Origin of the sequence: Novosphingobium mangrovisedimenti, assembly GCF_025153475.1 — a bacterium.
Lineage (GTDB): Bacteria > Pseudomonadota > Alphaproteobacteria > Sphingomonadales > Sphingomonadaceae > Novosphingobium > Novosphingobium mangrovi_A.
This window is the reverse complement of record NZ_JANZXA010000001.1, coordinates 110,015-328,966: the sequence shown is the minus strand read 5'-3', so window position 1 is coordinate 328,966 and position 218,952 is coordinate 110,015. Positions and strand designations below refer to the sequence as shown.

Annotated in this window: 230 protein-coding genes, 1 tRNA gene and 2 pseudogenes (1 of these 233 running past the window's edge); 105 read left to right on the top strand and 128 right to left on the bottom strand. The window is 65.3% G+C overall.

Translation table 11 applies throughout. The features are described 5' to 3' along the window. The first annotated feature begins 171 nt into the window (after nucleotides 1-171). Nucleotides 172-591, top strand: coding sequence for a glycine zipper 2TM domain-containing protein (locus NZK81_RS01745; RefSeq protein WP_260043368.1), 420 nt, complete (start codon nucleotides 172-174; stop codon nucleotides 589-591). 286 nt (nucleotides 592-877) lie between these two features. Next, nucleotides 878-1,615 (top strand): hypothetical protein, encoded by a 738-nt coding sequence (locus NZK81_RS01740; RefSeq protein ID WP_260043367.1) that lies wholly within the window; start codon nucleotides 878-880, stop codon nucleotides 1,613-1,615. Nucleotides 1,616-1,668: 53 nt separating this feature from the next. Here NZK81_RS01740 and NZK81_RS01735 read toward each other — a convergent pair whose 3' ends face one another. Beyond that, on the bottom strand, nucleotides 1,669-3,141 hold the full coding sequence (locus NZK81_RS01735; protein WP_260043366.1) for a succinylglutamate-semialdehyde dehydrogenase: 1,473 nt from the start codon (nucleotides 3,139-3,141) through the stop codon (nucleotides 1,669-1,671). A gap of 100 nt (nucleotides 3,142-3,241) precedes the next feature. Next, a complete protein-coding gene (locus NZK81_RS01730; RefSeq protein ID WP_260043365.1) occupies nucleotides 3,242-4,645 on the bottom strand; it encodes a protein adenylyltransferase SelO family protein in 1,404 nt (467 codons plus the stop codon). A gap of 64 nt (nucleotides 4,646-4,709) precedes the next feature. On the opposite strand from NZK81_RS01730, the gene NZK81_RS01725 reads away from it, so the two are divergent. From NZK81_RS01725 to NZK81_RS01705, 5 genes are all read left to right on the top strand, one after another. After that, a complete protein-coding gene (locus NZK81_RS01725) occupies nucleotides 4,710-5,582 on the top strand; it encodes an alpha/beta fold hydrolase (protein ID WP_260043364.1) in 873 nt (290 codons plus the stop codon). A gap of 10 nt (nucleotides 5,583-5,592) precedes the next feature. Continuing rightward, nucleotides 5,593-6,720 (top strand): glycosyltransferase, encoded by a 1,128-nt coding sequence (locus NZK81_RS01720; protein ID WP_260043363.1) that lies wholly within the window; start codon nucleotides 5,593-5,595, stop codon nucleotides 6,718-6,720. Between the two features lie 121 nt (nucleotides 6,721-6,841). Continuing rightward, the gene (locus tag NZK81_RS01715; protein WP_260043361.1) at nucleotides 6,842-7,642 is read left to right on the top strand and encodes a tetratricopeptide repeat protein; all 801 of its coding nucleotides are present in this window, start codon (nucleotides 6,842-6,844) and stop codon (nucleotides 7,640-7,642) included. A 23-nt stretch (nucleotides 7,643-7,665) separates the two neighbouring features. Further along, on the top strand, nucleotides 7,666-9,048 hold the full coding sequence (locus NZK81_RS01710) for an outer membrane protein assembly factor BamB family protein (protein WP_260043360.1): 1,383 nt from the start codon (nucleotides 7,666-7,668) through the stop codon (nucleotides 9,046-9,048). Nucleotides 9,049-9,112: 64 nt separating this feature from the next. Continuing rightward, nucleotides 9,113-10,465: a methyltransferase family protein gene (locus NZK81_RS01705; RefSeq protein WP_260043358.1), complete on the top strand. Its 1,353-nt coding sequence runs from the start codon at nucleotides 9,113-9,115 to the stop codon at nucleotides 10,463-10,465. 3 nt (nucleotides 10,466-10,468) lie between these two features. Here NZK81_RS01705 and NZK81_RS01700 read toward each other — a convergent pair whose 3' ends face one another. From NZK81_RS01700 to NZK81_RS01690, 3 genes are read right to left on the bottom strand one after another with little or no spacing between them, the layout of a single operon-like run. Continuing rightward, the gene (locus tag NZK81_RS01700; RefSeq protein ID WP_260043357.1) at nucleotides 10,469-10,768 is read right to left on the bottom strand and encodes a putative quinol monooxygenase; all 300 of its coding nucleotides are present in this window, start codon (nucleotides 10,766-10,768) and stop codon (nucleotides 10,469-10,471) included. 1 nt (nucleotide 10,769) lies between these two features. Next, nucleotides 10,770-12,143, bottom strand: a complete 1,374-nt coding sequence (locus tag NZK81_RS01695) for a glutamate--cysteine ligase (RefSeq protein WP_260043356.1) — start codon at nucleotides 12,141-12,143, stop codon at nucleotides 10,770-10,772. Between the two features lie 58 nt (nucleotides 12,144-12,201). Beyond that, complete coding sequence (locus NZK81_RS01690; RefSeq protein ID WP_260043355.1) at nucleotides 12,202-12,960, bottom strand: 16S rRNA (uracil(1498)-N(3))-methyltransferase; 759 nt, start codon at nucleotides 12,958-12,960, stop codon at nucleotides 12,202-12,204. A 146-nt stretch (nucleotides 12,961-13,106) separates the two neighbouring features. Between NZK81_RS01690 and ubiA the strand changes: the two genes are divergently transcribed. Next, on the top strand, nucleotides 13,107-14,036 hold the full coding sequence (ubiA, locus tag NZK81_RS01685) for a 4-hydroxybenzoate octaprenyltransferase (protein WP_260043354.1): 930 nt from the start codon (nucleotides 13,107-13,109) through the stop codon (nucleotides 14,034-14,036). 49 nt (nucleotides 14,037-14,085) lie between these two features. On the opposite strand, the gene NZK81_RS01680 is transcribed toward ubiA, so the two are convergent. Beyond that, a complete protein-coding gene (locus NZK81_RS01680) occupies nucleotides 14,086-14,472 on the bottom strand; it encodes a VOC family protein (RefSeq protein WP_260043353.1) in 387 nt (128 codons plus the stop codon). Between the two features lie 95 nt (nucleotides 14,473-14,567). Here NZK81_RS01680 and soxR point away from each other — a divergent pair, with 95 nt between their 5' ends. Next, entirely contained in the window at nucleotides 14,568-15,008 is a 441-nt protein-coding gene (soxR, locus tag NZK81_RS01675; RefSeq protein WP_260043352.1) for a redox-sensitive transcriptional activator SoxR, read from the top strand. Here the strand turns inward: soxR and smc are convergent, their stop codons facing one another. From smc to NZK81_RS01655, 4 genes are all read right to left on the bottom strand, one after another. Continuing rightward, nucleotides 15,009-18,446 (bottom strand): chromosome segregation protein SMC, encoded by a 3,438-nt coding sequence (gene smc / locus NZK81_RS01670; protein ID WP_260043351.1) that lies wholly within the window; start codon nucleotides 18,444-18,446, stop codon nucleotides 15,009-15,011. Nucleotides 18,447-18,473: 27 nt separating this feature from the next. After that, nucleotides 18,474-19,232 (bottom strand): DsbA family protein, encoded by a 759-nt coding sequence (locus tag NZK81_RS01665; protein ID WP_260043350.1) that lies wholly within the window; start codon nucleotides 19,230-19,232, stop codon nucleotides 18,474-18,476. 117 nt (nucleotides 19,233-19,349) lie between these two features. Next, a complete protein-coding gene (locus NZK81_RS01660; protein ID WP_260043349.1) occupies nucleotides 19,350-20,075 on the bottom strand; it encodes a DsbA family protein in 726 nt (241 codons plus the stop codon). 14 nt (nucleotides 20,076-20,089) lie between these two features. After that, nucleotides 20,090-20,629, bottom strand: coding sequence for a DUF721 domain-containing protein (locus NZK81_RS01655; protein WP_260043348.1), 540 nt, complete (start codon nucleotides 20,627-20,629; stop codon nucleotides 20,090-20,092). A 29-nt stretch (nucleotides 20,630-20,658) separates the two neighbouring features. On the opposite strand from NZK81_RS01655, the gene mutY reads away from it, so the two are divergent. The 3 genes from mutY to nudC are packed head-to-tail and all read left to right on the top strand — an operon-like array spanning nucleotide 20,659 to nucleotide 23,922. Continuing rightward, nucleotides 20,659-21,717 carry an A/G-specific adenine glycosylase gene (gene mutY / locus NZK81_RS01650; protein ID WP_260043347.1) on the top strand — a complete coding sequence of 353 codons (1,059 nt, stop codon included), beginning with the start codon at nucleotides 20,659-20,661 and terminating at the stop codon, nucleotides 21,715-21,717. Beyond that, nucleotides 21,714-23,024, top strand: coding sequence for a serine hydrolase domain-containing protein (locus NZK81_RS01645; RefSeq protein WP_260043346.1), 1,311 nt, complete (start codon nucleotides 21,714-21,716; stop codon nucleotides 23,022-23,024). The genes mutY and NZK81_RS01645 overlap by 4 nt, the downstream gene beginning before the upstream one ends. Nucleotide 23,025: 1 nt before the next feature. Further along, entirely contained in the window at nucleotides 23,026-23,922 is an 897-nt protein-coding gene (gene nudC, locus NZK81_RS01640) for an NAD(+) diphosphatase (protein WP_260043345.1), read from the top strand. 120 nt (nucleotides 23,923-24,042) lie between these two features. Here the strand turns inward: nudC and NZK81_RS01635 are convergent, their stop codons facing one another. Both NZK81_RS01635 and NZK81_RS01630 read right to left on the bottom strand, forming a co-directional pair. Further along, nucleotides 24,043-24,276 carry a GIY-YIG nuclease family protein gene (locus tag NZK81_RS01635; protein WP_260043912.1) on the bottom strand — a complete coding sequence of 78 codons (234 nt, stop codon included), beginning with the start codon at nucleotides 24,274-24,276 and terminating at the stop codon, nucleotides 24,043-24,045. Between the two features lie 39 nt (nucleotides 24,277-24,315). Beyond that, a complete protein-coding gene (locus tag NZK81_RS01630) occupies nucleotides 24,316-25,320 on the bottom strand; it encodes an alpha/beta hydrolase family protein (protein ID WP_260043344.1) in 1,005 nt (334 codons plus the stop codon). 164 nt (nucleotides 25,321-25,484) lie between these two features. Between NZK81_RS01630 and NZK81_RS01625 the strand changes: the two genes are divergently transcribed. Next, nucleotides 25,485-26,240, top strand: a complete 756-nt coding sequence (locus tag NZK81_RS01625; RefSeq protein ID WP_260043343.1) for a LytTR family DNA-binding domain-containing protein — start codon at nucleotides 25,485-25,487, stop codon at nucleotides 26,238-26,240. 33 nt (nucleotides 26,241-26,273) lie between these two features. Here NZK81_RS01625 and NZK81_RS01620 read toward each other — a convergent pair whose 3' ends face one another. Together NZK81_RS01620 and mgtE are read right to left on the bottom strand one after the other, a co-directional pair. Then, the gene (locus tag NZK81_RS01620; RefSeq protein WP_260043342.1) at nucleotides 26,274-26,687 is read right to left on the bottom strand and encodes a DUF1489 family protein; all 414 of its coding nucleotides are present in this window, start codon (nucleotides 26,685-26,687) and stop codon (nucleotides 26,274-26,276) included. Nucleotides 26,688-26,847: 160 nt separating this feature from the next. Next, complete coding sequence (gene mgtE, locus NZK81_RS01615) at nucleotides 26,848-28,281, bottom strand: magnesium transporter (RefSeq protein ID WP_260043341.1); 1,434 nt, start codon at nucleotides 28,279-28,281, stop codon at nucleotides 26,848-26,850. 188 nt (nucleotides 28,282-28,469) lie between these two features. On the opposite strand from mgtE, the gene NZK81_RS01610 reads away from it, so the two are divergent. The 4 genes from NZK81_RS01610 to NZK81_RS01595 all read left to right on the top strand — a co-directional run bounded on the left by NZK81_RS01610 (nucleotide 28,470) and on the right by NZK81_RS01595 (nucleotide 31,290). Then, nucleotides 28,470-28,937, top strand: a complete 468-nt coding sequence (locus tag NZK81_RS01610) for a peptidylprolyl isomerase (protein WP_260043340.1) — start codon at nucleotides 28,470-28,472, stop codon at nucleotides 28,935-28,937. Nucleotides 28,938-29,141: 204 nt separating this feature from the next. Then, nucleotides 29,142-30,401, top strand: coding sequence for a pilus assembly protein TadG-related protein (locus NZK81_RS01605; protein WP_260043339.1), 1,260 nt, complete (start codon nucleotides 29,142-29,144; stop codon nucleotides 30,399-30,401). Between the two features lie 5 nt (nucleotides 30,402-30,406). Further along, complete coding sequence (locus tag NZK81_RS01600) at nucleotides 30,407-30,895, top strand: TadE/TadG family type IV pilus assembly protein (protein ID WP_260043337.1); 489 nt, start codon at nucleotides 30,407-30,409, stop codon at nucleotides 30,893-30,895. Then, nucleotides 30,892-31,290 (top strand): TadE/TadG family type IV pilus assembly protein, encoded by a 399-nt coding sequence (locus NZK81_RS01595; protein ID WP_260043336.1) that lies wholly within the window; start codon nucleotides 30,892-30,894, stop codon nucleotides 31,288-31,290. Before NZK81_RS01600 ends, NZK81_RS01595 begins: the two co-directional genes overlap by 4 nt. Before the next feature lie 42 nt (nucleotides 31,291-31,332). Here NZK81_RS01595 and NZK81_RS01590 read toward each other — a convergent pair whose 3' ends face one another. The 5 genes from NZK81_RS01590 to NZK81_RS01570 form a co-directional block, all read right to left on the bottom strand. Continuing rightward, a complete protein-coding gene (locus NZK81_RS01590; RefSeq protein WP_260043335.1) occupies nucleotides 31,333-32,217 on the bottom strand; it encodes a LysR substrate-binding domain-containing protein in 885 nt (294 codons plus the stop codon). Nucleotides 32,218-32,284: 67 nt separating this feature from the next. Then, entirely contained in the window at nucleotides 32,285-33,205 is a 921-nt protein-coding gene (locus tag NZK81_RS01585) for a hemolysin family protein (protein ID WP_260043334.1), read from the bottom strand. A 23-nt stretch (nucleotides 33,206-33,228) separates the two neighbouring features. Further along, nucleotides 33,229-33,720, bottom strand: a complete 492-nt coding sequence (gene ybeY / locus NZK81_RS01580; protein ID WP_260043333.1) for an rRNA maturation RNase YbeY — start codon at nucleotides 33,718-33,720, stop codon at nucleotides 33,229-33,231. 63 nt (nucleotides 33,721-33,783) lie between these two features. After that, nucleotides 33,784-34,044, bottom strand: a complete 261-nt coding sequence (locus NZK81_RS01575; protein WP_260043332.1) for a hypothetical protein — start codon at nucleotides 34,042-34,044, stop codon at nucleotides 33,784-33,786. An 88-nt stretch (nucleotides 34,045-34,132) separates the two neighbouring features. Further along, a complete protein-coding gene (locus NZK81_RS01570; RefSeq protein ID WP_260043331.1) occupies nucleotides 34,133-35,152 on the bottom strand; it encodes a PhoH family protein in 1,020 nt (339 codons plus the stop codon). Between the two features lie 202 nt (nucleotides 35,153-35,354). Here NZK81_RS01570 and NZK81_RS01565 point away from each other — a divergent pair, with 202 nt between their 5' ends. Then, nucleotides 35,355-35,903 (top strand): hypothetical protein, encoded by a 549-nt coding sequence (locus tag NZK81_RS01565; protein WP_260043330.1) that lies wholly within the window; start codon nucleotides 35,355-35,357, stop codon nucleotides 35,901-35,903. 6 nt (nucleotides 35,904-35,909) lie between these two features. Here NZK81_RS01565 and miaB read toward each other — a convergent pair whose 3' ends face one another. Next, entirely contained in the window at nucleotides 35,910-37,244 is a 1,335-nt protein-coding gene (miaB, locus tag NZK81_RS01560) for a tRNA (N6-isopentenyl adenosine(37)-C2)-methylthiotransferase MiaB (protein WP_260043329.1), read from the bottom strand. A 233-nt stretch (nucleotides 37,245-37,477) separates the two neighbouring features. Here miaB and NZK81_RS01555 point away from each other — a divergent pair, with 233 nt between their 5' ends. Then, complete coding sequence (locus NZK81_RS01555; protein WP_260043327.1) at nucleotides 37,478-37,723, top strand: RNA-binding protein; 246 nt, start codon at nucleotides 37,478-37,480, stop codon at nucleotides 37,721-37,723. Nucleotides 37,724-37,805: 82 nt separating this feature from the next. Here NZK81_RS01555 and NZK81_RS01550 read toward each other — a convergent pair whose 3' ends face one another. Beyond that, entirely contained in the window at nucleotides 37,806-38,243 is a 438-nt protein-coding gene (locus NZK81_RS01550; RefSeq protein WP_260043325.1) for an FKBP-type peptidyl-prolyl cis-trans isomerase, read from the bottom strand. Between the two features lie 307 nt (nucleotides 38,244-38,550). Here NZK81_RS01550 and NZK81_RS01545 point away from each other — a divergent pair, with 307 nt between their 5' ends. The 10 genes from NZK81_RS01545 to tatC all read left to right on the top strand — a co-directional run bounded on the left by NZK81_RS01545 (nucleotide 38,551) and on the right by tatC (nucleotide 47,113). Then, nucleotides 38,551-39,963 (top strand): hypothetical protein, encoded by a 1,413-nt coding sequence (locus tag NZK81_RS01545; protein ID WP_260043323.1) that lies wholly within the window; start codon nucleotides 38,551-38,553, stop codon nucleotides 39,961-39,963. After that, complete coding sequence (locus tag NZK81_RS01540; protein ID WP_260043321.1) at nucleotides 39,948-40,331, top strand: c-type cytochrome; 384 nt, start codon at nucleotides 39,948-39,950, stop codon at nucleotides 40,329-40,331. The genes NZK81_RS01545 and NZK81_RS01540 overlap by 16 nt, the downstream gene beginning before the upstream one ends. A gap of 47 nt (nucleotides 40,332-40,378) precedes the next feature. Beyond that, entirely contained in the window at nucleotides 40,379-42,124 is a 1,746-nt protein-coding gene (gene argS / locus NZK81_RS01535) for an arginine--tRNA ligase (protein ID WP_260043320.1), read from the top strand. A gap of 2 nt (nucleotides 42,125-42,126) precedes the next feature. Next, entirely contained in the window at nucleotides 42,127-42,924 is a 798-nt protein-coding gene (locus tag NZK81_RS01530; RefSeq protein ID WP_260043319.1) for an SPOR domain-containing protein, read from the top strand. A 99-nt stretch (nucleotides 42,925-43,023) separates the two neighbouring features. After that, nucleotides 43,024-44,037, top strand: a complete 1,014-nt coding sequence (nagZ, locus tag NZK81_RS01525; RefSeq protein ID WP_260043318.1) for a beta-N-acetylhexosaminidase — start codon at nucleotides 43,024-43,026, stop codon at nucleotides 44,035-44,037. Between the two features lie 3 nt (nucleotides 44,038-44,040). Next, nucleotides 44,041-44,856 carry a segregation and condensation protein A gene (locus NZK81_RS01520; RefSeq protein ID WP_260043317.1) on the top strand — a complete coding sequence of 272 codons (816 nt, stop codon included), beginning with the start codon at nucleotides 44,041-44,043 and terminating at the stop codon, nucleotides 44,854-44,856. Next, nucleotides 44,853-45,539 (top strand): SMC-Scp complex subunit ScpB, encoded by a 687-nt coding sequence (gene scpB / locus NZK81_RS01515; protein WP_260043316.1) that lies wholly within the window; start codon nucleotides 44,853-44,855, stop codon nucleotides 45,537-45,539. Before NZK81_RS01520 ends, scpB begins: the two co-directional genes overlap by 4 nt. A 52-nt stretch (nucleotides 45,540-45,591) precedes the next feature. Then, a complete protein-coding gene (locus NZK81_RS01510) occupies nucleotides 45,592-45,834 on the top strand; it encodes a twin-arginine translocase TatA/TatE family subunit (RefSeq protein WP_260043315.1) in 243 nt (80 codons plus the stop codon). 35 nt (nucleotides 45,835-45,869) lie between these two features. After that, nucleotides 45,870-46,298 carry a Sec-independent protein translocase protein TatB gene (gene tatB, locus NZK81_RS01505; RefSeq protein ID WP_260043314.1) on the top strand — a complete coding sequence of 143 codons (429 nt, stop codon included), beginning with the start codon at nucleotides 45,870-45,872 and terminating at the stop codon, nucleotides 46,296-46,298. Between the two features lie 11 nt (nucleotides 46,299-46,309). After that, the gene (gene tatC / locus NZK81_RS01500; RefSeq protein WP_260043312.1) at nucleotides 46,310-47,113 is read left to right on the top strand and encodes a twin-arginine translocase subunit TatC; all 804 of its coding nucleotides are present in this window, start codon (nucleotides 46,310-46,312) and stop codon (nucleotides 47,111-47,113) included. A 57-nt stretch (nucleotides 47,114-47,170) separates the two neighbouring features. On the opposite strand, the gene NZK81_RS01495 is transcribed toward tatC, so the two are convergent. From NZK81_RS01495 to NZK81_RS01480, 4 genes are all read right to left on the bottom strand, one after another. Next, nucleotides 47,171-47,455, bottom strand: coding sequence for a DUF3175 domain-containing protein (locus NZK81_RS01495; protein ID WP_260043310.1), 285 nt, complete (start codon nucleotides 47,453-47,455; stop codon nucleotides 47,171-47,173). Beyond that, entirely contained in the window at nucleotides 47,452-48,489 is a 1,038-nt protein-coding gene (locus NZK81_RS01490; RefSeq protein ID WP_260043308.1) for an MBL fold metallo-hydrolase, read from the bottom strand. Before NZK81_RS01490 ends, NZK81_RS01495 begins: the two co-directional genes overlap by 4 nt. A gap of 102 nt (nucleotides 48,490-48,591) precedes the next feature. Continuing rightward, nucleotides 48,592-50,283: an amidohydrolase gene (locus tag NZK81_RS01485; RefSeq protein ID WP_419181643.1), complete on the bottom strand. Its 1,692-nt coding sequence runs from the start codon at nucleotides 50,281-50,283 to the stop codon at nucleotides 48,592-48,594. Between the two features lie 62 nt (nucleotides 50,284-50,345). Next, on the bottom strand, nucleotides 50,346-51,269 hold the full coding sequence (locus tag NZK81_RS01480) for an NAD(P)-dependent oxidoreductase (protein ID WP_260043306.1): 924 nt from the start codon (nucleotides 51,267-51,269) through the stop codon (nucleotides 50,346-50,348). 104 nt (nucleotides 51,270-51,373) lie between these two features. Here NZK81_RS01480 and NZK81_RS01475 point away from each other — a divergent pair, with 104 nt between their 5' ends. The 5 genes from NZK81_RS01475 to NZK81_RS01455 all read left to right on the top strand — a co-directional run bounded on the left by NZK81_RS01475 (nucleotide 51,374) and on the right by NZK81_RS01455 (nucleotide 55,742). Beyond that, nucleotides 51,374-52,627 carry a threonine ammonia-lyase gene (locus NZK81_RS01475; protein WP_260043303.1) on the top strand — a complete coding sequence of 418 codons (1,254 nt, stop codon included), beginning with the start codon at nucleotides 51,374-51,376 and terminating at the stop codon, nucleotides 52,625-52,627. A gap of 301 nt (nucleotides 52,628-52,928) precedes the next feature. After that, a complete protein-coding gene (locus tag NZK81_RS01470; protein ID WP_260043301.1) occupies nucleotides 52,929-53,771 on the top strand; it encodes an arginyltransferase in 843 nt (280 codons plus the stop codon). A 96-nt stretch (nucleotides 53,772-53,867) separates the two neighbouring features. Further along, nucleotides 53,868-54,371: a nuclear transport factor 2 family protein gene (locus NZK81_RS01465; protein WP_260043300.1), complete on the top strand. Its 504-nt coding sequence runs from the start codon at nucleotides 53,868-53,870 to the stop codon at nucleotides 54,369-54,371. After that, a complete protein-coding gene (locus NZK81_RS01460; RefSeq protein WP_260043299.1) occupies nucleotides 54,368-55,144 on the top strand; it encodes an SDR family NAD(P)-dependent oxidoreductase in 777 nt (258 codons plus the stop codon). Before NZK81_RS01465 ends, NZK81_RS01460 begins: the two co-directional genes overlap by 4 nt. 127 nt (nucleotides 55,145-55,271) lie before the next feature. Beyond that, nucleotides 55,272-55,742, top strand: a complete 471-nt coding sequence (locus tag NZK81_RS01455; protein WP_260043298.1) for a nuclear transport factor 2 family protein — start codon at nucleotides 55,272-55,274, stop codon at nucleotides 55,740-55,742. Here NZK81_RS01455 and NZK81_RS01450 read toward each other — a convergent pair. Further along, nucleotides 55,708-56,028: a hypothetical protein gene (locus NZK81_RS01450; protein WP_260043297.1), complete on the bottom strand. Its 321-nt coding sequence runs from the start codon at nucleotides 56,026-56,028 to the stop codon at nucleotides 55,708-55,710. The genes NZK81_RS01455 and NZK81_RS01450 overlap by 35 nt on opposite strands. A gap of 54 nt (nucleotides 56,029-56,082) precedes the next feature. Here NZK81_RS01450 and NZK81_RS01445 point away from each other — a divergent pair, with 54 nt between their 5' ends. Further along, a complete protein-coding gene (locus NZK81_RS01445) occupies nucleotides 56,083-56,868 on the top strand; it encodes an enoyl-CoA hydratase/isomerase family protein (RefSeq protein WP_260043296.1) in 786 nt (261 codons plus the stop codon). 50 nt (nucleotides 56,869-56,918) lie between these two features. Beyond that, nucleotides 56,919-56,994 (top strand) — tRNA-Val (locus NZK81_RS01440). Between the two features lie 125 nt (nucleotides 56,995-57,119). Here NZK81_RS01440 and NZK81_RS01435 read toward each other — a convergent pair. After that, nucleotides 57,120-57,335, bottom strand: coding sequence for a hypothetical protein (locus NZK81_RS01435; protein ID WP_260043295.1), 216 nt, complete (start codon nucleotides 57,333-57,335; stop codon nucleotides 57,120-57,122). Between the two features lie 162 nt (nucleotides 57,336-57,497). On the opposite strand from NZK81_RS01435, the gene NZK81_RS01430 reads away from it, so the two are divergent. The 8 genes from NZK81_RS01430 to NZK81_RS01395 are packed head-to-tail and all read left to right on the top strand — an operon-like array spanning nucleotide 57,498 to nucleotide 66,026. Next, nucleotides 57,498-58,043: a thermostable hemolysin gene (locus NZK81_RS01430; protein ID WP_260043293.1), complete on the top strand. Its 546-nt coding sequence runs from the start codon at nucleotides 57,498-57,500 to the stop codon at nucleotides 58,041-58,043. Continuing rightward, a complete protein-coding gene (locus NZK81_RS01425; RefSeq protein WP_260043292.1) occupies nucleotides 58,040-60,091 on the top strand; it encodes an AMP-binding protein in 2,052 nt (683 codons plus the stop codon). The genes NZK81_RS01430 and NZK81_RS01425 overlap by 4 nt, the downstream gene beginning before the upstream one ends. Next, the gene (locus tag NZK81_RS01420) at nucleotides 60,078-60,833 is read left to right on the top strand and encodes an SDR family NAD(P)-dependent oxidoreductase (protein ID WP_260043291.1); all 756 of its coding nucleotides are present in this window, start codon (nucleotides 60,078-60,080) and stop codon (nucleotides 60,831-60,833) included. Before NZK81_RS01425 ends, NZK81_RS01420 begins: the two co-directional genes overlap by 14 nt. Nucleotides 60,834-60,862: 29 nt before the next feature. Then, nucleotides 60,863-61,507, top strand: a complete 645-nt coding sequence (locus NZK81_RS01415) for a tetratricopeptide repeat protein (RefSeq protein WP_260043290.1) — start codon at nucleotides 60,863-60,865, stop codon at nucleotides 61,505-61,507. 15 nt (nucleotides 61,508-61,522) lie between these two features. Beyond that, complete coding sequence (locus tag NZK81_RS01410; RefSeq protein WP_260043289.1) at nucleotides 61,523-62,137, top strand: class I SAM-dependent methyltransferase; 615 nt, start codon at nucleotides 61,523-61,525, stop codon at nucleotides 62,135-62,137. Between the two features lie 22 nt (nucleotides 62,138-62,159). Beyond that, nucleotides 62,160-62,780 carry an RNA polymerase sigma factor gene (locus NZK81_RS01405; RefSeq protein ID WP_260043288.1) on the top strand — a complete coding sequence of 207 codons (621 nt, stop codon included), beginning with the start codon at nucleotides 62,160-62,162 and terminating at the stop codon, nucleotides 62,778-62,780. Further along, entirely contained in the window at nucleotides 62,777-63,766 is a 990-nt protein-coding gene (locus NZK81_RS01400) for a FecR family protein (RefSeq protein WP_260043287.1), read from the top strand. Before NZK81_RS01405 ends, NZK81_RS01400 begins: the two co-directional genes overlap by 4 nt. After that, nucleotides 63,672-66,026, top strand: a complete 2,355-nt coding sequence (locus NZK81_RS01395) for a TonB-dependent receptor (RefSeq protein ID WP_260043286.1) — start codon at nucleotides 63,672-63,674, stop codon at nucleotides 66,024-66,026. Before NZK81_RS01400 ends, NZK81_RS01395 begins: the two co-directional genes overlap by 95 nt. A gap of 296 nt (nucleotides 66,027-66,322) precedes the next feature. Here NZK81_RS01395 and NZK81_RS01390 read toward each other — a convergent pair whose 3' ends face one another. The 3 genes from NZK81_RS01390 to NZK81_RS01380 are packed head-to-tail and all read right to left on the bottom strand — an operon-like array spanning nucleotide 66,323 to nucleotide 68,731. Continuing rightward, complete coding sequence (locus tag NZK81_RS01390; protein WP_260043285.1) at nucleotides 66,323-67,051, bottom strand: Crp/Fnr family transcriptional regulator; 729 nt, start codon at nucleotides 67,049-67,051, stop codon at nucleotides 66,323-66,325. A gap of 13 nt (nucleotides 67,052-67,064) precedes the next feature. Then, on the bottom strand, nucleotides 67,065-67,583 hold the full coding sequence (locus NZK81_RS01385; RefSeq protein ID WP_260043284.1) for a VOC family protein: 519 nt from the start codon (nucleotides 67,581-67,583) through the stop codon (nucleotides 67,065-67,067). Between the two features lie 2 nt (nucleotides 67,584-67,585). Next, nucleotides 67,586-68,731 carry a sulfotransferase family protein gene (locus tag NZK81_RS01380; protein ID WP_260043283.1) on the bottom strand — a complete coding sequence of 382 codons (1,146 nt, stop codon included), beginning with the start codon at nucleotides 68,729-68,731 and terminating at the stop codon, nucleotides 67,586-67,588. A gap of 133 nt (nucleotides 68,732-68,864) precedes the next feature. On the opposite strand from NZK81_RS01380, the gene NZK81_RS01375 reads away from it, so the two are divergent. Beyond that, entirely contained in the window at nucleotides 68,865-69,653 is a 789-nt protein-coding gene (locus NZK81_RS01375; RefSeq protein ID WP_260043282.1) for an SDR family oxidoreductase, read from the top strand. Continuing rightward, entirely contained in the window at nucleotides 69,650-70,081 is a 432-nt protein-coding gene (locus NZK81_RS01370) for a nuclear transport factor 2 family protein (RefSeq protein ID WP_260043280.1), read from the top strand. Before NZK81_RS01375 ends, NZK81_RS01370 begins: the two co-directional genes overlap by 4 nt. Here the strand turns inward: NZK81_RS01370 and NZK81_RS01365 are convergent. Then, entirely contained in the window at nucleotides 70,078-71,142 is a 1,065-nt protein-coding gene (locus tag NZK81_RS01365) for an aldo/keto reductase (protein WP_260043278.1), read from the bottom strand. The two genes, NZK81_RS01370 and NZK81_RS01365, sit on opposite strands and share 4 nt — an antisense overlap. 187 nt (nucleotides 71,143-71,329) lie before the next feature. On the opposite strand from NZK81_RS01365, the gene NZK81_RS01360 reads away from it, so the two are divergent. Both NZK81_RS01360 and NZK81_RS01355 read left to right on the top strand, forming a co-directional pair. Continuing rightward, entirely contained in the window at nucleotides 71,330-72,475 is a 1,146-nt protein-coding gene (locus NZK81_RS01360; protein ID WP_260043276.1) for a pyridoxal phosphate-dependent aminotransferase, read from the top strand. 282 nt (nucleotides 72,476-72,757) lie between these two features. Further along, entirely contained in the window at nucleotides 72,758-73,189 is a 432-nt protein-coding gene (locus tag NZK81_RS01355; protein ID WP_260043275.1) for a hypothetical protein, read from the top strand. Between the two features lie 22 nt (nucleotides 73,190-73,211). Here the strand turns inward: NZK81_RS01355 and NZK81_RS01350 are convergent, their stop codons facing one another. The 19 genes from NZK81_RS01350 to NZK81_RS01260 form a co-directional block, all read right to left on the bottom strand. Beyond that, on the bottom strand, nucleotides 73,212-73,814 hold the full coding sequence (locus NZK81_RS01350; protein ID WP_260043273.1) for a response regulator transcription factor: 603 nt from the start codon (nucleotides 73,812-73,814) through the stop codon (nucleotides 73,212-73,214). Between the two features lie 170 nt (nucleotides 73,815-73,984). Next, nucleotides 73,985-74,356: a flagellar protein FliS gene (locus NZK81_RS01345; protein WP_260043272.1), complete on the bottom strand. Its 372-nt coding sequence runs from the start codon at nucleotides 74,354-74,356 to the stop codon at nucleotides 73,985-73,987. Between the two features lie 2 nt (nucleotides 74,357-74,358). Further along, complete coding sequence (gene fliD, locus NZK81_RS01340; protein ID WP_260043271.1) at nucleotides 74,359-75,807, bottom strand: flagellar filament capping protein FliD; 1,449 nt, start codon at nucleotides 75,805-75,807, stop codon at nucleotides 74,359-74,361. Nucleotides 75,808-75,886: 79 nt separating this feature from the next. Beyond that, nucleotides 75,887-77,023, bottom strand: coding sequence for an EscU/YscU/HrcU family type III secretion system export apparatus switch protein (locus NZK81_RS01335; protein ID WP_260043270.1), 1,137 nt, complete (start codon nucleotides 77,021-77,023; stop codon nucleotides 75,887-75,889). Then, the gene (fliR, locus tag NZK81_RS01330) at nucleotides 77,020-77,802 is read right to left on the bottom strand and encodes a flagellar biosynthetic protein FliR (protein WP_260043269.1); all 783 of its coding nucleotides are present in this window, start codon (nucleotides 77,800-77,802) and stop codon (nucleotides 77,020-77,022) included. Before fliR ends, NZK81_RS01335 begins: the two co-directional genes overlap by 4 nt. Next, a complete protein-coding gene (locus NZK81_RS01325; protein ID WP_260043268.1) occupies nucleotides 77,799-78,089 on the bottom strand; it encodes a flagellar biosynthetic protein FliQ in 291 nt (96 codons plus the stop codon). Before NZK81_RS01325 ends, fliR begins: the two co-directional genes overlap by 4 nt. Nucleotides 78,090-78,094: 5 nt before the next feature. Continuing rightward, nucleotides 78,095-78,871, bottom strand: coding sequence for a flagellar type III secretion system pore protein FliP (gene fliP / locus NZK81_RS01320; RefSeq protein WP_260043266.1), 777 nt, complete (start codon nucleotides 78,869-78,871; stop codon nucleotides 78,095-78,097). Further along, entirely contained in the window at nucleotides 78,868-79,146 is a 279-nt protein-coding gene (locus NZK81_RS01315) for a flagellar biosynthetic protein FliO (RefSeq protein ID WP_260043265.1), read from the bottom strand. The genes fliP and NZK81_RS01315 overlap by 4 nt, the downstream gene beginning before the upstream one ends. A 6-nt stretch (nucleotides 79,147-79,152) precedes the next feature. Then, nucleotides 79,153-79,458, bottom strand: a complete 306-nt coding sequence (gene fliN / locus NZK81_RS01310; protein ID WP_260043264.1) for a flagellar motor switch protein FliN — start codon at nucleotides 79,456-79,458, stop codon at nucleotides 79,153-79,155. A gap of 20 nt (nucleotides 79,459-79,478) precedes the next feature. After that, on the bottom strand, nucleotides 79,479-80,375 hold the full coding sequence (locus NZK81_RS01305; RefSeq protein WP_260043263.1) for a FliM/FliN family flagellar motor switch protein: 897 nt from the start codon (nucleotides 80,373-80,375) through the stop codon (nucleotides 79,479-79,481). Nucleotides 80,376-80,395: 20 nt separating this feature from the next. Further along, the gene (locus NZK81_RS01300) at nucleotides 80,396-80,986 is read right to left on the bottom strand and encodes a flagellar basal body-associated FliL family protein (protein ID WP_260043262.1); all 591 of its coding nucleotides are present in this window, start codon (nucleotides 80,984-80,986) and stop codon (nucleotides 80,396-80,398) included. Nucleotides 80,987-81,014: 28 nt separating this feature from the next. Continuing rightward, a complete protein-coding gene (locus NZK81_RS01295) occupies nucleotides 81,015-82,469 on the bottom strand; it encodes a hypothetical protein (protein ID WP_260043261.1) in 1,455 nt (484 codons plus the stop codon). Between the two features lie 34 nt (nucleotides 82,470-82,503). Continuing rightward, entirely contained in the window at nucleotides 82,504-82,929 is a 426-nt protein-coding gene (locus tag NZK81_RS01290; RefSeq protein WP_260043260.1) for a hypothetical protein, read from the bottom strand. Between the two features lie 37 nt (nucleotides 82,930-82,966). Then, nucleotides 82,967-84,289: a FliI/YscN family ATPase gene (locus tag NZK81_RS01285; protein WP_260043259.1), complete on the bottom strand. Its 1,323-nt coding sequence runs from the start codon at nucleotides 84,287-84,289 to the stop codon at nucleotides 82,967-82,969. Then, nucleotides 84,283-84,930, bottom strand: coding sequence for a FliH/SctL family protein (locus NZK81_RS01280; RefSeq protein ID WP_260043258.1), 648 nt, complete (start codon nucleotides 84,928-84,930; stop codon nucleotides 84,283-84,285). Before NZK81_RS01280 ends, NZK81_RS01285 begins: the two co-directional genes overlap by 7 nt. Further along, nucleotides 84,923-85,933: a flagellar motor switch protein FliG gene (gene fliG, locus NZK81_RS01275; protein WP_260043257.1), complete on the bottom strand. Its 1,011-nt coding sequence runs from the start codon at nucleotides 85,931-85,933 to the stop codon at nucleotides 84,923-84,925. The genes NZK81_RS01280 and fliG overlap by 8 nt, the downstream gene beginning before the upstream one ends. Next, the gene (gene fliF, locus NZK81_RS01270) at nucleotides 85,933-87,687 is read right to left on the bottom strand and encodes a flagellar basal-body MS-ring/collar protein FliF (protein WP_260043255.1); all 1,755 of its coding nucleotides are present in this window, start codon (nucleotides 87,685-87,687) and stop codon (nucleotides 85,933-85,935) included. Before fliF ends, fliG begins: the two co-directional genes overlap by 1 nt. A gap of 6 nt (nucleotides 87,688-87,693) precedes the next feature. After that, nucleotides 87,694-88,080 carry a flagellar hook-basal body complex protein FliE gene (gene fliE / locus NZK81_RS01265; RefSeq protein ID WP_260043254.1) on the bottom strand — a complete coding sequence of 129 codons (387 nt, stop codon included), beginning with the start codon at nucleotides 88,078-88,080 and terminating at the stop codon, nucleotides 87,694-87,696. After that, the gene (locus NZK81_RS01260) at nucleotides 88,077-89,354 is read right to left on the bottom strand and encodes a sigma-54 interaction domain-containing protein (RefSeq protein WP_260043253.1); all 1,278 of its coding nucleotides are present in this window, start codon (nucleotides 89,352-89,354) and stop codon (nucleotides 88,077-88,079) included. Before NZK81_RS01260 ends, fliE begins: the two co-directional genes overlap by 4 nt. A gap of 259 nt (nucleotides 89,355-89,613) precedes the next feature. On the opposite strand from NZK81_RS01260, the gene NZK81_RS01255 reads away from it, so the two are divergent. After that, nucleotides 89,614-90,438 (top strand): flagellin N-terminal helical domain-containing protein, encoded by an 825-nt coding sequence (locus NZK81_RS01255; protein WP_260043252.1) that lies wholly within the window; start codon nucleotides 89,614-89,616, stop codon nucleotides 90,436-90,438. Between the two features lie 120 nt (nucleotides 90,439-90,558). Here NZK81_RS01255 and NZK81_RS01250 read toward each other — a convergent pair whose 3' ends face one another. The 15 genes from NZK81_RS01250 to flgB all read right to left on the bottom strand — a co-directional run bounded on the left by NZK81_RS01250 (nucleotide 90,559) and on the right by flgB (nucleotide 101,597). Next, nucleotides 90,559-91,374, bottom strand: a complete 816-nt coding sequence (locus NZK81_RS01250; protein WP_260043251.1) for a nuclear transport factor 2 family protein — start codon at nucleotides 91,372-91,374, stop codon at nucleotides 90,559-90,561. 4 nt (nucleotides 91,375-91,378) lie between these two features. Further along, nucleotides 91,379-91,801, bottom strand: coding sequence for a nuclear transport factor 2 family protein (locus NZK81_RS01245; RefSeq protein ID WP_260043250.1), 423 nt, complete (start codon nucleotides 91,799-91,801; stop codon nucleotides 91,379-91,381). 122 nt (nucleotides 91,802-91,923) lie between these two features. After that, nucleotides 91,924-92,763, bottom strand: a complete 840-nt coding sequence (locus NZK81_RS01240; protein WP_260043249.1) for a flagellar motor protein MotB — start codon at nucleotides 92,761-92,763, stop codon at nucleotides 91,924-91,926. A 1-nt stretch (nucleotide 92,764) separates the two neighbouring features. Then, a complete protein-coding gene (gene motA, locus NZK81_RS01235; protein WP_260043247.1) occupies nucleotides 92,765-93,628 on the bottom strand; it encodes a flagellar motor stator protein MotA in 864 nt (287 codons plus the stop codon). A 58-nt stretch (nucleotides 93,629-93,686) separates the two neighbouring features. Then, the gene (flgL, locus tag NZK81_RS01230) at nucleotides 93,687-94,610 is read right to left on the bottom strand and encodes a flagellar hook-associated protein FlgL (protein ID WP_260043246.1); all 924 of its coding nucleotides are present in this window, start codon (nucleotides 94,608-94,610) and stop codon (nucleotides 93,687-93,689) included. Between the two features lie 7 nt (nucleotides 94,611-94,617). After that, nucleotides 94,618-95,955, bottom strand: a complete 1,338-nt coding sequence (gene flgK, locus NZK81_RS01225; protein ID WP_260043245.1) for a flagellar hook-associated protein FlgK — start codon at nucleotides 95,953-95,955, stop codon at nucleotides 94,618-94,620. A 3-nt stretch (nucleotides 95,956-95,958) separates the two neighbouring features. Continuing rightward, nucleotides 95,959-96,294: a rod-binding protein gene (locus NZK81_RS01220; RefSeq protein ID WP_260043243.1), complete on the bottom strand. Its 336-nt coding sequence runs from the start codon at nucleotides 96,292-96,294 to the stop codon at nucleotides 95,959-95,961. Next, a complete protein-coding gene (locus tag NZK81_RS01215) occupies nucleotides 96,291-97,388 on the bottom strand; it encodes a flagellar basal body P-ring protein FlgI (protein WP_260043241.1) in 1,098 nt (365 codons plus the stop codon). The genes NZK81_RS01220 and NZK81_RS01215 overlap by 4 nt, the downstream gene beginning before the upstream one ends. A gap of 11 nt (nucleotides 97,389-97,399) precedes the next feature. Further along, nucleotides 97,400-98,089 carry a flagellar basal body L-ring protein FlgH gene (locus tag NZK81_RS01210; protein WP_260043239.1) on the bottom strand — a complete coding sequence of 230 codons (690 nt, stop codon included), beginning with the start codon at nucleotides 98,087-98,089 and terminating at the stop codon, nucleotides 97,400-97,402. A 2-nt stretch (nucleotides 98,090-98,091) separates the two neighbouring features. After that, nucleotides 98,092-98,880: a flagellar basal-body rod protein FlgG gene (flgG, locus tag NZK81_RS01205; protein WP_260043237.1), complete on the bottom strand. Its 789-nt coding sequence runs from the start codon at nucleotides 98,878-98,880 to the stop codon at nucleotides 98,092-98,094. Nucleotides 98,881-98,894: 14 nt separating this feature from the next. Beyond that, nucleotides 98,895-99,638: a flagellar basal body rod protein FlgF gene (locus NZK81_RS01200; RefSeq protein WP_260043235.1), complete on the bottom strand. Its 744-nt coding sequence runs from the start codon at nucleotides 99,636-99,638 to the stop codon at nucleotides 98,895-98,897. A gap of 25 nt (nucleotides 99,639-99,663) precedes the next feature. Further along, on the bottom strand, nucleotides 99,664-100,476 hold the full coding sequence (locus NZK81_RS01195) for a flagellar hook-basal body complex protein (RefSeq protein ID WP_260043233.1): 813 nt from the start codon (nucleotides 100,474-100,476) through the stop codon (nucleotides 99,664-99,666). A gap of 25 nt (nucleotides 100,477-100,501) precedes the next feature. Then, nucleotides 100,502-100,849: a flagellar hook assembly protein FlgD gene (locus NZK81_RS01190; protein ID WP_260043231.1), complete on the bottom strand. Its 348-nt coding sequence runs from the start codon at nucleotides 100,847-100,849 to the stop codon at nucleotides 100,502-100,504. After that, nucleotides 100,846-101,250 (bottom strand): flagellar basal body rod protein FlgC, encoded by a 405-nt coding sequence (flgC, locus tag NZK81_RS01185; protein ID WP_260043230.1) that lies wholly within the window; start codon nucleotides 101,248-101,250, stop codon nucleotides 100,846-100,848. Before flgC ends, NZK81_RS01190 begins: the two co-directional genes overlap by 4 nt. Before the next feature lie 2 nt (nucleotides 101,251-101,252). After that, complete coding sequence (flgB, locus tag NZK81_RS01180) at nucleotides 101,253-101,597, bottom strand: flagellar basal body rod protein FlgB (RefSeq protein WP_260043228.1); 345 nt, start codon at nucleotides 101,595-101,597, stop codon at nucleotides 101,253-101,255. A gap of 210 nt (nucleotides 101,598-101,807) precedes the next feature. Between flgB and NZK81_RS01175 the strand changes: the two genes are divergently transcribed. From NZK81_RS01175 to NZK81_RS01130, 10 genes are all read left to right on the top strand, one after another. Then, on the top strand, nucleotides 101,808-102,488 hold the full coding sequence (locus NZK81_RS01175; RefSeq protein ID WP_260043226.1) for a MotA/TolQ/ExbB proton channel family protein: 681 nt from the start codon (nucleotides 101,808-101,810) through the stop codon (nucleotides 102,486-102,488). Further along, nucleotides 102,485-102,907, top strand: coding sequence for a hypothetical protein (locus NZK81_RS01170; protein ID WP_260043225.1), 423 nt, complete (start codon nucleotides 102,485-102,487; stop codon nucleotides 102,905-102,907). The genes NZK81_RS01175 and NZK81_RS01170 overlap by 4 nt, the downstream gene beginning before the upstream one ends. A gap of 56 nt (nucleotides 102,908-102,963) precedes the next feature. Continuing rightward, nucleotides 102,964-103,470 (top strand): flagella basal body P-ring formation protein FlgA, encoded by a 507-nt coding sequence (locus NZK81_RS01165; protein ID WP_260043224.1) that lies wholly within the window; start codon nucleotides 102,964-102,966, stop codon nucleotides 103,468-103,470. 111 nt (nucleotides 103,471-103,581) lie between these two features. Next, nucleotides 103,582-103,896 carry a flagellar biosynthesis anti-sigma factor FlgM gene (locus NZK81_RS01160; RefSeq protein ID WP_260043223.1) on the top strand — a complete coding sequence of 105 codons (315 nt, stop codon included), beginning with the start codon at nucleotides 103,582-103,584 and terminating at the stop codon, nucleotides 103,894-103,896. After that, complete coding sequence (locus NZK81_RS01155; RefSeq protein ID WP_260043222.1) at nucleotides 103,893-104,225, top strand: flagellar protein FlgN; 333 nt, start codon at nucleotides 103,893-103,895, stop codon at nucleotides 104,223-104,225. The genes NZK81_RS01160 and NZK81_RS01155 overlap by 4 nt, the downstream gene beginning before the upstream one ends. Before the next feature lie 111 nt (nucleotides 104,226-104,336). Beyond that, complete coding sequence (locus NZK81_RS01150) at nucleotides 104,337-105,197, top strand: transglycosylase SLT domain-containing protein (RefSeq protein ID WP_419181642.1); 861 nt, start codon at nucleotides 104,337-104,339, stop codon at nucleotides 105,195-105,197. A gap of 14 nt (nucleotides 105,198-105,211) precedes the next feature. After that, the gene (locus NZK81_RS01145; RefSeq protein ID WP_419181641.1) at nucleotides 105,212-107,335 is read left to right on the top strand and encodes a flagellar biosynthesis protein FlhA; all 2,124 of its coding nucleotides are present in this window, start codon (nucleotides 105,212-105,214) and stop codon (nucleotides 107,333-107,335) included. Next, complete coding sequence (locus NZK81_RS01140) at nucleotides 107,332-108,120, top strand: sigma-70 family RNA polymerase sigma factor (protein ID WP_260043219.1); 789 nt, start codon at nucleotides 107,332-107,334, stop codon at nucleotides 108,118-108,120. Before NZK81_RS01145 ends, NZK81_RS01140 begins: the two co-directional genes overlap by 4 nt. A gap of 191 nt (nucleotides 108,121-108,311) precedes the next feature. Continuing rightward, nucleotides 108,312-109,736 carry a M16 family metallopeptidase gene (locus NZK81_RS01135; protein WP_260043218.1) on the top strand — a complete coding sequence of 475 codons (1,425 nt, stop codon included), beginning with the start codon at nucleotides 108,312-108,314 and terminating at the stop codon, nucleotides 109,734-109,736. A gap of 13 nt (nucleotides 109,737-109,749) precedes the next feature. Then, the gene (locus NZK81_RS01130) at nucleotides 109,750-111,156 is read left to right on the top strand and encodes a M16 family metallopeptidase (RefSeq protein WP_260043217.1); all 1,407 of its coding nucleotides are present in this window, start codon (nucleotides 109,750-109,752) and stop codon (nucleotides 111,154-111,156) included. On the opposite strand, the gene NZK81_RS01125 is transcribed toward NZK81_RS01130, so the two are convergent. Then, nucleotides 111,139-111,348: a hypothetical protein gene (locus NZK81_RS01125; RefSeq protein ID WP_260043216.1), complete on the bottom strand. Its 210-nt coding sequence runs from the start codon at nucleotides 111,346-111,348 to the stop codon at nucleotides 111,139-111,141. The two genes, NZK81_RS01130 and NZK81_RS01125, sit on opposite strands and share 18 nt — an antisense overlap. An 86-nt stretch (nucleotides 111,349-111,434) precedes the next feature. Beyond that, nucleotides 111,435-113,501, bottom strand: a complete 2,067-nt coding sequence (locus NZK81_RS01120; RefSeq protein ID WP_260043910.1) for a protein-disulfide reductase DsbD family protein — start codon at nucleotides 113,499-113,501, stop codon at nucleotides 111,435-111,437. Between the two features lie 98 nt (nucleotides 113,502-113,599). Between NZK81_RS01120 and NZK81_RS01115 the strand changes: the two genes are divergently transcribed. Next, a complete protein-coding gene (locus NZK81_RS01115) occupies nucleotides 113,600-115,279 on the top strand; it encodes an alkaline phosphatase family protein (protein ID WP_260043215.1) in 1,680 nt (559 codons plus the stop codon). Then, nucleotides 115,276-116,520 (top strand): FAD-dependent monooxygenase, encoded by a 1,245-nt coding sequence (locus NZK81_RS01110; protein ID WP_260043214.1) that lies wholly within the window; start codon nucleotides 115,276-115,278, stop codon nucleotides 116,518-116,520. Before NZK81_RS01115 ends, NZK81_RS01110 begins: the two co-directional genes overlap by 4 nt. Nucleotides 116,521-116,679: 159 nt before the next feature. Here the strand turns inward: NZK81_RS01110 and NZK81_RS01105 are convergent, their stop codons facing one another. The 3 genes from NZK81_RS01105 to hemC are packed head-to-tail and all read right to left on the bottom strand — an operon-like array spanning nucleotide 116,680 to nucleotide 119,289. Further along, on the bottom strand, nucleotides 116,680-117,624 hold the full coding sequence (locus tag NZK81_RS01105; protein ID WP_260043213.1) for a hypothetical protein: 945 nt from the start codon (nucleotides 117,622-117,624) through the stop codon (nucleotides 116,680-116,682). After that, on the bottom strand, nucleotides 117,625-118,341 hold the full coding sequence (locus tag NZK81_RS01100) for a uroporphyrinogen-III synthase (protein ID WP_260043212.1): 717 nt from the start codon (nucleotides 118,339-118,341) through the stop codon (nucleotides 117,625-117,627). Continuing rightward, nucleotides 118,342-119,289: a hydroxymethylbilane synthase gene (gene hemC / locus NZK81_RS01095; RefSeq protein ID WP_260043211.1), complete on the bottom strand. Its 948-nt coding sequence runs from the start codon at nucleotides 119,287-119,289 to the stop codon at nucleotides 118,342-118,344. 59 nt (nucleotides 119,290-119,348) lie between these two features. Between hemC and tsaD the strand changes: the two genes are divergently transcribed. The 8 genes from tsaD to NZK81_RS01055 all read left to right on the top strand — a co-directional run bounded on the left by tsaD (nucleotide 119,349) and on the right by NZK81_RS01055 (nucleotide 127,741). Next, a complete protein-coding gene (gene tsaD / locus NZK81_RS01090) occupies nucleotides 119,349-120,428 on the top strand; it encodes a tRNA (adenosine(37)-N6)-threonylcarbamoyltransferase complex transferase subunit TsaD (protein ID WP_260043210.1) in 1,080 nt (359 codons plus the stop codon). After that, complete coding sequence (locus NZK81_RS01085) at nucleotides 120,425-121,438, top strand: NAD(P)H-dependent glycerol-3-phosphate dehydrogenase (RefSeq protein ID WP_260043209.1); 1,014 nt, start codon at nucleotides 120,425-120,427, stop codon at nucleotides 121,436-121,438. The genes tsaD and NZK81_RS01085 overlap by 4 nt, the downstream gene beginning before the upstream one ends. Beyond that, nucleotides 121,435-122,964 carry a lipopolysaccharide biosynthesis protein gene (locus NZK81_RS01080; RefSeq protein ID WP_260043208.1) on the top strand — a complete coding sequence of 510 codons (1,530 nt, stop codon included), beginning with the start codon at nucleotides 121,435-121,437 and terminating at the stop codon, nucleotides 122,962-122,964. The genes NZK81_RS01085 and NZK81_RS01080 overlap by 4 nt, the downstream gene beginning before the upstream one ends. A 103-nt stretch (nucleotides 122,965-123,067) precedes the next feature. Then, a complete protein-coding gene (locus NZK81_RS01075; protein WP_260043207.1) occupies nucleotides 123,068-124,810 on the top strand; it encodes a YfbK domain-containing protein in 1,743 nt (580 codons plus the stop codon). A 32-nt stretch (nucleotides 124,811-124,842) separates the two neighbouring features. Then, nucleotides 124,843-125,568 carry an OmpA family protein gene (locus NZK81_RS01070; protein WP_260043206.1) on the top strand — a complete coding sequence of 242 codons (726 nt, stop codon included), beginning with the start codon at nucleotides 124,843-124,845 and terminating at the stop codon, nucleotides 125,566-125,568. 138 nt (nucleotides 125,569-125,706) lie between these two features. Beyond that, nucleotides 125,707-126,288, top strand: coding sequence for a hypothetical protein (locus NZK81_RS01065; protein ID WP_260043908.1), 582 nt, complete (start codon nucleotides 125,707-125,709; stop codon nucleotides 126,286-126,288). An 8-nt stretch (nucleotides 126,289-126,296) separates the two neighbouring features. Continuing rightward, the gene (locus tag NZK81_RS01060; RefSeq protein ID WP_260043205.1) at nucleotides 126,297-127,109 is read left to right on the top strand and encodes an AraC family transcriptional regulator; all 813 of its coding nucleotides are present in this window, start codon (nucleotides 126,297-126,299) and stop codon (nucleotides 127,107-127,109) included. 68 nt (nucleotides 127,110-127,177) lie between these two features. Beyond that, nucleotides 127,178-127,741: a GNAT family N-acetyltransferase gene (locus tag NZK81_RS01055; protein WP_260043204.1), complete on the top strand. Its 564-nt coding sequence runs from the start codon at nucleotides 127,178-127,180 to the stop codon at nucleotides 127,739-127,741. A 48-nt stretch (nucleotides 127,742-127,789) separates the two neighbouring features. Here the strand turns inward: NZK81_RS01055 and NZK81_RS01050 are convergent, their stop codons facing one another. The 6 genes from NZK81_RS01050 to uvrB all read right to left on the bottom strand — a co-directional run bounded on the left by NZK81_RS01050 (nucleotide 127,790) and on the right by uvrB (nucleotide 136,657). Further along, a complete protein-coding gene (locus NZK81_RS01050) occupies nucleotides 127,790-129,289 on the bottom strand; it encodes a S10 family peptidase (protein ID WP_260043203.1) in 1,500 nt (499 codons plus the stop codon). 119 nt (nucleotides 129,290-129,408) lie between these two features. Further along, nucleotides 129,409-130,914: an acetyl-CoA hydrolase/transferase family protein gene (locus tag NZK81_RS01045; RefSeq protein ID WP_260043202.1), complete on the bottom strand. Its 1,506-nt coding sequence runs from the start codon at nucleotides 130,912-130,914 to the stop codon at nucleotides 129,409-129,411. A gap of 119 nt (nucleotides 130,915-131,033) precedes the next feature. After that, nucleotides 131,034-133,460: a hypothetical protein gene (locus NZK81_RS01040; protein WP_260043201.1), complete on the bottom strand. Its 2,427-nt coding sequence runs from the start codon at nucleotides 133,458-133,460 to the stop codon at nucleotides 131,034-131,036. A 149-nt stretch (nucleotides 133,461-133,609) separates the two neighbouring features. Continuing rightward, a complete protein-coding gene (locus tag NZK81_RS01035; protein ID WP_260043200.1) occupies nucleotides 133,610-133,894 on the bottom strand; it encodes an addiction module antidote protein in 285 nt (94 codons plus the stop codon). Then, a complete protein-coding gene (locus NZK81_RS01030) occupies nucleotides 133,875-134,240 on the bottom strand; it encodes a type II toxin-antitoxin system RelE/ParE family toxin (RefSeq protein ID WP_260043199.1) in 366 nt (121 codons plus the stop codon). The genes NZK81_RS01035 and NZK81_RS01030 overlap by 20 nt, the downstream gene beginning before the upstream one ends. Before the next feature lie 230 nt (nucleotides 134,241-134,470). After that, the gene (gene uvrB, locus NZK81_RS01025) at nucleotides 134,471-136,657 is read right to left on the bottom strand and encodes an excinuclease ABC subunit UvrB (protein WP_260043198.1); all 2,187 of its coding nucleotides are present in this window, start codon (nucleotides 136,655-136,657) and stop codon (nucleotides 134,471-134,473) included. Nucleotides 136,658-136,803: 146 nt separating this feature from the next. Here uvrB and NZK81_RS01020 point away from each other — a divergent pair, with 146 nt between their 5' ends. The 3 genes from NZK81_RS01020 (at nucleotide 136,804) to NZK81_RS01010 (ending at nucleotide 139,440) form a co-directional block, all read left to right on the top strand. Next, nucleotides 136,804-137,400 carry a DUF3617 domain-containing protein gene (locus NZK81_RS01020; RefSeq protein ID WP_260043197.1) on the top strand — a complete coding sequence of 199 codons (597 nt, stop codon included), beginning with the start codon at nucleotides 136,804-136,806 and terminating at the stop codon, nucleotides 137,398-137,400. A 35-nt stretch (nucleotides 137,401-137,435) separates the two neighbouring features. Further along, nucleotides 137,436-138,191 (top strand): esterase/lipase family protein, encoded by a 756-nt coding sequence (locus NZK81_RS01015; RefSeq protein ID WP_260043196.1) that lies wholly within the window; start codon nucleotides 137,436-137,438, stop codon nucleotides 138,189-138,191. Between the two features lie 175 nt (nucleotides 138,192-138,366). Continuing rightward, nucleotides 138,367-139,440: an LLM class flavin-dependent oxidoreductase gene (locus NZK81_RS01010; protein WP_260043195.1), complete on the top strand. Its 1,074-nt coding sequence runs from the start codon at nucleotides 138,367-138,369 to the stop codon at nucleotides 139,438-139,440. 50 nt (nucleotides 139,441-139,490) lie between these two features. On the opposite strand, the gene NZK81_RS01005 is transcribed toward NZK81_RS01010, so the two are convergent. The 4 genes from NZK81_RS01005 to NZK81_RS00990 form a co-directional block, all read right to left on the bottom strand. Beyond that, on the bottom strand, nucleotides 139,491-139,817 hold the full coding sequence (locus tag NZK81_RS01005) for an SHOCT domain-containing protein (RefSeq protein ID WP_260043194.1): 327 nt from the start codon (nucleotides 139,815-139,817) through the stop codon (nucleotides 139,491-139,493). 18 nt (nucleotides 139,818-139,835) lie between these two features. After that, nucleotides 139,836-140,252 carry a Cu(I)-responsive transcriptional regulator gene (cueR, locus tag NZK81_RS01000; protein ID WP_260043193.1) on the bottom strand — a complete coding sequence of 139 codons (417 nt, stop codon included), beginning with the start codon at nucleotides 140,250-140,252 and terminating at the stop codon, nucleotides 139,836-139,838. Next, entirely contained in the window at nucleotides 140,249-142,588 is a 2,340-nt protein-coding gene (locus NZK81_RS00995; protein WP_260043192.1) for a heavy metal translocating P-type ATPase, read from the bottom strand. Before NZK81_RS00995 ends, cueR begins: the two co-directional genes overlap by 4 nt. A 269-nt stretch (nucleotides 142,589-142,857) precedes the next feature. Next, nucleotides 142,858-144,366, bottom strand: coding sequence for a YifB family Mg chelatase-like AAA ATPase (locus tag NZK81_RS00990; RefSeq protein WP_260043191.1), 1,509 nt, complete (start codon nucleotides 144,364-144,366; stop codon nucleotides 142,858-142,860). A 152-nt stretch (nucleotides 144,367-144,518) separates the two neighbouring features. On the opposite strand from NZK81_RS00990, the gene NZK81_RS00985 reads away from it, so the two are divergent. The 6 genes from NZK81_RS00985 to yihA all read left to right on the top strand — a co-directional run bounded on the left by NZK81_RS00985 (nucleotide 144,519) and on the right by yihA (nucleotide 148,808). Then, nucleotides 144,519-145,283 (top strand): alpha/beta hydrolase, encoded by a 765-nt coding sequence (locus NZK81_RS00985; protein WP_260043190.1) that lies wholly within the window; start codon nucleotides 144,519-144,521, stop codon nucleotides 145,281-145,283. A 69-nt stretch (nucleotides 145,284-145,352) separates the two neighbouring features. Then, nucleotides 145,353-145,487, top strand: coding sequence for a 50S ribosomal protein L34 (rpmH, locus tag NZK81_RS00980; protein WP_039388288.1), 135 nt, complete (start codon nucleotides 145,353-145,355; stop codon nucleotides 145,485-145,487). 196 nt (nucleotides 145,488-145,683) lie between these two features. Continuing rightward, nucleotides 145,684-146,067, top strand: coding sequence for a ribonuclease P protein component (gene rnpA / locus NZK81_RS00975; RefSeq protein ID WP_260043185.1), 384 nt, complete (start codon nucleotides 145,684-145,686; stop codon nucleotides 146,065-146,067). Further along, nucleotides 146,064-146,309 carry a membrane protein insertion efficiency factor YidD gene (gene yidD, locus NZK81_RS00970; protein ID WP_419181631.1) on the top strand — a complete coding sequence of 82 codons (246 nt, stop codon included), beginning with the start codon at nucleotides 146,064-146,066 and terminating at the stop codon, nucleotides 146,307-146,309. Before rnpA ends, yidD begins: the two co-directional genes overlap by 4 nt. Before the next feature lie 71 nt (nucleotides 146,310-146,380). Further along, nucleotides 146,381-148,150, top strand: a complete 1,770-nt coding sequence (gene yidC / locus NZK81_RS00965) for a membrane protein insertase YidC (protein ID WP_260043183.1) — start codon at nucleotides 146,381-146,383, stop codon at nucleotides 148,148-148,150. A gap of 1 nt (nucleotide 148,151) precedes the next feature. Next, nucleotides 148,152-148,808: a ribosome biogenesis GTP-binding protein YihA/YsxC gene (gene yihA / locus NZK81_RS00960; RefSeq protein ID WP_260043182.1), complete on the top strand. Its 657-nt coding sequence runs from the start codon at nucleotides 148,152-148,154 to the stop codon at nucleotides 148,806-148,808. Nucleotides 148,809-148,856: 48 nt separating this feature from the next. On the opposite strand, the gene NZK81_RS00955 is transcribed toward yihA, so the two are convergent. Further along, the gene (locus NZK81_RS00955; protein WP_260043180.1) at nucleotides 148,857-149,279 is read right to left on the bottom strand and encodes a DUF2141 domain-containing protein; all 423 of its coding nucleotides are present in this window, start codon (nucleotides 149,277-149,279) and stop codon (nucleotides 148,857-148,859) included. Nucleotides 149,280-149,395: 116 nt separating this feature from the next. Between NZK81_RS00955 and NZK81_RS00950 the strand changes: the two genes are divergently transcribed. After that, nucleotides 149,396-150,064 carry a glutathione S-transferase family protein gene (locus NZK81_RS00950; protein WP_260043178.1) on the top strand — a complete coding sequence of 223 codons (669 nt, stop codon included), beginning with the start codon at nucleotides 149,396-149,398 and terminating at the stop codon, nucleotides 150,062-150,064. Beyond that, nucleotides 150,064-150,906 (top strand): S1/P1 nuclease, encoded by an 843-nt coding sequence (locus NZK81_RS00945; protein ID WP_260043176.1) that lies wholly within the window; start codon nucleotides 150,064-150,066, stop codon nucleotides 150,904-150,906. The genes NZK81_RS00950 and NZK81_RS00945 overlap by 1 nt, the downstream gene beginning before the upstream one ends. A 20-nt stretch (nucleotides 150,907-150,926) precedes the next feature. On the opposite strand, the gene NZK81_RS00940 is transcribed toward NZK81_RS00945, so the two are convergent. Both NZK81_RS00940 and NZK81_RS00935 read right to left on the bottom strand, forming a co-directional pair. After that, nucleotides 150,927-151,949, bottom strand: coding sequence for a methyl-accepting chemotaxis protein (locus NZK81_RS00940; protein ID WP_260043175.1), 1,023 nt, complete (start codon nucleotides 151,947-151,949; stop codon nucleotides 150,927-150,929). 191 nt (nucleotides 151,950-152,140) lie between these two features. Continuing rightward, on the bottom strand, nucleotides 152,141-152,605 hold the full coding sequence (locus NZK81_RS00935; RefSeq protein ID WP_260043173.1) for a cupin domain-containing protein: 465 nt from the start codon (nucleotides 152,603-152,605) through the stop codon (nucleotides 152,141-152,143). A 55-nt stretch (nucleotides 152,606-152,660) separates the two neighbouring features. Here NZK81_RS00935 and dapE point away from each other — a divergent pair, with 55 nt between their 5' ends. Continuing rightward, the gene (gene dapE, locus NZK81_RS00930) at nucleotides 152,661-153,809 is read left to right on the top strand and encodes a succinyl-diaminopimelate desuccinylase (protein ID WP_260043172.1); all 1,149 of its coding nucleotides are present in this window, start codon (nucleotides 152,661-152,663) and stop codon (nucleotides 153,807-153,809) included. A gap of 213 nt (nucleotides 153,810-154,022) precedes the next feature. Beyond that, nucleotides 154,023-155,261 (top strand): dicarboxylate/amino acid:cation symporter, encoded by a 1,239-nt coding sequence (locus tag NZK81_RS00925; protein ID WP_260043171.1) that lies wholly within the window; start codon nucleotides 154,023-154,025, stop codon nucleotides 155,259-155,261. Nucleotides 155,262-155,299: 38 nt separating this feature from the next. Here the strand turns inward: NZK81_RS00925 and NZK81_RS00920 are convergent, their stop codons facing one another. From NZK81_RS00920 to dapB, 4 genes are all read right to left on the bottom strand, one after another. Beyond that, nucleotides 155,300-155,692, bottom strand: coding sequence for a hypothetical protein (locus tag NZK81_RS00920; protein WP_260043170.1), 393 nt, complete (start codon nucleotides 155,690-155,692; stop codon nucleotides 155,300-155,302). A gap of 108 nt (nucleotides 155,693-155,800) precedes the next feature. Further along, nucleotides 155,801-156,472, bottom strand: coding sequence for an endonuclease III (nth, locus tag NZK81_RS00915; RefSeq protein WP_260043169.1), 672 nt, complete (start codon nucleotides 156,470-156,472; stop codon nucleotides 155,801-155,803). After that, complete coding sequence (locus tag NZK81_RS00910) at nucleotides 156,469-157,251, bottom strand: ion transporter (protein WP_260043167.1); 783 nt, start codon at nucleotides 157,249-157,251, stop codon at nucleotides 156,469-156,471. Before NZK81_RS00910 ends, nth begins: the two co-directional genes overlap by 4 nt. Next, entirely contained in the window at nucleotides 157,252-157,980 is a 729-nt protein-coding gene (dapB, locus tag NZK81_RS00905) for a 4-hydroxy-tetrahydrodipicolinate reductase (protein WP_260043166.1), read from the bottom strand. A 109-nt stretch (nucleotides 157,981-158,089) separates the two neighbouring features. Between dapB and NZK81_RS00900 the strand changes: the two are divergent. Beyond that, nucleotides 158,090-158,200: pseudogene (locus NZK81_RS00900) on the top strand (Sir2 family NAD-dependent protein deacetylase); the annotation flags it as partial. A gap of 440 nt (nucleotides 158,201-158,640) precedes the next feature. Continuing rightward, nucleotides 158,641-159,348 carry an NAD-dependent deacylase gene (locus NZK81_RS00895; RefSeq protein ID WP_260043165.1) on the top strand — a complete coding sequence of 236 codons (708 nt, stop codon included), beginning with the start codon at nucleotides 158,641-158,643 and terminating at the stop codon, nucleotides 159,346-159,348. A 41-nt stretch (nucleotides 159,349-159,389) separates the two neighbouring features. Here the strand turns inward: NZK81_RS00895 and NZK81_RS00890 are convergent, their stop codons facing one another. The 12 genes from NZK81_RS00890 to NZK81_RS00835 form a co-directional block, all read right to left on the bottom strand. Continuing rightward, complete coding sequence (locus NZK81_RS00890; RefSeq protein ID WP_260043164.1) at nucleotides 159,390-160,160, bottom strand: HesA/MoeB/ThiF family protein; 771 nt, start codon at nucleotides 160,158-160,160, stop codon at nucleotides 159,390-159,392. Nucleotides 160,161-160,173: 13 nt separating this feature from the next. Next, nucleotides 160,174-160,572: a DUF983 domain-containing protein gene (locus tag NZK81_RS00885; protein ID WP_260043163.1), complete on the bottom strand. Its 399-nt coding sequence runs from the start codon at nucleotides 160,570-160,572 to the stop codon at nucleotides 160,174-160,176. A gap of 100 nt (nucleotides 160,573-160,672) precedes the next feature. Further along, nucleotides 160,673-161,461, bottom strand: a complete 789-nt coding sequence (locus tag NZK81_RS00880) for a GGDEF domain-containing protein (protein ID WP_260043162.1) — start codon at nucleotides 161,459-161,461, stop codon at nucleotides 160,673-160,675. A gap of 377 nt (nucleotides 161,462-161,838) precedes the next feature. Then, nucleotides 161,839-163,272 carry a chromosomal replication initiator protein DnaA gene (gene dnaA / locus NZK81_RS00875; protein WP_260043161.1) on the bottom strand — a complete coding sequence of 478 codons (1,434 nt, stop codon included), beginning with the start codon at nucleotides 163,270-163,272 and terminating at the stop codon, nucleotides 161,839-161,841. Nucleotides 163,273-163,805: 533 nt separating this feature from the next. Continuing rightward, nucleotides 163,806-164,066 carry a 30S ribosomal protein S20 gene (gene rpsT / locus NZK81_RS00870; RefSeq protein ID WP_260043160.1) on the bottom strand — a complete coding sequence of 87 codons (261 nt, stop codon included), beginning with the start codon at nucleotides 164,064-164,066 and terminating at the stop codon, nucleotides 163,806-163,808. A 133-nt stretch (nucleotides 164,067-164,199) separates the two neighbouring features. Further along, a complete protein-coding gene (mutM, locus tag NZK81_RS00865) occupies nucleotides 164,200-165,012 on the bottom strand; it encodes a bifunctional DNA-formamidopyrimidine glycosylase/DNA-(apurinic or apyrimidinic site) lyase (protein ID WP_260043159.1) in 813 nt (270 codons plus the stop codon). A 65-nt stretch (nucleotides 165,013-165,077) separates the two neighbouring features. Further along, entirely contained in the window at nucleotides 165,078-165,308 is a 231-nt protein-coding gene (locus NZK81_RS00860; protein ID WP_260043158.1) for a formate dehydrogenase subunit delta, read from the bottom strand. Between the two features lie 8 nt (nucleotides 165,309-165,316). Next, on the bottom strand, nucleotides 165,317-168,157 hold the full coding sequence (gene fdhF, locus NZK81_RS00855) for a formate dehydrogenase subunit alpha (RefSeq protein ID WP_260043157.1): 2,841 nt from the start codon (nucleotides 168,155-168,157) through the stop codon (nucleotides 165,317-165,319). A 6-nt stretch (nucleotides 168,158-168,163) separates the two neighbouring features. Beyond that, a complete protein-coding gene (locus tag NZK81_RS00850; protein ID WP_260043156.1) occupies nucleotides 168,164-169,717 on the bottom strand; it encodes an NADH-ubiquinone oxidoreductase-F iron-sulfur binding region domain-containing protein in 1,554 nt (517 codons plus the stop codon). Further along, nucleotides 169,714-170,178, bottom strand: coding sequence for a formate dehydrogenase subunit gamma (locus NZK81_RS00845; RefSeq protein WP_260043155.1), 465 nt, complete (start codon nucleotides 170,176-170,178; stop codon nucleotides 169,714-169,716). Before NZK81_RS00845 ends, NZK81_RS00850 begins: the two co-directional genes overlap by 4 nt. An 80-nt stretch (nucleotides 170,179-170,258) precedes the next feature. After that, nucleotides 170,259-171,158 carry a LysR family transcriptional regulator gene (locus tag NZK81_RS00840; protein ID WP_260043153.1) on the bottom strand — a complete coding sequence of 300 codons (900 nt, stop codon included), beginning with the start codon at nucleotides 171,156-171,158 and terminating at the stop codon, nucleotides 170,259-170,261. A 144-nt stretch (nucleotides 171,159-171,302) separates the two neighbouring features. Beyond that, entirely contained in the window at nucleotides 171,303-171,749 is a 447-nt protein-coding gene (locus NZK81_RS00835; RefSeq protein ID WP_260043152.1) for a MarR family winged helix-turn-helix transcriptional regulator, read from the bottom strand. A 202-nt stretch (nucleotides 171,750-171,951) separates the two neighbouring features. Here NZK81_RS00835 and NZK81_RS00830 point away from each other — a divergent pair, with 202 nt between their 5' ends. Further along, the gene (locus tag NZK81_RS00830) at nucleotides 171,952-172,197 is read left to right on the top strand and encodes a hypothetical protein (RefSeq protein WP_260043151.1); all 246 of its coding nucleotides are present in this window, start codon (nucleotides 171,952-171,954) and stop codon (nucleotides 172,195-172,197) included. Between the two features lie 31 nt (nucleotides 172,198-172,228). On the opposite strand, the gene NZK81_RS00825 is transcribed toward NZK81_RS00830, so the two are convergent. From NZK81_RS00825 to NZK81_RS00805, 5 genes are all read right to left on the bottom strand, one after another. Beyond that, nucleotides 172,229-173,539 carry a UDP-glucose dehydrogenase family protein gene (locus tag NZK81_RS00825; protein WP_260043149.1) on the bottom strand — a complete coding sequence of 437 codons (1,311 nt, stop codon included), beginning with the start codon at nucleotides 173,537-173,539 and terminating at the stop codon, nucleotides 172,229-172,231. A gap of 89 nt (nucleotides 173,540-173,628) precedes the next feature. After that, nucleotides 173,629-174,642: an NAD-dependent epimerase/dehydratase family protein gene (locus NZK81_RS00820; protein WP_260043148.1), complete on the bottom strand. Its 1,014-nt coding sequence runs from the start codon at nucleotides 174,640-174,642 to the stop codon at nucleotides 173,629-173,631. Between the two features lie 490 nt (nucleotides 174,643-175,132). Continuing rightward, nucleotides 175,133-176,137: a UDP-glucose 4-epimerase GalE gene (galE, locus tag NZK81_RS00815; protein ID WP_260043147.1), complete on the bottom strand. Its 1,005-nt coding sequence runs from the start codon at nucleotides 176,135-176,137 to the stop codon at nucleotides 175,133-175,135. Nucleotides 176,138-176,401: 264 nt separating this feature from the next. Next, a complete protein-coding gene (locus NZK81_RS00810) occupies nucleotides 176,402-177,115 on the bottom strand; it encodes a polysaccharide biosynthesis/export family protein (protein WP_260043146.1) in 714 nt (237 codons plus the stop codon). A 275-nt stretch (nucleotides 177,116-177,390) separates the two neighbouring features. Next, on the bottom strand, nucleotides 177,391-178,113 hold the full coding sequence (locus tag NZK81_RS00805; protein ID WP_260043145.1) for a M48 family metallopeptidase: 723 nt from the start codon (nucleotides 178,111-178,113) through the stop codon (nucleotides 177,391-177,393). A 318-nt stretch (nucleotides 178,114-178,431) separates the two neighbouring features. Between NZK81_RS00805 and NZK81_RS00800 the strand changes: the two genes are divergently transcribed. The 5 genes and pseudogenes from NZK81_RS00800 to NZK81_RS00780 all read left to right on the top strand — a co-directional run. Continuing rightward, nucleotides 178,432-178,692 carry a hypothetical protein gene (locus tag NZK81_RS00800; protein WP_260043144.1) on the top strand — a complete coding sequence of 87 codons (261 nt, stop codon included), beginning with the start codon at nucleotides 178,432-178,434 and terminating at the stop codon, nucleotides 178,690-178,692. Nucleotides 178,693-178,781: 89 nt separating this feature from the next. Further along, the gene (locus NZK81_RS00795; RefSeq protein WP_260043143.1) at nucleotides 178,782-180,161 is read left to right on the top strand and encodes an O-antigen ligase family protein; all 1,380 of its coding nucleotides are present in this window, start codon (nucleotides 178,782-178,784) and stop codon (nucleotides 180,159-180,161) included. 206 nt (nucleotides 180,162-180,367) lie between these two features. Continuing rightward, entirely contained in the window at nucleotides 180,368-182,584 is a 2,217-nt protein-coding gene (locus tag NZK81_RS00790; protein ID WP_260043142.1) for a GumC family protein, read from the top strand. Nucleotides 182,585-182,599: 15 nt separating this feature from the next. After that, nucleotides 182,600-183,742, top strand: coding sequence for a hypothetical protein (locus NZK81_RS00785; protein ID WP_260043140.1), 1,143 nt, complete (start codon nucleotides 182,600-182,602; stop codon nucleotides 183,740-183,742). Between the two features lie 303 nt (nucleotides 183,743-184,045). Continuing rightward, a pseudogene (locus NZK81_RS00780) lies at nucleotides 184,046-185,006 on the top strand (IS3 family transposase); the annotation flags it as partial. A gap of 176 nt (nucleotides 185,007-185,182) precedes the next feature. Here the strand turns inward: NZK81_RS00780 and NZK81_RS00775 are convergent. The 13 genes from NZK81_RS00775 to otsB form a co-directional block, all read right to left on the bottom strand. After that, a complete protein-coding gene (locus NZK81_RS00775) occupies nucleotides 185,183-186,325 on the bottom strand; it encodes a glycosyltransferase family 4 protein (protein WP_260043139.1) in 1,143 nt (380 codons plus the stop codon). Beyond that, nucleotides 186,322-187,302, bottom strand: coding sequence for an NAD-dependent epimerase/dehydratase family protein (locus NZK81_RS00770; protein ID WP_260043138.1), 981 nt, complete (start codon nucleotides 187,300-187,302; stop codon nucleotides 186,322-186,324). The genes NZK81_RS00775 and NZK81_RS00770 overlap by 4 nt, the downstream gene beginning before the upstream one ends. A 95-nt stretch (nucleotides 187,303-187,397) precedes the next feature. Further along, a complete protein-coding gene (locus NZK81_RS21685) occupies nucleotides 187,398-187,601 on the bottom strand; it encodes a serine O-acetyltransferase (protein WP_419181640.1) in 204 nt (67 codons plus the stop codon). A 356-nt stretch (nucleotides 187,602-187,957) separates the two neighbouring features. Next, on the bottom strand, nucleotides 187,958-189,187 hold the full coding sequence (locus NZK81_RS00760) for a hypothetical protein (RefSeq protein WP_260043136.1): 1,230 nt from the start codon (nucleotides 189,185-189,187) through the stop codon (nucleotides 187,958-187,960). Beyond that, entirely contained in the window at nucleotides 189,184-190,083 is a 900-nt protein-coding gene (locus NZK81_RS00755) for a sulfotransferase domain-containing protein (RefSeq protein WP_260043135.1), read from the bottom strand. The genes NZK81_RS00760 and NZK81_RS00755 overlap by 4 nt, the downstream gene beginning before the upstream one ends. Before the next feature lie 10 nt (nucleotides 190,084-190,093). Further along, nucleotides 190,094-191,362 carry a lipopolysaccharide biosynthesis protein gene (locus NZK81_RS00750; protein ID WP_260043134.1) on the bottom strand — a complete coding sequence of 423 codons (1,269 nt, stop codon included), beginning with the start codon at nucleotides 191,360-191,362 and terminating at the stop codon, nucleotides 190,094-190,096. Between the two features lie 24 nt (nucleotides 191,363-191,386). Continuing rightward, nucleotides 191,387-192,160, bottom strand: coding sequence for a WecB/TagA/CpsF family glycosyltransferase (locus NZK81_RS00745; protein ID WP_260043133.1), 774 nt, complete (start codon nucleotides 192,158-192,160; stop codon nucleotides 191,387-191,389). Beyond that, nucleotides 192,157-193,110: a GDP-L-fucose synthase family protein gene (locus NZK81_RS00740; protein ID WP_260043131.1), complete on the bottom strand. Its 954-nt coding sequence runs from the start codon at nucleotides 193,108-193,110 to the stop codon at nucleotides 192,157-192,159. Before NZK81_RS00740 ends, NZK81_RS00745 begins: the two co-directional genes overlap by 4 nt. Before the next feature lie 99 nt (nucleotides 193,111-193,209). Next, entirely contained in the window at nucleotides 193,210-194,178 is a 969-nt protein-coding gene (locus NZK81_RS00735) for an NAD-dependent epimerase/dehydratase family protein (RefSeq protein WP_260043129.1), read from the bottom strand. 488 nt (nucleotides 194,179-194,666) lie between these two features. Next, nucleotides 194,667-194,966: a hypothetical protein gene (locus tag NZK81_RS00730; protein WP_260043128.1), complete on the bottom strand. Its 300-nt coding sequence runs from the start codon at nucleotides 194,964-194,966 to the stop codon at nucleotides 194,667-194,669. 186 nt (nucleotides 194,967-195,152) lie between these two features. Beyond that, entirely contained in the window at nucleotides 195,153-196,559 is a 1,407-nt protein-coding gene (otsA, locus tag NZK81_RS00725; RefSeq protein ID WP_260043127.1) for an alpha,alpha-trehalose-phosphate synthase (UDP-forming), read from the bottom strand. Nucleotides 196,560-196,608: 49 nt separating this feature from the next. Beyond that, complete coding sequence (locus NZK81_RS00720) at nucleotides 196,609-198,453, bottom strand: glycoside hydrolase family 15 protein (RefSeq protein WP_260043126.1); 1,845 nt, start codon at nucleotides 198,451-198,453, stop codon at nucleotides 196,609-196,611. Beyond that, entirely contained in the window at nucleotides 198,450-199,250 is an 801-nt protein-coding gene (otsB, locus tag NZK81_RS00715) for a trehalose-phosphatase (RefSeq protein WP_260043125.1), read from the bottom strand. The genes NZK81_RS00720 and otsB overlap by 4 nt, the downstream gene beginning before the upstream one ends. 280 nt (nucleotides 199,251-199,530) lie before the next feature. Here otsB and NZK81_RS00710 point away from each other — a divergent pair, with 280 nt between their 5' ends. The 5 genes from NZK81_RS00710 to NZK81_RS00690 all read left to right on the top strand — a co-directional run bounded on the left by NZK81_RS00710 (nucleotide 199,531) and on the right by NZK81_RS00690 (nucleotide 202,539). Next, entirely contained in the window at nucleotides 199,531-200,283 is a 753-nt protein-coding gene (locus tag NZK81_RS00710; RefSeq protein WP_260043124.1) for an HAD-IIB family hydrolase, read from the top strand. Nucleotides 200,284-200,299: 16 nt separating this feature from the next. Further along, nucleotides 200,300-200,857 carry a hypothetical protein gene (locus NZK81_RS00705; RefSeq protein WP_260043123.1) on the top strand — a complete coding sequence of 186 codons (558 nt, stop codon included), beginning with the start codon at nucleotides 200,300-200,302 and terminating at the stop codon, nucleotides 200,855-200,857. An 83-nt stretch (nucleotides 200,858-200,940) separates the two neighbouring features. Continuing rightward, nucleotides 200,941-201,399, top strand: a complete 459-nt coding sequence (locus NZK81_RS00700; RefSeq protein ID WP_260043121.1) for a Dps family protein — start codon at nucleotides 200,941-200,943, stop codon at nucleotides 201,397-201,399. Between the two features lie 40 nt (nucleotides 201,400-201,439). After that, nucleotides 201,440-202,057, top strand: a complete 618-nt coding sequence (locus NZK81_RS00695) for a 6-phosphogluconolactonase (protein ID WP_260043120.1) — start codon at nucleotides 201,440-201,442, stop codon at nucleotides 202,055-202,057. Continuing rightward, a complete protein-coding gene (locus NZK81_RS00690) occupies nucleotides 202,045-202,539 on the top strand; it encodes an NUDIX domain-containing protein (protein ID WP_260043119.1) in 495 nt (164 codons plus the stop codon). The genes NZK81_RS00695 and NZK81_RS00690 overlap by 13 nt, the downstream gene beginning before the upstream one ends. On the opposite strand, the gene dinB is transcribed toward NZK81_RS00690, so the two are convergent. Next, nucleotides 202,521-203,642 (bottom strand): DNA polymerase IV, encoded by a 1,122-nt coding sequence (gene dinB / locus NZK81_RS00685; RefSeq protein WP_260043118.1) that lies wholly within the window; start codon nucleotides 203,640-203,642, stop codon nucleotides 202,521-202,523. The two genes, NZK81_RS00690 and dinB, sit on opposite strands and share 19 nt — an antisense overlap. A gap of 78 nt (nucleotides 203,643-203,720) precedes the next feature. Here dinB and NZK81_RS00680 point away from each other — a divergent pair, with 78 nt between their 5' ends. Next, nucleotides 203,721-205,010, top strand: coding sequence for a multidrug effflux MFS transporter (locus tag NZK81_RS00680; RefSeq protein ID WP_260043117.1), 1,290 nt, complete (start codon nucleotides 203,721-203,723; stop codon nucleotides 205,008-205,010). 31 nt (nucleotides 205,011-205,041) lie between these two features. On the opposite strand, the gene NZK81_RS00675 is transcribed toward NZK81_RS00680, so the two are convergent. The 5 genes from NZK81_RS00675 to crtY all read right to left on the bottom strand — a co-directional run bounded on the left by NZK81_RS00675 (nucleotide 205,042) and on the right by crtY (nucleotide 209,805). After that, the gene (locus NZK81_RS00675; protein WP_260043116.1) at nucleotides 205,042-206,040 is read right to left on the bottom strand and encodes a phytoene/squalene synthase family protein; all 999 of its coding nucleotides are present in this window, start codon (nucleotides 206,038-206,040) and stop codon (nucleotides 205,042-205,044) included. Between the two features lie 76 nt (nucleotides 206,041-206,116). Then, complete coding sequence (locus NZK81_RS00670; RefSeq protein ID WP_260043115.1) at nucleotides 206,117-206,695, bottom strand: LOG family protein; 579 nt, start codon at nucleotides 206,693-206,695, stop codon at nucleotides 206,117-206,119. 1 nt (nucleotide 206,696) lies between these two features. After that, nucleotides 206,697-207,134: a DUF1851 domain-containing protein gene (locus tag NZK81_RS00665; protein WP_260043114.1), complete on the bottom strand. Its 438-nt coding sequence runs from the start codon at nucleotides 207,132-207,134 to the stop codon at nucleotides 206,697-206,699. Then, nucleotides 207,131-208,609: a phytoene desaturase gene (locus NZK81_RS00660; RefSeq protein WP_260043113.1), complete on the bottom strand. Its 1,479-nt coding sequence runs from the start codon at nucleotides 208,607-208,609 to the stop codon at nucleotides 207,131-207,133. Before NZK81_RS00660 ends, NZK81_RS00665 begins: the two co-directional genes overlap by 4 nt. Beyond that, a complete protein-coding gene (gene crtY / locus NZK81_RS00655) occupies nucleotides 208,606-209,805 on the bottom strand; it encodes a lycopene beta-cyclase CrtY (RefSeq protein ID WP_260043111.1) in 1,200 nt (399 codons plus the stop codon). The genes NZK81_RS00660 and crtY overlap by 4 nt, the downstream gene beginning before the upstream one ends. Nucleotides 209,806-209,879: 74 nt before the next feature. Here crtY and NZK81_RS00650 point away from each other — a divergent pair, with 74 nt between their 5' ends. Both NZK81_RS00650 and NZK81_RS00645 read left to right on the top strand, forming a co-directional pair. Then, nucleotides 209,880-210,431 (top strand): GNAT family N-acetyltransferase, encoded by a 552-nt coding sequence (locus NZK81_RS00650; protein ID WP_260043109.1) that lies wholly within the window; start codon nucleotides 209,880-209,882, stop codon nucleotides 210,429-210,431. A 30-nt stretch (nucleotides 210,432-210,461) separates the two neighbouring features. Next, nucleotides 210,462-211,313 carry a MipA/OmpV family protein gene (locus NZK81_RS00645; RefSeq protein WP_260043107.1) on the top strand — a complete coding sequence of 284 codons (852 nt, stop codon included), beginning with the start codon at nucleotides 210,462-210,464 and terminating at the stop codon, nucleotides 211,311-211,313. On the opposite strand, the gene NZK81_RS00640 is transcribed toward NZK81_RS00645, so the two are convergent. Next, complete coding sequence (locus tag NZK81_RS00640) at nucleotides 211,301-211,891, bottom strand: uracil-DNA glycosylase family protein (RefSeq protein WP_260043105.1); 591 nt, start codon at nucleotides 211,889-211,891, stop codon at nucleotides 211,301-211,303. The two genes, NZK81_RS00645 and NZK81_RS00640, sit on opposite strands and share 13 nt — an antisense overlap. Nucleotides 211,892-212,018: 127 nt before the next feature. Between NZK81_RS00640 and NZK81_RS00635 the strand changes: the two genes are divergently transcribed. Next, complete coding sequence (locus NZK81_RS00635; RefSeq protein WP_260043104.1) at nucleotides 212,019-212,441, top strand: hypothetical protein; 423 nt, start codon at nucleotides 212,019-212,021, stop codon at nucleotides 212,439-212,441. On the opposite strand, the gene NZK81_RS00630 is transcribed toward NZK81_RS00635, so the two are convergent. After that, nucleotides 212,425-213,045, bottom strand: a complete 621-nt coding sequence (locus tag NZK81_RS00630; RefSeq protein WP_260043103.1) for an SOS response-associated peptidase — start codon at nucleotides 213,043-213,045, stop codon at nucleotides 212,425-212,427. The genes NZK81_RS00635 and NZK81_RS00630 overlap by 17 nt on opposite strands. Before the next feature lie 232 nt (nucleotides 213,046-213,277). Here NZK81_RS00630 and thiC point away from each other — a divergent pair, with 232 nt between their 5' ends. The 3 genes from thiC (at nucleotide 213,278) to NZK81_RS00615 (ending at nucleotide 216,243) form a co-directional block, all read left to right on the top strand. Continuing rightward, nucleotides 213,278-215,140 carry a phosphomethylpyrimidine synthase ThiC gene (thiC, locus tag NZK81_RS00625; RefSeq protein WP_260043102.1) on the top strand — a complete coding sequence of 621 codons (1,863 nt, stop codon included), beginning with the start codon at nucleotides 213,278-213,280 and terminating at the stop codon, nucleotides 215,138-215,140. Between the two features lie 2 nt (nucleotides 215,141-215,142). Continuing rightward, nucleotides 215,143-215,751, top strand: coding sequence for a DUF3365 domain-containing protein (locus tag NZK81_RS00620; RefSeq protein WP_260043101.1), 609 nt, complete (start codon nucleotides 215,143-215,145; stop codon nucleotides 215,749-215,751). Between the two features lie 285 nt (nucleotides 215,752-216,036). Then, nucleotides 216,037-216,243: a cold-shock protein gene (locus NZK81_RS00615; RefSeq protein ID WP_260043100.1), complete on the top strand. Its 207-nt coding sequence runs from the start codon at nucleotides 216,037-216,039 to the stop codon at nucleotides 216,241-216,243. Nucleotides 216,244-216,321: 78 nt separating this feature from the next. Here the strand turns inward: NZK81_RS00615 and NZK81_RS00610 are convergent, their stop codons facing one another. Beyond that, nucleotides 216,322-216,540 (bottom strand): DUF2061 domain-containing protein, encoded by a 219-nt coding sequence (locus NZK81_RS00610; protein ID WP_260043099.1) that lies wholly within the window; start codon nucleotides 216,538-216,540, stop codon nucleotides 216,322-216,324. 250 nt (nucleotides 216,541-216,790) lie between these two features. Between NZK81_RS00610 and NZK81_RS00605 the strand changes: the two genes are divergently transcribed. Then, complete coding sequence (locus NZK81_RS00605) at nucleotides 216,791-217,183, top strand: YybH family protein (protein WP_260043098.1); 393 nt, start codon at nucleotides 216,791-216,793, stop codon at nucleotides 217,181-217,183. A 118-nt stretch (nucleotides 217,184-217,301) separates the two neighbouring features. Beyond that, nucleotides 217,302-217,703, top strand: coding sequence for a hypothetical protein (locus NZK81_RS00600; RefSeq protein WP_260043097.1), 402 nt, complete (start codon nucleotides 217,302-217,304; stop codon nucleotides 217,701-217,703). A 115-nt stretch (nucleotides 217,704-217,818) separates the two neighbouring features. Here NZK81_RS00600 and NZK81_RS00595 read toward each other — a convergent pair whose 3' ends face one another. Next, the gene (locus tag NZK81_RS00595; protein WP_260043095.1) at nucleotides 217,819-218,091 is read right to left on the bottom strand and encodes a hypothetical protein; all 273 of its coding nucleotides are present in this window, start codon (nucleotides 218,089-218,091) and stop codon (nucleotides 217,819-217,821) included. A 292-nt stretch (nucleotides 218,092-218,383) separates the two neighbouring features. Between NZK81_RS00595 and NZK81_RS00590 the strand changes: the two genes are divergently transcribed. Continuing rightward, the gene (locus NZK81_RS00590; RefSeq protein WP_260043094.1) at nucleotides 218,384-218,836 is read left to right on the top strand and encodes a COG3650 family protein; all 453 of its coding nucleotides are present in this window, start codon (nucleotides 218,384-218,386) and stop codon (nucleotides 218,834-218,836) included. Between the two features lie 33 nt (nucleotides 218,837-218,869). On the opposite strand, the gene NZK81_RS00585 is transcribed toward NZK81_RS00590, so the two are convergent. Continuing rightward, a protein-coding gene (locus tag NZK81_RS00585) for an alkylphosphonate utilization protein (RefSeq protein WP_260043093.1) crosses the window boundary here: on the bottom strand, nucleotides 218,870-218,952 show its end. The gene runs 238 nt beyond the window's last position; 83 of the gene's 321 nt are visible here — the last part of the coding sequence; the start codon falls outside the window, past its right edge; it ends in the stop codon at nucleotides 218,870-218,872.

Genomic DNA, 218,952 nt, shown 5'->3' with positions numbered 1-218,952 from the left:
GGCTGGTCCCGCAAGAGACACGTTTTGCCGCAGGCGCACGTTCTTTTCGGCGTTCGGCCGAATTCTGACAGACGCGTTGCACGCCGTTCAGGTAACTTACCATAAAGATGAATGTGTATTCCGGATCGAGTCGCCTGGCAGGTCCGCATCTCGGCACCAAGGAGAATTGAGATGAACGCATTCTTCAAGGCATCGGCCCTCGCTGCTGCGGCTGCCAGCCTCGCAACGGCGGTCCCCGCATCGGCCATGACTGGTCATGAAACGCAGTTCCACGCGCCCGGCGAGCAGGCCTACGATCACAGCCGCATACGCTATTCGCGCGAGGACTGGCGTCGGGGCTACCGTCCCAGCTACGGTAACTACGGCGAGCCCGTTTACCGCGATACGCGCGTCTGGCGCGGGCGTGACGGCCGGTATTACTGCCGCCGGCAGAACGGCACGACAGGTCTCATCATCGGCGGCGCGGCAGGCGCATTGCTCGGCCGGGAGATCGACGGCGGCCGCGACCGCACGCTGGGTACCGTGCTCGGAGCGGTCGGCGGTGCCCTGCTTGGCCGCGAGATCGATCGCGGCGGTTCGCGCTGCCGCTGAATTCCTTCTTCTGAATCCTTTCTCCGTGCGGACGGCGACGTGCGGGGGGGACTGTCCGGTCGCGGGGGTCGCATAAGCGGCCTTCGCGTTCGGGCGGGAGGGCGTCCGCGATTCTCGCGGGCGCCCTCAATCTTTGGCGCCGTGCTCTTCCCGAAATGGGACGCTGCCCGGTTACGTCTGGCCCTTTCTTCCGTTTTCGCGTTTTACTGCATGCCGTTGATTGCCCTCCGTTCCCATGGAGGGTCCGGGCCGCGCGGGCGTGGCTTGGCGAGAAAGGAACGCGAAGATGAAGACTCCCGCCGGTTTTGGCGCCGGTTTTGGCGCCCGGTTCGTGGTTCTCGGTCTGGCCGGGACCCTGATGCTCGCGGGTTGCGGCTCCAGCGACAAGGCCCCCACGGGGGGCGAGACCGATCCCGCGATGAGCGGGGCTCTCGGCGATCAGATCATGGTCGATCCGGAAATGGCCGGGGAGGACGGCGCCGCGCTGGCCGCCAATGGCAGCCAGATTACGCTTCCGCCCGAGGACCGTTCGCCCGACGCGATCAAGGCCGCGAAGGCGAAGGCGGCCGAACTGATGGGCGGCAAGCTGCTCTCCCTGCCGCAACCGGCCAAGGGCGGGGCTGCCGCGCTTTCCGAAAGCGCCGCCACGGCCGCGCAGATCGCGAAGGCGTCGAAGATCGCGCATACCGACTGCGCCGCCAAGGCCGAGTATTCGAATACCTGGGCAGCCAAGTTGCCTGCCGACATCCCCGTCTATCCGCGCGGCGCGGTGCAGGAAGCCGCCGGCGTGGACAGCAGCGACTGCGCGCTGCGGGTCGTCAGCTTCGCGACGGCGGTCAAGCCCGAGGACGTGATCGGCTTCTACTACACCAATGCCGAAAAGACCGGATATGGCGCCGAATACAAGCTGGACGGCAACGACCACGTGCTGGGCGGCCGCAAGGACGGCAAGGCCTATGTCGTCTATGCCCGCAAGGCGCAGGGCGGCATTACCGAAGTGGACCTTGTAACCAGCGGGAAGTAACCCGGCTTACGTGTGAGCGTCGCGCGGGCGGAAATATTCCTCCCGCCGCTCGCTTACCTGAGGCCGATCCCGATCATCGCGCGCGGCTGTTCCATTTCTCCTGAAGCGACCGGATAGGCGCAGTAATCCGCCGCGTAGTAGCCGGTGGGGCGGTGGTTGCCGGAAAGGCCGATGCCGCCGACCGGCGCCGAATGGCTGGGATTCACCGTGCCGCGGTTCCAGTTGACGATGCCGGCGCGGGCGTTGGCCCAGAACTTGTTGTATTCCTGCGGCGTGCCGCCGATCATCGATGCGGCGAGGCCGAAGCGGGTATTGTTGGTCTCGGCGATCGCTTCGTCGAAGTCGTCGACGCGGATGACCTGCAGGATCGGGCCGAACAGTTCCACGTCGGGGCGGTCCTTCATCGTCGTCGTGTCGATGATCGCCGGGCTCAGGAACGGAAGCGATTCGTCGGGGCGGACAAGGTGCTTGATCGCCTTGCCGCCATGGCTGAGCAGGTAGAGGAAGCTTTCGGTCAGTCCGTCGGCGGCGGCGTTGTCGATCACCGGGCCCATGAACGGGGCGGGCTCGTCGAACGGCGCGCCGAAGATCAGACGGTCTGCCAGCGCTTTCACTTCGCCCATGATCGCATCGTACATCGACGACTTCACGATCAGGCGGCGTGCCGCGGTGCAGCGCTGGCCGGTGCTGGCGAAGGCCGACTGGACTATCAGCGTCGCGGCATCGGTCAGCTTGGGGGTGTCCCAGACGACCATGGCGTTGTTGCCCCCCATTTCCAGCGCGACCATCTTGTCGGGACGCGCCGCAAGACGGCGGTTGATGGTGATGCCGGTGTTGGCGGAGCCGGTGAACAGCACGCCGTCGATACCGTCATGCGCAACGAAGGCCTGGCCTTCCGCCGGTCCGCCCGGGGCGAACTGCATGACGGCGGTGGAGATGCCCGCGCGATGGAAGCAGCGCGCCAGCATCTCGCCCGAGGCAGGGGCCTTTTCGCTGGGCTTGAAGATCACCACGTTGCCCGCGATCAGCGCGGGCACGATGTGGGCGTTGGGCAGGTGCGCGGGGAAGTTGTAGGGCCCCAGCACGACCAGCACGCCATGCGGCTTGTGACGCACGGCCATCGTGCCCTGCAGCGCGGAATCGAGCCGGCGCTGGCTGCTGCGCTCGGCATAGGCGCGAATCGAGATCTCGACCTTGTTGATGACCAGTTCGACCTCGGCGTGGGCTTCCCACAAGGGCTTGCCGGTTTCGCGCGCGATGGAGGTCGCCAGTTTCTCGGCATCCTTGCGCACTTCGTTGGCGAAGCGGCGGACGAGTTCCATGCGCGTGGAGAGCGGCTGTGCCGCCCAGGCCGGCCAGGCCCGCCGTGCGCGGGTGACGACGTCGTCCACGTCGCAGGCCTTGCCGCGCCAGATCTCGGCCCCGGTCGCGGGTTCGCAGGAAATGATGTCTGCGGCGCTCGCTTCGCTGAAAGGACCCCGGTCGCTGGCTGCTGCTGCAGTACTGGTTGTCGCAAAACCGTCCATTACGGCTAATATTCCGTTAGCTGAGAGAATTTCCGAATTCCCACACCATGGCACAGGTTTCCCTACCGTGGTGCTAACGACGCGCCTTGAATTCTTCGATTTATTCCTGCCCGGCCGGTTTTGGCGGTTGTCCCAGGTGCCGGCCCAGTGCCCGGATTTCCGCGACCTTGTCGTCCAGCGCGGACCAGTCGTCGTGCTCGTCGATAGCCGACCAGATCCGCTCGACTTCTTCGATCAGTACGCCGGGAGGCGCGCTTTGCCGCCAGAAAGCGTCGTCGGCGTCGGCGGCCGGGCGGTAGCCGCGCAGCAGCCGGGCGAACGCGTCGTCACCCGTCGTGCGGCCGGCGCGATGGGCGAAGAAGAAGTGTTCGGGGGCCTCGCCGCTTTCCGCCATGTGGCGTTCGGCCGACTGGATGAGCGCGGTGTCCGCTTCCAGCCCTTGCGACTCGACGCCGAGGCGCCAGGCGAAGCGGCGCGCCATCGCCTGCTGGTAGAGCGGACCGAACCGGTCGAGCGCGGCCACCAGCGGTTCGCTTTCCGCCAGCGAACGGAGCGCGATGGCCAGCTGCCCGCAGTTCCACAGCACCGCTTCCGGCTGGCGGCCGAAGGCGTAGAGGCCGCCGTGGTCGAAATAGGCGGCGGTGAAGCGCGGGTCCCATTTCGGCAACCAGCGCCAGGGACCGTAGTCGAAGCTCTCGCCCGAAATGTTCATGTTGTCGGTATTGAGCACGCCGTGGACGAAGCCGGCGATCATCCAGCTCGCGGCCAGATCGGCAAGGCGCTCGACCACCTGATGCAGCAGGATCACGGCGGGCTCGTCGCGTCCCGGCGCATCGGCGGGCGGTTCGCCGCCGGGGTAGGTCTCCAGGCAATAGGCGACGAGCGCGGCCATGTTGTCCTTTTCGTCGAGCGCCATGAGCCGCTGGAAGCTGCCGATGCGGATATGCCCGTGGCTGAGGCGCACGAGGACGGCCGAGCGCGTGGGCGATGGTTCGTCTCCGCGCCACAGCGATTCGCCGGTTTCGATCACCGAGAAGGTCTTGCTGGTGTTCACGCCCAGTGCTTCGAGCATTTCGGTCGCCAGGATCTCGCGCATCGCGCCCTTGAGCGTCAGCCGCCCGTCGCCGTCGCGGCTGTAGGGCGTGCGCCCCGATCCCTTGGTGCCGAGATCGAGCAACCGGCCATGGTCGTCGCGCATCTGTGCGAACAGGAAGCCGCGGCCATCGCCGATATCCGGGTTGTAGGCGCGGAACTGGTGGCCGTGATAGCGCAGCGCCAGCGGTTGCGGCAGGTTGTCGGGCAGCGGTTCGAACCGGGCGAAGTGAGCGACCCATTGCGCGTCGCTCAGGTCGTCCAGGCCCACCGCGCGTGCCCATCGGTCGTTGCGAAAGCGCAGTTCGTGCTTCGGGAACGTCGCGGCAGGTACCGCATCGCCGATCCATTCGGAAATGGTGGCTATCCGGGGGTCGGGGCTATAGGCGCTTGCTTGCGGTTCGCTTCGCATCAAGCGATAGTGGGATGCGCGGGCTCGCCGTTCAAGCGGGCATTCAGGAGGTCTCCGCTTCGGCATGACGGATTTCGAGGATCGGTTCTGGTCGGGCCGTGATGGACTCAAGCTGCATTTTCGCGATTACCCGGGCCCCGAACAGACGGGCGAAGGCACGCGTCCCGTGATCCTGTGCCTGCACGGGCTGACGCGCAACGCGCGGGACTTCGATGTCCTCGCGCCGCGTCTCGCGGCGAAGTGGCGAGTCATCTGCACCGACATGCGTGGCCGTGGTGACAGCGAATATGCCAGGGACTCGGCCAGCTACACGCCGCCCCAGTATTGCGAGGACGTGCTTGCCCTGCTTGAACAGGAAGCGATCGACCGCTTCGTCGTGATCGGTACGTCGCTGGGAGGACTGATGGCCATGGGGCTCGCCACCGTCATTCCGGAACGGATCGCGGGGGTCGTGATCAACGATGTCGGGCCGCGTCTGGAACCTGATGGTCTCGAGCGGATCAAGGACTATGTGGGGCAGGGGCGCAGCTATCCCACCTGGGTCCATGCCGCGCGCGGGATCGAAAGCACGCAGGCGCTCGCGCATCCCGGGCATTCGCTCGACTTCTGGATCGGCATGGCCAAGCGGCTCATGACGCTTACGAGCAACGGGCGCATCGTGTTCGACTACGACATGAAGATCGCCGAGCCGTTCATGGACTTCGACGTCGACAACCAGCCGGACCTCTGGCCCGCCTGGGAAGCGCTGGCGGGCAGGCCGGCACTGGTCCTGCGCGGGGCCCATTCCGACGTGCTGTCGCACGCGACGCTGGAGGAAATGGTGCGCCGCGTGCCCGAAGCGGAGGCGGTCACCCTGAAGCACGTCGGCCATGCCCCCACGCTCGACGAGCCCGAATCGGTTGCGGCCATAGAGCGGCTGCTGGACCGGGTTGGCTGAGCGGCGGCCCTTGCGAATTCTCCACCTCCACTCGAGCTTTTCCGCGGGCGGCAAGGAATTGCGCGCGGCGCGGCTGATGAATGCCTTCGGGCCCTCGGTGGAACATGCGGTCGTTTCGGCCCAGCCCGGCGCGCACGGGGCTTCGGTGGCGCTCGATCCGGTGCTGCACGTCGATTATCCTGCGGACTTTCCCGGCCTGCAGGGCCGTCCCGGGCCATTGCGGTTGCTGCACCTTGCACGCGCCATGCGCGGGTTCGACCTGATCCTGACGTACAACTGGGGCGCGATGGATGCCGTTCTGGCGCACCGTCTCTATGGCGCATGGCTGGGGCTTGGCCCGCTGGTCCATCATGAAGACGGCTTCAACGAAGACGAGGCTGGTGGGCTGAAGCCCGCGCGCAACCTGTATCGCCGGCTGGCGCTGGCGCGCGCCTCGGCGCTGGTGGTGCCTTCGCGGCGGCTGGAGGCGATCGCGCTCGGCGTGTGGCGGCAGCCCCGCACGCGGGTGCGGCTCATCATCAACGGTATCGATACCGTGGCCTACCGCGCCATGCCGTCGCCCGATGCCGTGCCCGGTCTCGTCAAGGCGCCGGGGGAGAAATGGGTGGGGACGCTTGCGGGACTGCGGGCGGTGAAAAACCTGCCGCGGCTGGTGCGGGCCTTTGCGCGGCTTCCGCAGGAGTGGCGGCTGGTGATCGTGGGCGAGGGGCCGGAGCGCGAGGCGATCGCGGCGCAGGCCCGGGCCTGCGGCATTGCCGACCGGCTCCATCTGCCGGGCTTCGTGTCCGATCCCTCCCGCGTCGTCGGACTGTTCGATATTTTCGCGCTCTCTTCGGACAGCGAGCAATTCCCGATTTCCGTGGTCGAGGCGATGGCGGCCGGCCTCGCGGTCGCCTCGCCTGCCGTGGGTGACGTGGCAGACATGGTTTCGGGGGATAACCGCCGCTTCGTCACGCCCCCCGAAGACGAGGCTGCCCTTGCCACGTCGCTGGAGATTCTGGCGGCGGATTCGGCCCTGCGCAAGGCGGTCGGCGATGCGAATCGTGCCCGCGCGGCAGCGGATTACGACGAGAGCGCGATGATCCGCGCCTATCGTGAGACATATGGCCGCGCCATGGGGCTGGCCCGCTTTCCCTGAGCGGAACCCCCATTCATCCTTGCTTCACGCCGGGACGTGCAGCGATCATCCCCGTTGAAAACCCCTGTCCATTCGCTAAACAGCCCCGCAACCATTCCGATTACCGCAGAAAGCGCCCAAATTGGCCCTGCCTCCTGACAAGACCTCTCCTTCGAACAACAAGGCCGCCGCGCAGCAGGCCGCCCAGCAGGACGTGTTCCTGCGCGAGGTGGACGATGCCCTGCGCCAGGATCAGGTCGAAGGCTTCATGAAACGCTATGGCGTGATGCTGGGGATCGTGATCGTCATCGGTCTCGCCGGCTTCGGCGGCTGGCTTTACTGGAACCATCACCAGACCAAGCAGCTTGAGGAACGCACCGAGACTTTCGTGACGGCGCTCGACAGCGTGCAGGCGAACAACCTCGACGATGCCCGGGCGAAGCTCAAGCCGCTTGCCGATGACGGTTCGGATGCCAACGCCACGTCCGCCCGGCTCCTGCTTGCCGCCATCGCGCTCGAGCAGGACAAGAAGGGCGATGCGCTCAAGCTCTACAAGCAGGTTGCCGCCGATACCCAGGCGCCGCAGCCGTTGCGCGATCTGGCGACCGTGCGCGAAGTGGCGGCCGATTTCGATGCGATGAAGCCCCAGGACGTGGTTTCCCGCCTGAAACCGCTTGCCGCCCCGGGCAATCCCTGGTTCGGCGTCGCCGGCGAAATGGTTGGCATGGCCTACCTGAAGATGGACAAGAAGGATCAGGCCGGGCCTCTGTTCGCGGCGATCGCCAAGGATGAAAGCGTCGACGATGCCCTGCGCAGCCGGGCGCGCCAGCTGGCGGCGGTGCTGGGTGTCGATGCCGTCGATGCCGTGGTCGACGACAAGGGGGAGCCGCTCGACAAGCCGGTCGGGAAACTGATCAAGGCCGCCGAAGCGGGTGGGGAATGAGAAATTCTGATAAGGATCTGCGCATGAAGGCATCTGTCTCGAACACGTTGCAGCCCGCTGCCCGCAAGCCCGGTGCGCGCAAGATCGTGCCGTTGGTCGCGCTCGCGCTGGTCATGGGCCTGTCGGGCTGCAAGTTGTTCGGCAGTGGCGACAAGGGCGGCCCCAAGACGCCGACCGTGGGCGAGCGCGTTCCGATTCTCTCGCGCATCGAAACCGGCGCCAAGGTCGATCCCACGCTGGCTACCAGCGTGGTGATGCTGCCGCCCGAACAGGTCAACGCCGAATGGGCGCAGGGTGGCGGTACCGCCAGCAAGGCCTATGGACACCTCGCTCTGGCGGCCAGTCCGTCGCGCGTGTGGACCGCCCAGATCGCCGGATCGTCCAACCGCCAGCGTCTCGCCGCTGCACCGGTGATCGGGGATGGGCGGCTTTACGTCATGGACACCGATGGCGTCGTGCACGCCCTCGACGCGCAGAGCGGCGCGCGGCTGTGGACCAAGAGCTTCGCCGTGAAGGGCGACGGTTCGAACTCGGTTTTCGGCGGCGGCGTCAGCTATGACAGCGGCCATGTCTACGTGACCACGGGCGTGGGCGAAGTCGCGGCGCTGGAAGCATCGACCGGCGCGCAGATCTGGACCAAGAAACCCGCAGGCCCGCTGCGCGGTGCGCCGACGGTTGCCTTCAATGCCGTCTACGTGATGACGCAGGACAACCAGATCTTCGCGCTCAACGCGACGGACGGGAGCCTTGTCTGGAACGAGTCGGGCTCGCTGACGCAGGCCGGCGTGTTCGGCGTGGCGGCACCCGCCGCCGGACAGGGTACGGTGATCGCCGGATATTCCTCGGGCGAACTCGTCGCCTACCGCTACGAGAACGGCCGGCAGCTGTGGTCGGACGCACTGGCGCGCACCTCGATTTCGACCGAGGTCGGAAGCCTCACCGATGTCGACGCCGATCCGATCATCGACAACGGCCGCGTCTATGCGCTGGGGCAGGGCGGGCGCATGGCCGCCTACGAACTGGTGACCGGGCAGCGTATCTGGGAACTCAATCTCGCTGGCATCTCCACCCCCGCGGTCGCGGGCGACTGGGTCTTCACGCTCGATGACCATGCCGAGATCCTGGCGATCGCGCGTTCCACCGGGCGGGTGCGCTGGCTGACCCAGCTCATGCGCTACAAGAACGAGAAGAAGCGCAAGAATCCGGTCTTCTGGGTCGGGCCCGTGCTGGCCGGGAACAAGCTGTGGGTTGCCAATTCGCGCGGTGAACTGGGCACGGTCGATCCTTCGACCGGGACCTATTCACCGTTCACCGAACTCGACCACGAGGTGACGCTGGAGCCGGTCGTGGCCAACCAGACGCTCTATGTCCTCGACAGTTCGGGACGGATCACGGCATTCCGCTGATCCGCCTGCGGCGGTGACGGGGGTGTTTCGGACCCCTTAACCATTTGTGGCTAGAGCCTCGGGCATGAGTAATGCCCAGACTGCTACGCGCCGGATGCCGGTCAGTGACGTCTCGGCAGGCGTCGGCCTGTCGGGGCTCGTCGCGCTCGTTGCATGGATCATGGTCTGCCGGAACTGGGCGGCGATCGCCGATGCCCTGTCCCTGCCGGGGCCGCATGCGCCGATGAGCGGTCCCTATGCTTCCGTCGCGACCATGTTCTTCACCGGCACCGCCATGGCCTTGTGGTCGGTGCTGGTCGACAAGGTTCACCTGCGGCCTTCCACAGGCATGGACTGGAGAACGCGGCGTCCGCTGTCGCAGACGCTCGACATCTCGATTACCAAGATCGCGGGCCTCTGGGCGACCTGGGCGGCGATCGGTTTCTTCTACTGCATCGCGCGCTGGTATTGGGAAGGGCAGTACCTCTTCGCCATGGAGGTGATCGGCTTCGCCGCGTTGCCGCTCTTCGTGCTCTCGATCCCCTACGTGCTCTGGCTCGACCGCTACATGATCGAGCCGCGCGACCATTCCTGGCATTTCGGCGCGCTGCTGATCGGCCGCGAGGCCTGGAATGGCGCGGAGGTGAGGAAGCACTGGCGCGCCTGGGCCATCAAGGGCTTCTTCGGCGCCTTCATGATCTCGATCCTGCCGCCCGGCTTCGCGCAAGTGGTGAACGCCGATTTCGGCCTGATCGAATACGATCCGGTCGCGCTGGGCTCTACCCTGATTGCCGGGCTGTTCGTCATCGACGTGCAGATCGGCACGGTGGGCTACCTGCTGACGTTCCGCCCGCTCGATGCGCATATCCGCAGCGGCAATCCGTTTCTGGCCGGCTGGGTCGCCGCGTTGATGTGCTATCCGCCGTTCGTCTGGGGCACGATGGGCCGGGCCGACGTGCTGGGCTACGAAGTCAACACGTTCGGCTGGGCCAGCGTCTTTTCGACGCATCCCGCACTGCTCTGGGTCTGGGCTGCCATGATGGTTTTCCTGACGGCGGTCTATGCCTGGGCGACCTTCGCGTTCGGCGTCCGCTTTTCCAATCTGACGTATCGCGGCGTGCTGACCAACGGGCCCTACCGCTTCACGCGCCACCCGGCCTATCTGTCGAAGAACCTGTTCTGGTGGGCCTCCACGCTGCCGTTTCTGGTGCGCGACGGTTCGCTGATCGATGCGGTTCGCAACACGGTGCTGCTCGGCGTCGTCAGCGGGATCTACTATTGGCGCGCCCGTACCGAGGAAGCGCACCTCCTGGCGGAGGACCCCAAATACCGTGAATACTACGAGTGGATGGGCGAAAACGCGCTGATTACCCGTACGCTGTCGCGCCTGGGGCGCCGTTTCCAGCCGCGCAGTCCGCAACTGCAGCCGGCAGAATAACCGCTACAGCGCCTCGCCGGCGTCCACTTCGTACGCGGTGACGCGCCGCTCGGTCATCCAGAGATCCGCGCGCACGGCCTGCCAGCGCGTCATGTGCGGCTGGCGAAAGTGGGCGTCGAGGGCGGCGCGATCGGTCCAGCACTCGGTGACCCGGAACAGGCCCGGCTCCAGCACGTCCTCGGCATAGGCATAGCCCAGACATCCGGCTTCGGCGCGGCTGGCGGCAATGACCGCAGCCATGGCCTCGCGCGCGCTGTCGAGCATGCTCCGAGGCATGCGGAATTCGCCGGTAACGATGATCACCTCAGAAGCTTTTTACGCCATAGACGCGCGAAACGTCGCCACCCCATTCGCCGTGGTAGAGGTCCAGCAGGCGCTCGGCGGGCACCTTGCCGCTGGCGACGATTTCGGCGAGCGGTTCGAGATAGCCGGTCTCGTTGTCGCCGCCGGCGTTGAGGCGGCCGCGTGCGGCAAGGCCGGAACGGGCGATATCGAGCACTTCGCCGGCGATGTCGCGCAAGGTTCCGCCGCCGGGGAGCGGTGCATCGAGGGCAAGCTTCGGAACCGAGGTCCGCAGCGTCTCGCGTCCTTCCATGTCCCAGCCCTTGACCAGGTCCCATGCCGCATCGAGCGCGGTCTGATCGTACAGCAGGCCCACCCACAGCGCGGGCAGAGCGCAGATGCGGCCCCACGGCCCGCCGTCCGCGCCGCGCATTTCCAGGAAGCTCTTCAGGCGCACTTCGGGGAAGGCGGTGGAAAGATGATCGTTCCAGTCGCTCAGGCGCGGGCGCTCGCCGGGCAGAGCGGGCAGTTCGCCCTTCAGGAAGTCGCGGAACGACTGGCCGGCGGCATCGATGTACCTGCCGTCGCGGAACACGAAGTACATCGGCACGTCGAGCATGTAGTCGACATAGCGCTCGTACCCGAAGCCTTCCTCGAACACGAAGGGCAGCATGCCGGTGCGCGCCGGATCGGTGTCGGACCAGATGTGGCTGCGATAGGAAAGGTAGCCGTTGGGCTTGCCTTCGGTGAAAGGCGAGTTGGCGAACAGCGCGGTCGCCAGCGGCTGAAGCGCCAGGCTGACGCGGAACTTCTGCGCCATGTCGGCTTCGCTCGAATAGTCGAGGTTCACCTGGATGGTGCAGGTGCGCAGCATCATGTCGAGGCCCATCGAACCCACGCGGGGCATGTGCTTCAGCATGATCGCGTAGCGGCCCTTGGGCATGATCGGCAGCGTTTCGCGCGTCTTGTCCGGCCACATGCCGAGGCCGAGGTAGCCCTTGCCGATGCGATCGCCGATGGTCTTGACCTGCGCCAGATGGCGTCCGGTCTCGTTGCAGGTCTGGTGCAGGGTCTCCAGCGGCGCGCCGGAAAGCTCCAGCTGGCCGGCCGGTTCGAGGCTGACGGTGCCGTCCGCGCCCTTCATGGCGATGACGTTCCCACCCTCTACGATCGGCTCCCAGCCGAACTCGGTAAGGGCCATCAGCAGGTCGTGGATGCCGCCGGGCTCGTCGTAGGACGGGGCGTGGTGATCGGCGACGTCGTAGACGAACTTTTCGTGTTCGGTACCGATCCGCCACCGGTCGCGCGGCTTTTCGCCCGCGGCCATGGGGGCGGTGAGTTGGTCCGTACTTTCGATCACCGGATCTTCGAGATCCGAAACCTCGCGAGTGCTCATGGCCGGGGAGGTAGTGTCCCCGGGGGCCGGGCGCCAGCGTTAATTATCGATGCAACGGTCAATTTCCTGTGAGGGACCAATCGCCGGCCGTCGCCATCCAGAGCGCGCAGCCTGCAATGCCCGCGGTTTCACCGCGCAGGATGCGCGGGCCGAGCGTGATCGCCCTTGCCTGCGGATGGGCGCGGATCGCCGCGCGTTCCCCGTCGTCGAAGCCGCCTTCCGGGCCGACGAGCAGCGCCGCCGGACCGGCATGCGCGGCAAAGGCGGCGGCCGCCGGTTCGCCGCCCTGTTCGTCGGCGAAGAACAGCGCGCGGTCCTGCGGCCAGTCGCGCAGCAGGGTGTCGAGCCGCGTGGCGGGTGCCAGTTCGGGCAAGGCGGTGCGGGCGCACTGCTCGGCGGCCTCGGTCACGATGGTGCGCGCGCGTTCGGGGTTGAGCTTGTCGGCGACGCAGCGCCGGGTCACCATCGGCTGGATGCGCCGAACGCCCAGTTCCGTCGCCTTTTCGAGCACGAGGTCGAAGTTCGGCTTCTTGAGCAGGGCCGCGCATAGCCAGAAGTCGGGCACATCCTCGCGTGCGCGCAGCTGCTCGCGCAGTTCCAGCACGACGTCGCGCTTGCCCGCCGACACGACAGCGGCGGCCCATTCGCCGGTCATGTCGTCGCACAGCACGACGGCGTCACCCGGCGCGACGCGCATGACCTTGGCAAGATAGTGTGCCTGCCCGCCTTCGATCGCGACGGCCGCGCCGGCGGCCAGCGGACCCGGCACGAACAGGCGCGGCGCCGAACGGGGCGGCCAGGCGGGGGTTGCTCCCATGAGTGGCGCTTTCCAGTTGGGGTTCTCGGTTGACGGCCTTTTTGCGTGATAGACAGGGTGGTGCAACGGGCAAATTCGGAATGTTTGCAATCGCCCGCAACATGATCGCTCATGACAAGGCCGTCACGATGGACTAGGTCTGCCCCGTGACCGAACAAGCCCCCCTCACGGACCTTGGCGTTCCCGATACCCAGCACAGAGGTCTGGTGTCGCTTCTGCCCGGCCCGCTGCAGCCCTACGCCATGCTGGCCCGTTTCGACCGCCCGATCGGTTCGTGGCTGCTGTTCTGGCCCTGCGCCTGGGGCGTGCTGCTCGCCGGTGGCGAGGCGCGCTGGGGGCTGCTTCTCTGGCTGTTGCTCGGGTCGGTGGTGATGCGCGGCGCGGGCTGCGTCTACAACGACATCGTCGATGCCGACCTCGACCGCAAGGTGGCGCGCACGGCGGCAAGGCCGGTCGCAAGTGGCCGCGTGAGCCCGCAGGCGGCATGGACCTGGCTGATCTCGCTGTGCCTGGTGGGGCTGGTGGTGCTGCTGCAGTTGCGCTGGCAGGCACAACTCGTGGCGCTGGGCAGCGTCGCGCTGGTGGCCGGCTATCCCTTCATGAAGCGGATTACCTGGTGGCCGCAGGCCTGGCTGGGGCTGGTCTTTACCTGGGGCGCGCTGGTCGGCTGGATCGAGATCCGCTCCGATCACCTTGAGGCGCTCGCCGCGCTCTATGCCGGCAGTATCGTGTGGTGCATCGGCTACGACACGATCTACGCCCTGCAGGACCGCGAAGACGACGTGCTGGTCGGCATCCGCTCCTCGGCCCTGCGGCTAGGCGCGCGTGTCCGTATGGGCGTGGCGGCTTTCTACGCCCTGGCCGTGGCGTTCTGGGCGCTGGCCTTCTGGGCCATGCGGCCGGACTGGGTGGCGCTTGTCGCGCTCGTTCCGGTGGCGCTGCATCTGGGCATTCAGGTCCTGACGCTTGATACCGAGGATGGCGAGAATGCGCTTGCCCGGTTCCGTTCGAACCGCGATGCCGGGCTGGTCATGGCGCTCGCGTGCTGGGTGGTGGGCAACGCCGGCATCATCTGACGGCGCTTCCCTGCGGCGGTACCACGTGCCGGGGCGCGTGATCATCGGCTCATTCATAGCTCACCACCTCGAATTCGATGCCGTCCCAGTCGAAGAAGTAGAACCGGCGGCCGGGGTCGTAATCGGCATGGCTGAAAGGCTCCAGCCCGGCGGCGATCACGACCCGTTCGGCAGCGTCGAGATCGTCGACGAGCAGCCCGATGTGGTTGAGCGGCACGCCCTTGGCGAAGCGGTCATGCGCCTTGTGGTCGGTGTAGATGGCGATGTAGCTGAACTCCTCGCCGACATGGATGGTCTCGCCGTCGTTGATGGCCGGGCCGCGCCACCGCTCCTCCCAGCCGAGCAGGTCCTGCAGCAGCTTCGAGGAGCGCTCGATGTCGCTCACGGTGATGTTCGCATGTTCCAGACGGCCTCTGGAACTGGCCGGAATTACCATTGTCCTGTCTCCCTTGCGGCGCCGGTGGATCGACCGGCTTGGCAAAGGTGCAACCTCAAGTTAACTTGAGATCAAGCGCTTTTTTCGGGGTATCCATGGTCCAGGATCGTTTCATCTCCATCGGCGACCTGTCCCGACGCACTGGCGTCGCCGTTTCCGCGATCCGTTTCTACGAAGAAAAGGGGCTGCTGACCTCGCTGCGCACGTCCGGTAATCAGCGCCGTTTCCTGCGCTCGGACATTCGCCGCGTCAGCTTCATCCTGATCGCGCAGAAGCTGGGGCTCGCCCTCGCCGAGATTGAGCGCGAACTGGCCGATCTGCCGCAGGGACGCACGCCCACGATCGACGATTGGGAACGGATCAGCCGCTCGATGCGCGAATCGATCGATGCCAGGATTGCCCTGCTCGAACTCACCCGCCGCAAGCTCGACGAATGCATCGGCTGCGGCTGCCTGAGCCTGGCAAAATGCCAGCTCTACAATGCGGGGGACGAAGCCGGAGCGGAAGGAACCGGGCCGCGCTTCGTGCTGAAGTAGCTATTCCGCCGCCAGCAACTCTTCGGCGCCGACAAGGTCCACGCTCACCAGACGCGACACGCCCCGTTCCACCATGGTCACGCCGAACAGGCGGTGCATGCGGCTCATCGTTACCGCATTGTGGGTGACGATCAGGTAGCGCGTGTCCGTCTCCTTGGTCATGGCTTCGAGCAGGTCGCAGAAACGCTCGATATTGGCGTCGTCGAGCGGGGCGTCGACTTCGTCGAGAACGCAGATCGGCGCGGGGTTGGTCAGGAATAGCGCGAAGATCAGTGCGACGGCGGTCAGCGCCTGTTCGCCGCCCGAGAGCAGCGTGAGCGACTGGAGGCGCTTGCCCGGCGGCTGGGCGTAGATTTCGAGCCCGGCTTCGAGCGGATCGTCCGAATCGACCAGCGCGAGGTGTGCCTTGCCGCCCTGGAACAGGCGCGTGAACAGCCGCTGGAAGTGACCGTCGACTGCCTCGAAGGCAGCGCGCAGCCGTTCGCGGCCCTCGCGATTGAGGTTGCCGATCGAGCCGCGCAGGCGGTTCACCGCTTCGGCCAGCTCGGCCTTTTCGGTCACGCTCGTGCCCAGTTGCGCCTCGGCCTCGGTCAGTTCGTCGGCGGCGACGAGGTTGACCGGACCGATCCGCTCGCGGTCGGCGACGAGGCGGTCCATCGTCGCCGATTCCTCCGGGGCGGTCCCGACTTCGGCGGAAGCGAACCCGAAGCGTTCGGGCAGGACCGGGGGCGGGCACTGGAAACGTTCGCCCGAGACACGGGCCATTTCGGCGCGGCGCTCGTCCTCGTTCTCGGCCCGCGCGGCGGCACCGGCACGACCCTCGCGCGCGCTGGCGAGCGCTTCTTGCGCGGCGGCGAGCGCGGCATCGGCCTTGCGCGCGGTTTCGGTCACGGTGCTGACAGCAGCTTCGGCCCGGGCCAGTTCTTCGGCGAGGCGATTGCGCACCGCTTCGCCCTGCTCGATCTGCTCCATCAGCGAGGTGGGCTTGGCCGCGATGACGGCGCGCTCGGTCTCGATTTCCTCCAGCCGCCCGGCCATCTGGGCCAGCCGGTTGGTGGCATCGCCGGCTCGTGCCTGCCAGTTCCTGATGTCGCCACGCTGAGAGGCGGTGCGTTCGCGCGCGACGGCGAGCCTCTGATCGTGCGCGGCGAGCGAGGCCGTGGCCGCCTGCATCGTCGCCCTGGCGGCCTCGTTCTTCGCCCTGGCTGCTTCGAGAGCATCGCGGCCGGCCTCGGGATGGGGCAGTTCGGCGGCCCTGGCTTCCGCTGTGGCGAGATCCTGCTCCGCGCTGCGGCGCCGTTCGGCAAGCTCCTCGGCGCTGCGATCCAGTTCGGCGCGGCGGGACTGCTGGCGGGCCTTGGCGTCTTCGGCCTGATCGACTGCGCGCAGGGCATTGCGTTCGGCATTGGCGGCATCGGCAATCGCGCGTTCGGCGGCGATCACCGATGCGGAAAGGGCGGAGAGTTCCTGCTGCACTTCGGTTTGCCGCGCTTCGGCAGTTGCCACGGCTTCGCGAAGGGGCGGAAGCTGTGCATCCAGTTCCGCGATCCGGTTTTCCGCTTCCAGCCGCGCCGCCTCGGCCGCACCTTCGCCGCGTGCGACGAAGCCGTCCCAGCGGCGCAGCAGGCCCGCATGGGTAACCAGCCATTCGCCGGGCTTCAGCATGCGCCCGTCGTCCTCGTCCGCGACATGAACCAGCGCGAGGCGCGCCGCGAGTTCGGGCGGGCACTGCGTGACATGCGCGGCAAGGCTTTGTGCGACGGGCGCGGGCGCCTGCGCCCCGGTCCAGAAGCGCCCATCGGTATCGGGCAATTTGCCGAGCGGTGCCTTGGCATCGCGGCCGAGCGCGGCGGCGAGCGCGCGTTCATAGCCGGGTGCGGCACGCACCGCGTCGATCGCCACGGGCAGGCCATGCGCGGCCTTGGCGCCCTTGGCGCGCGCCTCGCGGTCGCGCAGGAGAGCGGTGTGTTCGCGCTCGATACCGGTGAGATCAGCGCGGGCCCCGGCCAGCGCGGAAGCCGCCGCATCGCGTTCGGCGAGCAGTTCGGCCTTGCGCGCCTGCTGCGCGTCCAGCCCCTCGCGGGCTTGTCGCAGCGCTTCGGTGGCGGCCTCCGCCTCGCTGCGCGCCTGTTCGATCGTGGCGTCGAGGTCGACGATCCGGGGCAGGTCGGACAGTTGCGCTTCGAGCCGTGCCGCATCGGCCGCAAGCCGATCGAGCCGGGCGCGCGCCTGCGCCAGTTCGGCCTCGGCAATGCGCCATTCGGCTTCGACACCGGCCTGTTCGGCAGTGGCCTGGGCCAGATCGAGTTCGGCGGTTCGGGCGGCGCGCTCGGCGCCTTCGAGGGCATTGGCAAGGGCAGGGCGCCGCGCCTCGTCCGCTTCGAGCTGCCGCGATCCTTCGGCAAGCTCCTTCTCCAGCCGTGCCAGTGCTTCGGCGGCATCGCGGGTAAGGCGGTCGGCATCGCCGCGATCCTCTTCGAGTCGCGTATGCTGGCGGTCGAGGTCCTTCAGGCGCTGCTCGGCCGCTTCGAGCTGGCTGGTCAACGTTGCCATGCGGTGGCCTTGCGCCGTGGCATCGTCGCGCCGGTCGGCGAGTTCGTCGCGGGCCTCGATCAGGGCCTCGGCGGCGGCGGCCTGCGCATCCTGCGCGGCCTTTGCCGCCTCCTGCGTTTGCGCGACACGGCTGTCGGCAGCCTGGGCTTCCTTCTTCGCTGCTTCGGCCGCGGCAGCGGCATCGCGCCAGCGGGCGTAGACCAGCCGCGCCTCGGCCAGCCGGATCTGGTCCGACAATGCCTTGTAGCGCTCGGCCGCGCGGGCCTGCCGGCGCAGCGCCGCGACCTGCTTGTCGAGCCCGGCCATGATGTCCTCAAGCCGGGCGAGGTTGTTTTCGGTTGCCCGCAGTTTCTGCTCGGCGTCCTTGCGCCGCACGTGCAGGCCGGCGATGCCCGCCGCCTCTTCCAGCATGGCGCGGCGTTCGGCGGGCTTGGCGGCGATGACGGCGGCGATGCGGCCCTGGCTGACGAGCGCGGGGCTGTGCGCGCCGGTCGCGGCATCGGCGAAGATCAGCGCCACGTCCTTGGCGCGCACGTCGCGCCCGTTGACGCGGTAGGCGCTGCCCGCGCCGCGCTCGATGCGGCGCACCACTTCCAGATCGTCGCGGGTGCCGTCGTCGCGCTGCGCCGTTTCGGCGTGGAGCACGACTTCGGCAAAGGCGCGCGGCGGGCGGCCCGCTGTGCCGGCGAAGATCACGTCTTCCATGCCGCCGCCGCGCATCGACTTGGGCGAGCTTTCGCCCATGACCCAGCGGATCGCTTCGAGCAGGTTGGACTTGCCGCAGCCGTTGGGGCCGACGACGCCGGTCAGGCCGGGTTCGATGCGCAGTTCGGCAGGCTCGACGAAGCTCTTGAATCCACTGAGCTTGAGCCGCCTTATGCGCATCTACGCGCCCTTACTGAAGCAGGCGCATCAGCGCGCGCCTGCCTCTTGCAGCTTGGGTTCCAGTTCCGCCCAGCGGACCGAACCCACCGACGCTCCGTTGATGATGAAGGTCGGCGTGCCGGTCACGTTGAACTCGGTCGAGGCCTTCTCGGTTTCGTCGGCAAAGGCCTTGGCCTTGGCAGTGTCCGCAAGGCAGGCCTGGGCCTGATCGCGCGCGATTCCGCGCGACGAGAAGAAGTTGGTCATGCCCGAAACGTCGGCGATCGCGGCGATCTGCTTTTCCTTGGGCAGATCGCTGATGGCCTGGAGCCGCGCGTCACCGGCGGACTGCACGTTTTCGAACATCTTGGGCTGCCAGGCCCAGAACTGTTCGCTGAGCGGGATCACGGCCTCGGTCGATCCGCAGGTCGCCAGCATCGAGGCCGAAAGATCGTAGGGATTGAGCATGAAGTAGCGCAGTTCGTAACTGACGCGACCGCTGGCGATATAGTCGTCGCGCAGCTTTTCGAAGCTTTCCTGTGCGAATTCCGCGCAGTGCGAGCAGCTCAGTGCGCCGTATTCGACGAGTTTGATCGGCGCTTCGGGGTTGCCCATGCGATAGCCGCCCTCGGACGTCTTCTCGACGATGTCGGACCACGCCTTGCCGGCGGGGGGGGCGATCTTGGCAATCGGCTCGCTGGATTTCGGAACGCCGTCCTCGGCCTTCTTGCCGCATGCGGCAAGGCCAAGCGCCAAAGGCAGCACGAGCGTGCCGAGTGCGATCTGACGGAAACGGATGCGGGTCATCGTGGCGAATCCTTTGCGAAGACGGAGAAAAGGCTAGCCCAAGGCTTGGGAAGAACAAAGCGCCCCGGGGTTTGGCCGGGGATTCTCTCCACAGCTAACCCGGCGGATTTCGGTGTGTCAGATGGTTGAGCCGTGCTGTTCGGCCAGCTTGTCGGTGATCGCCTTGGACACGGACGCCCAGTCATGGACGGTCAGCACTTCGCCGTTGAGCGTGAAGCTGGGCGTGCTGTTGATGCCGAGGGTGGCGACCGCTTCCTGCTGGGCTCTCAGTTTGTCGAGCATGGTCGCATCGCCCAGGCATGCGTCCGTCTGCGCGCGGTCCATGCCCCAGCCGGACATCATCGTATAGAAGCCGAAATCGTTGGAGATCGCGCGCATGCGGTCGATCAGCGGGCCCTGGAACCAGCGCTGTTCCTGCTCCTTGGACATCGTCTGCGCCTTGGCGAGCCAGGTGTCCTGCGTGGCGAAAAAGGCGTTGTGCCGCACGAAGAAGCGCTTCGGGTCGCCGCAATTGGTGAGCAGGGCGACGGTCAGGTCGATCGGGTTGCGCAGCAGGTTGGTCACCGTCACCGAGACCTGCCCCTTGGGGATCACGGTGAGGCGCAGAACCGGGTCGGATTCCTTCTGGTAGTGCGCGCAGTGGGAGCAGGTGTAGCTGACGAATTCGGTAAGCTTGACCGGTGCGTCGGGGTTGCCGAGGCGATGGCTGCCATCGGCGGTGATCGCGATCGTACCGTTCCAGTTCGTGCCGGGCTTTTCGAGGCTCTTGCTCGTCTTGCCGGTTGCCGCGACGCACAGCATGGCGCCGCCCGCAAGTGCCAGCGCGCTAAGGGCTCTTTTCATCCTCGGGGGCATCCTTACTGCTCTTCCTGACTGCCATTGGCGCCCATGCTGCGCGCCAGCGATTCGAGCACCGCGCGAAGCTCGGGGTCACCGACGTCGCGCAGCGATTCCCCCAGTTCGAGCGGCACGGGCCGCAGCGAAGGCGGTGCGGCCTGCGGCTTTGAAGCAGGCGGAGCCTTAACCTCACCTTGCCGGATCTTCACCTTGGCCACGGCATTGTAGCCGAAGAAGCGGTTCACCCGTTCGATGATCTCGGGGATCACGTGCTGGATCATCGGCGCATGCGCGGGCACGACCACGAGCTGGAGGATGCCGTCGCTCTTCTCTCCGGGCGGGAAGCGGATCGATTCCGGTGTGCATATGCGCGCGTGTCTTGCGCCCACGATTTCCGGCCAGCGCGAGACGACGCTCGACTGGACGAAGCCGAAGCGGCGAAAGGCCGTGCGGCCGACTTCCGGCATCAGTTCGGAAATCGCGCGGGCCTGTCCGCCGCGCGGGCGTTCGTAGCGCTTGATCCCGGACTTTCCGGATTGTTTGCGGTCATCCCGTTTCATTGTCCGCTCGCCAATGCCATAGCGGGATCATGGATGCCAGCTTCGATGCCGTCTCGCGTGCCCTTCTCGACTGGTACGATGCGCATGCCCGCGATCTGCCCTGGCGCGCGCGGCCCGGCACGCCGCCGCCCGAACCCTACCGCGTGTGGCTTTCCGAAGTGATGTTGCAGCAGACCACGGTCGCGGCGGTGAAGGACTACTTTGCCGCCTTCACCAGCCGCTGGCCGAGCGTGGAGGCACTGGCAGTGGCATCGGACGAGGACGTAATGGCGGCCTGGGCGGGGCTCGGCTATTATGCCCGCGCTCGCAACCTGCTGGCCTGCGCGCGCGAGGTTGCCGCGAACGGCGGGCGCTTCCCCGATACCGAGGAAGGCCTGCGCGCGCTGCCGGGCCTTGGCGCCTATACTGCGGCGGCCGTCGCGGCGATTGCCTTCGAGCGGCGCGCGGTGGTGGTCGATGCCAATGTCGAGCGCGTCGTCGCGAGGCTCTTTGCGCTGGACGAACCACTGCCGGGCGGGCGTACAGCGATCCGTGAAAGGGCCGATGCCATCACCCCGCAGGCACGCAGCGGGGACTTTGCGCAGGCGATGATGGATCTGGGCGCGACCGTGTGCACCAGCCGCGCGCCGCGCTGCCTGCTGTGTCCCTTGGCGTCCCACTGCACGGCGCAGGCCATGGGCGAGCCGGAGCGCTTCCCGGTCAAGGCCCCGAAAAAGGCCAAGCCTGCGCGCCGGGGCCGGGCGTTCTGGATCGAGCGGGACGAGCACGTCTGGCTGGTCCGCCGCCCGGGCAAGGGCATGCTCGGCGGCATGCGCGCGTTGCCGGACGATGGTTGGAACGCGCGCGCGGATGGCTCCGGCGACGGCCCGCTTGCCGGACCGTGGGAAAGCGCGGGCAAGGTCGGCCATGTCTTCACCCATTTTTCGCTCGAACTGAACCTGACGGTTTATCTCGGCGATCAATGCGATAGTCTCGCGCGGCACGAGGGCGAATGGTGGCCGCTGGAACAGCTCGACGCGGCCGGTCTGCCCACGCTTTTCGCCAAGGCGGCGCGGCTGGCGCTGGCAGGAACAGGAGAAGAGGCATGAACCCGGATTTGCGGTCGCTTGAAGCGGCCATCGATCGCCGCATGCTGATGCGCATGGCCGTTGTGGCCGGGCTCGGCGCCGCGCTGACGCCACGTCTGGCACTGGCCGTCGCCGATCCGGACCTGATGCCCAACCTGCGGGCCATGGTCAAACGCTGGGTGGGGCCGGGCAAGCTGCCGGGCGTGCTCGTCTCGCTCGGCCTGCCGGGCAAGGAGACGCAGTATATCGCGCGCGGGACCGAGGCTTTCACCGATCCCGACCCGGTAACGCCCGATAGCCTCTACCGCTTCTATTCGATGACCAAGCCGATCACCGGCATGGCGGCGATGCAGCTGATCGCGGAAGGGCGCATGGGGCTCGATCAGCCGCTCTACGACGTGCTGCCCAAGTACCGTACGATGCAGGTGCAGGTCGTGCCCGACGGTTCGGTGACCAAGCTTCGTCCCGCCAAAACGCCGATCACCATGCGCCACTTGCTGACGCATACCGCGGGGCTTGGCTATTCCATCGTCCAGCAGGGACCGATCAAGGACCTGATGGAGGAGAAGGGCCTCGTGCCCGCGCTGCTCAGCCGCAAGAAGATCCCCGGCTTGTTCGAAGGGACCCAGGCTCCCGATCTCGCGACTTTCGCCGACCGGCTGGCCGAAATTCCGCTGGTCTACGAGCCGGGCAGCCGATGGAGCTATTCGATGGGGCTCGATCTCATGGGTCGCGTGATCGAGGTGGTGTCGGGCCAGCCGTTCGACCGCTATCTGGAGGAAACCCTGCTGGGCCCCGCCGGTATGATCAGCACCAGCTTTCAGGTTCCGGAGGCGGCCGCAAAGCGCCTGACCACGGACTATTTCGCGATCGACGGAACGCTCATTCCGGTCGATCCGGGCGCGGATTCGGTCTTTCTCGACAAGCCGCCGTTCCCCTTCGGCGGTGCCGGGCTTGTCGGCAGCCCGCGCGATTACGACCGGTTCCTGCGCGTGCTCGCACAGGGTGGCATGATCGACGGCAAACGCGTCCTGTCAGAGGCGGCGGTGCGCGTGGGCATGGGCAATCTCCTGCCGGTCGGCGTCGATCGTTCGGGCATGTTCGGATCGCCCAGCGATTTCGGCGCGGGCGGCCGTGTCGGCACGGGCGATGAAAAAGGCATGTTCGGCTGGGCAGGCGCGGCCAGCACGATCGGCATGGTCGATGCGGTCCACGGCCTGCGCATGCAGTATTTCGCGCAGTTCATGCCCTATACAGCGCTCGACGTGGAGGACGACTTCCGCAAGGCGCTCAAGGCCGATGTCATGGCCCTGCTGGAGAAACAGTAAGATGCACGCCCCCATCGCCTTTTCCGGATCGCACGTCGATCGCGCCGACCACATCCGCAACGATCCGGCGGCGCTCGATGCGCTCAAGACCTGGCAGGCGCGGCTGCTGCGCATGGACGGGCTCGATCCGGTGCTGACGCTTGAAAGCACGCTCGACTGGGGCAGCCTCGCCGACGCCGCGCCGGACAGCGAACTGGTGTTCCTGGGCCTCGATGGGGAACGCGGCTGCTTTGCCGAAGTGCGCAAGTCCTATCCTTCGGGCAGTCCCCATGCTGGGCCGGCAAGCTGGAACGCCATGGCCGTGCTGGAGGCGGGGGAGCTGGCTGCCTATGGCGGGGCCCGCTCGCTGGTGGGCTGGCATTCGCGGCACCGCTTCTGCGCCGTCTGCGGTAGCGCCACGGTGCTCGCCAAGGGCGGCTGGCAGCGCAATTGCACGAATGCGGACTGCAAGGCTGAACACTTCCCGCGCGTCGATCCGGTCACGATCATGACGGTCGAATGCGACGGCAAGTTGCTCCTCGGCCGCCAGCCGCGCTTTCCGGCCGGGCGCTATTCGGCGCTGGCGGGCTTTGTCGAGCCCGGCGAGACTATCGAGGAAGCCGTGGCGCGCGAAGTCTTCGAGGAAGCCGGCGTGCGCGCGCGCGACGTGGAATATGTGATCAGCCAGCCCTGGCCGTTCCCCTCCTCGCTGATGATCGGCTGCCACGCCTTCGCCGACGATCCCGCCATCGTGATGGACGAGACCGAGATGGAAGACGTGCGCTGGTTTACACGCGAGGAAGTGACCGAAGCGCTGGAGGCGACCGAGCGCGGAGAACAGGGCCGCGCCTTCGGCGCGCCACCCAAGACCGCCGTTGCCCATGCACTGCTGCGCTGGTGGGTGGCGCGAGGCGCTTAGGCGGGGTGAATAAGGGGCCGCTATCGGAGAGGTTCAAGCGTGTGCGGAATGGCGGTGAAGTTGGGTGGACGGCAATTCACCTAACCCCGTCATCCCAGCGCAGGCTGGGATCGCTGGCCACTAAACGATACGTTCGAACAGATCGTTCCACTCGGGATTGTCTTGCTCGATCAACCGGATCTTCCAGTCGCGCTTCCACGCCTTGAGCGCCTTCTCTCGTGCGATGGCTGACAGAATTTCGGCATGAGATTCCACCAGAACGAGGCGGTTCAGGCCGTATCTTCGGCAGAACACCGAACCGGTCCCCGACCGATGTTGCGCAATGCGTGCCGCGATGTTGCCGGTCACACCAATGTAGAGAACACCGCGTGGCCTGACCGGTGCTGCCTATCTTTATTGACCGGCGGACGTCGCGGTCTGCGCTGAGGCTAGCATCCGGGTGAAGAAGGCGGTCACGGCCGCATCGAAGCCATGATGGAAGGCGGCGCGGTCGAAGCCGGGTGCGCTGGTGCACAGCGCGGGAATGGACACCGGGCCGTCGCAGGGGGCCAGGAAGTCGAAGTGTCCGGCGTGGGGCACGGTGTGGAATTCCGGTGCGGAAGGCAGGGCATCGCGCACGGCATCGGCATACTCTGCGGGGGGTAGGACTGTGTCGTCGTCCGCGCGCCAGAGTTGCACGGGCACGCGCACGGCGTCGAGTCCGCCATCGGCAAAGGTGAAGCCCAGGGCGGGCGCTGCGACCACTAGCGCCTTGATCCGCGCATCACGCCGGGCGGGCCAGGGCTTGGGGGTCTTGGCGGGGGCGTCGCTGGGATGCTTCGCGATCAGCCGGCAATCGAACCGGCCGGGATGGGCGGCGCAGTGAGCGCGGATCAGGGAAAGATCGGGAATGCCCCCGGCCGCCGTCAGCACGGTGAAACCGCCCGATGAAAAACCGAAAGCGCCGATCCGGCTGGCATCGATGGCCGCATGACCGCTCCAGCTACCGAGCATGAAGTCGATCAGACCGGAAAACGCCGCGGGACGGTTCGCGATTTCAGTGGCCTTGCTCTGGTCCTTCCAGTTGTCGCCCGGATGGGTGAGTGCGGCCACGACGAAACCGGCTTTCGCCAGTGCGACAGCGGTATCCGCATGACCGGCGAAGGAGCCGCCGGTCCCGTGAGACATCACCACCAACGGCAGCCGCTCCCCGGCAACCGGGCCGCCCGGGACAACCTGCTGGCGGTTGAGTCCTAGCGGGATGTCCCGCTCCTCGCCTTGCGAAGGATACCAGATTCCTACTTCCACGCCATCGGGCGTGGTCAGGCGCTGAAAACCGGCAGCTGGATCACTCGCGGCGAGGGCGGGATTGACGAGGCAAACCAGAATAGCCGCGAACACGGCTCGAAACACACGCATGACAGGGAACTCCATTGACTGTGCGATCCGTGGTTTCCTTGCCGCGGGTCCCGGGCCAAGCGCGCATTCGTGAACGGGCGAACGGGTACGCGGCCCGGTGAGCGGGCATGCGGCGCGCGCGGAGGTGCTTCACGCAGGCGCGTGGCGACGATAGAGACACAGGGGTGAAACGGGACCGGAAATTCTATTTGCGTGCCGGTGTTTTGGCCTCGTGCGGGGGCCTTGCGCTGGCGTTGCTGGGCCCGTTCGGGACCTATCTCAACGGTCCGTTTCCCGAGCGGTTGCTGTTCTGGATGACGACGTGCTGCGCCGGGGTGCTGCTCTATGGTTTCACCGCGCGCGTCCTGATGCAGCGTTGGCGGGGCAGGGTGGTGGACTGGCTCTCGCTGTTCCTCGGGGCCTTGCTGGCCAGTGTGCCGGAAGCGTGGATTTCACGCGCGCTGGCGCTTCATCTCTGGCCGCAGCTGGAAGCGAATGTCCCGGCATGGCCGGTTTGGTACGGCCAGACGACGATTCTGGGCTGTCTCTACACCCTGATCGGCGTGCAATGGGCGCTGCGCCAGCGGCGTGCTGCCGATGCCGGGACGCCCCCGGCGCGCACGACCCTGCCCGAGCCGGCAGAGGGGGCGTTTGCCGATCCCGGCACGATCGTGGCCCTGCAAATTGAAGATCACTACGTGCGCGTGCACCGCGCCGCGGGATCGCAGATCGTGCTCATGCCGCTCAAGCGGGCGATTGCCGTCATGGATGGGATCGAGGGGCTGCAGACGCATCGCAGCTGGTGGGTGGCGCGGACCGCCGTGGCCGAAGTGCAGGGAACGCCGCGCTCGATGCAGCTGCGTCTCGTGAACGGGCTGCAGGTTCCGGTCGCGCGGTCTGCCGTGATCACCTTACGTTCGGCAGGCTGGCTTGCCGATTGAAATGCCTGAGCGGATCGGCGTTTCCGGCCGGCTTTACACCAGCCCGAGCTTCATCAGCTCCCGCGCCAGTTTGGGGGGCATCACGTCGCCGCTGCTTTCCCCGTCGCCGAGGTCGCGCGGGGCGTCCTCTTCCTTGAGGTAGCGCCAGCCCTGATGGGCGCGCTTGGGCTTGGTCACCACGGGGATCAGCTTGGGGGCGAGGTGGATGTGCCAGCGGCCGTCGTCGCGCTGGGTAAAGCGCAGGATCGGCGAGCGGCCGATCAGCGCGTGCTCGAAGATCCAGTAGAGCGAGCCGCCTTCCATCTCCTCGTGCCGCTTGGGCAGGTAGCGGGTGGTCATCAGCGCCTCGCCGGTTCCGCCATTGCCCTTCGCGTTGCTTTCCAGCCATGCGCGCAGGCTGGCAGGGCTCTCGGCGGAATAGGCGATCTTGGTCATGTGCAGCGGCATGGCGCCAAGATAGGGCGCGCGGGCCGCTCAGGCCAGTGTCTGTTCGGGAGGCAGCCTGTCTGCGTGAAAACAACCTCGTCATTGCGAGCGCAGCCCGTGGCCCTTTTAGCCTCGTAATGACGATTTCCCGAACTGAGCGACCGGTCAGGTCGGAAAGATCTCAGGCCAGCCCGGTAAGGACCGCCAGCCCCAGGAACGAGAAGAAGCCCATCACGTCGGTCGCGGTCGTCACGAAGACGGAAGAGGAGACGGCCGGGTCGACCTTGAGACGGTCGAGCGTGACGGGGACGAGAATGCCGGCCAGTCCCGCGACGAGGTTGTTCACCACCATGGCCGTTGCGATCACGGCGCCGAGCAGGGGATTGCCGAAAAGCAGCGCGGTGCCGCTGCCGATCAGTATGCCCAGTGCGGTGCCGTTGGTAAGTGCGATGCGGAATTCGCGCAGGATCATCTTCCAGGTGTTGGAATCGGTCAGCTGGTTGGTGGCGATGGCGCGCACCACCACGGCGAGCGTCTGCGTGCCGGCATTGCCGCCCATGCCCGAGACGATCGGCATCAGCACGGCCAGCAGCGCGAAGCGGGCGATCGCGCCCTGGAACAGGCCGACCACCGAGGAGGCGATGATGGCGGTGCCGAGGTTGACGACCAGCCATGTCAGGCGCGCGCGCACCGTCAGCATGATCGGCTCGTTGATGTCGCCGTCGCCCGCGCCGGACAGCAGCAGGGCGTCCTCGCCAGCTTCTTCCTGGATGACGTGGACGACGTCGTCGACGGTGATCTGCCCGATCAGCCGCCCCGAATCGTCGACCACCGCAGCCGAGATCAGCGCATATTTCTGGAAGCGCAGCGCGACTTCCTCCTGATCCATGCCCACCGGGATCAGCGTCTGTTCGCGCTTCATCACGTCGTAGAGCGGGATGTTGCGCGGGCAGCGCAGGATCCACGAGAGCGCGCAGGTGCCGACCGGGTGGTGCAGCGCATCGACGCAGAACACTTCCCAGAACTCGGTGGGCAGTTCGCGGTGTTCGCGCAGGAAGTCGATCAGGTCGCCGACGGTCATCGTCTCGGGCACCGCGACGAATTCGCGGCTCATCAGGCGGCCGGCGGATTCCTCCGGATAGGACAGGCCGGATTCGATGGCGGCGCGGTCTTCCGGCTCCATCTCGGCGAGGACGGCCTGCTGGTCCTCCTCGTCGAGGTCTTCCAGCATGGCGACGGCATCGTCGGTGTCGAGCTGTTCGGCGATGTCGGCGACGACATCGGCGGGCAGCGCCTCGACCAGCAGTTCGCGAACCCAGTCGTTGAGCTCGGCGATGACTTCCACGCCCATGAGGTCGCGGATCGAGCGGGCGAGCGTGAGGCGCTCGTGCTCGTCGACCAGCTCGAACAGGTCGGCGATGTCGGCGGGGTGGAGCGGTTCGACGAGGTCGTAGACGCGGTCGAAGTCTTCCTCGTCGAGCGCGTCCTTGACGCTGCGGACGAATTCGCCCTTGAGGCGGTTTTCCTCGTCGAGGCTTTCGGATGCGGGCGCGATTTCGGCTTCGGCGGTGGCCTCTTCTTCGGGCAGGTTCTCCTTGAGGTCCGCTTCGCTCATGAAGCCGGGTCTACGCAGCAAATTCGCAATTGCAACAGACAGTGTTCCCCGGCTGGGGATGGCGCCCGCGATACCGGCGCGGCGCTGGCTGCCTTCCAACGAAGGGTGACATTGCCGGCGCGCGTCTTATATCGGGCGCCGAGCCGATCTGCGCCCGGGGTTTGGGCGCAGGCAACAGGAGACATGTAATGGCCGACGAATTTCTGACGCTTACCCTCGACACCGGCGAAAGCCAGGGCGACGTCAAGATCAAGCTGCGCCCCGATCTGGCCCCCGGCCACGTTGCGCGGATCAAGGAACTCGCCAGCGAGGGCTTCTACGACGGCGTAAAGTTCCACCGCGTGATCCCCGGCTTCATGGCGCAGGGCGGCTGCCCGCACGGCACTGGCATGGGCGGTTCGGACAAGCCGGACCTCAAGGCTGAATTCAACGCCGAGCCGCACGTGCGCGGCGTGTGCTCGATGGCCCGCACCAGCGCGCCGCACTCGGCCAACAGCCAGTTCTTCATCTGCTTCGACGATGCCACTTTCCTCGACAACCAGTACACGGTCTGGGGCCAGGTGGTCGAAGGCATGGAACATGTCGACGCGCTGCCCAAGGGCGAGCCGCCGCGCAACCCGGGCACGATCGTCAAGGCGACCGTTTCGGAAGGCTGAGGCTTTTCGCAAGGTTGAGGCGTTTCGGAAATCCGAAATCGTGAAGAGGGCGGTCCGCAAGGGCCGCCCTTTTTCGTACGCCTCTGGCGGCGCGGCGATCCGGGGCGAAATGCTTAATTTGGAGTAACCAGGTTATATCAGATTCCCTTACCCGGTCGATGTCCAAATAGCAGTGTTTCGTGATGCGATTCGGGGGAATCTTCCATGGCAGTGCAGTCATTCCTGTCCCGCTTGCGGTCCAGCATGGAAGGCAACGTGCTGGCGCTGACGGCCTTCGGGCTGACGACGTTGGTCGGCGGCGCGGCCCTCGCGGTCGATACCGCCCAGTGGTATCTCTGGAAGCGCCAGTTGCAGCAGGCGGTCGATGCCGGTGCCAGGGCGGGCGTGCTCAGCCAGCAGGAAGGAAGCGATTACGCCTCGGCCGCGACGCAGGAAGTCGGCCGGAACGGTGTTTCGACCTCGGCGGTCACTATCGAACTGCTTTCTAATCCCCCGACGTCGGGGGCCTATACCGGGGACAGCAATGCCGTGGAGGTCCAGGCGATCACCAGCCAGAAGCTTCCCTTCTCCAGCATGTTCCTCAACGTGGCGCCCACCGTGCGCGCCCGCGCCGTGGCGACCGTGGCGTCCGATGGTGAATATTGCGTTATCGCGCTTTCGCCTAGCGGCGTCGGCATCGGTACGGTCGGTTCCGCCCACGTCGACCTCGGCTGCGGGGCTGCCGCCAACTCCAACATCGAGACGGCGATCGACCTCGACGGCAGCAGCTGGCTGGACGCGCCCAATTTCCACGCGGTGGGCGGCATCCAGGCGAGCAGTTCGAACATTCCGTCCAATGCGGCGCTGCAGCCCTACGGCCTGCCGATCGTCGATCCGATCGCATCGCGCAACCTGACGGTGCCCACGTCACCCACGAGCTGTACCGCGAACAATCTGAACATCGCGCCGAGCGTGACCACGACGATCTACCCTGGCCGGTACTGCAATGGCGTTACGCTTCAAGGCGACATCACGCTCTCGCCGGGCGTCTACATTATCGACAAGGGCTCGTTCACTGTGAACAGCCAGGCGCATCTGACCGGTGAAGGTGTCACCATCATCCTGACCGGCGACGATCCCAAGAACGTGGCAACCGTCAAGCTGGCGGGTGGCGCCGACGTTGACTTGCGCGCGCCCACGGCCGTTGAGGATCCCACCTGGAAGAACGTCCTGTTTTTCCAGGATCCTATGGGATCGTCGAGCGACAGCAACATCACCGGCGGCAGCACGCTCAAGCTGGACGGCATCGTCTACATGCCGGGCGGCAACCTCAGCTTCACCGGAAACGCAGGCCAGCATGCGGACTGTCTGCTGATGGTCGCCAACCAGGTGACCTTCGCGGGTACCACCTCGCTCGATAACAACTGCTCCGCGGACTACAACGATCTCGACCTTTCCGCCCGTGTCGTCCGGGTAGTGGAGTGATGGCCATGTCCATGCCCGTTCTGTCGTGCACTGCGAAGCATGTCCTCGAAGACCGCAAGGGGGCCGCGGTCATGGAGCTTGGACTGGTCCTGCCGGTACTACTCTTCATGATTGCGGGCATGATCGACGTCTCGCGCTTCGTATGCGCGACGATCGACGTGGAGCAGGCGGCTCAACGCACGACGGCTTTCGCCCTGGCAAAACGGCCCACGAGTTCCAACGCGACTTATCTGGCGACCGAAGCGGCGTCTGCCGCGGGCGTCTCGACCCAGGATGTCACGGCGGAAATCTTCCTCGAGTGCGATGGTGTGCGCCAATCGAAATTCAACACGCCCTGCGCCGCAGGCGAGACGTCTGCCCGTTTCGTCAGCATCGCGATCCAGCGCGACGTCCCGCTCCAGTTCGACTGGGCGGCCATGGGGAGCATGTTCGGCATGCAGTCGATCGGATCGAGCATCACGGTGCACGGTGACAGTCTGGTGAGGATTCAATGACCCTTCGAACGCTGCTCAGGGACTCGCGCGGCGCTTCGGCCGTCGAATTCGCCTTCGCGATACCGGTGATCCTGACCGTGATGATCGGCATATTGCAGTTCGCGCTGGTTCTCCAGGCTTCGGGCGCCATTCGCCACGCGGCGGGAGAGGGCGTCCGCTATGCCAAGGTTCATCCCAGCGCGACGGAAACCGAGGTTCTCAACAAGGTGCGCGACAGCCTGGCGGGGGTCAGGGATGATGGTATCGTCTCGCTCAGCCTGCAGCGCGGAACGGCGGCGAACGGTGCGACCTACAGCAGTGTCGCCATCCAGTACAAGCTGGCGCCCGTGATACCGTTTGCCAGTGTCGGGCCGATCGTCCTCGACGAGTCGATGTCCTCGTACGATCCGACCTGACGGACAGCCCGCTGCGGCGTCGATCGGGGCCGCTTGCGGGAACTACAGCCCTGCCTGCAGCAGCCACTCGTGAAAGATGCGCACGGGGCGGGTTTCCAGCGCCTTGGGCTTGCAGATGAACCAGTAGCGATAGGGGCTCTCGACATCGATGTCGAACAGCCGGGCCAGCCGGTCGTCGTGGGCACGGCGGAAGTGGTCGTCGTGCATGATGGCGATGCCGAGGCCCTGCGCGGCGGCTTCGAGCACGAGCTGGCCGGAATCGAACTTGTCGATCGAGGCCGGTTCCAGATCGGGCATGCCGATGGCCTTCTTCCAGGCGTCCAGGCTGTCGGGCAGGTCCTGGTGGATCAGGAAGGTCTGCTTCGACAGCGTTTCCTTGTCGGGCACGGGCCCGATCTCCGCCGCCATCTCCTGCGAGACGATGCCATAGACCTTGTTGTGGTCCAGCTGCACCCGGTAGAACGCGTTGTCGGGCTCCTTGGTCAGCACGATCGCGGCATCGAGCGTGTCGCCCACGCGGTCTTCCGGATGGGTGCCGGTATCGATGTCGATATGCAGGCGCGGGTGCAGCTTGCGCAATTCGGGCAGGCGCGGGAACAGCCGCTGGCCGCCGAACAGCGTGGGGACGCCCAGATGCAGGCGCAGCACCTGGCCGCGGTCGATCTGTGCTTCCACCGCTTCGGCCAGTTCTTCCAGCTTGGGGCCGATGGCGTTGTAGAAAGCCTGTCCTTCGTCGGTCAGCTTCATCGCCTGGTGCTGGCGGGTGAACAGGCGCTTGCCGGTGAAATCCTCCAGCGCGGCAACGCGGCGTGAAAGCGCGGAAGGGGAAAGGGCCAGTTCGTTGGCCGCTGCTTTGGCGGACCCGAGGCGGACGACGCGCACGAAGGCTTCAAGCGCGCGCAAGGGAGGAAGTCGGCGTACAGGCAATGGAATTCTTTTCGTCGCGGTTGCTGGTGACGCAATCTGCGATGCAGATCATGCAACACTATGTGGGCTAATCGTGCGGGTTTTCCAAGTCCTGCTGTGGCGGATGGAGCCGCAAACGCGTTACGTGCCGCTCATTCCCGTCGATAACTTCGATCCGCCAGCCGCTGTCGTGCGTCAGGATGGTGCCGACCTCGGGAACCTGTTCGGCAAGGACGAAGGCAAGGCCGCCAAGCGTGTCGACGGCTTCCTCCACCTCGCCAAGGCGCGGATCGATTCGTTCGGCCACGTCTTCCAGTTCGACGCGGGCATCGGCATCCCAGCTGCCGTCTTCCAGCGGTACCAGCAGCTCTTCGGGCGCCTCGTCGTGCTCGTCCTCGATCTCGCCGACGATTTCCTCGACGAGGTCCTCGATGGTGATGATCCCGTCGGTGCCGGTATATTCGTCGATCACGACGGCAAGGTGCGTGCGCTGGGCGCGCATGTCGGCCAGCACGTCAAGCGCGCCGCGCGACTGGGGCACATAGAGCGGCTGGCGCAGCAGGTCGTTCCAGTCGTCCGGCTTCGTCCCGCGTGCGAGGTGGGAGAACACGTCCTTGATGTGGAGCATGCCCTTCACCTCGTCGAGCGATTCGCCATAGACGGGCACGCGGCTGTGGCCGTGCTCGGCGAAGGATTCGACGACTTCCTCCCACGATGCGGATGCGGGCAGCGCGATGATCTCGCCCCGCGGAATGGCGACGTCGTCGGCATCGTGTTCGCTGAAATGCAGCAGGTTGCGCAGCATCTGGCGTTCGAGCGGCGAAAGATCGCCGCTGGCCGCGCCATGCGTGTCGACCTCGCCCTCGTGCTCGTTGATGACTTCCTCGATCTGCGCGCGCAGCGACTGATCGCCGTCGGACTGGAAGAGCCGCTTGAACACACGCCAGAGCGTGCCGCTACTGTCCCCTTCTCCCGAGCCGGACTCGGTGTGGCGGCCATTGTCGGCCATCGTGCTTGGTTATCCCCTGAAGCCTAAGATCGGTCCCCATATGGGTCAGGGATGCCCAGAATCGCAAGGGCCTTTGTTTCGAGGGCTTCCATTGCCTCGGCATCCGCGTCAGAAATCTCGTGATCGTGGCCGGCCAGATGCAGCAGGCCATGGACGATCAGGTGCGTCGCATGGTGCTCCACGGAGACGCCCTTTTCCTCCGCTTCGCGCGCGCAGGTCTCGAAGGCGAGGGCGATGTCGCCCAGCATTTCCGGTGGCCCGTCCGGCGCGAGCGCGCGCAGGCTTTCGTGTTCGAGCATCGGGAACGAGAGCACGTTCGTCGGCTTGTCCTTGGCCCGCCATTCGCGGTTGAGCGTGTGGACCTCATCGTCGGAAGTGAACAGCACGCTGGCGATCAGGCGCGGATTGTCGAGTTCGGGGGCGATCTGCTGCAGGGCTTCGAGCGCGCGCTCGGCAAGGTCTGCCCAGTCGGGCGCGACGGGCCAGGGCGCTTCGATGTCGATTTCGAGGATCATGGCGCTTCCTACCCGTTCGTGCCGGGCGAAGTCGAGCCACTCTCGCGCCCCGAATGTCCGCCCTCAGTCGGGTTGCAGCGCTTCCTCGATTTCCGTGGCCCATTTCTGGACGAGCATTTCGATTTCGTCTGGATTGAGAACCCACGTCCGGGTTTTCTGGCCCGGGCGGAAAGCAGGCCGGGTCAACAGGATGCGCGCCTGCGCCTTGGCGAACGGCTTGAACAGCGAGAAGTGCGTGACGCAGTCGAAGATCGTGCCGATGATCGGCGTCTTGCCGTCCAGATCGATCAGCGTCGCGGGCTGATCCCAGGGAATGTTCATCATAAGACGCGCCTATCTTGCCATGACTTGGATTCAAAGCAGGAACGAGCAAGATGTCGAGCGCGCGCCCTTTCCGGGCATTCCGGTGCGACTACTCGGCCTTGCCCTCGTAAGCCTCCACGATCCGCCCCACGATCGGGTGGCGCACCACGTCGGCGGCGGTAAAGCGGGTGACGGCGATGCCTTCGACGCCCTCCAGTCGGCCTACGGCGTCGGCCAGGCCGCTCATGCGGTCGCCGCCGGGGATGTCGACCTGCCGCGGGTCGCCGCAGACCACCATGCGCGAGTTCTGGCCGAAGCGGGTGAGGAACATCTTCATCTGCTCGCGCGTGGTGTTCTGCGCTTCGTCGAGGATGACGAAGGCATCGGCGAGCGTGCGGCCGCGCATGAAGGCGATCGGGGCGATCTCGATCTCGCCCGAGGCGATGCGGCGTTCCACCTGTTCGGGCGGCATGCAGTCGTAGAGCGCATCGTAGAGCGGACGCAGGTAGGGATCGACCTTGTCCTTCATGTCGCCGGGCAGGAAGCCAAGCTTTTCGCCTGCTTCCACGGCCGGGCGCGACAGGATCAGGCGCTGGACCGAGCCGGTCATGAGCTGGCTGACCGCCTGCGCCACGGCAAGGTAGGTCTTGCCGGTGCCGGCCGGGCCGAGCGCGAAGATCACGTCCGACTTGGCCAGCGCGCGCATGTATTCGATCTGCGTCGCCGAGCGCGGCACGATCGTCTTCTTGCGCGTGCGGATCATGATCGGCGGCGCGCCTTCGTCGCCCGAGATGATGCCTTCGAGGGTGGGTTCGGAGGACATGGCGATCAGCGATTCGACGGCGCCGGCATCGAGGTCCTGCCCTTGTTCGAGCCGGTGGTACATGCCCTTGAGCGTGTCGCGGGCACGGGCGACGGCATCGTCGGGGCCTTCGATCTGGATGCGGTTGCCCCGTGCGGAGATGAACACGCCCAGCCGGTTTTCGACTTGTACGAGGTTGGCATCGAACTGCCCGAACAGGGCCCCCAGCAGCGTGGGTTCGTCGAATTCTATTTCGACACGCGCCCGGCGATGGGTTTCGGGGCGAAACTGCGCCGGATTGTCGGCACGGGCTGCTTTACGGGCCATGCGCTCCTTTCGAAACGAAGGAATGTGTTCTGATTCGAAAGATAGGGTGGCAATCGGTCCGCGCAAGTCGCGCCACGCCGTAGTGCGGTGGATAAGTTCTCTTTTTATCGTGACCAATTTTCATGCGGCATTTCCGCCGGGCGTGTTTCCCTTGCGGCTATTTGTCTTGCGGATCATCGGCCTGCGGGGTTAGCCTGCCGTCATGAAACGCCAGGCTTACATTGCCGCGCCCCTGGCGACGGCGCTGTTGCTGTCCGGGGCTCTTGCAGGCTGCAAGAAGGACGAGCCGCAAGGCGAACCCTCGGCCGCGCCCAGCGAGGACGTTACTCTGCAAAGCACCCGGAGCTGGATCAGGGCCAATTACGAGGACATGGGCAAGCTGCTCTATGCCGAGGCCGAGACCGACCTCGATGGCGACGGTACGCCCGAAGTGCTGGCCTATGTCGGCGGGCCGATGATGTGCGGCACCGGCGGTTGCAACCTCGTGGTGCTGAGGCGCGACGGCGCACAGCTGCGCAAGGTCAGCGAACTCAGCGTGGTGCAACTCCCGGTGGGCGTGCTCGAGAGCAAGAGCAATGGATGGCACGACCTGGCCGTTACCATCGCCGGCGGCGGCGTGGTGGCCCATACGGTACGCCTGGCCTTCGACGGCAAGGGCTATCCGGAAAATCCGACAGTCTCGCCGGCTGAGGAAACCGATTCGATCGGGACCGAACTGATTCCGCTCGAACCGCTCAGGCCCGTCGAATAAAGGCGCTCAGGCCGGCGCGGTTTCCAGCAGGCGCGCGGCGATCGAGTTCGGGCCTGCCTCGGTCAGTTCCACGCGCACGAGATCGCCCACTTGCGCCTCGCCGGTGAAATGCACCGACTGCAGCCAGGGCGACTTGCCGAGCCACTGGCCGGGATGCTTGCCCTTGCGCTCGACCAGCACGTCGCAGGTTCTGCCCAGGCTGGCCTTGTTGAAGGCGAGCTGGTCGCGGTTGAGCGCGGCCTGCAGGCGTTGCAGGCGCTCGTCCATCACCGCGGCGGGGATCTGGTCGTCCATCGTGGCTGCCGGCGTGCCGGGGCGCGGCGAGTACTTGAAGCTGAAGCACTGGGCATAGCCCACCGCGTCGACCAGCCCCAGCGTATCCTCGAACTCGGCATCGCTCTCGCCGGGGAAACCGACGATGAAGTCGCCCGAAAGCGCGATGTCGGGCCGTGCGGCGCGGACCCGTTTCAGAATGCGCAGGTAGCTGTCCACCGTGTGACTGCGGTTCATTGCCTTGAGCACGCGGTCGTTGCCTGCCTGCACCGGCAGGTGAAGGAACGGCATCAGCTTGCCGATCTCGCCATGCGCGGCGATGAGCCCCTCGGTCATGTCGTTGGGGTGGCTGGTGGTGTAGCGGATGCGGGCAAGGTCGGGGATCCCAGCCAGTTCGCGGATCAGTCCGTCGAGGCCGATGGCGCGGCCCTTCGCATCCTCGCCGGTCCAGGCATTGACGTTCTGGCCCAGCAGCGTGATTTCGCGCGCGCCGCTTTCGACCAGCCGCTTTGCCTCGTCGATCAGGTCGGCATGCGGGCGAGAGACTTCAGCGCCGCGTGTATAGGGCACCACGCAATAGGTACAGAACTTGTCGCAGCCTTCCTGCACGGTGAGGAACGCGGTCGGGCCCGAGCGGCGGCGGCGGGGCAGCGCGTCGAACTTGGTTTCGGCGGGCATGTCGGTGTCGGTGACGCGCTTGCCTTCGCTGGCATCGCGGATCATCTCGGGCAGGCGGTGATAGGCCTGCGGGCCCACGACCATCTTCACCGAAGGCGCGCGGGCCATGATCTCCTCGCCCTCGGCCTGCGCGACGCAGCCGGCGACTGCGATCAGCGGCGACGAGCCATCCTCGCGGCGCAGGCGGCCGATGTCGGAATAGACCTTCTCCGCCGCCTTCTCGCGGATGTGGCAGGTGTTGAGCACGACGAGATCGGCATCCTCGCCTTCGGGGGCGGGGGCGATGCCCTGTTCGGCCAGCAGTTCGGCCATGCGATCGCCGTCATAGACGTTCATCTGGCAGCCGAAGCTCTTGACCCGGTAGGTCTTGGGAGTCTGGGTAGGACGCATCGCGGCCCGATACACGCGTTTGCACGGCTTTTGAAGGGGCGTGCGCGGCTGCCCGCTCGCGCCGGGCGTAACTTATGTCGTCGCGATTGTCCCGCGTCCGGACTGCCGGCCTTTATGCGTTGCCGACCGGCCGGCGAAAGCGCATTGTATCACTGCGGGCATCCATGGGATGCAACCGATCGGGTCGCATTTGCGTTGTTGTAGTTCGACACACGTGATGGAGGAGGCGACACATGGCCAGTCAATGCACTGCTTTTCGCGATTCCAAGGGTGGACTGCATGCCAGTCTCGAAAAAGCCACGCTCGAGGATCTCGCCGGCGTTCTCGGACGGGTGGGAGAAGAGGGAGGCATGACCGCAGGGGTCGCCAAGCTCATCTTCGACCGGCGTGTCGAGATAGAGCGGATCTTCGCAGAACACGATCAACTGACCGGCTCGATGCCGGCCGGCGGGACGGTCGAACGCCTTCACGCCATCTGACGTGATGGCTCTGTGGCCGGGGCGATCCCGGCCCGGCAGACGAGCCTGATCCGTCGGGACAGATCAGGCTCCGTGTTGCCGTTCAGGCTGCGGGCCTGATCTCGACGAGGGTCAGTCCGAAATGCAGGTCTTCGCCGGCAAGCGGGTGATTGCCGTCGGCCGTGACCGTATCCTCGCCCACCTCGGTAATCACGAGATCGATCGTGGACCCGTCCTGCTGGCGGGCGGACAGGCCCATGCCGGGCTGCGGAGGGGTTTCCTGCGGCAGGTGTTCGCGCGGGATCTGGATGACCATTTCCTCGCGGCGCGGGCCGAAGGCATCGGCGGCGGCGACGGTCACCGCCTGCACGCCCCCCACTTCCATGCCATCCAAGGCGGCTTCGATCTGCGGAAAGATTTCGGAAGCGCCGATCGTTACGGTCTGCGGGCCGTCCTTCTCGGTGTTGCCGACGACGCGGCCGTCGCCCGTGCGCACGACGAAATCGATAAGCACGGTGTCACCGTTCTTTGCGGTCTGCATAGACATTCCTTCGGGTAAGTTCGTTCCGACGCATGGGCGCGCCGCTCGTTCGGCGTTCCAACAATGGCGCCGGCGTCCCGCAATGGTCGCAATTTCAGGTCGGGCAGTCAAATCGCGGCGGGCCTCGCCTTCATGCCCCGTCCGGTCGTGGAAACGCCCCGACGGAAAAATGAGGCCGCACTTGGGGACTGGGAGCCTGCGCGGCGTCCTAACCAAAGCGTCTGTGCGAACAGGCAGCAGGCGTGAAGCGAGGACGGACGACCGTCATCGGCAGTGACAGCCCCAGGCGAAAAGACAGGGAGTGGTCATGACACGATCTTCAATGGCGGAAGCCTCGGCGGGTCCGGGCGGTGCCGGAACCATCCCCGGCATTCGTACGCTCGTTCCTCTTGCGATGCCCGTTGCACTGGGGCTTGTGCTGCTGCTGGTTCCGGCGCGGCGCGCCGGCGCGGTGCCTGCCTTTGCCGAACAGACCGGCCTTTCCTGCCAGGCCTGCCATGTCGGAGGGTTCGGGCCGCAGCTCACGCCGTTCGGACGCGAATTCAAGCTCAACGGCTACACGATGCGCACGAAGGCGTTCAACGTGCCGCTGTCTGCGATGGCAATCGCGTCCGTCACCCATACGCGGAAGGATCAGGTGCCCGCTCCGGACGGCCTCGACCGCAACGACAATCTCGCCTTCGATCAGGGCAGCCTGTTCGTGGCCGGCGGTGTCGGCCAGCATCTGGGAGGTTTCGCGCAGATCACCTATGACGGCGTGGCCAAGGCCTGGGCCTGGGACAATCTCGACGTCCGGGCGGTGACGCGAGGCAAGCTGTTCGGCGCCGATGCCGTTTTCGGCCTGACGCTCAACAATTCGCCGACGGTGCAGGATGCATGGAACACCACGCCTGCCTGGGGCTTCCCCTATACCGACACGGCCGTTTCCGGAACGCCCGACGCCGCGCCGCTGATCGACGATGCGCTGGCGCAGAACACGCTGGGCCTGAGCGCGTATGCCTGGGTCGGGCAGAAGATCTATGCGGAGGCCGGGGCCTACACCACCCCGTCGGCGGGAACGCTGGACTGGCTGGGAGCCGATCCTGCCGATCCGGGGGACATTCACGGCCTTGCCCCCTATGGCCGGCTTGCCTGGCAGGGGCAGGTGGGCGGAGGGACTCTGGAGGCCGGCGCCTTCGCGCTCAAGGCAGCGATCAATCCCGGGCGCAACCGGAGCACGGGCCTGCATGATCGCTATACCGATCTCGGTCTCGATGCCTCCTGGCAGAAGGTCCTGTCGTCGGGCGACACCATCTCGACGCAGTTGCGCTATGTCCACGAATCGAGCAATCTGCGCGCCAGCTGCGCTCTGGCGCTCGTTGGCGATGGTACCTCTGCGGATTGCGCGCATGGCCACCTCGACGAATGGCGCGGCGACGTCGGCTACACATGGCATAACCGTATCGGCGCAACTCTGGGGGCCTTTGCGACCACGGGCAGCCGTAACGGCGATCTCTATGGCGGCAATGGCAGGCCGGACAGCAACGGGGTGATGGCGCAAGTCGACTACACGCCCTGGGGCGGCGACAACGCGCCGCTGGGCCCGCGCGTCAACCTGCGCGTCGGCCTGCAGTACACCGCTTATGGAAAGTTCGACGGGGCGCGGCACAACTATGACGGCGCCGGTTCCGGTGCCGCCGACAACAATGCGTTGAGGCTCTATACATGGCTGGCGTTCTGAAAGCTCTTCGCCCGATCCTGCTGGCAGCCGTTCTGGCCGGTTCCGGCCCCGCCCTCGCCGGCGACATGTCCGGCGGGGCCAGGGTCTTCCAGGCGCAATGCTCGATCTGTCATCACGACACGAAGAACGCACCTCCTTCCGTGGGGCCGGATCTCTTCGGCGTGATCGGCAGGAAGGCGGGGACGTTGAAGGGCTACGCGTTTTCGGCGGCGATGAAGCATTCGGGGCTGACCTGGACGCCGGAGGAACTGGATCGCTACCTCGCCGATCCCGGCAAGGTGGTGCCCGGCAACAAGATGCCCTTTCCCGGCATGCACGATTCCGCCAGGCTGGATGCCGTCCTCTCCTATCTTGAAACGTTGAAGTAGAGCCGGCCTGTTCCCCTTTTCGCGCACTTCGGCTATCCGCGCGCGTCATGAACGAGAACCAGACCCTTTACGCCGCCTTTGCAGGCCACCTTTCCGCCGCGCTCGATGCGCTGGAAGCAGCCGGTACGCTGCCGGGCGGCCTGAAGCGAAGCGCGATCACGGTCGAGCCGCCGCGTGATCCCTCGCACGGCGATCTGGCGACCAATGCGGCTATGGTGCTGGCCAAGCCCGCGGGCATGAAGCCGCGCGATCTGGCCGAGGCGCTGGTCGGGGAACTGTCGAAGCTGGATGACGTGACGTCCGCCGAGATCGCCGGGCCGGGCTTCATCAACATGCGTGTCGCGCCTGCCGCATGGCTCGCCGAACTGCGTGCGATTGCCGCGCTGGGCGCGGATTACGGGCGTTCCACCATGGGCGGCGGCAAGACGGTGAATGTCGAGTACGTCTCGGCCAACCCCACCGGGCCGATGCATATGGGCCACTGCCGCGGCGCGGTCGTGGGCGATGCGCTGGCGACGCTGCTGGAGTTCGCGGGCCACAAGGTGGTCAGGGAATACTACGTCAACGATGCCGGCGCGCAGGTGCAGGTGCTCGCCCGCTCCGTGCACATCCGCTACCGCGAAGCGCTGGGTGAGGACGTGGGCGAGATCCCCGAGGGGCTCTATCCGGGCGACTACCTGATCCCGGTCGGCAAGGCGCTGGCCGATGAATTCGGCGACAGGTACGCCAAGGCCCCCGAATCGGAATGGCTCGTGCTGTTCCGTGAAAAGGCCGTCGCTGCGATGATGGACATGATCCGCGCCGACCTCGCGCTGCTGGGCATCGAACACGAGGTGTTCTCGTCCGAAGCCGAACTGCAGGCCTCGGGCAAGCCCGACGAGGCCGAGGCATGGCTGCGCTCCAAGGGCCTCGTCTACGATGGCGTGCTCGAAGCGCCCAAGGGCAAGACGCCTGAGGACTGGGAGCCGGTGGAACTGCCGCTGTTCAAGTCCACCCGGTTCGGCGACGATCAGGATCGCCCGATCAAGAAGAGCGACGGCACCTGGACCTATTTCGGCGCCGACCTCGCCTATCACTACCAGAAGGCGCAGGAAGCCGACGCGCTGGTCGACATCTGGGGCGCTGACCATGCAGGCACGGTCAAGCGCATCAAGGCCGCGGTCGCCGCGATGACCGGAGCGGATGGCGAGCCCACGCCTTTCGAGGTGAAGCTGGTGCAGATGGTCCAGCTCCTCAAGGGCGGCCAGCCGTTCAAGATGAGCAAGCGCGCGGGCACGTTCGTGACGCTGGCCGATGTCGTAGAGATGGTGGGCAAGGACGTGGTGCGCTTCACCATGCTCACCCGCAAGCCCGACGCGCAGATGGACTTCGACTTCGACAAGGTGGTCGAGGCTTCGAAGGACAATCCGGTGTTCTACGTCCAGTACTGCCACGCCCGCGTCTGCTCGACACTGCGCAAGGCGGCGGCGGAGGGAATGGGCCCCTCGGCGGAACATCTTGAATTGCTGGGCGAGGAGGAGCTCGAGTTGGTAAAGCTGGCCGCGCAGTTCCCCCGCATGGTCGAAGCCGCCGCGGCCGCGCGCGAGCCGCACCGCGTGGCCTTCTTCCTGCACGACCTCGCCGCGGCCTTCCATGGTTACTGGAATCTGGGCAACGATCGCGTGGAAAAGCGGATTATTAACGCCTCCGATGGTAACCAGACCGCCGCGCGGCTTTTCCTGGCCGTGCAAATCGGGCAGCTTGTCCGCAACGGGCTGGCGCTGCTCGGCGTAGAGGCAGTGGAGGAAATGTAGCGATGGCGATCTCGGATACGGGTCGGGAAGGGGCCCACGAAGATCCCAATTTCGAGGGCGTGCAGGACGCCGGAGGCCACGAGCCCGAGACGCCGCCGGCGCCTGAAGGGCAGGGAGGCTTCGAGGCGCCGCCGCAGCTCGAACTCGGCGACGAGGACGTGCGCCTGCCCTGGCTCGAAGGTGACGACGACGAATTCGAGGACGAGGGCGGTTCCGGGATCGGGCAGGGGATTCTGCTCGTCGTGCTGGGCCTTGTCGCGATCGGTGCGATCGTCGGCGGGCTGTTCTGGGTCCTGCGCGACAAGCCCGACGAGGCGCTGGTTGCCGATGGCGGCGTGGTTGCCGCGCCCAAGAAGCCCTACAAGACCAAACCGGAAAACCCCGGCGGCGAAGTCGTCGCGGGAACGGGCGATACCAGCTTCGCGGTAGCCGAAGGGCAGACCCGCCCGCCGCAGATCGATGACAAGGACGAAGCGCCCAAGCCGGGCTTCTCCTCGCTCGACAAGTCCGAGAAGCCCGAGGCCCCCAAGGCCAAGGAAACGCCCGCCAGGGCGCCTGCCGTGAAGGGCGTGGGCGTGCAGGTCGGCGCCTACTCGACGAAGACGGCTGCCGAGGCCGGCTGGAATACGCTCAAGTCGCAGTATCCCGCTCTGGCCGACGTTTCGCACCGCGTGGTGGAAGGCAAGGCAGACATCGGCACGGTCTATCGCCTGCAGGCGGTTCCCACGGATCTCGCCGCGGCCAAGGAACTGTGCAACGGCATGAAGAGCGCCGGATTGTCCTGCCAGGTAAAGAACTGAGCCAAAGCGCGTCGGAGAAGCCCTGCTGCTTCGGCACTTTTGCACACCTGAGCGTCCCGCTTCCTTGCGGAACCCGCGCGGTTCTGCGACCAATCGCCCATGGTACCCGCGATTTTCGGCCTGTCCGGGCTGGCTCTCACCGATGAGGAACGCGCGTTTTTCCGCGATGCCGATCCGGCGGGCTACATCCTGTTCGGGCGCAACGCCGAAAGCCCCGACCAGATGCGCGCGCTGGTCGACGATCTGAAGGCTATCCACGGGCGCGAGCGGCTCTATATCTGCATCGACCAGGAAGGCGGTCGTGTCGCGCGGATGAAGCCGCCGGTCTGGCCCGCCTACCCTGCGGGCGAGGCCTTCGACCACCTCTACGACATCGCGCCCGCGTCGGCCATCGAAGCCGTGCGCGCCAATGCCGAGGCGCTCGGGCTGGACCTTGCCGAGGTCGGCATTACCGCCGACTGCTACCCCTCGCTCGACGTGCGCCAGCCCGGCGCGCACGACGTGATCGGGGATCGGGCCTTCGGGTCCGATCCCATGCGCGTTGCCGCGCTGGGGCGTGCGGCTCTGGCCGGGCTGGCGCGTGCCGGCATCGTCGGCTGCATCAAGCACATGCCCGGGCACGGCCGCGCCATGGCGGACAGCCACAAGGAACTGCCTACCGTTACCGCCAGCGCGGAGGAACTGGAGCGCGATCTCCAGCCCTTCCGCGCGCTGGCCGATGCGCCGGTGGGGATGACAGCGCATGTGCGCTACACCGCGTGGGATGCCGATCTGCCGGGCACGCTCTCGCCCTTCGTGGTGGAAGAGGTGATCCGTAGGCGCATCGGCTTCGGAGGCCTGCTGCTGACCGACGATCTCGATATGCAGGCGCTTTCGGGCACGGTGCCCGAGCGGGCCGAACGCGCGATCGCGGCGGGGTGCGACATCGCGCTCAACTGCTGGGCGAAGATGGACGACATGGTCGGCATCGCCGGGCGCCTTCCGGTGATGTCCGACGAGACCGCGCAGCGGCTCGAACGGGCGCTGGAAGCGGCGGAGCCCAGCGGTACGGCGGGAGATCAGGCCGAACTTGTCGCCCGACGCGATGCTCTGCTGGCGCAGGGGGTGGCCTGAGCCATGGAGCTGACGCCGGACATTCCCGAACCGGTCGATGCATCGGAAATCGAATGGGAAGGCGCTGCCTCGGCCGACGAGCGTAAGGAGGCGCTCTATCTCGAGATAGACGGCTGGGAAGGCCCGCTCGACCTGCTGCTCGACCTCGCGCGGCGGCAGAAGGTGGATCTGCGCAAGATCTCGATCCTCGAACTGGTCGACCAGTACCTGACCTATATCGAACAGGCCGAGGCGCTGCGGCTGGAGCTGGCGGCCGACTACCTCGTGATGGCGGCCTGGCTGGCCTACCTCAAGTCGGCGCTGCTGCTGCCCAAGGACGAGCAGGAGGACCCGAGCCCCGAGGAACTGGCGCTGCGCCTGCAACTGCGCCTGCAGCGCCTGGGCGCCATGCGCGAGGCGGCGGCGCGGCTGATGGGGCGTGACCGGCTGGGCCGCGACGTATTCCTGCGCGGCGCGCCGGAGGGCCTGCGCGTCGACCGCAAGAACCTCTGGCAGTGCGAATGGTTCGACCTGATTCGCGCCTATGGCGACGTGAAGATCCGCAGCGAGCCGGTCGTTCACATGGTGCGCGAGCGCATGGTGATGACGCTCGACAGCGCGATCCAGCGGGTCTCCTCGATGCTGGGCGTGGCGATCGACTGGATGGACCTGCGCGATTTCCTGCCGCCCGCGCATGACAGCTGGGCCAACCCGCAGCTGCGCAAGTCGGCGCTGGCTTCCAGTTTTGTCGCCGCGCTGGAGCTGGCGAGGACCGGCAAGGCCGAACTCGCGCAGGAAGAGACGTTCGGGCCGCTCCGGCTCAAGGCGGTGAAGCCGTGAACGCCCCGGAGCAGGCATCGGCCCCCGACGATCTCGTCCGTGCGGTAGAGGCGACCCTGTTCGCCGCCGAGCAGCCGATGACGGTGGACCAGATTTCGGCCCATCTGGGGCAGGCGGACGTGCGCCCCGCGCTGGCCGAACTGCAGCGCCATTACGAGCGGCGCGGCATCCACCTCGTCGAGCGGGGCAGGCGCTGGCATTTCCAGACCGCGCCCGATCTTGCCCACCTGCTGCGCCGCGAGAAGGAAGAGCTGCGCCGCCTTTCGCGCGCCGCCACCGAAGTGCTGGCGATCGTTGCCTATCACGAGCCCGTCAGCCGCGCCGAGATAGAGGCGATTCGCGGAGTCCAGACCGCCAAGGGCACGCTCGACGTGCTGATGGAGGCGGGCTGGGTGCGCGTCGCGGGACGTCGCGAGGTGCCCGGGCGCCCGGTCATATACGCGACGACGGCGGAATTCCTCGCCCACTTCGGCCTTGCCTCGCTCAAGGAATTGCCCGGAATCGACGAACTGCGCGCTGCAGGACTGTTGGACCCGGTGGACGATGACATGATAGAGACGGCCATGGGTCGCAGCTCACAGGATGAAGGCGAGGAAAACACCGGCGAACAGGATGGCGGCGACACCGATGAAGAGGGGCGCGACGATTCTGACGGGCTGGCAAGTTCTTGTCATAATCCCTAGATAAGGCCTGCGCGGCCCATGAGGGTTGCAACGATTTTTTGGAGTTTAGGATATGGGTAGCTTCTCGATCTGGCACTGGCTGATCGTTCTGGTGATCGTGCTCGTGCTGTTCGGACGCGGCCGTGTGTCGGAAATCATGGGTGATTTCGGTAAGGGCATCAAGAGCTTCAAGGACGGCATGAACGAGGACGAGAAGAAGGCGTCCGAGAAGGCCGCCACGCCGCCCGCGCAGATCACCTCGCAGCAGGGCGATGCCAGCCCGGCGCCGAGCGAGACCAAGAACGGTCAGGCTTGAGCCTGATTCCGGACACGGCAGGGTCGTAATCGGCGATGTTCGACATCGGCGCATCCGAACTTCTGATGGTCGTCATCGTGGCGGTCGTCGTCATCGGTCCCAAGGACATGCCGATGGCGATGCGGACGGCTGGGCGCTGGATCGGCAAGATGCGCAAGATCTCCGGCCATTTCCGCTCGGGCATCGATGCCATGGTCCGCGAGGCCGAGCTGGAGGAAATGGAGAAGAAGTGGCGCGAGCAGAACGAGGCGATCATGCGGTCGACTCCGAAACTGCCCACGGCCGAGGAGATGCAGGCGCCCATCGCTTCGGCACCCGAGTTGTCGGATCAGTCCACGCCTTCCGAGCCCGAGACGCCTTCCACTTTCGCCGCGGAAACGCAGCCGCCGGCGGCTGATGCCGGAGACGGCCCCGCCAAAGACACGCGGCAGGCGGAACTGCACCTGCCGCCGCCTCCGCCCTGACTGGTTCCGACATGGCTTTCCAGATTCCCGATATAGACGAGACGCAGGCCCCGCTGCTCGATCACCTGATCGAGCTGCGCACGCGTCTGTTGCGTGCGTTCATGGCCTTCGCCGTCGCGTTCGGCATCTGCTTCTATTTTTCGAGCGACATCTTCGGCTTTCTGGTCAAGCCGTTGACCCAGGCCTTCCCCGAAGGGCAGGGCAGGCTGATCTACACCAAGCTCTACGAAGCCTTCTTCGTCGAAGTGAAAGTGGCGCTCTTCGCGGCCTTTTTCGTCAGCTTCCCGGTGATCGCCAACCAGATCTGGGCCTTCGTCGCCCCGGGGCTCTACGCGAAGGAGAAGAAGGCCTTCCTGCCTTTCCTGATCGCGACGCCGGTGCTGTTCACGATGGGCGCGGCGCTTGCCTACTACGTGGTCATGCCCACGGCCTTTCACTTCTTCCTCGGTTTTCAGGGCGATACCGGCGGGCTCAAGCTGGAGGCGCTGCCGGGGACGGGTGACTATCTGGCGCTGGTCATGCAGTTCATCCTTGCCTTCGGGATCAGCTTCCTGCTGCCGGTGCTGCTGATGCTGCTCAACCGCGCGGGGATCGTCACGCGCGCGCAGGTCGCCGGGGCGCGGCGCTACGCCATCGTCGGGATCTTCATCGTCGCCGCCGTCGCTACCCCGCCCGACGTGATTTCGCAGCTGATGCTCGCCGTGCCGCTGATGGCGCTGTTCGAAGGCACGCTGCTGGTCATGCGTTTCACCGAAAACCGCGATGCGCGCGAGAAGCTGGCCGAACAGAAGGCGGCGGACGCCCCGGCCGAGTAATCCTTTCCCGTCGGCAGCCCGAGGGCCGCATGCGCGGGAAATGCGATTGACCGGGGTTCAGCCGTTTTCCTTCTTTTCCTGAAAGAGGGCACGCAGCTCGATCTTGGCGCGTTCCAGTCGCTCGTGGTCCGCTTGCGAGAGATTGCTGCCGGCACGGTTGATGTAGAAATTGAGCATGCCCATCGCCGATTGAAGCGGCGTTCCCTTGCGCCGCGTGCTCTGTTCCGCCGCCCGTTTCAGCGAGCGGGCAATGGCGCCAGGGTCGTTCCAGGTGAAAACACCCTCCTCCAGATCGAGCGCGTTCGAGTGCTCGGTCACCTCTTGCGACCATTTGCGGTTCATTCGCGAGGCTTCCCGGCGGGTTTGCCGCTTGTGAGGGCGGCCTCGGCGCTGTCACCGCGGAATGCCGCGAGGACCTCGGCGACCATCGCATCCTCCTCGTCTTCGTAGCGGGTAGAGAAATGGAAGGGCTCGACGCGGCGGGCATGCGCTGCCCGCGCGATTTCGCCCGCCGCCGTCGTCGACAGATGGGCGCGGCCAAGGGCAAGGTCACGGTCGGCGGCCGAAAACGTGGATTCGATGAAGAACGTGTCGGCATCCCTTGCCAGTTCGGCGATGGCGGCGCGGTTGCCCGCCGTATCCGCCACGTCGGTCACGTAGGCGATTTTCTGGCCGCGTTCGATGCTGACGAGGCTGCGCAGGTCTCCCAGCGGGCATCGCTTGCCATTCGGCAGGACGATCGGCGTGTCGTCCGCCGCGCCCGCCGCGACCGCGCGCTTCAGGGGTTGCAGCCAGTGTCCGGTGGGAAGCCCGCGTTCCCTGAGGCGGTTCGGCCAGACATTGACGTGCAGCGGCTCCTGAACCGCGTAGCCCAGGCTTGGTCCGTGATGCGCGAGGATCGCGACCCGCACGGAGAAATCCTCCCAGTGGAATACCGGGCCCTCCGACCACGGTGGCGGCTCGGTCCGCTCCCGGGCAAAGCCGGTCTTCAGGCGCAGGCGCGTTGCCTCGGGGTCGGTATCGGGGCGGACCTCGACCACGTCGAACACGAGGTCCGCGACATAGCGGTCGACCAGATCCCAGGTATAGGCCTGAAGCTTGTGCTCGACGGCGGCGGTGAAGCCGTCGGGGCCGACCAGCACGATCGTCTTGTCGCGGCCGATGTGCGCGCGCAGCAGCCGGTCGAAACCGACGAAGTGGTCGAGGTGCATGTGGGTGACGAAGACATGCGTGATCCGCAGCACGTCGCGCGGGCTCAGGGGCGAAAGATCGCCCAGATCGAACAACAGCGCTTCCTGGCGATGCAGGGTTTCGACAAAGACCGCAGCATCGCCGGAGCGGGTGTTTACCAGTCTTGGATGCAGTGAGGGTCGCATGTGCCTGCTTGCCGTGTGCCGGAGCACGAGATGGCCTCGACATGACGCGGCCTAGGCGCGGAAGTCAAATCGCGCGCCGGGCCGTGCCGGCTCGCGCTTGTCCTAGAATGCCTCGGGCTCCGGGGCCTGCGCCGCTGCTTCGTCCTTTGCCGCCGACCATGCGCGCTGGCCGCCGATCCAGGTTTCCAGCACCCGCGTCTTGCGGATCTCGTCGGGCGTGGCCAGCGTCGGATCGGTATCGACGAACAGAAAATCGGCGTCGTAGCCCGGGGCGATGCGGCCCAGCTTGTTCTCGGCGAACATCGCGTAGGCCGCGCCCGTGGTGTAGGCGTTGATCGCGGCCTCGCGGCTGATGGCCTCCTGCGGCTGCCAGCCCAGGAAAGGCTTTCCGTCGGGCCCTTGCCGGGTCACGGCGACGGCGATGCCTTCGAAGGGCCGTGCGGGCTCGACGGGCGTGTCGGAGCCGAATGCCAGCGTTGCACCGGTCGCGGCTATGGACTTCCACGCATAGGCGCCTGCCAGCCGGTCCGGGCCCAACCGCGCCTCTGCCATGATCCGGTCCGAGGCTTCGTGCTGCGGCTGCATCGAGGCGATCGTGCCGTGTTCGCCGAAGCGCGGGATGTCTGTGGGATCGACGATCTGCGCGTGCTCGACGCGCCAGCGCCGGTCGCCCTTGTAGGTCGCCGAAAGCTCGTCGATGGCATCGAGCACGGTCTTGTTGGCCTCGTCGCCGATCGCATGGACGGCGACCTGGAAATTGTCGAGCGCGGCGCGGCTCATCCTGTTGCCGAGCTGCGTGCGGGTCATTTGCGGGAGGCCGGAGGTCTTTGCATCGTCGGCATAGGGTGCCTTGAGCCAGGCCCCGCGCGAACCCAGCGCACCGTCGAGGAAAAGCTTGAGCCCGTTCATCTTGAGCCGGTCGCCATAGAGCCAGGGCGTCGGGCCGGGGCCGCCGATCAGCACCATGTCGTCGAGGCTCAGGGCATAGGAGACGATGCGGATGCGCAAGTGGCCGATGTCGGCGGCACGGCGAAAGGCCTGCCAGTCCTCGATCGAGGTGCCCATGTCGGCAATCGCGGTGACGCCTTGTGCGAGCAGCGCGAGCTGCGCTTCGCCCAGCGCGGTGTCGCGGTCCTCGGGGCGGGCCTTTGGCTGTTTCGATGCGATCAGCGCAGTGGCCGCGTCGATGAATACGCCTGCCGGTTTCCCGCTGCCCGCGATGTGCAGGATCTCGCCGCCTTCGGGGTCGGGCGTGGCGGCGGTAATCCCGGCGGCCTCCAGCGCCGCGCTGTTGGCCCAGCCGGCATGACCGTCGACGCGGGTGAGCCATGCGGGCTTGCCGCCGGTTCCGGCATCGAGTTCGGCGGCGGTGGGCATGCGATCGAGGCCCCATTGCACCTGATTCCAGCCGCTGCCGAGAATCCACGGCGCGTCGGGGTGCGCCGCGGTCCAGGCGGCGATGCGCGAGAGGGCCTCGTCGAGCGATGTCGCGGACGAGAGGTCCAGCGTCATCTTTGCAAAGCCGGTCGCCATGACATGGCCGTGCGCGTCGATCATGCCCGGCACGACCACGCGGCCCCTGCCGTCCAGCTTGTACTGGACGCGCTCGGGACGCTTGTCGCCTGCGTGATAGACCTCCGCCACGTGGCCATCGGGCGAGATCAGGAAGCCCTCGAAATGCTCGATGCCGCCCTTGCCATCGGGAGTCAGGCCCTCGACGTTGTCGATCAGCGTTCCGGCAACGGTCGGGACTTCCTCCACCTTCTTGCGCTTGGCCCAGGCCGGCGTGGCCACGAGCGCGCAGGTCAGGGCGGCGACAAGGGCGGCTCTTCTGGTGACCGCGCGTTTCGTGAAGGTCACTTCCTGCCCTTCTTCGGCAGCCGCTTGATGATCGCGCTGGTGTCGAGGCGCCCGCCGCCCATGGCCTGGATGTCGGCGAAGAACTGGTCGATCAGCGCCGCCACCGGCAGCGAGACGCCGAGGCCGCGCCCCTCGTCGAGGCTGAGGCCGAGGTCCTTGCGCATCCAGTCGATCGCGAAGCCGAAATCGAACTGGTCCTCGTCCATGGACTTCCAGCGGTTGTCCATCTGCCAGGACTGCGCCGCGCCGCCCGAGATCGCCTCGTAGACCTTGTCCATGTCGAGGTGCGAGGCCTGCGCGAAGCGCACCGCCTCGGCCAGCGCAGCCACGTTGCCGGCGATGCAGATCTGGTTGGCCATCTTGGCGATCTGGCCTGAACCCGCCTTGCCGACGTGCACGATCCGCTGCGAATAGGCCTCCATCACCGGGCGCGCGGCTTCGATGGCATCCTTGCGACCACCGCACATCAGCGTAAGCGTGCCCTTTTCCGCGCCGATCTGCGAGCCGGTCATCGGCGCGTCGACGCAATGGATCTGCAAGTCGCGCGCTTCCACCGAGATCTGCCGCGCGATGCGGGCCGATACCGTGGTGTGGTCGATGAAGACGCCGCCCTTCTTGAGCATGCGGAACACGCCGTTGGGGCCGAGCACGACATCGGCAAGGTCGTCGTCGTTGCCGACGCAGGTGATCACAACGTCGGCATCCTGCGCCGCGTGGGCCGGGTTCGCGGCGATGCGATGGGCCAGGCCGGGGTTGTCGCCGGCCCAATCCTGCGCGCGTTTCGGCGTGCGGTTGAAGATCGTCAGCTCATGGCCGGCCTGCGCGATGTGCCGCGCGATCGCGCCACCCATCACTCCCAGGCCGATCAAGGATACCTTGCGCCGTTCGACGGGGTTCGCGGTCATGGGGCTTTCGGTCATGGGCGTCTTCTAGCTCCTTTTGCGGGAAAGCAAACCGGTGGTGTGCAGCTTTCAACCCAAGTTTGCTTTCAATTTATCGCGGTTTCCGGTAGGCGCGCCAGCCTATGCAACAGTCAGCGCTCAATATCGCTCCCGGGGTCGAGGATGCCCTGCTCACCGCAGCCGATGTACGTGCGGCGGCGGAGCGAATTGCGGGCTCGGTCGTGCGCACCCCTACGTTGCACAGCGCCACGCTGAGCGCGATTACCGGCGCCGACATCTGGCTCAAGTTCGAAAACCTCCAGTTTACCGCTGCTTACAAGGAACGCGGCGCTCTCAACGCGCTGCTCCAGCTCGACGAGGAGCGCAAGGCGCGCGGCGTGATCGCGGCCTCTGCAGGCAACCATGCGCAGGGCCTGAGCTATCACGGCACCCGGCTCGGCGTGCCGGTAACGATCGTCATGCCCAAGACCACCCCGCTGGTGAAGGTCATGCAGACCGAGAGCGTGGGCGGCAAGGTGGTGCTCGAAGGCGAAAGCTTCGACGAGGCCTATGCCCATGCCCGCAAGCTTGAAAAGGAACTGGGGCTTACCTTCGTCCACCCCTTCGACGATCCGCACGTGGCGGCCGGGCAGGGCACGGTCGCGCTGGAAATGCTCGACGACGTGCCCGAGATCGACACGCTGGTGCTGCCGGTCGGCGGCGGCGGGCTCGGATCGGGCATGGGGACCATTGCGCGCGCTATCCGGCCCGACATCAAGCTGATCGGCGTCGAGGCGCAGCTCTATCCCTCGATGTACAACCTGCTCAAGGGCACCAACCTGCCGATCGGCGGGGATACGCTGGCCGAGGGTATCGCGGTGTTCTCGCCGGGCCTGTTCACGTCCAAGGTGCTGCGCGGCCTGCTCGACGATTTCCTGCTCGTCAGCGAGTCGAAGATCGAGAGCGCGCTGGCGCTGCTGCTGCAGATCGAGAAGACGCTGGTCGAGGGCGCGGGCGCGACGGGCCTTGCCGCCGTCATGGACAACCGCGAGCTGTTCGCGGGTCGCAAGGTCGGCATCGTCCTGTCGGGCGGCAATATCGATACGCGCCTGCTGGCCAACGTGCTGCTGCGCGATCTTGCCCGCTCGGGCCGTCTGGCGCGCCTGCGGATCGGGCTGCAGGACCGTGCTGGCGCCCTGTTCAAGGTGGCCAAGGTGTTCCACGAGCACAACGTGAACATCATCGAGGTGTTCCACCAGCGCATCTTCACGCACCTGCCGGCCAAGGGCCTCGTCACGGAAATCGAGTGCGAGGCGCGTGACAGGGACCAGCTCGAAGCGCTTGTCGCCGCCCTGCGGCGCGAGGGTTATGAAGTGAAGCAGGTCGAGACTGACTAACCCTCCCGGGCGCAAGCCGCCCGAACACGACACGCAAGTGCCGCGCCGCCGGTAACGGTGGCGGGCTGGCGCCTGCGCCGGATTCGCGCATTGGCCGGATGGGAAGGCGGGTGGAAAGAACCGCCGCGTCGGTCGCCCCGAATTGGTACGATCATGACCGTTTCCGATCGCTCGCGGGCATTTTCGAAGCGAGTCGGGCTGAAATAGTGGTTAAAGGACTTTCAACGTTTGGGCCGGGCATGCATATTCGCATGCATACGCAGCGCTTGGCTGCCGAAGCGAAAGAGGAAGTATCAGCCCCGTGACGGCTCCGGTTCGATTCCCCCGATTTTTCGTGACCAGCCCTGCGCCGTGTCCGTATCTGCCGGATCGCAACGAGCGCAAGGTGTTCACGGAGCTCAAGGGACCGCACGCGGATTCGCTCAACGATGCGCTGGGCCGGATCGGCTTTCGTCGCAGCCAGACTGTGGCCTACCGGCCTTCCTGCCTCGATTGCCATGCCTGCGTCTCGGTGCGCGTCGTTGCCGAGGAGTTCAGGGCATCCGGTTCGCAGAAGCGCGCGCTCAAGGCCAATGACGACCTCATCGCCACCGTCTGCCGTCCGTGGTCGACCAACGAGCAGTTCGAACTGCTCCAGAGCTATCTTTCGGTGCGCCATCCCGAAGGCGGGATGACCACCATGGACGAGACCGACTTCGCCGACATGGTCGAGCATACCTCGGTCACCACTTACGTCATCGAATACCGCGAGCCCTCCGCCGACGGCGTGACGCCGGGCCGCCTCGTCGGCGCCTGCCTGACCGACAAGCAGTGCGACGGCCTCTCGATGATCTACAGCTTCTACGACCCGCATCACGAGACGCGGGGCGGCCTGGGCAACTACATCATTCTCGACCACATCCGCCGCGCGCTGGAAATGGGCCTGCCCTACGTCTATCTCGGTTACTGGGTCGAGGGCTCGCCGCGCATGCAGTACAAGGTGCGCTACCGCCCGATGGAAAAGCTGGGCCGCGCCGGTTGGGAGCGGATCAGCGATGAGGATCAGAACCGCCTGATCGCCGATGCCGTCGCCAATCCGCGCAGCCGCGACAATGACGGCAGGACCGGCGGCAAGGACGGCGTTCCCGCCATTACCCAGGGCTGAGGCGCACACCGCCCGCCCCCCTTCCCATGAGGGAACTTGACCTCCCCGGCCGCGCGGGGAACCTTTCCGGCCAACGATAGGAACGCTGGAGAGATTATGTCGCCTGAAGCCATGGAGGCGCGCGTCGCCGCGCTGGAAACGCGCCTGAGAGCCGCCGAGGATCACCTCGAGATCCAGAACCTGCTGATGACCTACGGGCCATTGGTCGACAGCGCTACGGCCGAGCCGGCGGGTAAGCTGTGGGTCGAGGGCGGCGGCTACAACTTCACGCTGCCCGACGGTGGTTCGAAACGCCTCGCCGCGCCGGACGAAGTGGCGGGCATGTACACCTGGCCCGGCCACATAGACCTCGTGAACACCGGCTGCGCGCACCTGACCGCGACGCCGAAGATCACCGTCAGCGGCGACGAGGCCGAAGCGGTGGGCTATTCCTTCGTCGTGCTCAGGGAGGGGGACCGCTGGTTCCTGTGGCGCGCGGCAGTCAATCACTGGACGCTGCGGCGCACGGAAGAGGGCTGGCGCATCGTCGAGCGCTTCAACCGCGCGCTCGACGGTTCGCCCGAAAGCTATGACGTCATGCGCAAGGTCGTGGCAGCATGAAGCGCTTCGAGGGCAAGGTCGCCATCATCACCGGGGCCAGTACGGGTCTCGGCCCGGTCATGGCGCGGATGATGGCCGGGGAGGGCGCCAGGCTGGTGCTGGCGGCGCGACGCCTCGAACTGGTCGAGGAGGCCGCCCGCGCGATCGGAAGCGATGCAGTGGCCGTGCGCGCCGACGTGACCGACGAGGAGGACGTCGCGGCCATGGTCGAGACGGCGATGAGCCGCTGGGGTCAGGTCGACGTGATGATGAACAACGCGGCGGTGCCGGGCGTCGACAAGTACATATGGGAACAGACCGTCGACAATTTCCTCGATACCTACAAGGTAGACTGCATGGCGGCGATGCTGTGCACGCGCGAGGTGCTCAACCGCTCGATGCTGGAGCGGCGCTCCGGCAGCATCGTCAACTTCTCGTCCAGCGCGGGCTGGGACGGGATGGTGCGCAAGAGCCACTACAGCGCGGCCAAGGGCGCGCTGCGCATCCTGACCAAGACTGTCGCGCGCGAAGTCGGCGAATACGGCATCCGCTGCAATTGCGTGGTTCCCGGCGCGATCGGCACCGACCTGATGCTCAATTACATGAGGCGCGTGGCCGAAGAGCAGGGCAGGACGGTCGAGGAGATCGAGGCCGGCATCGTCGCGCCGCTGCCGCTCAAGACCTTCTCGACGCCCCAGGATGTCGCCCGCCTCGCGTTGTTCCTGGCCTCGGACGAGGCGCGCACGATCACCGGGCAATCGGTGAACGTCGATGCCGGGCTGGTGATGTCGTGATCCTTCGACGGGCTCAGGATGTTCGACAGGCTCAGGATGTTCGACAGGCTCAGGACGAACGGAAAGCCCTGTTCCGCGGCAAAGACCCCGCTCGTGCTGAGCTTGTCGAAGCACTGGAGTACAATGCATGACTATCGAAGACCTGCTGGCCCGCGAGGCGATCCGCGATGTCATGGCGAAGTACACGACCGCCGGCGACCGGCTGCGCGTCGACGACTTCGTGTCCTGCTTTACCGAGGACGCGGTGATGGAAAGCGAGCACGTGCCGGACGAGCGGGCATTCCGTTACGAGGGCCGCGAGGCGATCCGTGCATGGCAGGCGCGCTGGCTTGCAGGGGAGGGGGGCACGCACGGCGCCACTTTCGTGCGTCACCACCTTTCGACATCGAAGATCGACCTGACCGGCCCGGACAGTGCCCGCGCACGCACCTACTGGGTCGCCTGGACCGATATCGGTCCCGATCATGCAGGCTATTATCTCGACACCTTCCGCAAGGTGGAGGGGCAATGGCTGATCGCGCACCGCCGCGTCCGGATGGACTGGGAAGCGGACGGCAGCCTGTTCAAGAGCGCTGTCGCGAACACCAGGCCGGGCTGAATTCCGGCCCCGGCAGGCAGGGAATCGCCTCGCGTCGGGCGTGCTTTTGCCTGTGGCGCCACTGTCGTCGGCAGAGCAGGTCCCGACGCCTTCCCGCCTCCTGCGGAGCGGTCTTACGTGATGTCATCACCGGATCGTCGGCCTCGAGCGCGAAGCGGATCTTGGTGCAGGTGCCGTTGTTCACGTCGACCACGCGCGCCGCAGAAACCGTGCAACCCGGTGCCGCGGAAAGCCACGCCGGAGTGATATCCGCGATCTCCGCCGGTAGCGGTTGCACATTGGTCATGGCCTGCCTCTCCCCCGCGCGCTAGTTTTTATGCGACAAGAACGGGAGAGGACCATGGCGGAATACGATGTCGGAACGCAATCGCTGAAACTGGAACGTCAGGGGCCGATCCTGTGGTGTCGCATCGATCGCCCTCATGCGCGCAATGCGCTGACCCCGGCGATGTACTTCGGACTCAAGCGGGCGGTGCGGCTGGTCAACACGTTCGAGGAGCCCTGTGCGCTCATCATTACCGGTACGGGCGATACCTTCTCGGCCGGCGGCGATCTCGGCGCGCGCTACGACGATGGCGAGGACCCGGTGCCCGACGGGCTGCGCTATGAAAGCCTGCCGTTCGTGGCCATTCGCGAATCGATGCAGCCGGTGATCGCGGCGGTGAACGGCATCTGCCAGGGCGGCGGGCTGCTGATCGCGATGATGGCGGATATCGCGGTCGTTTCCGAACGCGCGACGTTCCGTGTGCCGGAACTGCTGCGCGGGATCATCGATGCCAGCTATGCGGCGATGCTGCCCGCGCACATCGGCATGGCCCGCGCGCGCGACCTGATTCTTTCGGCGCGCCGGATCGAGGCGGCGGAAGCCCATGCCATGGGCCTGATTTCCCGCCTCGTCGCGCACGAGGACCTCGAGGCCGAAGCCTTGCGCGCGGCCTGCGAGATCCTGCGCACCGCACCCGAAGCGCGCAGCCACACCAAGCGCATGCTGAACCAGCAGTATCCGGTGATCGACTACGAAACGATGTTCGCCAGCCTCGCCTTCGGCCGCGAACCGCGCGAAGGCATGGCCGCCTTCATGGAAAAGCGCGAACCCGACTGGACTCCGAAGCACCTGCCCGCCTGAAGAGCACAGTTGACCGCCGACGGGTTCGACGCCATAGCGCGCTCATTCCCGGGCGGTTAGCTCAGTTGGTAGAGCATCTCGTTTACACCGAGAGGGTCGGGGGTTCGAGCCCCTCACCGCCCACCATTTCCCTCGCATAAGTATCCGCAGGTTCTCGGCAGCAGCCGGGGGGCGAACGGACAGGCATTGTGAAGCGTGCCGATTACGCTTCGCTGATGGGTGGTTTCGGGTCGATCCCGCCAGTCGTGGCGTCAGGAGTCCATCATCCAGAACAGCGCCCATGCCAGCCCCGTTCCGGCAAGGAACAGGGGCCAGGACCAGTAGAAGGTGTATCCCTCGATATAGCCGTTCTGAATATAGGTGTTCTGAATCGCCAGCATGCCGCCACGCGAGCCATTCGATCCGATGATGCCTGATACGACCCAGGTCAGCAGAAAACCCGGGATCAGGGCCTTGAGGAAGGTCATGACAATCGCCTGGTAGAATGGAGTTCGCCTCTCTTTTCGCATGGAGAGGTTAATTTCGCTTTAGCGGGCTTTGCTAACGGCCGCGCCGGCGGATTGTTGCGGGCCAAGCTGAGGAGCGCGCGGGGCAGCGACGTCCTATCCTCGAAACCCGAGGAGATGTGCATGGACGACAGCCCCGAAATCAGCCTTGTGCGCAGGCGCTTCCTGGAAGCGCACGGAGCGTCCGTTCGGCCGGCTTTCGGAAGCTACGTGCATGTGACCCGGGCCGAACGGCCGCGCGCCGCGCTGGGGTATTGCCGGGCGGGCAGCGAGCCGCTTTTCCTTGAGCGCTACCTCGATGCGCCGGTGGAACAGGCGGTCTCCGCCGCGACCGGCAGGCCGGCCGCGCGCGAAAGCATTATCGAGATCGGCAATCTCGCCGCGGACGATGCCTTTGCCATGATCGAGCTGTGGGGCAGCGTGGCCAACGATCTCGGCGCCGGCTGCGAAATCGCGGTCGCCACGCTGACGGCGCCGTTGCGCGCCATGTTTGCCCGGATCGGGGTTCCGCTTGTCGTGCTGGGCTCCGCCGTGGCCGAACGGGCCGACGATCCCGAAGCGTGGGGCCACTACTATGCGCGTGATCCGCAGGTCTGCGCCGGCGTCATTGCCCAGGGGCAGCAGGCCATCGCGGCGTTCCTCGCGCGGCGTCGGAGGAGTGCCGCATGAACGGCCTGCTCGAGACGATCCGCGGCCATGCCGCGTCGCGACCGAGGCAGGTCGCTCTCGATCCGGTCGTTTCGGCACCGGTGACCTGGAGCGAACTGGCAACGCAGGTCGCCGACATGGCTTCCCGGTTCGCGAACGAGGAGCACGGGGCGCGTCCGCACGTCCTGCGCCTCGACCATGGCATAGAGGAAGCCGTTACCGAACTGGCGCTGCTCGAAGCCCGCATTCCCGCGCTGTCGTTGCCCACGTTCTTCACCGAGGAACAGGCACGGCACGCCATAGCCACCTGTGGGACCGAATCCGCATATTCTTCGGTCTCACTGCCCGCGCCGTCCCGTATGCCCCTGGGGACGGCGCGGGTAACCTTCACCTCCGGTTCGACCGGAACCCCCAAGGGTGTCTGCCTCTCCGCGTCGCACATGCTGGCCGTGGCCGCATCGGTCGTCGAAGCGGTCGGGGCCGAGCATGCGGGCCGCCACTGCGCGCTGTTGCCGCCGGGGATCCTGCTGGAAACCGTGGCGGGGTTCTTCGCGACGATGCTGGCGGGGGGCACCTACGTTTGCCCGCCGCAGGCCGAAGCCGGCCTGGCCGATCCCTTCCGCCCCGATTTCGCGGCGATGGCGCAGCGGCTGGCCGACTGGCGGATCACGTCGCTGATCCTCGTGCCCGAGTATCTGGCCGGGCTGGTCGCGGTGATGGAGCGTACCGGCCTGCGCCTGCCGCTGCTGACGCTGGTCGCCGTGGGCGGCGCGCGCGTGCCGGTTGACCTGCTGGCGAGGGCGCGCGCGCTCGGGCTGCCGGTGCGGCAGGGCTATGGTCTTACCGAGTGCGGTTCGGTGGTCTCGCTGGAACGCGCGGACGAGGACGTGCCCGGCTCGGCCGGCAGGCCGCTCGGCCATATGAAGGCGCGGATCGCGCCCGACGGGGAAATCCTCCTCGAAGGGGAGATGTTCCTGGGCACCATCGGCGAACCACGCGAACCGGGGCCGCTGGCGACGGGTGACATCGGCCGCATCGACGATGACGGCCGCCTCTGGATCGAAGGGCGCAAGTCTGCGCTCATCGTCACCAGCTTCGGCCGCAACATTTCGCCCGAATGGGTGGAGGCGCAGCTTACCGCCCAGCCGGACATCGCGCAGGCCATGGTTCACGGCGACGGGCTTGCGGCTGTCGAAGCCCTGCTCGTGCCTGCCCGCGCGGATGCCGATCTGGCGGCGGCGGTTGCGGCCGCCAATGCAGAACTCCCCGCCTATGCCCGCGTCGCGGGCTGGCGCGAGGTCGCTCCCTTCACGCCTGCGAACGGCTTGCTGACCGGCAATGGCCGGCTGCGTCGCAAGGCGATCGAGGCGGCGTGGCTTGCGGATAAGCCGCGGTTCTTCGACGAACTGGAGGCGCAGACCTTGCGTGACCGGCTGCGCTTTCTTGGCATTCCGCAAGTGCGCGCCGGCCTTGCCGGGACGATCTCGCGCCAAACCTACATCGATTACCTGCATCAGGCCTGGCATCACGTGCGCCATACCGTGCCGCTGATGCAGGCGGCCCGCGCCCGGCTGCTCGACCGGCCCGACCTGCTGGCCGCGCTCGACGAATATATCGAGGAGGAGACCGGGCACGAGGAATGGATCCTTGCCGACATCGCGGCGGCCGGCGGCGATGCCGATGCCGCTCGCGTCAGCGATCCGGCTCCGGCGACGCGGGCCATGGTCGAGCATGCCTATCGTGCGATCGAAGAGGGCAACCCGGCCTGCTTCTTCGGCATGGTCTATGTGCTCGAAAGCGTCAGCGTGGCGCTGGCGCAGCGCGGCGCCAGCGCGGTGGCCGAGAACCTTGGCCTGCCGCCCGAAGCCTTCACGTACCTCACGTCGCACGGCGCGCTCGATCAGGACCACATGGCGTTCTTCGCCGGGCTGGTGAACGCGCTGGAGAGCGAGGGGGACCGGGCCGCGATCCTGCGTATGGCGCGGGAGATGTTCGGTCTGTTCGGCGGGGTTTTCGCCTCGATCGAAATGGGGGATGCGCCCATGGAGGACAAGCATGTCGCAGCTTGAAGGCAAGCGCGTGGCGATTACCGGCGCGGCCGGCGGCATCGGCACGCCGGTGGCCCGCATGCTGCGCGAGGCCGGCGCGCACGTCACTGGTATCGACCGGATGGAGTGCAATGCCTGCGATGCCAGCATCGTGACCGACCTGTCGGACGATGCCCAACTCGCCGCGCTGGCCGAGCGGCTCGAGGGGGACTGCCCCGACGTGCTGGTCAATGTCGCGGGCGTCATGCGCTTCGGCCTGCTGGAAAGCCAGCCGATCGAGGCATTGGCGCTGTGCTACCGGGTCAACCTGCTGGTGCCGGCAGTGCTCGCGCGGGCGGTCGCCATGCCGATGCGCATGCGCGGCAGCGGCCAGATCGTGAATATCGGCTCGGTGCTGGGGTCGATCCCCTATCCCTGGTTCGCGGCCTATTCGAGCAGCAAGGCCGGGCTGGCGGCCCTGAGCCAGGGGCTGCGGCGTGAACTCATGGGCACCGGCGTCGCCGTCACCCACATCAACCCGCGCGCCGCGCGCACGGCCTTCAACAACAGCGAAGTCAACCGCTTCCTGGAAGTGACCGGCATGAAGGCCGATGCCCCCGAATGGGTCGCGGGCCGCATCGTCGCGGCCATTCTGGCGCGCCGCGAAACCGTCAACATCGGCGCGATGGAGCGCATCTATGCCGCGCTCAACGCCATCTCGCCCAGGCTCATAGACAGCGGCCTTGCAACGCAGATCCGCAAGGCCCGCGCCGAGTTCTGCTGAACCGGACAAATCGAGAGGAGTTTATTTCCATGATCAAGCGTGTCCTGTTGGGTAGCCTTCTGGCTCCGGCACTTGCGCTTTCCGTGCCTGCCGTGGCGGCAGCCGACATGGCGAGCGACGTGGCGGCCGTGAACCACGGATGGGCCCACATTACCTACGAAGTGAAGGGATCGAGCACCCAGACCAAGGCGCTCGACAAGCTGGCGAAGGACGCGGCGCTGGTCGTGGCGCGCTATCCCGGCAAGGCCGAGCCGCTGCTGTGGCAGGGCATCATCGTCAGCGAACAGGCCAACCGCGCGAACTTCTTCCACAAGCTGGGCCTTGCCACCAAGGCGCGCGACATTCTCCAGAAGGCCTATTCCATCGATCCGAACGCGGCGCAGGGCGGCGCGGCCATGAGCCTGGGCGTGCTCTACTTCAAGGTGCCCGGCTCGCCGCTCGCATGGGGCGACGACGACAAGGCGGGCAAGCTGCTCAAGCAGGCGCTCGCGATCGATCCCGAGGGGCTGGACGCCAACTATTTCTACGGCGACTACCTGCTCGATCAGGGAGACAAGGCCGCGGCCCGCTCCTACCTGCAGAAGGCGCTGCGCGCGCCGCACGATCCCTTGCGCCCCGTCTGGGATGCCGGCCGTCGCCGCGAGGTCAGGGCCCTGCTTGCCAAGGCCGGTTGAGCTGCGGGGGCGCGGATGAGGCTTGCCCGCGCGCTGGCGCAGCAGCTGGCCCATCCCCGCGGCATGGCCGGGCGCCTGCTCGGCAATGCCATGGACGTGGCCAACCGCAGGCCCTTGCGGCTGGCGGTCGACCTGCTGGCGCCTGCGCGGGGTGAGGAGATCCTCGATGCGGGCTGCGGTACCGGCGCGGCCATGGCGCGCATGCAGGCGCGCGTGCCTTGCCACGTTACCGGCGTCGATGCGTCCGAGACGATGCTGGATGCCGCGCGGCGCAAGCTGGGCGCGGGGGCCGAATGCGTGAACGCACCGCTCGAGGATCTGCCTTTCGCCTCCGCGCGCTTCGATGCGGTGCTGGCGCTCAACGTGCTCTACTTCAACGATGCGGATAACGGCATGCTGCGGTCGATGCTTCGCGTGCTGCGGCCCGGCGGCCGTCTGGTCGCCTACGTGACCCATCGCGACACCATGATCGACTGGCCTTTCGCGCGTGAGGGGCTTCACCGTCTGTACGATGCCGCCGGATTGCGCGAGGCACTTGTCGCCGCAGGATTTGCCTGCGGGCCGGGGGACGTGCAAGAAGTCGCCGTGACGCGCTCGGTAAAGGGACTGCTTGCCCATGCCCAGCGCTGAATTGGCGGGAGCGCACTGGAGTATGGAGGCGGAGCAAGAAGACGCGGATGCAAACGGCCTGGTGCTGCTGCTCGACGTGCATCGCGCCGAACTCCTGCGTTTTCTCACGGCACGATGCGGTTCGCCCGACGAGGCGGAAGACATGGTGCAGGAGATGTGGATCAAGGTCTCCGGTCAGGCGACGGGGCCGATCACGAACGGGCGGGCCTATCTGTTCCGCATGGCCAACAACCTCGTGCTCGACAGGGCGCGCGGGCGGCAGCGGTCCATGCGGCGTGAGCGCGTATGGCTGGAATCCGAGGACGGCGGCGTTGCAAGAATGCCCGAGGATCGCACCGATCCCGGCGAGCCGGCGGACGAAGTGATCGCGCGAAGGCAGGAGGCGCAAGTGCTGCGCGATGCCATCGCCGACCTTCCACCTGGAGCGCAGCGGGCCTTGCGACTCTATCGCTTCGAGGACAAGGGGCAGAAGGAAATAGCCGAAATCATGGGGATAAGTCGCAGCGGTGTCGAAAAGCATCTGGCGCTGGCGATGAAACGACTGCGTGAGGCCCTTGCCGACTGCGGATCGTTCGAGGCGGCGCCGTCTATGACACATGGGGCGCAAGGCGGAAGGAAACCGCGCATGGAACAGGGACAATGAAACGCGCAGACGATCAGATCATGGCCGAAGCTGCTCGCTGGCACATCGCCAGCGAGGACGATGCCATGGACTGGGATGCCTTCACGCTCTGGCTGGAGGCTGACCCCAGCCACCGCGCGGCCTATGACGAGGTTGCCCTGGCGGACAGCGTTCTGCAGGAATACCGCGCCGACCTGGACGAGGTAACGCGTGAGGCGTCCGTCGAGGCGACGGCCGATGCCGCCGCAGCCGATGTTTCAGCGGACGTGCCGGACAACGTCGTGCGTCCCGTTTTCGGCAAGCGCCTGCGCTGGGCCGGCATGGCTATCGCCGCGTCGCTGGTCGCCGTGCTCGCCATTCCGCAACTCGTTTCGCCCGCCCCGGAAGTCTACGAAACCGCCACAAGCGCCCGACGCATCGCGCTCGACGACGGGTCCAGCATCATGCTGGCGCCGCGCAGCCGCCTGACCGTCGAAGGGCGCGACCAGGATCGCATGGCCCTGTCCGGCGGCGCGATGTTCGACATACGGCACGATCCTGACAGGCCGCTGACAATTGCGGCCGGCAATCTGCGGATCAGCGATATCGGTACCCGTTTCGACGTGCAGGCGCAGGACAGGCGGGTCCGGGTCGCGGTTGTTGAGGGCAAGGTCGAGGTCAGCTCCGAAAGCCTCGCGGCACCGGTCCATCTCGCCGCCGGCAAGGGGCTGTCCTTCGATGGTACGGCCGGCAAGGCGATGGTTGCCTCGGTGCGGGCAGAGGACGTGGGTGCCTGGCAAAAAGGCCGCCTGTCTTACGACAATGCGCCGCTTGCTCTGGTCGTAGCCGATTTGCATCGCTATGCGGGTGTTCAGGTGGAGGTGCCGGAAGCTTTGCGTGACCGGCGTTTTTCGGGAACTCTGGTAGTCGGCGATGGCGATGCGGCACTCCGCGATCTTGCGCAAGTCATGGGCTTGCGCCTCGGCGGTCGCGCTGGGACTTGGCATCTGGAGCAGCCCGCCGGCTGAGGCGCGCGAAAGCGGCCCGCAGCACATCGACGTAGCGGCAGGCTCGCTGCCCGATGTAATCGCGGAACTGGCCCGCGAAATGCACGTATCGATCGGTGCCGAAGGCGCGCTGCCGCGTATCCGCACGCCGAAAGTGCGCGGAACCATGGGCGTTGCGGAGGCGCTGCGGCGCCTGCTTTCGGGAACCGGCTATGTCGCCCGGCAGGTGGGCGAGACCGCCTGGCGTATCGAGCGCGCGCCTTCCGCTCCGGCGCGTACCGAGCGTAGCGAACCCCGCCCGGTTCCCCCGCCGCAGCCCATTCTGGTGACCGCGACCAAGCAGCCCCTTGCGCTGTTGTCGCTGCCGGCCGCCGTGTCGGTCGCCAGACTGACCGATGTCGAACGCAGCGATCCCGGTTCCGCCAGCGCGACCGTATCCTCCCAGCTCGACGGACTGGCACTGACCTCGCTGGGGCCGGGTCGTAACCGGATGTTCCTGCGCGGGATCGCAGACAGTGCCTTCAGCGGGGAAAGCCAGTCCACCGTGGCGGTCGTGCTCGATGACGCCCGCCTCACTTATTCGGCGCCCGATCCCGACATCCGCCTTGTCGACATCGAGCGCGTCGAAGTGCTCAAGGGGCCGCAGGGGTCGCTCTACGGGACCGGCGCGCTGGGCGGGATCTACCGGCTCGTGTCACGTTCGGCGGACCTCGACGATGCCAGCCTGACGGTGTCGGGCGGCGGCGTCATCGCCGCGCATGGCGAGCCTGGCTATTCGGGATCGGTCATCGCCAACCTGCCGCTCCGCAGGGATTTCGCGGCATTGCGCCTCGTCGGATATGCGGCGGAGGAGCCGGGCTGGATCGACACCGGCACGCGCAAGGACAGCAATTCCACCAAGGTTAGCGGCGCGCGCGCCATGCTGGGCGTGGTGCCCGCGTCAGGCTGGCGGCTCGACCTGACCGGTTTCGCACAATGGCTGCAGACGCGCGACAGCGCCTATGTCTACACCTCGGGTTCATTCTCGCGCCCGGACCAGATCGCCGAGCCGCACGACAACGACCTGACGCACGTGGCGGTCCGCCTTTCCGGCGGTATGGGCGATGTCGAGCTCATGCTGGCGAGCGCGATGACCTGGCACGACGTTGGCGATACGCTCGATGCCACGATCGGGGCGGAGGGGCTGGGCTTGTCCGATCCGCGGGTCCTGCTCGACTTGCGCTCATATCGCGTGTGGGACAACGATCTTCGCCTGCGGGGTCGGCTGGGGGCGCTGAACTGGCTGGCCGGCGTCGCCTACGTCGAGGCGCGCCAGACGCTGCTGGAGACGCTCACGGGCTTTTCCGGAGGCGAAGTGATCGCCGACGACGACCGGCGCACCAGCGACGACACGGCGGTCTATTTCGACTTGTCTCTGCCGATTACCGATACGCTTTCACTCGATGGCGGGGCACGGCTGTTCCACTCCGCCATCCACGAGACGCGTATCCTGTCGTCCGGACGGGTGACCCGCGAGCGCAGGAAGTCGGGCATGACGCCCAGTCTCGCGCTGGCCTGGCAACCCAATGCCAGCCGCCTGATCTACCTGCGCTACGGCTCGGCCTTCCGTCAGGGCGGATCGGAGATCTCGGAAAGCGGCGCCATCGAGCCGCTCAAGGGGGATGAACTGGCCTCGCTCGAGGCCGGCTGGCGCGAGCGTCTGCCAGGGGGCGGGCGCATGGAGATCAATGCCTGGTACACCCGCTGGGAGGACGTTCAGTCCGACGTGCTCGGGTCGGACGGGCTGATCGAGACCACCAACGCGGGCAACGCCCGCATCATCGGCGTGGAAGGCTCGCTCGACATGGTGCTGGGGCCGGGCTGGCGCATGGAAACGGGGGCCAACTTCACCGGCGCGCTGCTGATGCGCAGCGCGCTCGGCTACGAGGTGCACGACCGCCACTTGCCCGTCGTGCCCGAATATACCCTGCGTGCCTCGCTGCGGCACGACTTCGCCCTGGGACCCGCCGATGTCTGGGCGCAAGTGCGCCTGCGCTACATCGGGCCGTCGCGCATGAGTTTCGATCCCGCGCTGGACCGGCAGATGGGCAAGCTGCTCGAAAGCGGGATAGAGGTGCATGCCGTGCTCGACGACTGGCAGTTCAGCCTGCAGGCCCGGAACCTCTTTGCCGGCAAGGGCAATACCTTCGCGTACGGCAATCCCTTCCGCTATCGCACCATGCCGCAGTTCACGCCGCAGCGGCCGCTGACCGTCGGCCTGTCGGTTTCGCGTTCGTTCTGAACCGTTGGCGGGGCATGTGGGGACGCAAAGGGTGGCGGCAGCGCCATGGGACTTGTCCGGCGCGTGCCGGAGCGGCTGCCGCCACAGTTTGCGAGTGATACCGTTCGGAGAGAAAGTCCAAGGATAAGGGCTGGCTCTGCCTGCAGGTGTCATCCGGAAGCGGGGTCGCACGCCGCCGGACAAGGCGGGTTCTGCCGTGATCGACGGGATGGCGCAGTGCGCTTGGCCACCATGCGAAAGTGATATTTCGCACATGGCCGGAAAGGCGGGCGGCAGGCCCGGTCGCGGGAACGCGCTCAGTCGAAGCCGCGGCCGATGCCCGCGCGATTGGCGCGCTGGATCAGTTCGACCTCGCCGGCGGCGGCGCGCACGATCTCCGCGAGACGGGCGACATCGCGGACCTTGAGCTTGCGCCCGGTGCTGGAGGTGATGCCCTGCTCGGCAAGATAGCTCAGTTCGCGCGTCACTGCCTCGCGGTGCGTGCCGATCCGATTGGCGAGTTCGGCATGGGTCGGAGAGGGGGCGAACGAGGCCTCGTTCGCGATTACCCCGTTGTCGAGCGAAAGGCGCAGCAATTCGCAATGCAGGCGGCTGCGCACGGCCAGCGCGTTGAGTTCGAAGATCCGCTCGTTGAGGCTGCGCAGGATGTGCACGAGACGCACGGTCAGCCATTCGGCCGACGCGGGATGCGCGAGCGCGGCCTGCTTGAACACCGCACCGGGAATGCGGGCCAGCGTGGCGTCGGTGGTCGCGGTGACCGTGGCTGAGCGGGGCTGCTCGTCGAGCGCGGCATATTCGCCGACCAGTTCGCCCGGGCCGGCATCGTTCAGGGTGATCTCGCGCCCGTTCCGCGACAGCAGTTCGATGCGCAGCGTTCCGTCGAGGATGACGAAAACATCGCTGGTATCGTCCTGGTGTCCCATGACCATCTGCCCGGTCTTGAAACGCGCGAGGCGGGCGAGCGGCAGGACGGCGTGCGTCAGCGGCTCAGGAAGATAGCGGTCCAGGTCGGCCAGTTGTGCCATTCATGTCTCATGCTCAAGCCGTCAGCCAGGGCGCTGCCGGTATCCCGGTGAGCGACGGATCGGCCCACAGGTACTCGGTATAATGCCCGAGCCGCCGGCGTGTGTCGACGTAGCAGAAGCACAGCTTGTCCTCGGCAGAGGGCACTGCCGGGAACAGATAGGCAAAGGCGTCTTCGCTCGCCTTCACGTCTTCCAGCAGCCGCAGCCATTCGGCGCGGGGGCCGGGCACGGCAATGCCGATGTGGTGGAAGTTGAGGATGTGCCCGGAAAGATCGACGGCATCGGTGTAGATCCCGATCGCGCCGGACACCGGCTGGATGATCTCGAACTGGCGGCTCCCCGCATTGGCGATGGCCGACTTGACGGCGAGCGGGCGCTTCTCGCCGTAGGACAGCACCTCGATCTCGGCCTCGCCGCGCGTCAGGCCGGTGATGCCCAGTTCGGCTTCCGCATGGGCGACCGCGGCATCCATGTCGCGGGTGATGTAGCTCATCTGCACCAGTTGCCCATAGCGGTCGCCGATATGGACCATGGTCAGCCCTTCACCGGGATACGGTAGCGCTCGATGTAGTCGCCGAAAGTCTTGTGCACGCCCTCGCGCGAGAGGCCGTAGCGCTCCAGCGAGTATTCGTGCTTGCCGTGCTTGCCCTTGGGATTGGCGTCCATATAGGCGTTCATCGCGGCTTCCGCTTCGGGCGTGAAGGCCTCGCCGAAGTGTGCGTAGATGCCGCGGACCTGCCCGATCGGGTCCTTCATCACATCGGCATATTGCACGTCGAGGATCGAGTCCTGCCCGTGCTGCGCGCGGAAGGCGTCCTGCCGCTCGATCATGATCTGGAAAGTCTCGACGAACTGCCGGCCGATCGTTTCCAGGTCGACGTTGTCGGAATAGATCTTGCGCACGTTCTCGATCAGGCTGCCGATCGATCCGAGCACGTCGGCGGGATCGCGGTGGGTCATCACCAGTTGGGCGTCGGGATAGACCTCCTTGAGCGCGGGCAGGTAGAGCGGGTGCCACGGGTTCTTGAGCGTCCATCGCCCGCCGGCATTGGCCTGCAGCATCTGCAGGTAGCGCTTGTGGAAGCGGAAGGCGGGCAGGTAGTCCGCCTTGTGCAGGAACCATTCGCGATAGCCCGGCACGTCCGCCTGCGATTCATAGACCTGCGAGCAGAACGAGGGCGTCATCAGGAACTGGCACTCGGTCGGACTGTCGGCCTCCTCGAAGTGGATCGCGGCGATCTGCGGCATATACTGCAGCGCGACCTTGGTTTGCTGGTCCATCTTTTCCCAGCGCGGGCCGGCGTGGAGTTCCCCGGGACGCGGCGGCGGCACCGGATCGTGCGATTCCCAGCGCAGGAACGAACGGCGCGCGGGATCGGATGCGAGCAGGTTGATCACCAGCGTCGTGCCGGTGCGCGGCAGTCCGAACACGAACATCGGTTTTTCGATCGGCTGTTCGAGCAGGTCGGGATGCCGGGCGAGCCAGTCCTCGATCTTCATGCGGATAGCCATCCACTTGACGAGGTCGGCATGGGCCATCTGCGACCCGCGCTCGGTGTACCTGGCCTCGTCGGAATAGGACTTCAGCAGGATTTCCAGGCCTTCGAGAATGGCCGGGTCTCCGAAGTCCGTGAGACCCGTCTGGGCCCGTGCCGCCTCGAGTACTTCGTCTACAGTCATTCCCGTGTGTCCTGTTCGTCTGCCTTATCGTCCCCGCGGTCATGAAAGCGCCCTCGGGTGATTGCAAGATAGTGGCTGCTACTCCAGACTTGCCGGCAGACGCCGCGAGGGGCGGCAGGGAGAGACGAAAACCATGGAATTAAGCCAAGCTCGGCATGCATTCGTGACCGGCGGCGCCAGCGGCCTCGGTTTAGGTATCGTTGATGCGATGGCCCGGCGCGGCCTGAACGTCACCATTGCGGACATCAATGCGGACGCACTGGCGCAAGTCGCGAAGGAGCGCGGGGACAAGGTTCGTGGCGTCGTGCTCGACACGCGCGACCGCGCGGGCTGGCAGCGCGCGAAGGAGGAGGCGGAAGCGGTCTTCGGGCCCGTCGACGTGCTGGTGAACAATGCCGGCATCGCGCCCAATGGCCGCGAGTTTGCGGACATGGACCCGGAGAGCTTCGACCGCATCCTTGCGATCAACCTCGTCGGCATCGCCAATGGCGTGTTCACCTTCGCTGCCGCCATGCGCGAGCGTGGACGGGGACACATCGTCAATACTTCTTCGCAGGCGGGGCTGACGGCCAGCGTGCCCGGCGTGGGCGCTTATGCCGTCGCCAAGTTCGGCGTGACCGCTCTCAGCGAGGGGCTGCGGCAGGAAATGGCGCCGCATGGCGTGGGCGTCTCGGTGCTGTGCCCGGGCTATGTCTCGACCAATCTGGCCGAGAACACGCTCAAGGTCGGCGGGGAGATCCGGCAATATGCGGGCAGGATGCCCGAATCCGATATCACCCCGCGCGATGTCGGCGAGATGGTCGCGGCGGCCATCGAGAACGATGAAGCCGTCGTCGTCACGCACAAGCATGTCTGGCAGAGCATGGAACCGCGCCTCGCCGCGATCCGGGCAGCCTGCGACCTGCGGGACAGTATGGCATGAGCACGCCGCTGGAAGCCCGCCTCGACCGGATCGAGGCGCAGACCGCCGTGGCCGATCTCGTCCACGAGTATGCGCGCGCGGTGCGTCGTGACGAACCCGAGAAAGTGGCGTCGCTGTTCGTGCCCGAAGGCACCTTCGAAGTGCGTTCGGGCCATCCCGACAAGGCCGAATTCTCGGTGCGCAGCCGGTTCGAAAGCCCCGATGCGCTGGTGGCCTTCCTGGTGACCCAGAAGGGAGGCCCCCATCCGATACCGCTGATCCACAACCTCATGGTCGAGGTGGAGGGCGACAGGGCCACGGCCAATTCGATGATGGCCGCGCCGATCTACGGCACCGACAAGGAAGTCTTCGGCGAATACCATGACAGCTTCGAGCGCCGTGACGGCACCTGGCTGTTCAGCCGGCGGATCTACACGGTCTTCGGCTAGCCGCGCTTCTCCACGGTCACGCCGCCGAACATCATGCCCTCGGCGGGACCGGTGAGGACGTCCATGGGGAAGACCTTCGGCACCGCGCTTCCCGCGTCGAGCCGGGCGAGATGCGCGGCATCGAGCGTGATGTCGAGCGCGCCGAGATTGTCCTCGAGCTGTGCCGGCGTGCGTGCGCCGAGAACCGGGGAGCAGACGGCCGGATTGGTCAGCGTCCATGCCAGCGCGACCTGCGCGGGCGAGCAGCCGATGTCCCTGGCGACGGAAACCGTCTCTTCCGCGATCGCCAGATTGCGTTCGTTGAGGCGCCCGGTGGCGGCATTCATCGTCTTGCGGTCGTAAGTGCCGCCCGGTTCCGGCGGCGTCAGGTCGGCGCGCGAATACTTGCCGGTCAGCACGCCGCCGCCCAGCGGCGACCACGGGCACACGCCCATGCCCATTTCCGCGGCCATCGGGATCATTTCGCGCTCGACGGTGCGTTCTATCAGCGAATAGGAAATCTGCAGCGCGCAGAACTGGCTCCAGCCGCGCAGCTCGGCAATCGCCTGCATGCGGCTGGCCTGCCAGGCGGGCGTGTCGGACAAGCCGATGTAGAGCACCTTGCCGCTGCGCACGAGATCGTCGAAGGCGCGCAGGATTTCGTCCACCGGCGTGCGGAAGTCCCACATGTGCAGGTAGAGCAGGTCGATCCAGTCGGTGCCCATGCGGTGCAGCGCGTCCTCGACCGATCGCACCATGTTGCGGCGGTGGTTGCCCGCGGCGTTGGGATCGCCGGGATGGGTGGTGAGCGAATACTTGGTGGAGATCACCATGCGTTCGCGCCGATGGCCGAGCAGGCGGCCCAGCAGTTTCTCTGACCCGCCCATGCCGCCGTAGAAATCGGCGGTGTCGATGAAGTTGCCGCCGCGATCGATGTAGGTGTCGACCATGGCGGCGGCCTCGGCGTCGCTGGAGCCCCATCCGTCCGGCCCGACGCCGAAAGTCATGGTGCCCAGGCACAGCGGGGAGACGCGCAGACCCGAGCGGCCCAGCAGGCGGTAGTGATCGAGTTGCGTGGCCATTCCTTTGCCTCCCCGTGCGGGTTCCTGTCTCGCAGCGTTTTGCCGTGCGTGCCTTGTCGTTGTGGGCCGAGTCCTTGTGGCCCGAATGGCCGGCGGTTTCCATGGATGGCGTGTCCGTTCTGCCCCCCGGGTCAATTCGCCGTTCCGCTCGCTTGCCGGACGCTTCGCCAATCCCTAGCAAGTGCGCATGGTCACACCCGCGAACATTGCCGAAGTCGAACCCTTTCACGCCATCTCGATCGGGCGCCTCGCCTACGATCTGGCAGAGCAGGGGCGCGATGTCATTCACATGGAATACGGCCAGCCGTCGACCGGCGCACCGGCCGCGGCGATAGCGGCCGCGCACAAGGTGCTGGACAGCGATCCGGGCGGATACTGGGAAAGCACCGCGCTCAAGCAGCGCATCGCGCGGCACTATGGCGAGGCCTATGGCGTCGGGGTGGACGAGGAGCAGGTGATCCTGACCTGCGGCGCCTCGCCGGCCTTCGTGCTGGCGCTGTCGTGCCTGTTTGCGCCGGGCGCGCGGGTCGCGCTGGCCCGGCCCGGCTACGTCGCCTATCGCAATACGCTCAAGGCCATGTACCTCGAGCCGGTGGAAGTCGCCTGCGGTCCCGCCGAGCGCTACCAGATGACCGCCGCCGCGCTCGATGCGATCGAGCCCGCGCCCGATGGCCTGATCCTGGCGAGCCCGGCCAATCCTACCGGTACCGTGATCGCGCCGGAGGAACTGGCGGCTATTGCCGAAGTATGCCGGCGCAAGGGCATCCGGGTCGTGTCCGACGAGATCTACCATGGCCTGACTTACGGAAATGCCGCGGACTCGATGCTGCGGCATCTGCCCGAGGCACTGGTGGTCAACAGCTTCTCGAAGTACTTCTCCATGGCGGGCTGGCGGCTCGGCTGGCTGGTGGTTCCGCCCGACCTGATCGACGCGGCGCGCGCACGCATGGGCAACCTGTTCCTGACCCCGCCGGTCCTGGCACAGCATGCCGGCCTCGTTGCCTTCGATTGCCGCGAGGAACTGGAAGGACATCTGGCCAACTATGCCCGCAATCGCGAACTGCTGCTTGCAGCATTGCCGCGTCTCGGACTGCAGCAAATCGCCCCGCCAGACGGCGCTTTCTACATCTGGGCCGAGATCGGCCACATGACCAACGACAGCCTCTCGTTCTGCCGGCAATTGCTGCAGGATACCGGCGTGGCGACGGCGCCGGGGATCGATTTCGATCCGGTCGACGGCGGGCGCTACATCCGCTTCAGCTTCGCGGTCTCACCGGCGGAGATCGAGGCGGCCATTGAGCGCATGGTTCCCTGGTTCGCTGCGCGTCGCTGAAGGCGCGGCAGATCGGCACGCCTGCGATGGCGCGCCCGTCCGCCGGGCCGTGACCGGCAGTACGTTATGAATCCGGTATAAATACTGTCTTTTTACGTTTTTTGACTCGACTCGTCGTAATCCTGACTCGGCCCGTAGACTGAATGTTGCTTTCATGGCGGCAGGCTATTCAGTAGAATGCCAGTACATGGTTGGATCTTACGGGATACGAGAAGACTGACTTGCGGGGGTATGAGGGATTCGGTGCCCTCCGAAAGTCAACTGTACTTTATGGCGAGCACTATGAACGGCAGAGTTCCGGAACCCGAAGTGTGGACCGCGCGCCTGCGTGGTCTGGTGCACGACTGCGTGGCCAGCACGTCCCACGAGGAGGCGGACCGCGTGCGCGAGGCGGCGCACCTGCTGCACAGTGGCGCCATGGCGGGCACCTGCGGGCAGGCGGTCGATCCGAGCGCGGTGGAATCGATGCTGGCGTGCGGCGCCGCCGAAAGCGCGGTCCTGGAAATCGTGGGACACAACGCGGCCTTCATGCTTTCGCGCGGACAGAGCGATTGCTGCCTTGCCACGGTGATCGTGGGAGACGAGGGGCAGGAAGTCATGTCCGAAGGCGCCACGCTGGCCCTGGCCCTGCTGGGGGCCTATGCCGGGGGGCTCCTGGCCGCTTTCGAGCGTGACGGCATCGTGTCCTGCGCCCTTTCCTCCCGGCCGCACTAGCGCCGTCCGCCAGCGAGAGGGGCTAGCCAACGAGAGAGGCCTCTATGGCGATGCGAATGGCATCGCTCGTGTGGTTGGCGCCCAGCTTGTTCAGCATGTTGGCACGGTGGATTTCCACCGTGCGCGGGCTGATTTCCAGCCGTTCGCCGATCAGGCGGTTCGACAGTCCGCTGGCCACGCCGCCGAGCACTTCGCGCTCGCGCCGGGTCAGGCGTTCGATCCGCGCCTGGGCCATGACTTCGCGCAGCCTGGCATTGCCGATACCGGCGGCGCGGTCGATCGAGCCGCCGACCGTGGTGGAGAGTTCGTCGGCCGTGACGGGCCAGGCCAGATAATCGACCGCGCCGCCGAGCACGGCCTGGACGATCCTGCGCGTGCTCGGCCCTTCGCTGAAGGCGACGATCGGGAACCACTGGCCGTGAGCGGCCATGGCCTCGATCAGGTCCTCGATCGCACTGGGTCGGTCATGGATCAGGATGATGCCGGTGCGGGGCCATGCATCGGCGAGTTCGCATGTGGTCTCGAACGGCTCGACATGGATGCCGCCCATGGCCAGCGCGTGACTGATGATGGCACGCCGGCGCGTGTCGTCGTCGATGAGAATGAGGTTAGAGATACGCTCCATCTGCCTTCTCCCTTCGGCTTGTGCCTAGGGAAATATTCGCATCGTGCGGCAAACGCGCGCGGTACATACTCCAGAATCGAGCGATTGGCCGAATCCTGCGCTGAGAAGCGGCGGAAATCCTGCCTGAACGGGTTGCCGAAACGGGCGTGACTGTGCCCGGGCGCGGCGATTCAGCCGCCCTTCAGAGCTTGGCCGATTTCAACGAAGTCCTCGCGCAGCGTGGCCATCCGGTTCGGGTCGAAGGCCACTGCGCTGTCGAGAATGGCGCGCCGCGAGGCGGCGTAGAACTGGTTGAGCGCCCCGCTCATCTCGTGCTCGCTCGAGACGCCCATCTGCAGTGCGGTGATCGCGGTGAGCGCGCGCGTCATCGAGCGGCTCTTGAGATCATTGTCGCCATTGCGCTGGGCATGGATCGCCGTGCCCAGCGCGCCGACGAGATGTTCGTAGCACACGTGGACGAGCTCGTCCGACTTCGCGCCGTTCACGCGGGCGTCGAAGTCGACGCGGCGATAGGCTTCGTGGGGGGATTGTTGGAGCAGCATCTTTAATTGCCCGAGTTGTTCCACGCGTCGATCTGGTTCTGCAGCATGCTCTGCGTCGATTTCAGCACGCTGATCCGGGCTTCCGAAGCGGTGAACTGCGAGGCGAGGCGAGCACGCAGCTTTTCCTGCTGGTCGGCCAGGTCGCTGAGGTCCGACGAAATATCCGTGAGCTGGGAGTTGTACTTGGTGATCGAGCCGGCAAGCGAGTTGGTGTTGCTGGTCGAGGCAGCGGCGCGATAGATCTTGTCGATGGTCGCATAGACGCCGTAGACGCCATTGGTGAACATCGCGGCCACGCCGTCGGGATCCGCCGTCATCGTGGCCGAGAGGCGATCCTTGTCGAGCGCGAACGTGCCGTCGCGCTGGATCGAAAGGCCAAGGTCGGCCAGCGTCTTGGCCACGCCTGTGGCATTGGGCATGATCGTCGTGCCGGACAGCTTGGACAGCGACTGCTTGAGCGCGCGGGCGCCGGGATCGGTGACGAGATCCCCGCCTCTCGACGTGGCGGCGTTCAGGGCCGAGGCCACTTCGTTGAGCGCGTCCGTCAGGTCCTGCATCGAGCCGGTGATGTTGGCGGAGGGGTCGCTGAAGTTGATCTGGGTGGGCGTTCCGACATTGGTGCCGGTAAGCTGGAGCTTCAGCCCGGGCACGGGATCGGTGATGGTGTTCGACGCGGAGGTGTAGGCGAGGCCGTCGAGGCTGTAGGCTGCATCCTGCGCGGTGGCCATCAGGGTTCCGGTACCCGCACCGGGAGACCAGGCGAGATTGGACAGGCCCGGATCGGCGACATCCTCGGCCGCCTCGACGATGAAGCCGTTGGCTGCGCCTTCCGCCCCCTTGATGACGAGCTGCGCCCCGCTGGTGGTGTTGGCGATGTAGGCGTTGACGCCGGCACCCGAGGCATTGATGGCTGCGGCGACATCGGCGAGCGTGTCGCCGGTGTTGATGGTGATGTCGACCGCCGCGTGGGCCGCGTCCTCGGTGAAGGCGCTGCCGGAAACGGTGCCGAAGCGCAGCGTGAGCGTGCCCGCGCCGACAGTGTCGGTCGAGGCGGTATAGGCGCTGCTGGCGAGCTGCTGGCCGGTGGCGAGCTGCGATACCTCGAGCGAATAGGACCCGGTGGGCTGGGTGGAGCCGGAAAGCGAGGCCGTGGCGACCGCGCTGTTGGCGACGCTGGGCGTGGGCGCCAGATCGCCGGAACGCACCAGTGTGCCGAGCGAGGTGTCGAGGCTCAGCAGCATCGACTTGATGTTCGATGCTGTCGAGATCCGCGTGTTGAGCGTATCCGTCTTGTCGTTGAGGCGCGCGGTGCGCAGCTCGAACTGGGCGGTGGCCAGGTTGTTGGCGAGGGCCGCCATGTCGATGCCGCTGCCGGCACCGAGCAGCGTCGCGATCGACGTTGTCTTCAGCGAGGATGTCGCGGACGTGGAGCTCGTTGCATCTGTAGCCATGGCTTCTAGGACGGCCTCCCGCCTGAAACGTTAAGCCCCGGCCACGGCACCTTGCGGATAGCGCTCATGGTGCCTCTCCTCACACGCTGGCCGGATCGAGCCGGCCTTCCGCGTCGAAACGCAGTGTGACGGGCACCGAAACCCTGGGGGCGGGGCGTTTCTCGCCGCGCTGGAGGGCGAGAACGAAGGCGAGGATCGCGGCGACCGCGGCATAGTGCTCCTCGCGGATCACCTGGCGTTCGCGGGTGGTGTAGAACACCGAACGGGCAAGCGCCGGGTACTCGAGCATGGGCACGCCGTATTCGGCGGCGAGTTCGCGCATGGCCATGGCCTTGTCGCCGCGGCCCTTGGCCAGCACGATCGGCGCGGAAGCCTTGGTCGGATCGTAGGTGAGCGCGACCGAGAAGTGCGTCGGGTTGGTGATGATGAACTGGGCTTCCTTCATCGCCGGAACCAGCCCGCCCATCGCGATCTTGCGCTGGCGGTCCTTGATGGCGGCCTTCTTTTCGGGCGCGCCTTCGGATTCCTTGTGCTCGTCGCGCACTTCCTGCAGCGTCATCTTGAGGCGCTTGTTGCGGCGGAACATCTGCACCGGAAGGTCGACCAGGGCGATCACGAAGAGCCCGGCGGCGAGCCAGAACAGCAGCATCGTCACGTCGTGCCAGGCCCAGGAAAGCTGTTCGAACAGGTCGCCCCGGCCGAGCCGCGCGAACGTGGCGATGCGGCCGCTTGCCCAGGTCCAGGCGATTGTGCCGAGCAGCGCGACCTTGGCGAGGCCCTTGGCCATCTCGATCCAGCCGTTCGCCCCGAACATGCGCTTGAGGCCCGAGGCCGGATTGATCCGCGAGCCCTTGGGCGCGAGGTTGCCGCCGATCCACCGTCCCTCGCCGAAGCCGAGCTGGGAGACCAGCGAGCTGAGCATGACGCCCAGGCCCAGGATCACGACCGGGGGCATCACCGCGAACATGGTCTTCATCAGCAGGTGGCCCGGCGTGAAGTCCGCAAGCGAGGCACGGTCCCAGGTGAAGCCCGCGCGCAAGGCGTTCATCAGCAGGTCGAGGAGCCAGGGGCCAGCGACGAGGAACCAGACCGCGCCGATGCCGACGGCGGCCGCCGTCGCCAGTTCGCGCGAGCGGATGACGTCGCCTTTCTGGGCGGCGTCGCGTTTGCGCTTGGCGGTTGGATCAAAGCTCTTTTCGCCGCTCTGCTCGCTCATTTGCTCATGATCTCCGAGGAGGCGGTGATGGCGTCGGCGGACAGGCGCACGACGAGGTCGGTGAGGACCGGGGCGGAAAGCACCAGCGCGGCGATGCCGGCGAGGACGCCGGCGGGCAGGCCGAGCGAGAACAGGTTGAGGGCAGGCGCCGAGCGGCTCAGCACGCCGGTGACGATCTGCACGACCAGCAGCACGAGGCTGACCGGAAGGGCGATGGTGACGGCGGTCACCAGAACCTGCGAGGTGTAGCCGGCAATCATGGCGAAGCGTTCGGCGCCGAGCCAGGTGTGGCCTGGCGGGAAGACCTTGTAGCTCTCGATCAGCAGGTTGAACCACTGCAGGTGGGCGCCGAGGGCAAAGAAGATCAGCGTCAGCACGACCATGAAGTACTGGCCGAGTGCGGGCGACTGCGTGCCCGAGGAAGGGTCGACGGCCATCGCCATGGTCATGCCCATGCCGCCACCGATCACTTCCGCCGCGATGATGGGGGCGGCGAAGGAAAGCTGCAGCACGAAGCCGAGCGTCAGCCCGACCAGCGCTTCCCCGGCGATGCCGAGCATACCGGGGAGTGAGAAGAGCGTGGCCGGGGCCTGCACGTCGGTCCAGGCGCAGACCAGCACCGCGATGGCCCCTGCGCAGACCACGCGCAACTGGGGCGGCACAGAGGGCGTGCCGAACAGCGGCGCGGCGACGAGCGCGGCGCCGATGCGCGTCATGACGAACAGCAGCCGCCAGAACTCGGCCTCGACGGGCCCGAAACCGAAGTCCAGATTGATCACGGCGCGACCTGCTCGGCGTGGCCGGTATTGGCGATCTGCGCGAAGATCTCCTGCGTGAAATCGCCGACCAGCGTCATCATCGAACTGCCGAACAGCACCAGCACGAGCGCGATGACGGCGAGCTTCGGCACGAAGGTCAGGGTCTGCTCGTTGACCGACGTCGCGGCCTGGACGATGCCGACGGCAAGGCCGACGGCGAGCGCGGACAGCAGGACCGGAGCGGCCACTAGCGCGGTGATCCACAGCATCTTGTCGGTCAGTGCGAGAAGGGCGGAGATGTCGTCCATCGATCTTATCCGAAGCTTGCCGCCAGCGATCCCATCAGCAGCGCCCAGCCGTCGACCATGACGAAGAGCAGCAGCTTGAACGGGAGCGAGACCACCATCGGGCTCATCATCATCATGCCCAGCGACATCAGCACCGACGAGACGACGAGGTCGATCACGAGGAACGGCAGGAACAGCATGAAGCCGATCTGGAAGGCGGTCTTGAGCTCGCTGGTGACGAAGGCCGGCAGCAGGATCGAGAAGGGCACGTCGGCACTGCTGTTGAACTTGGGCGCCTTGGCCATCTCGGCGAACATCGAGAGGTCGCGCTCGCGGGTCTGGCGGATCATGAAGGCGTGGAATTCCCGGCCGGCGTTCTGGATCGCCTGTTCGGCGTTGATCTGGTCGGCGGCGTAGGGCGCGATGGCGGTATCGTTCACCTTTTCCAGCGTCGGCGCCATGACGAACAGCGAGAGGAACAGCGACAGGCCGATCAGCACCTGGTTGGGCGGCGATTGCTGCAGGCCGATCGCCTGGCGCAGGATCGCCAGCACCACCAGGATGCGGGTGAAGCTGGTCATCATCAGGATCAGGCTGGGCAGGATCGTCAGCAGCCCCATGATGAGCAGGAGCTGCAGCGAGAGGCTCATGCCCGGGCCGTCGGTGCCGCCCATCGAACCGAACGCGCGGTCGAGCGCGCCGGGAATGGCGGTGGGGGCGGCGGGAGCCTGCACTTGCGCATAGGCCACCGCGGGCAGCAGCAGCGCGGGCAGCGCCGCGACAAGCGAGAGGATGCGCTTCACTGGGGCAAACTTTCGGTCTGGGCGCGCGCGGGCGCCTCGGCGAGGCGGGTGAGGCCCTGGCGTGAGGCCGAGACGAGGATCTCGCGGCCGTGGAATTCGATCACCGCCAGCTTCAGCGTGGGCGACAGCATCGTGGTCTCGACGATGCGGACGGACTTCGAACCCGCGCCGATGCCGGCGCGATCCTGCATCTTCTTCGCCAGCTTGAGGCAGCCCCAGGCCAGCAGGCCGATCAGGGGCAGCAGGACGATCAGCTTGAGGATGTACCAGAGCATGGAGGATCAGGCCTCGCCGGTTTCGGTTTCGGCGAGCGCCGAAGGCGCCCGAGCCGGGGTTTCCTCGACGCCGACCATCTCGACGATGCGCAGGCCGAAGCGGCCGTTGTGCGAGACGACCTCGCCCTTGGCGATCGGCTTGCCGTTCACCAGCACGTCGAGCAGTTCGTCGGTCATGCGGTCGAGCACGACGAGGCTTTCGGGGCCGAGCGCGAGCACATCCTTGAGCTTCATCTGGGTGCGGCCGAGTTCGACGGAGAGACGGACATCGACATCGCGAAGGAAGTCCAGGCCTCGGGTTTGCATGGTCATGGTGTGGCTCTTTCCGTGTGTCAGAATGCTTGGAGGATCTGGACCGCGACGCGGTCCTCGACTTCGCCGATGGTTCCGGTGGCGATGGTGCGGCCGTCGACTTGCAGCGGCACCGAGCGGGCAACGGCGACCGGCAGGACATCGCCGGGCTTGAGGGACGAGAGGCGCGAGAAACCGATCGTCATGTCGACCAGCACGGCCGTGACCGGCACCGGCATCGAACCGAACGGCTCGCTGACGGGATCGGAGGGGGTGCGATGCGCGCGCTGGCGGACCGGGTGGCGCGGGGCGGCCATGACGGCACCGAGGGTCGGCTGGGGGAAGGCGATCGAGAACGACCAGGGCTCGATGCCCGGTTCCTCGACTTCAAGCGAGAGCTGGAGGAGGTCCTGCCGCCGGTCGAAGGGATTGAGATAGCGCAGGCTGGTATCGCGGCGCACCGCGCCGACCTTGTGCTGTTCGCCGCCGCCGAGTGCTTCGGTGAGCGCATCGGCAAGCGCGCCCTCGAGGCGCTTGAGCAGCAGTTCGGCCGAAAGGGGAAAGCTTTCCGGCAGCGGTTCCGGCGCGACGCCGAGGCCGCCGAAGGCGCGGTCGATCAGGCGCAGCACCGGCGCGGCCTCGAACGTGGCGAGCATCGGCAGGTTTTCGGGGCCGATCGTCAGCAGGGTATGCGAGGCCAGATTCTCGATCTCGGCCTGGATCGAGCCGAGCGTGCAGTCCATCGGCATGCCGATGCGCACCAGCGGCGCTTCGCCGCCCGAGAACTGGGAGAGGCGACCGGGCAGAACGCGTGCCAGCCTTTCCCCGAGCAGCGAGAGCGCGGGCACCAGTTCGTCGATCGTGGGCTCGGTACCCAGCAGTTCGGCGCAGTGCTTGGCCCTGGTGCTCTGGCCGAAATGTGCGGATTGCATGTTCATGGTGGACTCGCTGGAGCGGATCACTGGATGATGAAGCTGCGGAAGTAGACGGCATCGACGCCGCCGAAGCCTTCCTTCTGGGTCAGGACATCGTTGATCACGGAGGTCATGCGCTTCTGCAGGTGTTCCTTGCCCTCGATCGTGTAGACATCGTCCTCGGGCGTATCCGCGAGGATCTGGAGCAGCTTGGAGCGGATCGCGAGTTCATGCTTCTGCAGCCAGATCAGCACCCGGCCGTCGCGGCGGGTGGAGCAGGCGACGCTGGTCTGGATCAGCGCGTCGGAGTCCTTGAGGTTCGACGTGAAGGGTTCGGAGAAGGTGAAGTAGACGGTGCGGTACTCGTCGCCGCCTTCGCCCTCGACATCCATCGCCGGATCGTGTTCGCCTTCCTTGGGCTTGGGCATGTAGGGATCTTCCTGGCCCTTCAGGACGAGCTGCGGGCCGCGCTGCCGTTCTTCCTGGGCGTGGCTGCCGCCGATCACTCCGGTCGCAACGAGTGCGTAGACGCCCCCGGCACCGATCACGAGCATGCCTGCGGCGCCGAGCCCGATCATCAGCGCGATCTTGCCGGAGCTTTTCTTCTTGCCGTCCTTGGCGTGTTTGTCAGTCATTCAAGAGTTCCCCCTGGTATGCGCGAGATCAGGCGTAGATGCCGCTGCCGGACCGGGTGCCGTCCCGGGTCTGGCGGGGCGCGGACGCCTCCTGATCGTGCGGGAGGGAGGATGATCCCTGCCCACGGTTCATTGAGTGGCCAGCCTGATCGGCGCGGGCCTGCTGGTTGTGGCCGGTTCCGCTTCCCGTCCCCGTGCCGGCGGCGGAGGCCTGCTGCTGGGAGGAAGCCGAATTGTTCTGCGATTGCTGCTGCTGTTGCTGCCGCGAGGTGTCGTTGCCGTTGTCGTTGCCCGACGCGTTGCTCGACAGCGAGGCGTTCGCGGCGGCGTGGACGGCGCCGGCAAAGCCCGGATCGCTGTTGGCCATGGTCACCGAGAGGGCCTTGTCCTCGTGCCGGAACTGCAGCGAGATCTGGCCGAACTCGGCGTGGTTGATGGCAGTGCGCACCAAATGCGGGCTGGCGGCTTCGCGAGCCTCGGCAAGGCGCGAGACGAGCGTGGTGAAATCCTGGGGCCCTTCCGCCGGCTGCGTGGCCGGGATTGCGCCGGCGGCGAGGTGCGTCGCGGGCGTGGCTGCGGCCTGGAGGTGCGCGGGCTGGGTCACGAGCGGCAGCGGGGTCGCGCCGGCGGTCTGGCCCTGCGTCTGCGGCGAGGCGAGTTTGATCGCGTCGGCGTCGGTCCTGGCCTCGGCGGTCCGGGCCGGGTGCTGGCGCGTCGCCTGCGAGCGGGCCGGGGCGTCCTGGATGGTGTCTTCGCCTTGCGCGGCGGGTGCGAGCGGTGCGCGCGTGGCGAGCTGGACCGTCGTGGGCGTCGCGGCCTCGGGAGCCGTCGTCCTGGCAGCGGCCAGCGGCTGCGCGTCGCCGGCCGCGCGGGTGGTCTCTTCGGCGACGAGCTCGATCGGGGCGAGCGTGACCGCAGGCGCGGCTGGAGCGTTCTCGGTGCCTGTCGCTACGACGCTCGTCGCGGGCACGGTGCCATTTGCCGCCGGTGCGGCGACGGCTGCGGCCTTCGCAGCCGGGGCAAGGACCGCGCCGGTGCCGGTGGGAACGCGCGACAGTTTGCCGGCTGCGGCTGCGACGTCGCTGCCCGTGGCGCGGATCTGGTCCGTCGTCGTGGCGCGTGCGGGCTGCGGGACCGAGAGGAATTCGGCCAGGGCAAGGGGCAGGCTGGAAGCGTCGGGCATGGCGTCCGGGGAAGCTGCATCGGCATCGGATTCGGTGTCGGCGGACGGCTCTTTGCCACTATCCGGCAAGATCTTGCCGCCTGCCTTGCCGGCATTGCCGCCGGCAACGGAAGCCAGCAGCGCGGCGAGCGCGCTGTCGCCGTCCGGCAGAGCCTGTGCGATAGCTGTGTCAGAATTGCCCGAAGCATCGAAAATCGCCGAAAAGCTGGCCTTTTCCGCGCCGTTCGCGGAAGCCCCGTGCACTTTGCCGACGGCCAGCACGGAGCTGGCGGAAGGCGTCGGGGCAGCGGATTGGATCATGGGGTACGGGTCCTCGTTCTGACTTCGCAGAACACTAATCAAGATCCGTGCCAGATCCCTTTCTGCTGCCCAGGGCAGGGTGTTCGGAGGCTTTGGCGATCAGGCGCGCCTGCAGTTCGGCACGCTCCTCGATGGCGGCGCGGCGGCGTTCGGCCTCGGCCAGTTCGCGCTGCTTGGCATCGGCGATCGACTGTGCCCGCAAGGCGTCCCCGTCGGTGGTGCGGCTGATCGCCTGCAACCCGACGACGAAGCGGCCAAGCTGGCGGAGCGCCGCGCCGTCGTGGACCTCGCGCCGGTTGCCATAGTCAGAGGCCATGCGCCGCGTGCGTTCGGAGAGTGCGCGCAACTGCGTGAGCGTGCCTTCGGCCCGCGCCGCTTCGGCAGCGGCGGTCTGCTTGGCGATCGCGCGGATCTTTTCGAGCCGCCGAAGCCTCGCGAGCCGCTTGCGTTCTTCCTTCATCGCCCTGCCTCACGGCGCGATGGAGTCCTTGCCGCGTTCATCCCAGCAAGGCCACGAGTTGCGCGGCGCTGTCATCGAGGTCGATGAGTTCGCCGGCCGGCTGGCTGAGGAACGCGGTCAGCAGGTCGTGCATGGCGATGGCGCGGTCGAGCTGCTGGTCGGCGCCCGCGCGGTAGGCCCCCATCAGCACGAGATCGCGGTTGGCCTCGTAGCTGGCGGTGAGCGCGCGGAACTCGCGGGCAAGCTGCTGGTGCTGCGGCGAAACGATGTCGTTCATCACGCGGCTGAGCGAAGCGGCGATGTCGACCGCCGGATATTGCCCGCGCTGGGCCAGATCGCGCGAGAGCACGATGTGCCCGTCGAGGATCGAGCGGGCGGTGTCGACCACCGGGTCGTCCTGATTGTCGCCGTCGGCCAGCACGGTGTAGAGCCCCGTCACCGAGCCGCCGCTTGCAGCCGAATTGCCCGCGCGCTCGACCAGCTTGGTGATCGTGGCGAGGGCGGAAGGCGGATAGCCGCGCGCCGCGCCGGGCTCGCCGAGCAGGAGGCCGATTTCGCGCGCGGCGTGGGCCACGCGGGTCAGGCTGTCCATGATCAGCAGGACCTTCTTGCCTTGCGCGCGGAAGTGCTCTGCCATCGAGGTGGCGAGCATCGCGCCGCGCAGGCGCAGGTTCGGCGCATGGTCGGCCGGGACGGCCACGACCACGGTCTTGTCCTTCTTCTCGGCGTTCATGTGGCGCTCGACGAAGTCGGAGACTTCGCGCGCGCGCTCGCCGATGAGGCCGACGATGACGACATCGGCGCTGGCGCCCCGCGCGATCATGTCGATCAGCACCGACTTGCCGACACCCGATCCGGCCATGACGCCGATGCGCTGGCCGACCCCGAAGGTGGTGAGCGCATTCAGTGCGCGCACGCCGGTATCGAAGGTTTCGCGCACCGGGCTGCGGTCCAGCGCGGACGTGCGCCTGCCGCCGGCGGGCCATTCGCGGTGGCTGTGGATCTGCGGGCCACCGTCGATCGGCAGGCCTTCGCCGTCGACCGCGCGGCCCAGGAAGGCCTCGCCGACGGGCAGCATGCCGGGGTGCCCCTCGGGACAGACCCGCGCGCCGGGGCGCAGCATGATCGTGTCGCCAAGCAGCATCATCATCGTCTTGCCGTTGCGGAAGCCGATGACTTCGGCGGAAAGCGAGAGGTCGCGGCCATGGGCGATGCGGCACATCGCGCCGACCGGCACCGACAGGCCGCTGACTTCCAGCAGGCCGCCGTCGCAGGCGACGACGCGGCCGAAGCGCCGCGGGGCCAGATCGACCCGTTCGCCGGCGAGATCGGCCAGAATGGGATCCCAGAATCTCAGCACTGGTGCATGGCCTCGGCGATGGCGAGGCGCCAGGTGGCGGGCCCGTCCTCGACGCCGCCGTTCTGGCTGTCGATTCGGACGGTGCCGCGTTCCAGCCCCGGCTCGGGTTCGATCGTCCAGTCCTCGCGCAGGCGCGGGGCAAGCAGCTTGATGTCGTCCGGGTGGAGGCGGATGATCCGTTCGTCGTCGGCGCGCGAGAGCATGGACACGGCGCGCGCGATGCGGCTCATCAGGGCCTCTTCGTCGAGCACCAGCGGCGCGATCGCCGCTTCGCAGAGCGCGGCGACGGTGTCGCGCAGGCGCAGGCGCAGTTCCTCTTCGAGCGTGGCATCGAGGCGCAGGAACGAGAGCGTCAGACCCTCGAAGGCCGCGGCGTCTTCCGCCGCGCGGGCCTCGGCTTCGGCGCGTGCCTGTTCGTGGCCGGCGGCAAAGCCGTCGCTGAAGGCTTCGGCGACAGGATCGGGAGCGTCCTCTTCGGCGCGCGGTTCGAAGGGGTGCGGCTCCGGTTCCGGCTCGGGCGCCGGTGCGGGTTCCGGCACGACATCGCCGAAGCGCTTGTCGGGCGTGAAGCCGACGGGTCCGGCCAGCGCTTCAAGCAGGTTGAAGGCGGGCCTGGGAACCGGAAAGCCGAGATCAGACATAATCGTCGTCGCTCGAACCGAACGCGATCGAGCCTTCCGCCGCCAGCTTGCGGGCGATCATCACGATTTCCTTCTGCGCGGAAACGACGTCGGCCAGCTTGGTGCGGCCGCGCGCGGCGATCTCGTCCTTCACGCCATCGGCGGCGCGGCTGGACATGGCGCGGAAGAAGAACTCGCGCTCTTCTTCGCCGATGCCCTTGAGCGCGTCGATCAGGGTGTCGCTGGGAACCTCGCGCAGCAGCGTGCCCATGGCCATCGGGTCGAGCACGAAGAGGTGCTCGAACTTGAACATCTCTTCCTCGATCCGCTTGGCGAGCGGCCGGTCGAGCTTGTTCAGCTCGCTCATGATGCGTTTCTCGGTGGCCTTGTCGGCACCGTTGATGATGTCCGCGGCTTCGCGGGTGCCGCCCATCTGGAGCGGGCGCTGGCCATGGGCCTCGGCGATGCGGCGGTTGAGCAGTTCCTCCAGCATCTCGAGCGCGGGCGGGGAGACCGGGCCCAGCGTGGCGATGCGGTGGATGATCTCGGACTGCGCTTCCTTGGGTAGCGAGTGGAGCACTTCGGCGGCGACTTCCGGGTCGAGCTGGACCAGCAGCACGGCCACCGTCTGGGGATGCTCATCCTTGACGAGGGGCACCAGCGCCTCGGGCGTCAGCCAGCGCGCCAGTTCGAGCGTCGAATTCTTCGCGGGGGCCTCCGGAACGATCCGGCGCATCATGTTCTCGGTCTTCAGCTCGCCGATGGCACGGGTCATCATCGTGCGCACCTGGCCGACGCGATTGTGCGCGACGAGGCCCAGTTTCTCGGTCTTTTCGACGAAGCCGGCGATGGCCTGGGCAATGACGTCGGGGCTGATCTCGCCCAGCGCGCACATCTTCTCACCGAGCATGCGCAGCTCTTCGGGCTCGAGTTCGGAGAGGATGCCGGCGGTCTGGTCCTCGCCCAGCAGCATCATCATGACCGCGGCATTGTCCGCCGCGCGCAGTGGTACGATCTCGCTCATCAGGCGGCTTCCTGCTTGGGTTCGTCTTCGGTGGGCGGTTCATTGAGCATCTGGCGCAGCGCCGCGACGGCGCTCGCCGGCTGCTCGTTGACGAGGCGCTGGGCCAGGTCGAGCTGACGGGTCAGCAGATCCGAGCGGTTGATCTCGATGCTGATGTCTTCCGCGTTGGGGCGGTGCGACAGCGACGGCATGGCCGGCTGGCCGTCCTCGACGGCTTCATCCGCCCCGTCCGTCTCGTCTTCCGATTCCCCGTCTTCGGCGGTCTCGCTGCTTTCGGCCGGCTTGGCCTTCGCGGGCTTGTCGCCGCGCAGCGCCTTGACCATGGGGCGCACGCCGAGCAGCAGCACCAGCAGTACCGCCAGCACCGCCGCGCCGTTGCGCACGAGCATGGCGAACCAGCCGGTTTCGTAGAACGAGACGGGCTCCTTCGACATCGGCTCGAAGGCGCGGGTCAGCACCTTGACCTGGTCGCCGCGCTGCGGGTCGGCGCCGACGGCGGCACTGATCAGCGCCTCCAGGTCCTTGAGTTCCCCCTCCTTGGCGTCCTTCATGGCCTCCGCGCTGATGGCGACGGCGACTGAAAGGCGCCTGACCGAACCCGGCCGGCTGCTCGAAACCGAGACCTGGCGGCCCAGTTCGTAAGTGCGGGTCGAGGAAGACTCGCCGCTGGTCGGCGGGGTCATGCCGGGGGCTGCGGGCTGGGTGCCCTGCGGCGCGCCCGGCTGGACCTGGGTCGCGATGGGCGGCGTGTTGGCAAGGACGCCGGGAACGCCCGAGGCGGCCTGCGCCGCGCCGGTCGTTTTCGACTGCTGCTCGGACTCGCTGCGCACGACACCGTCCTTGTCATAGCTCTCGCGGGCCGAGGTGACCTCGTCCATGTTGAGCTGGACCTGGATCTCGGAGGTGAAGTTGCCTTCGCCCAGCACCGGAAGCAGCAGCTGCGAGACCTGTTCGCGCAGCTTGCTTTCCATGCGGGTCTGAAGGTCGAGCCGGTCGGAATCGATCCCGGCGGCTTCCGACAGCAGGCGACCGTGCTGGTCGATCACGCGGACCGAATCCGGCGAAAGGCCGGGAACCGAGCCGGCGACGAGGTTGACGATCGCGGCGACCTGGCTCTCGCTGAGCTGCCGGCCGGTCTTCATGCGGACCATGACCGAGGCGGTGGGCGGCACGTTGTCGCGCACGAACACGGACTTTTCGCCCTCGGCCAGATGGACCCGGACCGAGGAAACGCCGTCGATCTCGCCGATCGTGAGCTGGAGGTCGCGTTCACGGGCCGAACGCAGTCGCTCGCCTTCGAGCGTGCGGCTGGCGCCCATCGGCAGCTTGTCGAGCATGTCATCGCCGGTTTCGGGCGTCGCCAGCGCACCGTCGGAAGCGACCAGCATGCGTGCCTTGTAGAAATCGCTTTCGGCGACGGTGAGCGCGCCGGTGGTGTTGTCGATGTGATAGCCGATAGAGGCCTGGTCGAGTGCGGCGGCGACCCCGGCGCGCTCGCTGTCGTCGAGCTGGGAATAGAGTGTGCGCTGCGGGTCGGGCGACATGGCGCTCCAGGCCAGCAGGGCACCACCGATCGCCGTAACGCCGATGAAGGCAGGCAGCATCTTCTTGACCGCAGGCTGTGCGGTGAACGCGGAAAGGCGGGTCAGGATACTGCCGCCGGCCGGGTCGGTCAGCGGGGTGAACAGGGAAGCGGACGCGGGAAGTGCAGATCCCGGCGGGCCGTCCGGAGTAGCAGGTACGAGATCAGACATTTCTTATCAGACCCCCATTCGCATGATGTCCTGATAGGCGGACAACAGCTTGTTACGAACTTGCAGGGTCGCCTCGAAGGCGACGCCGGCTTCCTGGCGGGCGAGCATGACCTTGGCGACGTCGGTGACTTCGCCCTTCTGGTAGGCCTCGGTCAGTCCGGCAGCCTTGTCCTGCACGGCATTGACGCCATCGAGAGCGTTCTTCAGCGTATCGGCAAAGCCCTGTGCGGGCCCCTGCGCCGCGCCCGCGCCGCCGGTCGCGGCAGTCGCATCGGTGGCCTGCGTGGAATGCAGGTGCTTGAGCAGGTCGTTGCGCTGGATGATCTGCTGGCGCATCTGCATGATCTGCTGGATGCCGCCGGCGCCACCGCCGATGCCCGAGACGCCGCTCATCGCAGGCCGCCCACGGCAGTGCGGCCGATTTCAATCCCGGCTTCGCGTAGCGAGGCGAGGCGGTAGCGCAGGGTGCGTTCGGAAATGCCGAGTTCGCGAGCGGTGCGGCCACGGTTGCCGCCGCAGGCTTCGAGCGTTTCCATGATCGCGCGGGCCTCGGAGATCTGGACGACGCTCGACAGCTTGCGCGGGGCATCGGCATCGAGCACGTCCATGGCGGTCGCGGGTGGGGCGGCAACGAGGCGGGCGGGGCTGTCGAAGACGATGTCCTCGGGGGCGATCGTCGCCTTGCCGTGGGCCAGCAGCAGGGCGCGGCGCACGACGTTCTCCAGCTCGCGCACGTTGCCCGGCCACTGGTGCAGCTTGAGCATGGCCAGCGCGCCTTCGGTCAGGACGGGAACGCGGGCCGGGTCGGGCGCGTGGCGCATGGCCATCGCGAAGGCGAGCGGGGCGATGTCGTCCGGGCGCTCGCGCAGCGGGCGCAGCGTCAGCGGGAAGACGTTGAGGCGATAGTAAAGGTCGGCGCGGAAGCGGCCTTCGGCGACTTCGGCGGGAAGATCGCGGTTGGCGCAGGCGATGATGCGCACGTCGATCTTGATCGGGTGGGTCGAGCCGATCGGCACGACTTCCTGTTCCTGCAGCGCGCGCAGCAGCTTGGCCTGGAGCTGAAGGGGCATCTCGGCGATTTCGTCGAGCAGCAGGGTGCCGCCGTCGGCGGCGCGCATGAAACCTTCGCTGGCCTGGGTGGCGCCGGTGAAGGCGCCCTTCTGGTGGCCGAACAGCATGGCCTCGAGCATGGTCTCGGGCATCGCGGCGCAGTTGACGGCGATGAACGGACCGTTGCGGCGGTCGCTGCGGGCGTGGATGAAGCGGCTGAGCACTTCCTTGCCGGTGCCGGTCGGGCCGTTGATGAGGACGGGAATGTCGCTGGAGGCGAGGCGGTCGGCCAGCGCGAAGATCGAGAGGCTTTCCGGATCGGCGGCGATGGGCTCGGCGGAGCCGGCCATGGCGGCGAGCAGCATGGCCAGCGAGGCTTCGCTCACCGCGTCGCCGTAGGTCAGGTCGACCTGATCGGCGCCGGTGCGGCCGATCGCGGCAAGCTGTCCCCTCGCCACGCGCACGGTGCGGGCGTTCGGACGCAGCGGCGAAGTGTCGGTTGCGTCGCGCAGATCGATGGCATCGCAATCGAACAGCGAGGTTGCAATTGCCCTTGCGCGGTTGACCAGCGCTCCATGCCGGCGCGCAAATTCATCGTTAAGAGCCAGAGCGGCCATGTCTCGATATCCCCCAGTGGAATTAACCAGTTCCGAGGGCGGTTATGCGTGCCTAACGGCCAAGAGATAGGTAATTTAAGTCCTCGTATTAATACTTATTTTTGCCGTCATTCGGCAAGGCTCTGCAGGGCAATCGGCAAGCGTCCGGCAACAAACCGGCTTAATTTTGCCGGTCGGTTGCCGGTCTAGTCCCTGACAGCCGCGCCGGATGGGCCGGTCAGGTTGTTCGGACTTCGGGACACCTTAACGGGAGCTTACCATGTCAGTTATCAATACCAACATCGCCGCGATCAGGGCGACGAACGCTTCGACCCAGGCCAGCAAGATGCAGAGCACGGTGATGGAACGCCTCTCCACCGGTAAGCGCATCAACAGCGCGAAGGACGACGCCGCCGGTCTCGCCATTGCCACCTCGATGACTTCGGCCATCAAGGGCATGAGCCAGGGCATCCGTAACGCCAACGACGGCATCTCGCTGGCGCAGACCGCCGATGGCGCGATGTCGGAAGTCACCAACATGCTGCAGCGCGTTCGCGAGCTGGCCGTCCAGTCCTCGTCGGGCACCTACCAGGACTCCGACCGTACCGCGATGCAGTCGGAAGTTTCCGCTCTGACCGAACAGATCGGCGACGTGCTTTCGCAGACCAAGTTCAACGGCAACGCGCTGTTCTCGACCACGGCCGGCACGGACGTCACCTTCGACATCCAGACTGGTGCGAACTCGGGTGAGAACGTCACGCTGACCTCGACCGCGATCGACGGCACCAAGATCGACGCCACGGCGCTCGACGTCTCGACCTCCGCGCTCGCTTCGACCACGCTCACCAACGTCGATACCGCGCTGACCGAAGTCAACACCAACCGCGCCGGTCTCGGTGCCGGCCAGAACCGTCTCGAATCGGCGATCAACACCCTGACCAGCAACGTGACGAACCTGTCGGACGCGCGTTCGCGGATCGAGGACGCCGACTATTCGTCCGAAACCACGAAGATGGCCAAGGCGCAGATCCTCTCGCAGGCTTCGACCGCGATGCTCGCCCAGGCCAACCAGAGCCAGCAGAACGTGCTGTCGCTGCTGCGCTAATCGCTGACAGCGTAACCGGCCTGCCTTAACCAGGCAGGTTCCAGGGCCCGGTGGGTTCCCCAGACCGCCGGGCCCATTTTTGCGTCTGCGCTCCGCAGGTCCATGCCTGCGGAGCAGGTACTATTCCGCGATGTTCATCACATAAGCGCGGCGCGCGAAGCGCCAGCGGCCGTCCTGCTTGACCAGTTCGTCGTCGTAGCGCGCGGAGAATTTCTGGACCGTGCCCCTGATCCGCGCGATCTCGCGCACGTGGCAGCGTGCGGTCGCGGTCTGGCCGGCCACGCGGATGGACCCGGGCATGGCGAAGAAGGCCATGGCATCCATCGCCGCGAAGAGCTGGTCCCAGCGGTCGGACAGCGCCGCCTTGCCGATGACGTCGCCCGCCGACGTGGACCACACGCAGTCCTCGGTCCAGCAATCCAGCCACTGCCGCTTGTCCATGCGCGAGGAGGCATCGGCATAGGTTTCCATCAGGTCGCGGATGGCCATGCGTTCGTGCGCCGGGCCGGCGAAGGCGGCGTCCGGCGGGTCGGGCCGGACCTCGCGCTTGAGCGTGTAGGTGCGGTCGACGAACCACCAGCGGCCCGCGCGCCGTTCCAGCAGGTCTTCGTAGCGGCCGGTCAGGTCCCAGGTCGACCCGTCGGCGTAGAGCAGGCTCTCGGTCTGGTAGAGCCGCGCGGTGGCCTCGTCTCCCTCGATCTCCAGCGCGCCGATGCGGATGTCGATCGTGACGTCGACGACGTCGGCCATGATCTGGTCGAACGTCGTGCCGATCGCCACCGCGCCTGCCACGTCGAAATAGGGCGAGCGCCAGCGTGCATCGTCGGCATAGGCGGCGAGCCAGGCTTCACGGTCTATCCGCGCGGCACCATCGGCATAGCCTTCGTAGAGTTCGCGAATGGCGAGGCGGTCGGATTCGGGGCCGGTGAAGGGCATGCGGTCAGTCCACGACCAGCTTGTCGAATTCGCCGATGGTCTGCGTGTAGTCGCGCCGGGTGAACTTCCACTCGCCGTCCACCTTGCGCAGGCTGTCGGCATAGTGGCCGCACAGCTTGAAGTGGCTGCCGTTCTTCATCAGCACCACCTCGCGCGCGTAGGAGCGCACCCGCGCGGTATCGCCGTTGATCTCCATCGCGCCGATTTCGCCCAGGAAGGCGACGGTTTCCCAGTCCTTCCACAAGTCGTCCCAGGTCTCGAGCAGGGCATCGTGGCCGCCGGCGTCGAACAGGTGGCTGGTCCAGCATCCGTCCGGGGTGAAGCAGGAAACCCACTGCTCGCGATCGCCGCGCCAGCTTGCATCGCCATACGTGCCGTACAGCTCGCGGATGGCGAGGCGGTCTTCGACCGGGCCGGTGAATGCCATGTATGCTCTCCCTCTCTTTGGAGAGCATGGTGCGACGACGCGGGCGCGGGAGCAAGCGCGCCGCGGATCGCGGACGCGATGCTCCCCGCCGCGCAGGGCGCGCCTGTGGCAGGACCGCTATCCTAGTCCAGCAGCGTGATCGAGATCCGGCGGTTGCGTGGGTCGTGCGGGTCGGTGGGGATCAGCAGTTCGGTGTCGGCGACGCCTTCGATCCGCTTGAACCGGGTCTCGGGTATGCCGTCGCGGATGAGAGCCTGCCGCGTCGATTCGGCCCGTCCCGCCGAGAGCGACCAGTTGTTGCCCTGCGTGCCCGCCTTGTAGGGCAGGGCATCGGTGTGGCCGCGGATGGTGAGCTGGCCCTCGTCCGGGCCCACGGCCTCGGCAATCGCGCCGACCAGTTCGGCGGCTTCGGGCGTGAGTACGGTGGTGCCGAGGCGGAACATCGAGAAATCGGCGTCGTCGACCAGATCGATGCGCACGCCCAGCGTGGTGTCGACGAGGCGCACCTGCTTGGCGAGCGCGCGCAGTTGCCGGGTCGAGCGCAGCTTTTCCTCGATCGCCATCTTGGAGCGCGTGGTGCGTTTGACCTTGCTGCCGCCTTCCTTGGGACCGCCGGTGGCGTCGCGCGGGATGGTGAGCGACTTCGTGCCGGTCTGCCCGGCGCGGTGCGGATAGTCGTCGGAATCGGTGAGCGACGAGCCGCCCAGCAGGCCGGCGGCCGAACCTGCCGAAAGCTCCTTGTTCTTTACCAGTGTCGGCGTGAAATAGTCGGCAATGCCCTTTCGCTGCTTTTCGGTAGTGGCGCCAAGGATCCACAGGAGAAGGAAGAAGGCCATCATCGCGGTCACGAAGTCGGCGTAGGCGACTTTCCATGCGCCACCGTGGTGCCCCCCCTCGACGACCGTGATCTTCTTGACGATGATCGGCCTGGGGGGCTCGTTCTTGCCTCTCTTGGTGGCCATGTCAGCGGCCTCTCATCGCGTCGAGCAGTTCCGATAGGCCCGGCCGGAAGGCATGGCCGAGGCCGGAACGGGCCGATTCCACCACCAGCGGCTGCGGCCAGCCGTGGAGCGAGGCGATGATGACCTGCTTGACGGCATGGAAGATCTGCTCGTCCTGCTCGTTCACCTGCTTGAGGCGCCCCGCCATCGGGGCGACGATGCCATAGGCCAGAAGCACGCCGAGGAAGGTGCCGACCAGCGCCGAGCCGATCATGCCGCCCAGGATCGAGGGCGGCTCGTCGATCGAGCCCATGGTCTTCACCACGCCGAGCACGGCGGCGACGATGCCGAGCGCGGGCAGGGCGTCGGCCAGGGTCTGCAGTGCGTGCTGTGGCTCGTGCATTTCGTGGAAGTGCGTCTTCATGGCATTGTCCATGACGTCCTCGACCGCGTGGACTTCCAGCGTGCCGGAGGAGACGACGATCAGCGTCAGCGTGTCGCAGATCAGGTGCACCAGCGGCTCGTTCGCGAGAACGCGGGGAAATTCGGCGAAGAGCGAGGAGGTCCGGGGATCGTTGACATGGCTTTCCAGCGCAACCGGTCCTTCCGAGCGCAGGATGCGCATCAGGCGGGTGGTCAGGATGATCGCGTCGATATGATCCTGCCGGTTGTGCTTGGGGCCCTTGAAGACCCGCATGAACCCGCTGCCCAGCGCCTTGAGCTCGTGCATCGAGTTGCCGGTCACGACCGCGCCCACGGCGGCGCCGCCGATGATCAGGAACTCGTGCGGGATCGCGTGGAGGACGGGGCCGAGCGCACCGCCGGTGAACGCGAAGCCGCCGAACACCATCACCAGCAGGATCACGACGCCGATGATTGCAAACATGGTTAACTACCCCCGTCAAAAAAGAACCCGGCCCTGCCGAAGGGCCAGGGGATCTGTGTCAGCGCAAGTTGTCGAAGAGGCTCAGGCCCGAAAGCTTGGTGAAGCTGGCCTGGCTGGCCTCGAGAACGGTCAGCGTCTGCTGCAGCTGTGCCACGGTGGACGCGATGTCGGTGCCGCCGAGGCTGGCTTCCTCGGTGGTGCGAAGTTCGGTCAGGGTGCTGCGCCGTTCGCTGACGACGTCGAGCCATGCGAGCCGCGTGCCGACCACGGTCTGGCCGGTGGTGAGCGTGTCGATGCCCTGCTTCAGCGATTCCAGGGCATCGGCGGCGGCTCCGGCCGGATCGGTGGAGCCGCCCTTGAGCGCGTCGGAAAGCGCCTTGACCGTCGCCATCACGTCGGTCGTGTTGCCGCTTGCGTCGGTGAAACTGAAGATCTGCGGCCCGGTGATTGACCGGGCCACGGTCTGGCCGTCGCCGATCGGCAGGTCGCCGGTGCTGTTCGTGCCGATATAGACCGCGTTGCCGCTGGCATCGACCGAGTAGGCATTGCCGGCGCTTTCGCCGCCGAACAGCGCATGGCCGTTGGAATCGCGCGAGTTGGCCAGCGAGATCAGGTCGTCGTGGATCTGGTCGAGTTCGGCTCCGATTCCGGCGCGCTGCTGGTCGGTGAGCGTCGATGAAGCGGCCTGGGTGGCGAGTTCCTGCGCGCGGATGATCGTGGTGGCCATGTTTGAGATGGCCGAGTCCGCCAGCGACAGGTCTGCATTGGCGCGGTCGGCGTTGGTGGTGTCGATGCTGGAAAGCGATTCCAGTCGCGACAGCGTGCGCAGCCGTGCGGCGGCGACCGGATCGTCCGAGGCGCGCGTGAGCTTCTCGCCGCTGCCGAGCTGCGCCTGCAGCGTTTCGGCCTGCGAACGCAGGTCCTTCATGCTCGCGCGGGCCCGTTCGTAAAAGGCGCTGGTACTGGTCGAGACGATCGGCATGGCGGATCTACCTGATGGAAAGGATAGAGTCGAAGATGTCGGAAGCCACCTGCATCACCCGGCCCGAAGCCTGGAATGCCTGCTGGAAGCGGACGAGATTGATGGCCTCGTGGTCGAGGTCGACGCCGGCCTGCGCCTGGAGCGCGATCTTGGCCGAGCTGGCGACCGAATCGAGCGCGTCGCGGGTCACGGTCCGGCCGGCGACCGCACTGGAAATGTCGAACAGCAGCGCGTTCATCGACCCGGCCGGATCGGCGGTGGTCAGCGCGGTTCGCAGCGATTCGAGGTTGGAGGCATCGCGGCTGTTGGCGGCGCTGCCTGCGGCGGCCGTGGCGATCGCGCTGCCGCCGCTCGCGATCATGGTGATGTCGGCGGCGCCGGTGCCGGAAAAGAGCGGCTGCCCGGCATTGCCGTCGAGGTCGACGCCGCTGGCCTGGGCGGCATTGACGACGGAGATCACCTGCGTGGCGATGTCGTCCAGCTGGGTGCGGTTGGCGGCAAGCTGGGTCAGGGCCTGATTCTTGCCGGCAAGCGATCCCGAAGCCAGCGTGGCCGCGGTGCCGTCCACCGTGAAGCCGAGCGTGCCGTCGCTTGCGATCGACATCGCGAAAGTGCTGGCGGTGCCGCCGGAAACCAGGGTGGGGCCGGACGAAGCGCCCAGGCTGACCGAAACGACGCCGTTCTGGCCGAAGCTGGTCGAGATGCCGACCTGCTTGCTCAGCTTTTCCAGCAGCGAGTCGCGCTGGTCGAGCAGGCTGGTCTGGTCGCTCGAGGCATCCGACGCGCGCGAAAGGCGCAGGTTCACCTTGGCCAGTTCGCTGGTGATGAGGTTGACGGAATCGACCCCGTCCTGCGCTTCGAAATGAAGGCCGTCGCTCACCGCGTCGAGGCTGGAAGAGGCGACGTTGAAGGTCTGCGCCAGGTTGCGGCCCTGCTCGATCGCGGATGCGCGCAGGCTGGCGTCGGTCGGGTCCGAGAGCAGTTGCTGCAGCGAGCCTTCGAAATTGACGATGGAATCGTAGACGCCCGTCTGTTCGACTGCGCTCTCGATGTTCTCCAGCCCCTGAACCTCGGCATCCGCGCGCGCGGCATCGGCGCCGGTGCGGCGCACTTCCGACTGCCGGAACGAGTCCGCATTGCGCACCACGCCGCCGACCCGCACGCCGCCGAGATTGATCGCGGTCGGCGAGGAGCTGACCGAGTTCGCGGACAGTTCGGCCACGCTGACGCTGCGGCGGACATAGCCTTCCGACGAGGCGTTGGAGATGTTCTGCGCAGTCACGTCCAGCGCCGCCTTGGCGGCGCGCGCACCGGAACTGGCGATCGAGAGGAGGTCCGCACCCATGGCTTATGCCGCTCCCGGGGTCTTGGCCGTCGCGGCGCCGGCGGCGTCGCTGTCCGACGGCAGGAAACGGGCCATCTGCGCCTCGATGATCGTCGCGAAGCCGAGCGTCCCGGTCTGCGCGGTGACGTCGGCGAAGTGTTCGTCCTGCATCTGGTTGAAGGTGTCGAGCGCCTGGCTGCCGAGCAGGTCGTCGCCGCCGAAGTCGGTCTTGCGCGCGGCGGCCAGCATCTGGCGCATGAACAGCGCCTCGAACTGCTTGGCGACGGCCGAGAGCTTCTCGTGGTCGGTGGCGGTCGGGGCCGTGGTCAGGCCCGCCAGGGAAGACGTGATGATGCTCATATCACTACCATTTCCGCTTTCAGCGCGCCGGCCTGCTTGAGGGCCTCGAGAATGGCGACGAGGTCGGACGGGGTGACGCCCAGCATGTTGAGGGCATCGACCACCTTGGACAGCGAGGCGCCGCCCCTGAACATCGCGACCGAACGCTTTTCCTCGTCGGTGGAGATCGTCGAGTTCTGCTCGACGGCGGTCCTGCCGCGGCTGAACGGCGCGGGCTGGACCACCGTGGGGTCCTCGTCGACGCGCACGGTCAGCTTGCCGTGGCTGATCGCGGCGGGCGAGAGGCGCACCGCCGAGTTGATGACGACGGTGCCGGTGCGGCTGTTGACGATGACGCGGGCGGCGGTTTCCGCCGGATCGACCTGGATCATCTCGATCGCCGCCATCACGCTGGCGCGGGTGTTGGGATCGAGCGGAAGGTGCAGCGCCAGCGTCACGCCGTCCTCGACCGAGGCGGTGCCCGGCAGGCGGGTGTTGATCGCGTCGCGCACGCGTGCGGCGGTGAGGAAGTCGGCGTTGAACAGGTTCCAGCGCAGCACCGGGGCACTGTCGAAGCCGGTGGCGACCGCGCGTTCGACGCTGCCACCGTCGGCGATGCGGCCCACGGTCGGGATGTTGACAGTGATGTGCGAGCCGTCCTTGCCGCCGGCGCTGAGGCCGCCGACCGCCAGGTTGCCTTGTGCCATTGCGTAGATCTGACCGTCCGCGCCGTAGAGCGGCGTCATGATCAGCGCGCCGCCGCGCAGCGACTTGGCCTTGCCGATGGTGGAGACGGTCACGTCGATGCGCTGGCCGGGCTTGGCGAAGGCGGGCAGGTCGGCGGTGACCATCACTGCCGCGGCGTTCTTGAGCCCCGGCGCGACGCCGGCGGGCAGGGTCAGGCCCATGCGGCCCGAGACGCCCTTCATCGCCTGCGTCAGGTATTCGAGGTTGTCGTCGCCCGTGCCCGGCAGGCCGACGACGATGCCGTAGCCGGTGAGCTGGTTCGAGCGCACGCCCTGGAACTGGCCGAGGTCGCGCACGCGTTCGGCCATGGCGGCACCCGGAACGAGCAGCGCAAGGGCGGCGAGGGAAAGGAGGATGCGGCGGATCATGGCGGCCCCCATCAGAACGGCGAGATCAGGTTGAAGAACCGGCCGAGCCAGCCCTGCTTGCTCGAACGCTGCAGCGCGCCCTTGCCGGTGTATTCGATGCGGGCATCGGCCACGCGGCTGGAGGGAATCGCGTTTTCCTGGTTGATGTCGGCCAGTCGAATGATGCCGGAAAACCGGACCCATTCGTCACCCTGGCTGAGCAGCATCTTCTTTTCCCCTTTGACGAGTGCGGTACCGTTGGGGCGCACTTCGGCGATGGTCACGGAAAGCGTGGAGGCGAGCGTACTCGTCTGGGCCGCGTTTCCACCTCCGTTGAACGACGAGGAAGAGCTGGCTTTAAGCGCGTCGGGGTTCAGGAAGGACAGCGGTCCGGCTGTGGGCGGAACGATCGAGGCGCTGCCGCCCTTGGAATTCTTCGAGGTGACCGACTTGGTCGCAGTGGTGTTCTCGACGAGCATGATCGTCACCGGATCGCCGACGCGCGCGGCGCGCGTGCCGGTGTAGAGCGGCGAGTAGCCGGCCGAGGCGTTGAAGATGCCGCCGGTCGGCGCCTGCGGCTGAACCGGCCGGGAGACCGGCAGCGTCGGCTCGAAACCGGAAGGCTCCTGCTTCTTGCGCGCGAGGGCGGGCGAGGTGGATGCGCCCAGCACCGTCATTGCGACCAGCGCGGCGACAAGGGGTCTGTGTTTCCGGTCCATCATGATCACAGCGTCTGGTTGGCGTTCTGCAGCATCTCGTCGACCGCCGAGATCATCTTGGAATTGATCTCGTAGGCGCGCTGGGTCTCGATCATGTCGACCAATTCCTCGACGATGTTGACGTTGGAACCTTCGAGCATGCCCTGGCGGATCTGGCCGCGGCCCTGCTCGCCGGCGATGCCGATCTGCGCCGGGCCGCTGGCCGCGGTCTCCAGCATGAAGTTGTCCGAAGCGGCCTGGAGCGCCGCCGGATTGGTGAAGCTGGCGACCGTGAGCTGGCCGAGCTGCGCGGGATCGCTCTGCCCGGCGATCTGCGCCGAGACCGTGCCGTCCTGCGAGATCGTGATCGAGGTCGAGCCTTCGGGAATGGAGATCGGCGGCTGCACGATATAGCCCTGCGCGGTCACGAGCTGGCCATCGGCCGAGCGCGTGAAGTTGCCGGCGCGGGTGTAGCCGAGCTGGCCGCCGGGCAGGGAGACCTGGAAATAGCCGTCGCCGTCGAGCGCGAGGTCGAGCGAGTTGCCGGTGGCGTTCAGCGAGCCCTGCGTCTCCATGCGCGTGGTCGACTGGATGCCGACGCCGGTGCCGAGGTTGAGCCCGGTGGCATAGGCCGTCTCGTTCGACGATTGCGCACCGGCCACGCGCGCATCCTGATAGGCGAGCGTGGCGAAGTTGGCGCGGTCGCGCTTGAAGGCGGTGGTCGAGACGTTGGCGAGGTTGTTCGAGATCACGCGCATGCGCGTGTCCTGGGCCTCGAGCCCCGTGCGGGCGACCTGGAGTGCTGAACTGGGCATGGTCTTGTTCTTCCTCAGCTATCGATGCGCATGAGACGGGCGCCGGCTTCGTCGAGCTTGCTGGCGGTCTGCACGAGCTTGGTGCGCATATCGAAGAGACGCTGGGCCGAGATCATCTCGACCAGGACTTCGGACGCGTTGACGTTGGAGCCTTCGAGCGCGCCGGGAACGATCCGGGCATTCTCGTCGACCGGAAGGACCCCGCCGCCGCGCACGCGGAACTGGCCGGCGATGTCCTTGGTGACCTGCGTGCCGGTGGTGCTGACCAGCTTGAGCCGGTCGATCGCCTGCGGCGGCTGGTCGGGGTTGAGCGGATCGGCGATGAGCACGTTGCCATCGGGCGCGATCGACATCTTGGCGCCGGGCGGCACGGTGATCGGGCCGTTCTCGCCGATGACCGGCAGGCCCTCGCCGTTCTGCAGCACGCCGGTCACGGTAACCGAAAGGTCGCCGCGCCGGGTGTAGCTTTCCTGCCCGTCGGGCGCCTGCACCGCGAGCATGGTGTCGCCCTGCATGGCGATGTCGAGCGGGTTGCCGGTCTGGCTGATCTCGCCATCCTTCATCGAGGCGCCCTGCACCTCGGTGCTGGTCATGGACCGCACTTCCAGCTGCGGGCCGTCCAGCGTCATCGGCGTCGCCTGCAGGATCTCGGCCTTGAAGCCGACGGTCTGGGCATTGGCCATGTTGCTGGCGATCACGCGCTCGCGGTTGAGCGAGGCGTTCATGCCCGAAACGGCGGTGTAGATCAGCCGGTCCATCGATCAGCTCCCAGCGCTATCCGCGTCAGGTCCGCAGGTTGATGATGGCCTGCGAGACCTGCGTGGCGGTGTCGATGGCCTTGGCGTTGGCCTGGAAGTTGCGCTGCGCGGTGATCAGCGAGACAAGTTCCTCGGCGATGTCGACGTTCGAACGCTCCAGCGCGCCTGACAGCAGGTCGCCGTAGCTGTTCGATCCGGGCTGGCCGTAGCTTGCCGAGCCGGAAATGCCCGTGGCCGACCAGGACGCGTTGCCCATCTGCTTGAGGCCGGTCGGGGCGATGAAGTTGGCGAGGGCGACGATGCCGAGCGTCTCGTTCGAACCGTCGGCGTAAGTGGAGACGACCTTGCCTTCCTGGGTGATCGTCACGCCGGCGAAATCCGCGCCTGCGGCATTCTTCGACGGAACCTGCACCGATTGCAGGGTCGTGCCGCTGATCGCGCCGGCGCTGTCGACGGGGAAGACCTGGAGCTGGGCGCCCTGGGCATTCTTGACGAAGCCGCTGCCGTCGATCGAGAACGCGCCGTTGCGGGTGTACTGGGTGTCGCCCGAAAGCGGCGATACCATGGTGAAGAAGCCTTCGCCGTTGATCAGCACGTCGAGCGCGTTGCCGGTCTGCTCGATCGCGCCGATCGAGAAGTCCTGGGTGATCGCGGCGACGCTCGAACCGACGCCGGTGGTCGTGGCCGGGTTGGCCATGGCCGAGGCGGAGACGATGTCGGAGAAGGCGGTGTTGCTCTTCTTGAAGCCGCCGGTCTCGGCATTGGCGATGTTGTTCGAAATGACGTTGAGGTCGGTCTGGGCAGCCTTCAGGCCGCTGAGCGAGGTATAGAAGGACATTGTTTCAGTACTCCTGGATAGGGCCTCAGGCGGCGGCCTGGGATGCGGTGGAAGTGGTGTCGTCGGTGGCGATGCGCTCGGCGAGCGAGGCTACGGCCGCCTGCGTGGCGTTCTGCGCCGTCACGACCGAGTCCAGCTGCGACGAGATGGTCTTGAGCGTGTCGGACATCTCGGTGGAGTTCGAGAGCTGCGAGAACTGCGCCATCTGAGCCAGCATTTCCTTCTGGTCGACCGGGTTGGTCGGGTCCTGCTGTTCCATCTGCGCGAGCATGAGCTTGAGGAAGTCGTTCGAGTTGAGCGCTGCGAGCGACGTCTTGTTAGTGGCCGTGGCGCTCGTCGCGGCGCTTGTCGAAGTTGCGGAAGTGACGGTCATTTCATCCTCATCGTGTCGAGCATCAGCTGCTTGGCGGTGGACAGGGCCTCGACCATATTCTGGTACTGGCGAGAGGCTTCGAGCATCTCGACCATCTCCGCGTTCTCATCGACGGGAGCGACCCAGACGTCGCCGTTCTCGTCGGCGAGCGGGTGGTCGGGATTGTGCTGGCGTACGGCGGCGGCCTGTTCGCGCACCACGCCTTGTACTTCCACGGAAGCCAGGCCGCTGGCGCGGTCGAGATCTTCGGCGAAGACGGCGCGGATCGGCTTGTAGGCCGCATCCTCGCTGCCCGAGACGGTGCCCGCGTTGGCAAGGTTCGACGCGGCGGCGTTCATCCGCACGAGCTGCGCCGACATGCCGCGCTGGGCGACGTCGAAGAGAGTGAAGGGCTGGCCCATCGTCAGTCGCCCTTCAGCGCGCGGGTGACGGTTTCCACGCGCCCGCGAATGAACTGGAGCGTGGCGGCATAGCCCACCGCGTTCTCGGAGAAGGCGAGCTGTTCGTTCTGCAGCTCGACGGTGTTGCCGTCGAGCGAGGGCATGACCGGGGTGCGGTACAGCGTTGCGCGATCGGCTGCGGTCGAGACGTCGGTGCCGGTCTCGGCCGCCTTGAGCGCGGCGTTGAAATCGATGTCCTTCGCCTTGTAACCGGGGGTGCCGGCGTTGGCGATATTGGAGGCGAGCAGGCCCATGCGCTGTGAGCGCAGTTCCAGAGCCGTGCCGTTGATGCCGAAAAGATCGGGCATTTCTCAAATCCTACAATTGCCTGACGGCTATCTCGCAAACACCGTGCCAAATTCGAGGATCGAGGCTTTCCTGCGGTCTTGTGGCTCTTCTTCGGGTCGACCGGCGGGCCGGGCGGCAAGAGTTTGCCGGGAAGGCGGCAAATGTGCGCCTGCGGGGCCTTCAAAGCCGGGCGCCGTTGCCGTTCTGGCAGGGGAAGGAGACTTGCGCCGATGCAGCCGCAGAACCTGTTCGATGCCACCAGCGCCCTGATCGTCGTTGGCGGGACGTGCCTTGCCACGCTCCTGCGCTGCGGTCTGGGCGATACCCGCGCGGCGCTTGGCGCGCTCATGGGGCTGGGGCGCAGCAATTTCGATGCGGGGCGCGTGCGCGCCCAGCTCGCGGTCCAGGTCCGCGGGATGCAGAAGGACGGGGTCCTTCGCACCGAACCGCTTTCTTTCGGCGATGCCGAATTTACCGAGGCCACCGATGCCTTGATCGGCTCGCGCTCGGTGTCGGCGCTGCATCGCGCGCATGCGGTGCACAAGCGCAAGCGCAATCAATACAGCCAGCGCGCCGTGCAGACGCTGAACCAGGCGGCGGATCTCTCCCCGGTGTTCGGGCTGGCCGGCACGCTGGTGTCGCTCAGCCAGTTGCCGGCAGGCGAAGGGCCGGGCGGCAATTTTACCGCCGCCATCTCGATGGCGGTGCTCACGACGCTCTACGGGCTGCTGCTCGGCAATCTCGTCTTCGCCCCGCTGGCGCGCGCCGTCGCGCGCCGCGCGTCCGACGAGGAGCAGGAGCGGCAGGACGTGCTGGACTGGCTCGAAAAGCAGGTGGCCGAAGCCCTGCCGGCAACGCAGGGCGCGAATGTCGTGCGGCACCGTGCATCGGCGGCGGGGCGCAGCAGGTGAGCGTTCGCGCGGGGCACGGCTGGCAGACCTCGCTGGCGGATCTCTCGCTGATCCTGTTCATCGTCACGGCCGCGACGGTCAGCCGGCAACCGCAGGTGCCGGCATTGCCGTCGCGTGCCGCGGCAGCGCCGTCGCCGCAGACGGAGCCGCTGTCGGTCTATGTCGCCGCACCCGATGCCCCGCCGCTGGCCGACTGGCTGCGCGAACAGGCGGCCGATCCGCGCCAGCAACTGACCATTACCGCGCATTACGGCAGCGATGCCGGCGCGCAGGCCCGGGCGCTGGCGCAGGCCACGCGGCTGCTGGCACAGGCCGGCGCGCAGGGGCAGGCCGCCCGCATGGTGGTGGAGCCGGGCGAGGGGCCGGTGCGCGCCGTGCTCGCCTACGACGCACCGCGTGTCGGAGAATCCGGAGAGTGATTGGCACACGTTTTGCTTAGGTTTGGCGAAAGTCCAACCGTCGGGAAGACCATGTCATGACCCCCAGCCTCGTTCTCCTTGCCGCCGCCGCGGCGTCCGGAGCTTTCGCCGATCTCGATGCGATCGACCGCCAGGTCGCGGCCTTCACCGGCGCGCCCGTCGGCGAGGCGGGCGGTGCCCTGACCCCGGTCGACCGGCGCCTGCGCCTGCAGCCGTGCCGCAGCGGCATTGCCCTGTCCTGGCGCACGCGGCAGGAGCAGAGCGTCGTGGTCCAGTGCGGGGACATCAACGGATGGCGCCTGTTCGTGCCGGTTCGCCGGGCCGCCCCGGTTGCCGCCGCCGCCGCTCCTGTTCCCGTGGCCAATGCGGTCAACCGCGGCGATGCCGTGGCTATAGCAATTACGGGTGACGGATTTACCGTATCTCAACCGGGAGAGGCGATGGAGGCAGGACCGGTCGGCGCATGGATTCGCGTGCGTCCCGCCGGATCGGCAAATTCCCGCGCGGAACCGATGCGCGCGCGCATCGAACGCCCCGGGCTGGTGACGCTTCCGCTGCCGTAAGGCGGCAGAATATTTCGTGTTTTGCCGGCAAGTGGCAGTTTTTTGCCGACCCCATTAAAATATCCGATGCCGCGCCGTTCTTGAATGCAGGAACTTTCAAGGAGCGGCATCATGCCACCTATCGAAGTTGGACCTGCACGAGCGATCACGGCGATCGAGGCAAGGCTGGCCCGCGCGGCGGGCGGTGACGCGCTGCCCGGTGCGAACGGGGTAGCGGCGCATCGCAAGACGAGCGACGCGAGCACTCTGGCGAGCACGGCCGTGGAAACCTCCGACGCACTCGATCCGGGTGCGGCACCGGTCGATTCCGACCGCGTCACGGTTGTTCGCAAGGCCATTGAAGCCGGCAAGTATCCGGTGGTCCCCACCAAGATCGCAGATGCCATGATCGCAGCCGGCGTGCTGCTCAGGAGCCCGAAGCAATGACCTCTTCCGACCTTCGCGATACCCTGCGGCAGATGCTTGCCGTTCTGGAGGAGGAACGGCAGGCGCTTGCCGGTCTCGATCTCGATGCGATCGTCGGGGCGACCAACAACAAGAATCATCTGTGCGGCACGCTCGATTCCGTCGACCCGGCCACGCTCGACGAGGAATGCCTCGGTCTGGTGGACGCGGCACGGCGTCTGAACGAGGTAAACCGCCAGGTTCGCAATATCGTGGCCGCCAATGTCTCGCGCCGTCTCGACGCCCTGACGGGCGGGCCGCAGCTCTATCGGGCCAGTGCGGGCTATACCCGCGCAGCCACTCTCGCCTGACCGAAAGGCATTTGGCACGCCCCTTGCTTAAGGCTGTTCCGGTAACCTTTGTGCCGGGAGCAGCAGTTGAGCGAAGGACAAGTCATCAACGGGATCGGCAGGGCCGTGCCGATGGGGGGATCGCAGACGCGAGCCGCCATCGCCCGCGCCTCCGAAGCGACCGGGGTCGACTTTCAGTACCTGCTCGCGCAGGCGAAGCTGGAATCGAGCCTCGATCCTGACGCCCGCGCCGCCACGTCCAGCGCGGCGGGGCTTTACCAGTTCACGCAGGGAACCTGGGTGGAGACCCTCGGTCGCCATGGTTCGAGCCATGGCATGGCCTGGGTCAACGATGCCATCCAGGGTGGCCGCATCACCGATCCGGGCATGCGCGCACAGGTCATGGGCCTGCGCTACGATGCCGACGTCTCGTCGATGATGGCCGCCGAGCTTGCCAGCGACAACCGCGCCGAACTGACCGCGCAACTGGGCCGCGAGCCCGACGCGACCGAACTTTACCTCGCACACTTCCTGGGGATTTCCGGCGCCGGCAAGTTCCTTTCCGCGCTCTCGACCAATCCCGCGCAGAGCGCGGCGGGCATTCTGCCCAAGGCGGCCGCGGCCAATCGCAAGATCTTCTTCGACGGCGGCATGCCGCGCAGCGTCGGTTCCGTGATGGAACTCATGCGGGGAAAGGTGGCGAATGCCATGGAGAACGGCGATGCCGGGCTCTGGGCGAGCGCCGCCGGCATGCAGGGCGCGGCGAACGTGCCCGCCGACCCGGCATCGCAATCCCGCGCGCCCTCCTGGCAGCCGCAGATGGGCCCGCTCGCCCGCGAGTTCAATTCGAGCCTCCCGTCCATGCCGCAGACGCCGCAAGTGGCGACGCGTTCGATGGCTGAAACGCTGAGGGGCACGTTCGGGGCTTCGTCCGAGGCCGCTCCCGCGCAGGTGCGTGACGCCTACGCCAAGCTCGCGAGGTTCAACCTGTGAACCTGCTCAACCGCATGGGCGACCCCGGCGCGATGGCGCTGCCGGCGGGCATCCTGATCCTCATCGTGCTGATGATCGTGCCGGTTCCGGCCTTCGTGCTCGATGTCTCCTTCGTGATGAACATCGCGCTTTCGGTCGCGGTGCTCATGGCGGCGATGAACGCCGAAAAGCCGCTGGACTTCTCCTCGTTCCCGTCCGTGCTGCTGTTCGCGACGCTGCTGCGCCTCGCGCTCAACGTCGCCTCGACCCGCGTGGTGCTGGTCCACGGGCACGAGGGCGAGGCGGCTGCGGGCAAGGTGATCGAATCCTTCGGCGAATTCCTGATCGGCGGCAATTTCGCCGTCGGCATCTTCGTCTTCCTGATCCTGGTGATCATCAACCTGGTGGTCGTCACCAAGGGTGCGGGCCGCGTTTCCGAAGTGTCCGCGCGCTTCACCCTGGACGCCTTGCCCGGCAAGCAGATGGCGATCGACGCAGACCTTGCCGCAGGCCTGATGACGGCCGAAGAGGCCAAGGCCCGCCGCCGCGAGGTGTCCACCGAAGCCGATTTCTACGGCTCGATGGACGGTTCCTCCAAGTTCGTGAAGGGCGATGCCATCGCCGCCCTGCTGATCCTGGGCGTCAACATCATCGCCGGCTTCTGCCTGGGCATGATCAGCCACGGGATGTCCGCGGGCGATGCCGCGCAGAACTACATCACGCTGGCCATCGGCGATGCGCTGGTCGCGCAGGTGCCCTCGCTGCTGCTTTCGATCGCCGCGGCCGTCATCGTCACCCGCGTGTCTGACAGCCGCGACCTTGCCGGCCAGATCGGCGGCCAGTTTGCCGCCCCCGGCACCTGGCTGCCGGTTGCTGTCGTGCTCGGTGCGATCGGCATGATCCCGGCGATGCCGCAGACGATCTTCCTGCCTGCCGCCGGCATTGCCCTGTGGCTCTGGAACGTCCTGCGCAAGCGCGCTGCGATCGCTGCCATACCGGTGGTGGAGCCACTGCCCGAGATCGATCCCGCGCGGATCGACCTGGAGGAGGTCTCCGACCACACGCTCGTCACCATCGAGCTGGGCTACGGTCTCGTGCAACTGGTCGACGAACGCCACGGTTCACCGCTGGTCACGCGGGTTACCGGGGTGCGCAAGCAGCTCAGCCAGGCCTTCGGCTTCATCGTCCCGCAGTTCCGTGTGCGCGACGCCCTTGACATGCCGCCCTACGACTATCGCATCACGCTGGGCGGCGTGAACCTCGGCGGCGCCACGATCCGCGCCGACAAGATCCTGGCGATCGACACCGGCGAGGTGCGTCACGGGCACACCTTGCGCGGCGAGGCCACGCATGACCCCAGCTTCGGTTGCCCGGCGCTGTGGATCGACGTCGCCGCGCGCGATCACGCCACGGCGGAAGGCTTCCTCACCGTCGATCCCGGCACTGTCATCGCGACGCACCTCAACCAGTTGCTGGGTGAGCGGCCGCAGGACATGCTCGGGCCCGATCAGGTGCAGGCGCTGCTCGAATCGCTCAAGGAGCACGCGTCGGGCCTCATCGAGACGATCCACCCCCAGCCGCTGTCGCTCGCCGCGCTCACGCGCCTGCTGCGCGCGCTGCTGGAAGACCACATTCCGATCTCGCATCCGCTGCCGATCCTCGCCAGCCTGTCGCGCGCCGTACAGCAGACCGCCGACCACGACCGCCTGGTCGAACTGGTCCGCGCCGATCTGGGCGGGCTCATCGTCGGGCGCATCTGCCCGCCGCACGCGCGGCTGCCGGTGGTGACGCTCGATGCCGGGCTGGAAGGCGCGATCGTGCAGGGCATGCAGGACCCCGTCACCGGCCAGCCGGTGATCGAGCCGGACCTCGCGCGCATGATCGGCGAAAGCATTTCCACGCTGGCCGAGGCCAGGGGCCCCGGCGCGATCCCGCTTACCCTCGTCGTCCAGCCGCGTGCGCGGCGTGCCCTTGCCGCGCTGCTGCGGCTGCGCGCGCCCGCCTGTCTCGTCCTCTCGATCGCCGAGCTGCCCGCGATGCAGCCGATCGAGGTGGTCGACGTCATCGGCGCTCCGCAGCCGCATCAGGCACCCGGACTGCCGCACCCCGATTCCGCCCAGACCGACCAACACGTCCAAGTCGAGAGCATGGCCGCATGAAACAAGACCAGAGCGCCTTCACCACCTCGCCGGTACTTCCGGTGCTGCCCGCCGCCGGGCCCGCTGCCCGGTCCAGCCGGGTCGCCGGGGCCTATCAGGGCGATGTCGCGGACCGGGTCCGACGATTCCTGCCGATGGTCCGGCGGCTGGCGTGGCACGTCCACGGCACCGGCCGTCCGGGGATCGAGCTGGAGGATCTCGTCCAGGCCGGGCTCGTGGCGCTCACCGAGTGTGCGCAGAAGCACTCCGGGCCGACCGAGGACGGCTTCGCCGCCTATGCCAAGATGCGCGTGCGCGGGGCGATGGTGGACCTGATCCGCCGCACCGTACCGATCTCGCGCGGGGCGAACGAACGCCGCCGCCAGCTGGTCGAGAAGGAAAACGAGCTGCGCGGCGAACTTGGCCGCGATCCGCTGCCGCATGAACTGGCCGAGGCGATGGGCATGGCCGAACCCGACCTCGCCGCGCTGCAGGATTCCAGCCGGCCGCTGCGCTTCGATTCCATCGACGAGGTCTATTCGGACCAGAACATGGCCTTCGCCGACGAGGAGCCCGACAGCTTCTCGCTGCTTGCCGACGAGGAAATGCGCGGCGCGGTGATCGGGGCCATCTCGGATCTGCCCGAGCGGCTGATGCTGGTGGTCCAGCTCTACTTCGTCGAGGAAATGAACCTGGCCGAGATCGCGCAGGTCCTGGAGGTGTCGATCCCGCGCGTCCACCAGCTCAAGGCGCAGGCGCTGGGCAAGCTGCGCGCCAGCCTGGAGGGGATGGTCGAGGTCCTGTGACATGGGCGTCCGATGAGCCCGATCTCATCGGAATTCCGGAATAAAGACGCAGGGCCGTCATGCGGTTCGTCGATGACGGTGTGGCGTTTGTCGATTCGACTTCCGTTCGGTTTCGACAGTATCTACCCACGCACCATGCGTGGCGGGAGCGCACTCCCGCTGTCCCAAGACTGTCCGGGAGCCTCTTCCATATGATCAAGCACGGCAGACTCATGCGCGCGGCTCTTCTGGCCGCTCCCTTGCTGGCCTTCGCAATCGCGCCGGGCGCCGCCATGGCCGGGGAACCGGCGGTGCAGAGCGCCACGCCCTCCGCCGGGCAGGTGCCCGTGGAATACCACAAGCTGGCCAACGGGCTGAAAGTGGTGATCTCGCCCGATCATTCGGTCCCCACGACCACGATCGGCGTCTATTACGGTATCGGCTTCCGCATCGAGCCGCGCAACCGCACCGGGTTCGCGCACCTGTTCGAACACATGATGTTCCAGGGCTCGCAGAACCTCGGCAAGGCGGAGTTCATCGGCCTCGTCAACAAGAACGGCGGCGTGCTCAACGGCTCGACCCGGTTCGATTTCACCAATTACTTCGAAGTGGTTCCCAGCAACACCACCGAGACGTTCCTGTGGGCCGAGGCGGACCGCATGAAGGGGCTGGACATCACCCAGGCCAATCTCGCCAACCAGCAGGCGGTGGTGAAGAACGAGGTCAAGGTCAACGTCCTCAACCAGCCCTATGGCGGCTTCCCCTGGCTCGACCTGCCGCAGCTGGCCAATACCAACTGGTACAACGCGCATAATTTCTACGGCGATCTCAAGGAGATCGATGCGGCGACGCTGGAGGACGTGCAGGCCTTCTTCAAGCAGTACTACGCGCCCAACAACGCCGTTCTGGTGATTGCCGGCGATGTCGATCCGGCCGAGGTCATGGGCTGGGTGAACACGTATTTCGGCGCGATCCCCGCCGCGCCGAAGATCGAGCGCCCCGACGTTTCCGAACCGCGCCAGACCGAGGAGAAGCGCAAGGAGAAGATCGACCCGCTGGCCCCTCAGCCAGCGGTCGCCTGGGCCTATCACGTACCGCCCAAGGGCACGCCCGAGCTGGCCGCCTTCCGCCTCATCGACCTGCTGCTGATCCAGGGCAAGGACAGCCGCTTCAGCCAGGTCCTGGTGAACCGGAAGGGCTATTCGGACAGCGTCGACGGCGGCATCAACTGGCCGCTGGGCGATGCCTACGACTACAACGGCCCGATGCTGTGGTCGGGCATGATGATCCACGGTCCCGATGTGAGCGACGACCAGATCATCACCGACATCGACGGCATCGTGAAGGACCTGCAGACCAATCTCGTCAGTCCCGCCGAACTGACCCGCGCCAAGACCAAGGCACGTTCTGCGCTCTACGACACGCTGGGCAACGGCAACCGCGTCGGCCTCGTCAACCTGCTGGCCTGCTTCGCGCTGTTCGATGACGATCCCGGGCGTATCAACATGCTCGAAAAGGAGATCGATCAGGTCACGCCCGAGCTGATCCGCAAGACGGCACGCGAATACCTGCGTCCGACCAACCGCACGATCATCGACCTCAAGCCCGGCAATGCCGCGGCCGAGACCGCTAAGTAAGGGAGGGGAAGCGATGAAGACGATCATGACTTTCGCCACCGCGACCGCCGCCCTGGCGCTTGCGATCTCCGCCGTTCCCGCCGCCGTGCTGGCCCGGGAAGCGCCGCCGGCGCCCAGCGCCCCGCGTCCGTTCACCCTGCCGCAGATGATGACCTACGCGCTGCCCAACGGCATGCAGGTCACGCTTGTTCCCTATGGCAACGTGCCCAAGGTGAACATCCTCGCCGCCGTGTGGACCGGCAATATCGACGATGGCTCGAACGTCTGGCTGGCCGACATGACCGGCGCGCTGATGCAGAAGGGCGCGGGCGGGCGCGATGCCTCGCAGCTTGCGGAAGCGGCGGCGGGCATGGGCGGAAGCCTCTCGCTGTCCACCGGTCTCAACCTCACCGCGGCAACGATGGACGTGCTGAGCGAGGATGCACCCGCCGCGATCGCGCTGATCGCCGACCTGCTCGAACGTCCCGACTTCAAGCCGGACGATCTGGAGAAGGTGCGCGCGGACCTGACGCGCAACCTGACCGTGGCGAAATCCAGCCCGGAATCGATCTCCAGCGAGGCGTTCCAGCAGGTGATCTATCCCGATCATCCCTATGGCCGGGTCTTCCCGACGCCGGAACAGCTCGCGGGCTACACGCTCGATCAGGTCAAGGCGTTCCACGCCGCCAACTTCGGCGCGGCGCGTACGCATTTCTACGTCGTCGGCCAGTTCGATGCGGCCGGGGTGCGCAGCGCGATCGAAAAGGCGTTCGGCGGCTGGAAGGCCGGACCGGCGCCGACGTCGCTGCCGGCACCGGTCAATGCCGAGCCTGCGGTCAGGCTGATCGACAGGCCGGGCGCGCCGCAATCGATGGTGGTGATCGGCAAGCGGATCGACAAGCCCGGCGCCGAAGTCGACTTCAAGGCGGCCAGCACCCTGCTGGGCGGCTATTTTTCCTCGCGCATCACGCGCAACATCCGCGAGGACAAGGGCTACACCTATTCGCCGCATGCCCGGCTTTCGGACCGGGTCGAAGGCGCGTCGTGGACGGAAGACGCCGCTGTGACCGCCGAATCGACCGGCCCGGCGATCACCGAGATCTACAAGGAAATCCGCCGCATGCAGGACGAGCCGCCGACCGGGGCCGAAGTGCAGGGCATCAAGAACTACATGAACGGCACGTTCGTGATCGGCCTTGCCTCGCGCGGGGGCATGGCGGGCTCGCTTGCCAACCTCGACCTGCTGGGCCTCGGTGCAGGCTACATGAATGCCTATGTCGGCAAGGTCAGTGCCCTGACCGCCACCGACCTGCAGGACGCGGTCAAGCGGGAACTGGCGACCGACAGGATGAGCGTCGTCGTGGTCGGGCCGCTAGAAAGCGTGCGTCCGCAGCTCGAAAAGGTGCCGGAACTCGCCGGGCGGCTAGAGCAGCCCGAGTAGGACGACCGCTAGTCCCGCCCAGAACACGAGCGAGGACACAACGGCGATGGCCAAGGCGAGGGCGATGTTGCTCTCGCCCTGTTCCGGCATGTTTGCCGGGGCATTGATCGCAAGCCATTCGGGCAGCGGATCGGCTTCGCGACGCGGCGCGCATGCATTGTCCGTGTAGCGGCGTTGAATGTCGAGCAGCATGAGGTTGGTCTCCCGGGGGGCAGGGAACGTCCTTGCGCCGATTCTTATCCCGCAACGAAAGCCGCCGACATTGGTAATGTGCCGTATCAGCCGCCTGCCTTTTCCGCGAGCAGCGCGGGGGTGAGGACCTGGGGCAGTTGCTCGGCCTTGCCGTCGCGGGCGTACCACACATAGAGGGGCACGCCCGCCGCGCCTTGTGCGGTAAGGTAGCGGGTGATCTCCGGATCGCGTCGGGTCCAGTCTCCGCGCAGGACGACCACCCCGGCCTTGTCGAAGGCGGTCCTGGTCTCGGTGCGCTCGATGGCGACTTCCTCGTTGACCTTGCAGGTGAGGCACCAGTCGGCGGTCATGTAGACGAACACCGGCTTGCCCGATGCACGGGCCTTCGCCAGCGCCTCCTCGCTGAAGGGCCGGGTGTCGAGGATGGACTCGATGTGGGCTGCGGGCGGGGCCGGTTGAGGCAGCAGAAGGGTCCCGCCGGCGGCAGCCAGAAGCGCGACGATGGCCTGAACCGCAGCGCCCTGTCCCTTGCGTTGGCGGCGGCCCAGCCATGCGAGGATGGCGATGACGACGGCGGCAATGCCGAAAGTCAGGGCGGCAAAGCCAGTGCCGCCCACTTTCCACACCAGCCAGGCCAGCGCCAGCGCGGTCAGCCCCATCGGCAGGGCCATCCAGTGCCGGAATTTCACCATCCATGCGCCGGGCCTGGGCAGCCGCGTCCTCAGCGCGGGGACGAAGGCCACGGCGAGGAAGGGCAGGGCAATGCCCAGACCCAGCGCCGCGAAGAGGGCGAGGGCAGGCAGCACCGGCAGCAGCAGCGCCGCGCCCATGGCAGAAGCCATGAACGGCCCGGTGCAGGGCGTGGCGACGAAGGCAGCGAGCAGTCCGGTAGCGAATGCGCCCTGCGTATAGCTGCGCGGCGATCCGTTGCCGACGAAGCCGGGCACGGTGAATTCGAACAGGCCCAGCAGGTTCGCGGTGATCGCGGCGGCCAGCAGGAACAGCGCGACGACGACCAGCGGCTCCTGCAGCTGGAAGGCCCAGCCTACCTGCTCGCCGCCCGCGCGCAGCGCCAGCAGCACGCCGCCAAGGACCAGGCAGGCGACGATCACGCCCGCCGCATAGGCCAGCCCCTCGATCCGCGCATGGGCCTCGCTTTCGCCCGCGCGGGCGAGGCTCAGGGCCTTGAGGCTGAGGATCGGGAAGACGCAGGGCATCACGTTGAGCAGCAGCCCCCCGGCCAGCGCCGCCAGCAGCAGCCAGGGCAGCGCGGGCAGGTCCGGCGCTTCGCCGCTTGCCACCGGGACGCCGCCGGTCGGCACCTCACCGGGGCGGGCCGTGAAGGAAATGCCGTTGCCTGCGGCGTCCAGCTTGAGCACGCCCTCCACCTCATCCGCCCCGCGCGGAGCGAAGCGCGCGCGCGGGATCGTGACCAGCAGCGTGTCGCCCTTGCGCGCGAAAGCCTGCGGCGCGGCGTAGTCGACCAGCTTGTCCTCGCGAATGAAGACATGCGGCGATGCCAGTTCCACCGAGGCGGGCAGCGGGATCGCGAGGCGTAGCGCCTTGTCGGTCAGCGCCATGGCGGCGGTGGCGTCGAGCGGCGCGGGCAGGTGGCGGCGCCATTCGTCGAAACGGGCCGCGACGTCCGGGGCTTCTTCTGCCGCTTGACCGGTGCCGACCGTGACTTCGGTCGCCAGTTCGGCGCGTTCGGGCACGCAGATTTCTTCGGTGCAGGCCAGCCACTGGGCCTTCACGCGCACCGGCATCCGGCTGCCCGGTGCGGCATCCGCCGGCACCGTGAAGGGGACCAGCACCGCGTACTCGCTCTCGTAGACGTGGTTCATCAGCCCCTGGACGAGCAGCGTCTGCGGCACCGGATAGCGCGGTTCGCCCACGCTCGCTCCGTCGGGCAGGGACCACTCGAGCTGCATGCCCAGCCCGGCATCGCCCGGATTGACCCAGTAGCCGTGCCAGCCCTCGTCGGGCGTCATGCGGATTGCGATCGTGGTTTCGGCGCCCGGTGTGGCGGCGGGGCCTGCGACCAGCTCGGCGGCGATGTGGTTGGGCGCGGCGGCTGCTGGGGTGTTCCACAGCAGTATCGCCAGCAACTGACACAGGAGTGCCACGAAGTGGCGGTAGCGGCGCAATTTCATGAAGCTTCCGTGTGTTGGCAGGCCCTTGCGCTCGAGGCGCGATCCGGTCATCCACGCATCTGCCCCCATTGCGCCGATTTTTCAAGGAACTCCCCCCGATGCGCCTTTCCCTCAGTTCGATCGCCCTTGCGACTGCCCTTGCAGTCTGTTCGCCCGCTTTCGCCGAGGAAGCGCCCGCACCGGCACCGGCTGAGGCACCTGCGGCAGAGCCCGCCAGCCCGCCGAAGCTGATCGTTGCCATCTCGGTCGACCAGTTCTCGGCCGACCTCTTCGCGCAGTACCGCGAGCATTTCTCGAAGGGCTTCGCGCGGCTGCTGACGGGCGCCGTGTTCCCGAGCGGATACCAGTCGCACGCCGCGACCGAGACCTGCCCCGGCCACTCGACGCTGCTCACCGGCGTCCATCCCGCGCGCACCGGGATCGTGGCGAACAACTGGTACGTCCCCGGCATCGGCCGCAAGGACAAGAAGGTCTATTGCGTCGAGGACGAGACGAACCCCGAGAGCACGTCGAAGAATCCGGTCGTCTCGCCCGATCACCTCAAGGCACCGACGCTGGGCGATCTCATGAAGAAGGCCAATCCGGCCACGATCAACGCCGCCGTCTCGGCCAAGGACCGCGCGGCGGTGATGATGAGCGGGCATGATACCGACGCGGTCTACTGGTTTCAGGGCAAGGGTTTCACCACGTTCGCGGACCGCAAGATCTCGCGGGCCGTCGTTGCCGGAAACACGGCGCTGCAGAAGATCGTCGACGCCGGCGATGGCGCGCTGCCCGTTCCGGGATGGTGCGGCGCGGTCGACCGGGCGGTGAAAGTGGGTGACTTCACCATCGGCACCTACCGCTTCCCGCTCAAGGCGGGTGACTATGCCGCCTATGGTTACGGGCCGCGTCTCGATGCCGCGACGGGGGACATGGCGATCCGCATGGTCGACGAACTGGGCATGGGCAAGGACGCGGTGCCCGACGTGCTCTCGGTCAGCTTCTCGCAGACCGACCGCGTCGGCCATGCCTTCGGCACCGAGGGCGTGGAAATGTGCATCCAGCTTGCCCAGCTCGATGCGACGCTGGGGCAGCTGTTCGACGCGCTCGATGCGCGCGGTCTCGACTACGCCGTGGTACTGACGGCCGACCACGGCGGCTTCGATGCACCCGAGCGGCTCGACCAGGAGGGCTATCCCGACGCCAAGCGGATGAGCGAGGATCTCGAAATCGGCGCGCTGGCCGATGCGGTCTCGCAGGATACCGGGATCACCGCGCCGCAGGGCAAGCTGCTTTACGGCGGCGGCGGTTCGGGCGACATCTATCTGGCCTCCGGCCTTACCGATGAGCAGCGCAAGACGGTGATCGACGCGCTGGTCGCACGGCTCCGGGACAACCCCGAGGTGGCGAGCATCTACACCGCCGAGCAGCTCGAACAGCTGCCGGTGCCGCATGGCAATCCGCAGGACTGGACGATGATCGAGCGCGTGCGCGCCTCGTTCGATCCCGAGCGCTCGGGGCAGGTGCTGATGATGACCCGGCGTGGTGTCGTGCCGATCGTCCATCCCGGCCCGGGCTATGTCGCCACGCACGGCAGCCCCTGGGACTACGACCGCCGCGTGCCGATCGTGTTCTGGCGCAAGGGCATGACCGGAGAAGAGCAGCCCGCACCGGTCGAGACGGTCGACATCGCGCCGACTCTGGCGGCTCTCGTGGGCCTGAAGGAACCGGAAGGCACATGGGACGGCAGGTGTCTCGACATTGACGGCTCGGAGGCCGATACCTGCGCTCGATGAGCGACTCGGACACGACTGCGAAGCCCGCGGGTGAGACCCGCGACCTGATCATCCTTGGCGGTGGCCTCGTCGGCATGGCGCTGGCTCTGGCCGCGGCCCGGGCGGGGATCACCAGCCACGTGATCGACCGTGCCGATCCGGCGGAACTGACTGCCGTCGGCGCGGACGGGCGCGCCTCGGCGATCTCCACCGCGAGCTGGAACCTCTTCGCCAATATCGGGCTGGGCGAGCGGCTTGCCCCGCTCGGCTGCCCGATCGATTCGATCGCGGTGACCGACGGGATGAAGCCCGGCCAGATCGACTTTACGCCCAAGCCGGACGAAGGTTCGCTGGGCCGGATGTTCGCCAACCGCGACCTGCGTCTTGCGCTGTTCGATGCGGCGAAGGACGAGCCCAATATCGCCTGGCATGTCAGGACCGAGGCGGTGCGCCGTGATCGCGGGCCGCACGGCGTTGAGGTGGAACTGAGCGATGGACGCGTGCTGCGCGCCTCGCTGCTGGTCGCGGCGGAAGGCCGCCAGTCGCCCACGCGCGACGAGGCCGGCTTCTCGATGGCCAAGTGGGACTACAAGCACCGTGCCATGGTGACCGGCCTGTTCCACGAAAAGCCGCACGGGAACACCGCCTGGGAAATCTTCTATCCGGCGGGCCCCTTCGCTCTGCTGCCTCTGCTCGACGACGAGGAAGGCCGCCACCGCAGCGCGCTGGTCTGGACCGTGGCGGAAAAGGACGCGGCGGGCGTCATCGCCATGAACGATGCGATGTTCGTGAACGAAGTTTCGGCGCGCATGCACGGCGTGCTGGGCAAGATCGACCTTGCTGCCCCGCGCATGAGCTATCCCTTGCGCTTTCACCATGCTGCGCACGTGATCGACGAACGCCTCGCGGTGATCGGCGATGCCGCGCACGGCATGCACCCGATCGCCGGGCAGGGCCTGAACCTGGGCCTGCGTGACGTGGGCGCGCTGGTCGAAGTGCTGACGGACGGCATGCGCCTCGGCCTCGAGCCGGGCGATGCGCAATTGCTCGCGCGCTACGAAAAGTGGCGCAGCCTCGACAGCTTCATGGTCATGTCGGTCACCGACAGCCTGACGCGCCTGTTCGGCATCCCTGGCAAGCTGCCCAGCGCCGTGCGCCGCCTCGGCATGGGCGCGGTGCAGCGTATGCCGACCCTCAAGCGCTTCTTCATGGACGAGGCGCGGGGCATGTCGGGCAAGCTGCCGGAACTCTTGCAGGGCTAGGACGGATCGACATTCAGAAGATGGCGAGCCGAAAAAGGTGTTTTTACGGGATCCGGAGCGCAGCGTACTTTTAGTACGTGAGCACCGGAAGCGCGGAAAAGCGCCATTTGCAGGCCGTCAGGGCTGAATGTCGATCCGCCCTAGGCCCTACCCGGCTTTTCAGCCCTTCGGTTTGCCAGCCACGCTTGGCGGAACGGCCTGCGTGGGCGTTGCCAGCGGGCTCGGCTGGTCCACCTTGTGTCCTTCCGCATCCTTCAGCCGGCTCGGTTCGAGCATGGCGGTCGTCTCGAGCAGGTCGAGCGCGCGCTGGACGTCTTCGTAGCGGTGGGCGTCGGCGATCCATGTGTCGGCGGCTTCCGCGCCGGGCAGGCGCTCGACTTCCTTGATGGCATTGCCGATGCGCCGCGCGGTCAGCATCACCCGGGCGCGGTCGATGCGCGCCGAAGGCGAGACCAGCGCCGCGGAATCACGCCGCACGACGAAGAGCGCGCTGAACTCCGCAGTGGCCCGATCCCACAGGCTTTGCGTGCTTTCGGTGACGGTCAGCTCGGGCGAAAGCGCTTCGAGCCTTGCGGACAGCTCGTCGATGGTGACGGGATTCTTGCTGAAGGCGATGATCGTTTCCACCGCGCGCGGCTGGGCGTTCATGAAGCGCAGGCGCAACTGGTCGGCGACGTAGCTGAGCGGCTCGCCCCGGTCGATCATGCGGCGCGCGGCAAAGGCGATCAGCAGCCCCTCGGCGCGCGCGGCATTGCCCGATGCCGCATCGGTCTGGAAATCGATGCGCGAGAGCCGGTCCTCCAGCAGCGCCAGCCGGCCTTCGACCGACCCGAGCGCGGCCATTTGCGCGGCGGTGGCTTTCGGTGCGGGCTTGCCGGCTTCCTCGGCCTGCTGCGCGGGTTCCACCACGGTGTCCGCGAGCGTCGCAACGTCGGTCTCCTCCACGACGGGTTCGGGCAAAACGCCCGAAAGATAGCCGCGCGACGAGGCCCAGCCGACCACTGCCGCCCCGAGCACGAAGGCCATCAGGGCGATGAACACAGTGATGCTGCGCGAACGTGAACGACCCGTGGAAGAAGCGACTGGCGTAGAGAAGTCCTGCATTTAGCCTTGTTCTGGCAGTTGTGATCCCGATGAGGCCTCTTCGCACATCTGGGCCGCCAAGGCCAGCAAAGCGGCATCGTTGGGCTGATCGGCGCTGCGCAGCGTCCCCCAACCGGTTCCGGCGCGAGCGCTAACGCGCGGGCCGATGGTGGCCAGCAGCAGCCGGCCACGGTCTATTCCGGCGTTGTCGCACAGCCCCGCGAAGCGCGTGGCGGCCTCGCCCGAATGGAGCAGGACCAGCGCTGGTTCGGCAAGGTACGTGGCCAGATCGGGGGGCAGGGGCAGCGGCTCGCTCGCATAGACCTGACGGGTCGTGACCGCGATGCCTTCGGGCACGTCCAGCGCCACCCGTTCGCGCCCGGCAAGGCGCAGCAAGGTGCGGTGTTCCGGTCGCAGGGCGCGCAATATCTGCTGCAATCCGCCGCTGCCGGTTTCCACCACCTCAAGCCCGGCTGCGCGCGCCGCTTCGGCCGTTTTCGCGCCGACGGCATAGGCAGGCATTTCGCGATAGAGCGAAAGCGCCGCGCCTGCGTGGCGCAGGGCGTTGGCGCTGCCGAGCAGCAGGGCGTCGACCTGTTCGCGCGGTACTGGTTCCCAAGGCAGCGGGCGCACCGCGAACAGCGGACAGGCATGGGCATCGAGCCCCATCGCGCGCGCCGCGCGGACAGTCGCACTCGCCCCCGGTTCGGGCCGCAGGACGAGGACCGGAAGCGCCATTCAGCCGCCGGGGCCGCCGAAATGGACGGCGATGGCAGGCACGGCGCGGGCCAGCAGGTCGGCGGCAAGGTTCGCCGGGCCTTGCATGTCTCCCGCCGCGAAACGCGCTTCGCCCTCGACATGCTCGGCACCGTCCGGGCTGTAGAGCGCAGCGCGCATGGCGAGCTGGTCGCCCTCGGCGCGGGTGAGCACGGCGATCGGGCTGTGGCAATTGCCGCCGAGCCCGGCCAGCAGCGCGCGTTCGGCCAGTACTGTCGCGCGGCTGGGCGCGTCGTCGATGGCCGAGAGAAAGTCGCGGGTGCGGGCATCGTCGGCGCGGCATTCGATCAGGATCGCGGCCTGCCCTGGCGCGGGCAGCCAGCGTTCCTCGTCGAGGGGATGGCCGGTGCCGTGCTCGCCCAGCCGCGCGAGGCCGGCGGCGGCAAGGAAGGTTGCGTCGGCTTCTCCGGCGGCGAGCTTGGCCAGCCGCGTTGCCACATTGCCGCGGAAGGTCACGACCGTGCAGTCCGGCCGGGCGTGGAGGAGCTGGGCGGCGCGGCGCGGAGCGCTGGTGCCGACCACGGCACCCTGCGGCAGCGCGGCGATGCTTTCCGCGCCGATCAACACGTCACGCACGTCCGCGCGTTCCAGCACGGCGCCGATGGCGAACTGCGCGGGCCGCAGCGTTTCCACGTCCTTGGCCGAGTGCACGGCGAAGTCGATCTCGCCCGCCGCAAGCCAGGCGTCGAGTTCCTTGGTCCACAGGGCCTTGCCGCCGATTTCGGCCAGTGCGCGGTCCTGGATGCGATCGCCGCTGGCGGTAACGGCCACGATCTCTATATGCGCCGGATCGATTCCATGCGCCCGCGCCAGTCGGTCGCGCGCTTCCTCGGCCTGGGCCATGGCGAGCGGCGAGCGGCGGGTGCCGAGGCGGAAAGTCTGGTTTGGGGTATGTGTCTGCGTTTCCATGGGCGGCTTGTGCTACCCGCCAATGTCGTTCAGGGGAAGTGCGGCCAAAGATTATGAGTATGAGGATTGTTCTCGGCATAGAATCGTCGTGCGACGAGACGGCGGCAGCGCTGGTTACCAGCGAGCGCCAGATCCTTGCGCAGCGCATCGCTTCGCAGGACGATGTGCACCGCCCCTATGGCGGCGTCGTGCCCGAAATCGCCGCGCGCGCCCATGCCGAGCGGCTGGCCCCGATGATCGAGGCGACGCTGGCCGATGCCGGGATGACGCTGGATCAGGTCGATGCCATTGCCGCCACCGCCGGGCCGGGCCTGATCGGCGGCGTCATGGTGGGCCTCGTGACCGGCAAGGCGCTGGCGATGGCGGCGGACAAGCCGCTGATCGCGGTCAACCATCTGGAAGGCCACGCGCTTTCGCCGCGTCTGGCCGATGCCGATCTGGCCTATCCCTACCTCCTGCTGCTGGTTTCGGGGGGGCATTGCCAGATCCTGCTGGTCGAGGGTGTGGGCCAATTCCGCCGCCTCGCCACCACTATCGACGATGCGCTGGGCGAGGCCTTCGACAAGTCGGCCAAGGTGCTGGGGCTCGGCTATCCCGGCGGCCCGGCGCTGGAGCGGCTGGCGCTGCAGGGCGATGCGAAGAAGGTGCCGTTGCCGCGTCCGCTGATGGGCAGCGCGGAGCCGCATTTCTCCTTTGCGGGCCTCAAGAGCGCGGTGATGCGCGCCAAGCAGGCCATGCCGCTGCCGGTGCAAGGTTGTGTGGCGGGCAGCGTGATCCCGCCTGCCTATACCGACGCGGATATTGCGGCCTCCTTCCAGCAGGCCGCGATAGACTGCCTGATCGACCGCACCCGGCGCGCGATTGCCGGGGTGGGGCCGGTCAACGCGCTGGTCGTCGCGGGCGGGGTTGCCGCCAATACCGCGATACGCGGCGCGCTGGAGACGCTGGCCGATGACCACGGCCTGCCGTTCATTGCTCCGCCATTGGGACTGTGTACCGACAATGCGGCGATGATCGCATGGGCCGGTCTGGAACGGCTGGAGCAGGGGCAGTCCGATCCGCTCGACGTGGCGGCGCGGCCGCGCTGGCCGCTCGATCCGGATGCCGAGGCAGTGCGCGGCGCGGGAGTGAAGGCATGACGGCAGAGGTTGGCGTAATCGGCGCGGGCGCCTGGGGCACGGCTCTGGCGCAGACGCTGGCGGGCGGTCCCGACGGCAGGGGCGGCACCGAAGTCCTGCTCTGGGCGCGCGAGAGCGAGCTGGTCGAGCAGATCAATACCGAGCACCGCAACGGCCTTTATCTGCCGAGTGCCGAACTGGCCGAGACCGTGCGCGCGACGAGCGATCTGGCCGAACTGGCCGATCTGCCCGCGCTGCTGGTGGTCGTGCCCGCGCAGTTCCTCGCCTCGGTGATCGCGGGGCTGCCGAAGGGCGAGCGCGATCTTGTCCTGTGCGCCAAGGGTATCGAGGCGGAAACCGGGCGGCTGATGGCTGACGTCGCCGCCGATGCCGCGCCCGAGGCGCGTCTGGCAGTGCTTTCGGGGCCGACTTTCGCGCACGAGGTGGCAGCAGGGCTGCCTACCGCCGTCACACTCGCCTGCTCGGGCGGCGAAGACCAGTGGGACCGGCTCTCGCATGTGATCGCGCGTCCGGCTTTTCGTCCGTATTATTCCGACGACGTGACCGGGGCCGAGATCGGCGGTGCGGTCAAGAACGTGCTCGCCATTGCCTGCGGTGTGGTCGACGGGCTCAAGCTCGGGCAGAACGCCCGCGCGGCACTGATCGCGCGCGGCTATGCCGAGATGCTGCGCTTCGGCCTTGCGCGCGGCGCGCGGGCCGAGACGCTCTCGGGCCTGTGCGGGCTGGGCGATCTGGTGCTGACCTGCTCGTCGACGTCGAGCCGCAATTTCTCGCTCGGCCTCGCGCTGGGGCAGGGGCTGACCGCAGCCGAGGCGCTTTCGGGCAAGAACAGCGTGGCAGAGGGCGCGACCACCGCGCCCGTGCTGGCCGAACTGGCCCGCCGCGATGGGATCGAGATGCCTATCGTCGATGCCGTCTGCCATCTGCTCGACGGAGAAATGCCGGCTGGTGCCGTTGTCAGCGAACTCCTGGCGCGCCCGCTGAAGGCTGAGCAGGAGTCCGCTCTTTGAGCGAGCATACAAGCCGCGAGAACGTGGCGCGGGAAAGACGCGAGCAGGACGACATTGCCGCCTTGGCCAAGGGCGGGCGGACGAATTTCTTCGGCTTCTTCCTGCGCCTTGCCGCGCGCATCCCGTTTCTGTTCATCGCCGGCCGCGCCGCTGCTTATGGTCCGTCGGCGCTCGGCCGTTTCGCGTCCGCACTGGTGGTGATCGAGCTGACCTCGATGCTCTGCACGATGGGCGAGAAGCGCGGCCTTGCCCAGCGCCTCTCCGATACCGAAGGGCAGGTGCATCCGGCCAATGTCGTTGCCGACGGCACGATTCTGGCGGTGATCGCCTCGTGCGCCGCCGCGCTGTTCTTCTACCTCGTGCCCGAACCGATGTTTCCGGGCGGCAGATATACCGAGATCGATCGGCTGATCGTCATCGCCATTCCGCCGTTGACGCTGACCGAGATCTGGCTGGCCGCGCTCGCCTATCGCCTGCGCATCAGCCCCACGGTCTGGTCGCGCGCGATCGTGGAGCCGTGGACGATCTCGATCATGGCAGGCGCAATGATCTGGGTCGCGCCCGAAAGCGGCCTGACGCTGGCCTATGTCGCCTCTATCTTCGCTGCCGCGCTGACGGCGTTCATCCCGTTCTTGCGCGAATATGGCCTGCCGCGGGGCTGGCGGCCGAAGCCGCGCGAAATGCAGAAACTGGCGATGCGCTCGCTGCCGATCGCGCTGGCCGATGCCATCGAATGGGGCACGCGGCGCGTGGACATCTTCCTGCTGGGCTTCCTCGCGCCGCCCGCCGCGGTCGGCGTCTATTACGCCGCGCAGCAGGTCGCCAGCCTGCCGCAGAAGCTCAAGACCAGTTTCGAGCCGGTGCTGGGCCCCGTCATCACCCGCAATCTCAAGAAGAAGGACTATGCCGCGATTGCCCGGCAGGTCTGCCAGGTCGGCTTCTGGATCACGGCGGCGCAGGCGGGAATCGCGCTGGCTCTGGCGATCCCGGGCGAGGGCGTGATGGGCCTTGTCGGGCGCGAGTTCGTGGGCGGCACGGGCGCGCTCGCGTTCCTGCTCGCGGCCGAAGTCGTCGCCGCTACGGCCGTCGTCAGCGAAGCGGCGCTGATCTATATGGCGCGGGTCAGGAACCTCATGATCTCGGTGCTCACGATCGGCCTGCAGGCGGTGCTGACGCTCGGCGGTATCCTGCTGATGCAGCATCTGGGTTACAATCCGCTGTATCAGGCTGCGACGGCTGCGGCCGCGCTGATGCTCGCGTTGGGTCTGTCCTCGATCGTGAAATCGCGCATGCTGGCCCGCCGGCTGGGGCAGCCGATCAACAACTGGCGCTGGGCGCTGGTCTGGGCAGCGGCGCCGGCGGTGGTGCTGGGCTATCTTGCCACGCATTTCCTGCCGGAGTGGGCGGAATTGCTGTTCGGTATTCCCGCCATCCTCGGATCGTACATGTGGGTGATCTGGAAGAAGGCATTCGGCCCTGAAGACAGGAAGCTGTTCCAGAAAACAAAAACCGTACCGGCAGTATAGAAAAAGTCCCGGTCCGGTATGTTACCGTCGCGATGCATTCATTCGCGATTAAGCCGCTTTGCGGCGTTCTCCATGGCGGAAGGCGCGCTGTGGAGGGAAGATCATGTGGATTACGCGTAGCAAGGCTTGCGCCGCGGTCATGGCGATGACGTCGACCGCGGCTTTTGGAATTCTGGCGGGTTGCAGCGCAGCGAACCAGGCTCCCCCCGAAAGAGTGACCACGGTCGACATCAAGGAACCGCGCGGCAATGTCGCGCCCCCACCACCGCCGCCTCCCGCGCAAGCGACGACCAGCGCGGAACAGAGCGTTATCATCACCACCGGGCGCAAGGCAACGGCGGCGGACGTGGGGGCATCCATGGTGCCCGCGCCGGCCTATGCGCCGCCTCTGCAGGCCTATGCGCCGCCTCTGCAGGCCTATGTTCCGCCGGTCCAGATGGCGGTGGATCCGGGACGCGAGCGTTACGCGGGTAAGGAAGTCTCGCCCGTCCACCTCGTTCAGTCCGAGCCGGTCTCGACGTTCTCGGTCGATGTGGACACCGGCGCCTATGCCAATGTCCGGCGCTTCCTGACGCAGGGCAGGCTCCCGCCGCAGAGCGCGGTGCGGACCGAGGAGATGATCAACTATTTCCGCTATGCCTATCCGCGCCCCGACAGCCGCGAGGCACCGTTCTCGGTGACGACCGACGTGGCGACGACGCCGTGGAATCCGCATACGCGCCTGCTGCGCGTGGGCCTGCGCGGATACGATCTGCCGCGCAACGCCCGGCCGCCGGCGAACCTCGTGTTCCTGCTCGACGTGTCCGGGTCCATGAACTCGCCCGATAAGCTGCCCCTGCTCAAGACGGCGCTTTCGGGGCTGGCGGGCGAGCTGGGTCCGAAGGACCAGGTCTCGATCGTCGTCTATGCCGGCGCTGCGGGGCTGGTGCTGCAGCCGACCAACGATCCGCGCAAGATCCGCGCGGCGCTCGACCGGTTGCAGGCAGGCGGCTCCACGGCAGGCGCAGCCGGGCTCAAGCTTGCCTACAACATCGCCAGGGACAATTTCATCGAAGGCGGCGTCAACCGCGTGCTGATCGGCACCGACGGCGATTTCAACGTCGGCGTCTCCAACAACGACGATCTCATCGCGATGATCGAGAAGGAGCGCGACTCGGGCATCACGCTCACCACGCTTGGTTTCGGGCAGGGCAATTACAACGAAGCGATGATGGAGCAGATCGCCGATCACGGGAACGGCAACTATTCCTATATCGACACCGCGCTCGAGGCGAAGAAGGTGCTGGGCGACGAGATGAGCTCGACACTGTTCACCATCGCCAAGGACGTGAAGATACAGGTCGAGTTCAATCCCGCCGTGGTCAGCCAGTACCGCCTGCTCGGCTACGAGAACCGCGCCCTGCGCGAGGAGGACTTCGACAACGACAGGGTCGATGCCGGCGACATTGGCGCGGGCCATCAGGTGACGGCGATCTACGAGATCGTGCCTGCCGGCGCGAAGGGCTGGATCGCGCCGCGTCGCTACGACAGGGACGCGCCCATGGCCGGCAACCCGGCGAAGGAACTGGCCTACGTCAAGCTGCGCTACAAGCTGCCGGGCGGCGACACGTCGAAGCTGATCGAACGGCCGGTCCCGGCCAGCCTGATGGCCAATGCCCGGCCGGCGACCGGCGATTTCGCCTTTGCCAGTGCGGTTGCGGCCTTCGGCCAGACGCTGCGCGGCGATGAACTGATGAACGGCTATTCGGGCGAACAGATCGCATCGCTCGCCGGGACGCAGTCCGATTACTGGCGTCAGGAATTCCTCAAGCTGGTCGACATGGCCGATACGCTCAAGGGTGGCTGACAGGAGCGTTCGAAGACTCTAGGCTCGGCGGAATGAACCCCCGTCGAGCCTCGATCGTTGTCGCCGGAGCCGCCCTGTGCCTGGCGATGTCCTTTGCGGCGACCAACCTGCATGGGCCGGTATTCATTGCCGGGCTGGAACAGAAGGCTCTTGCCGCCCGCGATGCGGCGGGAGGCAAGGGGGTGAAGCTCGCCTTCAAGGACCGTTACGGCTGGATGACGCGCCATCCGGTCCTTTCCGGGGGGCAGAAGCTCGATGCCGCGACGCGCACCCGCGTTGCGGCGCAGGTTTCCCGGATTCCCGGTATCGGCGGTGTCCGCTGGGAGCGTGAAGGCGTGGGCGTGCCGGTGGCGACGCTGCATTGCCAGGACGATGTCGAGCGCATTCTCGAAACCCGTACGATCCGCTTCAGCGAAGCGAGCGCGCGGATCGACCCTGCCAGCGAAAAGCTGCTCGACGAGGTCGCTCGGGCGTTGCGGCCCTGCGTCGGCAGCATCATCGCGGTGATCGGGCATACCGATGCCGGCGGCAATCAGCAGGTCAATCTCGCGCTGTCGCTGGCGCGTGCCAATGCGGTGCGCTGGGCCCTGATCGGTCGCGGCATTCCGGCCGACGGCCTGCGCGCGGCCGGGGTCGGGTCGAAGCAGCCGATCGCCGGCCTCGATCCGCGCGATCCGGCCAATCGCCGCATCGAATTTTCGGTTATTTCCCCGGCGCCGATCAAGCCGACCCCGATCGATACGCCCGGGCCGGGATAAAGGGGGGCGAAGCACTATGAAAGGAACTCCACATGCCGCTATGGCTTGAGATGGGCGTCTCGGTGCTGCTGACTTACGGGGTCGGCTTCAGCATCGGCTGGCTGCTGTGGAATCGGAAGGGATAGTTACGTGCTGCAAATGATCGAGGCCAACTGGCTGATCTTCATCGCTGCGCTGCTGATCGGCATCGCCATTGCGTACTGGTTGTTCGTTCACGGCTCCAAACCCCCGAAACGCGAACGCCGGCCCGACGTTCTCGACGAAGGCGCGGCACCCGCGCAGCGCAACCAGTCGCTGATAGACGCACCGCCTGCCGCGCAGGTCGACGCGCCCGTGCATATCGATCCGCCCGCCATGGCGGTGACGATGGCCGGGCTGGGCGAAGTGATCGCGGTGGCTGCGCAGGAGGAAGTCGACAACGCCGCGCCGTCGCAGCCGGAACCGGCCAAGCCCGCGGAAACCGCAGCCGCTCCCGCCGGTGCGGACGATGACCTGCGCAAGATCAAGGGGCTGGGCCCCAAGATGCTGGCACTGCTGAACAGCATGGGCGTGACTCGCTTCGAGCAGATCGCGGCATGGACCGATGCCGATCTCGACGATCTCGACGGCAAGCTGGGCGCCTTCGCCGGCCGCCCGCGCCGCGACAACTGGGTGGAGCAGGCCAGGCTGCTCTCCGGCGGCGACACCGGGGCCTACGAGGCGAAGTTCGGCAAGCTCTGAACGGGTCGTTGCGCCGTTCTGCCGGCATGACGGGCGGCACCTTCTGCGTCCAGGTCTTGCAGGACGGCGCCGTAACGGCGGTCGATGCGCGATCCGCGCGGGCTTTTGCGCGTCACAGTCATGATGAATTCGGCATAGGACTGGTGACGGAAGGCGCGCAGCGTTCATGGAGCGGGCGTGGCCAGGTCGAAGCCGGGCCGGGCAACCTGATTACGGTCAATCCCGCCGAAGTGCACGACGGGATGCCGGTCGACGGGCCGAGGGCCTGGTCGATGCTCTATTTTTCGCCCGCGCTGGTTTCTTCAGTCGTTTCGGACCTGAGCGAGGGGCGGGTCTCCGGCGGGGAACTGCACGCGCCGGTTGTCGACGATGCGCGCATGGCTCGCCGTTTCCGCACGGCTCGCGCCGCCATCGCAAACGGGCAGGACGCGGAATTCGAAGAAGCGTTGCTGCTGCTGTTCGGTGCTCTCCAGAGCGCCGGTGAGACCACCCCGGGCGGAACCGCCACCGGCTTGAAGGCAGTGCGTGCGTGCATCGATGATGACCCTGCCGCGAGGCATTCGCTCGCGGCACTGGCGCGCGTCTCCGGCATGAGCCGGTTTCAGACGCTGCGCGGCTTTGCGCGGCTGACCGGCTTCACGCCTCGGGCCTATGTCATCCAGCGCCGCCTCGATCTTGCGCGAGGCCTGATCCGTCAGGGCTCGCCGCTGGCCGATGCTGCCGCAGGGGCGGGGTTTGCCGATCAGAGCCATATGCACAGGGCGTTCGTGGCGCGTTACGGCTTCACCCCGGGTGCTTACGCCATAGCGCATCGTCCCTGACGCGCAATTTCGTTCAAGAGCCCGGGGCAAGCCCCTGATACCGGTCCGCCGAAGCTACGGAGGGCCGGATGAAGACCACGAAACAAGGCGGAGAAAAAGGCAGCGACGTGATCAGGCCGGCGTGCGCGGAAGACCGCGCCGCCGTCCTTGCCATCATCAATGCCGCGGCCGAAGCCTATCGCGGCGTGATCCCGGCGGACCGCTGGCATGAGCCCTACATGCCAGCGGAAGAACTGGATGCCGAAATCGCGGCCGGTGTCGTCTTTTCCTGCTACGAGACAGGGCAGGGCATCGCCGGCGTCATGGGCGTCCAGCGCCGCTATAATGCCGATCTCATCCGCCATGCCTATGTGCTGCCCGAACGGCAGGGACATGGCCTCGGCACGGCTTTGATCGCGCATCTTTGCCGCGATCGGGAAAGGCCCATCCTCGTCGGCACCTGGCGCGCGGCGGAATGGGCTATTCGCTTCTACGAACGCCACGGCTTCACGCAGGTCGCCGGGGAAGACGCGGCACCGCTGCTGCGCACCTACTGGACCGTGCCGGAGCGCCAGATCGCGACATCGGTGGTCCTGACCCTGCCGGGGCTGGATCGGGAGGGCGCAGCGCGGCTCATGGCCGGCGCCTCGTGAAGAAGGCGCCGGCCTCTCGAATGCTTTCCCTGGCGGGGCAGGTAGCCTTCAGCTTCCCGCTGTGTAGCTTGCCTTCACGTCGCGCCGCATGGCCGCGCCGCTGTCGTCGCGCGAGTAGAACATGTGCCCGCCCGCATACATGTTCAGCCTGAGCCTGCCGGCCCGCGCGAAGTCCGGCATCTGGGCCATGATGAGCCGCGATCCGTAGTAGGGGCAGGACAGGTCGTCCCAGCCGTGAACGATGTCGACCGTCATCTTCGGATCGGTGGCCATTGCCTTGCGCAGGTCGCTTACCGGACTGTCGGTATCGTCGCGCTTCCATTCCTTGTTCACTTCGTAGGACAGGGCGTTGTAGCGGGCGTCGACCTTCCAGCCGACCTGCCGGGTCACGAAATCGACCATGGCCGACGTCGTGGGCGCGATGATCGTGGTCAGCAGCGGGTCGCTGTACTCGGGCGTGGCACTGGCCGGGAACGGATCGTAGGCGGTGTAGTTCGAATCGTAGACCGACCCGATGATGCCCTGCCCGCGCCGGATCTCGCGCAGGTAGGTCGTGATGTCGACGCGCCCGTCCATGCGGCGCACCAGCGCGGGATCGAGCCCGGTCAGCTCCGCGACCTTGGCCGAGAGCCGGTCGGTCGCGGCCTTGTCGCCCGGACCCGCGAGGAAGTCCTGCACGAACTGGGTGCGCATGTAGGTTTCGACCGGGCCCATCGTCGTGGCGTCGAGGTGCTTGCCCTGCCGCTCGAAGTTGCCTGCGGCCATCGAGGGCAGGTTGATCATCCAGGGCAGCGGCGAAAGGGCATCGTCCTCGCCGATCGCCGGTGGATCGAGATAGGGCGAGACCAGCGTCATGCCCGAGATGCCGACGCCCATCTGCGTCTGCAGGTAATAGGCCAGGCGCGGCACGCGGTAGCCGCCATAGCTTTCGCCGGTAAGGTACTTGGGGCTGGTCAGCCGGTCGTTGGCGACGAGCCAGTCGTAGATGATGCGACTGAGGTAATGAATGTCGGCGTCGGCTTCGTAGAAGTCCTTCTTGGTCTTGTCCTTGTCCTCGCGGCTGCGCGAGAAGCCGGTGCCGATCGGGTCGATGAAGACGAGATCGGTGAAGTCCAGCCATGAATTGGGATTGTCGCGCAGCACCGCCGGATCGGAGGGCGCGTCGCCCTGTGCGCCGAAGGGTATCCGCTTGGGCCCGATCGCGCCGAGGTTGAGATAGACCGACGCCGCGCCGGGGCCGCCGTTGAACGCGAAGGTGACGGGCCGCGAGGTCGGTGCGCCGGGCACGGTGTAAGCGGTGTAGACGACCTCGCCGATCAGCTTGCCCTTGTCGTCCTTGACCGGCAGTGCGCCCACCGTGGCGGTGTAGTTCACCGTCTTGCCGCCGATCACGGCCGACTGCTTGATCGACCTGGCGTCCGGGAAGGGGGTGAACTTGTCTTCGCTCTTTTCAGCGGTCTTGGCGTCGTCGGCCTTGTCGGCCGCGTGGAGGACCGAGCCGGACGCGGCCAGTAGCAGCGCCGAGCAGGCAAGGGTCAGGAATCGCATGGAACGTCGCACCTCGATTGCAGTGTGCCCCGGGGGGAGATGGGACCACTTTAGCGGCGCGACATGGTGCGGCAAGGGGGCGGCGCGGGGCGGCTCCGAACGCCGCCCCGCGCACTGGATCAGGGCAGCATCGTTCCGGTTTCGATGAAGCGCTTGTGCCAGGACAGCGCTTCGCCGGGGATCGAGGGCGACTGCAGGCCATAGGATTCCTTCTGCGCCCGCGCGTAGTAGTCTTCCAGCATCGGCCGGTAGGTCGGATGCGCGCAATTGGCGATGATGACTTTCGCGCGCTCCTTGGGGCTGAGGCCGCGCAGGTCGGCAAGGCCCTGCTCGGTGACGATCACCTGCACGTCCTGGTTGATGTGGTCGACATGGCTCGCCTGCGGCACGATCGCCGAGATGTCGCCGCCCTTGGCGGTCGAAGGCGTCACGAAGATCGAGATATAGGCATTGCGCGCGAAGTCGCCCGAGCCGCCGATGCCGTTCTGGATGCGCGAGCCCATGACGTGGGTGGAATTGACCGCGCCGTAGATGTCCGCCTCGATCAGCCCGTTCATGGCGATGCAGCCCAGGCGGCGCACCAGTTCCGGGTGGTTGCTGATTTCCTGCGGGCGCAGGATCATCTTGTCGCGGTAGCGGTGCATGTCGCGGTTGATCCGCTCGGCCGCCTCGGGGCTGAGCGAGAAGGCCGTGGCGCTCGCCATGCGCAGCTTGCCCGTGTCCAGCAGGTCCAGCATGCCGTCCTGGATCACCTCGGTATAGGCGGTCATGGCGTCGAAGGGGCTGTCGACAAGGCCGGTCAGCACGGCATTGGCGATATTGCCCACGCCCGACTGGATCGGCAGCAGCGAAGCGGGCAGGCGCCCGACTTTCACTTCATGGCCGAGGAATTCGAGGATGTTCCCGGCAATCGCGCGGGCCTTGTCGTCAGGCGGCGAGAACGGCGCGTTGCGGTCGGGCGCGTCGGTTTCGACGATGGCGACGATCTTCTTCGGGTCGCAGCGCAGCGTCTTCTCGCCGATGCGCTCGTCCGGCTTGACCAGCGGGATCGGCATGCGGTGCGGCGGCAGGGCCGTGCCGTAGTAGATGTCGTGCATGCCCTCGAGCGCTTCGTTCTGCCACGAATTGACCTCGAGGATCACCTTCTCGGCGCGATCGAGCCAGGTCTTGTTGTTGCCCACCGAGGAAGACGGGATCAGCGAACCGTCCTCGCGGATGCCGGTGATCTCGATCACTGCGGTGTCCAGCGGGCCGAGGAAGCCCTGCCAGGCCATCGGCGCGACCTGGCTCAGGTGCATGTCGAAGTAGTTCATCTCGCCCTTGTTGATCCGCTCGCGGGCGACGGGATCGGAATTGTAGGGCAGGCGGAAATCGATGCCATTGGCCTTGGCCAGCGCACCGTCGAGTTCCGGGCCGGTAGAGGCGCCGGTCCACATGGAGACCTTGAAGGGATTGCCGGCTGCGTGCTGTTCCTCGATCCGGGCAGCCAGTGCCAGCGGGACGGCCTTAGGGTATCCCGAACCGGTGAACCCGCTCATGCCAACGGTGGTGCCGTTGTCGATCAGTGCGGCAGCATCAGCTGCACTCATGATCTTCGAACGCAGCGCGTGGTTGCGGATACGCATAGCCTCTCCATCTCAATCCTGATTGAGAAAGCGAGTTGCCTGTCAACGCGCAAAATAACAGTGCAAAGGTGGTGAAGTTTGTTGCGTTTTATGCAACTATGGTCGTCACCACCCCCTTCTCAGGGCACTTTTCGGACTGCCTGATTGGGCATCGCTGCCGGTTTGCGCAGCTTCAATCGCGCGGCACGCTGCTGAGAGGCGCGCACTTCCTGCCGCGCCTTGCCGGCCCAGTTGCCCTGCGTGTTCTCGTCGAAGACCACCTCATTGCGTTCTGCATTCGGATGGGCGTTCTGGCGGGCCTTCAGCGCCTTCACATAGGCATCGCCGAGCGCGTGGATCCGGGTGCGGCACAGCTGGTCCGCGCAGTCGTGAGCCCAGATCGGCTCATAGGTCCTGAACAGGTCCTTTCCGTAGATGTCGATCGCGGCGACCTTGCTTTCGAGAATGATCGCCTTGCCCTTCTTGTCCGCCTCGACCGCGTGGCGGATCATGATCTGCGCCGTTGCCATCGAGGGATACTTGGGCTGGGCGCGCATTTCGTTGAGGATGCGGTTGCCCGTCATTTCCGCCACGCCCTTGATCGCCACGCCGCAGAAGTTGAGCGGCAGGTAGGAGCACTGGTCATAGTACTTCTTGATATAGGCGGCGCGCCAGTCGAACACTTCCTTTTCCATGGGATCGGCGGGCGGCTGCTGCGCGCCGGGCTGATCCTTGCTCACGGTCGGCGAATAGAAATACTCGCGCGAGCAGACGGTCTTCTCGTGGCAGGTGAAGGTCACCCCGTCGGGCGGTAGGGTGACGGCCACTTGCGGGAACCAGACCGGCCAGTTCCAGTCATGCGACCAGACCGCGACATCGACGAAGAGCCTGGCATTGAGGCCGGGCGTGACCTCAAACGCCAGCGAATATTCGGGATGGCCGATAGAGAAGCTGCTCGAATGATCCTTGGGATCGATGGTCAGCGGATAGGTCTGGCCCGAACTCGTCATCAGCCTGACTTGTCCCGACAGGTTGTCCTTGAGCTGCAGTTGCAGCCGGTCGGAGGTCAAGCCGACCTTGACCGCGGGCAGCACCTTGGCGCCGACCACGCCGAAGTTCGCCAGGCCGCCGAGCAGGTCGGGCTGGTCGAACACGACATCCGTGTTGATCGCGCCGCCGGGGCCGGGTGAGGGCGGCTGGAACTGGCCGTTGGTGAACGGCGCGGGAAGCCCTTCGGTCAGGTCCTTGCCGGCATTGGCGGAGATACCGCCGCTGTGGAAGGGGACCTTGTAGTTCACCCCGGCATAGGCCGTCAGTTCGGCCACCAGTTCGCGGCCCTTGAAGACCTGCGATCCGTCGAGCCCGGTTTCCTCATAGTCGCGCGGGCTGCCGTTCACCGGCTGGAAGACCGGCGCGATCGAGGCCGATTCCTTGTCCCCGACACGGTTGTAGGCATAGAGGCCGCTCACGCTGATCGGGAAGCGCAGGCCGAAACCGTATCCGAAACCGGCAAAGGCTTCGATGTAGTAGGTCTTCTTGCAGCTCACGAGGCAGGTCTTGATCGTGATCGAGACCCGACGGCGCCATTCGTGCTCGCGCCCAAGAGTAAAGCCGGTGAGCAGGATGTGCGGTTGCAGCGTGCGCTCGGCATCGACCTTTTCCGGCATGTGCAGGGCCGGCCGCTTGCGCACGGCGGCGCTGAGCGCAGGTTGCTTGGCCAGCTGCAGCTTGCGTTCCACCGGAACGAACATCACTTCCTCGATCTGGACGTCCGCCGCGTTGACCATCTCGTTCTCGAGCTGGTCGTCGGGCAGCGCGGCAAGGCGCGCAGCCTCCGCGGCGCCAAGCTCCGCTTCCACCTGTTTGCGCTGGGCGGGGTCGTTCATCATCGCGCGAAACTGCGCGATGCCCTGGGCAAAGTCGGCCTGCTCGCTCGCGGCTTCCTTGTCGGCTGCGGCGATGGCCTGCTGGCGCTTGGCCGGGTTGGCAATGTAGCGCGGATTGCCGGGGGCGGCATAGGCGGCGGAGCGGGCCGAGGCGCTCTTGCGCACGAAGCATCCCGCACCGGCCTGTGTCAGTTGCGCGCTCTTGGCCGGGGTGGAACAGGCGCCGGGCTTCATGCGGTAGGAGAGGTACTGGCGCACGACCAGGCCCTTGTCGATCCGGCTCGCCTCGGTATCGCTGGCAAGAACCTGCACCAGCGCGCTATGCTGGCGCAGTCGGCTGGCAAGGTTGCCGAGCGCGGCGGGATTGTCGAGCACCGGCCGCAGATCGAGCTTGTCCGGCCCCAGCGCGATCACCGGGCTCCGGCGTAGCGCGGCGGCGGTGTAGCGCTGCCGGACGGGCAGCGAACGCAGTGCCTCGCTGGTGGAGCCGGGCTTGAGCGTAACCGCGCTGGCCGGCGCGGTCGCCTTGGGCACGACGGGAGGCTGGATTTCCGTTTCGGCCTTTTCGACGCGCAAGGCGGGCCGCAGCGTCATCTGCTGGGCCTGGGCCGTTTCAACCTGCACGAACAGACACGACGTGCCGCCGCAAACGGCCAGCCATCCAAAGATCCACTTCGCCATGATGCTCTCCCTCACTGGCCGCGGATGATCCCGGTTCGACACGCAGGAGCTGCGCAACGGCAGGCGAGGTTAAACTAAACGACTTCGTGAAAGGAAAATTGCGCGAGAACAAATAACGGGGATTTAAGCATATCGCCGGCGCGCGGCGATTACGCTGCCGATTTTCGAACGGTCAGCTGCAATCCCAGAGCGTTGAGAACGGCCATCAGCGTATCCAGCGTCGGATTTCCATTTTCGGAAAGCGCATTGTAGAGCGCCTGACGCCCAAGCCCGGACTTTCGGGCGATTTCGCTCATGCCCTTGGATCGGGCGACATCACCGAGAGCGCTGGCGATATGCCTTGGGTCATTCCCTTCCATGGCAGCCTCCAGATAATAGAGGATGTCCTCCTCGGTTTCGAGGTAATTGGCGGGTTCAAACGGTCTTGTCTCCATCGGAGCGCTCTATCTCTGCCTTGAGCCGCTTTGCTTCTGCAATATCGGCTTTCTGCGTCCGCTTGTCGCCTCCGCACAGGAGAATGACAAGCTCCTTCCCGCGCCGGAAGTAGTAGACGCGATAGCCCGGCCCATAATCGATCCGCATTTCGAAGACGCCGCCCTGTACGGACTTGTGATCTCCAAAATTGCCGTTCGATGCGCGTTTCAGACGATCGACGATCCTCGCCATCGCCCTGCGATCGCGCAGGGAACCAAGCCAGTCGGCGAAAACCGGGGTTTCCGAGAGCTGGAAGGTTTGTCCTGTATATAGGACAGATGGAGGGTTGTCACGGTCTTTGGTCATGGCTGCCTCGCATCGGAGTGGATTACTGTGACGTTGTAATCACAGGATACGAAGTGTTTGAATCGCGCGCGACGGACGGTTCGGGTGAGACTTCGTCCTACCGTATCCAGTTTCCGTGGCTGGAAAATTCTGACCATTGCTGCCTCGATCAATGAAACAGCCTTCACTGAACACTGATATCATTCGTACACGCCCCGGAACGGGTTCCGGGGCAGAAAAAGAAACGTAACCTACCGCCCCCACTTCTTCTGCGTTTTCCCATACCGCATCTTCCGCGTACCGGGCTTGCCCTCGTTGCTGCGCCCCACCTTCGGCGCCTTGTGCTCGCCCTCGGGCAGGCCCAGCTCGGTCGCCTCCAGCCGCCGGATTTCGTCACGCAACCGCCCGGCCTCCTCGAATTCCAGATCCGCCGCTGCCGCGCGCATCCTGCCTTCGAGTTCCTCGATGTAGGCGCGCAGGTTGTGGCCGACGAGGTTGTTGCGCTCGTCGTCTTCGAGATCGACGACCACGCCGTCCCTGCTGGCGGTGTCGGCTACGATGTCGGCGATGCGGCGTTTGATCGTCTGCGGAGTGATGCCGTGCTCGGCGTTGTATTCTTCCTGCTTGGCGCGGCGGCGGTCGGTTTCGGCGATGGCGCGTTCCATCGAGCCGGTCATGCGGTCGGCATAGAGGATCACGCGGCCGTCCACGTTGCGCGCGGCGCGGCCGATGGTCTGGATCAGTGACGTCTCGCTGCGCAGGAAGCCTTCCTTATCCGCATCGAGAATGCACACGAGGCCGCATTCGGGAATGTCGAGCCCCTCGCGCAGCAGGTTGATGCCCACCAGCACGTCGTAGACGCCCATGCGCAGATCGCGGATCAGCTCGATGCGCTCCAGCGTCTCGACGTCGGAGTGCATGTAGCGCACGCGCACGCCCGCCTCGTGCATGAATTCGGTGAGGTCCTCGGCCATGCGCTTGGTGAGGGTGGTGACGAGCGTGCGGTAGCCCTTGGCGGCGGTTTCCTTGCACTCGTTGATGCAGTCCTGCACCTGATCCTCGACCGGGCGGATCGTCACCGGCGGATCGATCAGGCCGGTGGGGCGGATGACCTGTTCGGCGAAGACGCCGCCGGTCTGCTCCATTTCCCAGCCGCCGGGCGTGGCGGAAACGGCAACCGTCTGCGGGCGCATCGCATCCCACTCGTTGAAGCGTAGCGGGCGGTTGTCGATGCAGCTCGGCAGGCGGAATCCGTATTCGGCGAGCGTCAGCTTGCGCCGGTGGTCGCCGCGCGCCATCGCGCCGATCTGCGGCACCGTCTGGTGGCTTTCGTCGACGAAGAGCAGCGCGTTGTCGGGCAGGTATTCGAACAGCGTCGGCGGTGGCTCGCCCGGCAGGCGGCCGGTAAGGAAGCGCGAATAGTTCTCGATGCCTGCGCAGGACCCGGTGGCAGCGATCATCTCGAGGTCGAAATTGGTGCGCTGTTCCAGCCGCTGGGCTTCGAGCAACCGGCCTTCGCCTTCCAGCTCCTTGAGGCGCTCCTGCAGCTCGAAACGGATCGCTTCGCTGGCCTGCTTCATCGTCGGGCCGGGGGTGACGTAGTGCGAATTGGCATAGACGCGCACTTTGTCGAGAGTTGTGCCCTTCTTGCCGGTGAGTGGATCAAACTCGGCGATCTCCTCGATCTCATCGCCAAAGAAGGACACGCGCCATGCCATGTCCTCGTAATGTGAGGGGAATATTTCAAGATTGTCGCCGCGCACGCGAAATGTGCCGCGCGAAAAGGCGGCGTCGTTGCGCTTGTACTGCAGGGCGACCAGCTTGCGGATAATCTCTCGCTGGTCCTGAGTCTTGCCAGCCTCCAGATCGAAGATCATCGCGGAATAGGTCTCGACCGAGCCGATGCCGTAGAGGCACGAGACCGAGGCGACGATGATCACGTCGTCGCGTTCGAGCAGCGCGCGCGTGGCCGAGTGGCGCATGCGGTCGATCGCCTCGTTTACCGAGCTTTCCTTCTCGATGTAGGTGTCCGACCGGGGGACGTAGGCCTCGGGCTGGTAGTAGTCGTAGTAGGAGACGAAATACTCGACCGCGTTGTCCGGGAAGAAGTCCCTGAACTCGGCATAGAGCTGGGCGGCGAGGATCTTGTTGGGCGCGAGGATCAGTGCCGGGCGCTGCAGCTGCTCGATCACCTTGGCCATGGTGAAGGTCTTGCCCGACCCGGTGACGCCCAGCAGCACCTGCGTCTTCTCGCCTTCGCGCGCGGTGCCGACCAATTCGGCAATCGCCGTGGGTTGGTCGCCGGCGGGCTGGTAGTCCGACACGATCCGAAACTTTTTGCCGGGAAGGGACTTTTCGGGGCGCTGCGGCTTGTGGGGGACGAAGCTGCCGGAGGTGTCCGGCTCTTCGAGCCCACGGCGGATGATCAGTTCGGCCATGGCGGAACATATGGAGTATACGCCGGTCCGTCGCAATGAGTCGTTGGCCGATCCGGCATTGGCACCGGGCAGGGGCGATGATAGCTCTGCGCGCCCCTGGTCCGGCGGCGCCGGGCAGCGAGGGCAGGCAAGGAAGGGAACGCGACATGACGGATGTTTCGATGGCGAAGGCAATGCGCAAGGGCGCGGTCGCGGCACTGCTGACGGCGGCGATGCTGCCGCTGGCGGCCTGCGGCTCGAAGGAGGAGGCCGCGAGCGAGAACGCGGCTTCGTCGGGCGAGGCGAAGTCCATCGAGGAGGTCCAGAGTGCGGCGGGCAAGCTGGAGCGTCCCCGGCCCGGCTCCTACAAGCAGACCATCGAGATCCTCGACATGCAGATCGCCGGCCTGCCCGAGGGCATGGCCGAACAGATGAAGACGATGGGCCCCAAGGCCCAGACCCACACGATCTGCATTACCGACGAGGACACCGACAAGGGCTACAAGGACATGCTCCAGAACGTCGGCAAGGGTGGGAACTGTACTTATTCCAAATTCGATGTGTCGGGCGGCAAGCTGGATGCCCGGATGCATTGCACCATGCCCGATTCGGGCGAGGCGACGATGACCATGAACGGCACGGTCAGCGAAACCGGTTCGGACGTGATGATCGGCATGAACACCAAGGGCGGACAGGCGCCGATGGGCGACATGAAGATGACCATGCACCTCACCACCGAGCGCGTCGGCGACTGCGCATCATGATGCGCGGGTAGATGGACGGAAGGCAGGAAGACGACGTGAACGATACTGTGCGGCAGCCAACGGGGTCGTTGCGCGAGGCGATTGCCCGGCGCGCGGCCTTCGTGCGCGAGCCGCATCCCAAGGGTGTCGCCAAGCCGCCGCTGCAGCTCATGCTGGCCGAGCTGCTCTCGCTTTATCGGGGGCGCAACAAGGGGCCGGACGTAAGGCCCGCCGCGCACCCTCTGCCGGTGATGCTGCTGCCCGGTTTCGGCTCGCATCCCCGGCGGATGAAGCCGATGGCCGATGCGTTGACCGCCGCGGGACACCATGTCCACGAGTGGGGGCTGGGCTTCAACCTCGGCCCGAACCCGGCCAACTTCGCTTTCCTGATGCGCCGGGTGGGCGCGATCGCCCGCGAGCACAAGGCGCCCGTCGCGCTTGTAGGCTGGAGCCTGGGCGGGTTGTTCGCGCGCGAGATCGCCCGGCGCGAACCGCAGATGGTCGCCAAGGTGATCACCATGGGCACGCCCTTTTCCGGCGATCCGCGCGCCAACAATGCGTGGAAGGCCTATCAGGTGGTGACCGGCCATTCGGTCGATACACCGCCGATCGAGTGCGATTTTTCAGTCAAGCCGCCGGTACCGACGATCGCCTTGTGGAGCCCGCGCGACGGCATCGTCGCGCCGCGCGCCGCCTGCGGCTGGCCCGAAGAGCGCGACCGCGCGGTTTCGGTCCGGTGCTCCCACCTCGATTTCGCCAGCGCTTCCCGGGTCGTTGCCGAAGTCCTGCGCCAGCTCGACAGAGAGGATTGATTTTCCGCCCCCTGCGCGCAGACTGCGGGGAAAGGCGCTGAAAGTAGGCCCCCCAATCCACTCATCCTGAGCTTGTCGAAGGGTGTCGACCGGGTGCCGTGCCAGTATCCTTCGACAAGCTCAGGATGAGCGGGAGCAGGGCGGCGCATTGCGGCCGCATGGGGAGAGAGAAAAGATGCCAGAAATCTGGAGAGCGGGGGGCTCGAACACCGGCGCCACGCCCGAACTGGCGCGCGCGATCGAGGCCGAGGGCTGGGACGGGCAGATGTTCATGGATTCGCAGTGCCTGTCCGCGGATCCCTATGCGCAGATGGGCGTCTGGGCCTGTTCGACCGAACGGATCAGGCTTTCGACCGGGGTGACCAATCCGCTGACGCGCAATCTCGCGGTGACCGCGAACGCGGCGGCGACGATCCACGCGATCAGCGGCGGCCGCGCGGTGCTCGGCATCGGCCGCGGCGATTCCGCGCTGGCCTATCTCGGCCATGCGCCGGTCGGCCTCAAGCGCTTCGAACAGGCGATCCGCCATCTGCAGGTGCTGCTTTCGGGCGGCGAGATCCCCTTCGACGAATTCGGATCGGCGGGCGATGCGCCGTCGGTCCATTCGCTTTCGCTGGGCAACCGGCCGGAAGGGGTGCGGCTGAAATGGCTGCCCGAGGGGCTCTCGAAGGTCCCGCTCGATGTCGCCGCGACGGGGCCGAAGGTGATCGCCATGTCGGCTCCGGTCGCCGAGCGGGTGACGTTCAGCGTCGGTGCCGATCCCGAACGGATGCGCTGGGCGCTCGGCCAGGCCCGACGGGCGCGCGCGGATGCCGGCCTCGGCGACGCCGGTATTTCCTATGGCGCCCAGCTCGTGATTGTATGCCATCCGGACGAGCAGACGGCGATGGATGTGGCCATGCACATGGCCCCGCCGCTCGCCCGTTTCCAGACCATGCAGGGCCAGGTCGGCCCCGCCGATGCCACGGCCAGCGAGAACCTCGGCAAGATCCGCGAAGGCTACGACATGACCGAGCACGGCAACGTGGCCTCGAAGGAGCGCATCGTCGGCGGCACGCTGTCGCCCGAATTCGTCAAGCGCTTCGCTGTCGTCGGCACGCCCGGGCATTGCTTCGAGCGCCTGCGCGAACTGATGGCGCTGGGGCTGGAACGCATCGTCGCGGTGGGACCGGGCTTCTACCCCGCCGACTGGGGCGAGGCGGCGGGGCTCTTCGCCAAAGAGGTACTTCCGGCGCTCAGGACGGGATAAGGCGACGGGGCGATGGCGAGGCCCGTCCACATTCCCCGAAAGCCGGCATGTCAGCTTGCGCCGAGATCCTTCTTGCGCTGCAGGTATTCCTCGCGGTCTATCTCGCCGCGGGCATAGCGTTCATCCAGAACTTCCAGCGCGGTAGGGCGGGGGCTGTCGTTCCGTTTTGAATCGTCGCTGCCAAGGCGCCTGACCAGTGCCAGCGTTATCACGACGACGGCCACGAGGATCACCAGCCAGAAGATCCCGTGGGCAATGCCCCAGCCTTGCCAGCCATAGCCCATCATGGCGCCGGTTCCGTCGTGCATGTGCCAGCCGTAGTCGGCCTGAACCTGGCCGGTCACGGCTGGAATGAACAGAAGTGTTGAAGTCGACATCGGTGTTCTCCTTCATCGTCAACGAAGTTCGGCGTCGGTGGATGGCGCGGCGTTGGCGAGTTCGCTCAGGATCGGGCAATCGGGGCGTTCGTCGCCGTGGCAGCGCTCCGCGAGTTCGTTCAGCGTTGCGCGCATGGCCTGCAGCTTGGCGATTTTCTCGTCGAGGGCCTCGATGTGTTCCAGCGCCAGGTGCTTCACCTCCGCGCTGGCCCGCTCGCGGTCCTCCCACAAGCCGAGCAGCGTGGCGATTTCCGCCACGGAGAAGCCGAGGTCGCGGGCATTGGCGATGAAGCGCAGGCGATGGACGTCGCGCTCGTCGTAGTCGCGGTAGCCGCTGTCACGCCGCGCGGGCGGCGGGACGAGGCCGATCCGCTCGTAGTGGCGGATCATGCGCTGCGAGACGCCGCTCCTGGTCGAGGCAAGCCCGATGTTCACAGCGATACCCGGTTGAGCCGCAGCGCATTGCTGACCACGCTCACCGAGGACAGCGACATGGCCGCCGCCGCGATGACCGGCGAGAGCAGGATGCCGAACACGGGATAGAGCAGGCCCGCCGCGATCGGCACGCCGGCGGAATTGTAGGCGAACGCGAAGAACAGGTTCTGGCGGATGTTGCGCATGGTCGCCTGGCTCAGGCGGCGGGCGCGGACGATGCCGGTCAGGTCGCCCTTGAGCAGCGTCACGCCGGCGCTTTCGATGGCGACATCGGTGCCCGAGCCCATGGCAATCCCGACATCCGCCGCGGCGAGTGCCGGCGCGTCGTTCACGCCGTCCCCGGCCATGGCGACGGTGCGGCCTTCAGCCTTGAGGCGGGCGACCACGGCGCTTTTCTGGTCGGGCAGGACTTCTGCTTCCACTTCACTGATTCCGAGCTGCCGGGCGACGGCATCGGCAGTGGTGCGGTTGTCGCCTGTCAGCATGACGACGCGGATGCCGTCCTCCCGCAGCGCGGCAAGCGCTTCGGGCGTCGTTGATTTGACCGGATCGGCGATGGCGATGATTCCGGCCACCTTTCCGCCGATGCCGGCATAGATCGCCGTGGCGCCCTGTTCGCGCAGCGTATCGGCCTGCTCGCGCAGGGGAGCGGCGTCGATGCCTCGCTCGCCGAGAAAGCGGGCGCTGCCCAGCACGATTGCTGCGCCTTCCACGGTGCCGAGCGCGCCCTTGCCGGTGGGGGAATCGAAATCGCCCACCGGGGGCAGGGCAAGTTTTCTGCTTTCGGCCTCGGCCACGATGGCTGCGGCAAGAGGGTGCTCCGAGGCGCGCTCGACGGCTGCTGCGAGGCGCAACAGTTCGTTTTCACTCCATGCCCCGGCAGCCACGACCTGCGTCACTCTCGGCTTGCCTTCGGTCAGCGTGCCGGTCTTGTCGACGACGAGGGTGTCGATTTTTTCCAGCCGTTCGAGCGCTTCGGCATTGCGGATCAGCACGCCAAGCCCCGCGCCGCGGCCGACGCCGACCATGATCGACATCGGCGTGGCCAGCCCGAGCGCGCAAGGGCAGGCGATGATGAGCACGGATACGGCGGCGATCAGGGCATGGGCGAAGCGCGGCTCCGGCCCCCACAACGACCACGCGGCAAAGGCGATCACGGACACCAGCAGCACGGCGGGCACGAACCAACCCGCCACGCGGTCCGCCAGCCCCTGGATCGGCGCGCGCGAGCGCTGTGCCTCCGCTACCATCTGGACGATGCGCGAGAGCATCGTGTCGCGGCCGATCTTCTCGGCGCGCACGACGAGCGCACCGGTCTGGTTGATCGTGCCGCCAATGACCGTGTCGCCCGCCGCCTTGGCGACCGGCATCGCCTCGCCGGTGATCATCGCTTCATCGAGCGCGGAGCGGCCGTCTTCGACCACGGCGTCGACCGGCACTTTCTCGCCGGGCCTTATGCGCAGGCGGTCTCCGACCTCGACGTCTTCGAGCGGGACCTCGGCCTCGCTGCCGTCATCGGCGATCCGGCGCGCGGTCCTGGGCGCGAGTTCGAGCAGCGCCTTGATCGCGCCCGACGTGCGTTCCCGCGCGCGCAGTTCGAGAACCTGCCCGAGCAGGACGAGGACGGTGATGACGGCCGCGGCCTCGAAATAGACCGAGACCGTTCCGTCCGCGCCGCGAAAGGATGGCGGGAACAGGCCGGGCGCGAGCGCGGCGATCATGCTGTAGGCCCAGGCTACGCCGGTGCCCATGGCGATCAGCGTGAACATGTTGAGGTTGCGCGACTTCAGCGACGCCCAGCCGCGCGCGAAGAACGGGGCACCCGCCCAGAGCACGACCGGCGTGGCCAGAACGAGTTGTATCCATACCGATGTCCGGTCTGGAACGAGATGATGGATGGCGGGAATGAAATGCCCGCCCATTTCCAGCAGGAAAACCGGCAGCGCCAGCACCAGCGCGACCCGGAAGCGGCGGCTCATGTCGGTCAGTTCCTCGCTCGGGCCGGCATCGAGAGATACCGTTTCCGGCTCCAGCGCCATGCCGCAGATCGGGCAGGCGCCGGGATGATCCTGCCGGATCTCGGGGTGCATGGGGCAGGTCCACAGGGTGCCGGGCGCCACCGCCTGTTCCGGTTCGTCCATCGGATTCAGGTAGCGTTCGGGATCGGCCTCGAATTTCGTGCGGCAACCGGCGCTGCAGAAGAAGAAGTCCTGTCCCTCATGTTCCGCGCGGTACCTGGCCGTCGCGGGGTCGACTTTCATGCCGCATACCAGATCGCGCGCGGCTCCGTCGGTATGGACAGCGTGGGCATGGTGATCGTGATGGCACTGCGTCATCGGGTGTCTCCTGCACGTGACGCTGCGCTATATGGACCTTGACATCATGTTAGAGTCAAGGGGTCGATCATGATGTCCGGGCCTGAAAAGCGCCGATCCGCTTTCCTACTGGCGCTTCGCCTGTCACCCTGCGTGCGGCTTCCGTTTGCCCTGCTCTTTGAACCGTCGGTTTGCGTTCTGGTCGCGTGTGAAATTCTGAATGAACCAACATGTTGTAAACATGCGACTTTATGAAATTCGCCATGGCCGCTGTGGGTGAAGTTCGAAGTTCACGCGCGCGGGGGCTGCCTGCGATAGCTGAGCGCTTCGGCCACGTGGATGCGGCCTATGTCCTTCGCGCCGGCAAGGTCGGCAATGGTGCGGGCCACGCGCAGGATGCGGGTGTAGCCACGGGCCGAGAGGCGCATGGCCTCGGCCGCCTGCATGAGGAGCTTGCGGCCGGCCTCTTCGGGGGTGGCGTGCAGTTCCAGCAAGTCGCCGTCGAGGTCGGCATTGGTGCGCTTGCCCGTGCCGTCCAGCCGCGCGGTCTGGATCTGCCGGGCGTGGGCCACCCGGGCGGCGACTTCCGCGCTGCCCTCCGCCGGGGGCGGCAGGGCAAGGTCGGCGGCGCGTACGGGGTCGACTTCGACGTGCAGGTCGATCCGGTCGAGCAGCGGGCCGGAGACCTTGCTCTGGTAGTCGGCCGCGCATTTCGGTGCGCGCGAGCAGGCCAGAGCAGGATCGCCCAGATGGCCGCAGCGGCAGGGGTTCATGGCGGCGACAAGCTGGACGCGCGCCGGATAGGTGACGTGGGCATTGGCGCGCGCGACGGTGACTTCGCCCGTTTCCAGCGGCTGGCGCAGCGAGTCCAGTGTCTGGCGCTGGAACTCGGGCAGCTCGTCGAGGAACAGCACGCCCAGGTGCGCCATCGAGACTTCGCCGGGTCGCACTTTCAGGCCGCCGCCGGTCAGCGCGGCGATGGAGGCCGAATGGTGCGGCGCGCGGTAGGGGCGGGCACGGCTGATGCGGCCGTCCTCCAGCGTGCCCGCGACCGAGGCCACCATCGAGACTTCCAGCGCCTCGGCCGGGGTCAGGTCGGGCAGCACGCCGGGCAGGCACGAGGCCAGCAGCGACTTGCCGGCGCCCGGCGGGCCGATCATCAGCAGGTTGTGCGCGCCGGCAGCCGCGATCTCCAGCGCGCGCCGGGCGGTCTCCTGCCCCTTCACCTGCTTCAGGTCCGGCCCGCGCGAGGGCGGATCGACGTGGCCGGGTGCGGGGGGCCGCAGGACCTGCGTCCCCTTGAGATGGTTGAGCAGGCTGATGAGGTTGGGTGTCGCGACAATCGGCACGTTACTGGCCCAGCCGGCCTCGCTACCCTGCGCTGCGGGGCAGATCAGGCCCTTGTCCGCCGCGCTTGCATGGAGCGCGGCGAGCAGCACGCCGGGTGACGGGATCACCCGCCCGTCGAGCGCGAGTTCGCCTACGGCCACGAAATCGGCCATCTGCTCGACATCGACGATCCCCATCGCGCTCAGCAGTGCCAGCGCGATCGGCAGGTCGTAGTGCGATCCGTCCTTGGGCAGGTCCGCCGGCGAGAGGTTCACGGTAATGCGCTTGGGCGGCAATGCCAGCCCCATCGCTGTGAGCGCGGCCGATACCCGCTGGCGACTCTCGCTCACCGCCTTGTCGGGCAAGCCGACGAGCGCGAAGGCCGGCAGGCCGGGGGCGATCTGGCATTGTACTTCGACGGCCCGGGCCTCAAGCCCGAGATAGGCCACGGTCGAAACCAGCGCGACCACCTAATTGCCCCCTTATTTGCGAGAATTACTGCGTTTAGGAGAATATTTACTACAGGAATGCATTGTAAAAGCAGGCAGGTAATTCATCCCTTACAGCGTTTTAACCGCGTTCCTCATCACTTGGGTAAGGCGCCGGATCGCATCCTGCGGGCATGCGCTCGTCCGCCGTACTCCTTGGTCTGCTCGGTCTGTTTGCCGCGTCCCCCCTGTCGGCCCAGACCATAAGCTACGAGGACGTCGAATTGGATGCCGATCAATTCGTCGACGGTGGCGAGCGCAACCTGCCTACGCAGTGGGCGTCTGTCACGCCGCTTCCGGCCGGAGTTGCCGTCTATGGCCCGTTTCGGGTGCTGGACGGCGCGCGTGCCGCGCTGGTCGACGTGACCGACAGTGCCAGTCCCGCCCAGTTCGCCGCGATGCTCCGCGATTATCCGGGCATTGCCGAGATCGAAATGATCGATTGCCCCGGCACCGAGGATGATCTCGCCAACCTGAGGCTTGGCCGGATGATCCGCGAGAAGGGCATCGCGACACATGTCCCCGATGGCGGTTCGGTACGCTCGGGCGGCGTCGAGCTGTTCCTGGCGGGCGCGCGCCGCTTCGCCGATCCCGGCGCCGAGTTCGCGGTGCATTCGTGGATCGACGACACCGGGCTCGAGCCCGACGACTATGCTGCGAGCGCTCCGGAGAACCGGCGCTACATCGATTACTACCGCCAGATGGGGATGAGCCCGCTCGAGGCGCAGGCGTTCTACGACATGACCAACTCGGTTCCCTTCGAATCGGCGAAATGGTTCGGCACGGGAGTCATGGGGTTGTGGGTCAATCTGGACCGCGATCCGGCCGCGGACGCGGGATTTCAGGGCGCCACGTCCTTGACTCTGGCTCCCCGCTCCAGTAACGGCGCGCGTCTGTAATCGGTCGTCCGTAGCGGGCGGCCTTTTTGTTCGGGTCCTTCGGGGCCAATGGAATTTTCGAGGACCGACATGAAGCGCACTTTCCAGCCCAGCCGTCTTGTTCGCGCCCGCCGTCACGGCTTCCGCGCCCGCACGGCCACCGTTGGCGGCCGCAAGGTGCTTCGCGCTCGCCGCGCCCGCGGCCGCAAGAAGCTCTCGGCGTAATCTTTTCCAGCCTCACGGCTGGACGCGGCATCGGCCCGCGCGGCTATCCGAACTCCCACAGCGCTATGTCGCGGGGAGCTGGGGTAGCGGCGCGGGCCGCCGCCGTTTGCGGTAGCCGGAGGACTTGCGCGGTGCCGGGCCTGCGAATCGGTGTTGCCGGTTCCCCCGGCATCCCGTTGGCGGTAGACCTTCGCTCATGACGGTTCCCTATGCGATCCTGACGCGCCGGTCCGATTTTCTCGCCGCCAATCGCGGCCTGCGAGTCGCACGGCCCGGCTTCGTGCTGCTGGCCAACGCCAATGGCGGACAGGGACAGCGCGTCGGGATCACCGTAACCAAGAAGATCGGCAACGCCGTAGTGCGCAACCGCATGAAGCGCCGCTTCCGCGCATTGCTGCGCGACGTGCTTCCGGGGCATGGGCTCGCCGATACCGATCACGTGCTGATCGGGCGCGAGAACGGCGTGGAGCGCGATTTCGGCCTGCTTCGCGAGGAACTGGTCGCCGCGCTCGGCCATGCCCGCGCGGGCAAGGGGGACCCCGCGCGGCGGAAGGGCCCGTCCAGAAGGAAGCGCAAGTGAAACGCGTACTGGCCTTCATCGTTTCGCTGCCCGGCCTGCTGCTGATCGGCATCGCGCGGGCGTGGCAACTCGGCCCTTCGCGCCTGATGCCGCCTACCTGCCGTTATACCCCGTCCTGCTCGCAATACGCGATCGAAGCGGTCAGGAAGCATGGTGCGATTAAGGGTGGATGCCTGGCGATATGGCGTCTATTGCGCTGCCAACCTTGGGGCGGGCACGGTCATGACCCCGTACCGGACTGAACATAACGATCGACGAGAAGCGGCCGGCCACTGGTGCCGCGGCTGACGGGAATACGACAGGAAAAGCCTTCGTGGATAATCAGCGCAACATCATCCTGGCGGTCGTGCTGACCGCTCTTGTCCTTTTCGGATGGGAAGCAGGCGTCGGGTACTTCTATCCGCATGCGAACAAGCCGCCGGTGGTCGAACAGACCCAGGCTGCCGATCAGGCTGCCGCCAAGATCAAGCCGACCCGTGAGGGCGGGCTGCGCGATGCCGCCGAAGTGGCGCTGGAAAAGCAGGACCTCAAGACCGCGCTGACCACTGGCGGCCGCGTGCCGGTTGCGGCGCCGGGGCTGTCCGGCTCGATCAACCTGACCGGCGCGCTGATCGACGATCTGGTGCTCAACAGGCACAAGGAAACGGTCAAGAAGGATTCCGGGCCGGTCCGTTTCTATTCGCCGACCGGCACGCCCGCGCAGCAGTTCGCGCAGTTCGGCTGGGTCGGCGAAGGGGCCGATACGCCCCGGGCCGGCACGGTCTGGAGCGCACCTGCCGGTTCGAAGCTCACGCCGTCCAGCCCGGTGACGCTGACTTGGGATAACGGCAAGGGCCAGACTTACGCGATCACCTTCAAGATCGACGATGACTATATGATCACCGTCGACCAGAGCGTTGCGAACAAGGGTTCGGCGCCCGTTACCGTGCAGCCCTTTGGCCTGGTCAACCGCACCGACCAGACCGCCAGCCTCGATACCTGGAACGTCCATTCCGGCCCGATCGGCGCGTTCGACGGTTCGGTGACCTTCGGCACCAACTACAGCGACGTCGCCGATGCACGGACCATCAAGGAAAGCGGCAATGCCGACTGGATCGGCTTCACCGACGTCTACTGGATGTCGACGCTGGCGCCCGTGGGCGCCCGGGCGCAGGGCACGTTCCGCTCGCTTGGCGACAACATCTTCCGCGCCGATCTCGTCTACGACCAGGAGATCGTCCAGCCCGGCAAGACGCTGACGCGCGAAACCAAGCTCTTCGCCGGCGCCAAGGAGCACACCGTGCTCGACGCCTACGAGCAGCAGGGCATTGCCAACTTCGGCCTCGCCATCGACTGGGGCTGGTTCCGCTGGTTCGAGAAGCCGATCTTCTGGCTGCTCACCTCGCTGTTCAAGTACACTGGCAACTTCGGCGTCGCGATCATCCTGCTGACGGTGATCGTGCGCGGGATCATGTTCCCGATCGCCCAGCGCCAGTTCGCCTCGATGGCCGCGATGCGTGCGATCCAGCCGAAGATGAAGGCGATCCAGGACCGCTACAAGGACGACAAGCAGAAGCAGCAGCAGGAGGTCATGGAGCTGTACAAGAAGGAAGGCGTGAACCCGCTCGCGGGCTGCCTCCCGATGTTCCTCCAGATCCCGGTGTTCTTCGCGCTCTACAAGACGCTGATGCTGGCGATCGAGATGCGCCACCAGCCCTTCGTGCTGTGGATCAAGGACCTTTCCGCGCCCGATCCGCTGCACATCCTGAACCTGTTCGGGCTGCTGCCGTTCGATCCGCCGGGCTTCCTTGCGATCGGCCTGCTGGCGCTGCTGCTGGGTGTGACGATGTTCTTCCAGTTCAAGCTCAACCCCGCGCAGATGGACCCGACCCAGCAGCAGATCTTCTCGATCATGCCCTGGTTCATGATGTTCATCATGGCGCCTTTCGCCTCGGGCCTGCTGGTCTACTGGATTACGTCCAACCTGCTCACCATCGCCCAGCAGAAGTACCTCTACAGCCGCCATCCGCAGCTCAAGGTGCAGGCCGAGAAGGAAGCACAGGACAAGCAGCGCGCGCGTGAGCGCGAGAACAGCAAGGCCTGAAGTGGACGATACACCGGAGGATCTGGGCGCCAGCGAACTGCTCGAGCGCGCGCGCAAGCTGTTCTCGGGGCCGGTCACGTTCCTGAAGAGCGCGCCCGCGCTCAAGTTCCTGCCCGAGCCCGAAGTGCCGGAGATCGCCTTCTGCGGGCGTTCCAACGTGGGCAAGTCCTCGTTGCTCAATGCGCTGACCGGCCGGAAGGCGATTGCACGCACCTCGGTGACGCCGGGGCGCACGCAGGAGCTCAACTTCTTCGACGTGGGTGAACCCCTGCAGTTCCGCCTCGTCGACATGCCCGGCTACGGTTTCGCGAAGGCGCCTCCGGCGGTCGTCGAGAAATGGCGGCGGCTGGTGCGCGATTTCCTGCGCGGACGGGTGGTGCTCAAGCGCACGTTGCTGCTGGTGGACAGCCGTCACGGGGTGAAGCCCGTCGATGCCGAGATGATGAAGATGCTCGACGAGGCGGCGGTGGGCTATCGCATCGTCCTGACCAAGGCGGACAAGATCAAGGCGAGCGAGCTGGAAAAGGTGCATGCGGCAACGGTGGCCGAGGCGCGCAAGCATCCGGCGGCATTTCCCGAGGTCCATGTCACGAGTTCGGAAAAGGGCATGGGCATAGAGGAATTGCGCGCGGCCGTTCTGGGTGACGCCGAACTCTGACGGGCTGCACGGCGGCTGGCGCGCCGGGAAGGCGTTTCCGGGCGCGGATCAGGGAATCTTGTGAACCGCGAACGTGATCGGCGTTTTCGCATTGCCATGCTCGAAGGCGGCTGCCGCGAATTTGGGCCGGGACAATTTCACCCGCACGTCGTTGGAAAATCCCACGGGTTCGAGCGGCATGCCGATGAAGTTGCGGTCTGCCTTGCCATTGTCGTTGGCATCCCAATAGGCTTGCGCGGCATAGCGGCCGGGCGGCACCCCGGGCACGGTGACGGTCGTCGTTCCTGCGCGGGCAGGGGCCTCGGCGGACCAGGGGCAGTCCTTTCGCGTGAAGCGGGACTCGGGGCAGATGTCGACGTGGACGCGGCCCCTGGCGGTCGCGATGCCGGTAACGGCCACTTCCACCGGCGCGCCGGCCGGGCCGGCGCCGATCAGGAAGGGAAGGGCCAGAAGCAGCGCGAGTCTTTGCATGGCTCAATTATGAGCCTTCATGGATCGCAAGTCCATCGGGCAAGCGCATCCTTCCAACTCGACAGGCCGCGTTTCAGTCTCTAGGTCCACCCTTCAAGCCAGAGGGACCATCGCCCGTGAAGCTCATCATCGGCAACAAGAACTATTCCAGTTGGTCGCTGCGCGGCTGGCTTGCGGCCAAGCAATCCGGCCTGCATTTCGACGAACTCACCGTCCCGCTGTTCGGTGAGGACTGGGCGCACATCAAGCAAAGCTCCGACGATCTTGCCCCCAGCCACGGCAAGGTGCCGATCCTGTGGGACGGCGAGGCGGTGGTGTGGGACAGCCTCGCGATCATCGAATACCTTGCCGACAAGGTCGGGCGCGACCGGTTCTGGCCCAAGGCCGACGATGCCCGCGCCATGGCGCGCTCGATGGTGGCCGAGATGCATTCGAGCTACCTGCCGCTGCGCCGCTCGTGCCCGATGAACATCCGGGCGCGGGTCGAGAACGTGCAGATCGACGAGGACGTGCGCGCCGATATCGTGCGCATCCTCACGCTGTGGGCCGAGGCGCGGGCCCGTTTCGGCAAGGGCGGGCCGTTCCTGTTCGGCACTTTCAGCGCCGCGGACATCATCTACGCCCCGGTCGTGAGCCGCTTCCTGACTTATGGCATCGGCGTGCCCGGCTTTGCCCAGGCCTACATGGAGGCCGTCTGGGAGCACGAGTGGATGCAGCAGTGGATTGCCGCCGCGGAAGCGGAGGAATGGGTGATCGAGCAATACGAAATGCCGGTGGCCGACTGATGCGCGTGTTTGCATGTCTGCTGGCGGCGATTGTTGCTTTCGTCGCCTCGCCCGCGCTTGCCTGGGGTGACTATGGGCACCGCACGATTGCCGCGATCGCGATGGAGAACGTCACGCCGCGCACGCGTGCCGAAATCCGCAAGCTGCTGCACGCCGCACCCGAACTGGTAACGCCCGAATGCCCGGTGCAGAGCCTGGAGGACGCTTCCGTCTGGCCCGACTGCGTGCGGCGCGAGAGCTGGCGCTGGGGCTACACTTTCCCCTGGCACTACCAGAACATCTCGATCTGCAAGCCTTTCGACATCAAGGCCAACTGCCTCTACGGCAATTGTGTCTCGGCGCAGATCGACCGTCACGAACGCCTGCTGGCCGATCGCCGGCTCTCGGCCGAGCAGCGTCTCAGGTCGCTGATGTTCGTCACGCATCTCGTCGGCGATCTTCACCAGCCGCTGCACGTGGGCGAGAACGGTGATCTGGGGGGCAACCGGGTCAAGGCCGACTATGGCATTGCGCCGGACCTCAATCTTCACCGGATTTGGGACGGCCCCGAAGCGGAGCGGGCCATTTCATCGGCCAGCCCGCCGCTGGTGCGCCGTTACAGCGCCGGGGAAAAGGCACGCCTTGCCACCGGCTCGGTGACCGACTGGGCCAGAGAGTCCTGGCAGGTCTCGCGCGACTTCCTCTACCCGGCGGCCTTCGGCAAGCTTCCATGCGACGGTCCGGAAGCCGGGCATGTCGTCTGGACTGATGCGGCGATCGAGAAGGCAATCCCCATCGTCGACGAGCGCATCGAGCGCGCGGGGATCCGTCTCGCGAAGATGCTGGACGCGGCGCTCGACTGACCCGCGCCGCGCAGCCCGTTTCAGCTGGCCAGGTGTGCCGGGCTTTCGATGCACCCGAACCAGCCCAGCCCGCGATAGGTCTCGTAGCCCGGCGTCAGTCCATAAGCGACGATCTTGTCGTTGCGCACTGTATGGCCCCATTCATCGCGGGGATCGAGGGCGTAGGGCTGCCCGAAAGCCTGCGGCTCGTTTGAGGCGATCACGCGGAAGCGTGAATCCAGCAGCATGACCTTGCTGCAGGCGCGTTCCTCCCGAGATAGCGAAATGCCGTCGACGATGGCCCTGGCCTGGGGTTCCCAGTCGAAGAATATCCCGAGGACGCCGGCCGCCTCTCCCCGCGTCGCGCCGCCTGCGCGAATGGCCGTTGCATAAGTCGCGACCTGGGCGCCGCCCAGGCGTGGCGCGGTTTCCACATCGCACACGACGAAGCTGTCGCCATCGGCGGTCTGGAGGCCGCGGCGGAACCAGTCCTCGCGCGAGACATCTGCGCCCACCACGTCGCGGTAACGCTCGGGGCGGCCGTTGGCGATGACCCGGCCCGAGCGGTCGGCGATCCACAGATCGAGGTACACGGTATAGGACCGCAGGATCGTGGCGAGGCGGGACGTGGCGTGCGCGGCGGCATCCGCACCGGGGCTTTGCACCGCGTCCACCACGGCACTGTCGGTCGCCCACCAGCGCACGTCGCAGGAGCGCTCGTAGAGGTTGCGGTCCATGATCTCGACGGCGTTGCGGGCGAGGTCCGCGTAGCGGCTGCCCCTGAAGGTGATCGACATGTCGTTGCCCGCGTTCTGGATGCGCGCGGCATTCTCCGTGATCGCGGCGTTCAGCGACGCGGAGAGGGCGGTGACCTCCTGCGAGACAGAGCCCATTTCCTGCGCGACGATCGTGAAGCTCTTGCCGGCCTCACCGGCGCGGGCGGCTTCGAGGCGAGCGTTCATCGACAGGATCTGGGTGCGCAACATGATCTGGTCGAGATCGGCGATTTTCGCCTTGGTGACCTTTGTCAGTTCGAGCGCGAGGTCGATGATCTGATCTTGCATGCAACTCCTACTCCGACATGTTGGCAGTGCCCATGCCTGCAGGTCATCCTCGTTTCTGGAGTAGAAATTTCACCCCGGTGCCGCGTTTGCGGCTTGTCTTGTGATTTACGGGATACCGGATCGGGGTTGATCGCGGTTACATCGGTCGATCAGAAGTTGTACGTAGTAATCGACGGTCTGGCCGGGCCTTCTTACTTCATCCGTTCCGTCGGATAGGGCGTACCGTCCTTGCGGTAGTATCCGGCGGCGTCGAACTTCATGTCGATGTCCGAATAGGCGCCCGTCCCGCTCCGGTTGCCGGCGCTGATGGCGATGAAGCTGCAGGGCGCATCGCTTTCGTTGATCAGGTGGTGGCCGTTGGTTGCACCCTTGGGCCAGGCGCAGACGTCGCCGGGCCTCAGCACGGTACGGCCGTCGTCTTCGACCAGCACCGCTTCGCCGGTCAGCATGACCAGCAGTTCGTCCTCGTCGTTGTGCCAGTGGCGCTGGCTGGACCAGGCGCCGGGCTGAAGCACGACATGGCTTGCCCCCATCTCCGTCAACCCTCCCACCGGGGCAAGACGGCGCCACCAGCGGCCCGCGACCGCCGCATCGAAGGGGGCCGGATAGCCGGTCTTGTTGGACTGGGGGATCGTTTCGATGTCGAGCTTGGGCATGGCGGGCGTTCTCCTCCCTATGGTCTTCGCGGCGGGCTTGTGCGATGGGCGCACTATGTCCCAGACTGTGCCTTCCACTTCAAGCGTCACCGATCTTGCCGAAGCCCTGATCGCCTGTCCCAGCGTCACGCCGGCCACGGGCATGGTGTTCGATTGCCTGGAGCAGCAGCTTGCGCCGTTCGGCTTCGAGGTTGTGCGCTTCGTTGCCGGCGAGGCGCCGGACGGGCCGGTCGAGAACCTCTTCGCCATTCGCCGGGGCCCCGAAGGATCGCGGCACTTCGCCTTTGCCGGGCACCTCGACGTTGTGCCGCCGGGCGAGGGCTGGACCACCGCGCCGTTCCTGCCCGAGCGGCGCGGAGAGCTGCTCTACGGACGCGGCGCGGTGGACATGAAGGGCTCGATCGCGGCGATGGTCGCCGCCGTGCGCGACATCCCCGCCGAGGCGGGCACGCTGAGCTTCATCATCACCGGCGACGAGGAAGGCCCGGCTGTCTATGGCACGCGCGCACTGATCGACCTCATGCGCGAACGCGGCGAGATTCCCGACCTGTGCCTTGTCGGCGAGCCGACCTCGGTGAACCGTCTGGGTGACATGATGAAGATCGGCCGCCGCGGCTCGGTGAACATCTTCCTCGATGTCGAGGGCGTGCAGGGCCATGTCGCCTATCCGCATCTTGCGGACAACCCCATCACCAGGCTGGTCGCCATGCTGGCCGAACTCGATGCGCTGGTGCTGGATGAGGGGACCGACTGGTTCCAGCCCAGCAATCTCGAGATCACCGATCTCACAGTCGGCAATCCGGCGCACAACGTGATTCCGGCCAGGGCGAGCGCGCGCATCTCGATCCGCTTCAATGATCTGCATACCGGAACCGAACTGGGCGCGCGCGTCACGGAGATCGCCGAAAAGCACGGCGGCACGGCAAGGTCGGTGATTTCCGGCGAATCCTTCCTTACCGCGCCCGGCATGTTCTCCACCTTGCTGGCAGAGGCGATTAGGACCGAGACCGGAGTCGAACCTGAACTGTCGACCAGCGGTGGTACCTCGGACGCGCGGTTCCTCAAGGATCTGTGCCCGGTGATCGAATTCGGCCTGTGCAATGCCACCATGCACAAGCGGGACGAGGCCGTGGCGATGGACGATTTGGCCGCACTTTCACGTATTTATCGGCGCATCACGGAAGCAGCTCTTTCAGTTTTCTGACAATTTCCGGCCCGCCGTGACATTGACCCGACAGGTCCGGGTGTTAGTTTTGAGTGTAATTTTCCTGCTGGGGTGCACGGCCGTCGGCCGAGGGCCGCGGTCATGGCCGGTTTCGTAGCGGTCATGACCCAGGGCCGGGTGCTCTACCTCAAGCATGACGCTGATGCCGTGTAGGGGGCAATTTGCCCTGCTGCCGTTTTGAAGGGGTAGTCGATGGTTCGTTTCTGGTTCACCATTCCTCTCTGGCAGCGTGTGATCGGAGCCCTTGTGCTGGGCACGCTGACAGGCCTGTTTTGGGGACCCGACGCGGAATCGATCAAGTGGATCGGCGACTTCTTCATCAAGTCGGTGAAGATGCTGGTGGTCCCGCTGATCTTCTTCTCGCTGGTTTCCGGCGTCGCGGCGATCGGGGATTTGCGCAAGCTGGGTGCGGTCGGTGGCCGCGCGATGCTGCTGTTCGTGGTGACCGGCCAGATCGCGGTCTGGCTGGGGCTGGCGCTGGGCTCCTTCTTCAAGCCGGGGCAGGGCATCGATGCCAGTGCGATCGAACTCGGCATCACGCCCGAGCCGAACAGGACCACGGCGGTCGACATGATCCTGTCGATGGTGCCGGAAAGCCCGGTGAAGGTCATGGCCGATGCGCAGGTGCTGCCGCTGATCGTCTTCGCCATGCTGATGGGCATCGGCATCCTGATGGCCGGCAAGGAGGGCGAGCCTGCGGCAAAGGTCTTCGATAGCGGCTCAGTCGTCATGCAGAAGGTGACGATGATCGTGATGGAGCTGACCCCGTTCGGCGTCTTCGCGCTCATGGCCTGGGTCGCCGGAACGCTCGGGCAGGACGCCCTGATCGCGCTCGCCAAGCTCGTCGTGCTCAACTACGTGGGCTGCCTGCTGATCATCTTCGTGTTGTACTCGGCGATGATCCATTTCCTGGCCAAGCTGCCGGTGCACGATTTCTTCCGCGGTATCATCGATGCCATGGCGGTGAGCTATTCGACGGCTTCGTCGAACGCCACGCTGCCGGTGACGATGCGTTGTACCGAACGCAACCTGGGCGTCAGCAATTCGGTGGCCAGCTTCGTGGTTTCGCTGGGCGCGACGATCAACATGAACGGCACGGCCATGTACCTGGGCCTGGCCACGCTGTTCGGCGCCCAGGTCTTCGGCGTGCATCTGTCCTGGGGCGACTACTTCCTGATCTCGATTCTCTCGACCCTCGGGGCGGTCGGCGCGGCGGGCATTCCCGGCGCGGGCCTGATCATGATGGCGCTCGTCTTCGGTGCAGTCGGCGTGCCGCTGGAGACGATCGCGTTCGTCGCCGGCGTCGACCGGATCATGGACATGATGCGTACCGTCACCAACGTCAGCGGCGACGCGGCGGTGGCAACCACGGTCGCGGTCATGACCAACGAGATCGACCGCGAGGAAATGATCAGCGCCGACGACATCTAGCGTCGGCGCCGGTCGGTCTGGCTAGGGGCGTGCCGTCGTCAGCGCTTGAGCTTGACCGGCACGAAGGGCCCCATGCCGCAGCCCGCGCCGCGCTGCGGCCTGCCGCCGTACTGCAGCAGCGGATAGATGATGTCGTGCTTGCATAGCTGCGACAGCGAGGTCTCGTATGTGAAGCTGTCGGCAGACTTCAGGCCGTTGCAGCGATTGGGCAGTGTGACGCGCCAGACCTTGCTGCCGGCGCCGCCGATGAAGTCGATCGTCCAGTCGTCGCGAATGCGGGTGTTCGAAAACTGCGTGATGGGAAGGCAATCCCGCGCGGGGCCGATGGCTTCGGCTGCGGGCGTAACCGGCGGCGCCTTGCGCGGTTCGCCTTGCGAACAGGCGGCAAGCGCGAGCGACGTCAGGACCAACGGCAAATAAGCAGTTTTCATGGTAACCTTCTCCTCTGTCCGGCCCATCCGGGACGAGATGCACGCTCGTCCCCTTGTTGCCATCTTCTTAAAGACGGAGACCTCGGGCTTTAGCCTCAGATCCGGGTTTCAGGCCTTGGTCCCGGATTTTGCTTTCCCGGTCCCTTTTTCCATGATCTTGGGCTTGTAGCCGCACAAGTCAACGACCGGGCAGCGCCAGCATTCCGGCGTTCGCGCCTTGCAGATGTAACGCCCGTGCAGGATCAGCCAGTGGTGCGCGCCGACGCGAAACGGCGCCGGGACTTTCTTTTCGAGCTGCTTCTCGACCGCCAGCGGCGTCTTGCCCTTGGCAAGGCCAGTACGGTTGCCGACGCGGAAGATATGGGTATCGACCGCAAAAGTCTCGGCCCCGAAGGCACAGTTCATCACCACGTTGGCGGTCTTGCGCCCGACCCCCGGAAGCTCGACCAGCGCGTCGCGATCGGCGGGCACTTCTCCGCCGTAGTCGCGCACGAGAATTTCGGACAGGGCGATGACGTTCTTCGCCTTGGAATTGAACAGGCCGATCGTCTTTATGTGCGTCTTCAGCCCTTCCTCGCCGAGGTCCAGCATCTGCCGGGGAGTCTTCACCTCGCGAAACAGCGCGCGCGTGGCCTTGTTCACGCCGACGTCGGTCGCCTGCGCGGACAGCACCACGGCCACCAGAAGTTGGTAGGTGTTGCCGAATTCGAGCTCCGTCTCGGGCGAGGGGTTCAGTTCGGCAAGGCGGCGGAAGAACTCGAAGATCTGATCTTTTTTCATGCGTCCGGACCGTCCTTGTTCGCGGCGTCGCGTTGCCGCTGCATGGCGTCGCTGAAGGCTGAGGCCATGATGCCGGTAGGCATGGCGACAAGGCCTATGCCGCCCAGCGCCACGACCGATGCGAGGAGCTTGCCCAGCGGTGTGATCGGCGAGACGTCGCCGTAGCCGACAGTGGTTAGCGTGATGATCGCCCACCACAGCGCGCGCGGGATCGAGCCGAAGGCCTCGGGCTGGACGTGGCGCTCGGCCCAATAGAGCGAGCTGGCGCCGAACAGCAGCAGGCAGGCCGCCAGTGCCATCGTCACCAGCAGTTCGTAGCGTCGTGCGAGCAGCGCCCGGACCAGTTCACGCAAGGCCGTGGAGAAGCGTCCGAACTTGGCGAGGGCGGCGAGCCTGATGAGCCGGACGACGCGCAGCAGGGCGACGTCGCTGAAGAAGAACGGCATAAGCGAGGCAACCACGACGACAAGGTCGATCAGCGCCAGTGGCGTGAACACGAAATGGAGGCGGACTTTCCAGGCGGGCTGTCCGTCCGCTTCCTCCACGATGCTCCACACGCGCCCGAGGTATTCCACGCCGAAGATCACGCCGAACAGCATTTCCAGCCCGATGAAGAATTCGCGGTGCGGCTGGAACATGGCGGGTTCGGTGGCAATGATCGTCACCCCGACCGCGGCGAGGATGACGATGATGATGGCCTTGTTAAACAGGGTCAGGCCGTGGGTCGCGTCCGCCCGCGCGAAGAGTTGTTGATAGACTTGCTTGCGCAAAGCCACCATTCAGAGCCCCAGCACCTGGGGCATGGTGTAGCGGCCGGCGGGCTTGTCCCGCAGCCACTGTGCTGCCCTGAGCGCGCCCCTGGCGAAGATTCCCCGGTTTTCGGCCATGTGCGACAGGGACAGGCGTTCGTTGTCGGCCAGGAAATGGATGGTGTGGTCGCCGGCAACGGTGCCGCCGCGCAGCGCGGCGAACCCGATCGTGCCGGTCTCGCGCTTGCCGGTGATGCCATCGCGGCCGCGCACGGAATTGTCGGCAAGATCGACGCCCCGTCCATCGGCGGCCGCTTCGCCCAGCAGCAGCGCCGTGCCGGAAGGGGCATCCACTTTCATGCGGTGGTGGGTTTCGACGATCTCGATGTCCCAGTCCTCGCCAAGCCGGCCGGCCGCCTCGCGCACGAGGTGCGCGAGCAGGGTGACGCCCAGGGAGGTGTTGCCGGTCTGCAGGACGGGGATCGTCTCGGCGGCCTTGTCGATCAGCCAGTGGTGGCGTTCCTCGAGGCCGGTGGTGCCGATGACGATCGGCAGGCCTGTCGCCACCGCGGCATCCAGATTGCCTTCCAGCGCCGCCGGGCTGGAGAAGTCGATCAGGACATCGGCTTGTGCTGCCAGCGCCGCGACGTCGCCATCCTTGTCGATGCCGCCGGCCAGTTCCTCGCCCGCTGCTTCGACGGCCTCCGCGATTGCCCGGCCCATGCGTCCGTTGCTGCCGATGATTCCGATTCTGCTCACTATCAGTTCCCCGCTCGGCCCGAGCCTGTTCAATGTGATGTCGTTTCGTCGACCGCATGGCCCAAACAACGCGCTTCGACAAGTTCAGCGCCGACGGTATTGTCGGATCATGAGCCGAATCTCCAACATCGTGATCCTCACCGGCGCGGGCGTAAGCGCCGAAAGCGGCATCGACACCTTCCGCGACGCGGGCGGCCTGTGGGAGCAGCACCGCGTGGACACCCAGTATAGAGTTGTACCCTGAAGGTTGATCAGAATGACAGGCTGCAATGCAGGTATTTTCTGTCAAAGCTGCCGTTCTGCAAGCACCCCATTGCGGACACCGCGGAGCTAGGACATGATGGTTTGATGACGCGTCTGCTGCAGTTCATCCCGACTTGGACTTTCCCAATCTTCGCCGCCGTCACAGGTTTCGGAGTTTCAGAAGTTTCTCAGGGATTTGGGATCGCAAAGCTGTCGTCCGATTGCATTGGGATCGCGGCTACCGTCTCGATAATCTTTTTACTATACCGTTTCGCGAGCCGCACTTCGCGGTAGAGTGGCACCGTCTACTTTCCAACGCTTCACGGCATTCGGGCAATTTACACAGATCGCCATATTGCTGCCGTAGCCACGCTCCATCATTGGCCATGTGATGCACATCAGCCATACTCGCACCCCATGACAACGATCAGAAACATTTTGATCCTCACAGGCGCAGGCGTTTCCGCTGAAAGCGGGATCGACACTTTTCGCGGTGCGGGCGGGCTTTGGGAGGGTCAAGCCGTGGAAGACGTGGCCACGCCCGAGGCCTTCACGCGCGATCCGGATCTGGTCCTGCGCTTCTACGACATGCGGCGCGAAGCGATCCAGACCAAGGAGCCGAATGCGGCGCATCATGCATTGGCGCGGCTGGACCGGGAATGGCCGGGGAATCTCCTCATCGTGACCCAGAACGTGGACGACCTGCACGAGCGGGCCGGGGCGAAGCGCGTGCTGCACATGCATGGCGAGCACCTCAATGCCTGGTGCACCAGCTGCGATGTTCGTTCGCCATGGACTGGGCCGCTGATCGACCGTCCGGCGTGCCCGGCATGCGGCGACACGGCTCTGCGGCCCGATGTCGTCTGGTTCGGCGAGGTCCCCTATCACATGGAGGAGATCTTCTCGGCGCTGCGGGAGGCAAACCTGTTCGTCTCGATCGGCACGTCCGGCGCGGTCTATCCGGCGGCCGGTTTCGTGCGCAATGCACGCGATCTTGGCGCGGCCACGCTCGAACTCAATCTCGAACCTTCGCAGGGGAGCCTGTGGTTCGAAGAGGCCCGCCATGGTCCGGCCACCGAACTGGTGCCGGCGTGGGTGGAGACGATGCTGGCCGGACGTACCTGAGAAGTTCCAGGCAAAAGGCGCGGTGGGACAGGTCCCTCGCGTCAGGTGCTGCCGCACCCCTTGCAGGCCGGGTCCTTGGCGACTCGCAGCGGGCGCATCGAGGGGGCCATGCCATCGATCAGGTGCAGCGTGCCGAACTGGGGATCGCCGAAGGCTGCGTGCCCGGCGAGCAGAACGCGAATCGCATGCATGACCGCGAAAGTGCCGACCATGCCGACCATGGCGCCGAGCACGCCGTCGGCGGCGCAGGTGTCGCAATCCTCGGCGTCGAAGGCATCGCCCACGAAACAACGGTAGCAGGGCTGGTCGGGCAGGTGTCCCGCGAAGTTGGCGACCTGCCCCTGAAAGCGGCCGATCGCGGCGCTGGTCAGCGGAATTCCCAGTTTTACACAGGAATCTGACACGGTCAGCCGAGTCGCGAAGTTGTCACACCCGTCCAATACGAGACTCGCGCCGGAGAGGATCTGGGCAGCGTTGTCACCCCCCACCCGCGTGACGTTTGCATTGACCTCGAGGCCAAGATCAAAACGCCGCACCCATTCGGCTGCCGTTTCCGCCTTGGGCTTGCCGACATCAGACGGCGTGTAAATCGTCTGGCGCTGGAGGTTGCTGACGTCGACGACGTCATCATCGACCAGAGTCAGGCGCCCTATGCCGGCTGCGGCGAGATATTGCAGTGCAGGACTGCCAATCCCGCCGCAGCCGACAAGCACGACATGCGATTCAGCCAGCGCCACCTGACCCGCTCCGCCCACTTCGGGCAGGACGATATGGCGTGCGAAACGATTGAGCCGGTCGGGAGAAATGCTCATTGCGCGATGCGCTTCACATCGAATCCGAGGCGTTGTCCTCGGGCAGGCGCTCCTTCACGAAGCCGTGCAGCCCGAACCACCACTGCGCCGCGATGACCGCGCCCTTGGCCGGCTGCAGCATTCCCAGCATCATGACGAGGGCCAGCGGTACCAGGATCAGGACCATGGCCAGCGGCTCCAGCTCGAAATCGAGGCTGAGCATGATGATCAGTGGTGCCATCAGGTGGCCGGTGACGAGGATCGCGATGTAGGCGGGAAAATCATCCGCCCGCTGCGGGGTAAGGTCCAGGGTGCAGACCGGACAATGCTCAAGCGGCTTGAGCCACTTGCCGAACAGGCGACCTTCGCCGCAGCGCGGGCACTTGCCGCGGATGCCGCGCAAGGCGGCTTGAGCAAATGTGGCGGGAATCATGTCCGTCCGCGTACAGCATGGACGCCGGTGGGTGAAGCCGCAAAAGCCCCGCGATGCGCAACGTGCCGGAAGAGGCTCGCCAGGCATCGAGGGTGAAACGTCAGTGCGTCAGGGCGAGAACCTTGTTGCGGCCGCTGTTCCTGGCTTCGTCCAGCATGGCATCTGCCTGGCGCAGGGAATCGTGGAACTCCGAAAACGCGCGAACCGGTGCAAGGCCACAGGAGAAGGTCACCGGCCAGCCCTGTCCGCTCAGGCTCTCGTCGAGCGCCACGGATGCCCGCAGGCGTTCCATGATCTGGCGAGCTTCGTCGAGCAGGGTCTGCGGCAGCAGGACCGAGAACTGGATGCTGTCCCAGCGGCCCACGATGTCGGTGCGGCGCAGCCCGGCCTCGAGCCGACGGGCGATTGCCTTGACCAGGTTTTCGCTCGCCGATTCGCCGAACCGTTCGGTGATCAGCGCGAAATGGTCGATCTCGACAAGGGCCAGCACCGCAGTGCCTTCGTCGCGCAGGAGGCCTTTTGCCGAATCCAGAAAGCCATTGCGGTTGCGCACGCCGGTCAGCGGATCGCGTTCGGCGGTCTCTATCAGCGCCTCGATCCGCAAGGCGGATTCGTTCGCGGCCGTTGTCACCCCGCGCAGCAGGCGGCCGACGAGGTCATCTCCGGCGACGGGGATGCGCGCAACGGGCTCCCCGTTCTGGACGGCGCCGAGCATGTCTGCGGCACGGGCGATCGGCCTGAGCAGGGCATGGATCGTCGCGAGCCCGAACACGGCGCCGAGCAGCGTGCCGCCCAGCAGCGCCGCAAGCGTCGGGGCATGCCATTCGCCGGTCGTCGCCTGCAGCGTGAGGCACGCGACCAGCGGTACGAGAATGGCACAGAGACACAACAGCAGGACTCTGCGTTCGAAGTGATGTGGGAACAAAAAGGCTGTCGCCCTGTAGAAGCGCATGGGGGGGTGCCTCTTCCAGTGATCTGGTCGCCACGTTTCAGCCGTGGGACCTTCACCATGAAGCTAAGGGGCGGCGCTTAGCAAAGTGTTAAGTTATGACCGCGGAAATCCTGGATTTCTGGGGAATATCGTTTGCATTTCCGCCTTCGGGTAAACACCGCGCTGACAGCCGTCGTTAACCTAAGGTGCCGGATATTCCGTTCGCACGAGCCCACGTGAAAAGGCCTGCGAGAGCGGATGCCGCTTCGCAGGCCTTTCGATCTGCAGGCTTCGGTGAAAGCCTGGAGTGTCCCGGGGGCGGTCCGGGAGGGCTGTCAGCTCTCGAGTTGGCGCAGCAGCGAGCGGACGTCACCGTCCATGTCGGCATCGCGGGTGCGCAGCTCCTCGATCAGGCGAACCGCGTGGATCACCGTCGAGTGATCGCGTCCGCCGAACTTGCGACCGATCTCCGGGTAGGAGCGCGGCGTCAGCACCTTGGCGAGGTACATCGCCACCTGGCGCGGGCGTACCACGGCGCGGGCGCGGCGCTTGGAGCTCATCTCGGTCCGGTCGATCCGGTAGAACTGGCAGACCGTGCGCTGGATCTCGTCGATCGTGATGCGGCGGCGGTTGGCCGAGAGGATATCGGTGAGCTGCTCTTCGGCAAGCTGCAGGGAGACCTGCTGGCCGGTCAGCTGGGCATAGGCGATCAGCTTGTTGAGACCGCCCACCAGTTCGCGCACGTTGCGATTGATGGTGCGCGCGAGGAACTCGATGACGTCGGCGGGCACTTCGATCGAGGCGAAGCGCTGCAGGCGGTTCTCGAGGATCGAGCGGCGCAGTTCGATGTCGGCGGGCTGGATGTCCGCGACAAGGCCCATCGACAGGCGCGAGAGCAGGCGCGGTTCGACGCCGTCGAGCGCCTGCGGGGCACGGTCGGCGGCGAAGACCAGCCGCTTGCCCTCGGCGAGCAGGGCATCGATCGTGTAGAGCAGCTCTTCCTGCGCCGAAGCCTTGCCGATGATGAACTGGATGTCGTCCACCAGCAGCAGGTCGAAGCCGCGTAGGCGCGCCTTGAATTCGATCATCTGGTTCTGGCGCAGCGCCTGGACGAACTCGACCATGAAGCGCTCGGCCGAGCAGTAGAAGATCCGCGCATGCGGGTGGCTGGCCAGATAGGCATGGCCAATCGCGTGCAGCAGGTGCGTCTTGCCTTGGCCGGTCGCGGCTTTGAGGTAGAGCGGCGAGAACTGCGGCTTCTCGTTCGCCGACATGCGTTGGGCGGCATTGAATGCCAGCACGTTCGCCGTGCCCGTCACGAAAGTCGCGAAAGTCTGCGAGGCATCGATGCCCGCCGGGCCCTGTCCGAGCGAGGCGAACGATTCGCCGGTTAGCGCGGCCGAAAGTGCATCGGCCGAACCGTGCGCCGAATCGTTGGCTGGCGCGCTGCTCGGCCGTCCGCCGCTGCCCAGACGCAGTTCGGGCAGCTGGCGGCGGCCAGGATGCACGAGGATGCGTACATGACGCACGTCAGGGCGCGCGATCTTCCATGCCAGCGAAAGGCGATCGGCAAACCGGTCCGTGACCCAGTTCGCGGAGAATTCGGTGGGGAGATAGAGATCGAGAGTACCGGTCTCCGCGCAGTAGGTGCCCGGCTGGATCGGTTTGATCCACTGGCTGTGAACCTGATACCCCAGATCCTTGCGCAGGCCTTGGCTGATGTCTGCCCAGTCGGCCGCCAGATTCACGGCTTCCTGATCCTCTTCCATCGCAACTTTTACCGCCTTCGCTTTTCTGTGTGATTGGTTGCCGCCCGCACCCGATGAAGAACCTGACACCCGCTCAACTCCCCGTGTTCGCGTGACCCCGATATGTCCGCAACGGAACCGACCATCCATCGAGACACCGGCAAAAAAGGCCCCTCAGCCGCAAACGCCTGTTTGCGGCTCCTGATCTGCCTGCTTTCGATTTATCCCCGGCCAGTTCCGCAACGGCCGGAAACCCTTTTAAGGAGGGGTTTGGCCAGCGCGCAATACGGGTGCGGGGAAATATAAAAAATAATGCCGGTTGACAGGGGCGGGAGTGCCCAATTTCCGTCATGAAAGGCATATTTTTAATTTAAATCAGTGCGTTACGCGATGCAGCGCAAGCGAATCGCGTGTTTTCGGGGGTTTAGGTTTTCATCCGTTGCAGCGCAGCAGAAAATGAAACGGAGCCAGAGATTTTATCTCTGGCTCCGTTCCTGTTTCGTGCCAAGGCAGACGTCTAATGCCTGCCTTGAAAGACCGAATCGGCTCTCGCGTCAGAGCGCTCCGACGCGCTTGGTCAGGCGCGACATCTTGCGCGCGGCCGTATTCTTGTGAAGCACGCCGCGCGCGACGCCGCGCGCCAGCTCGGGCTGGGCAGCCTTGAGCGCTTCGGTAGCGGCAGCCTTGTCGCCGCCGGCAATCGCTGCTTCCACCTTCTTCACGAAAGTACGGATGCGGCTCATGCGGTTGGTATTGATCAGGGCGCGGCGCTCGTTGCGACGGATGCGCTTGCGGGCTTGCGGCGTATTGGCCATCGAATTTCCTCTGTCTGGCCGACGTACGGCCCCTACCTAACGAATCTGCGTATGGCGAGCGGACTCGCCGGAAAGCGCGCCCCTTAGCGGTGGTGCCGGCTTCCGTCAAGCCGGAGAAGGCGCGCTAACCCGCCTATTTCTGGCATTTACGGCACCAGAACGTGCTGCGCCCGCCTTGCACGAAGCGCAGTATCGGGGCGCCACAGGCGCAGGCCTGCCCCTCGCGCCCATAGACCTGCCAGGAGGCCGCGAAGTATCCCAGCTCGCCTGAAGGCTGCGCATAGTCGCGGATGGTCGAGCCGCCTGCCGCGATCGATTCGGCAAGGACGTCCTGAATCGCGGGCACCAGCCGGCCCAGCGAGGGCAGCGAGACGCGTCCGGCCGCCTTGTCGGGTCGGATGCCGGAGCGAAACAGCGCCTCGCACACGTAGATGTTGCCGAGTCCCGCCACGATAGCCTGATCGAGCAGCAGTTGCTTGATCGGTGCCGTGCGGTCCCTGAACGCGCGCCTGAGGTGCTGCGGGGTCAGTCCGGGACCGAGCGGTTCGGGGCCGAGGCCGGCGAAGGGGGCCCAGGTATCGAGGTCCGCGGTGGCCACCAGATCGACCGATCCGAACCGCCGTGCGTCGTTGAGCGCCAGGACGTGCCCCGATTCGGTTTCCAGCACGAGGTGATCGTGCTTTTCGGGCTGCTCGGGCTCGATCCGCCACCGCCCTGACATGCCGAGGTGGAAGACCATGGTGCGCTCGCGGTCGGTATGGATCAGGCCGTACTTGGCACGGCGACCCATCGACGTGACCCGTGCGCCGGTAAGCGTCTGGACGAGATCGGGCGGGAAGGGGCGGCGCAAGTCCGGCCGGTTGACCTGCACGTGCGCGATTCGCTCGCCGTCGAGAAAGCGGGCGAGGCCGCGTACGGTGGTTTCGACTTCTGGAAGCTCGGGCATTTGATGCTTGCGTTAGCGCCATCGGCGGCGCCTGTCATCGCCCACGGTGGGTTACGGGAGCGCGATCAGCTTGCCGGCTGGCTGTCGCGCAGCCGCATGAACGTGGCGCGCACGCCATCCGACAGAACGACGCCGGGCGCATCGGGCATGGCTGCTGCGCGCGATTTCATGCCGGGGTCCCAGAACTGGCCGATATGGTCCAGAGTAGCCGCGATGGCGGCTTCCTGCCCCCTGGAGGCGAAATTGCGCAGAATCTGGTCGGCCATGTAGGCAAGGCGCTCGTCGGTGCTCATCATGGCTCTGGTCACTCCGCAGGTTCGGCCGTCTCGATGCGGCGGCTCTGGTCCGCCTGCGCACGATAACGCCTTTGCCAGTCGGAAGGTCCGTTGGACGGCGCGACCTGGACGGCAGTCACCTTGTATTCGGGGCAGTTGGTCGCCCAGTCGGAAAAGTCCGTGGTGATGACGTTGGCTTGCGTGTCGGGGTGGTGGAAAGTGGTATAGACCACGCCGGGCGCTACCCGGTCGGTGATGAGCGCGCGCAAGGTGGTCTCGCCCGCGCGGCTGCGCAGCGCCACCCAATCGCCGTCGCGTATGCCCCGGTTTTCGGCATCGTGCGGGTGGATCTCCAGCCGGTCCTCGGCATGCCAGGCCTCGTTCGGCGTGCGCCGCGTCTGCGCGCCGACGTTGTACTGGCTGAGGATGCGCCCGGTGGTGAGCAGCAGCGGGAAGCGCGGGCCGGTGCGCTCGTCGGTCGGCACATAGTCGGTGACGACGAACAGGCCCTTGCCGCGCACGAAGTGGTCGATGTGCATGGTCGGCGTGCCATCGGGCGCGGCCTCGTTCACCGGCCACTGGACCGAACCGCGCTGATCCAGCACGTCGTAGGTCACACCCGCGAAGGTCGGCGTGAGGCGCGCGATCTCATTCATTACCTGCGAGGGATGGGTATAGGTCCAGCCCAGCCCCATCGCATTGGCGACGAGCTGCACCACTTCCCAGTCGGCGTAGCCGTTCTTTGGCTCCATCACCTTGCGCACGCGCTGGATGCGGCGTTCGGCATTGGTGAAAGTCCCGTCCTTTTCGAGGAAGGTCGACCCCGGCAGGAAGACGTGCGCGTAGTTGGCGGTCTCGTTGAGGAAGAGGTCCTGCACGACCACGCATTCCATCGCGGCCAATCCCGCCGCCACATGAGTGGTGTTGGGATCCGACTGCAGGATGTCCTCGCCCTGGATGAAAATGCCCTTGAACGTGCCGTCGGTCGCCGCATCGAGCATGTTGTTGATGCGCAGGCCCGGTTCGGCATCGAGCGTGACACCCCAGTCCTGTTCGAACTGCGCGCGCGCGACGCTGTCCGAGACATGGCGGTAGCCGGGCAGTTCGTGCGGGAAGCTGCCCATGTCGCACGATCCCTGCACGTTGTTCTGCCCGCGCAGGGGATTCACGCCGGCGCCGGGCTTGCCGACATTGCCGGTGGCCATGGCGAGGTTGGCGATGGCCATGACCGTCGACGAGCCCTGTGAGTGTTCCGTGACGCCAAGGCCGTAGTAGATCGCGCCATTGCCCCCGGTGGCATAGAGCCGCGCGGCGGCGCACACGTCGGCGGCGGGAACGCCGGTCAGTTCCTCGATCGCCTCGGGCGAGCGGGCGGGATCGGAAACGAACGCGGCCCATTCGCCATAGGCCTCGGTATCGCAACGCTCGCGCACATAGGTCTCGTCCACCAGCCCCTCGGTGACGATGACGTGCGCCATGGCAGTGAGCAGGGCGACATTGGTGCCCGGACGCAGCGGCAGGTGGTGTGCCGCCTCGACATGCGGCGAGCGCACGAGGTCGATTCGGCGCGGGTCGATGACGATCAGCTTCGCGCCTTCACGCAGGCGCTTCTTCAGGCGGCTGCCGAAGACGGGATGGCCGTCGGTCGGGTTGGCGCCGATGACGAGAACGACATCGGCCTGCTCGACGCTGTCGAAGTCCTGCGTTCCGGCCGAAGTGCCAAACGTGGTCTTGAGGCCGTATCCGGTCGGCGAGTGGCACACGCGTGCGCAGGTATCGACATTGTTGTTGCCGAAGCCCTGCCGGATCAGCTTCTGGACGAGGAAGGTCTCCTCGTTGGTGCAGCGGCTGGAGGTGATGCCGCCGATCGCGCGGGTGCCGTAGCTGTTCTGGATGCGGCGGAATTCGGAGGCGACGTGGACAATGGCCTCATCCCACGAAACCTCGCGCCAAGGCTCATCCACCGAATTGCGGACCATCGGATTGAGGATGCGGTCGCGGTGCTGGGCATAGCCCCAGGCGAAGCGGCCCTTCACGCAGGAGTGGCCGTGGTTGGCCTTGCCTTCCTTCCACGGCACCATGCGCACCAGTTCCTCGCCGCGCATCTCGGCGCGGAAGGTGCAGCCGACGCCGCAATAGGCGCAGGTGGTGACGACGGCACGGTCCGGCGTGCCCTTTTCGATCACCGTGTTCTCGATCAGCGCTGAGGTCGGGCAGGCCTGCACGCACGCGCCGCAGGAGACGCATTCGGAGGCAAGGAAGCCCTCGCCCTGGCTCGCGGAAATCTTGCTGGCAAAGCCGCGTCCGTCGACGGTGAGAGCCAGCGTGCCCTGCACCTCGTCGCAGGCGCGCACGCAGCGCGAGCAGACGATGCACTTGGCCGGATCGAAAGTGAAATAAGGGTTGGATTCGTCCTTGCAGCCTTCGAGGTGGTTGGCGCCCTCGAAGCCGAAACGCACATCGCGCAGGCCCACCGCGCCCGCCATGTCCTGCAGCTCGCAATCGCCGTTGGCGCTGCAGGTGAGGCAGTCGAGCGGGTGGTCGGAGATATAGAGCTCCATCACCCCGCGCCGTAGCTTGCGCAACTTGTCGGTCTCGGTGCGCACGACCATGCCGGACGCGACGGGGGTGGTGCAGGAGGCGGGGTAACCCTTGCGGCCCTCGATTTCGACTAGGCACATGCGGCAAGAGCCGAAGCTTTCGAGACTGTCGGTGGCGCAGAGCTTGGGGATCGCGGTTTCGACCATGGCGGCGGCGCGCATGATCGAGGTGCCGGCGGGGACGGAGACCTGCTGGCCGTCGATGGTGAGCGATACGGCCTCGCCGGTCGCTTCCGGTGTGCCGAAATCCTTTTCGCGGGTGAATGTCATATCGTGTTACTCCGCCGCTTCGGTCAGCGCATGGCCGCTGCCGAAATCCTCGGGGAAGTGATCGAGCGCGCTCAGCACGGGATAGGGCGTGAAGCCGCCCAGGGCGCAGAGTGAGCCGTGTTTCATGGTGTCGCACAAGTCGCGCAGCAGGTCGATTTCCTCCTCGTGCGAGCGCGCCGCAGTGCGAGCGTTGCGCATCTGCGGCAGGGTTTCGAGCGTGCCCGCCGCGCGTGGGGCCTTGGCGACGATGCGGTCGATCAGTTCGGTGCCGCGCGTCGAGCCGATGCGGCAGGGCGTGCACTTCCCGCAACTCTCGACCGCGCAGAACTCCATGGCGAAGCGGGCCATGTGGGCCATGTCGACGGTGTCGTCGAACACGGTGATCCCGGCATGGCCGATCAGCCCGCCTGCCTCGGCAAAGGCCTCGTAGTCGAAAGGCAGGTGGAACATCGAGGGCGGGAAATAGGCGCCGAGCGGCCCGCCGACCTGTACCGCGCGCACCGGACGGCCGCTGGCGGTGCCGCCGCCGATCTGGTTGACGAGTTCGCCCAGCGTCACGCCGAAACCGATCTCGTAGAGCCCGCCGTTCTTCACGTTGCCGGCGATCTGCACCGGCATGGTGCCGCGCGACCGACCGAAGCCGACCTCGGCATAAGCCTGCGCGCCCTCGGCAAGGATGAACGGCACGGCAGCAAGGCTGAGTACGTTGTTGATGACGGTTGGCCTGCCGAACAGGCCCTCGACAGCCGGCAGCGGGGGCTTCGCGCGGACCTCTCCGCGTTTGCCTTCTATGGATTCGAGCAGCGCGGTTTCCTCGCCGCAGACGTAAGTGCCCGCGCCGACGCGTACTTCCAGCGTGAAGGGCGCGATCTTCGTGGCCGAACGGGCAATCGCCTCGCGCATGGCGGCGATAGCGGAGGGATATTCGCTGCGGATGTAGATGTAGCCGTGGCTGGCGCCCACGGCGTGGCTGGCGATTGCCATGCCCTCGATCAGGCAAAAGGGATCGCCTTCGATCAGCATGCGGTCCGCGAAAGTGCCGCTGTCGCCTTCGTCGGCGTTGCAGATGATGAACTTCTCGTCCGCTGCGGCATCGAGCACCGTCTGCCATTTGATGCCGGTAGGAAAGCCCGCCCCGCCCCGGCCGCGCAGGCCCGAGGCCTTGACGGCGTCCACCACGGCCTGCGGCGAAAGTCCGAGGGCCGTCTCCAGCCCTTTCCATCCGCCGTGCGCGGCATAGTCGGACAGGCTGAGCGGATCGGTCACGCCGCAACGCGCGAAAGTAAAGCGCTGCTGGCCGGAGAAGAAGGGATGGTCCTCGATCCTGCCGATGCGGGCCGGATGGCTCCCGTCCAGCACGGCCGAGACATCGTTCGGGCCGACGGGGCCATAGGCAATGCGGCCTTCGTCGGTCTCGACCTCGGCCAGCGGCTCGATGGCGAAGAGCCCGCGTGATCCGGTGCGCACCACCTCGCAGCCGGCGCTGGCGAAGGCTTCGGCCAGGCTGTCGGCACCGAGGGCAACAGAGGCCATGTCCTTGCTGACGAAGATCCGCATCATGCTTCCACCTCGCCCGCGATCCTGCCGATGGCCGCGCTGTCGATGCGCGCCACCGGCCGGTCGTCGACCATGGCATTGGGGCCTATGGCGCAAAGGCCCAGGCAATATACGGGTTCGAGCGCGACCTGCCCGTCCTTGCGGGCATGGCCCATGGCGACGCCGAGATGATGGGACAGCTCGGCCTCTATCGCCGCGCCTCCGCGCGCCTGGCAGCTCTCCGCACGGCACAGCTTGATTACGTGGCGGGCGGGCGGCTCGGTGCGGAAGTCGGGGTAGAAGCTGATTACCCCGTGTACTTCTGCGCGGCTGATGAGCAGCGCATCGGCGATCAGCGGCACGGCCCCGGGGGCGATGAAGCCGAGCTCTTCCTGTATTTCGTGAAGGAGGGGGAGCAGTGCGCCGCGCTGGTCGCTGTGCACGAAGCGGTCGATGATGGACTGGATCTGGGCGGTTTGCGTCATGGTGCCTCTCTCTTGGGCATCACGCTGCGGTATCGGGGCCGGACGGTCAAATTGATTAGGGTGATGCGTGATAGAAAAATTCAATCACGCATCGATTCCCCGGCAATGCGCCGTGCGCAGTTGAGCGCCGCCGCCGCCACGGGATCGAGCGGGCCCCGGTCGCCGACGACGAGGCCGATGCGGCTGATGGCGGCATCCATGGCGAGGGGGCGGACATGCGCCCAGTCCGTCCCTTCGATCAGGTCCACGTATCGTTCGGGCATGACCGTCGCGAGGCCGCCGGACTGGACCATGGCGAGCAGGGCGATGTAGCTGTCCGCCGTTGCACGCGGGGTGGCCGAAAGGCCGTGCGCGTCGAGCAGTCCGTCGAGAATGCGCCGGTTCTGCATGCCCTGGTGAAGCAGGCATAGTGGATGGCGAGCGACCTCTTGCCATGAAACGGCGCCGGATTCGCGCTGCGTGCCGGCTTCGGCGGTGACGAAAACGTAGCGTTCGGCGTAGAGCGGCACGCTGATTACGTTCGAAGGGCTCTCGTGGTCGAGATAGGTCACGCCAGCGTCGATCTCGAAGGCTTCGATGGCCCGCATGATTTCGCGCGAGGTCTGCGAGCGGACCGAGAGCGTCATGCCGGGATGTTGCCGCAGCAGTGCCTGCGTGAACTGCCCGACGCTGGGCATGGCCGCGGGAATCGCACCGAGCCGGAACTCGCCGCGCAGTGGTCCACCGAGCGCCTCGACCGCATGGACCATGGCCTCATGCGCGGCGAGCAGCTGCTGCGCCCAGGGCAGCATGGCGCGGCCTTCTTCGGTCAATCCGATGTAGCGTCTGTCGCGTTCGACGAGGCGCTTGCCGAGCTGGGTTTCGAGCGAGTTCAGTGCGGAGGACAGCGTCGGTTGCGCGACCCCGCATATATCTGCGGCGCGCGCGAAGTGTTCTTCGCGCGCCAGGGTCACGAAATAGCGCAGCGCGCGTAGTTGCATGCACCTTCCCGGCAGCTTTCGATAGATACCTTCTATCACTCCTGCCGGCGAAAGAAACGGGTCGTCCGTCGTGTCGCGGCGGTTGGTCCGGCGATCAGCCGAGCCGGAGGAATTCCCGTCGCGTCCCGATCGGTCCGTTTCCGGCTATCTGCTTTCGAAAGGCGCGAACAGGCTGTCGAGCGCCTTGCGGGCCGACGGTGTCAGGCTGAGCAGCGACTGGCCCGCATCTGCAGGGTCGTTGTGTTGCTCGACATGTCCATTCTGGATCAGGATTGCCGCCCACCGCGCTCCGGTCGAGGCGGGGACGCCGGCGGCCAGACATGCACTGCTAATGTGTATCGGCTTCTGGTCAGCTTCTGCGCAATACAGGCTTAGTAAAATATCCCAGGCAGGATCATGGAATATTCCGGATCCTAGAACCTCATCTCTTTTTCGCCGAATTTTGAATAGTATTTCGGCGATATTTGTGCCGCCGTCGGTCGTGTCGTTGCAAGCCGTGGAATTTCTGGTTCTCAAGTCGATGTTAAGATCCAGGCCGAGTTTTTCGAACAGGCTAGAACTTTCACGTTCCCTGTTGGTATTCTGTTGCATTTGCGCCCCTTGATGCAGCCCTGCTGCCGCGCAGATTAGTAAACATTGTTTACTCCATTTTGGAATAAAATTTTCTTCACTAGGGGAATGTAAGCGTTTGAAATTTTTGTGCCGTCCGGGAACCCTGGGAAATCCGTTAGGTTCTTACCCGTGGTGGGCTAAGTAGGCCGAGGGCGGCCGATTCGAATCTGGAATGGAATAGATGTACCCAAACGCTGCCTCTCGCAAAGACGCGCTTCGCGCATCGATCGATGCTCTGGACGAGATCGTCTCGCTATATGACAGGCTTGGTCTGATGGTGCCGGCGGTGCATGCGGCGACGGCCCTGGAAGCTGCCCGTTCTGCCCTTGCCAATGGCATGGGCGCTGCTGCCATGCCCGATGAACCCTGTGGTCGTCAGGGTATCGAGACGGGATCGGCTCCGGTCCGGTCAGCCGGGCGCGGCTAGGCACGCCCGGCCAGGACAGGCAAACCTTGCTTCAGACGCGGCCGATGGACGAGTAGGCGAAGCCAGCCTCGCGCATGGCGTCGGGCTGGTAGATGTTGCGCAGGTCGACCAGAACGGGCGCATTGGCGAGCGCCTTCACGCGCTCCAGGTCGAGAGCGCGGAATGCGTCCCATTCGGTCACGATCACCACGGCATCGGCCCCTTCGATCGCGGTATAGGGATCGGCCGCCATTTCCACTTCGGGCATCAGCGGCTTTGCCAGTTCCATGCCTTCGGGATCGTAGGCGGCAACCGAGACGCCGGCATCGTCGAGCGTCTGGGCAACGGCGATTGCCGGGGAATCGCGCATGTCGTCGGTGTTGGGCTTGAAGGTCAGGCCGAGCATCGCCACGCGCTTCCCGCGCGCCGCGTCCGCACCGCCGAGTGCTTCCACGACCTTGCGGCCCATGGCGCGCTTGCGCAGGTCGTTGACCTTGGCAACCGCCTCGACGATCCGCACCGGGCTTTCATAGTCCTCGGCGGTCTTGAGCAGCGCCAGCGTATCCTTGGGGAAGCACGAGCCGCCGTAGCCAGGACCGGCGTGGAGGAACTTGCCTCCGATGCGGCCGTCCAGCCCGATGCCGCGGGCCACGTCCTGGACGTTGCCGCCCACTTTCTCGCACAGGTCCGCGATCTCGTTGATGAACGTGATCTTGGTCGCGAGGAAGGCGTTGGCGGCGTACTTGATGAGTTCCGACGAGCGGCGCGACGTGAACAGGATCGGGGATTCGTTGAGGAACAGCGGGCGGTAGACTTCGCGCATCACCTCGCGTCCGAACTCGTCCTCGGCGCCGATGACGATACGGTCGGGGCGCTTGAAGTCGCCGATCGCCGCGCCCTCGCGCAGGAATTCTGGATTGGAGACCACGGCGACCTGATGCGGCGTGCCGCTTTCCTTGAGAATGCGCTCGACCTCATCGCCGGTGCCGACCGGCACGGTCGACTTGGTGACCACGACGGCATCGTTCGAAAGGCTCTCGCCCACTTCGCGCGCGACGGCATAGACGAACGAGAGGTCCGCATGCCCGTCACCGCGACGTGAAGGCGTGCCCACTGCGATGAAGATGGCACTGGCATCCTTGATGCCCTCGGCAAGGTCGGTGGTGAAGGTGAGTCGGCCCGCCTTGACGTTGCTGGCCACGAGAGCGTCGAGGCCCGGCTCGTAGATCGGCATTACCCCTTCGTGGAGGCGGTCGATCTTCGACTGGTCCTTGTCGATGCAGACAACGTCGTGGCCGAAATCGGCGAAGCAGGCACCCGAAACCAGCCCGACATAGCCCGAGCCTACCATTGCAATCTTCATACGAACCTCATCCGGTCGAAATTCGCCCGGCCTTTAGGGCCAGGCTCAGCAAAGTCCAACGCCATAGCGGCATAGTTACAATGAATGGTTCACAAGGAATGGTATTTCCTAAACCAGTTCACGAAGAGCGGTACGCCCGCTTCGAGCGAGGTCGTCGGGGCGTAGCCGGTGTCACGGGTCAGGGCAGTGATGTCGGCATAGGTCGCCGGCACGTCGCCGGGCTGCATCGGCAGCAGGTTGAGCTGTGCCTTGCGACCGCAGGATTCCTCGAGCAGTTCGATCAGGCGCATCAGGTGCTCGGGGCGGTTGTTGCCGATGTTGTAGAGCGCGTGCGGCTTGACGCTGCCGCCCGGTTTCTCCTCGCCGTCGTCGAGAGGCGGACGGTCGAGGCAGGCCAGGACGCCCGAGACGATGTCGTCGATATACGTGAAGTCGCGCTGCATCTCGCCGTGGTTGTAGACGTCGATCGGCCGGTCCGAGAGGATGCGCTCGGCGAATTTCCACATGGCCATGTCGGGCCGCCCCCAGGGGCCGTAGACCGTGAAGAAGCGCAGGCCGGTGAGCGGGATGCGAAACAGGTGAGCGTAAGTCTCGCTCATCAGCTCGTCGGCCTTCTTGGTAGCGGCATAGAGCGAGACGGGGTGGTCGGCGCGGTCCTCCACCGAGAAGGGCAGCTTGGCATTACCGCCATAGACCGAACTGGAGCTGGCATAGACCATGTGCGCGACGTCGCGGGCGCGCGCCAGTTCGAGCATGTTGACATGCCCGGTCAGGTTGGAGGCGGCATAGGCCTGCGGGTTCTCGAGCGAATAGCGCACGCCCGCCTGCGCTCCCAGATGCACGATCGCGGCAAAGCGGGTTTGCTCCAGCGCGCCGTTCAACGCTGCCATGTCGGAAAAGTCGACCTGGCGGAACTGGAACAGGTTGTTGTCGCGCGTGGACAGCCTGTCGATCCGCGCCTGCTTGAGCGAGACCGGGTAGTAATCGTTCATGTTGTCGATGCCGACGACCGGCTGTCCGCGTGCCATCAGCGCTTCGGAAACGGCGGCGCCGATGAAACCCGCCGCGCCCGTCACCAGCACTGTCGAATCCTGCCAGTCCATGAAGTTTCCAAAGCTCCTGCGGTCGTCTTGCCGATTGGCGGCCTTGCGGGGCGCCTTAGATGGAAAAGATGCACTAGAATATAACGGATTGTCTCGCCAGAGGCGGACCGGAACGATGCGCCTGGCTGATACCGCGCCGAACCGGAATTGCGGAGTGGGCACAGGAGAGAGGGACACGCCTCTCCTGTGCCCACTCCGCGTTCCCGCTGCCGGCCCGAAGGCAGGAAGCGGGAACGGTCACCTCGGAGCAGGCTTGACGCATGCGGATCACGGGCATGCATCGCGCCGGATTACGTTGCCCGTTTCGGGCTGCGCGGCGCGAGTAGCATGGACCTGTTTCACTTTTTGGTCGCTGGCCGCGGGCCTTGTCCCATTGCCGGACGCACGGCGAAGCCGGGGCATCGGGAAGTGCTGGCGAACCAACGGAACCCGGCTGTGCTGTGGGTTCGGGGCGTTTCCCCGCTCTTCCCAAGCTTGGGGCGTGCGAAGATTATTGTCGGCGAATCTCTGTCAGCTTGCGTTCCCATGCGAGCGCATGTTCGACGATCGTGGCAAGGTCCGCATAGCGCGGAACCCAGGGCAGCGTGGCCTTGATCCGGTTGTTGTCGGAAATCAGCGAATCCGGATCGCCGGCGCGCCGGCCTTCCATGCGCCGGTCGATTTTCTGGTTGGTGACCCGGTCGACTGCATCGAGCACTTCGAGCACCGAGAAACCGCGGCCGTACCCGCAGTTCATCGTCAACGACTGCCCGGGGTTGTCGATCAGCGCCTCAAGCGCGAGGACATGGGCATTGGCGAGATCGGAGACATGGATGTAGTCGCGCACCCCGGTGCCGTCGGGCGTGTCGAAATCGGTACCGAACACCGCGACGTGGCTGCGCTTGCCGAGGGCGGCTTCGACGGCGACCTTGATGAGATGCGTCGCGCCTGCGGTCGATTGCCCGGTCCGTGCCTGCGGATCGGCCCCCGCGACATTGAAATAGCGCAGCGCGCAGTAATTGAACGGATGCGCCTTCGATACATCGCCCAGCATGATTTCGGTCATCAGTTTCGACATGCCGTAGGGATTGATCGGCAGCTTGGGGCTGTCCTCCGTTACCGGCGAGACTTCCGGGATGCCGTAAGTCGCTGCCGTCGAACTGAAGATGAAGTGGTGGATCCCGGCCTTTACTGCCGCTTCGATGAGCGCGCGGCTCTTGGCGGTGTTGTTGTGATAGTACTTGAGCGGGTTCTCCACCGACTCGGGCACGATGATCGACCCGGCGAAATGCATGATCGCCCCGATTCCCTGCTCGGCAAATATGCGCGCCAACAGATCGGCATCCTCGATATCGCCTTCATAGAGCGGCACGCCCTCGGGCACCGCGAAGCGAAAGCCGGTGGTTAGGTTGTCGACCACGGCGACCGGCCAGCCGGCGTCCTTGAGGGCGAGAACGGCATGACTGCCGATGTAGCCGGCGCCGCCGGTAACGAGGACGGGGACTTTGCTGGTCATGTTTTCCGGATGGCTGTTTCAGACAGTGCAGCTTGATAATATGGAATTCTGACCGTTTGCCTAACTTCGAAACGCATCGTCCAGTTATGCACGGCGCGGCCGATTGAGTTTGTAATCGCCTGTGCCGACAGCCAGACTTGACCGGTCATGAACACGAATGGGCATCGCTGTGCCGACGCGTTCCGGGAATTCGTCGGAAATGAATTCCCGGAACGCGTAATGTCTTGCTGACGCCCCGACCAGGCGATGTTGCCGCCGCCAGGCTCAGAAGTTGCGACTGACCACGGCGAAGGCGTTGAAAATCGGCGCGGCTTTCAGGATATCCTGCCAAAGCCCGCGTTTGCCGGAATAGCCTATCATCACGATGTCCCCATCCTTGACGATCGGATCGGGGCTCACACCGCCTCGAATATCCTTGAGGTTGAAGCGCCCGGCCATGCGCTGCCCATTGATCGTGCGAAAGATCACGACCTCGCTAAGCTTGGCGGTATAAGTGGGGCTCTCGGCGCGCGCGATGGCAGAGAGCAGGGTCGTGTCGTAGTCGATTTCGTACACGCCGGGTTTGTTCACTTCGCCTTCCACCGAGACGTATCGCGGCGCGGCTTCGACAACCGAGACGGTGACCTGCGGGTCTACGAGGTACTGCCTGCCGAGCAGGGTCGCAATTTCACCGGACACCTCGGCGGGAGTTTGTCCAGCTGCCTTGATTTGCCCGATAAGTGGCATCTGGATAAAGCCAGCATTGTCCACAAGTAGCTTGTCAAACGTGAGATCAGGTTCACCGAAGACGTTGACAGAGACGGAATCGGCCGGGTCGATCGTATAGGCAGTGGGGGCTTCTACCGTCGCTGGAATGACATCGTAAGCAGCCTGACCGACTGGCAGGTTCGGATTCTCCGTTACCGAAGTACAGCCTGCCACTAGCGCGAGGTTCGCAAACAAGGTGGCGAGGCCGAGGCTTCTACGAGAACTGAGCATTATCGAATGTCTCCATAACCTTGGGCGTGTCCGCCATATCGAGCGCATAGCTGCGTGGCTAGGCCGAAACATGATGGTTGTCTGCGTAGTAGGAAAGTCGCTCCGTACTGTCGCGCATCTTTAATTGGGTGTCCGGCTTTCCAGGGAACGTCAGATTTCGTCGAAGTGCCCGATCTGTCGTCAGGATAGCGACAGAACGGTGCAAATCGATGACGATCTGCTGTACCAAGTCCCTTGGCCTGATCTTGCTTGGCAATCCCATTGGGTGAGGACTTTCAGTCCTCAAGCTCTGGCACTCCTGGGGGCGGGCACGTCTCGGGAGTGCTTGCAATATGGGCTTCGATGCGGCGGACTCGTTCGGGGATGTTGCGATGACTCGGGTCGCGTAGCCAGCGCAGTATATCGCGCTGGTTGTAGCGATGCCAGATTTCAAGCCCTCGCTCGACGTTGTAACCTGCGCAACGCATCAGATCTGCCCCCAGAGTGTCGGCGCGATCTTCCATCGCGCGTCGTTCGCGCAGGCCTTTGGCTTTGCCGTCGCGGGCCACAACGTGTGCCAGCTCATGCGATGCGAACACGGCCAGTTCGTCTGCATTTTGCGCAAAATCGACGAGCTTGGCGCTCAGGGCGACGTTCTGTCCATCGCTGTAAGCGGTAACGCCCTTTCCGGTTTTTAGAATGAATCGCGTTGCGCACAGTTGCTCTCCGCGGAAGCTTATAGTCAGAGTATGCCCGCCACGTTCCAGCTCCAGGGTGATGTCCTCGCCTTCGGGTGTTGCGGCGAGCAATTCTTCCAAATGGTCCGCAAGCGATCCGGCTTCGGGGTCTTTCGCAACAATTTCGGAAACCGGAGTGGCGTTCACGGACAGAATATCATCTCCGGGGCGAATTCCTGCAACCTGCGCGGGACTTTCCGGAGCGACGGCGATTACCTGGGGTAAATCTCCTAGTCCGGTAAGGTCGCGGACGAGGGGGCGGTCCTGCATGGCATATGCCATGATGGAGTCTATCTTTATGCCGGTGGCTGTGCTGGTCGACCCGCAGAGGTGTCCGGACGACTTCCGCAAGGAAAACTCCACTGCGCCGATTCGGTCTATTTGGGTTCGGATCGCTATCGGCCAAGGCTGAGGCTCGGCTGTGGCGAGTATGGCCGAGGGACCGAAGGCGAACGGTGCAACAATGGCGATCAGCCGCACTAGTGCTCGCAATAACATGAATTTAACAGCATATTTAGGTTTGCAGGACATTGTGCGTTGCGGTATATGAGTATACCGGACTTTCGTCCAGTGTCGGGCAATCAACAGGAGAACCCATTCATGAACCTTCGTAACGTCCTGCCGGCAGTTGCTGCTGCTGGGCTCGTGCTTGCTCCCGTGGCTGCCCAGGCGGGCACCAAGGCAGCTGCTTCGGTTCCGTCGGCCGGTGTGTCGATCGCATCCGAAGGCGCGCGCAATTCCACTTCGGTCGCCAAGAAGCAGAAGGCCACTTCGGGCCTCCTGATTGGCGGCCTTGCTCTCGCCGCCGTTGTTGGTGGTGTGATTATCGCTGCGGACGACAACGGTTCGAGCGGTAGCTGATTTCTGCTGATTTTTTGGGGTCCGGCGCGCGTTAATGCGATGTCGGGCCTCATTGTTTTTCTGATGTGGGTATCCTGCAGGGTGCGGTTTTGACGAGGTTTCTCCAGTCGGGGCTGCGTTTTAGGCAGGCAGGTGTTGCGCTGTGGCGCCAGCCAGAATTTCAGCTACAAGCTTTGCTGGTTCTGGCATTGCTGTTTGGTGGAGGGGGATCCGCCTACGGCATAAATAACCTCATGGTTCAGTTGGCGGCGCTGCTGGTATTGGCGTTGCATCCTGAGCGAGTGATGGATTTCCTTCGTGATGCGCCGCGTTTCTTTGTTGTCCTTTGTGGGCTGACAGTGGCGTTGCCGCTGGCGCAGTTGGTGCCGCTACCGCCGTCCTTGTGGGGGCGGCTTCCAGGGCGCGATCTTCTGTCCGAAAGTCTGGGGCTGATCAATCGCTCGGACGCTTGGTATTCCATTTCGCTGGCGCCATCGCGGACCCTTATTGCGTTTTTTTCACTCATCCCAATGTTCGCCGTGTTCGTTCTTTCATGGCGTTTCGACCGCAGCGAATGGGAGCGCGTACTGTATACGCTAGTCCTGCTGGGGTTGGCCGCGATGGCTCTTGGCGGCGTTCAGATGCTGGGCGGCAATCGTGTCCTTCTTTTGTACCGCGAGCACGTCCATGCCGGATATCTCTATGGGACTTTTGCTAACCACAACAGCGCAGGGCTCTTTTTCGTCCTTGCGATTACTGGGTTGCTGGGCCTGATTGGAGGGGGCATGGCGCGCGCACGGCGACATGGGGGCCGGTGGTTCCAGCCTTGGGTGCGGGTTGGTGTTGCGGTGTTGCTGGCCGTCGCGGTTGTCTTGACACAATCGCGTTCCAGCATAGGCGTGCTGCTGATGGTCATAATGGTGGCTGCTTTTGGCTATCTGTACCGCATGGATGTATCCAGAACTCGCAAGATGACGTTTCTGGTGCTGGGCGTGTTGGTTGCTGCGGGTGCGTTGATCGGCCTGCAAGCAGGTACGCGCTTTGGCAGCAGCTTCGACCGTTTCGAGCGCCTTGACGACGTGCGCCCTGCGATATGGGAAGACACCATTACTTCAGCCGAAAGGTTTTGGCCTGTGGGGAGTGGCATTTCTACATTTCCGGAAGTTTTTGAGGTCGATGAGACTCTCGAGCATGTGTGGGCATTCCACGCGGGTCGCGCCCACAACGATTATCTGGAAATCGCGCAGGAAGGCGGTGTGGTTGGGGTGATCCTGATTGTTGCATGGCTTGTTTGGATTGCCTGGGCGGGGTTGCGTGCCTGGCAAGGAGAGCGGCGCTGGCAAGGGGTGGCGGCTGTTTCTGGGCTTGCGGTCATCGGAATGCAATCGTCTATTGATTACCCACTAAGAAATCAGGCGATTCTTTGTGTCGCTGCTTCTTTTTTGTCGTTGCTTGTGCACGCAGCGTCCAAAAAGGATTTGAATAAATAGTGTGCGAATAGGCTCGATTTTTTACCATTTATTGAGGGATTTGCAGATCGCACCTCCTTGCTTTTGCCTGACGTGCGTAACATGCGCTGACTGCTTGGCTTTGTGTATAAGGTGCGCTAGCGCTTCGATCTGTCGACAGGGTTCACCACGTCGCGACATCGAGTTTGCGGCACAATGAAAACGATTATCCAATGACGGGGAATACATTGACCGACGGTGTCATGATGAATGGCGATGAAGGAAGCTATGTTGGCTCTTTCGAAGAGCGGGATCAGCTTCTGGGGATAGATCTCAAGCAGATCCTGTCCGCAGTACGCCGCAACGTCAAATGGATAGCGCTGATCGTGATTGGCGTTCTGATTGCCGGCTTCCTGGTGACGCTCCTGATGGTGCCCCGCTACATTGCGACCGCGCAAGTTCTCGTGGAGCAAACCACCGATACGATCATAGAAGGAAGCGAGCTTCAGGATACCGCAAACCAGCAGTTCGATGCCGAGCGCTTCCTCGAGACCCAAGTTGATATCATTCGCAGTCGTTCACTTGCCGAACGCGTGGCGCAAAGCGCGAAGCTTGTGGACAGGCAGGCCTTTTACGATGCGATGGGCGAGGCAATGCCCCAAATGGAGGACCTCGACGGTGCGAACCCGACAAAGTCCGAGCTTGCTGATTTGCGTCTCGATACGGTCGTAGAACTTCTGCAGGAGCACCTCTCCGTCGTGTTGCCGGTCGACAGTCGCGTTATAAAGATTCAGTTCGAATCCACTGATGCTGCCACTTCGGCGCAGATCGCAAATCTCTATGCTGAAAACTATTTGGAATCGAATCTTAAGCGGAAGTTTGAAAGTTCCGCCTATGCACGGCAGTTTCTTGCAAACCAACTGGCGGAGGCTCGATCGAAAGTCGAGGCCTCGGAGCGGGAGCTCAACCAGTATTCTCGTGCTGCCGGCCTGATCCGTATTTCCGGACAAGGCCAGAACGCTGACCGCGAGACGACGCTATCGGTGACCAACAATTCACTCGTGCAAGTAAACAGCGCGGCAGCTGCAGCGACCGCTGACCGTCTTGCGGCAGAAGATCGCTGGAATACTATTGCCAAAGAGCCCGTTCTTTCCATTCCGCAGGTTATTGAAAATGCAGCAATACAGGATATTCTGAAGCAGAAGGCAACTTTGGAGGCTCAGCTCGCTGATGAGCAAAGTCGTCACCTTGATGACTATCCAAGCGTCAAAGTGCTCAAGGCTCAAATTAGTGAGCTTAATAAACGTATCAATACGATCGGCGGTGGTATTAAACGGTCCATCTACCTTGAATTTTCGTCCTCACGCGCGCGTGAGGACTCGCTCAAGACGCAAGTCGAGAAGTTGCGCGATGACGCCATGGGAGAACAAGAACGTGGCGTGGGTTATGCGGTTCTAAAGCGGGTGGCCGAGACTGATCGTGCGCTCTATGACACGCTGCTTGAGCGCTACAATCAACTGAATGCCACTGCTGGTTCCACATCAAACAACGTAACTTTGGTCGATAGGGCCGATGTCCCGCGGGAACCGTCGTCACCGAGCCTGATTCTCAATTTGTTTGTGGCGCTCGTTCTTGGCCTCGGCGGTGCAGGTCTCTTCGTCCTGCTGCGTGAGCACTTTGATGATACTGTTCGGTCGCCGGAAGACGTCGAAGCGAAGCTGGGGCTGCCTTTGCTGGGCCTTATTCCAGCAGTACCGGAAGGTGAAGCGGCCGCTGCGGCGGATGATGTGAAGTCGTCGCTTTCGGAAGCCTACCACTCGTTGGTGGCAAACCTTCGTTTCTCGACCTCTAATGGTTTTCCTCGTGTGCTGGTGGTGACCAGTACCAACGAATCGGAAGGCAAGACAACGTCAGCACATTCAGTCGCGGTCGATCTTGCGCGCTTGGGTAAGTCCGTGTTGCTAATCGACGCAGACCTTCGCCGGCCGACGCTGCACCGCCGCATGGCCGAGAAGAACGTTCCGGGCTTGACCGAACTTCTTGTTGGTGATGCCAGCTTTGATGCCGTGCTCCATCCTTCTGGTTTTGATCATCTTACTTACATGACCGGTCTGCCGATTCCTCCCGAACCGTCATTGCTGCTCGGCGGTGATCGACTGCCTCGGGTGATTGAAGAGGCTACGGCGCGCTTTGATGTGGTTGTAGTTGACTCGGCGCCGATGTTGGGCCTGTCCGATACGGCTTCCATTGCCAGCTTGACAGACGGCGTCCTGTTCGTGATCGATGCATCCCGCTTCCATCGAGGGGCGGTCAAGTCCGCTCTTCGGCGCTTGTCGATGGTGAACGCCAAGATTATCGGCGCGGTCGTAACCAAGTTTGATGCTAGATCTGCTAACGGCGACTATGCCTATTATGGCTACAATTATTACTCTTACGGATCTGATCGCTCCAGCGCAGACGCCTGATATGGATAGACTGTAATGCGCCGCGTGGTGTGGTACTTTGTGCTTGCGTTCGTCGCTGTAGTCGTGGCGGTTGTGCAGGTTGATCGTCATTCGCATGAAGTTCCTGCATACGCGAAATTTGTTCCATCACGGTTCGCTAATTTCGCGCTTATTCGCAAGGCGGCGAACGAGGTTCAGAATGGTTCGTCGAAAAAGGCGTTGGCTGATGCAAGAAGGTTGCTCTTCGTGCATCCGGTGCCGGCCGAGAATCTTACAATATTGGCGGTAGCGGAATTACAGAACGGGCATCAGGAGGGTGGTTCAAGGGCACTGATGCTTGCTGCTGGAAGGGGATGGCGCGAGCCTTTTGCCCAGCGTGCCGTTGCTGTAGCTGCAGCGCAATCTGAGGAATGGGAAATCGCGGCTGATCGTTTGACCGCGCTATGGAAAACATCCTCCGACAGCCCAGAAACGCGGGAGACTTCCGGCTTGTTGCTCGAAAATCCCGAGATTCGATCGCATTTTGCTGCACGGCTTGTTGGCCAGACGGTGTGGCTGCCTGACTTTATTGGCTGGGCAGTCCGCAACCTTGATTCTGAATCGTTTGTTGAAACGATCGAGGGGGCCGGTAAAGCGGGAGCGCAATTGCCGTGCGAGCAGTTGAGCGGGATAGCCCGGTCGCTGCTCGATCAAGGTGCGTTGTTGCTTGCGGAACGCTTGTGGCGCAACGCGTGTGCTGCGGGCGCTACTTCGACAAGAGGCAATTTGGCTTTTGACAACCCCAGTTCGGCCAAGCCACAGGATCCATTTTCTTGGACCTATCCATCCGCTGCGGGATTGACTGTGGAAGTTGACGCAGCCACAAATCCTTCGAGTCTCAATTTCGAAAACACGGATCTCCTGCGGCGGGTGGTTGCTCAAAAGTATTTAGCCTTGGGTGCGGGCCCACACCACATCAACGTCGTTACAACGGACCTGCAAACCAACGAGGCTCGACCGATCTTGGTGTATTTTGCATGCCGGGGGTCTGAGGCGAACGCTGTTTTCCGTCCAATCACGGCGGATTCCCGAAATGATACGATTGATGTGCAGATTCCTGCAAATAGCTGCCCAGTCCAGACTATTGAATTGCGAGTGGCAAAGGCCAGCGCAAAGGGGCTTCGCGTGATTATCGATTGAGAAGTGTTAAAGTTCTTATCTGGGGAAGTGTTGTAGTTCATTGTTGTTATATTATATTATTGTATATTATAACTTTTTTGAGTAAAATTTCTCTTTATGAATATTATTTGCGTAGATGCTTTTACGCTACGGGAGTTGATTGCAAGAGTTCTTGTAAGCTCTGCTGGACTCCTCGCTTATTCTTGCTGGGAAGATGATGGAAACGATCGGTTGCCTTACGCCTTGCTGCGGGTGCCCTCTGACCTGCCACGGGTAATTTCCTCCAGTAGCGATTAGAGTCCGGCCTTCGGAAGGACGGACGAGATGAAGCGCAAGAGGAGGTTCACGGAAGAGCAGATCATCGGGGTGTTGAAGGAAGCTGAGGCCAGCGTGAAGACCGCTGACCTGGCGCGGCGGCACGGCATATCCGAGGCGACGATCTACAACTGGAAGGCGAAGTACGGCGGCATGGAAGTTTCGGAGGCGAAGCGGCTTCGTTCGCTCGAGGAAGAGAACGCCAAGCTGAGGCGACTGTTGGCAGATACGATGCTGGACAACGCTGCGTTGAAGGATCTTCTCGCAAAAGAAACTGGTGACGCCCGCTGCCAGATGCAGAGCAGTCGCTCATCTCGCAGATCATCACGGGATGAGCGAGCGGCGGGCGTGCCGTGTCATAGATGCTGACCGCGCGAGCGTTCGCTACCAGTCCCGGCCACCGCCGGAGGCGCCTGCGCGAACTTGCCAACGAGCGCCGCCGGTTCGGCTATCGCCGGTACACATCCTGCTGCGGTGCGAGGGCGCGCCATCTGGCATCAACCGGCTCTATCGGGAAGAAGGGGTTGGCGTGCGCAAGCGTCGGGCACGGCGCAGGGCTCTCGGTACCCGGGCTCCGATCCGTGTCGAGGCTCGGCCCAATGCTCGCTGGAGCCTGAACTTCGTCCATGACCAGTTCGCCTGTGTCAGGCGGTTCCGAGTGCTCAACATCGTCGATGATGTGACCAGGGAGTGCCTCGTCGCGATCCCCGACACGCAGATCTCGAGGCGCCGAGTGGCGCGCGAACTGACCGACATCATCGCATGGCGCGGCAAGCCGGGGATGATCGTCAGCGATCATGGGGCCGAGTTCACCGCCAATGCGATCCTGGCCTAGTGTAAGGATCACGAGATCGAGTGGTACTACATCGCGCCAGGCAAGCCCATGCAGAACGGCTATGTTAAATCCTTCAACGGACGGATGCGGGATGAACTACTGAACGAGACGTTGTTCCACAGCCTCGACCTTGCCTGAACCCATTGCAAATAACGCGCCGAAAGGCATAACCATAAATAACCGCGACGGCTCTAATCGCTACTGGATGAAAGTCCCGTGGCAGGTCACCTCGATTTCAAAGATGGTCTTTAATGCAACAGTCTCCAGAATCGCATCATCAAGTGTGAGCCGAGTGGATATGTTGGCTTTAGTCATGACTCATCTGCAGTATCTAGGATTGCGCGACTGATATTCTCCTCGAAGACGTCAAGCTTGAAGCTCGTCTCGAATTTCTGCCTAGCCTTTGCAGACAGGCTTTCCAGATCACCGCAAGTCCAAGCTTGTGCGATGCAATCGGCTGTGGCGCTCATGTCGCGAACGGGCAGGACATAGCCATTGACGCCATCTTCGACAATGCTCCGCAGGCCGCGCCAATCGGATACCACCGAAGGCACGCCCATTGCGGAGGCTTCGATCACGGCCAGGGGCTGCGTCTCGGCACGAAAGAACGTTGGAAATATGAAAAATGCCGAAGACCCGATGAGGTCGAACTTTTCTCGACCATTTCGCACTCCGAGGCGGCGCACGTTGTTTTCAAGTCCGTGTTCTCGTACCAACTTGTCGAATTTCGATACTTCTTCGTAAGTCCCTTCGCCAATGCAGCGTACATCTGGGTCTAAACCTTTGCTTTGCAACAATCTGGCCAGTTCGACGATATCGAAGATCCCTTTTTCTTCCGTCATGGCCCCGACGAAGGTGAGTATGAGGCTGTCCGGCCGTCGCCACTGCCAACCGTCGGGATAGAGGTCTAGCGGATCGGGAATTCCGTTGACTACGATTTTTGTTACACGACTTTCGCACAACGCGGCGTCATCGGGAGAAACCAGTGCGCAACGAATTGAAATATCTGGTTTCCATAGAGACTTGCGAGCGAGTTTGGCTATTATGGGGTTGGAATCGAGTAGGTACTGCACGCCTCCTGTCGCGTGGAAATGGTATACTGTTTTCCGGCACACGGGCCGTAGCAACGCCAGACAAATGATGTCCTTGATCGCGCCGATCTTGCTGGGTCCAGAAGGACAATAGTAGAGTACGTCGAACGGTGCGCCGCGCGCCGCACACAAAAGAATGCGGCCGACAATGGCTGCGAACCTTCGCAGTTTCGGCAACGACAGTAATCCTGCCTCGCCGATGTTTCCCTGCACTTGTAAGTCCACGGTCCACACATCTGCCCGAGTGTCGAGTGCTTTGACAGCGGTCTCGAACATTAGCGCCTGGCCGCCGATGGGTGGCGGCATCATGCCGGCTGCCAGTATCTTTGGTCGTATGCGGACCTTGTCCTGGGCTTTGTTCAATGCGCTTCTCCGGCCCAACTGACGGTTTTGGCTGCGGCGACCGCATAATCTGTTTGGGCAGAGGTCAACTCGAAAGTCCGTTGCGAGGGAACGGGGAAGTCCGTTGTCAACTCGCGCGCCTGGGTCGCGTTGACAGGGGCGGGAAGGCCAAATCTCTTCATGACGTTACCAACGGACCCAAGCAGGCGGATCAGGGGGACCGGTACCTTGTGATACTTGCCTTCGCCTATCGCGTCGATGAGATGATCGGAGAATGTCGACATCTCGATCGGTGCATCCGTGACGTAGTAGGCCTTGTGCGGCAAGCTTGCGAAATTGAGCTTCGAAAATTCGAACGTCTGGCGCGCAACGGTTTCCACATAGCCGTAACTGCGCTTGAGGGTGCGCGACGATGAAATCAGCATGCGGCCCTTGCGCAGGTTCTTGATGAGGCCGTCGCGAAAGCGTGCGAGACCTGGTCCCCATACATAGGTCGGGCGAAGGATCAGGAACTGGTCCCGCGGTAGGACTCTATAAATCTCTTTTTCCGACAGAACCTTGGATTCCCCGTAGGCTTCAATCGGTCTGTAGTCGGTGTCGTTGGACGGCAGAGTATCCGGCACGCGGTGGACGAACTGGGTCGAATAGAAAATGTACTTAATTCCTGGTCGCTTCGACACATAGCTCACCATTGCCTCGGTTGCCTCGACGTTACGGCGATAGGCGGTGCGGTCCAAATCGACTTCGGTGAACGATGCCAGGTCATAAACGCACCAGATGTCGTTGTCGGCGAACACGGCTTCCATTGCCGAACGATCGCGAAGGTCAGCCTGAATCTCCTGAAGTAGGGGATCAGGCGAGTGGTTTGGTGCCACGGTGTCGATAGAAATTACGGAACAGCCCTCCTGCAGCAAGAGGTCGACGAGGTGAGTACCTATGAAGCCTCGCCCTCCGGTGACGATGGCAGACCGCCCATTAGATGTCTCAGGACTTGTCACAATCCGCTAACCTTCCCTTTTCGCAATACCCAAAGCCGCAAGACGGCTTGTTTTCTCGCGTTGTATGCGATGCGTTTGAAGAGCTGCCGCCAGGTTCAAATCTGTCTCTTGGGTGGCAGGATCCTGCCAGGGTTGCCTACCACTGTGGAACCCGCCGGAACGTCTTTCACGACTACAGCGCCAGCGCCAATGGTGCAGTTGTCGCCGATGACGATATCTCCCAATATGATTGCGTGCGCGCCTATATCCACATTGTTCCCAATGCGGGGGACCTTTGGGCCGTCGGTGGTGTGCTTCATGCCGATCGTCACGCCGTTGCGCAGGTGAACATTGGAACCGATTTTCGTGTCGCTGTGCACCACAAGCCCGTATCCGTGGTAGATGGATGTCTTGGCGCCCAAGCTGCATTTCCAATGAAGCTCTATGCCGATGATCCATTGGGAATAGAATTTGTAGAGAACGATTAGGGGTGAGGCAATTAACTTTATCGATCTACGTGCATCTGAAAGAGGGTGAATTAAGCGATAAAGTGCAAGTAGAATCCTAATTCTAAGACCTCCGGTATTGCAACCCCAGTCTTGGAATATCCAGTGCGCGCACCTGGCTAGTGCATTGGGCGATTTTCTCTCTACTTGATTTTTCATAAAGCATTTCTTTAAAGAAATTTTCTATTATCTAATTTATTGATCTCGCGGGGGGATAGATTCAGGCAAATGGCCAGAGTTATCCAGTAAAAGGTATAAGTCATGGCGTTGTCGGACGTGAAGATCGTGGCGGTGTACATTGCTATTAGAAATCCTAGTCGACTCTTCTTTGCCAAGACGCTTAAAAAAATGACCATCAAAATGGTTCCAATAAGGCCGTAGTCTGTCAGCATTCGGAGCCAGTCGTCGTGTAATAACTTGTAAGTTACTGACTGACGAAGGCTTACAGCTTTGCTCAGCATTGAGTCTGTAAAACCTGTTCCATGCCCAATTATTGTGTGAATAATATTATTACGAGGAATCATAAAATTAGTAAATGAACTTATGCCGCTATATCGTCCAGATGAGAGATAATTGGGGGATACGTTCGCTCGCCAATATTGATTCAAATAATCGGCAATCCATGTATAAAAAGTGCTCGCAAAGACACCTATTGCGGCGGCAATGGCGCAATAGGCAATAATTGTAACAACGCGGTAACGGGTGATTATGGGTAAAGGTAGGAAGTACTTCGCGCTATCTGCAGTCAAGGCGACTATTATCCCTACCAATGCGATTCTCTTCCCGAATAATAATGTAACAATAAAGGCTATGGCCATGGTCTTCGGCCACTTGCGAGAATATGCGGTTAGAAAAATGAGAGCCGATGCTAGGCCAATTGAAGATTCGGTGTCGCTCTGTGTGGCTCGATAACTATACTGCGATGCAAAGTTAATATCAAACCCACCCCTTGTAGTTGCTAATAAAATAAGTGCCATAACTTGAGCGGCTAGAAGTATTTGGATTGCACTTTGACGCGTACGGAATGCGATCGACACGGTGGCAATGGACATTATAACGAAGATAAACTCGCTATTGAATTGTCCACTGGTAATTAGTGCCAGTGAACACCAAAACGCCCACAATAATAAAAGCAATATAAAATACTTATTAAATTCAACTTTTGATTTAATCCAGCATTCTACAATAATAAACATTGGTATGGCGTTGTAAAGTGGACGAAAAAATATAAAAACGTCTGCGATGATAGTTACGAGACAAAATGCAAATATTGAAATTGTCACTAATGGGGTGGCGTTTGCAAATTTCTTATAAGTATATTTTGTGCGGGCAGCGTTCATGGTCTTGGCGACCATCCTTCTATTGATGGGGGTGTTCGATGTCAGGGGAGGTGTGATCATAGTTCCCAGACTCCAAACCTTGCCAGATCTAGGTTCATCGCTTGGTCGATGAAAGCTATCGTTTCGGCTTTAAGGGCTTGTGCATATTGCCCGGCCTTCCCGCTGCGCCGGTGTTCCATCTTACGATCGCCATCGCCTTTCGGCAGTCCGTGCTCATAAATTCCCGTCAGTTCGTCAACTACGGATTGCCTGGGCTCGAGGCCCAGTGCTTCGATGAAGGCTGCCGCCCATGTCGAGGGGGCATTGATCAGTTGTTCGTAGGTGAGGAAGGTGACGTTGGGCTTCCCCAGCAGGTGCTCAGCATATTCTTTGTAAGTGGAGCGAATGATCGGAAGTTCATGCTCTACATACTCGTCAATCGTCATGGCTCGCGCTTCACGGCGCCGCGCTTCGTATTGCGCGCGCGACTTGCGCCCGCCGGGCAGGGCATGGCTATAGCCCACGGAATAATACATACTGACGAGTACGTCGCGTGGGTCGCGCAGAATGAGCAGTATGCGGCGATTGTCCATATTGGAAGCAGCAACGTACCGGCGCAATGGGCCGTACATGGCATTTTTCATGGAGAAAATGCGTGATGCATCGCGCTGTATCGCGGCGTAGACATCCAATTCCCCGGTGTTCCAGTAATGCCCTGCGTAGTTGTAAACGCGGTATTGGCCGTATCGCGCCTCGATTAGAGCCAGCGCCTTTGAAATGTATGTGCTGGCACACTTTTCGATCGTGAACAGCAGCGGTCCTGTCGCTGTAGGATCGGGGCGAAGTACGTGCCGCCCGAGGGTCTCGCGGCCATAATGAAGGTAGGTGGCAGCCGCCTTCACAGTGGCATTTCGAGTAATCAGATTCTTCAAGTGCGTTTTGCTCATTTGCAAACGTGCTTTCGTGATGTCGCGCATCGCGCGGATGTCATTTTACCGTTCTCAAAGCCATTGCATCGCGAGTAAACAGCAAAAATACCATGCTTAGCAAATGGCCTATGGTCATGAATGCGGGTACGGCAATAGGGCCCATGTCTCTGACCCAGAGCGCTGTTCCAATGATCGCTATGAATGCGCTCGCAAGATTGGACGTGGTCAGGGGGCGCAGTTTGCCGATCGTGCTAAAGGCGACAAAGAACGGGAGGCGAACCAGCGTTAGAATGTTCAGGCAAACAAAGGCAATGAAGATGGGCACGACGTCATTACCGTGAAGGCCGAGAGCCTGATTGATTATGAGGTCCGATACCAGAACAATAGCGAGTGCAAGCAGGGTAATTGCCAGGACGCTGACGGCCGTCATTCTGACAAGGAAATCTCTCATCCGCGCAATGCCGCTCGCGGCATAGCGTTGTGCTGCCATTGAAGGCATGACCTGCATCAGGGCGTTGAACGGCAAATTCAGCAGGTTTGCGAATTGTTGAAGTGCTCGCAAGGCGCCGAGCGCGGATTCGCCTACCAGCGACGTGGCGATGAACATAGGTAGATTGTTCTGGATCGCGTCCAGAAGCATGGAGCTGCTCATCCAGCCGACAAACGCGCGATGCCGAATCCAGAAATCCTTGAATGCATTTATGGCAAATTTTAGCTGGCCTATGCGATAGAGTCCTGCGCCGCAGCCCAGCAGCGCGGATCCGCCCCAGATCCATAGCGCCGCCTTTGCCGTGAGATCCTCCGGTTGAAATACAGCAAGCCCCAAAAGTATCCCGATTTGAATTGTGAAGCGGGTTGCGTCGACCATGAACGATTGAATTGGCCGCAAGCTGTCCAGATGCAATCGGCGCAGAAAATCCGCGTAGTTGACGGCACTATTTGCAAAGAACAAAGGTATCGCGATGGATGGAAGCCATGGTGTCGAAAATAATATGGCAAGGGGATGTGATATCGTCCAGACAAATAAGCCAGAGAAAATTGCAAATACGGCAGCATAAATTATAAGAAATAAGCGATATTCTCTTGATCGACCGCTGTCTATCGTTGGCATGATGCTCGACATCGGAGTCAAAACGACGCCGATTAGGAACTTTCGTATCATCATGACTAGAAGGAAGCACAGACTATAGCGGCCAAATATGGCCAAGTTGGCTCCGTGAATGATGATTACCGACGTAGCAAAATTGGCGCCGCTCGTTACGAGTTGGCTTGCCAATGCCCAGAATGGTTCGCGGGCGGTCCGGTACCGCTGGATCCCCAGATCCAAGATTCTGCCAACGGCCATTGCTCGTTAACGACTTCGCGCCACTTGTTCTGTTGCGGGCGTCGTCGTTACCTTCCACACGAAGCGCGGGGCAAGAATCAAGTACCGCTTCCACAAGCGTCTTGGGTCGCTTGCGAGGCGGAACAGCCATTCGAGCATGACTTTGCGCATCCACTTGGGCGCGCGTTTGACATTGCCTGTCTGAAAGTCAAAGGCAGCGCCTACGCCGATCAGGGTTTGCGGCAAGTGCTTGTAGTGATCGCGCATCCAGACATCTTGCTTGGGGCTGGAAATCCCGACCCAAACAATGTCCGCGCCCGACGCTTTGATACGCTCCACAACGGCGTCATCTTCTTCCTTGGTCAACGCACGAAATGGAGGGCACTCTGTGCCGGCGACCTGGAATCCCGGATAGCGTGCCTTGAAAACCTCTGCGAGTTGCTCTGCAATTCCTTCCTGTCCGCCATAGAAGTAGTGCGACAAACCTCTCTGGACCGAGCGCTTTGCGACAAGGTCGATCAGATCCGGGCCGCATGTCTGCTGGACTGGGAGACCGCGCAATCGACCTATCTTGGCAATATAGGAGCTGTCCGGCGTAATCATTGCGGCTTCCAGATGTAGGTCGCGGATGGCGGGATCGTTGTTGATGGTCATCAGGCTGGGGACGTCCCTGATGCAAACGAAGCGCCCAATATCGTCTTTGGACCATTCCTCTATTGTCTGGGCTGCGTGAACCGGGGTGGTTATCGTAACCGGCACCCCAAGCACGTCATATGTCGGCAGCTTGTCCGGAATGTTCACTGGAGTGTGCCCCTGTACCAGTCATACGTCTGTTTGATGCCCTCGCGGATTCCGATCTTCGGTGCCCAACCGAGCGACTGCAGTTTTGCAGAATTCATAAGCTTGCGCGCCATGCCATCGGGCTTGGAGATGTCCTGTACGATTTTCCCCTCATACTCCACCGTTTCGCACACCATGCGGGTAAGATCGAGTATGGAAATTTCCTCTCCACAGCCGACGTTGACATGTTCCTCATCGGAATAGGTCTTCATCAAGAAGACAAGGGCATCGGCCACGTCGTCGACGTGAAGGAATTCGCGCATGGGTTTCCCGGTACCCCAGACTGTTATTTGTGGAGCATCGGCTAGCTTCGCCTCGTGGACTTTGCGGATGATTGCGGGAACGACATGGCCCGAGGTCAGGTCAAAATCATCGCCTGGTCCGTAGATGTTGGTGGGGGCGGCGCTGATGAAATTGCATCCATACTGGCGGCGGTAGGCTTGGCACATCGTGATGCCGGCGATCTTGGCAACCGCATAGGGCAGGTGCTCGGAGTCGATTGGGCCCGTCATCAGTGCATCCTCGACAATTGGTTGCGGAGCGTTGCGCGGATAGATGGCGGAGGAGGCGACGTGAACCAGTTTGTCGACATCCGTTTCTCTTGCGGCGTTTATAATATTGGTGGCGATCATCAGGTTGCGATAGATGAATTCGGCTGGGAGGTCGCGGTTGGCAACGATGCCTCCTACTTTTGCTGCAGCCACATAGATCTCGCTCGGCTTCGTGGCGCGCAGCCAGCCCAGTACGGCGGACTGGTCTTCTAGATCGACTTCCTGGCGTTCGACAGTGATTACGTTGACTGCCTCTCGGGTTAGCCGTCGCACAAGGGCAGAGCCCAGCATTCCACTGTGGCCCGCGACCCAGACCTTTTGGGGGGCTTGTGGGTTACGCCGCTGAGTCTCGATGTCCATTACCGATCCACAGGCACATGGTCCCGTTCCATATGGTTTCCACTCGTAATTGGCAGGCTGTGCCGCCCTGTTGTGCGGCGGCACAGCCTACAAAAGATATTATGCCGCGTTGCGTCGCACTTGCCACTCGATCCACTCGTAGGTCTTTTCAAGGCCCGCGCGGAGAGTCTGCGATGGTGCCCAGCCGAGCTTCTCCTGGATCAGGGAATTCTCGGAATTGCGGCCGCGTACGCCAGTCGGTCCCGGGATGTGATTTTTTTCGATTTTCTTGCCGGCAATGTCGGCCACGATATCAACCAGCTGGTTGATCGTGACCATCTCTTCAGAGCCAATGTTCACCGGGCCTTCGAAGTCGGATCGGGTCAGGCGCAAAGTGCCTTCCACGCATTCGTCGACGTAGAGAAAGGAGCGTGTCTGAAGGCCGTCGCCCCAGATTTCTATGGCATCGCCTGAAGTGACCTTGGCAACCTTGCGGCAGATCGCAGCCGGTGCCTTTTCCTTTCCTCCATCCCAAGTGCCCTCGGGGCCGAAGATGTTGTGATAGCGTGCGACGCGGTTGTTCAAGCCGTAGTTGCGATTGTAGGCAAGGAACAGGCGTTCGGAAAAGAGCTTTTCCCACCCGTATTCGCTGTCAGGAGCTGCAGGATAAGCCGACTCCTCCCTGCAATTCGGGTTGTCGGGATCTTCCTGGTTGTAGGCGGGATACATGCACGCGGACGACGAATAGAAAGTGCGCTTGATGTTGCGCTTGTGTGCAATGTCGGCGACGTTGAGATTGATGGTCGCGGAGTTGTGCATGATGTCGGCATCGTGCTCGCCGGTGAAGATGTATCCGGCACCGCCCATGTCTGCGGCCAGCTGGTAGACTTCATCAAAGCCGCGATCGATGACCGAGCGACAGAAATCCTGCTCGCGCAAGTCGCCGATCACGAAGTCATCGGCATGTGTTTCAGCATGTTCGTGGAATTTCAGGTCTACACCACGTACCCAAAAACCCTCTTTCTTAAGGTGTTTGACGAGATGACCTCCTATAAAGCCACCGGCTCCGAGAACTAGAGCGCTTTTCATGCCATAGAAATCCCTATTTGTTGTATCTTCAAATTTTTGACTAACTTATTTAATGTCAAAAATCTGCGGGTAACTTTGTGTCTGTATTCCAAGTAGTATTGTGAAGTCTGGTGGGACATTCGACTTGGCCTATGAGCTAGCGAAGTGTTCGCTGCGGTGCAACCAAATTTCGGCAGGCTGGTTGTGCTTGCGGATGTTCGGTTGGCAAGATGAATGAAATTAACCTTATTTGAAATAATATTTAAGAAAAACATTGGGTTGGGTGGAGGGGGCGAAAGTTGAAGGGAGCGTGATTAACCACGTTTTCCGGCGTCTCGTGGACAGGTATGTGTATCGGCAGTGCGACAGCCGATACTGACAGTGCAACTGCATCACAAAGAACCTAGCACATCCGAACTAGCGTAATGAACATATAGGCCCGTTTTGCATCCTGCCCGCGGTGCAGGTCGCTGTTGACGGATATGGAACGTGTGCTAACCGACCAGAAGTTACGCCGCCCGGAAATGCTCCAAGATCCGCCCGTCCAGCGGTTCCTTGAATCGCAAGGCCAGGTGGCTGGAGCTTTCCCGCGTTGCGGTCGCAGCAAGGGGGCCGATCGCGCCGATCCACAGCGAGACGTCGCCGTCGGTGACGGATGCGCCGCTGTCGGTTTCCAGGTGGCAGCCTTCGTCGGCCAGGTTGGAAATGCGCACTGCCGCAGTCTCGCGTGTGCCAACACATTCGCCGTAGAGAATAGCCGTCATAGTCCGTTCACGCCGCCCGGGGAGCATGCTCTCCGGGTCCTTCATCTTTCCTCGACCATCGCGGCTTGTGCCGTCTGGCCGGCGAGGGCGTTGCCTCGCATCCACTCCTGTAGCCGTCTTAAGGGTCAGAACGGTTTCAGGCGAGTGTTGATTACGTGACGATTGATTGCTGCCGCCTTTATGGCGTTCCCGAAGCGGCAAATGCACCGTCGTTTCCGGCGAAACGATGCATCACGCCGCCTCGTCGCGGGCGCCTTCGCCGTCCTTTCCGAACAGGGCTTTGACGAACTCGTCGCGCCAGTGGACCACGTCTTCGTCGCGGACCGAGGCGAGCAGCTTTTCGTGGCGCCTGCGCCGTTCGGCGAGGGGCATTTCCAGGGCCAGCTTGATGGTTTCGCTGACATGCTCGATGGAATGCGGGTTCACCAGCAGCGCGTCGGTCAACTGCAGCGCCGCGCCGGCGAACTGCGAGAGGATCAGGACGCCGGGGTCTTCCGGATCCTGCGCGGCGACATATTCCTTGGCGACGAGGTTCATGCCGTCGCGCAACGGGGTGACGAGACCGATGTCGGCAGCGCGATAGAATCCGGCAAGCTGGCGGCGCGGGTAGCCGCGGTTGACGTAGCGGATCGGCACGAAGGCGACGTCGGCGTGGGCGCCGTTGATGTGGCCGGTCTTGCGCTCCAGATCCTCGCGGATCTGCTGGTAGCTGGCGACGTCTCCGCGCGATGGCGGGGCGATCTGCAGCAGCACGACCTTGCTGGCCTGATCGGGATTGTCGGTCAGGAACCGGCCGAAGCTTTCGAAGCGTTCGCCAAGGCCTTTCGAATAGTCGAGACGGTCGACGCCGATCAGCATCTTGCGGCCGCGCACGCTGGCCTTGAGGTGATCGTGCGCTTCCCTGGCCTCGTCGCTCTTCGCGCCTTCGACGAATTCGGTGTAGTCGATGCCGATTGGAAAGGCGCGCGCTACGATCTTGCGGCCGCGGTAGTCGATGGTGCCGTCCTCGTTGATGTCGAGGCCCATTTCCTTTTCGACATAGTGCAGGAAGCTGCCCAGCCATTCCTCGGTCTGGAAGCCGATGACGTCGAATTCGAGCATGGAGCCGACCAGCCGCTCGTGGAACGGCAGCGAGACGAGCAGTCGGGTCGGCGGCCAGGGCGTGTGCAGGAACAGGCCCATGCGGTTCTTCACGCCCTTCTGGCGAAGCATCGAGCCAATCGGCAGCAGGTGGTAGTCGTGGACCCAGACGAGATCGTCGGGTTCGATCAGCGGCGTCACCGAGTCCGCGAAGCGCGCATTCACGCGCTCGTAGCCTTCGCCGAAGCTGCGATCGTATTCGGTCAGGTCGATGCGGTAGTGGAACAGCGGCCACAGCGTGCGGTTGGCGTAGCCGTTGTAGTACTCGTCGATGTCCTGCGGCTCGAGGTCGATGGTGGCGGTGGTGACGCCCTCGTTGCGTTGCATGTCGAGGTGGCCGGTGAACTCCTCGGTTTCCTGCCCCGACCAGCCGAACCAGATGCCGCGATGCTCGCGCAGCGCCGAGTTGAGGGCGATCGCGAGCCCGCCCTGGGCCCCCGCGGCGCCTGCCGCCTTGGGCACCGAGACGCGGTTGGAAATGACGATCAGCCTGCTCATTGTTACATCCCCTGTGATGCCCGCTATGGCATCCCCGAAACGGCGCGTGTTAGCGCCAGTCCCGCCACGACCGGGACAGCTGCCCGGCGCAATTGATGATACCGACGAGCGAGTACGTCTGGGGGAAATTGCCCCACAGTTCGCCGGTTTCGAAATCCATGTCCTCCGAGAGGAGCCCCGATTCCGTGCGATGCTCCAGCATCGCATCGAAAAGACGCCGCGCTTCCGCATCCTCGCCGCTGCGGTGCAGGGCCTCGATCAGCCAGAAAGTGCAGATGTTGAAGGCGGTTTCGGGCAGCCCGAAATCGTCCTCGTTATCGTAGCGCAGCATGTGTTCGCCGCGCCGCAGCGCCTTCTGCACCGCCTTGAGCGTGGCCTTGAACTTCGGATCCTCTGCCTGGACGTAGCGCAGTTCTACCATCTGCAGCAGGCTGGCGTCGAGCTGTGATCCGCCGAAGCTGGCGGCGTAGTGTCCGCCGGCCCCGCCGTCGTCGAGGTCGGGGCCTTCCACTTCGTGCCAGGCGCCTTCGTCGATGTTCTTGCGCACCGTGTCGGCGCGTTCGCGCCAGAGCTTCGCGCGATCTTCGAGCCCGAGGTAGTCGGCGGCATTGGCAAGACGGTCGCAGGCTGCCCAGCTCATCACGCTCGAATAGGTATGGACGGCCGTGCGGGTGCGCAGCTCCCACAGGCCCGCGTCGGGCTGGTCGTGGGTCTTCCATGCCATTTCGCCGACTTCTTCCAGGCTGGCGAAATCGTCCATGTTGGCGATACGCAGCAGGCGCTTGTCGGAAAAGGCCTGGATCGAAGGCAGGACGATCTGGCCATAGCAGTCGTTCTGCACCTGGAAGTAGGCCGCGTTGCCCACGCGCACGGGCCCCATGCCGCGATAGCCGGCAAGCTCCTTGGCCTCCCACTCGATGATTTCCCGGGCGCCGCTCACCGCGTAGAGTGGCTGGATGGCCCCGCCTTCGGCATCGTCGACGATGTTGCGCAGGTAGGCGAGGTACTTTTCCAGCACGTCGAGCGCGCCGAGGTCGTTGAGCGCCTGCACGGTATAGTAGGCGTCGCGGATCCAGCAGTAGCGGTAGTCCCAGTTGCGCTGCGAGTGTGGAGCTTCGGGGATCGATGTGGTGAGCGCGGCGACGATGGCGCCGGTTTCCTCGTGCTGGCACAGCTTGAGCGTGATCGCGGCGCGGATCACCGCGTCCTGCCAGTCGAGCGGGGTGGCGAGGCTGCGGACCCATTGCCGCCAGTAATTGCCGGTCAGGTGGAGCATGGTCTCGAGATCATGCTCGACATTGCCGTTGAAGGGCTCGTCGGGGCCGAGGAAGAAGTGCAATGGCTTTTCCAGCCGGAAGAAGCGTTCGTCGAGCACATAGCCCACCGGCGCATCGGTGGTCAGGCGCAGGGTGTTGCGTTCGACCAGATAGCGGATGTGGTTGGAGCCGTGGGTGATCTGGGCAAGCTGTGCGCCGTAGCCGCTCATCGGTGTCAGGACCGTGCGGATCCGCGGCGATCCGGCCACCGGACGGACGATGCGCGCGTAGGCGACCGGGCGGTACATGCGGCCCGTGCGTTCGTAACGCGGGCAGAAGTCGACGATGTCGACCGCGCCCCCGCTGGCGTCCTTGAGCCGGGTGACGAGAATGGGCGTGTTGCGCTGGTAGTGCTGGGTGGCCGAAACCTGATTCTCGAGTTCGAAGCGCCAGGTGCCCGCATCCTGTCCCTCTGCGCCGCGCATCAGCGCACAGAAGGTGGGGTCGCCGTCGACGCGGGGCACGCAGCCCCAGACGATGGCGCCGCGTTCGTCGATCAGGCCGCTGACCTGGCAGTTGCCGATCGGCCAGAGTTCCAGAGAGCTGTGGTCGGAGGGAGTGGGATCGGGCGAACTCATGCGTGGGCCTTTCCGTCAAGCGCCGATGCGAGCCATTCGTGAACTGCGGCGACACTCTCAAGTCGCCAGCGCGCGGCGGTCTGCCGCAAAGGGCCGACCAGCACACCGTTTCCGCCGAACTGCCCGACCGCGCGGAAGGCATCCTCGTCGGTCACGTCGTCGCCGACGAACAGCGGCGCAGTGCCGGTGAAATCGCCCAGTTCCATGAAACGCGAGACGGCGCTGCCTTTGTCCGAGCCGGGCATGACCAGCTCGACCACCTGCTTGCCGTGCTTGATCCCGAGGTCGTGCCGGGCGGCGATGTCCTGCGCGCAGGCGAGCAGGCCGTCGCGGGCATGCGGGTGATGGCGGTAATGGACGGCGACGCTGAAGGGCTTGGGCTCGACCAGCAGGCCGCCGTTGGCATCGGCGAAGCGTGACAGTTCATCCACCACGTCGGCGGGAATGGGATCGGCCAGGGGATGGACTTCGCCGCCGATGGTGGGGCGGAATTCACCGCCGTGCGATCCGGCCATGGCCACGTCGAGCGGCCCCAGCAGTGCATCGAGTGCAGCGAGCGACCGTCCGCTCACAAGCGCGAGGCGTCCTTCGAGCTGGCGCGAAAGGGCTTCGATGAGCGGCGGTAGCGAATGGGCAACCTCGACGCTGTCGGGATGGTCGGCAATGTCGACAAGCGTGCCGTCGAAGTCGAGGAAAAGTGCAGTCTGCGGAGAAATTCGCAGGGGAGGCGGCTGGGGAAGATCGCGCGCTTTGGCGCCCTGTTCCGCCAGCGAGAGGCTATCGCTCGGGTCGGTCATTGCGGTCAGTCTTGCACCTTCGACACGGAAAGGCCACCCCTGTTGGCCCCGAAAATGCCGCAGGTGCGAAATCGCGGCGTGGTGGCAAGGCCGCGGCGGAAGGCGGGGAGGTGGTCCCTCAGATGGCTTCCCGCACCGGACGAAGGTTGTGCAATCGCAATAGGCGTGACATCTGGTGCCGCCAATGAAGAGTATCGGCCCGGCCGTTCCTCATCCGGGGACAGATCGGCAGGCCCGCAGGCGGAAGGGCGCCTCGGCGTGCCAGTGCGAAAGGTTTTGAATGAAGAAAATCGTGGCGTTCGATCTCGACGGTACTCTGGCGCTGAGCAAGCAGCCGTTGACCGACGAGATGGCCGAGCTCATGGCGCAGCTTCTCACCGTTGCGCAGGTGGCCGTGATTTCGGGCGGCGACTGGCCGCAGTTCGACAAGCAGGTGGCCAGCCGCCTGCCCGACTATGCCGATGTCTCGCGCCTGTGGATGATGCCCACCAGCGGCGCGAAGCTCTACATTCACCGCGAGGGCGACTGGACGCCGGTCTATGCCGAACTGTTCACCGAGGAGCAGAAGCGCCAGATTCTCGAGGCCTTCGATGCCTCGCTGGAGGCCACGGGCTTCACGCCCGAGGAAGTCTGGGGCGAACGGATCGAGGATCGCGGCAGCCAGATCACCTTTTCCGCGCTCGGCCAGCAGGCCCCGCTTCACGCCAAGGAAGTCTGGGACCCCGATTTCGCCAAGCGCAAGGTGATCCAGGCCGATCTCGTCAAACGCCTGCCGGGCGTTTCGGTCAACCTGGGCGGGGCGACCTCGGTCGACGTGACCCAGCCCGGCGTCGACAAGGCCTGGGGCCTCAGGCGCCTTGCCGAGCACAGCGGCGTGGCCGAAGCCGACATGCTGTTCATCGGCGATGCGATCTTCCCGGGCGGCAACGACTATCCGGCCAAGGCCATGGGGCTCGATACCGTCTGCGTGCGCGATCCGGGTGACACCGCCAATGTGATCAGCGCCATCGTCGCTTGCCAGAAGGCGGGGTAGGGCGCACGCAGGGCCCATGCCCGCATTCTATCTCACGCTGATCGCGGTCCTGCTCGCCGGGATCGGCGCGCGCGACCAGATCACGGTCGCCAGCCTTTCGATCAGACAGGGACAGCGCCCCGGCGCCCTGATCGTGGCGCTGCTTTCTGCGATCGCTACCGCCGGGTTCGCGGCCTGGGCGGCCGGCATCGTGCTGGCCGAGCTGCCCCCGCCGGCGCGCACGATCTTTGCCGCCATTGCGCTGGGCATGGCCGGGGTCGAATCGCTCCTGCTGGTGCCGCGTCGCAACCCGCGCGAGCCGACCAATTCGCTCGGCGCGCTGTTGCTGGTGTTGGTCATGCACCAGGTTACCGATGCGGCCCGCTTTCTCGTGTTCGGCATGGGCGTGGGTTTCGCCGCGCCCATCGCCTCGGGTGTCGCGGGCGCGCTGGGGGGATGCGTGCTGGTGGCTTTCGCGTGGTTCTGGCCGCACCTCCTGGACACGGCCGCCGCGCGCTGGACAAGGCGCATTGTGGGTGCCTTGCTAACGGTCGTGGCCCTGACAATGTTCCTGTCGGAATTCGGGATTCTGTGATCGGTAATTCCGATAGAACAAAGTCCTGTAATCTACGTTCCCAATAACGACATCCTGTGCAACGCAACAAGGAGGGAACGACCATGACGTCCAAGGACAATTCGAAAGCCGCGCTGATCGATAGCCTCAATGGCCTGCTGGCGGACAGTTTCGCGCTCTATCTCAAGACCAAGAACTTCCACTGGCACGTGCGCGGCCCGCAGTTCCACGACCTGCATCTGCTGTTCGATACCCATGCCACCGAGGTTTTCGCCATGACCGATCTCGTGGCCGAGCGGGTGCGCAAGCTGGGCGGCAAGACGATGACCTCGATCGGTTCGATTGCGGCGAGGACCACGATCGCGGACGAGGACGACACCAGCCTCGATGCCATGGCGATGGTCAGGCAGCTGTTCGAGGACAACACCGCTTTCGTCGGCACGCTCAAGGCGATCAAGGAACTCGCCGGAGAGGCGGGCGACAATGCCACCGACGGCATGATCGATGACTGGACCGACCAGACCGAACAGCGCGCCTGGTTCCTGCGCGAAATTCTGGCCTGAGCCATTTCGTGCGGCCGGGGGGAGTGCTAGAACTGCTCCCATGCCCAAACTCGAAATGATCGAAGGCGCGGGGGATGGCGTCATCGCCGCATGGCTCGCCGACCGGCTGCGGGCGGCGCTTGCAACCGCGCCGGAAATCGCGGTGACCGTGCCCGGCGGCTCGACGCCGTTTCCGATCTTCGACCTTCTCGCGAAGGCAGACCTGCCGTGGAATCGGATTTCGGTCTGGCCGGGAGACGATCGCATCGTCGACGAGGATCATCCGGCCAGCAACGTCGGCAAGATCCGCGCGCGGCTAGAGCCGGCCGGCGCGCATATCGTGCCGCTTGCCGAAGACGCGCAGCCACCGCATTTCGCCATCGCCTGGCTCGGGATGGGCGGAGACGGACACATCGCCTCGCTGTTTCCCAACACCGATCCAAGGACGGACGATCCGCACCCGGTGCGCCGCCTGACGCCCGATCCGCTGCCGCCCGAGGCTCCGTTCGACCGCCTCAGCCTGACCATCCCCGCGCTTACCGACAGCGACGAGATCGTGTTCGTGATCCGCGGCGCCGACAAGCGCGCGGTCTTCGATGCGGCGGTGAAGGGGGAGCATGACCTGCCCGTCGCCCGCCTGCTCAAGGCCGCGCGGCACAAGGTCACGTGTTTCTGCTGAAGCTGCTGCCAGCGCCGCTGCACCGGGCGCTATACCGGCTTGCGCACTTTGCCCGGCGGCAGGTGTGGAGGCTGCGGCGCCCGGCCGTGAAGGGTGTTCGCGTTCTGGCGTTCGATTCGCAAGGGCGGGTGCTGCTCGTGCGCCACTCCTATGGCTCGGACAAGTGGATGCCGTCTGGCGGCGGCATCAAGGCGGGCGAGGACCCGGTGCCCGCGGCCATGCGCGAACTGGCCGAGGAGACCGGATGCACGCTCACCGGGGCAAGGCTGGTGGCGGTGATCGACGAGGATCTCCACGGGGCCAGCAACGAGGTTCATATCGTCGTGGGACGCACCGAGAGTGTGCCTCGGCCGGATCGGCGCGAGATCGTCGAGGCGCGCTTCTTCGCCATCGACAGCCTGCCCGAGCGCATGCCTCGCGGGCTGCGTGGTGGTATCGGGGAATGGATCGCCGCCTGGCAGGCCTACAGCAGCGAGAGCTGACCGTCCTTCGCGCGCGGCGTTTCGTCCTCGCCGCGTTCCAGTGCCGACAGGGTCAGTCCCATCAGCCGGATCGGTTGGGGCAGCGGCATCAGTTCTTCCAGCAGGGCGTGTCCGATCTGCGAAAACTCCGCCTTGTCGGCCACGAAATGGTGTAGCGAGCGCGCACGCGTCAGTGTCTGGAAATCAGCGTAGCGCAGTTTCAGCGTCACCGTGCGCCCGCGCGTTCCGGCGCGTTCGATGCGTTCCCAGACGATGTCGACGATGTGGTCCATCGTTTCGCGCAGGGCTTCGGGTTCCTTGATGTCCTCGGAGAAAGTGCGCTCGCCTCCTACCGACTTCCTAGGGCGGTTGGGGCGGACCTGCCTGAGGTCCACGCCGCGCGCGGCGCGGTAGAGATATTCGGCGAAGCTGCCGAAATGCGCGCGCAGGAAGGCAAGGTCCTTCGTTGCGAGGTCCGCGCCGTTCTCGATGCCGAGCCGCGCCATCTTTTCCGCCCCGCGCGGGCCGACGCCGTGGAAGCGGCGCACCGGCAGCGTGGCCACGAAAGCGGCGCCTTCTCCCGGACGAATCACGCACAGGCCATCGGGTTTGTTCTGGTCGCTCGCGATCTTGGCCAGGAACTTGTTGTAGGATACGCCCGCGCTGGCGGTGAGGCCCGTTTCGGCCTTGATGCGCCTGCGGATTTCCTCGGCGATGCGGGTGGCCGAGCCCATGCCCTTGATATCGGCGGTCACGTCCAGATAGGCCTCGTCTAGCGAGAGCGGCTCGACCAGCGGCGTATAGTCGAGGAAGATCGCGCGAATCTCCTGGCTGACCGCGCGGTAGACGTCGAAGCGCGGCTTGCGGAAGATCAGGTTCGGGCACAGCCGCGTGGCCCGTACAGAAGGCATGGCCGAACGGACGCCGAACGCGCGTGCCTCGTAGCTGGCGGCCGCCACCACGCCGCGCCCCGCCGATCCGCCGACCGCTACGGGCTTGCCCCGGATCGATGGATCGTCGCGCTGCTCGACGCTGGCATAGAAGGCGTCCATGTCGACATGGATTACCTTGCGAAGCCCGTCGGCCTCTTCCTCCTGCTCCGATTGTCCGTCTGGCGGCGACATGCCGTGACTATAGGCCCGACAGGATGAAAAGCGCCATCGCCCGCATGAATTTGCTGGCGCGCAATTCGCAGTTGCGGCATGCGCAGCGCCATGCATTCCCCCGATGCGCCTTCCCCCCATGCCGAAGACCGCTTCCCGATGGGGGAAGTGGAATTCGTGGCGATGATGGCCTCCGTCCAGGCACTGATGGCGATTTCGATCGACGTCATGCTGCCTGCGCTCGGCATCATCTCCGACGATCTGGGCGTTCGCGACCCGAACCAGCGCCAGCTCGTCATCGGCGTGTTCCTGATCTGCTCGGGGCTTGGATCGCTGTTTCCCGGCGCGATTGCCGACCGGTTCGGCCGGCGGCCGGTCCTGCTGACTGCCATTACGGCCTATGTCCTGCTCTCGATCGTTTGCGCGATTTCGGGGAGCTTCACGCTGCTGCTGATCGCACGCGGGATCGCGGGCGTGTTCACCTCGGCGATGCTGGTGTTGCCGATGGCGATCCTGCGCGATCGTTTCGAAGGCGACCGGATGGCGCGCACCCAGTCGATGATCGCGATGACCTTCATGGTCGCGCCGATGCTAGCGCCGATGCTGGGGCAGACGGTGCTGCTGTTCGCCGGCTGGCGCTGGATCTTCGGTATTACCGCGACGATGGGCGCGCTGGTGTTCGCCTGGGTCTGGCTGCGTCTGCCCGAAACGCTGGACCCGGAGCACCGCCAGTCGATCGCGCCGAAGGTCATCGCCGGCAATATGGTGATGGCACTGCGCGAGCGCGCGTCGCTGGGCTATTTCGTTGGCGCGGCGTTCGTGCAGGGGGCGCTGTTCGGCTACATCAACAGTGCGCAGCAGCTGGTGGCCGAACACTTCGGTGCCGGAGAGCTGTTCCCCCTGATTTTCGGATGCATGGCGCTCGTGATGGCGAGCACCAACTTCGTCAATTCCCGGATCGTCGAGCGCTTCGGCGCCCGCCGCGTCTCGCATACGGCGCTGATCACGTATATCGCGCTGGCCGTGCTCCACCTGGCCCTGGCTTGGAGCGGCGAGGACCTGTGGATCTTTATTCCGCTGATGACGCTCAGCATGTGCATGATGAGTTTCATCGGCGCGAACTTCCAGTCGATCTCGCTCCAGCCCTTCCTGCGCATCGGCGGGGCGGCGGCTTCGATCATGTCGTTCGTGCGGACGGTGGGCGGCTCGGTTCTGGGAGCCTTGATCGGGCAGGCCTACGACGGCACGGCGCGGCCGATCCTGGCGACCATGGCGGCCTGCGGGGCCACCGCGCTGATCCTGGTGCTTTATTCCGAAAGGGGCCAGTTGTTCCGCCGCGTCAATCCGCCCGGCTTCTACAAGAACATGCCTCCGCCCACCGTGCATTGAACCTGCCGGCGGGCGCGATTGTGAGGACGACCTAACCCGAAGCGGCAGGCTTGCCGGGACTCGCCGCGCGGCCCAGCGCCGCCAGCTCGCGGCGTGAAAGCGCTGGCCTTGGCGCGGGAGCGGGGTCGTGCCGGGCCTCGCCCAGTGCGGCGGCGGCGAGACGCAGTTTCGCGATCCTGCCGGTGCGTACGCGGTGATCCCAGGCATGGCTGCCCAGACGCTCCACCTCGCAGGCGATCGCGCCATAGATGTTGGCGGCGGACAGCACTGCCCAGCGCTGGCGGAAGGCCAGCCGCGCGGCGCCGACGCGGGCCGAGGCCTCGTACTGGCGGGCAAGGGCGCAGGCGCGCGCGATCAGCGGGACCAGTGCGGGGCGGTAATGCGGCTTGGTCACCTCGCCCGGCGGAATGTCGGCTTCGGCGAGCCATTCGACCGGCAGGTAGCAGCGGCCATGCGCGTCGTCTTCCCACACGTCGCGCACGATGTTGCCGAGCTGGAAGGCCACGCCAAGATCGCTGGCCCGGTCCAGCGTGTCCTCGTCGTCGGGGGAAACGCCCATGACGCTGGCCATCATCACGCCCACTGCGCCGGCCACGTGATAGCAGTAGCGCAGCATGTCGGCTTCGCTGCGCGGGCGCCATTGGGCGGCATCGAGCGCGAAACCGGCGAGCACGTCCTCGACCATCGCCCGGGTCAGGGGGACTTCGCGCATCAGCAGGCCCAGCGCGTTGAAGGCGGGGGCGCCGGTTTCCTCACCGGCCATGGCCAGCTCGGTCAGCGTGCGGATAGTGGCGAGGCGGTCTTCGGGGGCGAGACGCGTGCCCACCGGCCCGTGCACCATCGCCCGGCCGTGGTCCTGTTCGTCGGCGATGTCGTCGCAGGCACGGCACCAGGCGTAGAGCAGCCAGACCCGCTCGCGCGTTTCGCGGTCGAACAGGCGGCTGGCGGCGGCAAAGCTCTTCGATCCCCGGCGGATCGAGCGGCGCGCCGATTCGACAAGGGTGGCGCGGTCGTAGTTCCCCCTTGTCATGTTCGCGAAGGCAGGGCCCTGCCGGAACGGTGCGGCGTCGGCTCTGCGTCTTCCTGGACATGGCAGGGCGCGCGCATCACAGTGCGTCCGGGTCCATCTTCACGATCGGCGTGATCGGCTCATGCGCGTGCATGCGCTGCAGCAGCAGGTCGAGCTCGCTTTCGGCCATGATGATGCCCTGATGCGCGGGGCGCACGAAGCCGACTTCGGCCATGTGGCGGTTGAAGGCCAGAAGGCCGTCGTAGAAGCCGAAGGCATTGAGAATGCCCACCGGCTTGTTGTGATAGCCCAGCTGTGCCCAACTTACCGCTTCCCACAGCTCGTCCATGGTGCCGACGCCGCCCGGCAGGACCAGGAACCCGTCGGACAGGCGCGTGAAGGCGGCCTTGCGCTCGTGCATGTCGGACACGATGGTCAGTTCGCAGTCGTAATTCGCCACTTCGCCCTTCACCAGCGCCTGCGGGATCACGCCGATCACTTCACCGCCCGCCAGCATGGCCGAGCCCGCGATCGCGCCCATCAGGCCGAGCCGGCCGCCGCCGTAGACGACGCCGATGCCCTGCCGGGCCAGCGTGCTGCCGACCTCGCGGGCCAGCTCGATGTAGCGGGGATCGGCGGGAGTGGCGGAGCCGCAGTAGACGGCAAGGCGTTTCATTTCAGTCCATGACCTTCAGTTGGATGGGGGTGCCCTCGGGCAGATCGCGGGTCTGGCAGGCGACTTGCCCGGCAAAGGAAATGAGGTCCGCGAGCGGCTGGAGGACCAGGTTCTCGTGCGCGTAGTTCCCGGCGAGCAGGGCATGGGGCGCGAGCGTGTAGACTTCGCCGTCGCCGGGCGCGCCGAGCCGTTCTCGCGCCGCCTCGACCAGCGCATCGGCGCGCCACACGAGCGCGACTTCGGGATCGGCCATGTATTGCGCCGCCTGTTCCTCGCCTCCGAGCCGGATCAGTTCGCGGGTCTCTGGATCGAGGTAGTGGATCGTGCCATCCGCGTCGGCGACCAGCAGGTGCCCCATGCGGCTGGCCGCGACGATTTCCGCGAATGTCACGCCGGTCCAGCCCCAGTCGCGCCGCAGCGCCTGCAGGACGCGGTTCACCGCAGTTCCTCCAGCATCAGCTTGGCGGTCGCCTTGGCGCTGCCGACCACGCCGGGAATGCCTGCCCCGGGATGGGTTCCAGCGCCGACCAGATAGAGGTTCTTCAGCTTGTCGTCGCGGTTGTGGGCGCGCAGCCAGGCGCTTTGCGTCAGCAGCGGCTCGAGGCTGAAGGCATTGCCCTTGTAGGCCCCCAGATCGGCCTCGAAGTCGGGCGGGGCATAGTGGAACTTGGTGACGATGCGGTCCGCGATGTCGGGGATTAGCCGCCTTTCGACCTCGGCGAGCACGCGCCGCTCCAGTTCGGGCCCCACTTCGTCCCAGTCGATCGGCAGCTTGCCCATGTGCGCGACCGGCACCAGCGCGTAGAACGTGCTCTTGCCCGGCGGTGCCATCGAGGGATCGGTGACGGTCGGGTGGTGGAGATAGATCGAGAAGTCGCGCGGCAGCACGCCGTGCTCGAAGATGTCGTCGAGCAGGCCCTTGTAGCGCGGGCCGAACAGGATCGTGTGATGCGGGATGCCGGGCCAGGTGCCCTCGAGCCCGAAATGGACGACGAACAGGCTTGGCGAGAAGCGCTTGTGCGCCAGCTTGTGCGCCACTTCCCGTCCGCGCGCGTTGTCGCCCAGCAGATCGCCATACGTGTGCATCAGGTCGCCGTTGCTGGCGATGGCAGCGAAACGCTGCTTCCAGCCGCTTTCGGTCTCGACCTCCGTGACATGGTCGCCCAGCGTATGGATGCGCGTGACCTTGTCGCCGAGGCGAAGTTCGCCGCCCAGCCGTTCGAACAGGTTCGCCATGCCGCGGGCCAGCTTGTTGGTGCCGCCTTTGGTCCACCACACGCCGCCGTCCTTTTCCAGCTTGTGGATCAGGGCGTAGATCGCGCTGGTGGTCATCGGATTGCCGCCGACCAGCAGCGTGTGGAACGACAGCGCCTCGCGCAGCCTTTCGTCCTTCACGAAGCTGGAAACCATCGAATAGACCGAGCGCCAAGCCTGATAGCGGGCCAGCGCCGGGGCGGCTTTCAGCATGCTGGTGAAGGTGAGGAAGGCCTCGTGGCCCAGCTTGACGTAGCCTTCCTGCCAGACCCCGGCGGAATAGCGCACGAAGTCCTCGTAGCCGGCAAGGTCGTGCGGTGCGATCCGGGCGATCTCGCGGCGTAGCGCGGGCTCGTCGTTCGAATAGTCGAACACGGTGCCGTTGGTCCAGTTGAGGCGGTAGAACGGCATGACCGGCATCAGTTCGACGTCGTCGGCCATGTCGTTGCCCGAAAGCGCCCACAGTTCGCGCAGGGCATCGGGATCGGTGACAACCGTGGGCCCGGCATCGAAGGTGAAGCCTTCGCGCTCCCAGACATAGGCGCGTCCGCCCACCTTGTCGCGCGCCTCTACCAGCGTGGTGGGAACCCCCGCGCTCTGCAGGCGGATGGCGAGGGCGAGGCCGCCGAAACCGGCGCCGATCACGCAGGCTTTCTTCATGCCGGATCCCTTCCGTCGGTTGCCAGGTCTGCGAGCGGCCGCCCGCGTCCCGCCAGACTCGCCAGCGCCGCGCTGATCGGAACCGGCGGTTTTCCGGCGAGAATGCGGGCCTTGTCGGCAAGGCCGGAGCGCCCGGCATAGAAGCGTTCGATCAGCGGCCGGGGCAGACCGTAGAAGCGTTTGAGCACGCGCCAGCGTGCCTCGGGGCGCGCCGCGCCGAACAGCATGCGGCTCAACATCCGGTAGAAGCGCCCCCGGCGCCAGTGATCTGCGGCCCATGCATGACTGGCCCTTTCTAGGCTCGCGCCCGAGAGGTTGTCGAGAGCGCTAAGGTAGAGGGCGAATTTTACAGCATCGGGAAACGAATAGGAGGTCAGTGGATGGATGAGTGCGGCAGCGGTTCCGGCGCGCGCGGCTCCGCTGTCGCCTGCCTGCCAGAAGGCGTCGAAATCGCCCGCCGCGATCACCGGCAGCACGCCCGCCTCCTCGTAGGCGACCGCCTCGACCCGCCAGCCGTGCTGCGCGGCATAGTCTGCGAGACGGCGCCGCAGCACGGGCAGGTCGAGCGCGGGCGTGTCGGCATAGTAGGTGTCCTCGACGAAGACCTCGGTAGGCGAGAACGGCAGGCAATAGACGAAGCGATAGCCGTCCACCTGCTCCACCCGGGCGTCCATCACCACCGGCAGCGAGAGGCCGTGCGGGGCGGACAGGCGCAGGGTCTGTCCCATGAATTTTTGCCAGCCGCCCGTCATATGCGCCATGCCGTGGGTGCCGCGCGCGTCGATCACGGCCCCGGCCGCGATCGTGCGCCCGCCTGCGAGAACGACGGATGTCGGCGTCGCGGCGCAGACTTCTGCCCCGGTCACGATGCATTCGCCGGGCAGGGCCGCGCGCACGGCGGCATCGAGTTTCATGCTGGTCGCGCTGCGATAGGGCGTCGACAAGCGGCGCGATCGGCCCGGGAAGTGCACGTCGTACCCCGGCCAGCGCGCCGCGATCAGGGGCTCGACGAGCTCCTCGCCACCCGGGGGAAGGTCGCTGGCAAAGAACGACCAGACGTGATCGCCGCCCAGTTTCTCGCCGCGCTCGATCAGAATGACGCGCAGATCGGGTCGGTGCCGCGCCATGGCGAGCGCCACGAGGCCGCCACTCAGGCCGCCGCCCAGTACGGCGAGATCACAGCGTTCCGATTGCATCGTCGTCCCGTTTAGGGATGGCTCGTGAATGCTGCAACTTGGCTTCGATGCTGCTTTGCGGCATTGTCACATGGATGACAGAAGACCTTATCGTCTGCGATGCGTCCCTGGACGACGCCGCAGCCGTTGCGGAAATCTATGCGCACTATGTGCTGAAGAGCTCCGCGACGTTCGAGACCGAGCCACCGGACGAGGCGGAAGTCCGCCGGCGGATAAGCGATACGACCGGCGCGGGTTATCCCTTTCTGGTCACGCGTGACAGCACCGGCCGCGTGCTCGCGTTCGGCTTCGCGCATCGTTACGGTCCTCGTAACGGCTATCGTTACAGCGTCGAGACGACGATCTACGTCCGGTCCGACTGCGTCGGGCGCGGGGTCGGCGGAACTCTGCTGAACGTGCTCGTCGAGGCCTGCGAAAAGAGCGGGTATCGCCAGGCCTTCGCGGTCATCGCGGCATCCGAACCGGCTTCGGTGGTCCTCCACGCCCGTGCCGGCTATCGTCCGGTGGGAACGCTGTCGGGCGCGGGGTGGAAGCACGGGCAGTGGATCGACGTATTCCTGATGCAGCGCCAGCTGGGATCGGGTAATGAGACATTGCCCGACGAACTGCAGGAAGCAGGGGCCTAGCCGCGGGCAGGCAGGGCGAGAGGAGCTTCGATGCGCAAATTCCGCTTTTCGTTGTCCGGCTTCGTGGCGGCGTTGGCGCTGGTCTGCGCGGCGCCTGCCTTCGCACAGGAGGCGCCGGCGGAAAACCTGCTCGAAGGTGACCATATCACGGTGGGCGTGGGCGGTTTCTACGGCCCGAGCTACGACGGTTCGGACGAGAATGTCCTCTCCCCCTATCCCGGCGTCATGGGCCGGATCGGCGGCATCTATATCAGCCCCCGTCCATCGGGCCTCGCGCTGGACCTGATTCCCGAAGACAAGGGGGCGCGGTTCGGCGTCTCGCTCGGTCCGGTGGGGTCGATCACCTTCAACCGCAACGCCAATATCAAGGACCCGGTGGTCAGGGCCGCCGGAAAGCTCGACGTGGCGGTGGAACTGGGCGTGAACGCGGGCGTCGTGGCCTACAAGCTGTTGCACGACTACGATTCGCTGTCGCTTTCGGTCGATGTGAAGTGGGATGTCGCCGGGGCCTACAGCGGCATGACCTGGGCGCCCTCGATCAACTACGTCAGTCCTGTCAGCAAGGCGGTGCTCGTCGGGATCTATGCCGGGGCGCACCACGCGGACGGCAACTATGCGCGCTATTACTATTCGGTGACCCCGGCCCAGAGCGCCGCGAGCGGGCTGCCCGAATACCGGGCGAAGGCGGGCTGGGACAGCGTCAACGCCGGGCTGCTGGTCGGTTGGGACCTCTCGGGCGACTTGCGCGACGGCGGCTTCGCACTCTTCGCCATGGGCAGCTATGCGCGCATGCTCAACGACGGGAAGGATACGCCCTATACCGCGCTTCGCGGCGATGCCGATCAGTGGACCGGCGGCCTGGGCGTGGCCTATACCTTCTGAAGCGCCGCGCGCACGCGTTCGCGCAGGTCCGGCAGCAGTTCCGCCTCGAACCAGGGATGCTTCGCCATCCATAGCCGGCTGCGCCAGGCCGGATGGGGCAGGGGGATCGTTCCTTCGGGCGCTTCGCGCCAGCGGCGGACCGCTTCGGTCAGGTTGGCGGCAAAGCCGCGCGGCAGGTAGCGTTTCTGGGCGTATTGTCCCACCAGCAGCGTGAGCCGCACGTTCGGCAGCACCGTGCGCAAGGGGGCGTGCCAGCGCGGCGCGCATTCGGGCCGGGGCGGCAGGTCGCCGCCGTTGCCCTTTCCCGGATAGCAGAAGCCGCTGGGCATGTGGGCGACGCTGGCGGGATCGTAGAATTCCTCGCTCGAAAGTCCGGTCCATTCGCGCAGGCGGTCGCCGCTGTCGTCGTCCCAGGCCTTGCCGCTGGCGTGGACCTTACTGCCCGGTGCCTGGCCGATGACGAGCACGCGCGCGCCTTCGCCGGCCTGCACGACCGGGCGCGGATCGTGCGGCAGTGTCGCTTCGCACAGGCGGCAGGCGCGGATGTCCTCGAGCAGCGTATTCAGGGCAGCAGCCATCACCGGGAGATGGCCCTGCACAGGCGCGGGTGCAAGGCATCGGCAATATGCACTGCAAATGCGCCTTTACGTTGCACCTTCCCCAGTCCATCCTGCATCCCGGAACTTGGGGGAATGGAGGGAATACATGCCTGACGTGACGCTGGCACCAGCCTGGACGGCGCTGTTTCTGGGGCTTTTCGCGTTTTTTGCCGGGATCGGCGAGTTCAGGAAGCCGGGGCACTGGCAGACGCTGATCGAGGAAATCGTCGCCTCGCCCGCGCTGCAACTGGCTACCGGGCTGCTTGAACTGTTCCTGGGCGCGGTGATCTACATCGCCAATCCCTGGGCCTCGCCCGACTGGCTGTCGAGCGCGCTCAGCGTGGTGGGCGGCCTGATGTGCATAGAGGCGCTGATGGTGCTGGCCTTTTCGGACGTCTACATGGCGTTCTGGGTGCGCCGCTTCGGTCCGCTTTCAAAGCTGTGGTGCTGCTGCTCGATCGTGATCGGCCTTGCCCTGATCGTGGTGAGCATGCTGCACTTCTCGGGCATGCTCACCGCTTTGACATAAGCGACGAGGAATAGGGCTGGACCAGCGCTTTCGCCCGGTCCCACCCGCCGTGCAGCCACAAGTCGCGCGCGGCCGGATCGGGCGGCAGGATCACCGGCATCGTCTCGCGCCCTTCGGCTTTCAGCGCGGCATTGGCCTCGCAGGCGAGGAGGGCGAAGCCGGGGATCTCGCTGTCCTTCCACACCGCCGCCATCGCGAAGACCGGCTGGTCGGCGCAGGAAAACCAGCATTGTCGCCGTTTGCCGTCGGTGGGTGAGGGGCGGCCCCACTCCATGAAGGCGGTGGCGGGGACCAGACAGCGGAACTCGCTGTTCTTGAGGTTGCCGATCCAGAACGGGCTTTCGAGGTTGCGCACCGTCAGGATGCCGTGACGCGGCGCGTCGTGGACCGAGGGCGGTGGCGGCACGCCCCACAGGCGCGGGATCATGCGCGTTTCCAGCGGGCGCCCGGCCGGGCGCGGTCCGGCGATGAACTCGCGGCCCGCGGTGATCACCGGGGCGAATTGCCCGGGCGAGACATGCCCGCCGGCCCAGGGATCGTCCCCCACGCGCGCGCCGAAGGAGCGGCCCACCGCAGCAGCGGCAGCATCCAGGCGATAGAGCATCGGCATCGACCCCGGCCTCTAGACGCCCGCCCTCCACACGTCTATTGTCGCGCTCAACCCCGGGGAGGCAGCACCCCACATCGATGTTTCGAATGTGGGGCTAAAATAGCCTGAGAGGTGTGGGTATGCTCCACACGACCCGTCGAACCTGAACCCGTTAGCACGGGCGGAGGGAGTGGATCTGCCGCCACCGGTATATCCGCTTTTCATCCGCCCATGGAGAGAAGCGCATATGGCTGACATCAACAGCAAGCTTGAGATCGGCGTCACCACCGGCCCCATTCGCGGATCGAAGAAGATCTACGTCCCGGCCCAGTCGAACCCGTCGATCAAGGTCGCCATGCGCGAAATTCATCTGGAGCCCACCAGCGGCGAGCCGCCGGTGCGCGTCTACGACACCTCGGGCCCCTACACCGATCCCGACGCGGCGATCGACATTTCCGCCGGCCTGCCCGCGCTGCGCCGCGAATGGCAGCTTTCGCGCGGCGACGTGGAGGAATACGAACCGCGCGAAGTGAAGCCGGAAGACAACGGCCAGCTCGGCCCGGACCGTTCGGGCGGCGTGCCCCCGTTCCCCACCGCGCTGCGGAGGCCCCTGCGCGCCAAGGCGGGCAAGAACATCTCGCAGATGCACTACGCGAAGCAGGGCATCATCACGCCGGAGATGGAATACGTCGCCGAGCGCGAGAACCTGGGCCGCGCGCGCCTTGCCGAATACAACCGCTCGGGCGAAAGCTTCGGCGCCGCGATCCCCGACTACGTCACGCCCGAATTCGTGCGCGATGAAGTCGCCCGGGGCCGGGCGATCATCCCCAGCAACGTCAACCACCCCGAATCAGAGCCGATGGCGATCGGCCGCAACTTCCTGGTGAAGATCAACGCCAACATCGGCAACTCGGCGGTCGCCTCGGACGTCGCCAGCGAAGTCGACAAGATGGTCTGGTCGATCCGCTGGGGCGCGGACACCGTGATGGACCTGTCCACCGGCCGCAACATCCATGACACGCGCGAATGGATCATCCGCAACTCGCCCGTGCCGATCGGCACCGTGCCGATCTATCAGGCGCTGGAAAAGGTCGGCGGCATTGCCGAGGATCTGACGTGGGACATCTTCCGCGACACGCTGATCGAACAGGCCGAGCAGGGCGTCGACTACTTCACCATCCACGCGGGCGTGCGCTTGCCTTACATCCCGCTGGCGGCCAAGCGCATGACCGGCATCGTCTCGCGCGGCGGCTCGATCATGGCCAAGTGGTGCCTTGCCCACCACAAGGAGTCGTTCCTCTACGAACACTTCGACGAGATCACCGAGATCATGAAGGCCTATGACATCGCCTACTCGCTGGGCGATGGCCTGCGCCCCGGCTCGATCTACGACGCCAACGACGAGGCGCAGTTCGCCGAGCTCTACACGCTGGGCGAACTGACCAAGAAGGCCTGGGAACAGGACGTGCAGGTGATGATCGAGGGCCCCGGCCACGTGCCGATGCACAAGATCAAGGAGAACATGGAAAAGCAGCTGGAAAGCTGCGGCGAGGCCCCGTTCTACACCCTCGGGCCGCTCACCACCGACATCGCGCCGGGCTACGACCACATCACCAGCGGCATCGGCGCCGCCCAGATCGGCTGGTACGGCACGGCGATGCTCTGCTACGTCACGCCCAAGGAACACCTGGGCCTGCCCGACCGTGACGACGTGAAGGTCGGCGTGGTGACGTACAAGCTCGCCGCTCACGCTGCCGACCTAGCCAAGGGCCATCCCGCCGCGCAGGTGCGCGACGATGCCCTCAGCAAGGCCCGCTTCGAGTTCCGCTGGCGCGACCAGTTCAACCTGTCGCTCGATCCGGATACGGCCGAGCAGTACCACGACCAGACGCTTCCGGCCGAAGGCGCCAAGACCGCGCACTTCTGCTCGATGTGCGGTCCCAAGTTCTGCTCGATGAAGATCAGCCAGGAAGTGCGCGACTTCGCGGCCAAGCAGAACCAGCCCGTGGAAACCTTTGTCGCCGCGGAAGAGGCGGAGAAAGGCATGGAAGAGATGTCCAAGGTCTACAAGGAAAAGGGCAACGAACTCTACCTGCCGGCGGAGGACTGACAATGCACGGCGCGGGGCGCGGCACGGGCAGGGCGTGGCTGGCGGCAGCGGCGCTCACCACGCTGTGCGCCGCCTGCGCGCAGGAAGAGCCGCCGCTTGATGAAGCGGCGGTCCTCGCTCGCTCCGACGCCGTGGCCGGCCGCTTCCAGAGCACGCTGCAGGGGCAACTCAAGACCGCGCTAGCGGCAGGTGGGCCGATGCTGGCCGTCACCGTCTGCCACGATGCCGCGCCGCTGATCGCGGCACAGGAATCGGAACGCAGCGGCGCTCTGGTCAGCCGCGTGGCGGAGCGCAACCGCAGCCCCGCCGGAGGGCTGAGCGACGAACTGCGCCCCCACTACACAGAGCTCGCCAGCGCCCCGCTCGTCGACGGTAAACCCGCCAGCCGCATCTGGCGCACCGGCACCGGAGACGACGCGACCATCAACGTGCTGCGCGCGATCCCGATGCAGGAAAAACCCTGCACCGTCTGCCACGGCATCGACGTCTCCCCCGATCTCGCCGCGCGAATCCAGGAACTCTACCCGAACGACAAGGCCACCGGCTTCAAACCGGGCGATATGCGTGGCGCAATGCTGATCCGCTGGCCTGCGGCGGCATTTGCGGAGTAGGGTTTGCTGGAGGGCTGGGGGAGCGCTGCACCGGCCGAGTAAGCGACATCAGCCTCCTTCCCGCCGCTTCACCGTTAGGCGATCCCGGCCCCGTGTGTTACAAGCGTCGCGCTGAATGTCGAATTTTGCGACGGACTTTGCCGGTTGACGAGCGCTCGAACCCTTCCGGACATCGGGGGGAAAGGGCGCAAGGCGGACGACGACTTCCTTTGGATTGACGGCCTCGACGCGTGCCCCTTTCCGCATGTCGCGGTGAGGGCGATTTCTATTGGAAGGACATTTCCCATGCCTATCGGCACAGTCAAATTCTTCAATACCGACAAGGGTTACGGCTTCATCCAGCCCGAAGACGGCGGCCCCGACAGCTTCGTGCACATCTCTGCCGTCCAGGCGGCGGGCATGATGACGCTCGAGCGTGACCAGCGCGTTTCCTATGAGGTCGAGCGCGGCCGCAATGGTAAGGAATCCGCGGTCAACATCGCTGCCGCTTAAGGCCGGCGCTGCATTCGGCTCCGGGCCGCTCCGCTCCGTTATGGCGGCGGCCCGGGCCTCTCGTTCTTCTGCGGCTATTCAGGCGGCGGCATGGTTGTGCAGCAGCGCATCCGTGAGGCGCAGGTCTCCGTTCCACGCGCGCTCGTGGAAGAAGAACACTACGGCATTCACCAGCGGTTCGATCAGCGCGATGCCTCCGGCCATCATCGCCGAACCGGTCACGGCAAAGGCAACCGTGAAGCCGACCAGCAAGTGCAAGGCCAGGAAGCTGGTGGTCTTGGCAAGATCGTGAGACATCGGTTCGTCCTTTCCGTATGCATTATTAATGCGAGTCGATCGCAATAATAAGCCGGCTAAGGTGCACTCTGTGATCGTCTGGGGCGATCAACGTGGTGAAGCGTACTTCCCCTGCTAGCCCGGCCGTTTCCTGCAGACTCGCAGGTGGGGTTGCCCTGACGGCACTTGTCCGCAGGATTGCCGAACGGCGTAAATTGCACTGCCCGGATAAACCGGTATGCAACGGGCAGAGGGGCCGCCCGAGGAAAGCATGAACAAGTCCGCCGTCGAAATCGCCATCCGCACGCGCCGCGCCGCGTTCAACCGCGCCATCGCCGAGGGCGACGTGGCCGCGATCCAGCCTTTGCTCGGGCGCGACGTGGTGATGATGACAGGCAGCGACAGCGCGATCGTTTCGGGGCGCAATGCGCAGATCAAGGTCTGGCGGCGCGAGTTCGCCAGTCCGGCGCGGGCGGTCTACACGCGCACGCCCACCAGCGTGGCGGTATCGCGAGTCGAGCCAGTTGCGCTGGAAACCGGGCACTGGCAGGGCGTGGAGGCGCGATCGGGCAAGGCGCTCGCTTCGGGCGACTATTCGGCCAAGTGGCGCGAAGTGCTGGGCGAATGGGTGATCGTCGCGGAGATCTACGCGACGTTGGGCTGAGGGCGCGCGGTCTGCCCGGCAGGGCTTAAGTTTCAGGGTTAAAATCCGTTTTGAGGATCAAGGCGGCGATCCGCGCGCGGGGCGTCAGACCAGAGAACTCACGAGGACAGGTGGAGCCATGCTCAGCAAGATCAACCCTTCGGCAACCCTTGCCCAGTGCTGGTATCTGCGGCGCCACGTGCCCGCGGGCCGGCGTCGGCGCGAGGAGGGCGGGGTTGTGCATTGCACGTGTCGCTATTGCCAGCGCCCGATCCGTTCGCGCGACGGCGGACGGTGGGATCTGGCCGAGGGATTCGATCTCGACGCGCTCGCCGGCGCGGCGCGCACCAGCCACTTCTGTGTGATCGACACGCTCGATGACATGGTGATCGCGCGCTACGTGGTGCCCAACGGGGCCGACGAGGAAGCGATCTCGCTGCGCATGGCCGAAATCCGCGAAATACATGGCGTCGAGGAAGACGACAGCGTGCTGCAGGTGCGCCTCGTCCAGAGCCAGAGCCGCCTGCAGCGCGTCCACTGACGCCGCGCATGCAAAAAGGGCGTCATCCCAGAAGGATGACGCCCCTCGCAAGCCGCGGTACGCGTCCGGGTGATGGGAGAGAGAGGATCTTACCCGCCCGCGTACTCGCTACGCATCAGTTGCTGGTCAGCGGGCTCGTCACGTCGGCGGTGGTGAAGCTGACCGAACGGTTGTTGTAGGTGCCGGTCACGCGCTCGCCCTTGACGTAGAGGCGGAACGGTTCGCCGGTCGAGGTGTGGCCGGTGATCAGCGTGACGTTGCCCTTCTGGCGGGTCGTGTAGGTGTAGTCCACGCCTTCGTGCGAGAACTCGCGGGCTTCGCTGGCCTGGGCCACCGCGGGCACGACGGCGAGAGTGGCGGCAGCGGCGACGAATACAGTCTTGAACATGGCAATATCCTTAGTTGGGATGCAGGAGATTGCCTCGGGCATCTCTTGTTGTTTTGTTGCGTTGCAGCATGGGCGAATGTTGCGGTGCAGTGCAATTTCAAAACTTCGACCACTTGTTGCAAGAATTGCAACTACCCGAAATTTCCGCCGTGTTTCAGGCTGTTCGCGGCTTTGCCGGACGATAGCGCTTCGGCGGTACGCACGAAAAAAGAGGCGCGGAACCGTCCGTTAGCCACGGGTCAAAGCGCGCGTGGCCTTGCTGGCGCGCCGGTCCGGGGGTAACGCGGGGGGCATGATCGGCCGACGCGTTTTCCTGGCTTTGTCTCTCGCCATGCTGGCGGGTGCCTGTCATGGCACGGGCGGCAGCGGCATGCCCGGAGACAGCGACGACCACACGCCGTTCGGCGCCATTGCGGAAAGCGAGGCAGTTCGTTTCACGGGCACCGAGCCGTTCTGGGGCGGCGAGGTGGCGGATGGGCGGCTAACCTACACGACGCCCGACAATCCCCAGGGCACGATCGTGCCCGTTTCGCGTTTTGCCGGCCGCGGCGGCTTGTCGTTTTCCGGAGAGCTGGCCGGCCAGTCGCTTACGCTGGCAGTGACGCCGGGCGATTGTTCGGACGGGATGTCGGATCGGACGTATCCGTTCGTGGCCACGCTCCGGCTCGGCGAGGACCTGCGCCAGGGCTGTGCCTGGACCGAGCGGCAGCCTCGCACTGAAGGTGGACGGAGCCCGGTGGGCTGATCGCGCTGCGGGCGGATCCGGGCTCCCGACCGCTCAGCGCTTCTTCACGAACTCGGCGCGCAGGACGAGGCCCTTGATGCCGGGATACTTGCAGTCGATCTCCTGCGGATCGCCGG

Excerpts from the sequence above, each read along its gene's own strand:
- NZK81_RS01745 (WP_260043368.1), top strand. The coding sequence starts at position 172 with ATGAACGCATTCTTCAAGGCATCGGCCCTCGCTGCTGCGGCTGCCAGC.
- NZK81_RS01740 (WP_260043367.1), top strand. The coding sequence starts at position 878 with ATGAAGACTCCCGCCGGTTTTGGCGCCGGTTTTGGCGCCCGGTTCGTG.
- NZK81_RS01735 (WP_260043366.1), bottom strand. The coding sequence starts at position 3,141 with ATGGACGGTTTTGCGACAACCAGTACTGCAGCAGCAGCCAGCGACCGG.
- NZK81_RS01730 (WP_260043365.1), bottom strand. The coding sequence starts at position 4,645 with ATGCGAAGCGAACCGCAAGCAAGCGCCTATAGCCCCGACCCCCGGATA.
- NZK81_RS01725 (WP_260043364.1), top strand. The coding sequence starts at position 4,710 with ATGACGGATTTCGAGGATCGGTTCTGGTCGGGCCGTGATGGACTCAAG.
- NZK81_RS01710 (WP_260043360.1), top strand. The coding sequence starts at position 7,666 with ATGAAGGCATCTGTCTCGAACACGTTGCAGCCCGCTGCCCGCAAGCCC.
- NZK81_RS01705 (WP_260043358.1), top strand. The coding sequence starts at position 9,113 with ATGAGTAATGCCCAGACTGCTACGCGCCGGATGCCGGTCAGTGACGTC.
- NZK81_RS01695 (WP_260043356.1), bottom strand. The coding sequence starts at position 12,143 with ATGAGCACTCGCGAGGTTTCGGATCTCGAAGATCCGGTGATCGAAAGT.
- NZK81_RS01690 (WP_260043355.1), bottom strand. The coding sequence starts at position 12,960 with ATGGGAGCAACCCCCGCCTGGCCGCCCCGTTCGGCGCCGCGCCTGTTC.
- NZK81_RS01680 (WP_260043353.1), bottom strand. The coding sequence starts at position 14,472 with ATGGTAATTCCGGCCAGTTCCAGAGGCCGTCTGGAACATGCGAACATC.
- soxR (WP_260043352.1), top strand. The coding sequence starts at position 14,568 with ATGGTCCAGGATCGTTTCATCTCCATCGGCGACCTGTCCCGACGCACT.
- smc (WP_260043351.1), bottom strand. The coding sequence starts at position 18,446 with ATGCGCATAAGGCGGCTCAAGCTCAGTGGATTCAAGAGCTTCGTCGAG.
- NZK81_RS01665 (WP_260043350.1), bottom strand. The coding sequence starts at position 19,232 with ATGACCCGCATCCGTTTCCGTCAGATCGCACTCGGCACGCTCGTGCTG.
- NZK81_RS01660 (WP_260043349.1), bottom strand. The coding sequence starts at position 20,075 with ATGAAAAGAGCCCTTAGCGCGCTGGCACTTGCGGGCGGCGCCATGCTG.
- NZK81_RS01655 (WP_260043348.1), bottom strand. The coding sequence starts at position 20,629 with ATGAAACGGGATGACCGCAAACAATCCGGAAAGTCCGGGATCAAGCGC.
- mutY (WP_260043347.1), top strand. The coding sequence starts at position 20,659 with ATGGATGCCAGCTTCGATGCCGTCTCGCGTGCCCTTCTCGACTGGTAC.
- NZK81_RS01645 (WP_260043346.1), top strand. The coding sequence starts at position 21,714 with ATGAACCCGGATTTGCGGTCGCTTGAAGCGGCCATCGATCGCCGCATG.
- nudC (WP_260043345.1), top strand. The coding sequence starts at position 23,026 with ATGCACGCCCCCATCGCCTTTTCCGGATCGCACGTCGATCGCGCCGAC.
- NZK81_RS01630 (WP_260043344.1), bottom strand. The coding sequence starts at position 25,320 with ATGCGTGTGTTTCGAGCCGTGTTCGCGGCTATTCTGGTTTGCCTCGTC.
- NZK81_RS01620 (WP_260043342.1), bottom strand. The coding sequence starts at position 26,687 with ATGCCGCTGCACATGACCAAGATCGCCTATTCCGCCGAGAGCCCTGCC.
- mgtE (WP_260043341.1), bottom strand. The coding sequence starts at position 28,281 with ATGAGCGAAGCGGACCTCAAGGAGAACCTGCCCGAAGAAGAGGCCACC.
- NZK81_RS01610 (WP_260043340.1), top strand. The coding sequence starts at position 28,470 with ATGGCCGACGAATTTCTGACGCTTACCCTCGACACCGGCGAAAGCCAG.
- NZK81_RS01605 (WP_260043339.1), top strand. The coding sequence starts at position 29,142 with ATGGCAGTGCAGTCATTCCTGTCCCGCTTGCGGTCCAGCATGGAAGGC.
- NZK81_RS01600 (WP_260043337.1), top strand. The coding sequence starts at position 30,407 with ATGTCCATGCCCGTTCTGTCGTGCACTGCGAAGCATGTCCTCGAAGAC.
- NZK81_RS01595 (WP_260043336.1), top strand. The coding sequence starts at position 30,892 with ATGACCCTTCGAACGCTGCTCAGGGACTCGCGCGGCGCTTCGGCCGTC.
- NZK81_RS01585 (WP_260043334.1), bottom strand. The coding sequence starts at position 33,205 with ATGGCCGACAATGGCCGCCACACCGAGTCCGGCTCGGGAGAAGGGGAC.
- ybeY (WP_260043333.1), bottom strand. The coding sequence starts at position 33,720 with ATGATCCTCGAAATCGACATCGAAGCGCCCTGGCCCGTCGCGCCCGAC.
- NZK81_RS01575 (WP_260043332.1), bottom strand. The coding sequence starts at position 34,044 with ATGATGAACATTCCCTGGGATCAGCCCGCGACGCTGATCGATCTGGAC.
- NZK81_RS01570 (WP_260043331.1), bottom strand. The coding sequence starts at position 35,152 with ATGGCCCGTAAAGCAGCCCGTGCCGACAATCCGGCGCAGTTTCGCCCC.
- NZK81_RS01565 (WP_260043330.1), top strand. The coding sequence starts at position 35,355 with ATGAAACGCCAGGCTTACATTGCCGCGCCCCTGGCGACGGCGCTGTTG.
- miaB (WP_260043329.1), bottom strand. The coding sequence starts at position 37,244 with ATGCGTCCTACCCAGACTCCCAAGACCTACCGGGTCAAGAGCTTCGGC.
- NZK81_RS01555 (WP_260043327.1), top strand. The coding sequence starts at position 37,478 with ATGGCCAGTCAATGCACTGCTTTTCGCGATTCCAAGGGTGGACTGCAT.
- NZK81_RS01550 (WP_260043325.1), bottom strand. The coding sequence starts at position 38,243 with ATGCAGACCGCAAAGAACGGTGACACCGTGCTTATCGATTTCGTCGTG.
- NZK81_RS01545 (WP_260043323.1), top strand. The coding sequence starts at position 38,551 with ATGACACGATCTTCAATGGCGGAAGCCTCGGCGGGTCCGGGCGGTGCC.
- NZK81_RS01540 (WP_260043321.1), top strand. The coding sequence starts at position 39,948 with ATGGCTGGCGTTCTGAAAGCTCTTCGCCCGATCCTGCTGGCAGCCGTT.
- argS (WP_260043320.1), top strand. The coding sequence starts at position 40,379 with ATGAACGAGAACCAGACCCTTTACGCCGCCTTTGCAGGCCACCTTTCC.
- NZK81_RS01530 (WP_260043319.1), top strand. The coding sequence starts at position 42,127 with ATGGCGATCTCGGATACGGGTCGGGAAGGGGCCCACGAAGATCCCAAT.
- nagZ (WP_260043318.1), top strand. The coding sequence starts at position 43,024 with ATGGTACCCGCGATTTTCGGCCTGTCCGGGCTGGCTCTCACCGATGAG.
- NZK81_RS01520 (WP_260043317.1), top strand. The coding sequence starts at position 44,041 with ATGGAGCTGACGCCGGACATTCCCGAACCGGTCGATGCATCGGAAATC.
- NZK81_RS01510 (WP_260043315.1), top strand. The coding sequence starts at position 45,592 with ATGGGTAGCTTCTCGATCTGGCACTGGCTGATCGTTCTGGTGATCGTG.
- tatB (WP_260043314.1), top strand. The coding sequence starts at position 45,870 with ATGTTCGACATCGGCGCATCCGAACTTCTGATGGTCGTCATCGTGGCG.
- tatC (WP_260043312.1), top strand. The coding sequence starts at position 46,310 with ATGGCTTTCCAGATTCCCGATATAGACGAGACGCAGGCCCCGCTGCTC.
- NZK81_RS01495 (WP_260043310.1), bottom strand. The coding sequence starts at position 47,455 with ATGAACCGCAAATGGTCGCAAGAGGTGACCGAGCACTCGAACGCGCTC.
- NZK81_RS01490 (WP_260043308.1), bottom strand. The coding sequence starts at position 48,489 with ATGCGACCCTCACTGCATCCAAGACTGGTAAACACCCGCTCCGGCGAT.
- NZK81_RS01480 (WP_260043306.1), bottom strand. The coding sequence starts at position 51,269 with ATGACCGAAAGCCCCATGACCGCGAACCCCGTCGAACGGCGCAAGGTA.
- NZK81_RS01475 (WP_260043303.1), top strand. The coding sequence starts at position 51,374 with ATGCAACAGTCAGCGCTCAATATCGCTCCCGGGGTCGAGGATGCCCTG.
- NZK81_RS01465 (WP_260043300.1), top strand. The coding sequence starts at position 53,868 with ATGTCGCCTGAAGCCATGGAGGCGCGCGTCGCCGCGCTGGAAACGCGC.
- NZK81_RS01460 (WP_260043299.1), top strand. The coding sequence starts at position 54,368 with ATGAAGCGCTTCGAGGGCAAGGTCGCCATCATCACCGGGGCCAGTACG.
- NZK81_RS01455 (WP_260043298.1), top strand. The coding sequence starts at position 55,272 with ATGACTATCGAAGACCTGCTGGCCCGCGAGGCGATCCGCGATGTCATG.
- NZK81_RS01450 (WP_260043297.1), bottom strand. The coding sequence starts at position 56,028 with ATGACCAATGTGCAACCGCTACCGGCGGAGATCGCGGATATCACTCCG.
- NZK81_RS01445 (WP_260043296.1), top strand. The coding sequence starts at position 56,083 with ATGGCGGAATACGATGTCGGAACGCAATCGCTGAAACTGGAACGTCAG.
- NZK81_RS01435 (WP_260043295.1), bottom strand. The coding sequence starts at position 57,335 with ATGACCTTCCTCAAGGCCCTGATCCCGGGTTTTCTGCTGACCTGGGTC.
- NZK81_RS01430 (WP_260043293.1), top strand. The coding sequence starts at position 57,498 with ATGGACGACAGCCCCGAAATCAGCCTTGTGCGCAGGCGCTTCCTGGAA.
- NZK81_RS01425 (WP_260043292.1), top strand. The coding sequence starts at position 58,040 with ATGAACGGCCTGCTCGAGACGATCCGCGGCCATGCCGCGTCGCGACCG.
- NZK81_RS01420 (WP_260043291.1), top strand. The coding sequence starts at position 60,078 with ATGTCGCAGCTTGAAGGCAAGCGCGTGGCGATTACCGGCGCGGCCGGC.
- NZK81_RS01415 (WP_260043290.1), top strand. The coding sequence starts at position 60,863 with ATGATCAAGCGTGTCCTGTTGGGTAGCCTTCTGGCTCCGGCACTTGCG.
- NZK81_RS01410 (WP_260043289.1), top strand. The coding sequence starts at position 61,523 with ATGAGGCTTGCCCGCGCGCTGGCGCAGCAGCTGGCCCATCCCCGCGGC.
- NZK81_RS01405 (WP_260043288.1), top strand. The coding sequence starts at position 62,160 with ATGGAGGCGGAGCAAGAAGACGCGGATGCAAACGGCCTGGTGCTGCTG.
- NZK81_RS01400 (WP_260043287.1), top strand. The coding sequence starts at position 62,777 with ATGAAACGCGCAGACGATCAGATCATGGCCGAAGCTGCTCGCTGGCAC.
- NZK81_RS01395 (WP_260043286.1), top strand. The coding sequence starts at position 63,672 with ATGGCGATGCGGCACTCCGCGATCTTGCGCAAGTCATGGGCTTGCGCC.
- NZK81_RS01390 (WP_260043285.1), bottom strand. The coding sequence starts at position 67,051 with ATGGCACAACTGGCCGACCTGGACCGCTATCTTCCTGAGCCGCTGACG.
- NZK81_RS01385 (WP_260043284.1), bottom strand. The coding sequence starts at position 67,583 with ATGGTCCATATCGGCGACCGCTATGGGCAACTGGTGCAGATGAGCTAC.
- NZK81_RS01380 (WP_260043283.1), bottom strand. The coding sequence starts at position 68,731 with ATGACTGTAGACGAAGTACTCGAGGCGGCACGGGCCCAGACGGGTCTC.
- NZK81_RS01375 (WP_260043282.1), top strand. The coding sequence starts at position 68,865 with ATGGAATTAAGCCAAGCTCGGCATGCATTCGTGACCGGCGGCGCCAGC.
- NZK81_RS01370 (WP_260043280.1), top strand. The coding sequence starts at position 69,650 with ATGAGCACGCCGCTGGAAGCCCGCCTCGACCGGATCGAGGCGCAGACC.
- NZK81_RS01365 (WP_260043278.1), bottom strand. The coding sequence starts at position 71,142 with ATGGCCACGCAACTCGATCACTACCGCCTGCTGGGCCGCTCGGGTCTG.
- NZK81_RS01360 (WP_260043276.1), top strand. The coding sequence starts at position 71,330 with ATGGTCACACCCGCGAACATTGCCGAAGTCGAACCCTTTCACGCCATC.
- NZK81_RS01355 (WP_260043275.1), top strand. The coding sequence starts at position 72,758 with ATGAACGGCAGAGTTCCGGAACCCGAAGTGTGGACCGCGCGCCTGCGT.
- NZK81_RS01350 (WP_260043273.1), bottom strand. The coding sequence starts at position 73,814 with ATGGAGCGTATCTCTAACCTCATTCTCATCGACGACGACACGCGCCGG.
- NZK81_RS01345 (WP_260043272.1), bottom strand. The coding sequence starts at position 74,356 with ATGCTGCTCCAACAATCCCCCCACGAAGCCTATCGCCGCGTCGACTTC.
- fliD (WP_260043271.1), bottom strand. The coding sequence starts at position 75,807 with ATGGCTACAGATGCAACGAGCTCCACGTCCGCGACATCCTCGCTGAAG.
- NZK81_RS01335 (WP_260043270.1), bottom strand. The coding sequence starts at position 77,023 with ATGAGCGAGCAGAGCGGCGAAAAGAGCTTTGATCCAACCGCCAAGCGC.
- NZK81_RS01325 (WP_260043268.1), bottom strand. The coding sequence starts at position 78,089 with ATGGACGACATCTCCGCCCTTCTCGCACTGACCGACAAGATGCTGTGG.
- NZK81_RS01315 (WP_260043265.1), bottom strand. The coding sequence starts at position 79,146 with ATGCTCTGGTACATCCTCAAGCTGATCGTCCTGCTGCCCCTGATCGGC.
- fliN (WP_260043264.1), bottom strand. The coding sequence starts at position 79,458 with ATGACCATGCAAACCCGAGGCCTGGACTTCCTTCGCGATGTCGATGTC.
- NZK81_RS01305 (WP_260043263.1), bottom strand. The coding sequence starts at position 80,375 with ATGAACATGCAATCCGCACATTTCGGCCAGAGCACCAGGGCCAAGCAC.
- NZK81_RS01300 (WP_260043262.1), bottom strand. The coding sequence starts at position 80,986 with ATGACTGACAAACACGCCAAGGACGGCAAGAAGAAAAGCTCCGGCAAG.
- NZK81_RS01295 (WP_260043261.1), bottom strand. The coding sequence starts at position 82,469 with ATGATCCAATCCGCTGCCCCGACGCCTTCCGCCAGCTCCGTGCTGGCC.
- NZK81_RS01290 (WP_260043260.1), bottom strand. The coding sequence starts at position 82,929 with ATGAAGGAAGAACGCAAGCGGCTCGCGAGGCTTCGGCGGCTCGAAAAG.
- NZK81_RS01280 (WP_260043258.1), bottom strand. The coding sequence starts at position 84,930 with ATGTCTGATCTCGGCTTTCCGGTTCCCAGGCCCGCCTTCAACCTGCTT.
- fliG (WP_260043257.1), bottom strand. The coding sequence starts at position 85,933 with ATGAGCGAGATCGTACCACTGCGCGCGGCGGACAATGCCGCGGTCATG.
- fliF (WP_260043255.1), bottom strand. The coding sequence starts at position 87,687 with ATGTCTGATCTCGTACCTGCTACTCCGGACGGCCCGCCGGGATCTGCA.
- fliE (WP_260043254.1), bottom strand. The coding sequence starts at position 88,080 with ATGAGCGGCGTCTCGGGCATCGGCGGTGGCGCCGGCGGCATCCAGCAG.
- NZK81_RS01260 (WP_260043253.1), bottom strand. The coding sequence starts at position 89,354 with ATGGCCGCTCTGGCTCTTAACGATGAATTTGCGCGCCGGCATGGAGCG.
- NZK81_RS01255 (WP_260043252.1), top strand. The coding sequence starts at position 89,614 with ATGTCAGTTATCAATACCAACATCGCCGCGATCAGGGCGACGAACGCT.
- NZK81_RS01250 (WP_260043251.1), bottom strand. The coding sequence starts at position 91,374 with ATGCCCTTCACCGGCCCCGAATCCGACCGCCTCGCCATTCGCGAACTC.
- NZK81_RS01245 (WP_260043250.1), bottom strand. The coding sequence starts at position 91,801 with ATGGCATTCACCGGCCCGGTCGAAGACCGCCTCGCCATCCGCGAGCTG.
- NZK81_RS01240 (WP_260043249.1), bottom strand. The coding sequence starts at position 92,763 with ATGGCCACCAAGAGAGGCAAGAACGAGCCCCCCAGGCCGATCATCGTC.
- motA (WP_260043247.1), bottom strand. The coding sequence starts at position 93,628 with ATGTTTGCAATCATCGGCGTCGTGATCCTGCTGGTGATGGTGTTCGGC.
- flgL (WP_260043246.1), bottom strand. The coding sequence starts at position 94,610 with ATGCCGATCGTCTCGACCAGTACCAGCGCCTTTTACGAACGGGCCCGC.
- flgK (WP_260043245.1), bottom strand. The coding sequence starts at position 95,955 with ATGGGTGCGGACCTCCTCTCGATCGCCAGTTCCGGTGCGCGCGCCGCC.
- NZK81_RS01220 (WP_260043243.1), bottom strand. The coding sequence starts at position 96,294 with ATGAGCATCATCACGTCTTCCCTGGCGGGCCTGACCACGGCCCCGACC.
- NZK81_RS01215 (WP_260043241.1), bottom strand. The coding sequence starts at position 97,388 with ATGATCCGCCGCATCCTCCTTTCCCTCGCCGCCCTTGCGCTGCTCGTT.
- NZK81_RS01210 (WP_260043239.1), bottom strand. The coding sequence starts at position 98,089 with ATGATGGACCGGAAACACAGACCCCTTGTCGCCGCGCTGGTCGCAATG.
- flgG (WP_260043237.1), bottom strand. The coding sequence starts at position 98,880 with ATGCCCAGTTCAGCACTCCAGGTCGCCCGCACGGGGCTCGAGGCCCAG.
- NZK81_RS01200 (WP_260043235.1), bottom strand. The coding sequence starts at position 99,638 with ATGGACCGGCTGATCTACACCGCCGTTTCGGGCATGAACGCCTCGCTC.
- NZK81_RS01195 (WP_260043233.1), bottom strand. The coding sequence starts at position 100,476 with ATGTCCTTCTATACCTCGCTCAGCGGCCTGAAGGCTGCCCAGACCGAC.
- NZK81_RS01190 (WP_260043231.1), bottom strand. The coding sequence starts at position 100,849 with ATGACCGTCACTTCCGCAACTTCGACAAGCGCCGCGACGAGCGCCACG.
- flgC (WP_260043230.1), bottom strand. The coding sequence starts at position 101,250 with ATGGGCCAGCCCTTCACTCTCTTCGACGTCGCCCAGCGCGGCATGTCG.
- flgB (WP_260043228.1), bottom strand. The coding sequence starts at position 101,597 with ATGCCCGATCTTTTCGGCATCAACGGCACGGCTCTGGAACTGCGCTCA.
- NZK81_RS01175 (WP_260043226.1), top strand. The coding sequence starts at position 101,808 with ATGCAGCCGCAGAACCTGTTCGATGCCACCAGCGCCCTGATCGTCGTT.
- NZK81_RS01165 (WP_260043224.1), top strand. The coding sequence starts at position 102,964 with ATGACCCCCAGCCTCGTTCTCCTTGCCGCCGCCGCGGCGTCCGGAGCT.
- NZK81_RS01160 (WP_260043223.1), top strand. The coding sequence starts at position 103,582 with ATGCCACCTATCGAAGTTGGACCTGCACGAGCGATCACGGCGATCGAG.
- NZK81_RS01155 (WP_260043222.1), top strand. The coding sequence starts at position 103,893 with ATGACCTCTTCCGACCTTCGCGATACCCTGCGGCAGATGCTTGCCGTT.
- NZK81_RS01150 (WP_419181642.1), top strand. The coding sequence starts at position 104,337 with ATGGGGGGATCGCAGACGCGAGCCGCCATCGCCCGCGCCTCCGAAGCG.
- NZK81_RS01145 (WP_419181641.1), top strand. The coding sequence starts at position 105,212 with ATGGGCGACCCCGGCGCGATGGCGCTGCCGGCGGGCATCCTGATCCTC.
- NZK81_RS01140 (WP_260043219.1), top strand. The coding sequence starts at position 107,332 with ATGAAACAAGACCAGAGCGCCTTCACCACCTCGCCGGTACTTCCGGTG.
- NZK81_RS01135 (WP_260043218.1), top strand. The coding sequence starts at position 108,312 with ATGATCAAGCACGGCAGACTCATGCGCGCGGCTCTTCTGGCCGCTCCC.
- NZK81_RS01130 (WP_260043217.1), top strand. The coding sequence starts at position 109,750 with ATGAAGACGATCATGACTTTCGCCACCGCGACCGCCGCCCTGGCGCTT.
- NZK81_RS01125 (WP_260043216.1), bottom strand. The coding sequence starts at position 111,348 with ATGCTGCTCGACATTCAACGCCGCTACACGGACAATGCATGCGCGCCG.
- NZK81_RS01120 (WP_260043910.1), bottom strand. The coding sequence starts at position 113,501 with ATGAAATTGCGCCGCTACCGCCACTTCGTGGCACTCCTGTGTCAGTTG.
- NZK81_RS01115 (WP_260043215.1), top strand. The coding sequence starts at position 113,600 with ATGCGCCTTTCCCTCAGTTCGATCGCCCTTGCGACTGCCCTTGCAGTC.
- NZK81_RS01110 (WP_260043214.1), top strand. The coding sequence starts at position 115,276 with ATGAGCGACTCGGACACGACTGCGAAGCCCGCGGGTGAGACCCGCGAC.
- NZK81_RS01105 (WP_260043213.1), bottom strand. The coding sequence starts at position 117,624 with ATGCAGGACTTCTCTACGCCAGTCGCTTCTTCCACGGGTCGTTCACGT.
- NZK81_RS01100 (WP_260043212.1), bottom strand. The coding sequence starts at position 118,341 with ATGGCGCTTCCGGTCCTCGTCCTGCGGCCCGAACCGGGGGCGAGTGCG.
- hemC (WP_260043211.1), bottom strand. The coding sequence starts at position 119,289 with ATGGAAACGCAGACACATACCCCAAACCAGACTTTCCGCCTCGGCACC.
- tsaD (WP_260043210.1), top strand. The coding sequence starts at position 119,349 with ATGAGGATTGTTCTCGGCATAGAATCGTCGTGCGACGAGACGGCGGCA.
- NZK81_RS01085 (WP_260043209.1), top strand. The coding sequence starts at position 120,425 with ATGACGGCAGAGGTTGGCGTAATCGGCGCGGGCGCCTGGGGCACGGCT.
- NZK81_RS01075 (WP_260043207.1), top strand. The coding sequence starts at position 123,068 with ATGTGGATTACGCGTAGCAAGGCTTGCGCCGCGGTCATGGCGATGACG.
- NZK81_RS01070 (WP_260043206.1), top strand. The coding sequence starts at position 124,843 with ATGAACCCCCGTCGAGCCTCGATCGTTGTCGCCGGAGCCGCCCTGTGC.
- NZK81_RS01065 (WP_260043908.1), top strand. The coding sequence starts at position 125,707 with ATGATCGAGGCCAACTGGCTGATCTTCATCGCTGCGCTGCTGATCGGC.
- NZK81_RS01055 (WP_260043204.1), top strand. The coding sequence starts at position 127,178 with ATGAAGACCACGAAACAAGGCGGAGAAAAAGGCAGCGACGTGATCAGG.
- NZK81_RS01050 (WP_260043203.1), bottom strand. The coding sequence starts at position 129,289 with ATGCGATTCCTGACCCTTGCCTGCTCGGCGCTGCTACTGGCCGCGTCC.
- NZK81_RS01045 (WP_260043202.1), bottom strand. The coding sequence starts at position 130,914 with ATGCGTATCCGCAACCACGCGCTGCGTTCGAAGATCATGAGTGCAGCT.
- NZK81_RS01040 (WP_260043201.1), bottom strand. The coding sequence starts at position 133,460 with ATGGCGAAGTGGATCTTTGGATGGCTGGCCGTTTGCGGCGGCACGTCG.
- NZK81_RS01035 (WP_260043200.1), bottom strand. The coding sequence starts at position 133,894 with ATGGAGACAAGACCGTTTGAACCCGCCAATTACCTCGAAACCGAGGAG.
- NZK81_RS01030 (WP_260043199.1), bottom strand. The coding sequence starts at position 134,240 with ATGACCAAAGACCGTGACAACCCTCCATCTGTCCTATATACAGGACAA.
- uvrB (WP_260043198.1), bottom strand. The coding sequence starts at position 136,657 with ATGGCCGAACTGATCATCCGCCGTGGGCTCGAAGAGCCGGACACCTCC.
- NZK81_RS01020 (WP_260043197.1), top strand. The coding sequence starts at position 136,804 with ATGACGGATGTTTCGATGGCGAAGGCAATGCGCAAGGGCGCGGTCGCG.
- NZK81_RS01010 (WP_260043195.1), top strand. The coding sequence starts at position 138,367 with ATGCCAGAAATCTGGAGAGCGGGGGGCTCGAACACCGGCGCCACGCCC.
- NZK81_RS01005 (WP_260043194.1), bottom strand. The coding sequence starts at position 139,817 with ATGTCGACTTCAACACTTCTGTTCATTCCAGCCGTGACCGGCCAGGTT.
- NZK81_RS00995 (WP_260043192.1), bottom strand. The coding sequence starts at position 142,588 with ATGACGCAGTGCCATCACGATCACCATGCCCACGCTGTCCATACCGAC.
- NZK81_RS00985 (WP_260043190.1), top strand. The coding sequence starts at position 144,519 with ATGCGCTCGTCCGCCGTACTCCTTGGTCTGCTCGGTCTGTTTGCCGCG.
- rpmH (WP_039388288.1), top strand. The coding sequence starts at position 145,353 with ATGAAGCGCACTTTCCAGCCCAGCCGTCTTGTTCGCGCCCGCCGTCAC.
- rnpA (WP_260043185.1), top strand. The coding sequence starts at position 145,684 with ATGACGGTTCCCTATGCGATCCTGACGCGCCGGTCCGATTTTCTCGCC.
- NZK81_RS00955 (WP_260043180.1), bottom strand. The coding sequence starts at position 149,279 with ATGCAAAGACTCGCGCTGCTTCTGGCCCTTCCCTTCCTGATCGGCGCC.
- NZK81_RS00945 (WP_260043176.1), top strand. The coding sequence starts at position 150,064 with ATGCGCGTGTTTGCATGTCTGCTGGCGGCGATTGTTGCTTTCGTCGCC.
- NZK81_RS00940 (WP_260043175.1), bottom strand. The coding sequence starts at position 151,949 with ATGCAAGATCAGATCATCGACCTCGCGCTCGAACTGACAAAGGTCACC.
- NZK81_RS00935 (WP_260043173.1), bottom strand. The coding sequence starts at position 152,605 with ATGCCCAAGCTCGACATCGAAACGATCCCCCAGTCCAACAAGACCGGC.
- dapE (WP_260043172.1), top strand. The coding sequence starts at position 152,661 with ATGTCCCAGACTGTGCCTTCCACTTCAAGCGTCACCGATCTTGCCGAA.
- NZK81_RS00925 (WP_260043171.1), top strand. The coding sequence starts at position 154,023 with ATGGTTCGTTTCTGGTTCACCATTCCTCTCTGGCAGCGTGTGATCGGA.
- NZK81_RS00920 (WP_260043170.1), bottom strand. The coding sequence starts at position 155,692 with ATGAAAACTGCTTATTTGCCGTTGGTCCTGACGTCGCTCGCGCTTGCC.
- nth (WP_260043169.1), bottom strand. The coding sequence starts at position 156,472 with ATGAAAAAAGATCAGATCTTCGAGTTCTTCCGCCGCCTTGCCGAACTG.
- NZK81_RS00910 (WP_260043167.1), bottom strand. The coding sequence starts at position 157,251 with ATGGTGGCTTTGCGCAAGCAAGTCTATCAACAACTCTTCGCGCGGGCG.
- NZK81_RS00895 (WP_260043165.1), top strand. The coding sequence starts at position 158,641 with ATGACAACGATCAGAAACATTTTGATCCTCACAGGCGCAGGCGTTTCC.
- NZK81_RS00890 (WP_260043164.1), bottom strand. The coding sequence starts at position 160,160 with ATGAGCATTTCTCCCGACCGGCTCAATCGTTTCGCACGCCATATCGTC.
- NZK81_RS00885 (WP_260043163.1), bottom strand. The coding sequence starts at position 160,572 with ATGATTCCCGCCACATTTGCTCAAGCCGCCTTGCGCGGCATCCGCGGC.
- dnaA (WP_260043161.1), bottom strand. The coding sequence starts at position 163,272 with ATGGAAGAGGATCAGGAAGCCGTGAATCTGGCGGCCGACTGGGCAGAC.
- rpsT (WP_260043160.1), bottom strand. The coding sequence starts at position 164,066 with ATGGCCAATACGCCGCAAGCCCGCAAGCGCATCCGTCGCAACGAGCGC.
- mutM (WP_260043159.1), bottom strand. The coding sequence starts at position 165,012 with ATGCCCGAGCTTCCAGAAGTCGAAACCACCGTACGCGGCCTCGCCCGC.
- NZK81_RS00860 (WP_260043158.1), bottom strand. The coding sequence starts at position 165,308 with ATGATGAGCACCGACGAGCGCCTTGCCTACATGGCCGACCAGATTCTG.
- fdhF (WP_260043157.1), bottom strand. The coding sequence starts at position 168,157 with ATGACATTCACCCGCGAAAAGGATTTCGGCACACCGGAAGCGACCGGC.
- NZK81_RS00850 (WP_260043156.1), bottom strand. The coding sequence starts at position 169,717 with ATGATGCGGATCTTCGTCAGCAAGGACATGGCCTCTGTTGCCCTCGGT.
- NZK81_RS00845 (WP_260043155.1), bottom strand. The coding sequence starts at position 170,178 with ATGACGCAAACCGCCCAGATCCAGTCCATCATCGACCGCTTCGTGCAC.
- NZK81_RS00840 (WP_260043153.1), bottom strand. The coding sequence starts at position 171,158 with ATGCAACTACGCGCGCTGCGCTATTTCGTGACCCTGGCGCGCGAAGAA.
- NZK81_RS00835 (WP_260043152.1), bottom strand. The coding sequence starts at position 171,749 with ATGCAACAGAATACCAACAGGGAACGTGAAAGTTCTAGCCTGTTCGAA.
- NZK81_RS00830 (WP_260043151.1), top strand. The coding sequence starts at position 171,952 with ATGTACCCAAACGCTGCCTCTCGCAAAGACGCGCTTCGCGCATCGATC.
- NZK81_RS00825 (WP_260043149.1), bottom strand. The coding sequence starts at position 173,539 with ATGAAGATTGCAATGGTAGGCTCGGGCTATGTCGGGCTGGTTTCGGGT.
- NZK81_RS00820 (WP_260043148.1), bottom strand. The coding sequence starts at position 174,642 with ATGGACTGGCAGGATTCGACAGTGCTGGTGACGGGCGCGGCGGGTTTC.
- galE (WP_260043147.1), bottom strand. The coding sequence starts at position 176,137 with ATGACCAGCAAAGTCCCCGTCCTCGTTACCGGCGGCGCCGGCTACATC.
- NZK81_RS00810 (WP_260043146.1), bottom strand. The coding sequence starts at position 177,115 with ATGCTCAGTTCTCGTAGAAGCCTCGGCCTCGCCACCTTGTTTGCGAAC.
- NZK81_RS00805 (WP_260043145.1), bottom strand. The coding sequence starts at position 178,113 with ATGGCATATGCCATGCAGGACCGCCCCCTCGTCCGCGACCTTACCGGA.
- NZK81_RS00800 (WP_260043144.1), top strand. The coding sequence starts at position 178,432 with ATGAACCTTCGTAACGTCCTGCCGGCAGTTGCTGCTGCTGGGCTCGTG.
- NZK81_RS00785 (WP_260043140.1), top strand. The coding sequence starts at position 182,600 with ATGCGCCGCGTGGTGTGGTACTTTGTGCTTGCGTTCGTCGCTGTAGTC.
- NZK81_RS21685 (WP_419181640.1), bottom strand. The coding sequence starts at position 187,601 with ATGAAGCACACCACCGACGGCCCAAAGGTCCCCCGCATTGGGAACAAT.
- NZK81_RS00760 (WP_260043136.1), bottom strand. The coding sequence starts at position 189,187 with ATGATCACACCTCCCCTGACATCGAACACCCCCATCAATAGAAGGATG.
- NZK81_RS00755 (WP_260043135.1), bottom strand. The coding sequence starts at position 190,083 with ATGCGCGACATCACGAAAGCACGTTTGCAAATGAGCAAAACGCACTTG.
- NZK81_RS00740 (WP_260043131.1), bottom strand. The coding sequence starts at position 193,110 with ATGGACATCGAGACTCAGCGGCGTAACCCACAAGCCCCCCAAAAGGTC.
- NZK81_RS00735 (WP_260043129.1), bottom strand. The coding sequence starts at position 194,178 with ATGAAAAGCGCTCTAGTTCTCGGAGCCGGTGGCTTTATAGGAGGTCAT.
- NZK81_RS00730 (WP_260043128.1), bottom strand. The coding sequence starts at position 194,966 with ATGAAGGACCCGGAGAGCATGCTCCCCGGGCGGCGTGAACGGACTATG.
- otsA (WP_260043127.1), bottom strand. The coding sequence starts at position 196,559 with ATGAGCAGGCTGATCGTCATTTCCAACCGCGTCTCGGTGCCCAAGGCG.
- NZK81_RS00720 (WP_260043126.1), bottom strand. The coding sequence starts at position 198,453 with ATGAGTTCGCCCGATCCCACTCCCTCCGACCACAGCTCTCTGGAACTC.
- otsB (WP_260043125.1), bottom strand. The coding sequence starts at position 199,250 with ATGACCGACCCGAGCGATAGCCTCTCGCTGGCGGAACAGGGCGCCAAA.
- NZK81_RS00710 (WP_260043124.1), top strand. The coding sequence starts at position 199,531 with ATGAAGAAAATCGTGGCGTTCGATCTCGACGGTACTCTGGCGCTGAGC.
- NZK81_RS00705 (WP_260043123.1), top strand. The coding sequence starts at position 200,300 with ATGCCCGCATTCTATCTCACGCTGATCGCGGTCCTGCTCGCCGGGATC.
- NZK81_RS00700 (WP_260043121.1), top strand. The coding sequence starts at position 200,941 with ATGACGTCCAAGGACAATTCGAAAGCCGCGCTGATCGATAGCCTCAAT.
- NZK81_RS00695 (WP_260043120.1), top strand. The coding sequence starts at position 201,440 with ATGCCCAAACTCGAAATGATCGAAGGCGCGGGGGATGGCGTCATCGCC.
- dinB (WP_260043118.1), bottom strand. The coding sequence starts at position 203,642 with ATGTCGCCGCCAGACGGACAATCGGAGCAGGAGGAAGAGGCCGACGGG.
- NZK81_RS00680 (WP_260043117.1), top strand. The coding sequence starts at position 203,721 with ATGCGCAGCGCCATGCATTCCCCCGATGCGCCTTCCCCCCATGCCGAA.
- NZK81_RS00675 (WP_260043116.1), bottom strand. The coding sequence starts at position 206,040 with ATGACAAGGGGGAACTACGACCGCGCCACCCTTGTCGAATCGGCGCGC.
- NZK81_RS00670 (WP_260043115.1), bottom strand. The coding sequence starts at position 206,695 with ATGAAACGCCTTGCCGTCTACTGCGGCTCCGCCACTCCCGCCGATCCC.
- NZK81_RS00660 (WP_260043113.1), bottom strand. The coding sequence starts at position 208,609 with ATGAAGAAAGCCTGCGTGATCGGCGCCGGTTTCGGCGGCCTCGCCCTC.
- crtY (WP_260043111.1), bottom strand. The coding sequence starts at position 209,805 with ATGCAATCGGAACGCTGTGATCTCGCCGTACTGGGCGGCGGCCTGAGT.
- NZK81_RS00650 (WP_260043109.1), top strand. The coding sequence starts at position 209,880 with ATGACAGAAGACCTTATCGTCTGCGATGCGTCCCTGGACGACGCCGCA.
- NZK81_RS00645 (WP_260043107.1), top strand. The coding sequence starts at position 210,462 with ATGCGCAAATTCCGCTTTTCGTTGTCCGGCTTCGTGGCGGCGTTGGCG.
- NZK81_RS00640 (WP_260043105.1), bottom strand. The coding sequence starts at position 211,891 with ATGGCTGCTGCCCTGAATACGCTGCTCGAGGACATCCGCGCCTGCCGC.
- NZK81_RS00635 (WP_260043104.1), top strand. The coding sequence starts at position 212,019 with ATGCCTGACGTGACGCTGGCACCAGCCTGGACGGCGCTGTTTCTGGGG.
- NZK81_RS00630 (WP_260043103.1), bottom strand. The coding sequence starts at position 213,045 with ATGCTCTATCGCCTGGATGCTGCCGCTGCTGCGGTGGGCCGCTCCTTC.
- thiC (WP_260043102.1), top strand. The coding sequence starts at position 213,278 with ATGGCTGACATCAACAGCAAGCTTGAGATCGGCGTCACCACCGGCCCC.
- NZK81_RS00620 (WP_260043101.1), top strand. The coding sequence starts at position 215,143 with ATGCACGGCGCGGGGCGCGGCACGGGCAGGGCGTGGCTGGCGGCAGCG.
- NZK81_RS00615 (WP_260043100.1), top strand. The coding sequence starts at position 216,037 with ATGCCTATCGGCACAGTCAAATTCTTCAATACCGACAAGGGTTACGGC.
- NZK81_RS00610 (WP_260043099.1), bottom strand. The coding sequence starts at position 216,540 with ATGTCTCACGATCTTGCCAAGACCACCAGCTTCCTGGCCTTGCACTTG.
- NZK81_RS00605 (WP_260043098.1), top strand. The coding sequence starts at position 216,791 with ATGAACAAGTCCGCCGTCGAAATCGCCATCCGCACGCGCCGCGCCGCG.
- NZK81_RS00600 (WP_260043097.1), top strand. The coding sequence starts at position 217,302 with ATGCTCAGCAAGATCAACCCTTCGGCAACCCTTGCCCAGTGCTGGTAT.
- NZK81_RS00595 (WP_260043095.1), bottom strand. The coding sequence starts at position 218,091 with ATGTTCAAGACTGTATTCGTCGCCGCTGCCGCCACTCTCGCCGTCGTG.
- NZK81_RS00590 (WP_260043094.1), top strand. The coding sequence starts at position 218,384 with ATGATCGGCCGACGCGTTTTCCTGGCTTTGTCTCTCGCCATGCTGGCG.